The 230,686-nt window shown below is 41.7% G+C and carries 245 protein-coding genes, 3 pseudogenes and 3 riboswitches (1 of these 251 cut by a window edge); of the genes and pseudogenes, 156 read left to right on the plus strand and 92 right to left on the minus strand.

The genetic code is table 11. The features are described 5' to 3' along the window. Window positions 1-129: 129 nt before the first annotated feature. Entirely contained in the window at window positions 130-1,077 is a 948-nt protein-coding gene (locus JOD17_RS10475) for a ring-cleaving dioxygenase (RefSeq protein WP_204697594.1), read from the minus strand. Between the two features lie 89 nt (window positions 1,078-1,166). On the opposite strand from JOD17_RS10475, the gene JOD17_RS10480 reads away from it, so the two are divergent. From JOD17_RS10480 to JOD17_RS10500, 5 genes are all read left to right on the plus strand, one after another. Then, entirely contained in the window at window positions 1,167-1,766 is a 600-nt protein-coding gene (locus JOD17_RS10480) for an alpha/beta hydrolase (protein WP_204697596.1), read from the plus strand. A gap of 113 nt (window positions 1,767-1,879) precedes the next feature. Next, the gene (locus JOD17_RS10485) at window positions 1,880-2,443 is read left to right on the plus strand and encodes an NADPH-dependent FMN reductase (RefSeq protein ID WP_204697598.1); all 564 of its coding nucleotides are present in this window, start codon (window positions 1,880-1,882) and stop codon (window positions 2,441-2,443) included. Between the two features lie 25 nt (window positions 2,444-2,468). After that, entirely contained in the window at window positions 2,469-2,744 is a 276-nt protein-coding gene (locus JOD17_RS10490) for a GNAT family N-acetyltransferase (protein WP_204697600.1), read from the plus strand. Between the two features lie 269 nt (window positions 2,745-3,013). After that, window positions 3,014-4,693 (plus strand): gamma-glutamyltransferase family protein, encoded by a 1,680-nt coding sequence (locus JOD17_RS10495; protein WP_204697602.1) that lies wholly within the window; start codon window positions 3,014-3,016, stop codon window positions 4,691-4,693. 76 nt (window positions 4,694-4,769) lie between these two features. Then, complete coding sequence (locus JOD17_RS10500) at window positions 4,770-5,888, plus strand: DUF418 domain-containing protein (protein WP_204697604.1); 1,119 nt, start codon at window positions 4,770-4,772, stop codon at window positions 5,886-5,888. A gap of 133 nt (window positions 5,889-6,021) precedes the next feature. Here the strand turns inward: JOD17_RS10500 and JOD17_RS10505 are convergent, their stop codons facing one another. Both JOD17_RS10505 and JOD17_RS10510 read right to left on the minus strand, forming a co-directional pair. Then, a complete protein-coding gene (locus JOD17_RS10505) occupies window positions 6,022-7,593 on the minus strand; it encodes a glutathione ABC transporter substrate-binding protein (protein ID WP_204697606.1) in 1,572 nt (523 codons plus the stop codon). A gap of 15 nt (window positions 7,594-7,608) precedes the next feature. Then, on the minus strand, window positions 7,609-8,790 hold the full coding sequence (locus JOD17_RS10510; RefSeq protein WP_204697608.1) for a M24 family metallopeptidase: 1,182 nt from the start codon (window positions 8,788-8,790) through the stop codon (window positions 7,609-7,611). A 126-nt stretch (window positions 8,791-8,916) separates the two neighbouring features. On the opposite strand from JOD17_RS10510, the gene JOD17_RS10515 reads away from it, so the two are divergent. The 3 genes from JOD17_RS10515 (at window position 8,917) to JOD17_RS10525 (ending at window position 11,253) form a co-directional block, all read left to right on the plus strand. Beyond that, window positions 8,917-9,798, plus strand: coding sequence for a LysR family transcriptional regulator (locus JOD17_RS10515; protein ID WP_204697610.1), 882 nt, complete (start codon window positions 8,917-8,919; stop codon window positions 9,796-9,798). A gap of 62 nt (window positions 9,799-9,860) precedes the next feature. Further along, window positions 9,861-10,034, plus strand: a complete 174-nt coding sequence (locus JOD17_RS10520) for a hypothetical protein (RefSeq protein WP_204697612.1) — start codon at window positions 9,861-9,863, stop codon at window positions 10,032-10,034. 116 nt (window positions 10,035-10,150) lie between these two features. Continuing rightward, window positions 10,151-10,253: riboswitch (TPP riboswitch) on the plus strand. Window positions 10,254-10,332: 79 nt separating this feature from the next. After that, entirely contained in the window at window positions 10,333-11,253 is a 921-nt protein-coding gene (locus JOD17_RS10525; RefSeq protein ID WP_204697614.1) for an ABC transporter substrate-binding protein, read from the plus strand. Window positions 11,254-11,315: 62 nt separating this feature from the next. On the opposite strand, the gene JOD17_RS10530 is transcribed toward JOD17_RS10525, so the two are convergent. Then, window positions 11,316-12,176, minus strand: coding sequence for a hypothetical protein (locus JOD17_RS10530; RefSeq protein WP_204697617.1), 861 nt, complete (start codon window positions 12,174-12,176; stop codon window positions 11,316-11,318). Between the two features lie 89 nt (window positions 12,177-12,265). Further along, window positions 12,266-13,225 (minus strand): arsenic resistance protein, encoded by a 960-nt coding sequence (locus JOD17_RS10535; protein WP_204697619.1) that lies wholly within the window; start codon window positions 13,223-13,225, stop codon window positions 12,266-12,268. A gap of 881 nt (window positions 13,226-14,106) precedes the next feature. On the opposite strand from JOD17_RS10535, the gene JOD17_RS10540 reads away from it, so the two are divergent. The 18 genes from JOD17_RS10540 to JOD17_RS10625 all read left to right on the plus strand — a co-directional run bounded on the left by JOD17_RS10540 (window position 14,107) and on the right by JOD17_RS10625 (window position 28,321). Further along, entirely contained in the window at window positions 14,107-14,868 is a 762-nt protein-coding gene (locus JOD17_RS10540; RefSeq protein WP_204697621.1) for a gluconate 2-dehydrogenase subunit 3 family protein, read from the plus strand. Between the two features lie 18 nt (window positions 14,869-14,886). Continuing rightward, on the plus strand, window positions 14,887-16,614 hold the full coding sequence (locus JOD17_RS10545) for a GMC family oxidoreductase (protein ID WP_204697623.1): 1,728 nt from the start codon (window positions 14,887-14,889) through the stop codon (window positions 16,612-16,614). Between the two features lie 24 nt (window positions 16,615-16,638). Beyond that, window positions 16,639-16,854 (plus strand): twin-arginine translocase TatA/TatE family subunit, encoded by a 216-nt coding sequence (tatA, locus tag JOD17_RS10550; RefSeq protein WP_042419805.1) that lies wholly within the window; start codon window positions 16,639-16,641, stop codon window positions 16,852-16,854. 464 nt (window positions 16,855-17,318) lie between these two features. Then, on the plus strand, window positions 17,319-18,338 hold the full coding sequence (locus JOD17_RS10555) for a LytTR family transcriptional regulator DNA-binding domain-containing protein (protein WP_204697625.1): 1,020 nt from the start codon (window positions 17,319-17,321) through the stop codon (window positions 18,336-18,338). Between the two features lie 17 nt (window positions 18,339-18,355). Next, on the plus strand, window positions 18,356-19,081 hold the full coding sequence (locus tag JOD17_RS10560) for an ABC transporter permease (protein WP_204697627.1): 726 nt from the start codon (window positions 18,356-18,358) through the stop codon (window positions 19,079-19,081). Between the two features lie 123 nt (window positions 19,082-19,204). Then, window positions 19,205-19,702 (plus strand): small multi-drug export protein, encoded by a 498-nt coding sequence (locus JOD17_RS10565; RefSeq protein ID WP_204697629.1) that lies wholly within the window; start codon window positions 19,205-19,207, stop codon window positions 19,700-19,702. Window positions 19,703-19,753: 51 nt separating this feature from the next. Beyond that, window positions 19,754-19,930 carry a DUF6440 family protein gene (locus tag JOD17_RS10570; protein ID WP_193745361.1) on the plus strand — a complete coding sequence of 59 codons (177 nt, stop codon included), beginning with the start codon at window positions 19,754-19,756 and terminating at the stop codon, window positions 19,928-19,930. 131 nt (window positions 19,931-20,061) lie between these two features. Beyond that, complete coding sequence (locus JOD17_RS10575; RefSeq protein ID WP_338028783.1) at window positions 20,062-20,877, plus strand: alpha/beta fold hydrolase; 816 nt, start codon at window positions 20,062-20,064, stop codon at window positions 20,875-20,877. Between the two features lie 212 nt (window positions 20,878-21,089). Continuing rightward, window positions 21,090-21,488 (plus strand): VOC family protein, encoded by a 399-nt coding sequence (locus tag JOD17_RS10580; RefSeq protein WP_204697631.1) that lies wholly within the window; start codon window positions 21,090-21,092, stop codon window positions 21,486-21,488. A 65-nt stretch (window positions 21,489-21,553) separates the two neighbouring features. After that, a complete protein-coding gene (locus JOD17_RS10585; protein ID WP_204697633.1) occupies window positions 21,554-21,802 on the plus strand; it encodes a DUF3923 family protein in 249 nt (82 codons plus the stop codon). A 351-nt stretch (window positions 21,803-22,153) separates the two neighbouring features. Continuing rightward, a complete protein-coding gene (locus JOD17_RS10590; RefSeq protein ID WP_204697635.1) occupies window positions 22,154-22,552 on the plus strand; it encodes a hypothetical protein in 399 nt (132 codons plus the stop codon). Window positions 22,553-22,668: 116 nt separating this feature from the next. Then, window positions 22,669-23,112, plus strand: coding sequence for a GyrI-like domain-containing protein (locus JOD17_RS10595; RefSeq protein WP_204697637.1), 444 nt, complete (start codon window positions 22,669-22,671; stop codon window positions 23,110-23,112). A 34-nt stretch (window positions 23,113-23,146) separates the two neighbouring features. Beyond that, window positions 23,147-24,247: a saccharopine dehydrogenase family protein gene (locus tag JOD17_RS10600; RefSeq protein WP_204697639.1), complete on the plus strand. Its 1,101-nt coding sequence runs from the start codon at window positions 23,147-23,149 to the stop codon at window positions 24,245-24,247. A gap of 145 nt (window positions 24,248-24,392) precedes the next feature. Then, a complete protein-coding gene (locus tag JOD17_RS10605) occupies window positions 24,393-24,569 on the plus strand; it encodes a hypothetical protein (protein WP_204697641.1) in 177 nt (58 codons plus the stop codon). A gap of 16 nt (window positions 24,570-24,585) precedes the next feature. Continuing rightward, window positions 24,586-25,419, plus strand: coding sequence for a hypothetical protein (locus JOD17_RS10610; protein ID WP_204697642.1), 834 nt, complete (start codon window positions 24,586-24,588; stop codon window positions 25,417-25,419). A 161-nt stretch (window positions 25,420-25,580) separates the two neighbouring features. Then, window positions 25,581-26,276, plus strand: a complete 696-nt coding sequence (locus JOD17_RS10615; protein WP_338028784.1) for a response regulator transcription factor — start codon at window positions 25,581-25,583, stop codon at window positions 26,274-26,276. Then, window positions 26,269-27,366, plus strand: coding sequence for a sensor histidine kinase (locus tag JOD17_RS10620; protein ID WP_204697644.1), 1,098 nt, complete (start codon window positions 26,269-26,271; stop codon window positions 27,364-27,366). The genes JOD17_RS10615 and JOD17_RS10620 overlap by 8 nt, the downstream gene beginning before the upstream one ends. A 97-nt stretch (window positions 27,367-27,463) precedes the next feature. Beyond that, window positions 27,464-28,321: a M15 family metallopeptidase gene (locus JOD17_RS10625; RefSeq protein WP_204697645.1), complete on the plus strand. Its 858-nt coding sequence runs from the start codon at window positions 27,464-27,466 to the stop codon at window positions 28,319-28,321. Between the two features lie 100 nt (window positions 28,322-28,421). On the opposite strand, the gene JOD17_RS10630 is transcribed toward JOD17_RS10625, so the two are convergent. Genes JOD17_RS10630 through JOD17_RS10640 form a run of 3 tightly spaced genes read right to left on the minus strand, consistent with a single transcriptional unit; the run spans window position 28,422 to window position 31,375 of the window. Further along, the gene (locus tag JOD17_RS10630; protein WP_204697646.1) at window positions 28,422-29,717 is read right to left on the minus strand and encodes a CitMHS family transporter; all 1,296 of its coding nucleotides are present in this window, start codon (window positions 29,715-29,717) and stop codon (window positions 28,422-28,424) included. Window positions 29,718-29,760: 43 nt separating this feature from the next. Continuing rightward, complete coding sequence (locus JOD17_RS10635; protein WP_204697647.1) at window positions 29,761-30,069, minus strand: AtuA-related protein; 309 nt, start codon at window positions 30,067-30,069, stop codon at window positions 29,761-29,763. After that, window positions 30,053-31,375: an acyclic terpene utilization AtuA family protein gene (locus JOD17_RS10640; protein ID WP_204697648.1), complete on the minus strand. Its 1,323-nt coding sequence runs from the start codon at window positions 31,373-31,375 to the stop codon at window positions 30,053-30,055. The genes JOD17_RS10635 and JOD17_RS10640 overlap by 17 nt, the downstream gene beginning before the upstream one ends. Window positions 31,376-31,560: 185 nt before the next feature. Between JOD17_RS10640 and JOD17_RS10645 the strand changes: the two genes are divergently transcribed. Then, window positions 31,561-32,913 (plus strand): sigma-54 interaction domain-containing protein, encoded by a 1,353-nt coding sequence (locus tag JOD17_RS10645; protein ID WP_204697649.1) that lies wholly within the window; start codon window positions 31,561-31,563, stop codon window positions 32,911-32,913. A 4-nt stretch (window positions 32,914-32,917) separates the two neighbouring features. After that, window positions 32,918-33,187, plus strand: coding sequence for a hypothetical protein (locus JOD17_RS10650; RefSeq protein ID WP_204697650.1), 270 nt, complete (start codon window positions 32,918-32,920; stop codon window positions 33,185-33,187). Window positions 33,188-33,217: 30 nt separating this feature from the next. Here JOD17_RS10650 and JOD17_RS10655 read toward each other — a convergent pair whose 3' ends face one another. Continuing rightward, window positions 33,218-34,117, minus strand: coding sequence for a LysR family transcriptional regulator (locus JOD17_RS10655; RefSeq protein WP_204697651.1), 900 nt, complete (start codon window positions 34,115-34,117; stop codon window positions 33,218-33,220). Between the two features lie 162 nt (window positions 34,118-34,279). On the opposite strand from JOD17_RS10655, the gene JOD17_RS10660 reads away from it, so the two are divergent. Then, window positions 34,280-35,545 (plus strand): MFS transporter, encoded by a 1,266-nt coding sequence (locus tag JOD17_RS10660; RefSeq protein WP_204697652.1) that lies wholly within the window; start codon window positions 34,280-34,282, stop codon window positions 35,543-35,545. A gap of 82 nt (window positions 35,546-35,627) precedes the next feature. Next, window positions 35,628-36,035 carry a YbgC/FadM family acyl-CoA thioesterase gene (locus tag JOD17_RS10665; RefSeq protein ID WP_204697653.1) on the plus strand — a complete coding sequence of 136 codons (408 nt, stop codon included), beginning with the start codon at window positions 35,628-35,630 and terminating at the stop codon, window positions 36,033-36,035. A gap of 93 nt (window positions 36,036-36,128) precedes the next feature. On the opposite strand, the gene JOD17_RS10670 is transcribed toward JOD17_RS10665, so the two are convergent. Beyond that, on the minus strand, window positions 36,129-36,794 hold the full coding sequence (locus JOD17_RS10670; RefSeq protein ID WP_204697655.1) for a GntR family transcriptional regulator: 666 nt from the start codon (window positions 36,792-36,794) through the stop codon (window positions 36,129-36,131). A 131-nt stretch (window positions 36,795-36,925) separates the two neighbouring features. Between JOD17_RS10670 and JOD17_RS10675 the strand changes: the two genes are divergently transcribed. The 9 genes and pseudogenes from JOD17_RS10675 (at window position 36,926) to JOD17_RS10715 (ending at window position 42,571) form a co-directional block, all read left to right on the plus strand. Then, window positions 36,926-37,834 (plus strand): DMT family transporter, encoded by a 909-nt coding sequence (locus JOD17_RS10675; protein WP_204697657.1) that lies wholly within the window; start codon window positions 36,926-36,928, stop codon window positions 37,832-37,834. 102 nt (window positions 37,835-37,936) lie between these two features. Then, window positions 37,937-38,272, plus strand: coding sequence for a hypothetical protein (locus tag JOD17_RS10680; protein WP_204697658.1), 336 nt, complete (start codon window positions 37,937-37,939; stop codon window positions 38,270-38,272). Window positions 38,273-38,332: 60 nt separating this feature from the next. Then, entirely contained in the window at window positions 38,333-38,653 is a 321-nt protein-coding gene (locus JOD17_RS10685; protein ID WP_204697660.1) for a CHY zinc finger protein, read from the plus strand. Window positions 38,654-38,725: 72 nt separating this feature from the next. Further along, window positions 38,726-39,328 carry an acyl-CoA thioester hydrolase/BAAT C-terminal domain-containing protein gene (locus JOD17_RS21840; protein WP_204697662.1) on the plus strand — a complete coding sequence of 201 codons (603 nt, stop codon included), beginning with the start codon at window positions 38,726-38,728 and terminating at the stop codon, window positions 39,326-39,328. Between the two features lie 33 nt (window positions 39,329-39,361). Beyond that, window positions 39,362-39,730, plus strand: a complete 369-nt coding sequence (locus tag JOD17_RS21845; protein WP_204697664.1) for an acyl-CoA thioester hydrolase/BAAT C-terminal domain-containing protein — start codon at window positions 39,362-39,364, stop codon at window positions 39,728-39,730. 588 nt (window positions 39,731-40,318) lie between these two features. Next, a pseudogene (locus JOD17_RS10700) lies at window positions 40,319-40,621 on the plus strand (DUF418 domain-containing protein); the annotation flags it as partial. Window positions 40,622-40,659: 38 nt separating this feature from the next. Further along, entirely contained in the window at window positions 40,660-41,628 is a 969-nt protein-coding gene (locus tag JOD17_RS10705; protein ID WP_239575437.1) for a proline dehydrogenase family protein, read from the plus strand. A gap of 31 nt (window positions 41,629-41,659) precedes the next feature. Further along, a pseudogene (locus JOD17_RS10710) lies at window positions 41,660-42,105 on the plus strand (NUDIX domain-containing protein). A 274-nt stretch (window positions 42,106-42,379) separates the two neighbouring features. Beyond that, a complete protein-coding gene (locus JOD17_RS10715) occupies window positions 42,380-42,571 on the plus strand; it encodes a hypothetical protein (protein WP_204697666.1) in 192 nt (63 codons plus the stop codon). A gap of 92 nt (window positions 42,572-42,663) precedes the next feature. Here JOD17_RS10715 and JOD17_RS10720 read toward each other — a convergent pair whose 3' ends face one another. After that, window positions 42,664-43,812: a CaiB/BaiF CoA transferase family protein gene (locus JOD17_RS10720; protein ID WP_204697667.1), complete on the minus strand. Its 1,149-nt coding sequence runs from the start codon at window positions 43,810-43,812 to the stop codon at window positions 42,664-42,666. A 189-nt stretch (window positions 43,813-44,001) separates the two neighbouring features. Here JOD17_RS10720 and JOD17_RS10725 point away from each other — a divergent pair, with 189 nt between their 5' ends. Beyond that, a complete protein-coding gene (locus tag JOD17_RS10725; protein ID WP_204697668.1) occupies window positions 44,002-45,177 on the plus strand; it encodes an acyl-CoA dehydrogenase family protein in 1,176 nt (391 codons plus the stop codon). Here the strand turns inward: JOD17_RS10725 and JOD17_RS10730 are convergent. Next, window positions 45,174-46,070, minus strand: coding sequence for a LysR family transcriptional regulator (locus JOD17_RS10730; protein WP_204697669.1), 897 nt, complete (start codon window positions 46,068-46,070; stop codon window positions 45,174-45,176). The two genes, JOD17_RS10725 and JOD17_RS10730, sit on opposite strands and share 4 nt — an antisense overlap. Window positions 46,071-46,155: 85 nt before the next feature. Between JOD17_RS10730 and JOD17_RS10735 the strand changes: the two genes are divergently transcribed. The 3 genes from JOD17_RS10735 (at window position 46,156) to JOD17_RS10745 (ending at window position 49,346) form a co-directional block, all read left to right on the plus strand. Further along, window positions 46,156-46,680, plus strand: a complete 525-nt coding sequence (locus tag JOD17_RS10735) for a MaoC family dehydratase (protein ID WP_239575439.1) — start codon at window positions 46,156-46,158, stop codon at window positions 46,678-46,680. Further along, the gene (locus tag JOD17_RS10740) at window positions 46,677-47,522 is read left to right on the plus strand and encodes an HpcH/HpaI aldolase/citrate lyase family protein (RefSeq protein ID WP_204697670.1); all 846 of its coding nucleotides are present in this window, start codon (window positions 46,677-46,679) and stop codon (window positions 47,520-47,522) included. The genes JOD17_RS10735 and JOD17_RS10740 overlap by 4 nt, the downstream gene beginning before the upstream one ends. 417 nt (window positions 47,523-47,939) lie before the next feature. After that, window positions 47,940-49,346 (plus strand): sodium/glutamate symporter, encoded by a 1,407-nt coding sequence (locus tag JOD17_RS10745; protein ID WP_204697671.1) that lies wholly within the window; start codon window positions 47,940-47,942, stop codon window positions 49,344-49,346. Window positions 49,347-49,375: 29 nt separating this feature from the next. On the opposite strand, the gene JOD17_RS10750 is transcribed toward JOD17_RS10745, so the two are convergent. Then, on the minus strand, window positions 49,376-49,606 hold the full coding sequence (locus tag JOD17_RS10750) for a type 2 periplasmic-binding domain-containing protein (protein WP_204697673.1): 231 nt from the start codon (window positions 49,604-49,606) through the stop codon (window positions 49,376-49,378). 314 nt (window positions 49,607-49,920) lie between these two features. Between JOD17_RS10750 and JOD17_RS10755 the strand changes: the two genes are divergently transcribed. From JOD17_RS10755 to JOD17_RS10775, 5 genes are all read left to right on the plus strand, one after another. After that, entirely contained in the window at window positions 49,921-50,319 is a 399-nt protein-coding gene (locus JOD17_RS10755) for a hypothetical protein (protein ID WP_204697675.1), read from the plus strand. After that, window positions 50,277-50,480 (plus strand): hypothetical protein, encoded by a 204-nt coding sequence (locus JOD17_RS10760; protein ID WP_204697677.1) that lies wholly within the window; start codon window positions 50,277-50,279, stop codon window positions 50,478-50,480. The genes JOD17_RS10755 and JOD17_RS10760 overlap by 43 nt, the downstream gene beginning before the upstream one ends. 82 nt (window positions 50,481-50,562) lie before the next feature. Continuing rightward, window positions 50,563-50,677: riboswitch (TPP riboswitch) on the plus strand. A 99-nt stretch (window positions 50,678-50,776) separates the two neighbouring features. Next, complete coding sequence (thiC, locus tag JOD17_RS10765; RefSeq protein WP_204697679.1) at window positions 50,777-52,543, plus strand: phosphomethylpyrimidine synthase ThiC; 1,767 nt, start codon at window positions 50,777-50,779, stop codon at window positions 52,541-52,543. A 14-nt stretch (window positions 52,544-52,557) separates the two neighbouring features. Then, the gene (locus tag JOD17_RS10770) at window positions 52,558-52,731 is read left to right on the plus strand and encodes a serine protease (protein ID WP_204697681.1); all 174 of its coding nucleotides are present in this window, start codon (window positions 52,558-52,560) and stop codon (window positions 52,729-52,731) included. Between the two features lie 145 nt (window positions 52,732-52,876). Beyond that, window positions 52,877-54,457 (plus strand): ABC transporter substrate-binding protein, encoded by a 1,581-nt coding sequence (locus tag JOD17_RS10775; protein ID WP_204697683.1) that lies wholly within the window; start codon window positions 52,877-52,879, stop codon window positions 54,455-54,457. Window positions 54,458-54,518: 61 nt separating this feature from the next. On the opposite strand, the gene JOD17_RS10780 is transcribed toward JOD17_RS10775, so the two are convergent. Continuing rightward, on the minus strand, window positions 54,519-54,905 hold the full coding sequence (locus JOD17_RS10780; RefSeq protein ID WP_204697684.1) for a hypothetical protein: 387 nt from the start codon (window positions 54,903-54,905) through the stop codon (window positions 54,519-54,521). Window positions 54,906-55,030: 125 nt separating this feature from the next. On the opposite strand from JOD17_RS10780, the pseudogene JOD17_RS10785 reads away from it, so the two are divergent. The 6 genes and pseudogenes from JOD17_RS10785 to JOD17_RS10810 all read left to right on the plus strand — a co-directional run bounded on the left by JOD17_RS10785 (window position 55,031) and on the right by JOD17_RS10810 (window position 59,713). Beyond that, window positions 55,031-55,717 (plus strand): annotated as a pseudogene (locus tag JOD17_RS10785) (HAD hydrolase-like protein). A 169-nt stretch (window positions 55,718-55,886) separates the two neighbouring features. After that, entirely contained in the window at window positions 55,887-56,147 is a 261-nt protein-coding gene (locus tag JOD17_RS10790; protein WP_204697686.1) for a hypothetical protein, read from the plus strand. A 106-nt stretch (window positions 56,148-56,253) separates the two neighbouring features. Continuing rightward, window positions 56,254-57,471 (plus strand): aminopeptidase, encoded by a 1,218-nt coding sequence (locus JOD17_RS10795; RefSeq protein WP_204697687.1) that lies wholly within the window; start codon window positions 56,254-56,256, stop codon window positions 57,469-57,471. An 18-nt stretch (window positions 57,472-57,489) separates the two neighbouring features. After that, complete coding sequence (locus tag JOD17_RS10800) at window positions 57,490-57,975, plus strand: tetratricopeptide repeat protein (protein WP_204697688.1); 486 nt, start codon at window positions 57,490-57,492, stop codon at window positions 57,973-57,975. Window positions 57,976-58,331: 356 nt separating this feature from the next. Next, the gene (locus tag JOD17_RS10805) at window positions 58,332-58,835 is read left to right on the plus strand and encodes a GNAT family N-acetyltransferase (protein WP_204697689.1); all 504 of its coding nucleotides are present in this window, start codon (window positions 58,332-58,334) and stop codon (window positions 58,833-58,835) included. Window positions 58,836-58,882: 47 nt separating this feature from the next. Then, entirely contained in the window at window positions 58,883-59,713 is an 831-nt protein-coding gene (locus JOD17_RS10810; protein WP_204697690.1) for a DUF368 domain-containing protein, read from the plus strand. Between the two features lie 72 nt (window positions 59,714-59,785). Here the strand turns inward: JOD17_RS10810 and JOD17_RS10815 are convergent, their stop codons facing one another. Then, on the minus strand, window positions 59,786-60,004 hold the full coding sequence (locus JOD17_RS10815) for a hypothetical protein (protein ID WP_204697691.1): 219 nt from the start codon (window positions 60,002-60,004) through the stop codon (window positions 59,786-59,788). Between the two features lie 58 nt (window positions 60,005-60,062). Between JOD17_RS10815 and JOD17_RS10820 the strand changes: the two genes are divergently transcribed. The 11 genes from JOD17_RS10820 to JOD17_RS10870 all read left to right on the plus strand — a co-directional run bounded on the left by JOD17_RS10820 (window position 60,063) and on the right by JOD17_RS10870 (window position 69,035). Next, window positions 60,063-60,584: a D-glycero-alpha-D-manno-heptose-1,7-bisphosphate 7-phosphatase gene (locus JOD17_RS10820; protein WP_204697692.1), complete on the plus strand. Its 522-nt coding sequence runs from the start codon at window positions 60,063-60,065 to the stop codon at window positions 60,582-60,584. A 93-nt stretch (window positions 60,585-60,677) separates the two neighbouring features. Then, window positions 60,678-61,250, plus strand: a complete 573-nt coding sequence (locus JOD17_RS10825) for a DUF2087 domain-containing protein (protein WP_204697693.1) — start codon at window positions 60,678-60,680, stop codon at window positions 61,248-61,250. A 4-nt stretch (window positions 61,251-61,254) separates the two neighbouring features. After that, complete coding sequence (locus JOD17_RS10830; RefSeq protein WP_204697694.1) at window positions 61,255-62,013, plus strand: GNAT family N-acetyltransferase; 759 nt, start codon at window positions 61,255-61,257, stop codon at window positions 62,011-62,013. A gap of 15 nt (window positions 62,014-62,028) precedes the next feature. After that, entirely contained in the window at window positions 62,029-62,649 is a 621-nt protein-coding gene (gene yqeK / locus JOD17_RS10835; RefSeq protein WP_204697696.1) for a bis(5'-nucleosyl)-tetraphosphatase (symmetrical) YqeK, read from the plus strand. A 159-nt stretch (window positions 62,650-62,808) separates the two neighbouring features. After that, window positions 62,809-64,401 (plus strand): ATP-binding protein, encoded by a 1,593-nt coding sequence (locus JOD17_RS10840; RefSeq protein ID WP_239575464.1) that lies wholly within the window; start codon window positions 62,809-62,811, stop codon window positions 64,399-64,401. Then, complete coding sequence (locus JOD17_RS10845) at window positions 64,379-65,056, plus strand: response regulator (RefSeq protein ID WP_204697700.1); 678 nt, start codon at window positions 64,379-64,381, stop codon at window positions 65,054-65,056. Before JOD17_RS10840 ends, JOD17_RS10845 begins: the two co-directional genes overlap by 23 nt. A 220-nt stretch (window positions 65,057-65,276) precedes the next feature. Continuing rightward, window positions 65,277-66,644, plus strand: a complete 1,368-nt coding sequence (locus tag JOD17_RS10850) for a CitMHS family transporter (RefSeq protein WP_204697701.1) — start codon at window positions 65,277-65,279, stop codon at window positions 66,642-66,644. A gap of 151 nt (window positions 66,645-66,795) precedes the next feature. Further along, complete coding sequence (locus tag JOD17_RS10855; RefSeq protein ID WP_204697702.1) at window positions 66,796-67,071, plus strand: hypothetical protein; 276 nt, start codon at window positions 66,796-66,798, stop codon at window positions 67,069-67,071. Between the two features lie 10 nt (window positions 67,072-67,081). Next, window positions 67,082-67,297 (plus strand): helix-turn-helix transcriptional regulator, encoded by a 216-nt coding sequence (locus JOD17_RS10860; protein ID WP_204697703.1) that lies wholly within the window; start codon window positions 67,082-67,084, stop codon window positions 67,295-67,297. A gap of 245 nt (window positions 67,298-67,542) precedes the next feature. Next, window positions 67,543-68,271, plus strand: coding sequence for an ABC transporter ATP-binding protein (locus tag JOD17_RS10865; RefSeq protein WP_204697704.1), 729 nt, complete (start codon window positions 67,543-67,545; stop codon window positions 68,269-68,271). Beyond that, the gene (locus tag JOD17_RS10870; RefSeq protein ID WP_204697705.1) at window positions 68,268-69,035 is read left to right on the plus strand and encodes an ABC transporter permease; all 768 of its coding nucleotides are present in this window, start codon (window positions 68,268-68,270) and stop codon (window positions 69,033-69,035) included. Before JOD17_RS10865 ends, JOD17_RS10870 begins: the two co-directional genes overlap by 4 nt. A 3-nt stretch (window positions 69,036-69,038) precedes the next feature. On the opposite strand, the gene JOD17_RS10875 is transcribed toward JOD17_RS10870, so the two are convergent. After that, window positions 69,039-69,380, minus strand: coding sequence for a YolD-like family protein (locus tag JOD17_RS10875; RefSeq protein ID WP_204697706.1), 342 nt, complete (start codon window positions 69,378-69,380; stop codon window positions 69,039-69,041). 175 nt (window positions 69,381-69,555) lie between these two features. Between JOD17_RS10875 and JOD17_RS10880 the strand changes: the two genes are divergently transcribed. The 5 genes from JOD17_RS10880 (at window position 69,556) to JOD17_RS10900 (ending at window position 76,023) form a co-directional block, all read left to right on the plus strand. Beyond that, on the plus strand, window positions 69,556-70,395 hold the full coding sequence (locus JOD17_RS10880) for an AraC family transcriptional regulator (RefSeq protein ID WP_204697708.1): 840 nt from the start codon (window positions 69,556-69,558) through the stop codon (window positions 70,393-70,395). A gap of 98 nt (window positions 70,396-70,493) precedes the next feature. Then, window positions 70,494-71,309, plus strand: coding sequence for an SDR family oxidoreductase (locus JOD17_RS10885; protein ID WP_204697710.1), 816 nt, complete (start codon window positions 70,494-70,496; stop codon window positions 71,307-71,309). Window positions 71,310-71,514: 205 nt separating this feature from the next. Beyond that, window positions 71,515-72,594, plus strand: coding sequence for an AI-2E family transporter (locus JOD17_RS10890; protein ID WP_204697712.1), 1,080 nt, complete (start codon window positions 71,515-71,517; stop codon window positions 72,592-72,594). A gap of 14 nt (window positions 72,595-72,608) precedes the next feature. Beyond that, on the plus strand, window positions 72,609-73,940 hold the full coding sequence (locus JOD17_RS10895; protein ID WP_204697714.1) for a serine hydrolase domain-containing protein: 1,332 nt from the start codon (window positions 72,609-72,611) through the stop codon (window positions 73,938-73,940). A gap of 157 nt (window positions 73,941-74,097) precedes the next feature. Beyond that, a complete protein-coding gene (locus JOD17_RS10900) occupies window positions 74,098-76,023 on the plus strand; it encodes a right-handed parallel beta-helix repeat-containing protein (protein ID WP_204697716.1) in 1,926 nt (641 codons plus the stop codon). A 69-nt stretch (window positions 76,024-76,092) separates the two neighbouring features. On the opposite strand, the gene JOD17_RS10905 is transcribed toward JOD17_RS10900, so the two are convergent. Beyond that, on the minus strand, window positions 76,093-77,001 hold the full coding sequence (locus tag JOD17_RS10905) for a LysR family transcriptional regulator (RefSeq protein WP_204697717.1): 909 nt from the start codon (window positions 76,999-77,001) through the stop codon (window positions 76,093-76,095). Window positions 77,002-77,140: 139 nt separating this feature from the next. Between JOD17_RS10905 and JOD17_RS10910 the strand changes: the two genes are divergently transcribed. Both JOD17_RS10910 and rarD read left to right on the plus strand, forming a co-directional pair. Continuing rightward, on the plus strand, window positions 77,141-77,665 hold the full coding sequence (locus JOD17_RS10910; RefSeq protein WP_204697719.1) for a GNAT family N-acetyltransferase: 525 nt from the start codon (window positions 77,141-77,143) through the stop codon (window positions 77,663-77,665). Then, a complete protein-coding gene (rarD, locus tag JOD17_RS10915; RefSeq protein WP_204697721.1) occupies window positions 77,658-78,587 on the plus strand; it encodes an EamA family transporter RarD in 930 nt (309 codons plus the stop codon). Before JOD17_RS10910 ends, rarD begins: the two co-directional genes overlap by 8 nt. Before the next feature lie 4 nt (window positions 78,588-78,591). On the opposite strand, the gene JOD17_RS10920 is transcribed toward rarD, so the two are convergent. Both JOD17_RS10920 and JOD17_RS10925 read right to left on the minus strand, forming a co-directional pair. Next, entirely contained in the window at window positions 78,592-79,128 is a 537-nt protein-coding gene (locus JOD17_RS10920) for a methylated-DNA--[protein]-cysteine S-methyltransferase (protein WP_239575441.1), read from the minus strand. Window positions 79,129-79,142: 14 nt separating this feature from the next. Next, window positions 79,143-79,694 (minus strand): bifunctional transcriptional activator/DNA repair enzyme AdaA, encoded by a 552-nt coding sequence (locus tag JOD17_RS10925; protein WP_204697723.1) that lies wholly within the window; start codon window positions 79,692-79,694, stop codon window positions 79,143-79,145. Window positions 79,695-79,874: 180 nt separating this feature from the next. Here JOD17_RS10925 and JOD17_RS10930 point away from each other — a divergent pair, with 180 nt between their 5' ends. The 3 genes from JOD17_RS10930 (at window position 79,875) to JOD17_RS10940 (ending at window position 82,954) form a co-directional block, all read left to right on the plus strand. Then, on the plus strand, window positions 79,875-80,441 hold the full coding sequence (locus JOD17_RS10930; RefSeq protein WP_204697725.1) for a DUF4256 domain-containing protein: 567 nt from the start codon (window positions 79,875-79,877) through the stop codon (window positions 80,439-80,441). A gap of 76 nt (window positions 80,442-80,517) precedes the next feature. Further along, window positions 80,518-81,711 (plus strand): diaminopropionate ammonia-lyase, encoded by a 1,194-nt coding sequence (locus tag JOD17_RS10935; protein ID WP_204697727.1) that lies wholly within the window; start codon window positions 80,518-80,520, stop codon window positions 81,709-81,711. A 70-nt stretch (window positions 81,712-81,781) separates the two neighbouring features. Further along, window positions 81,782-82,954, plus strand: coding sequence for a YgeY family selenium metabolism-linked hydrolase (locus JOD17_RS10940; RefSeq protein ID WP_204697729.1), 1,173 nt, complete (start codon window positions 81,782-81,784; stop codon window positions 82,952-82,954). Window positions 82,955-82,973: 19 nt separating this feature from the next. Here JOD17_RS10940 and JOD17_RS10945 read toward each other — a convergent pair whose 3' ends face one another. After that, entirely contained in the window at window positions 82,974-83,576 is a 603-nt protein-coding gene (locus JOD17_RS10945; protein WP_204697731.1) for a hypothetical protein, read from the minus strand. 250 nt (window positions 83,577-83,826) lie between these two features. On the opposite strand from JOD17_RS10945, the gene JOD17_RS10950 reads away from it, so the two are divergent. Beyond that, window positions 83,827-85,395 (plus strand): BCCT family transporter, encoded by a 1,569-nt coding sequence (locus JOD17_RS10950; protein ID WP_204697733.1) that lies wholly within the window; start codon window positions 83,827-83,829, stop codon window positions 85,393-85,395. A 51-nt stretch (window positions 85,396-85,446) separates the two neighbouring features. Here JOD17_RS10950 and JOD17_RS10955 read toward each other — a convergent pair whose 3' ends face one another. The 12 genes from JOD17_RS10955 to JOD17_RS11010 all read right to left on the minus strand — a co-directional run bounded on the left by JOD17_RS10955 (window position 85,447) and on the right by JOD17_RS11010 (window position 97,170). Then, on the minus strand, window positions 85,447-87,372 hold the full coding sequence (locus JOD17_RS10955; RefSeq protein WP_204697735.1) for an endonuclease MutS2: 1,926 nt from the start codon (window positions 87,370-87,372) through the stop codon (window positions 85,447-85,449). 278 nt (window positions 87,373-87,650) lie between these two features. Continuing rightward, complete coding sequence (locus tag JOD17_RS10960) at window positions 87,651-88,181, minus strand: GNAT family N-acetyltransferase (protein WP_204697737.1); 531 nt, start codon at window positions 88,179-88,181, stop codon at window positions 87,651-87,653. A 215-nt stretch (window positions 88,182-88,396) separates the two neighbouring features. Next, a complete protein-coding gene (locus JOD17_RS10965) occupies window positions 88,397-89,026 on the minus strand; it encodes an ATP-binding cassette domain-containing protein (RefSeq protein WP_204697739.1) in 630 nt (209 codons plus the stop codon). Between the two features lie 5 nt (window positions 89,027-89,031). Beyond that, window positions 89,032-89,709 (minus strand): hypothetical protein, encoded by a 678-nt coding sequence (locus JOD17_RS10970; RefSeq protein WP_204697741.1) that lies wholly within the window; start codon window positions 89,707-89,709, stop codon window positions 89,032-89,034. 111 nt (window positions 89,710-89,820) lie between these two features. After that, complete coding sequence (locus JOD17_RS10975) at window positions 89,821-90,297, minus strand: flavin reductase family protein (protein WP_338028785.1); 477 nt, start codon at window positions 90,295-90,297, stop codon at window positions 89,821-89,823. Window positions 90,298-90,331: 34 nt separating this feature from the next. After that, window positions 90,332-91,315 (minus strand): 3,4-dihydroxyphenylacetate 2,3-dioxygenase, encoded by a 984-nt coding sequence (gene hpaD / locus JOD17_RS10980; protein ID WP_204697743.1) that lies wholly within the window; start codon window positions 91,313-91,315, stop codon window positions 90,332-90,334. 14 nt (window positions 91,316-91,329) lie between these two features. Next, on the minus strand, window positions 91,330-92,799 hold the full coding sequence (gene hpaB / locus JOD17_RS10985; protein WP_204697744.1) for a 4-hydroxyphenylacetate 3-monooxygenase, oxygenase component: 1,470 nt from the start codon (window positions 92,797-92,799) through the stop codon (window positions 91,330-91,332). 5 nt (window positions 92,800-92,804) lie between these two features. After that, window positions 92,805-94,337, minus strand: a complete 1,533-nt coding sequence (gene hpaE / locus JOD17_RS10990; RefSeq protein WP_204697745.1) for a 5-carboxymethyl-2-hydroxymuconate semialdehyde dehydrogenase — start codon at window positions 94,335-94,337, stop codon at window positions 92,805-92,807. A 222-nt stretch (window positions 94,338-94,559) separates the two neighbouring features. Then, a complete protein-coding gene (locus tag JOD17_RS10995) occupies window positions 94,560-94,952 on the minus strand; it encodes a 5-carboxymethyl-2-hydroxymuconate Delta-isomerase (protein ID WP_204697746.1) in 393 nt (130 codons plus the stop codon). Window positions 94,953-94,959: 7 nt separating this feature from the next. Beyond that, complete coding sequence (locus JOD17_RS11000) at window positions 94,960-95,712, minus strand: fumarylacetoacetate hydrolase family protein (protein ID WP_204697747.1); 753 nt, start codon at window positions 95,710-95,712, stop codon at window positions 94,960-94,962. Next, a complete protein-coding gene (locus tag JOD17_RS11005) occupies window positions 95,709-96,473 on the minus strand; it encodes a fumarylacetoacetate hydrolase family protein (RefSeq protein WP_204697748.1) in 765 nt (254 codons plus the stop codon). Before JOD17_RS11005 ends, JOD17_RS11000 begins: the two co-directional genes overlap by 4 nt. A 52-nt stretch (window positions 96,474-96,525) precedes the next feature. Beyond that, a complete protein-coding gene (locus tag JOD17_RS11010; RefSeq protein ID WP_204697749.1) occupies window positions 96,526-97,170 on the minus strand; it encodes a GntR family transcriptional regulator in 645 nt (214 codons plus the stop codon). Window positions 97,171-97,296: 126 nt separating this feature from the next. Between JOD17_RS11010 and hpaI the strand changes: the two genes are divergently transcribed. The 5 genes from hpaI to JOD17_RS11035 all read left to right on the plus strand — a co-directional run bounded on the left by hpaI (window position 97,297) and on the right by JOD17_RS11035 (window position 102,985). Continuing rightward, complete coding sequence (gene hpaI / locus JOD17_RS11015; RefSeq protein WP_204697750.1) at window positions 97,297-98,214, plus strand: 2,4-dihydroxyhept-2-ene-1,7-dioic acid aldolase; 918 nt, start codon at window positions 97,297-97,299, stop codon at window positions 98,212-98,214. Window positions 98,215-98,375: 161 nt separating this feature from the next. Next, window positions 98,376-99,785, plus strand: a complete 1,410-nt coding sequence (locus JOD17_RS11020) for a YfcC family protein (protein ID WP_204697751.1) — start codon at window positions 98,376-98,378, stop codon at window positions 99,783-99,785. Window positions 99,786-99,904: 119 nt separating this feature from the next. Then, on the plus strand, window positions 99,905-102,055 hold the full coding sequence (locus JOD17_RS11025) for a type IA DNA topoisomerase (RefSeq protein ID WP_204697753.1): 2,151 nt from the start codon (window positions 99,905-99,907) through the stop codon (window positions 102,053-102,055). 15 nt (window positions 102,056-102,070) lie between these two features. Next, on the plus strand, window positions 102,071-102,634 hold the full coding sequence (locus tag JOD17_RS11030; RefSeq protein WP_204697754.1) for a GrpB family protein: 564 nt from the start codon (window positions 102,071-102,073) through the stop codon (window positions 102,632-102,634). Window positions 102,635-102,667: 33 nt separating this feature from the next. Beyond that, window positions 102,668-102,985 carry a TIGR04104 family putative zinc finger protein gene (locus JOD17_RS11035; RefSeq protein WP_204697755.1) on the plus strand — a complete coding sequence of 106 codons (318 nt, stop codon included), beginning with the start codon at window positions 102,668-102,670 and terminating at the stop codon, window positions 102,983-102,985. 88 nt (window positions 102,986-103,073) lie between these two features. Here the strand turns inward: JOD17_RS11035 and JOD17_RS11040 are convergent, their stop codons facing one another. Continuing rightward, complete coding sequence (locus JOD17_RS11040; protein ID WP_204697756.1) at window positions 103,074-103,835, minus strand: glucose 1-dehydrogenase; 762 nt, start codon at window positions 103,833-103,835, stop codon at window positions 103,074-103,076. Window positions 103,836-103,997: 162 nt separating this feature from the next. Here JOD17_RS11040 and JOD17_RS11045 point away from each other — a divergent pair, with 162 nt between their 5' ends. From JOD17_RS11045 to JOD17_RS11070, 6 genes are all read left to right on the plus strand, one after another. After that, on the plus strand, window positions 103,998-105,104 hold the full coding sequence (locus JOD17_RS11045) for a M20 peptidase aminoacylase family protein (RefSeq protein WP_204697757.1): 1,107 nt from the start codon (window positions 103,998-104,000) through the stop codon (window positions 105,102-105,104). Between the two features lie 11 nt (window positions 105,105-105,115). Then, complete coding sequence (locus JOD17_RS11050; RefSeq protein WP_204697758.1) at window positions 105,116-105,886, plus strand: GNAT family N-acetyltransferase; 771 nt, start codon at window positions 105,116-105,118, stop codon at window positions 105,884-105,886. Window positions 105,887-105,896: 10 nt separating this feature from the next. After that, window positions 105,897-107,009 (plus strand): o-succinylbenzoate synthase, encoded by a 1,113-nt coding sequence (menC, locus tag JOD17_RS11055; RefSeq protein WP_204697759.1) that lies wholly within the window; start codon window positions 105,897-105,899, stop codon window positions 107,007-107,009. A 39-nt stretch (window positions 107,010-107,048) separates the two neighbouring features. Next, window positions 107,049-108,239 carry a YkvI family membrane protein gene (locus JOD17_RS11060; RefSeq protein ID WP_204697760.1) on the plus strand — a complete coding sequence of 397 codons (1,191 nt, stop codon included), beginning with the start codon at window positions 107,049-107,051 and terminating at the stop codon, window positions 108,237-108,239. A gap of 165 nt (window positions 108,240-108,404) precedes the next feature. Then, window positions 108,405-109,247, plus strand: a complete 843-nt coding sequence (locus tag JOD17_RS11065; protein ID WP_204697761.1) for a GAF domain-containing protein — start codon at window positions 108,405-108,407, stop codon at window positions 109,245-109,247. A gap of 102 nt (window positions 109,248-109,349) precedes the next feature. After that, window positions 109,350-109,745, plus strand: coding sequence for a hypothetical protein (locus JOD17_RS11070; protein WP_204697763.1), 396 nt, complete (start codon window positions 109,350-109,352; stop codon window positions 109,743-109,745). A 175-nt stretch (window positions 109,746-109,920) separates the two neighbouring features. Here JOD17_RS11070 and JOD17_RS11075 read toward each other — a convergent pair whose 3' ends face one another. Further along, entirely contained in the window at window positions 109,921-110,067 is a 147-nt protein-coding gene (locus JOD17_RS11075; RefSeq protein WP_169966280.1) for a hypothetical protein, read from the minus strand. Window positions 110,068-110,243: 176 nt separating this feature from the next. On the opposite strand from JOD17_RS11075, the gene JOD17_RS11080 reads away from it, so the two are divergent. Continuing rightward, window positions 110,244-111,203, plus strand: coding sequence for an MSCRAMM family protein (locus tag JOD17_RS11080; protein WP_204697765.1), 960 nt, complete (start codon window positions 110,244-110,246; stop codon window positions 111,201-111,203). Window positions 111,204-111,267: 64 nt separating this feature from the next. On the opposite strand, the gene JOD17_RS11085 is transcribed toward JOD17_RS11080, so the two are convergent. After that, window positions 111,268-113,694 carry an ATP-binding cassette domain-containing protein gene (locus JOD17_RS11085; RefSeq protein WP_204697766.1) on the minus strand — a complete coding sequence of 809 codons (2,427 nt, stop codon included), beginning with the start codon at window positions 113,692-113,694 and terminating at the stop codon, window positions 111,268-111,270. A 138-nt stretch (window positions 113,695-113,832) separates the two neighbouring features. Here JOD17_RS11085 and JOD17_RS11090 point away from each other — a divergent pair, with 138 nt between their 5' ends. Further along, complete coding sequence (locus JOD17_RS11090; protein ID WP_204697767.1) at window positions 113,833-114,552, plus strand: MerR family DNA-binding transcriptional regulator; 720 nt, start codon at window positions 113,833-113,835, stop codon at window positions 114,550-114,552. 60 nt (window positions 114,553-114,612) lie between these two features. On the opposite strand, the gene JOD17_RS11095 is transcribed toward JOD17_RS11090, so the two are convergent. The 3 genes from JOD17_RS11095 to JOD17_RS11105 form a co-directional block, all read right to left on the minus strand. Continuing rightward, window positions 114,613-115,602 carry a DUF6612 family protein gene (locus JOD17_RS11095; protein ID WP_204697768.1) on the minus strand — a complete coding sequence of 330 codons (990 nt, stop codon included), beginning with the start codon at window positions 115,600-115,602 and terminating at the stop codon, window positions 114,613-114,615. Window positions 115,603-115,793: 191 nt separating this feature from the next. Continuing rightward, a complete protein-coding gene (locus tag JOD17_RS11100) occupies window positions 115,794-118,088 on the minus strand; it encodes a YhgE/Pip domain-containing protein (RefSeq protein WP_204697769.1) in 2,295 nt (764 codons plus the stop codon). Window positions 118,089-118,156: 68 nt separating this feature from the next. Continuing rightward, entirely contained in the window at window positions 118,157-118,738 is a 582-nt protein-coding gene (locus JOD17_RS11105) for a TetR/AcrR family transcriptional regulator (protein WP_204697770.1), read from the minus strand. A 215-nt stretch (window positions 118,739-118,953) separates the two neighbouring features. On the opposite strand from JOD17_RS11105, the gene JOD17_RS11110 reads away from it, so the two are divergent. The 3 genes from JOD17_RS11110 to JOD17_RS11120 all read left to right on the plus strand — a co-directional run bounded on the left by JOD17_RS11110 (window position 118,954) and on the right by JOD17_RS11120 (window position 121,278). Continuing rightward, window positions 118,954-119,544, plus strand: a complete 591-nt coding sequence (locus JOD17_RS11110) for a hypothetical protein (protein WP_204697771.1) — start codon at window positions 118,954-118,956, stop codon at window positions 119,542-119,544. A 23-nt stretch (window positions 119,545-119,567) separates the two neighbouring features. Beyond that, window positions 119,568-120,002: a hypothetical protein gene (locus JOD17_RS11115; protein WP_204697772.1), complete on the plus strand. Its 435-nt coding sequence runs from the start codon at window positions 119,568-119,570 to the stop codon at window positions 120,000-120,002. A 76-nt stretch (window positions 120,003-120,078) separates the two neighbouring features. After that, window positions 120,079-121,278, plus strand: coding sequence for an MFS transporter (locus JOD17_RS11120; RefSeq protein ID WP_204697773.1), 1,200 nt, complete (start codon window positions 120,079-120,081; stop codon window positions 121,276-121,278). Window positions 121,279-121,293: 15 nt separating this feature from the next. Here JOD17_RS11120 and JOD17_RS11125 read toward each other — a convergent pair whose 3' ends face one another. The 4 genes from JOD17_RS11125 to dctP (JOD17_RS11140) all read right to left on the minus strand — a co-directional run bounded on the left by JOD17_RS11125 (window position 121,294) and on the right by dctP (JOD17_RS11140) (window position 125,627). After that, a complete protein-coding gene (locus tag JOD17_RS11125; RefSeq protein WP_204697774.1) occupies window positions 121,294-121,833 on the minus strand; it encodes a TRAP transporter small permease in 540 nt (179 codons plus the stop codon). A gap of 13 nt (window positions 121,834-121,846) precedes the next feature. Next, a complete protein-coding gene (locus JOD17_RS11130) occupies window positions 121,847-123,163 on the minus strand; it encodes a TRAP transporter large permease (RefSeq protein WP_204697776.1) in 1,317 nt (438 codons plus the stop codon). Between the two features lie 15 nt (window positions 123,164-123,178). Further along, the gene (gene dctP / locus JOD17_RS11135) at window positions 123,179-124,300 is read right to left on the minus strand and encodes a TRAP transporter substrate-binding protein DctP (RefSeq protein WP_204697778.1); all 1,122 of its coding nucleotides are present in this window, start codon (window positions 124,298-124,300) and stop codon (window positions 123,179-123,181) included. Between the two features lie 202 nt (window positions 124,301-124,502). Then, window positions 124,503-125,627 (minus strand): TRAP transporter substrate-binding protein DctP, encoded by a 1,125-nt coding sequence (gene dctP, locus JOD17_RS11140; protein WP_204697780.1) that lies wholly within the window; start codon window positions 125,625-125,627, stop codon window positions 124,503-124,505. Between the two features lie 204 nt (window positions 125,628-125,831). On the opposite strand from dctP (JOD17_RS11140), the gene JOD17_RS11145 reads away from it, so the two are divergent. The 3 genes from JOD17_RS11145 to JOD17_RS11155 all read left to right on the plus strand — a co-directional run bounded on the left by JOD17_RS11145 (window position 125,832) and on the right by JOD17_RS11155 (window position 129,638). Beyond that, window positions 125,832-126,503, plus strand: a complete 672-nt coding sequence (locus JOD17_RS11145) for an AIM24 family protein (protein ID WP_204697782.1) — start codon at window positions 125,832-125,834, stop codon at window positions 126,501-126,503. Window positions 126,504-126,622: 119 nt separating this feature from the next. Then, window positions 126,623-127,441: an STAS domain-containing protein gene (locus JOD17_RS11150; RefSeq protein WP_204697784.1), complete on the plus strand. Its 819-nt coding sequence runs from the start codon at window positions 126,623-126,625 to the stop codon at window positions 127,439-127,441. Window positions 127,442-127,535: 94 nt separating this feature from the next. Beyond that, window positions 127,536-129,638 (plus strand): ATP-dependent helicase, encoded by a 2,103-nt coding sequence (locus JOD17_RS11155; protein WP_338028786.1) that lies wholly within the window; start codon window positions 127,536-127,538, stop codon window positions 129,636-129,638. 13 nt (window positions 129,639-129,651) lie between these two features. On the opposite strand, the gene JOD17_RS11160 is transcribed toward JOD17_RS11155, so the two are convergent. From JOD17_RS11160 to JOD17_RS11175, 4 genes are all read right to left on the minus strand, one after another. Further along, the gene (locus tag JOD17_RS11160) at window positions 129,652-130,371 is read right to left on the minus strand and encodes a fumarylacetoacetate hydrolase family protein (RefSeq protein WP_204697786.1); all 720 of its coding nucleotides are present in this window, start codon (window positions 130,369-130,371) and stop codon (window positions 129,652-129,654) included. After that, on the minus strand, window positions 130,340-131,260 hold the full coding sequence (locus JOD17_RS11165; protein WP_204697788.1) for a LysR family transcriptional regulator: 921 nt from the start codon (window positions 131,258-131,260) through the stop codon (window positions 130,340-130,342). The genes JOD17_RS11160 and JOD17_RS11165 overlap by 32 nt, the downstream gene beginning before the upstream one ends. Window positions 131,261-131,435: 175 nt before the next feature. Next, the gene (locus JOD17_RS11170; protein ID WP_204697790.1) at window positions 131,436-132,809 is read right to left on the minus strand and encodes a DHA2 family efflux MFS transporter permease subunit; all 1,374 of its coding nucleotides are present in this window, start codon (window positions 132,807-132,809) and stop codon (window positions 131,436-131,438) included. Next, entirely contained in the window at window positions 132,787-133,395 is a 609-nt protein-coding gene (locus JOD17_RS11175) for a TetR/AcrR family transcriptional regulator (RefSeq protein WP_204697792.1), read from the minus strand. The genes JOD17_RS11170 and JOD17_RS11175 overlap by 23 nt, the downstream gene beginning before the upstream one ends. A gap of 155 nt (window positions 133,396-133,550) precedes the next feature. Here JOD17_RS11175 and JOD17_RS11180 point away from each other — a divergent pair, with 155 nt between their 5' ends. The 4 genes from JOD17_RS11180 (at window position 133,551) to JOD17_RS11195 (ending at window position 136,062) form a co-directional block, all read left to right on the plus strand. After that, the gene (locus tag JOD17_RS11180; RefSeq protein WP_204697794.1) at window positions 133,551-133,946 is read left to right on the plus strand and encodes a GNAT family N-acetyltransferase; all 396 of its coding nucleotides are present in this window, start codon (window positions 133,551-133,553) and stop codon (window positions 133,944-133,946) included. 89 nt (window positions 133,947-134,035) lie between these two features. Next, a complete protein-coding gene (locus tag JOD17_RS11185; protein ID WP_204697796.1) occupies window positions 134,036-135,070 on the plus strand; it encodes a DUF2332 domain-containing protein in 1,035 nt (344 codons plus the stop codon). 141 nt (window positions 135,071-135,211) lie between these two features. Beyond that, entirely contained in the window at window positions 135,212-135,412 is a 201-nt protein-coding gene (locus tag JOD17_RS11190) for a hypothetical protein (protein WP_204697798.1), read from the plus strand. Between the two features lie 89 nt (window positions 135,413-135,501). Further along, window positions 135,502-136,062, plus strand: a complete 561-nt coding sequence (locus JOD17_RS11195; protein ID WP_204697800.1) for a beta-class carbonic anhydrase — start codon at window positions 135,502-135,504, stop codon at window positions 136,060-136,062. Between the two features lie 67 nt (window positions 136,063-136,129). Here the strand turns inward: JOD17_RS11195 and JOD17_RS11200 are convergent, their stop codons facing one another. The 9 genes from JOD17_RS11200 to JOD17_RS11240 all read right to left on the minus strand — a co-directional run bounded on the left by JOD17_RS11200 (window position 136,130) and on the right by JOD17_RS11240 (window position 143,549). After that, entirely contained in the window at window positions 136,130-137,155 is a 1,026-nt protein-coding gene (locus JOD17_RS11200) for a ThiF family adenylyltransferase (RefSeq protein WP_204697802.1), read from the minus strand. After that, window positions 137,152-137,916: a thiazole synthase gene (locus tag JOD17_RS11205; RefSeq protein WP_204697804.1), complete on the minus strand. Its 765-nt coding sequence runs from the start codon at window positions 137,914-137,916 to the stop codon at window positions 137,152-137,154. Before JOD17_RS11205 ends, JOD17_RS11200 begins: the two co-directional genes overlap by 4 nt. A gap of 4 nt (window positions 137,917-137,920) precedes the next feature. After that, on the minus strand, window positions 137,921-138,124 hold the full coding sequence (gene thiS, locus JOD17_RS11210) for a sulfur carrier protein ThiS (RefSeq protein WP_204697806.1): 204 nt from the start codon (window positions 138,122-138,124) through the stop codon (window positions 137,921-137,923). After that, window positions 138,084-139,202 carry a glycine oxidase ThiO gene (gene thiO / locus JOD17_RS11215; protein ID WP_204697808.1) on the minus strand — a complete coding sequence of 373 codons (1,119 nt, stop codon included), beginning with the start codon at window positions 139,200-139,202 and terminating at the stop codon, window positions 138,084-138,086. The genes thiS and thiO overlap by 41 nt, the downstream gene beginning before the upstream one ends. After that, entirely contained in the window at window positions 139,202-139,798 is a 597-nt protein-coding gene (locus JOD17_RS11220; protein WP_204697809.1) for a thiamine phosphate synthase, read from the minus strand. Before JOD17_RS11220 ends, thiO begins: the two co-directional genes overlap by 1 nt. Before the next feature lie 83 nt (window positions 139,799-139,881). Further along, a riboswitch (TPP riboswitch) is annotated at window positions 139,882-139,988 on the minus strand. Between the two features lie 150 nt (window positions 139,989-140,138). Next, window positions 140,139-140,810, minus strand: coding sequence for a potassium channel family protein (locus JOD17_RS11225; RefSeq protein WP_204697810.1), 672 nt, complete (start codon window positions 140,808-140,810; stop codon window positions 140,139-140,141). A 23-nt stretch (window positions 140,811-140,833) separates the two neighbouring features. Further along, the gene (locus JOD17_RS11230) at window positions 140,834-142,186 is read right to left on the minus strand and encodes a TrkH family potassium uptake protein (protein WP_204697811.1); all 1,353 of its coding nucleotides are present in this window, start codon (window positions 142,184-142,186) and stop codon (window positions 140,834-140,836) included. 23 nt (window positions 142,187-142,209) lie between these two features. Further along, window positions 142,210-143,259, minus strand: a complete 1,050-nt coding sequence (ytvI, locus tag JOD17_RS11235) for a sporulation integral membrane protein YtvI (protein ID WP_275581782.1) — start codon at window positions 143,257-143,259, stop codon at window positions 142,210-142,212. Between the two features lie 53 nt (window positions 143,260-143,312). Next, entirely contained in the window at window positions 143,313-143,549 is a 237-nt protein-coding gene (locus tag JOD17_RS11240; protein ID WP_204697813.1) for a hypothetical protein, read from the minus strand. Between the two features lie 727 nt (window positions 143,550-144,276). Between JOD17_RS11240 and JOD17_RS11245 the strand changes: the two genes are divergently transcribed. After that, window positions 144,277-144,645, plus strand: a complete 369-nt coding sequence (locus tag JOD17_RS11245) for a Na-translocating system protein MpsC family protein (RefSeq protein ID WP_204697814.1) — start codon at window positions 144,277-144,279, stop codon at window positions 144,643-144,645. 422 nt (window positions 144,646-145,067) lie between these two features. On the opposite strand, the gene JOD17_RS11250 is transcribed toward JOD17_RS11245, so the two are convergent. Both JOD17_RS11250 and JOD17_RS11255 read right to left on the minus strand, forming a co-directional pair. After that, window positions 145,068-146,030, minus strand: coding sequence for an NADP-dependent oxidoreductase (locus JOD17_RS11250; protein ID WP_204697815.1), 963 nt, complete (start codon window positions 146,028-146,030; stop codon window positions 145,068-145,070). A gap of 559 nt (window positions 146,031-146,589) precedes the next feature. Further along, window positions 146,590-147,000 carry a carboxymuconolactone decarboxylase family protein gene (locus tag JOD17_RS11255; RefSeq protein WP_204697816.1) on the minus strand — a complete coding sequence of 137 codons (411 nt, stop codon included), beginning with the start codon at window positions 146,998-147,000 and terminating at the stop codon, window positions 146,590-146,592. Window positions 147,001-147,128: 128 nt separating this feature from the next. Here JOD17_RS11255 and JOD17_RS11260 point away from each other — a divergent pair, with 128 nt between their 5' ends. Both JOD17_RS11260 and JOD17_RS11265 read left to right on the plus strand, forming a co-directional pair. After that, a complete protein-coding gene (locus tag JOD17_RS11260; protein WP_204697817.1) occupies window positions 147,129-147,566 on the plus strand; it encodes an Lrp/AsnC family transcriptional regulator in 438 nt (145 codons plus the stop codon). A 79-nt stretch (window positions 147,567-147,645) separates the two neighbouring features. After that, window positions 147,646-148,032 carry a hypothetical protein gene (locus JOD17_RS11265; RefSeq protein WP_204697818.1) on the plus strand — a complete coding sequence of 129 codons (387 nt, stop codon included), beginning with the start codon at window positions 147,646-147,648 and terminating at the stop codon, window positions 148,030-148,032. A gap of 117 nt (window positions 148,033-148,149) precedes the next feature. On the opposite strand, the gene JOD17_RS11270 is transcribed toward JOD17_RS11265, so the two are convergent. The 3 genes from JOD17_RS11270 to JOD17_RS11280 form a co-directional block, all read right to left on the minus strand. Beyond that, entirely contained in the window at window positions 148,150-149,871 is a 1,722-nt protein-coding gene (locus JOD17_RS11270) for a Rieske (2Fe-2S) protein (RefSeq protein WP_204697819.1), read from the minus strand. A 113-nt stretch (window positions 149,872-149,984) separates the two neighbouring features. After that, window positions 149,985-150,638 (minus strand): response regulator, encoded by a 654-nt coding sequence (locus tag JOD17_RS11275; RefSeq protein ID WP_204697820.1) that lies wholly within the window; start codon window positions 150,636-150,638, stop codon window positions 149,985-149,987. Next, window positions 150,610-151,782, minus strand: a complete 1,173-nt coding sequence (locus tag JOD17_RS11280; RefSeq protein WP_204697821.1) for a GAF domain-containing sensor histidine kinase — start codon at window positions 151,780-151,782, stop codon at window positions 150,610-150,612. Before JOD17_RS11280 ends, JOD17_RS11275 begins: the two co-directional genes overlap by 29 nt. 177 nt (window positions 151,783-151,959) lie before the next feature. Between JOD17_RS11280 and JOD17_RS21715 the strand changes: the two genes are divergently transcribed. From JOD17_RS21715 to JOD17_RS11305, 5 genes are all read left to right on the plus strand, one after another. After that, window positions 151,960-152,643, plus strand: a complete 684-nt coding sequence (locus JOD17_RS21715; protein ID WP_204697822.1) for a Na-translocating system protein MpsC family protein — start codon at window positions 151,960-151,962, stop codon at window positions 152,641-152,643. Between the two features lie 98 nt (window positions 152,644-152,741). Beyond that, entirely contained in the window at window positions 152,742-152,915 is a 174-nt protein-coding gene (locus JOD17_RS11290) for a hypothetical protein (protein ID WP_204697824.1), read from the plus strand. A gap of 73 nt (window positions 152,916-152,988) precedes the next feature. Further along, window positions 152,989-154,176 carry a class I SAM-dependent rRNA methyltransferase gene (locus tag JOD17_RS11295; RefSeq protein ID WP_204697826.1) on the plus strand — a complete coding sequence of 396 codons (1,188 nt, stop codon included), beginning with the start codon at window positions 152,989-152,991 and terminating at the stop codon, window positions 154,174-154,176. 103 nt (window positions 154,177-154,279) lie between these two features. Next, window positions 154,280-154,699: a GNAT family N-acetyltransferase gene (locus JOD17_RS11300; protein ID WP_204697828.1), complete on the plus strand. Its 420-nt coding sequence runs from the start codon at window positions 154,280-154,282 to the stop codon at window positions 154,697-154,699. 171 nt (window positions 154,700-154,870) lie between these two features. After that, window positions 154,871-155,593 (plus strand): AAA family ATPase, encoded by a 723-nt coding sequence (locus tag JOD17_RS11305; protein WP_204697830.1) that lies wholly within the window; start codon window positions 154,871-154,873, stop codon window positions 155,591-155,593. Window positions 155,594-155,698: 105 nt separating this feature from the next. Here JOD17_RS11305 and JOD17_RS11310 read toward each other — a convergent pair whose 3' ends face one another. Then, window positions 155,699-156,610 (minus strand): glycine betaine ABC transporter substrate-binding protein, encoded by a 912-nt coding sequence (locus tag JOD17_RS11310; protein ID WP_239575449.1) that lies wholly within the window; start codon window positions 156,608-156,610, stop codon window positions 155,699-155,701. Window positions 156,611-156,727: 117 nt separating this feature from the next. Further along, complete coding sequence (locus JOD17_RS11315; protein WP_204697832.1) at window positions 156,728-157,630, minus strand: glycine betaine ABC transporter substrate-binding protein; 903 nt, start codon at window positions 157,628-157,630, stop codon at window positions 156,728-156,730. Window positions 157,631-157,756: 126 nt separating this feature from the next. Between JOD17_RS11315 and JOD17_RS11320 the strand changes: the two genes are divergently transcribed. The 6 genes from JOD17_RS11320 to JOD17_RS11345 are packed head-to-tail and all read left to right on the plus strand — an operon-like array spanning window position 157,757 to window position 162,872. After that, complete coding sequence (locus JOD17_RS11320; protein ID WP_204697834.1) at window positions 157,757-158,524, plus strand: ABC transporter ATP-binding protein; 768 nt, start codon at window positions 157,757-157,759, stop codon at window positions 158,522-158,524. Beyond that, complete coding sequence (locus tag JOD17_RS11325) at window positions 158,521-159,132, plus strand: hypothetical protein (RefSeq protein WP_204697835.1); 612 nt, start codon at window positions 158,521-158,523, stop codon at window positions 159,130-159,132. The genes JOD17_RS11320 and JOD17_RS11325 overlap by 4 nt, the downstream gene beginning before the upstream one ends. Window positions 159,133-159,147: 15 nt before the next feature. After that, complete coding sequence (locus JOD17_RS11330) at window positions 159,148-160,212, plus strand: C45 family autoproteolytic acyltransferase/hydrolase (protein ID WP_204697836.1); 1,065 nt, start codon at window positions 159,148-159,150, stop codon at window positions 160,210-160,212. Then, entirely contained in the window at window positions 160,209-161,132 is a 924-nt protein-coding gene (locus JOD17_RS11335) for an ATP-binding cassette domain-containing protein (protein WP_420827939.1), read from the plus strand. The genes JOD17_RS11330 and JOD17_RS11335 overlap by 4 nt, the downstream gene beginning before the upstream one ends. Before the next feature lie 12 nt (window positions 161,133-161,144). Next, complete coding sequence (locus JOD17_RS11340) at window positions 161,145-161,969, plus strand: ABC transporter permease (protein WP_042417962.1); 825 nt, start codon at window positions 161,145-161,147, stop codon at window positions 161,967-161,969. An 18-nt stretch (window positions 161,970-161,987) separates the two neighbouring features. After that, window positions 161,988-162,872 carry a DUF2207 domain-containing protein gene (locus JOD17_RS11345; protein ID WP_204697838.1) on the plus strand — a complete coding sequence of 295 codons (885 nt, stop codon included), beginning with the start codon at window positions 161,988-161,990 and terminating at the stop codon, window positions 162,870-162,872. A 30-nt stretch (window positions 162,873-162,902) separates the two neighbouring features. Here JOD17_RS11345 and JOD17_RS11350 read toward each other — a convergent pair whose 3' ends face one another. Then, window positions 162,903-164,111, minus strand: a complete 1,209-nt coding sequence (locus tag JOD17_RS11350) for an ABC transporter permease (protein WP_204697839.1) — start codon at window positions 164,109-164,111, stop codon at window positions 162,903-162,905. After that, a complete protein-coding gene (locus JOD17_RS11355) occupies window positions 164,101-164,820 on the minus strand; it encodes an ABC transporter ATP-binding protein (protein ID WP_204697840.1) in 720 nt (239 codons plus the stop codon). Before JOD17_RS11355 ends, JOD17_RS11350 begins: the two co-directional genes overlap by 11 nt. Window positions 164,821-164,949: 129 nt before the next feature. Here JOD17_RS11355 and dhaK point away from each other — a divergent pair, with 129 nt between their 5' ends. Genes dhaK through dhaM form a run of 3 tightly spaced genes read left to right on the plus strand, consistent with a single transcriptional unit; the run spans window position 164,950 to window position 166,918 of the window. Continuing rightward, window positions 164,950-165,936: a dihydroxyacetone kinase subunit DhaK gene (gene dhaK / locus JOD17_RS11360; RefSeq protein ID WP_204697841.1), complete on the plus strand. Its 987-nt coding sequence runs from the start codon at window positions 164,950-164,952 to the stop codon at window positions 165,934-165,936. Beyond that, window positions 165,933-166,535, plus strand: coding sequence for a dihydroxyacetone kinase subunit DhaL (dhaL, locus tag JOD17_RS11365; RefSeq protein ID WP_204697843.1), 603 nt, complete (start codon window positions 165,933-165,935; stop codon window positions 166,533-166,535). The genes dhaK and dhaL overlap by 4 nt, the downstream gene beginning before the upstream one ends. Beyond that, window positions 166,535-166,918: a dihydroxyacetone kinase phosphoryl donor subunit DhaM gene (gene dhaM / locus JOD17_RS11370; protein WP_204697844.1), complete on the plus strand. Its 384-nt coding sequence runs from the start codon at window positions 166,535-166,537 to the stop codon at window positions 166,916-166,918. The genes dhaL and dhaM overlap by 1 nt, the downstream gene beginning before the upstream one ends. 316 nt (window positions 166,919-167,234) lie before the next feature. Here the strand turns inward: dhaM and JOD17_RS11375 are convergent, their stop codons facing one another. Continuing rightward, window positions 167,235-168,494, minus strand: coding sequence for a CNNM domain-containing protein (locus JOD17_RS11375; RefSeq protein ID WP_204697845.1), 1,260 nt, complete (start codon window positions 168,492-168,494; stop codon window positions 167,235-167,237). A gap of 119 nt (window positions 168,495-168,613) precedes the next feature. Between JOD17_RS11375 and JOD17_RS11380 the strand changes: the two genes are divergently transcribed. Beyond that, on the plus strand, window positions 168,614-170,020 hold the full coding sequence (locus tag JOD17_RS11380; RefSeq protein WP_204697846.1) for an amidase: 1,407 nt from the start codon (window positions 168,614-168,616) through the stop codon (window positions 170,018-170,020). Window positions 170,021-170,043: 23 nt separating this feature from the next. Here JOD17_RS11380 and JOD17_RS11385 read toward each other — a convergent pair whose 3' ends face one another. Together JOD17_RS11385 and JOD17_RS11390 are read right to left on the minus strand one after the other, a co-directional pair. Then, a complete protein-coding gene (locus JOD17_RS11385; RefSeq protein WP_204697847.1) occupies window positions 170,044-170,532 on the minus strand; it encodes a GNAT family N-acetyltransferase in 489 nt (162 codons plus the stop codon). Window positions 170,533-170,551: 19 nt separating this feature from the next. Further along, complete coding sequence (locus tag JOD17_RS11390) at window positions 170,552-170,827, minus strand: GNAT family N-acetyltransferase (protein ID WP_204697848.1); 276 nt, start codon at window positions 170,825-170,827, stop codon at window positions 170,552-170,554. Between the two features lie 213 nt (window positions 170,828-171,040). On the opposite strand from JOD17_RS11390, the gene JOD17_RS11395 reads away from it, so the two are divergent. Next, window positions 171,041-172,243, plus strand: coding sequence for a DUF418 domain-containing protein (locus JOD17_RS11395; RefSeq protein ID WP_204697849.1), 1,203 nt, complete (start codon window positions 171,041-171,043; stop codon window positions 172,241-172,243). 89 nt (window positions 172,244-172,332) lie between these two features. Next, entirely contained in the window at window positions 172,333-173,430 is a 1,098-nt protein-coding gene (locus JOD17_RS11400) for a Rossmann-fold NAD(P)-binding domain-containing protein (protein ID WP_204697850.1), read from the plus strand. Between the two features lie 6 nt (window positions 173,431-173,436). On the opposite strand, the gene JOD17_RS11405 is transcribed toward JOD17_RS11400, so the two are convergent. Both JOD17_RS11405 and JOD17_RS11410 read right to left on the minus strand, forming a co-directional pair. After that, the gene (locus JOD17_RS11405; protein WP_204697851.1) at window positions 173,437-174,096 is read right to left on the minus strand and encodes a DUF6320 domain-containing protein; all 660 of its coding nucleotides are present in this window, start codon (window positions 174,094-174,096) and stop codon (window positions 173,437-173,439) included. A 4-nt stretch (window positions 174,097-174,100) separates the two neighbouring features. Beyond that, the gene (locus JOD17_RS11410; RefSeq protein WP_204697852.1) at window positions 174,101-175,357 is read right to left on the minus strand and encodes a condensation domain-containing protein; all 1,257 of its coding nucleotides are present in this window, start codon (window positions 175,355-175,357) and stop codon (window positions 174,101-174,103) included. 139 nt (window positions 175,358-175,496) lie between these two features. Here JOD17_RS11410 and JOD17_RS11415 point away from each other — a divergent pair, with 139 nt between their 5' ends. Beyond that, window positions 175,497-176,231 (plus strand): MerR family transcriptional regulator, encoded by a 735-nt coding sequence (locus tag JOD17_RS11415; protein WP_204697853.1) that lies wholly within the window; start codon window positions 175,497-175,499, stop codon window positions 176,229-176,231. Here JOD17_RS11415 and JOD17_RS11420 read toward each other — a convergent pair. From JOD17_RS11420 to JOD17_RS11430, 3 genes are all read right to left on the minus strand, one after another. After that, entirely contained in the window at window positions 176,213-176,581 is a 369-nt protein-coding gene (locus JOD17_RS11420) for a hypothetical protein (RefSeq protein ID WP_204697854.1), read from the minus strand. The two genes, JOD17_RS11415 and JOD17_RS11420, sit on opposite strands and share 19 nt — an antisense overlap. 166 nt (window positions 176,582-176,747) lie before the next feature. Further along, on the minus strand, window positions 176,748-178,061 hold the full coding sequence (locus JOD17_RS11425; protein ID WP_204697855.1) for a D-arabinono-1,4-lactone oxidase: 1,314 nt from the start codon (window positions 178,059-178,061) through the stop codon (window positions 176,748-176,750). After that, window positions 178,058-179,230 carry an amino acid deaminase/aldolase gene (locus tag JOD17_RS11430; RefSeq protein ID WP_204697856.1) on the minus strand — a complete coding sequence of 391 codons (1,173 nt, stop codon included), beginning with the start codon at window positions 179,228-179,230 and terminating at the stop codon, window positions 178,058-178,060. Before JOD17_RS11430 ends, JOD17_RS11425 begins: the two co-directional genes overlap by 4 nt. 97 nt (window positions 179,231-179,327) lie before the next feature. Between JOD17_RS11430 and JOD17_RS11435 the strand changes: the two genes are divergently transcribed. Beyond that, on the plus strand, window positions 179,328-179,771 hold the full coding sequence (locus JOD17_RS11435; protein ID WP_204697857.1) for a GNAT family N-acetyltransferase: 444 nt from the start codon (window positions 179,328-179,330) through the stop codon (window positions 179,769-179,771). Window positions 179,772-179,779: 8 nt separating this feature from the next. Here JOD17_RS11435 and JOD17_RS11440 read toward each other — a convergent pair whose 3' ends face one another. The 5 genes from JOD17_RS11440 to JOD17_RS11460 all read right to left on the minus strand — a co-directional run bounded on the left by JOD17_RS11440 (window position 179,780) and on the right by JOD17_RS11460 (window position 182,916). Next, window positions 179,780-180,841 (minus strand): DUF3900 domain-containing protein, encoded by a 1,062-nt coding sequence (locus JOD17_RS11440; protein WP_204697858.1) that lies wholly within the window; start codon window positions 180,839-180,841, stop codon window positions 179,780-179,782. 51 nt (window positions 180,842-180,892) lie between these two features. Next, complete coding sequence (locus JOD17_RS11445; protein WP_204697860.1) at window positions 180,893-181,243, minus strand: hypothetical protein; 351 nt, start codon at window positions 181,241-181,243, stop codon at window positions 180,893-180,895. A 67-nt stretch (window positions 181,244-181,310) separates the two neighbouring features. Beyond that, the gene (locus tag JOD17_RS11450; protein WP_204697861.1) at window positions 181,311-181,676 is read right to left on the minus strand and encodes a hypothetical protein; all 366 of its coding nucleotides are present in this window, start codon (window positions 181,674-181,676) and stop codon (window positions 181,311-181,313) included. 214 nt (window positions 181,677-181,890) lie between these two features. Continuing rightward, a complete protein-coding gene (bshB2, locus tag JOD17_RS11455) occupies window positions 181,891-182,547 on the minus strand; it encodes a bacillithiol biosynthesis deacetylase BshB2 (protein WP_204697863.1) in 657 nt (218 codons plus the stop codon). Window positions 182,548-182,562: 15 nt separating this feature from the next. Beyond that, window positions 182,563-182,916, minus strand: coding sequence for a YojF family protein (locus JOD17_RS11460; RefSeq protein ID WP_204697865.1), 354 nt, complete (start codon window positions 182,914-182,916; stop codon window positions 182,563-182,565). Between the two features lie 117 nt (window positions 182,917-183,033). Between JOD17_RS11460 and JOD17_RS11465 the strand changes: the two genes are divergently transcribed. The 7 genes from JOD17_RS11465 to thrC all read left to right on the plus strand — a co-directional run bounded on the left by JOD17_RS11465 (window position 183,034) and on the right by thrC (window position 189,448). Further along, a complete protein-coding gene (locus JOD17_RS11465; RefSeq protein ID WP_204697867.1) occupies window positions 183,034-183,267 on the plus strand; it encodes a hypothetical protein in 234 nt (77 codons plus the stop codon). 57 nt (window positions 183,268-183,324) lie between these two features. Beyond that, on the plus strand, window positions 183,325-184,086 hold the full coding sequence (locus JOD17_RS11470; protein ID WP_204697869.1) for a TSUP family transporter: 762 nt from the start codon (window positions 183,325-183,327) through the stop codon (window positions 184,084-184,086). Window positions 184,087-184,229: 143 nt separating this feature from the next. Further along, window positions 184,230-185,105: a cation diffusion facilitator family transporter gene (locus tag JOD17_RS11475; protein WP_204697871.1), complete on the plus strand. Its 876-nt coding sequence runs from the start codon at window positions 184,230-184,232 to the stop codon at window positions 185,103-185,105. 11 nt (window positions 185,106-185,116) lie between these two features. Beyond that, window positions 185,117-186,070, plus strand: coding sequence for a DUF418 domain-containing protein (locus tag JOD17_RS21720; protein WP_204697872.1), 954 nt, complete (start codon window positions 185,117-185,119; stop codon window positions 186,068-186,070). 156 nt (window positions 186,071-186,226) lie between these two features. Next, on the plus strand, window positions 186,227-187,879 hold the full coding sequence (locus JOD17_RS11485; RefSeq protein WP_204697873.1) for a BCCT family transporter: 1,653 nt from the start codon (window positions 186,227-186,229) through the stop codon (window positions 187,877-187,879). A gap of 94 nt (window positions 187,880-187,973) precedes the next feature. Further along, window positions 187,974-188,108, plus strand: coding sequence for a hypothetical protein (locus JOD17_RS21550; protein ID WP_275581785.1), 135 nt, complete (start codon window positions 187,974-187,976; stop codon window positions 188,106-188,108). 83 nt (window positions 188,109-188,191) lie between these two features. Then, window positions 188,192-189,448, plus strand: a complete 1,257-nt coding sequence (thrC, locus tag JOD17_RS11490) for a threonine synthase (RefSeq protein WP_204697874.1) — start codon at window positions 188,192-188,194, stop codon at window positions 189,446-189,448. A gap of 39 nt (window positions 189,449-189,487) precedes the next feature. On the opposite strand, the gene cls is transcribed toward thrC, so the two are convergent. Beyond that, on the minus strand, window positions 189,488-190,930 hold the full coding sequence (gene cls / locus JOD17_RS11495) for a cardiolipin synthase (protein ID WP_204697875.1): 1,443 nt from the start codon (window positions 190,928-190,930) through the stop codon (window positions 189,488-189,490). Window positions 190,931-191,017: 87 nt separating this feature from the next. Here cls and JOD17_RS11500 point away from each other — a divergent pair, with 87 nt between their 5' ends. The 9 genes from JOD17_RS11500 (at window position 191,018) to urtE (ending at window position 197,974) form a co-directional block, all read left to right on the plus strand. Continuing rightward, complete coding sequence (locus tag JOD17_RS11500; RefSeq protein ID WP_204697876.1) at window positions 191,018-191,734, plus strand: alpha/beta fold hydrolase; 717 nt, start codon at window positions 191,018-191,020, stop codon at window positions 191,732-191,734. A 108-nt stretch (window positions 191,735-191,842) separates the two neighbouring features. Further along, on the plus strand, window positions 191,843-192,052 hold the full coding sequence (locus JOD17_RS11505) for a hypothetical protein (RefSeq protein WP_042418037.1): 210 nt from the start codon (window positions 191,843-191,845) through the stop codon (window positions 192,050-192,052). 84 nt (window positions 192,053-192,136) lie between these two features. After that, window positions 192,137-192,553 carry a hotdog fold thioesterase gene (locus JOD17_RS11510; RefSeq protein WP_420827938.1) on the plus strand — a complete coding sequence of 139 codons (417 nt, stop codon included), beginning with the start codon at window positions 192,137-192,139 and terminating at the stop codon, window positions 192,551-192,553. A gap of 96 nt (window positions 192,554-192,649) precedes the next feature. Then, entirely contained in the window at window positions 192,650-193,066 is a 417-nt protein-coding gene (mscL, locus tag JOD17_RS11515; protein ID WP_204697877.1) for a large conductance mechanosensitive channel protein MscL, read from the plus strand. Between the two features lie 150 nt (window positions 193,067-193,216). Then, window positions 193,217-194,494, plus strand: coding sequence for an urea ABC transporter substrate-binding protein (gene urtA / locus JOD17_RS11520; protein ID WP_204697878.1), 1,278 nt, complete (start codon window positions 193,217-193,219; stop codon window positions 194,492-194,494). A 56-nt stretch (window positions 194,495-194,550) separates the two neighbouring features. Beyond that, window positions 194,551-195,453 (plus strand): urea ABC transporter permease subunit UrtB, encoded by a 903-nt coding sequence (gene urtB / locus JOD17_RS11525; protein WP_042418044.1) that lies wholly within the window; start codon window positions 194,551-194,553, stop codon window positions 195,451-195,453. Window positions 195,454-195,471: 18 nt separating this feature from the next. Beyond that, window positions 195,472-196,548 carry an urea ABC transporter permease subunit UrtC gene (gene urtC / locus JOD17_RS11530; RefSeq protein ID WP_204697879.1) on the plus strand — a complete coding sequence of 359 codons (1,077 nt, stop codon included), beginning with the start codon at window positions 195,472-195,474 and terminating at the stop codon, window positions 196,546-196,548. Continuing rightward, the gene (gene urtD, locus JOD17_RS11535) at window positions 196,496-197,266 is read left to right on the plus strand and encodes an urea ABC transporter ATP-binding protein UrtD (protein WP_204697881.1); all 771 of its coding nucleotides are present in this window, start codon (window positions 196,496-196,498) and stop codon (window positions 197,264-197,266) included. The genes urtC and urtD overlap by 53 nt, the downstream gene beginning before the upstream one ends. A 6-nt stretch (window positions 197,267-197,272) precedes the next feature. Next, complete coding sequence (gene urtE / locus JOD17_RS11540; RefSeq protein WP_204697883.1) at window positions 197,273-197,974, plus strand: urea ABC transporter ATP-binding subunit UrtE; 702 nt, start codon at window positions 197,273-197,275, stop codon at window positions 197,972-197,974. 47 nt (window positions 197,975-198,021) lie between these two features. Here the strand turns inward: urtE and JOD17_RS11545 are convergent, their stop codons facing one another. Further along, entirely contained in the window at window positions 198,022-199,203 is a 1,182-nt protein-coding gene (locus JOD17_RS11545; RefSeq protein WP_204697885.1) for an MFS transporter, read from the minus strand. Between the two features lie 112 nt (window positions 199,204-199,315). Here JOD17_RS11545 and JOD17_RS11550 point away from each other — a divergent pair, with 112 nt between their 5' ends. Further along, complete coding sequence (locus tag JOD17_RS11550; protein ID WP_204697887.1) at window positions 199,316-200,197, plus strand: LysR family transcriptional regulator; 882 nt, start codon at window positions 199,316-199,318, stop codon at window positions 200,195-200,197. 34 nt (window positions 200,198-200,231) lie between these two features. On the opposite strand, the gene JOD17_RS11555 is transcribed toward JOD17_RS11550, so the two are convergent. From JOD17_RS11555 to JOD17_RS11580, 6 genes are read right to left on the minus strand one after another with little or no spacing between them, the layout of a single operon-like run. Next, complete coding sequence (locus JOD17_RS11555) at window positions 200,232-201,677, minus strand: amidase family protein (RefSeq protein ID WP_204697889.1); 1,446 nt, start codon at window positions 201,675-201,677, stop codon at window positions 200,232-200,234. Next, a complete protein-coding gene (locus JOD17_RS11560) occupies window positions 201,674-202,645 on the minus strand; it encodes an ABC transporter ATP-binding protein (RefSeq protein ID WP_239575455.1) in 972 nt (323 codons plus the stop codon). The genes JOD17_RS11555 and JOD17_RS11560 overlap by 4 nt, the downstream gene beginning before the upstream one ends. A 57-nt stretch (window positions 202,646-202,702) precedes the next feature. After that, window positions 202,703-204,379 carry a peptide ABC transporter substrate-binding protein gene (locus JOD17_RS11565; protein ID WP_204697894.1) on the minus strand — a complete coding sequence of 559 codons (1,677 nt, stop codon included), beginning with the start codon at window positions 204,377-204,379 and terminating at the stop codon, window positions 202,703-202,705. 23 nt (window positions 204,380-204,402) lie between these two features. Next, complete coding sequence (locus JOD17_RS11570; protein ID WP_042360602.1) at window positions 204,403-205,413, minus strand: ABC transporter ATP-binding protein; 1,011 nt, start codon at window positions 205,411-205,413, stop codon at window positions 204,403-204,405. Between the two features lie 4 nt (window positions 205,414-205,417). Then, entirely contained in the window at window positions 205,418-206,362 is a 945-nt protein-coding gene (locus tag JOD17_RS11575) for an ABC transporter permease (RefSeq protein ID WP_204697896.1), read from the minus strand. Between the two features lie 2 nt (window positions 206,363-206,364). Further along, entirely contained in the window at window positions 206,365-207,297 is a 933-nt protein-coding gene (locus JOD17_RS11580; RefSeq protein ID WP_042360604.1) for an ABC transporter permease, read from the minus strand. A 264-nt stretch (window positions 207,298-207,561) separates the two neighbouring features. Between JOD17_RS11580 and JOD17_RS11585 the strand changes: the two genes are divergently transcribed. Next, entirely contained in the window at window positions 207,562-208,080 is a 519-nt protein-coding gene (locus JOD17_RS11585; protein ID WP_204697898.1) for a type 1 glutamine amidotransferase domain-containing protein, read from the plus strand. 64 nt (window positions 208,081-208,144) lie between these two features. On the opposite strand, the gene JOD17_RS11590 is transcribed toward JOD17_RS11585, so the two are convergent. After that, a complete protein-coding gene (locus JOD17_RS11590) occupies window positions 208,145-209,104 on the minus strand; it encodes an MBL fold metallo-hydrolase (protein ID WP_204697900.1) in 960 nt (319 codons plus the stop codon). Between the two features lie 99 nt (window positions 209,105-209,203). On the opposite strand from JOD17_RS11590, the gene JOD17_RS11595 reads away from it, so the two are divergent. The 7 genes from JOD17_RS11595 to JOD17_RS11625 all read left to right on the plus strand — a co-directional run bounded on the left by JOD17_RS11595 (window position 209,204) and on the right by JOD17_RS11625 (window position 214,492). After that, on the plus strand, window positions 209,204-209,758 hold the full coding sequence (locus tag JOD17_RS11595; RefSeq protein ID WP_204697902.1) for a histidine phosphatase family protein: 555 nt from the start codon (window positions 209,204-209,206) through the stop codon (window positions 209,756-209,758). Between the two features lie 70 nt (window positions 209,759-209,828). Further along, window positions 209,829-210,668: an aldo/keto reductase gene (locus JOD17_RS11600; protein ID WP_204697903.1), complete on the plus strand. Its 840-nt coding sequence runs from the start codon at window positions 209,829-209,831 to the stop codon at window positions 210,666-210,668. A 107-nt stretch (window positions 210,669-210,775) separates the two neighbouring features. After that, window positions 210,776-211,519, plus strand: a complete 744-nt coding sequence (gene map, locus JOD17_RS11605; protein ID WP_204697904.1) for a type I methionyl aminopeptidase — start codon at window positions 210,776-210,778, stop codon at window positions 211,517-211,519. A gap of 60 nt (window positions 211,520-211,579) precedes the next feature. Then, window positions 211,580-212,437 carry an NAD(P)-dependent oxidoreductase gene (locus JOD17_RS11610; protein ID WP_204697905.1) on the plus strand — a complete coding sequence of 286 codons (858 nt, stop codon included), beginning with the start codon at window positions 211,580-211,582 and terminating at the stop codon, window positions 212,435-212,437. A 15-nt stretch (window positions 212,438-212,452) separates the two neighbouring features. Further along, on the plus strand, window positions 212,453-212,632 hold the full coding sequence (locus JOD17_RS11615) for a hypothetical protein (RefSeq protein ID WP_042360611.1): 180 nt from the start codon (window positions 212,453-212,455) through the stop codon (window positions 212,630-212,632). Window positions 212,633-212,980: 348 nt separating this feature from the next. Further along, window positions 212,981-213,703, plus strand: coding sequence for a 3-ketoacyl-ACP reductase (locus tag JOD17_RS11620; RefSeq protein WP_204697906.1), 723 nt, complete (start codon window positions 212,981-212,983; stop codon window positions 213,701-213,703). Window positions 213,704-213,775: 72 nt separating this feature from the next. Further along, window positions 213,776-214,492 (plus strand): 3-ketoacyl-ACP reductase, encoded by a 717-nt coding sequence (locus tag JOD17_RS11625; protein WP_204697907.1) that lies wholly within the window; start codon window positions 213,776-213,778, stop codon window positions 214,490-214,492. A gap of 137 nt (window positions 214,493-214,629) precedes the next feature. Here the strand turns inward: JOD17_RS11625 and JOD17_RS11630 are convergent, their stop codons facing one another. Beyond that, entirely contained in the window at window positions 214,630-215,382 is a 753-nt protein-coding gene (locus JOD17_RS11630; RefSeq protein ID WP_204697908.1) for a class I SAM-dependent DNA methyltransferase, read from the minus strand. Between the two features lie 75 nt (window positions 215,383-215,457). Between JOD17_RS11630 and JOD17_RS11635 the strand changes: the two genes are divergently transcribed. Next, a complete protein-coding gene (locus JOD17_RS11635) occupies window positions 215,458-216,630 on the plus strand; it encodes a serpin family protein (RefSeq protein ID WP_204697910.1) in 1,173 nt (390 codons plus the stop codon). Between the two features lie 68 nt (window positions 216,631-216,698). Next, complete coding sequence (locus tag JOD17_RS11640) at window positions 216,699-217,424, plus strand: MerR family transcriptional regulator (RefSeq protein ID WP_204697912.1); 726 nt, start codon at window positions 216,699-216,701, stop codon at window positions 217,422-217,424. A gap of 98 nt (window positions 217,425-217,522) precedes the next feature. Here the strand turns inward: JOD17_RS11640 and JOD17_RS11645 are convergent, their stop codons facing one another. The 4 genes from JOD17_RS11645 to JOD17_RS11660 form a co-directional block, all read right to left on the minus strand. After that, a complete protein-coding gene (locus tag JOD17_RS11645; RefSeq protein ID WP_204697914.1) occupies window positions 217,523-218,233 on the minus strand; it encodes an ABC transporter permease in 711 nt (236 codons plus the stop codon). Beyond that, window positions 218,230-219,075: an ABC transporter ATP-binding protein gene (locus tag JOD17_RS11650; protein ID WP_204697915.1), complete on the minus strand. Its 846-nt coding sequence runs from the start codon at window positions 219,073-219,075 to the stop codon at window positions 218,230-218,232. The genes JOD17_RS11645 and JOD17_RS11650 overlap by 4 nt, the downstream gene beginning before the upstream one ends. A gap of 108 nt (window positions 219,076-219,183) precedes the next feature. Further along, window positions 219,184-220,134 (minus strand): LytTR family transcriptional regulator DNA-binding domain-containing protein, encoded by a 951-nt coding sequence (locus JOD17_RS11655; protein WP_204697917.1) that lies wholly within the window; start codon window positions 220,132-220,134, stop codon window positions 219,184-219,186. A gap of 103 nt (window positions 220,135-220,237) precedes the next feature. Then, complete coding sequence (locus JOD17_RS11660) at window positions 220,238-220,720, minus strand: small multi-drug export protein (protein ID WP_204697919.1); 483 nt, start codon at window positions 220,718-220,720, stop codon at window positions 220,238-220,240. A 378-nt stretch (window positions 220,721-221,098) separates the two neighbouring features. Here JOD17_RS11660 and JOD17_RS11665 point away from each other — a divergent pair, with 378 nt between their 5' ends. The 5 genes from JOD17_RS11665 (at window position 221,099) to JOD17_RS11685 (ending at window position 225,782) form a co-directional block, all read left to right on the plus strand. Further along, window positions 221,099-222,070: an LPXTG cell wall anchor domain-containing protein gene (locus JOD17_RS11665; protein WP_204697921.1), complete on the plus strand. Its 972-nt coding sequence runs from the start codon at window positions 221,099-221,101 to the stop codon at window positions 222,068-222,070. A gap of 17 nt (window positions 222,071-222,087) precedes the next feature. Beyond that, window positions 222,088-222,627 (plus strand): class D sortase, encoded by a 540-nt coding sequence (locus JOD17_RS11670; protein ID WP_338028787.1) that lies wholly within the window; start codon window positions 222,088-222,090, stop codon window positions 222,625-222,627. A 294-nt stretch (window positions 222,628-222,921) separates the two neighbouring features. Beyond that, window positions 222,922-224,112: a thiolase family protein gene (locus JOD17_RS11675; protein WP_204697922.1), complete on the plus strand. Its 1,191-nt coding sequence runs from the start codon at window positions 222,922-222,924 to the stop codon at window positions 224,110-224,112. Window position 224,113: 1 nt separating this feature from the next. Then, complete coding sequence (locus JOD17_RS11680; RefSeq protein ID WP_204697924.1) at window positions 224,114-224,956, plus strand: 3-hydroxyacyl-CoA dehydrogenase family protein; 843 nt, start codon at window positions 224,114-224,116, stop codon at window positions 224,954-224,956. Window positions 224,957-225,041: 85 nt separating this feature from the next. Then, entirely contained in the window at window positions 225,042-225,782 is a 741-nt protein-coding gene (locus JOD17_RS11685) for a sulfite exporter TauE/SafE family protein (protein WP_204697926.1), read from the plus strand. Window positions 225,783-225,868: 86 nt separating this feature from the next. Here the strand turns inward: JOD17_RS11685 and JOD17_RS11690 are convergent, their stop codons facing one another. Next, on the minus strand, window positions 225,869-226,411 hold the full coding sequence (locus tag JOD17_RS11690) for a CatB-related O-acetyltransferase (RefSeq protein WP_338028789.1): 543 nt from the start codon (window positions 226,409-226,411) through the stop codon (window positions 225,869-225,871). A 103-nt stretch (window positions 226,412-226,514) separates the two neighbouring features. On the opposite strand from JOD17_RS11690, the gene murQ reads away from it, so the two are divergent. The 3 genes from murQ to JOD17_RS11705 all read left to right on the plus strand — a co-directional run. Next, window positions 226,515-227,414, plus strand: coding sequence for an N-acetylmuramic acid 6-phosphate etherase (gene murQ / locus JOD17_RS11695; protein ID WP_204697930.1), 900 nt, complete (start codon window positions 226,515-226,517; stop codon window positions 227,412-227,414). Window positions 227,415-227,518: 104 nt separating this feature from the next. Then, complete coding sequence (locus JOD17_RS11700) at window positions 227,519-230,557, plus strand: efflux RND transporter permease subunit (RefSeq protein ID WP_204697932.1); 3,039 nt, start codon at window positions 227,519-227,521, stop codon at window positions 230,555-230,557. Window positions 230,558-230,661: 104 nt separating this feature from the next. After that, window positions 230,662-230,686, plus strand: the 5' portion of a protein-coding gene (locus JOD17_RS11705) for a hypothetical protein (protein ID WP_204697934.1). The gene runs 419 nt beyond the window's last position; 25 of the gene's 444 nt are visible here — the first part of the coding sequence; the start codon lies at window positions 230,662-230,664; the stop codon falls past the right edge of the window.

Raw genomic sequence — 230,686 nt, forward strand, 5'->3', positions numbered from 1 at the left:
ATACTTTTCACCAAAAAAATCGTCATTGGAACCAATTCAAAGACCATAAGAGAAAGCCTTGGTTCACAGAACCAAGGCTTTCTCGACAATCTGAGGAAGCGAAGTATCGTTACTTCGCTTCCTTTTTTATTACGTTCTAAGCGGCTTTAATTTAGCTTCGATTTCTTTTCTGTCCGGCTCTAAAAATGAAGGAAGAGAGAGCTTCTTTCCTAAAGACGCTAAGTCTTCATCAATATCAAACCCTGGACCATCCGTTGCTAGTTCATAGAGGATCCCGTTCGGTTCTCTGAAATACAGCGATCTAAAGTAGTAGCGGTCGACGAATCCAGACGTTTGAAATCCTTCATTTTCGAGTCGCTCTACCCACTGTTTTAATTCTTCTTCAGTTTCTACCCGAAAAGCGATATGGTGAACACTTCCCCGTCCTTCTCGAGATTTCGCAGTGTCTTTTTGTTGTTCCACATGTACTTGGCCATTTAACCCGGAGTCGCTCATTTCAAAGACATGGACAGACGTGTTGTTTTTTTCATAAGAGCGGACTTGTGTTAAACCTAAAACATTCGTTAATACTTGACTTGTCGCTTCTAAATATTGAACGACTAACGTTACAGGTCCTAAACCTAGAATAGCTTGTTCCTGTGGAATGTCATCGGTCTGATTAGTAACGTCTAATGTTGCGTGAACATCTGGAGTAAGAACCATCCGGTGACCTTCAGGATCTTCGAATGGCAGTGACGGTATGCCATTTATCTCTTGAATGTTTTCATGATTCACTTGAAATCGTGTAAAGCGGTCTTTCCAAAATGTGAGTGATTCTATAGAAGGTACGAGTAATGAAATGGAAGACACACGGTTCGTGCCGTCTCGTTTTGCAGCAAGGTTAGGAATTTCAAAGAATGTGAGCTCTGTACCTGGTGATCCTTGTTGATCAGCATAAAACAGGTGATAGTTCGATGTGTTTTCTTGATTTACTGTTTTTTTAACAAGATTCATACCGAGGATGTTTCTGTAAAACGCGAGATTCTTCTCAGCATTGGCGGACAGTGAAGAGATGTGGTGCAACCCTTTTAATCTCATGAAGCTTCCTCCTTCGTCTACATTGACTTACTATCAGTTTACAGTTAAACTGATAGTAAGTCAATATTATGAAAGAGAGGGATACAACAATGAAATCGTTCTATCATCATAGCCAAACGAGTCAAGATGTCTTCATCGTTTTACACGGTAGCGGAGGAAGAGAAACAGACTTACTACATGTCATTGGTGAAATCGATGATTCCCTTTCTGTGTTAGGAATTCGCGGTGATGTATCGAACAATAACAAAGGCTTTCGGTACTTTAACAGACCGGTAGACGGACGGTTTGATTATGCAGAGATCCAAGAGAATACAGACAGAATCGCTTCCTTTATTAAAGAACAAGTAGGAACGGGTCGACCCATTCACCTCGTTGGATATTCTAATGGAGCAAATCTAGCGATTAATTTATTGCTCTCACATCGCGGCTTGTTTGATTCTGCGATTATACTTCATCCGAGTCACTTATTTTCACATGTTGAAGCGAAGTCACTCGATAATATTCCTGTATTCATTACATCTGGAGCAAGGGATGTGATCACAACGCCAGGGGATGTAATGGCTGTGAAGAAGCAATTAAGTGATAACGGTGCGCAAGTGACGGTGAAACTGACTGATTACGGGCACGAATTAACAGATGAAGAGATAAAACAGGCGACAAGTTGGTGGAACACTGAGGTGAAAGCGTAATGCTCGTAGCACTGGACGCGGCAATTGTGCAGCTTATACGAGTTGTGGGCGAACTGTGCTATGATTTAACCAATCTAGTAGAAGCGTAACTTATAATCATTTAGGAGGTTGTTATGGCGGATAGAAATCTTAAGATTGCAATGATTTGTGGAAGTCTACGAAAGCAATCATACAATCGGAAGTTAATGGAAGTCATGATTGAAAAGAAACCGAACCATTGGCAAATGAAAGAGATCGAAATTGATACGATTCCTTTTTTTAATCAAGATGTTGAAGCAGAAGGGGATCCAGAAAGTGTACAACAGTTGAAAGAAGCGATTGATGAAGCGGATGGTGTAATTGTCGTTTCACCAGAGTACAATTCTGGCAGTCCAGCTGTTCTGAAAAACGCTTTAGATTGGGCATCACGCCCTGCCAAAGGCACAGTCCTAAAACACAAACCATTTGCGTTAGCAGGTGCAAGTCCAGGAGGGGCAGGAACAGTGCAATCCCAAGGGCAAACGCGTCAAACGTTACTCACGCTAGACGCCTATATTATGCCAGGTCCAAAAATTATGGTCGGCTCTGTTCATAATAAACTAAGTGAAGATCAGTCTGAAATTGCGGATGAAGCCACAATTAAACGTGTCGAAAAGTTCCTCGGTGCCTTTGAGGAATGGATGTTGCATTTTAAATAAACGTACATGTGAGGTGAAGGATAATATGATTAGTAAGGATGAGAAACAACATGTATATCAAGATCAGCACGGAGAAGAAATGGGTAAAATCACGTTTAAGCCAATCGGTTCTAAGAAAATCATCATTGATCACACGATCGTAAAGGAAGCACATCGAGGAAAAGGGATCGCTGAAGAGTTGGTGCATTCGGTTGTTGAAAGAATGAGAAGCGAGGGGAAGGTCATTCTTCCTTTATGTCCATTTGCGAAAGCGGAGTTCGAGCGCAATCCATCGTATCAAGACATCCAAGTAGAGAAATAATATGAGGACTAAGCCATAGCAAATCGCTATGGCTTAATTTTTTTATATGAGGATAACGCTTATAGCCCCTTTTTATCACTAGAAGTAAAAGGTAGACGTATTAGACTAGAGACGTTGATTTTTAAACTTTTAAAAGTAGATCATTCGTATTCTTTAAAAGTTATTCTATTGACATGTTGATCACGACTTGTAAAATGACAGCAAGTTAAATGACAAAGTCTAAGCAATTCGATGTTGATAGAATCTGTAGCGATGATGAGGTGGATGGATTGCAACTAAAAATGAAGAGAATCAAGGTCAACTACCACGTTCTCTTTATTCAAGCGTCAATGGTGGTGTTTTTACTTGGCGGTTGTGCATCAAGTGGAGAGGAGGAGAACGAAATCGAACTTTCTAAGAAGCCAAATGCAGAAGATGAAGGTGCTACTGAGCGTTCTGTAGATGAGGCTGAACGCCTAACTTCACATGGTGTGAGTGCTGGTCACCCAGATGCTGTAGAAGCTGGAATGAAGGTGCTTGAAAGTGGCGGGAATGCAGTAGATGCTGCCATCGCCGCAGCGTATGCGATTTCGGTCGTTGAGCCCTTTGCTTCTGGAATTGGTGGTGGCGGAGTGACGCTCGTGCAAGAGCAAGGAGAAGACGCTGAAGCCTACGATTATCGTGAAGTGGTACCAGAAGACGGCATTCCCTCATCCAATAGTGGTGTCCCAGGTTTTGTTGCTGGCATGATGACGATGCACGATGACTATGGAAGATCAGATTGGCAAGAGGTGCTTAATCCAGCCATTGAATTAGCTGAACATGCGACAGTTTCAGAAACGTTCGCTGAGCAACTTCAGTCCGCTCAAGGTCGATTGCCAGTTGAACGATTAGAGCACTTTTACCCTGGTGGCACCCCCCTTTCTGCGGGAGACGACATCGAACAATCAGAACTAGCGGATACGTTACGTCTCATCCGCGATCGTGGGGGAGAATCGTTTTACGAGGCAGAAATTGCTGAAGGTCTTGTATCTGAAATCGAAGGCTTAAACATGAACTCACTTTCAGACTATCGTGTTGGACGTCATCAACCGGTCACTGGAGAGTTTGCTGGATATGACGTGATTGGTGCTCCATTACCTCTTCCTGGCGCAAGCGTCATCCAAATGTTGCAAATCATTGAAGAACGAGGGACTCTCAATGAGAGTCGCAATAGCACAGATTTTATTCATGACATTGCGATGTCTTGGAGAATTGCACACCACACGATTCAAACAGAATTTGATGATCCTTCTTTCGTTGATGTTCCAATTGATCACCTTACAAACGCAGAACAAAACAAAGCATTGGCAGAAAAGATCTCTTCTGACCGTTTGTTGTCTGGAGATGAGCTGGTTGCTCATGACTCAGACCCGAATACGACTCATATTACCGTGATAGATGATGAAGGCACCGTCGTATCAATGACAAATACATTGACTGATTTTTTTGGCTCAGGAGACTATACCCAGGGCTTCTTTCTTAACAATCAGATGTCGAGGTTTAGCATAGGTAGTGAGGGGAATAATGAACCGGAACCAGGGAAGCGTTCCATTACGTGGTCTTCTCCGCTTATTTTAGCTGATGAAAAAGGTCCGGTGATGGGGATCGGTAGCCCCGGGGGAGAGCGAATTCCTATTATGCTTACGCAAGTGATTGCTGATTGGGTTGGTGGAGAAGCCGATCTAGAACAAGCAGTAGAAACGGAACGTTTTCATTTGACTGAAGATGAGCTAATTATGGAAGGAGACGTTGACTCCAACCAACGTGAAGCACTTCTTCAAAAAGGTTATCAAGATGTTCGTGAACCTCCGACACCGCTATATTTTGGATCGATCCAAGCATTAGCCATCGACCGAGAAACTGGTGAATTAGAAGGAGCAACCGACCATAGACGTGAAGGTGCTTGGCGTAAGGAGACGACAGAGTAGGTATAAGTAGTTTTGTTTTCGAGTACATCGATCGTTTGCTTGACTCTTTCCAAGCTTAATGACTGAAGAGGTTTCTATGACAAAGAGTAATGATATCAATAAACATCAAAGAATTGCGATATTAGACCAAATGCGTGGAGTTGCATTACTCGCCATTTTTTTAGCCAATATACCTGGTCTTGCTGAGATCAACAAGGAACATCCATCGGCACTTAATGAAGGATTAAATGATGTTCTATCCATCATTTTGACGGATAGCGCAAGGCCATTATTTGCATTTATGTTCGGGATGAGTGTAATGCTCATCTATAACCGATTAAAAGAAAAGGGTATGAATCCCTATCCTATTTTGTTAAGAAGGTTTTTCTTGTTAGCGATTGTCGGTGCTGTACACGGTTATGCAATTTGGGCAGGGGACATTTTATTAATGTATGCAATGGCAGGATTTGTTCTGCTGTTATTTACAACGTTGCCTGCAAGAGGCTTGTTGTTCGCTGCGTTAATCCTCTGGTTAGGGTATACAGTTGGAGTTGAAGTCATTAGCTACTTCTTCTCTGGTGAGCTTTCCCTTGAAGAAGGTTTGAAAAGCGTTCTTGTTAGTTCTGAAGAACCGTTTAAAGGGACGGAATATCTCATTATAGAGTTTGCTTCGATGGTCGAGCATTTAGGTTACTTCCTTTTTGGGATGTTTGCCTTTTATAAGGGAATATTCACCGCTATCTCAAATCGTAGAAAACAAATGTGGGTACTCACTTTCCTCAGTCTAGCGATCGGTTTAGCTGGAAAGACGGTGCTTTATTATAATGAATCAATTCAAGTGTTAAATGGATTTTTCCCATTCGTTGTGACGATTGGTATGATCTTGTTCATTGTTTTGTGGGGGACGAGTGAGACAGCAATGTCGAAAGCACTTATTCCTTTCAATTCAATTGGGAAGATGGCGTTTACGAACTATCTCTTGCAATCGCTCGTGTTCGTTTGCTTATTCCGGGGAAGCGGAAGAACGTTTTTTGAAGACGTAGGAATCTGGACAGAACCGAGTTACATTTTTGCGCTTAGTATTGGTATCCTTCTATTCATTAGCCAGATGCTATTTAGTTACTTGTGGCTCAAACCGTTTCGCTACGGACCATTTGAGTGGTTGTGGAGAATGGGTACGTACTGGTCATTTGTTTCGATTAAGAAGAAAAAGTGATGTAATGAAAAATTAACCGTGACTTTCTATCGTGAGTGGTAGTTCATGAAAAAGGCACTTCTGCATAACTCGCAGAAGTGCCTTTTTGGTCTATTCACTTTCACTCTCTAAAGCGATGGGGGACTGTCCCCAGTTAGTTTTCGATGATGGAGGCGTTTCTAAAGGAATGGTGCTCGCTTACGAATTGTTCAAATCCTTCGATGTGGTCACCTACACCTAGAATATAGTACGGGTGAACGTAATCGATTCGTGGAACTTCTTCAGCGAGGATCGCTTGTACTTCTTGGTACATGCTTTCACGTACAGCGTCGTCACTTTCTTTACGTGCATCAATTAACAATTCATCCACTTCATCATTGCTGTACCACATACGGTTACCCGCTGCACCGATGTTATCAGAGTGGAACTGGCGGTAAATGGCGTCATTAGGATCCCCTAAGTTGTTCGACCATCCGAGTAAGAAGAGATCGTGGTTACCTTCTGTCGTCTCGGTAATAAGCGTCGTCCATTCTAGTTGTTGAATTTCAAGATTAATGCCGATTTCAGCCACTTGATCTTGAACATGCTGGGCGACTTGAACTGCCACCGAATCACTTTCTTCTAACCAGATCGACGTTGTAAATCCATCTTCAAGCCCTGCTTCGGCAAGAAGTTCTCTGGCTCGTTCAATGTCGTATTCAGGAAAGTCAGAATCAGGATTATAACCGAAGATATAATCGCTAATTGGGCCGGTTGCTTTTGAGCCATACTCACCATAGAAGCCGGTGACGAGTGTATCACGGTCAATCGCATGGGCGAATGCTTGGCGTACTCGTTCGTCATCCAACGGCTCAACATCCAAGTTAAAGCCAATATAGTTGGAACGCATGCTTTCAACAGCTACTAGATTAGCACCGTCCATCGCGTCAATTTGTCCAGTGTTAACAGGCTCGATGTCGTCAATAATGTCTACTTCACCTGTGTCGAGCATTGCAATACGTGTCGATTGTTCAGGAACGATTAAATACGTTAACGCATCAAAATCTACAGCATCTCCCCAATAGTCTTCATTCTTCTCAAAGTTAATGCTTTCTCCTTGAGTCCAAGAGTCGAATACAAATGGGCCGGTACCGACAGGATCAAGGTCTAAGTTGTGGTCTCCGTTTTCAGCGTCTTCTATTGCTTTCGGGCTAATGATGGCTCCGCCAAAGTGTGATAAGTTGTTCGGTAGTGATTGAAAAGGTTCCTCAGTAATAAAGTGCACCGTATAATCATCGATGACTTCGACTTCGTCAATTACATTGAATTGAGCGAACATCGGAGAGGCAATTTCAGGATCGAGAACTCGGTCGAAATTGGTTTTAACCGCTTCAGCGTTGAATGGCTCATCGTCATGGAACGAAATACCTTCTTTGAGTTTGAACTCCCACGTCAAATCATCTAATTGTTCATAACTTTCAGCGAGTAAAGGTTGTAACTCCATATTCTCATCAGGTGCGACAAGTGTTTCAAAAACATGGAACTTAATTGAACCAGACATTCGCTCACTCGCCCCTTGTGGGTTTAAGTCAGGAATATCTGCCGTGATTGCCATCGTGATCGTCTCGTCTGACGAATCGCTAGTTGTTGAAGGATCGGTCGCATTTGTGCTGTCCCCTGGATCAGATGAGCATGCTGCAAGTGCAATTGCAGAAAAGATAGGTAAAAAGATCATCTGCTTTTTCATGTTGTTTTGTCCCCTTTATGTAATGATTAATGATTCAAGATCTCGTGGGTAATAGGTTAGTTGTTCCATTCCGTCTTTGGTCACGACAATCGTATCGGAATGACGAAACCCACCAAGTCCTTCTACGAATAGACCCGGTTCAACGGAAAAAACCATTCCAGCTTCAAGCGTCGTATCGTCTCCTAAGTCGAAGAACGGAGCTTCGTGCGTATGAACAAGTCCAAGTGCATGACCCGTATGATGAAGCGTTAAATGATGTACGCCTTCTTCTTTGAAATAAGCTTGCACAGCAGCATCCACAGAAGAAGCTTTTGCACCAGGCTTAATATGTTCAAATGCAATGTCTTGGGCGGTCTTTATGTGATGAAAATACTTCTCTTGTTCTTTACTTACTTCTTCGATAAACATCGTTCGCTCTAGTTCGCTAATATAGCCGTACACGTGAGCAGCTGCTTGAGAAACGACATTATATCCTGTTTCAAGTCGTAAGTTTTGCGTTTGTGAGTGTGGAAATGCAGAGTGTGGTCCAATCTGTCCTCGGTAAAAGGCATGAGCAGGTGATCCGTTAGGGATGTAATCTGGGCCGAGTGTCTCAACCATGGCGATGGTTGCTTCAGATGTTGCCTTCGTTTCAATCTCAATCTCTGAACGACCTACCTTTGAATAGTTAACGAGAAGCTCATGTGCATAGTTGGCCCAACGTACAGACGTTTTAATAAGTGCCAGTTCGTTTTCAGACTTTACCATTCTCATCGATTCAATGAGTCCGTAGATCGACGTATACTGATTAACGAGAATATCACTTAGCTTCGGTCCCCGATAACCTTTTGGAGAGGAATACCCGTCTCCATCGATTCCAACATGAATGTTAGCCATGCCAATCGAGGTTAAATAGTCTTTTAAAATATTCATTGGATGCTGGATTCCTGGATACTCAGGATAATCGTGAAGATGGTCAACATGCGCATAAGCTTCGGCATGTCCCTTCTCCATAAGTGGTACGAAGAGGTGACTCTCTCCTTGAGGATCAAAAATGAGTGCAATTGGTCGTTCTGATGGCCTGAAATGAAACGCTGTTAAATAAAATATATCAATCGATGCGTATACAATGGCACCATCTATTCCTTCTTTTCTGAATTTTTCTTTGAAGGATTGTTGACGTGCCAAGATCTCTGTCTTTGGTATTTGTAAAACCATGTGATCTCCTCTGATTAAAAATTTTAGCAATTCAGTGTTTAATCTATCCTAACAAACCTTGTACAAAATAATGATACTCTTTACTATGAGGTTGATACGTATTACGTATGGAAAGAAGGATTAAAGATGGAACTGCGTCATTTGCGTTACTTTATTGCTGTCGCTGAAGAGCTGCACTTTGGTAATGCTGCACAACGTTTGAACATTTCACAACCGCCATTAAGTGCGCAAATCAAAGAGCTTGAACAGAACTTAAATGTCCAATTATTGGAACGAACGAATCGTTCTGTTGCCTTAACGGAAGCGGGTGAGTATTTGTATGAGCTCTCCGTACAGATGCTTGCTCGTCTTGAGAAGGAGACTGCAATTTTACAAGAAATTGACCGAGGCGAACGAGGGAAAATAGCGATTGGTTTTGGAGGTTCGGTTGTTTTTCAAATTTTGCCACGGGTCTTAACGTTAATAAAAAAGCAATACCCGAAGCTCGAGATTCACGTGTCACAATTAACGACAAAGCAGCAAATACAAGCGTTATTAACGGGAGACATTGATTTAGCGTTACTTGTACCGCCTGTAGGTGAAAAAGAGCTATCTACCCATCCGTTTTATGAAGAGAAGTTTATCGTCTGCTTACCTAAAAGTCATCCACTAGCCTCGTCGACTGGACCAATCGCTATGGAAGATGTATCTAATGAGCCTTTAATCATTAGTCCAAGAGAAGCGGGGGAAGGGTACTTTGAAGCGGTGCGATCTTTATATGTCAAATCGAATACGGTGATGAATATTGCACAATACTCAACTGAACAGCAAACGATGGTTTCTCTTGTCGCCGCGGAGTTCGGCATTTCGTTTGTACCCGAATCAACATCACATATCCAACATCATAACGTTGTGTATAAAGAAATTGACGTTACCCACTATAAAGAAACCGTCCTAACATGGCATAAACATACGCAAACACCTCTCGTTCACGGAGTTGTTGAGTTGCTAAAAACATTCAAAGTTTAATTAACTTGGGCATGTTTCGTAACTGTCGTTTCGTGGAAAACAAGTATTAAGAGGTGATTTGAATGAAAAATCGTAAACAAAACGATCCTATTCAATTCCAGAAAAATCGTCCTAAAGAAAGCGATGTTGAAGATAGCGAGTTTGAAGACCCTGTTCCGGTAGATGAAGTGTACCGTGAAGAGAAAGATCAAAAGAACAAAAAAGCATCAAAGTCATCTTCACGAACCGATCAATAGATTGGTAATCTTGAATCGTATACGGTGTAAGAAAGGCACTAGTGTGCCTTTCTTTTTTATGCAATCAGTTTGTACACGGCAAACGGTTGTGTTTTAATAAAGTTAGAAAAGTTCATATCTTTCACTAGGGGAGCCAACTGTAGGCTGAGAAAAGCAAAGCTTTGACCCTTAGAACCTGATCTGGTTGATCCCAGCGTAGGGAAGTGAGTTGTTTTTACATAACCCGTTTACGTAAACCCACTTCTTTCTTACGACAAGAAGTGGATTTTTTTATTATTTAATAAGGGAGTAATGAAAAATGCAAAAGATTTCAGTAGGGCTTGAATGGTTCATGAACCCAGATCACATTCCGTTAATGATTGGAATGGAAAAAGGATGGTTTGCGAACGAAGGCATTGAGGTGACGATGATTGAACCAGAAGATCATTTCGATGCGATTGATGAAATTAAAGCAGGTAAGATGGATATTGCAATTACAGAACCATTACATCTTGTCGAAGACCGTGCAGCTGGCGAACCGGTGGTAGGTTTTGCACGATTTCTACATACCAATGGCGGTGTGATGTATAACAAAGCAAAAGGGATTAATCGCCCAGTCGAGCTGATTGGAAAGAGAATTCAATACCCAGGTGCACCAGGGTTAGGTGGGCTTGCGATTGTTAAAACGATGGTTGAACACGACGGCGGATCGTGTGAGTTGGAACAGTTTAAGCCCGTGAATAACGGCTTTTACCATACGGATGCATTAGCAGAAGATAAGGCTGATGCTGCAACCTTAGTTTTTAGAAACTTTGAAGTGGCAGAAGCGAAGCATCGAGGACTGGATGTAGATTATTTTGCTTTAAAGGACTTTGGAGTTCCTGACTTTTGCCAGCTTATCTTTATTACATCCCCAGAGGTGTTCGAACGACAAAAACATGTGCTCGCGTCATTTATGAAAGTAATTAGAAAGTCAATTGATTATCTTTATGAGAACTCAGATGAAGCGAAAACCATTTATTATGCATTCACACAAGCTGATGAAAGCGATCCACTTAACCAGTCAATTATGAACGCAACCCTTCCGTGTTTTACGTACGACTTTTCGATGACAGAAGCGTATTATGATGATTTGCAAACGTGGTTGAAGAAGTCAGGAAAGATTGGTCAAGTGATTGAGCCTACCAACTATTGGACAAATGAGCTGATTCATACTGTACATTCAGTTACAAACCGTTAGTTGATGGCAAAAAATCAGCACAACCCACAGGGTTGTGCTCATTTGATTTTAACTTTGTAATGTTATTGATCTTCGTCTAGATCATCTAGTGAATCTTCAAGTTCTTGTTCTAGGTGCTCATCTTGATCTCGGTCTTCAATTTCAACGTCTTCTGGTAGTACATCTTCAAGTTTGAAGAAAGCTTCATCATAGTCAATGCTCTCTTCAAATTCCAATACGTCTAATCCGATGCGGAACGGATTGTCTTCATGTTCATTATCCATCTTCACAATTTCGTACGTCTCCTGTTCAATCCAATAATGGCGAACTTCGACGTCATCGCTAAATGTAATGTGATAACTCATGAAACCATTCACTTCTTCTTCACCGACTAGTTCTACTTCATATTCTTCAAGAAATTGCTCAAATTGATTTGCCATTGGATTTACGTCTGCAGGGTCCTCTTCAATCTCAAATTGTTCAACGCGGTAAGCGACGTCATCACCTTCTGTGTAGAACAACGTATGTTCACTGTCTCCAGCTGTATATTCAGTCGGTTCTCCGTCGACAATTGTTTCATTTCGAGTGCTAACGGTTCCGTCTTCATGACTGTAGGAGTACTCAATGAATTCCCGTTCTTCAGCTTCACCGTCTTCTTCTTCGGGAATGTCTTCATCGACACTTGCGTCAATCCCCATCGTCATAACTGAGTGCATGGAAAAACTTTGACGCTCTTCTTCTGCAGCAATTGCGGCTTTGATAATTTCTTCTGCTGTTTGGTGATGATCCGAACTGTCTTCTGGTTCATCTGCGTCTGCGACTTCTTCATCGCTCTCAGTAATCGGATCGTCTAGTTGCTCGTCGTTAGTTCCTTCGTCTGTCGCACATGCCGCGAGAATCATCGCAGCACTCGTCATTCCAACTAGTGGATACATTTTCTTCAAGCTGACCGCTCCCTTTTCTCTTTATCTATTACTTTGTATATGTACCCGGAAATTGCGAAGAACAATCTATATTTTGGTAATTATAGATCTTAAAGACCTAAGTGGTTCTTCCTTCGTTTTAATAATGCTTGAGAAATGATTGCGAGTACGGGCAGTTCAATGAGTGGACCAATAATCAGTGCAAGAGCAATGAGGGGCTGCTCTGGAAATGCGGCTAACACAATCGCAAGTGCCACTGGAGAGTTTCTTGCAATGATCGTCAAGTTTAAACTTGCGGTGTCCTCGTAGCGAAAACGAAGGATCTTCCCAGTAAGTAAGGAAATAAAAAAGTTAATCAGAAAGAACAGCAACAGCGGAAGAAGCAATAACCATAGTACTTCCAAGTTGTTCATTAAATAGGTGCCTTGTGAAGCGAACATTGCTACAATCGCCAAGCATAGAAAGACGAGTTGAGCAGTGCTAAAGAAAGGTAGGATTTTTGATTGTAAGAGATTGGTTTTGTTACGAAAGATGAACCGCGTAAATATAGCTAGAATGAATGGAAGAAACAGGACGAAAAATACACTTTCAAATAATGTCGGTAGGTGTACCATTTCCATCGTGCCAGCAAAGATCACTAAATAAAGTGGCAATAAGATGACTTGCAGTAGGAGGTTAATGGGTAACACAGATGTAGACAACTGCACGTTACCTTTTGCAATCGATGTGAAAATGAGATACCAGTCTGTACATGGTGTGACGAGTAACAAAATAAACCCTAGCCAAAGAGCAGGATGATCTGCTAAAAATAACGCACCTAACGACCAGGCAAGAATAGGTGTCCATACGAAATTAAGAAACACACTTGATCCTAAAAACTTTCGGTGTTGAAAAGCACTCAGAAATCCTTTAATTGGAAGGGATAAGAACAGCCCATAAAGCATGGCAATCAAAAGAGGCAAGATGAACAGTTCTGCATGACGTTCGACCATCGCAATTTGACCGAGCAGTAGTCCAAGACCGATTGCAAGTATGATGAGAAGTGATTGGTATTTTTCAATAACATTCATAACGAAGACCCGCCTTAAAAATGAGTTCTACATTTACTATAACAAGCTGTCATGAGTCGTAACTACAAATAAATAGGTGTCATAATAGTAAAATAGATAATTTTACATGAAATTCGATAAAAAACCACGTTTTAGTTTCGGGGAATCTAGTAGGGGTTCATAGGACACAGAAATTTCCTTTTCCTATGAATTTCGATTCACGAAATATGCAAATGCCAAAAGAGAGACTGAAGAAAAAGTCATAAATATACAGAAATAAAAAAACTGTAGTTGTAGTTAGAAGATAATCAGTCTTTTGGATGTATAAAAACCCCTACGTAATAATGAATATACATGATACAATTATTAACGGTTGGTAACCATTTTTAGCTCCTCCATACATTTTCTGTATGGGGGATTTTTTATATCCTTGGATAAGTCAGTTACTAGAGATCAAAAGTAACGTAATCGTGAAGCGAATTATTATAAGAATCGGTTATAACTGTTTTTAATAAGACACTGCAATTGTTAGGTTTTATATGTTAATATATAATATGGAAATCGGAGGTGGACCTTTCCATATAAGTTCATGATTTACATATGTTTAGTTTCTTCCTTAGGTATACACATATAAGATTAACAGTTGTTCGATGTTTCGGGAGTCGAAGTGATTGCATGCATAGGATGTATTCAGATTCTAAATAGATACTATTAACAATTTCTGGATGCAAGGTGCAAGATACACCATTAGTACATAGGATTGTACACTTGTGAATGTCTATGAATAGGGGGAGTTACGGGGCTAAGCATGTTGTAAGCAGGGGGCTTAACAACAGAGATTAACGAGGCGGGTCGATCGTGACCGGTCAATTTGTTATGAAAACAAAAAGGAGTCAACGGCTATGGCAGATGAGAAAAAACCTTCAGGTCTTACCCGAAGAGAGTTTATTAAGAACGGTAGCTTTGCAGTCGGTGGATTAATTGGTGGTGGTTTGATTGGCGGGATGCTATTCAACAGCTCTTCAGATACGTCAACATCAACGAGCAATGGAGACCATAACCACGGGAATGGCAGCAATGATTACATGGAAGCGCGTATGTTCTTTAAGCGCCAAGAAGATTTTCGTGTATTAAGCGCAGCAGTCGAGCGAATCTTCCCAGAAGACGAAGTAGGACCAGGGGCAATTGCACTTTCTGTACCTTACTTTATTGATCGTCAACTCGCAGGATCATGGGGATTTAACGCACGTGAGTATATGGACGGTCCGTTTGAAGAAGGTGAAGATACTCAGGGAACGCAGTCGGCGTTACTACGTCGTGATGCATTCTTACAAGGTGTACGCCTTATTCAAAAAGAAGCAAAAGCGAGTCATGATGGTGAAAACTACTTCGACCTTACTGAAGAACAACAAGATGCAATCTTAGAGAAGTTCGAAGCTGGTGACGTTGAAATGAACGGCATGTCTTCATCACAGTTCTTTAGCTTACTACGTGTGGCAACACTTCGTGGTGTGTACTCAGATCCAGTATACGGTGGAAACAAAAATATGGACGGCTGGAGAATGAAGAAGTACCCAGGTGGCCAAATGGCATATATGGACATTATTGAAGACGAAGAATTCCACGATATGGAACCAATTAGCTTACACGAACATCACAACTAAAAAAGGATTGAATAACTTATGGCAATTGAATTACCGAAAAAGCAAGCCGTTGTCGTCGGTGTCGGTTGGGCAGGCGGGATTGTTGCAGCTGAACTTGCAAAAGCAGGTATTGAAGTACTCGGACTAGAACGCGGTGCGGATCGAACTCCTGCAGACTTCATCATGCAAAAAGACGAAATGAAATATGCATTAGATCATGATTTAATGCAAGATCTTTCAAAGGAAACCGTTAGTTTCCGTAATGATAAAGATATGACTGCACTTCCAATGCGTCAAACAGGTTCATTCGTACTTGGTACTGACCTTGGTGGAGCAGGAATCCACTGGAACGGTCAAGCTCCTCGTTTCTTCCCTTATGACTTCGAAATCCGTACACATACGATTGATCGTTACGGTGAAGACAAAATTGAAGAAGGCATTACGTTACAAGACTGGGGCATTACATACGATGAGCTCGAGCCTTATTATACAAAGTGGGAAAAAACAGCTGGAATCTCTGGTGAGCAAAATGAAATGACGCCTTGGATGTCAGAAGAGTATCCAACGCCGCCAATGAAAGAAACACCAGCAATTCGTCTATTCAAAGATGCTTCAGCTGAATTGGGGTTACACCCACATCAACGTCCATCTGCAAACCTTTCAGAGAATTATACGAACCCTGACGGTAAAACGATTTACCAATGTCAGTTCTGTTCATTCTGTGAGCGTTTCGGTTGTGACTATCAAGCAAAGTCAGACCCATTAATTACTGTAATTCCTACAGCGGTTGATACGGGCAACTTCGAGATCAAAACCCATGCGAACGTCCGTGAAGTTGCGCATGAAGACGGTAAAGCAGTCGGCGTTTATTATATTGATGGTAATGATGGACAACAGTATTATCAACCAGCAGATATGGTCATTCTTACGACGTACGTGTTAAACAACACTCGTCTTATGCTCCAATCAGGGATCGGTCAGCCATATGATCCAGAAACAGAAGAAGGTGTTGTAGGAAAGCACTACTGCTACCAAATCATGTCTGGTGCTCAAGGAATGTTTGAAGACAAGCAGTTCAACTTGTACGCTGGTGCGGGAGCTCTCGGTGGTGGAGTGGAAGATTATAATGGAGATAACTTTGACCATAGTGATCTTGACTTTATCCACGGTGGCGTATTGTCTCTCAACCAAACAGGAATTCGTCCAATTGAAACGAACCCAGTACCACCAGACACGAAGTCTTGGGGAAGTGAGTTCAAGAAAGCATCGACTCACTATTTCTACCGTACATTATCAATCGGAAGTCAAGGAGCGAGTATGCCGTATCGCTACAACTATTTAGACCTTGATCCAACGTATACAGATGAGAATGGCGATCCACTACTTCGTATGACATATAACTTTACAGATCAAGATCGTAAGCTTGCTGCACACCAAGCGGAGCGTTCTGAAGAAATCATGAAGCAAATGGGTGCAGATATCGTTACACAAACGAACCAAGCAACAGGCGATTACAACATCGTTCCATATCAAACGACACATAACACAGGTGGAACGATCATGGGTGCTTCAAGTGAAACATCTGTTGTAAACAACTACTCTCAAGTATGGGATTGTGAAAACCTCTTCGTAGTTGGTGCTTCTACATTTACACACAACGGTGGAAACAACCCAACACCGACAGTTGGTGCTTTAGCGTATCGAGCAGCTGAAGGAATGCTTGAGTACTTTGAAAACCCTGGTATCCTCGTTGAAGACGAAGATTAATTGATTTAAAGGAGGGGAAATGAAATGAGTCCACTTAACATTGGAATTCCTAGTCTTATTCTAATTCTTTTATTGGCATTGCTTATTTTTGGACCCAAGAAATTGCCAGAGATTGGCGGCGCGTTTGGGAAAACCATTTCTGAATTCAAAAAGTCGACAAGCAAGCTCATGGATGATGACGTTGATCCTAAAGAGACACAAAAAATTGCTGCAGATGAGCAAACTGATTCTAAAGCTTAAACGTTTGTTTGGTTAAAATCGTTTAATAAATGAACGTTACAGGAAGATTGTGCGGGTAGAGTAGAAACGTAAGTGTTCGCTTTACTCCGTGCAGTCTTTTTTTGTTTTATTAGCTGGTTTTTATGAATGGTTGCTTGTCAGTAAAGATACGAGCTTTGATGTGGTATCATGTGTTGGTAGTTAATCGAGTTGTACGATTATTTGCTTTTATGTAGTATTCCTAATGGTTTCTTTAGTGAATCTATAAGAAATCTAATTGCATTCATAAAGAATGAAGTAATCCAACTCTATAAAAACGACAAATCATAGAAATGATTAAAATACCCCACACTAAAGGAAGACTCCGATCTTTTTTCGAACGGATTCTGCCACCGTTTAGACGGGAAATACCTCTTTCTATGCAATACATAAGACGTTTTCGTGAGCGATTGTCATACTAAGAAGTTTAAAGGAGAACGATGTGGATGGCACTTACACTCAAAGGCTCAGGCAAAATAATCGGCAATAAAGAGCTGCTTCCTCCAATTGATTTGACTGTCCAGAATGGTGAAGTTGCAGCAATTCAAGCTGATATTGAACATATGGACGCTTTTTTGTCCCTTTTCGAACAGGATAAAAGCTACCTTGCGAATGAAATTATGTATGACGGGAACGCGGTTGCTGGACAGAATGAGTTGTTTATCTATTCTCCAGATATGGGAGAATACCCTCGTCTAACACCAGAGAAAATGGTGCGCTTTTGGGGGCAATTGTATAACGTTGACTTTGATACCTCAAAAATCTTAACGTTAACCGAACTCACTCACGTAAGAACGAAGAAAATTAAGCTACTCACGTATTATGAACAAAAAAGGCTACAGTTTGCTCGAAGCCTCATTCAAAAAACGAGGATCTACGTATTTAAAGAGCCAACATACCAGTTGGATTTGCAATCCAAAAAGGTATTTAACCATGTTTTGGAAGAAATTAAGAAGATGCATGGTGTTGTCATTTTACTAACCTCATCATTAGAAGAAGGCATTCGCTTAGGATCAAAAGTCTACAGATTGAATGACCGGGGAATGCAAGAAGTTGAACTTGATGAGGAAATCATCGAACAAGAAGAAGTAAGAGACGAGATCCCGAACGATGAAGAACTGTTTCAACAACGATTTGAAAAGATTTCAGCGAAGACTGAAGACAAGTACATTCTCTTTGATCCTCTAGAAATTGATTACATTGAAACGAGAGAACGTCAGACCGTTTTACACGTTAATAATGAAGAATTCTATTCAACCGTTACAATGAAAGATCTAGAGACTAAGCTTTTACCGTATGGTTTTTATCGTTGCCACCGGTCGTACTTAGTAAATTTGCAACGAGTAAGGGAAGTCATCGTATGGAGTAAGAACAGTTATAGTCTCACGCTCGATAATCGAAATGAACAAGTCGTACCGTTATCGAAATCGAAGTACGGAGAGTTAAAGGCGTTACTAAATTGGTAAAAAGATGAGGGAAGCGCATGGATTTTAGACGAATTCGGATATTAATTCAGCGAGAATTTGAAGATATAATTTGGAATGGCCAAATCATGATTGTGCTGTTTAGTGCACTCATTATGGTTTCAACGGTGTATATATTGAATCAATTCGGCTTTAATGTAGACCAATACGAAATTGTTTTCTTTAATGCAATTCCTTCTGTTTTAGGGTTTATATCAGCATTTGTCGTCATGTACATTCAAGGGAACATCCTCGTTGAGGAACGGGAGCATCGGACGTTAAAGGTGTTGCAATTATATAAAGTGAGCCGAACTGAGCTCTTAGTCGCGAAGTCGACGATTACACTCGTGATTGCGACGGGACTATTAATTGTTGCGATGATTGTTTTCCGTTATGAGGTCTTACATGTAGTCGGTGGGTTATTGTTTTCCTTACCGCTGTTGATGATGTTTCTTTTTTTAGGTACATTTCTTGCGGAGTACTCCAAGAACACAATTGAAGTGAGTCTGTATGGGTGGCCGATTATAATTGTTTATTTTATGCTAGAAGGCGTCGTGAATTCGAATTTAAATACGATCTTAATTACAGTGTTTCCGAACTTTCATGTAGCTCGGGGCTTCGACTATATTCTGCGTGATGATTGGACAACAGCCAGCCTATATATGGTTGTACCAATTTTATGGGCCGTTTTGTTCTATTTGTTACTCAAAAAGAAGTGGAATGCCTCTGATCAACAGAATATGTAGTGAAAATGGTTGCTCATATGCCTCCGTTTAACCCGAATCTCCCTCCTTTCATGCACAATGTACTGCTAATACTCGTTTAATCGAGGATACTAAAGGCAGACATCGACGAAAGGAGTTTTTTTAATGGTACTTGAACAAATTCAAGAAACGTATTTCTCGCTGTTGCCATTTCTTGAAGGAAACGTACTTTTGCAATTGATCTTTATTTTTGTTTTATCTCTCATTCCATTTTTTGAATCATACGGGGCGATTCCATTTGGACTGATGTTAGGCTTTCCAACGATCCCGGTGATGATCGTAGCGATCATTGGAAACTGGGTTTCTGTTATGGCATTTATTTGGGGAATCGATAAACTCCGTTCAAAAATAAAAAGTAAAAAGAAGAAAAAAGAAAAAGAACCGAGTAAACGAGCGATTCGTGCGAAACACTATTTTGAGAAATACGGAGTTCCAGGTGTGGCATTAGCCGGCATTCTAATCGCATTTCATCTTGCTGCTGGAATTGCACTTGCAGCAGGAGCGAACCGAGCGTACGTTAGTCTTTGGATGACAATTGGAATTGTACTTTGGGCAGTGATCATTGGCGTGCTATTTATTTCAGGGATTACGGTGATTTCATAACGTTATGCGTTTCATATTTTCTTAGTTCATTCAATTACGGAGGGTTCTTCAATGTCTAAAGCGAAACGGTTTACAGAAAAGGAAGTTCAAAATTATCAATACGGTCTAACGATGGTTATTGTCGACAACGTCACGGGCGTCCATTATCTGCAAACGTGGCAGCCACAAGGGGTCGGACTCACCCCTTTGCTTGATGAAAACGGAGAAGTGTTTATTGAGAAACCGTAAACCACAAAGTAACGTTGACGACACGGAAAGCTTTAGCGTACATCCTGCTTAGGATTTACGCTTTTTCGTCATACGTCAAATAAACGCGTGTTACAATAATCTTAAGTCGTAGTGCGAATTGAGGGAATGTGGTGCCTTATGCAAACATGAAGGATGTTCAGCTTTATTATGAGGTATATGGAGAAGGGGAGCCGATTATTTTCACACACGGTGCGTCATGGGATCATCAACAATGGAGACCACAAGTTGGGCATTTATCACAATGGTATAAGGTGATCGTCTGGGATGTTCGAGGGCATGGCAAATCATCTTTGCCTGCTGGGAAAGTAGATTCCGAAGATTTGGTCAAAGACCTTGTTGACCTTATTGAATATTTAGATATCGGTCGAGTTCATCTCTGTGGATTATCAATGGGTGGACATATTTCTTTGCAAGCAGCCATTCATAATCCTGAACGTGTAAAGTCCTTAATTCTTATTGGAACACCTTATACGAATACATACAATTGGTATGAAAAACTGTTCGTCCCCATCAATCGCTTTTCTAGCCGGTTTATTCCGATGAGTTTGTTAGCTAGAATTCAAGCTCGTACATTATCCACGTTTAATAAAGACAATAAAGTTTACATTCAAAGTGTTGTGTCAGCGATGTCATTAAACGATTGGGTTCGCTTATGGGCAGCAATCTCAAGAATGGAAAGTGGCGATCAATTAGCAGAAGTAAAGTGTCCGACTCTGATCTTACAAGGAGATCATGATCATATGATTAAACGGCAACAAGCCGATTTAGCACATCAATTAGCAAACGCTAGGCTCATTACGATTAAGGATGCACATCATGCTACGAACTTAGATAATGCTACTGACGTGAATGAAGCAATTATCATGCACCTTAAAAGCCGCGAATGGACTACAAAAGTTGAGGATGATTCAATCTCAGAAGAGTAATGTACGAAGGTCAGTGTTACAAAAAGCGTGATTTAGTGTGTTTGTCTTCTGGGAAACGTCCTTGTTTGCATGATCAACCTAATACAATTAGATTGAAGGAACAATCTTGAACGTCGCTTCGATCCTTTTAACTAAAAGTTTACTTATATATTTTTTTAAACTTGTACTGTTTCATTGGATTGGTAAACGATCGTAACAGAGGGAGTGTGAAAATGAAACGTGGGTTGATTCATCACATTGAAATTTATGTCTCTAATTTAGAGATGTCTACGATGTTTTGGGAGTCATTGTTAGAAAGTCTGGGTTATTTCAAGGATCAACAGTGGGAGTTAGGTGTAAGTTGGAAGCTTGGTGACACGTACCTCGTTTTTGTGCAAACAGAAGAGCGTTATTTGGATGTAGCGTATCATCGTAAACGAACAGGGTTGAATCACTTAGCCTTTTATGCAGACTCCAAAGAGCATGTCGATCAGCTAACACTACAATTAAAAGATCAAGGAGTCACGGTGTTATATGAAGAGCACCACCCATATGCCGGTGGAGAGAGTCATTATGCGGTGTATTTTGAAGATCCTGATCGAATTAAAGTTGAAATTGTAGCGCCTTTGTAATCAAAATTCGGATGTAAAGTATCATCAGTATTTGGAAGTTCAAAAAAAGAATCTGAGGTGTCTTGATGAAGATTTCATGGATCTTTTGGTGGATTGTTACTGGTTTTTGGATCGTTGCCTTTGCCATTGGAAGTTACTTTTTGGCACAAAGAGAAGTCGATGGTACAGGAGCTGTGCAGACACCGGAGATTATCTTGCTCAATATTCTCGTTTTCGCATCCATCTTTATTTTACCGTTGCTTATTCAAATCGGTTGGTTAATGGTTATGGTTGTGTTAAAGAAAAAGAAGAAGGGTGCAGACGTTCAAACGTAAAGATCTTCTTTTTTTCTGTTAGATCGTATTCGGATGTTACAACTCCATTAAAGTCTAAAATTTCAAATTACAATATGGTAAAATGACCTAGTTACGTAAATGTGAGAATTCCAATTTAATTGATGGTGGGTTGAACATATGAAGGTGAATCGAAAAGATCTTAGGAAAATGCTGTATGTTCTCATTGGTATTGTTATATTCCTCAATTACTTCAACTATTGGACATCCGTTGAAATGCTTAGCTTTATCATCGCAGTAGTAGGGTTTTATTTTGCTCAACCATTATTCCAAATGAATAGTGGACTTGGGTGTTACCGACAAGTTATATCATGACTAACGTGGAGGCGTGTTATGGTTTCTAGAGTAGGCGTTGCAACAGTTAGTTGGCTTGCTGCCATCGGATTGATTTTAGTGATTGCATCAGAACAACTTGGTCCAAATGGTGTATCGTATACCAATCCTTTGCATCTTATTCAAACGCTTGGCTTTATTAGTGTAGTCTTTGTTATTCCTGTGATCTTGGCGTTTTTTCATAACCTTGCCATTCGGATCATTTCGGGTGTCTATCAGTTGTTTTTAGTATTCGTCTACTTATTCGTTGTACTTTCAATGGTCATCGCAACGGATGGAATTCTTCTGATGATGGTCTCGATTGTTTGTACGCTTATTTGTTTAGCGAGCGCAATTGTCACGTTTGCTGTTCAAAAGGGCCGTTCAAAGCGTATTGGATCGATGGCACTACCCGCATAAGATGATAAAGAAGTTCCTTTTCTAAGTCTTAAGAAAAGGAACTTCTTTATTTTTAAAAAATTCTAGCAAATCATTTTAACTACCTATACCTTTTTCTTAGAGAGGGGATGGGAATCTTGAACTATACCGTAGAAGAAATTCCAGCATCGAGATTTGCTTATGATCGACATATTGGGGAGTACGGTTCTTTGCAGCAAGTGGAGCTGATGGAGTCATTTAAAGTGTGGGTGGAAAAAATGAATTTACGGACAGCTGTGTACGGAATTCCACAAGACAACCCGAGTAGTACAGCGAAAGAAAAGTGCCGATACGATGTAGGGATAATGATTAGTGGACAAGAACAGATCATAAAGTCAGCCCAACTCGGAATCTTTAATGGAGGACGTTTTGCGGTTTTTTTAATTGAGCATACAGAAGAACCACTTAAACAATTTTGGAATCGCCTACCTGAGATTGCTCAATCAGGGCAGTTCACGCTCCGAACTGCACCAATAGTGGAGCGTTATAAATGGGAGTACGTTGAGCGACACGTATGTGAACTGTTGTTGCCAATCGAATAGAAAAATATAAAAAACAAGAAGAGGTACGGATGGAATGAAAACAGGAACAATTGCAGTCATAGGGGGATATGGCCAAGTAGGAAGAGTCATTTGTAAGCGACTGATGATGCATCATTCGAATAAAGTGATTGCAGCCGGCAGAAGTTTTAAAAAAGCAAAAGCCTTCTCAGAGGAGGTAGAAAACAAAGTAGTCCCTCAGTTGATCGATGTAATGAGTAATGATCAATACCCAGACTGGTTAAAAGAGGTTGATATCTGTGTCATGTGCATCGAGCAGAAACACCCGAATTTTATCAAGTTTTGTTTTCAACACCACATTCATTACATTGATATCTCTCCATCGTACGAATCGCTATCACAAGTAATGGTATTTGATGAGCTAGCAAAAAAATCCCAGTCTAGCGCAGTCATAGGAGTAGGGCTATCCCCAGGTCTATCGAATCTGTTAGCTAGCCAATTGTCTAATGAAATGGATCAAGTAGAACAGATTGATACGTATTTAATGTTAGGCATTGGTGAAGTTCATGGCCACGATGGTGTGAATTGGTTATTAAATCACATACAAAAAAACTATACTTTGATGGAGAATGGTTTGGAAAAACAAGTAAAGCCATTTAGTGATGGTAAGAGATCTGCATTTCATCATAGTATTGGCAAACGAACGGCATATCGATTTAACCTTGCCGACCAATACATCTTGCAACAGACAGCCGACGTAACGAAGACATCTTCACGTTTTTTCTATGACTCAAAGTTGGCGACGATTGGAGTTGTCGTAGCCAAGAAGCTTGGACTATCCTATTTGTTACGTGTAGCAGTAATAAAACGAGCGTACCGCATGTTTCTTTCGTTATCACTGAAACTGTTTGAGAAGTTACGCATTGGTACGGATTTGTATACCGTTAAAGTAGAGGTGAGCGGCGAGAAACAAGGAAAAGGCGTTCAATATGAAGCGAGTATTACAGGAAATAATAACACGAAGATAACAGGAGAAGTGGCTGCTGTTGTTGTAGATTACCTACAGAGTGGTAAGAAACAAGCAGGGGTGCATTATTTGGAACAAATGATGGAGCTAGATGAAATCTTATTTTTACTCGACGAGCGAGCCAACGTTACATATATGAACCATTCATAATAGAAAGAAAGGTGTGAGAGTATGACATTACCGATCTGTACGTATTGCCAAGCCTCTTTCACGTGGAAACTAATGTATTGGACGGGTCGATCGAAATCAGTGTACAGCGTGTTTAGGTGTGAACACATTAAGTAAGAAGTCTAAGATGTTCATCGTGTTGCCGTATGTTGTTGCGTTTTTCATAATGATTTATCTCGGTTTTTTCACGAGCCTACCTGGTTATTTTAATGGGATATTTATCGTTGCATTTGTCTTTGTTAACCACGTGCTGTTCCAACCGTTTTTATTACACTATACAAAAGAGCAAGATCATAGCTTTTAGTTAAGGGAGGCATTGGATGAATTTTGAAGATTTACAGAAAAGGCGGATACGCCGTGCATTTATTATCGGACACATTTTATCTGTGCTGACAGTGATATCAGGGTGGCTATTGTATCAGTATCATGATAATGCCCTTCTTTTCTCAACGTTAATTTCGTGGTTTATCACGATATTTGTGATGGCTGTGTCATCGTACGCAGGCGCATTTTGGCTTAAGCATTTAACAACTGAAGGGGTCATGAGTGTTTCGCAAGATGAGCTTGAAGGATCTATGAAACCACTACTTGAAAGCTCGCGGGTCATGGCGATGCGAGAAACTCACTGGCGATATGGCATTCATTTTTTTACGGTTAAAGGTAAGCGAATGGCTTATGCGGAAGAAGTGAATGCATCGAATATGATTTTAATTGCGATTCTTAGAATCATCAATTTAAGAATTTGGATGAACATGACGTTTGAGTTCCATCTCTCTGAGGACGACACGTATACGATTGAGAAAAAATTCGGTTTACGCCCTTTTTACTTAAAGGACTCACAGGGAAATGTGATTGCCAAATTTACATACAAGTGGCATGAGTTGATTTTCTTAAAGATTCATTTGAAAGATCCAGATGGTATATATTTAGCACTTTTAAACGGTGGATTCCACGGTGATACGGTTACCTTGCGAGATATCCATGACGAAGACTGGATGAAGATTCGGGTTGGTGGTGTGCCGCAAGAATCATTAGCGTTATTTCCGAACGGGGGACATATCATCGACATTGCCCACGGTTTATCAGAAGATCGCCGTTTGCTCGCATTTGCTTCTTTGGTGGCGATCCATTCGTTTTATAATCTACAAGAATAATAAGGGAGAAAAGGCACAGCGTAGGTAGTTCTCGTTGTGTCTCTTTTTCATGCAATCAAATAAAGTTGGGAAAAAGAGGAAAGATAAGAGAGCGGTTGTGAAGCGGATATTTTTATCTTACAGTTAGTAGGTTAATGAATGGTAGGGTTGAGGTGACTTGTGTGGAAGGAACGATTTTAATTGTTGATGATGACCGAGAGATTTCTGAACTCGTTTCGTATCAGTTGCGTCAAGAAGGTTATTCAGTTCTCATAGCAGGTGATGGGAAAGAGGCATTACAACTAATCATGAAGCATGCTGTCGATTTAATCATTTTGGATGTGATGATGCCTGAAGTGGATGGATTTCAGGTCGCAAAAACGATTCGTGAAAAGAAAATGATCGTGCCGATTATTTTCTTGAGTGCGAAAACGAGTGATTTTGATAAAGTCCAAGGTCTCGTAATCGGAGCGGATGATTACATGACGAAGCCGTATAAGCAGATGGAATTGATCGCGCGAGTAAACGCTCATTTAAGAAGGTACAAAACGTTTCATCAGCAATCGGCTACTGAAGATCATTCTCTTAACTTCGGTGATTTAGAAATCCTTGTTGATGAACATCGTGTTATTGTCGCGGGTGAAGACGTTGTTCTTACCCCGAAAGAGTTCGCGATTCTCGTCTTATTGGCAACGCATCCGAAAAAAGTATTTAGTGCCGAGCACATTTTAAACCGGGTTTGGGGAATTGACGAGGCGTATGGGACGAACACGGTGATGGTACATATTCGAACGTTACGAAAGAAAATTAAGGAACCTGAACGTCGTCATAAACTAATTAAGACGGTATGGGGCGTGGGGTACACATTCAATGGCTAGATATAAAAGCGGATTCCGCTTGAAGATGGTGTATACATTCGGTCTAAGTCTCTTACTATCTGGGCTTAGTACGTATGTGATTTATCGCTTTTTACAAAACTATTATTATGATAATGCGGATTATGGTGGTGTGCTTTTTCGGGTTCGGTTGTTTATGAATATGGTGGGGGATTTGTATTTCTTCTTGCTTTTATTTATCCCAATCGCTATTTTGTTTTTCTTTATTTTGACGAAAAAATACTCGGTTTACTTCTCAAAAATCTCGAGTGGTATTCATGATCTAGCGAATGGAGACTTTACGAAAGAAGTGAACATTCAATCGAACGATGAGTTCGAATCAGTAGCTACCGATATTAATACGGCGAAAAAGCAATTAAAAATTGCGATTGAAAAGGGAGAGTTCCAAGAGTCGAGTAAAGATTACTTGGTCGGGAACTTAGCGCATGACTTACGCACGCCGTTGACGTCATTAATTGGGTATTTAGAAATCGTCATGCAAGATGAGTCACTCACTGAACAACAAAAGCAACACTTCCTCAAAATTGTCCATACAAAGTCTCAACGACTAGAGCGGCTTATTGATGAGTTATTCGAAATGACAAAGTTGAACTACGGAAAAGCACCGTTACGTAAAGAAACGATCGACCTTAGTGAATTACTTCAGCAGTTAACAGAAGAGATGTATCCGATTTTTCAAGCAGAGCATGTTGAAATAAGGCCTAACCTTCCTGCACCATTAATGATTACAGGTGATGGGAGCTTATTAGCAAGGTTATTTGAGAATTTATTATCAAATGCAGCGAAGTATGGCACGGAAGGGTTGTACATCGATGTTGAAGGAGTAATGGTCGATGAAGAGGTCATTGAGGTTCGCGTTACCAATTACGGGAATCAAATCATCCCCGAAGATTTACCTCACGTTTTTGATATGTTCTATACCGGCGATAAAGCAAGGAATCATGAAGCGAGTCAACGTAGTGGGTTAGGCCTTTTTATTGCTCAGAACATTGCAGGACAACATGAAGGAAAAATTGACGTAGAAAGTGATGCGATAAAAACGATCTTTCGAGTTCAATTACCGAGTTCATAATCAAGACATTTAAGAAATCTTTAAGATTCTACCCACGTTTTCGTTAAGAACACTCTTTTATGATCATAGTAGATCGTAATTGAGGGAGTTTTTGAACATGAGAACGTGGGTTTTATATGGCTTTTTTTTAGTAATTACAGTTATTGTGAGCATGATTTTATTTCAAGCAATCACAGACCATGCAGACGTGAACGTCCGTACAGCGTCCCATGAGTTTGATGGACGTGAAATTACGATTGATCCAGACGAGGTGAATCAAGGCAGTCTCGTCTTAGTTAATCAAGAATATCCGATGAATGATGCTTTCACAATAGAAGGTGACCTCGTAACGTTGTTTGAACAACAACAGGTAACAACTTTCTATTCGTTATTAAATGAAAAAATTCAATTGCCTCTTCCAATTGCAGAGAAATTTAACCAAATGGTGAACGACGCACATGAAGATGGTGTAGAGCAGTTTCTGTTAACGAGTGGTTACCGGGACAACGAGGCGCAAGCAAGACAGTATGATGAGAGAGGATCTGATTATGCAATGCCCCCAGGGTTTAGTGAACATAACACGGGGCTAGCGCTCGACATTAGTAGTATAGAGGGGCCGATCGAATCTTCCACGGAAGGAAGATGGGTAGAGGAACATAGTTGGAAGCATGGATTTGTCATCCGCTACCCTAAAGGAAAAGAAGAGGTAACAGGCATTCAATATGAGCCGTGGCATTTACGCTATGTCGGCATCCCTCACAGTGTCATTATGCATGAGAAAGGGTTCGTGCTTGAAGAATATATCGATTTCCTCGAAGAAGAAAAGTCGTTAGTCGTAGAACTTGATTCAGACGAAGCATATGCCATTAACTATTACCCAAAAGAACAGCTCGATCGTGTTGTCATTCCAAACGAGCAACCTTACGAGATATCGGGTACGAATAAAGATGGTATAGTTGTAGTGGTAGAACTGTAAAGTTACTGAAAGTACAATCATGAAGTGTTCTTATAGAGATAATGAAAGTAGAAACAGCATTCCTAGAGTGAATGCAGGAGTGCTGTTCCGAGCGACTTGTTTACCAAGCAGAAATAACTCCAGTTAGAATTGCAAAGATAGCCATTACAATGGTTGTCAGAAACGCCCATTTAAACATGAATCTTTGATGATCGGCGAGTTCTACTTGTGCTAAACCGATTAGTAAAAACGTAGAAGCGGTTAACGGGCTTAAAGGAAAGCCGACAGTCATCTGACCGAGTACGGATGCTTGTGCAATTTCAATAGCGGGTACGCCATACATTTCAGCAGATTGAGCTAAAATGGGCATAACCCCAAAGTAGTAAGCATCCGGATTGAAGACTAAGCTGAGAGGGACGCTGATTAATGCGACTAAAGCAGGCATCGAACCGCCAATGCCATCTGGAACTACACTAACTAGAGCTAGGGCCATGGCGTCAATCATGCCTGTACCGGTAAGAATACCAGTGAATATGCCAGCTGCGAAGATGATCGCAAGCACGGGAATAGCTCCCTTTGCTTGTCGCTGAATTTGGTCCATTTGTTGATCTGGTTTTGGGTAATTTAGCATCAAAGCGATAACAAACGCAACGATAAAAACAACCGGTAAGGGAAGCCATTGCATGACGAGCGTCGTGAGTGTGAGTATAGTAAGAAGAACATTTGGAATGAATAATTTCGGACGTCGCATCCCACGTTCTTCTTCGCTCATTTCAGTTTGTAGGTCGTACTCATAGTCTTGAATACCTAATCGTTTTTGTTCCTTTTTTCCAACCCAGTAAGCGACAAATAATAACCATAGAAATCCAATCCCCATTGAAGGCAATAAAGGAATAAACACTTCTCCTGGGTCAATTCCTATAGCAGTTCCTGCCCTAGCTGTTGGACCTCCCCAAGGCATAATATTCATAAGTCCCGCTCCAAGACCGACCATACCTGCCAGTACAATCCTACTCATCCCTAATCGATCATACAGAGGCAAAAGTGCAGGGATTACGATAAGGAAAGTAGAAGCTCCAGATCCGTCTAATTGGGCAATCATTGCAAAAAGTAACGTCCCGATAACAACTTTCAAGGGGTCGCCTTTTACTATTTTTAAGATGCGAGAGAGTATTGGATCAAACATTCCAGCATTGCTTAATACCCCAAAATATAGAATCGCAAATCCAAGCATAACGCCAGTAGGAGCAACCAATTGTAGTCCTTCCAACATAAATTCCCCAAGTTCGAGCCCAAACCCACCGATGATACCAAAGATGATCGGTACAAGTACTAAAGCGACGATCACAGATAAACGTTTAGATAAGATGGAGTATAAGAAAATTGCAATCGTTAAAAAGCCTAGAATGGCTAGCATAGTATTCCCCCTCTAACTTAATTGAAGCGCTTTCATTTGGTGGCTAGTTCTTTAGTTCAAAATCTAACATTCTCCAAGACAACGACTTTCCATGAGCATCAAAAGTTAGTGCTGATGAGACACCTCCTGGTCGGGTGCCATACAAGACAAAGTGGATGCAAGATAAATTTGGAAGTGTATAGCGTTCAACATCTTGAACATGTAAATCTGCGAAAAAAGTTGAAACGGCTTGCGTAGTTAATTGTTCTACTAAAATAGGATAATCTTGATCATCATAAGCAAAAATGCTAATTGTTGTATGTTCTCCTTTGTCCCCAGCTCGTGCATGAGCAAGTTTATAAAGTGGTGTCATAGTCATCTTCCTTTCTTAGATTAGTAATTATTGACCTAGGAATTGTTGCTGAATAAGCAGATAAGACTCTTCTGGTAGATTTTCTAACTCCCCCTGGTCCTCCTGGACCGTTTAACCAGAGTGCCTCCACCTCATAACCGACAAGACCTACAGTGTCATATTTGGAACTCTTTACAGCTACACGCAGTAGAACTTCAGAGGGGTGAGTCGTTTGATAAGCACCAAGTAATTCTGTATGGATTGCATTTGCTTCTAAGCCATGAGCTAATAACCGTTCAACAACAATTGATTTTGCAAGTTTCGCTCGTTCTAAGGCAGCATAACCAACATAATTGATCATCGCTTCTCCAATGAACCCTTGGTCAATGCCAATGGTTAGCTTAAAATCATCTGGGCGTTTTCTTCCTGTTGCACGGTTCACTTTTATGAGGTCTTTTGCAACTTCTGTAAAGGTGACTTGACTAAAGTCAGCACATACATCGGGAGTAAGGTAGGCAGATGGGTCCATGACTTCATAAAGCAATTGTTCTTTGCATGTGTGAATGGATACTTCACCACCTGAATTAGGGGTTTTGCTAATTGTTGCTTCGCCATTACTAAAAATCTCTGCAATGGGCATCCCTACAGTAACTAGTTGGTTGACTTGTTTTGTCACCCCATCTGCAAAGTAGCCACCAGTCACTTGAGCACCACATTCTAGTAAATGACCGACTACCGTACCCTTACCGAGAAGTTCCCAGTCATCTAGTTTCCAATTAAACTCATGAATCATAGGTGCTAGAAAAAGGGACGGGTCCGCGACTCTTCCTGTAATGACAACATCTGGTTGACCCTGTAGTGCTGGGAGCATCTCTTCAGCACCTAAATACGCATCAGCCGAAATAAACGCATTGCGACTCAAAGATAGTGGTTCATTCGTTTCCCAAAGGGTAGGATTGTAGTTCTGAACAACATTTCTTAGGGATGGTTGCGTAACGACAGATATTGAGATGTGTAGATTTAATGTTTCTGCGATTGCTTTAGTAATTTTTGCTGCTTGCTCTGGGTTAGCGGCACCTAGGTTTGTAATAATGGTAATGTTCTTTTCCTTGCAAATAGGTAATAAGGTTCTCATTCGTTCTTCTAGGAATTGACCATATCCTTTTTGTGGATCTGCTAATCGGTCTAAGTGTGCTTGAATTGTTGTTCGTTCTGCGAGTCCTTCTAAAACTAAGTAATCAATATTTCCGTGAAGAGCTAAGTTGACAGCGTTATCAATTCTGTCTCCTGCAAACCCAGCACCAGTTCCAATGCGGATCGATTTCATTATGTTCACCTCTCAATGAATGTCAATGTATGAAATTGCAATTACTGTGCCAATGAAAAAGGATGAAAACAATACACGTTTGTACGTATATTTCTAATTTATTAGATTTAATTTCTAAGAAATTAGAGGAGTGGTAGGAAGTGATAATTGCTGATACACTATCCTAAAATCGAGGAGGCGTACCGTTGCTAGAAGATCACATAATTGAATCAATTCAAGATGGCGTTCTTGTTATTAATGAAGAAGGAATTGTCGTTAAAATAAATACTGAATATACTCTGATAACTGGGGTTGAACGAGAAGAGATTCTAGGTCGACCACTTAGTGATGTCAGGCCGAATGCACAGCTTGTACAAACATTAACTGACGGAAAAAAACGTACAGGTGTGTTTCGGAAATTACAAGGGAGAGAGTATGTCGTAGATATGGCACCAATCTATGAAGAAGGAAAAATTATTGGAGCTGTGTCTGTGTGTAAAGGAAAGGATGAAGTTGTTGAATTATTAGATCTACTTAATGTCCAACAAAAACGAATACAGCACCTTGAAGAAGTGCTTCACTCGAACTACCGTAGCAACTATACGTTTGAAAATATCATTGGTAACCAAGGAGGATTAAAAGGGACAATTGCAGTCGCAAAAAAAGCTGCAAACGTGACATTTCCAGTACTACTAACTGGTGAAAGCGGTTCAGGGAAAGAAATGTTTGCACAGGCGATTCATCAAGCGAGTCAGCGCACAAATCGTGCGTTCATACCAGTAAATTGTGCGGCTTTTCCTAAAGAATTAATGGAAAGTGAACTATTTGGTTACGAAACAGGGGCATTTACTCATGCGAACAAAATGGGGAAATCAGGATTATTTCAGGCAGCACATGAAGGAACTTTGTTTCTTGATGAAGTTGGAGAAATGCCTTTAGAGCTACAAGTAAAGTTACTTCGAGTGCTACAAGAAGGAAAGATCCGCAAGATAGGAGGAGTAAAAGAAAAAGAAGTCGATGTAAGAATTATTGCTGCGACTAACCAGAATTTATATGAGCGTGTGCAAAAAGGACTGTTTCGTGAAGATCTATATTATCGGCTATGTGTAATACATTTAAAAGTTCCTTCATTAAGAGATCGTAAGGAAGATTTGCCAGAGCTAGTTGAACATATCTCCAAAAACTATACAGTAAATGATCGTAAAGTGGTGGTATCCAGAGAAGCAATGAGGACACTCGCTTCTAATGCTTGGCCTGGAAATGTTCGAGAATTGAAGAATGCGTTATATTATGCACTAAGTATGATGACAACTCATGAGCTTGAAGTAAGTCATCTTCCTGAAGCTGTTCGTACACAAAAGCAACCTATTAGCCACTCTTCTCAGACACACACTGACTCGTCTTTAGCTGATTACGTTCAGATTGCAGAACAACAGTATATTGAACAAGTGTTAAATCAGTTTGAAGACTCTTATTCTGGTAAACAACAAGCAGCCCAGAAATTAGAAATCTCTGTTGCGACGTTGTACAATAAATTAAAGAGAATATATAAAGGATGATTACATGAATCAAGAAGCAAAAATGAATACAATGGTTGTCTATTCTTACGGCTTGCTGCTACTCATCGGAGCAGGGTTGTACTTTCTAATTCACAGCAATCATTATGACACTCACTATATGGTTGAAGGTATAGGGTTTGCTTTAGCAGTTCTTATTCTTATTTGTCCAAGTGTCTATATCTATAACAAGTTTTCAATTGGTAAACCGATTGTGTTGACGTTGCTTGTGATCGTTGTTGCAGGGTCCGCAGTTGCAACGTTCATCACGTTGTAGAAGTATAGGAATAAGCTTCGATTGAGCTAATCAATCGAAGCTTATTTTTGTTTTTTGGACGAATGGTTGCTCTAACACAATATCAATAAAGGCCGTGATCGCGGGGGAGAGCCATTTATCTTTTCTGTAGATTAACTGGGAATACAATGTAGGTTCCATGTGGAAGGGAATCCTTTTTAATGTGCCAGTTTCAAGCTCCGTTTCAACCGTCATTCTTGGTAAACAAGTAATGCCTAAGCCACTCACTGCACAACGTTTAAGTGCTTCCACACTCCATAATTCCATAGATTGAACAGCGGAGATGTTCTGTTCTTTTAATGCTTGTTCGAAAATGCTTCGGTAGCTGCAGGCATATTCATTTAATAGAATACTTTCCTGAAGCGGTTGATCAGGTTGTAGCACATGATCTTGAATTCGTTGGTTACCGACAACAATAATGTCCTCTTCCGTCAAGGCGTGCGTGACGAGGTCGACTTCTTCAACGAGGGGGAGTAAAACGAAAGCTAGATCTGTATCACCGTTTAGAACGGCAGATTTATTCGTGCTACAGGTTGCATTGCTTAGCGTCAGTTTTACTTCTGGATGTTGCTCTTTAAATGTACGAAGAATCGGTTCGAGACGGTATAAAGTAATCGATTCTGTAGCTGTAATTTTTAATTCACCTTTAACGGTGGCTTTGTCACTTCCGATACTCTCAAGGCGCTTATAGTGTTCGATCACGTTTTTAATATGGGGAAGTGCTTCTTTCCCAGCGTCGGTCAAATGAATTTTCCGGCCCAATCGATCAAAGAGTGGGGCATTTAAATGTTCTTCAATTGTTTGAATGTGTGCTGTGACACTCGATTGTGTGTACCCTAACAGTTCTGCGGCTCTAGTGAAACTTCCAGTTTCGATCACTTTTAGAAAGGTTACTAAATGCTTGATATCCATTTGCTCACCTCTTTACGTTTCATAGTATCAGAAAAAATGATCATAACCATCATAAACTTTAATTTAACGAATTGATGAGAGCCGGGTATGATTGGAGCAGGAGGGGTGCATGATGAAAACTTCGGTTCTATCGCTCAAAAATGGTGAACGGATTTGTATCGTATGAGAAACCTTCATTACGGATGGGTGATACTCGGCATCACGTTCTTTTCAATTATTGCAGCGGGTGTCACGATTGCGTCATCGGGTGTGTTAATGACACCGTTCCAACGTGACTTCGGTTGGGATCGCTCCGCCATTGCCTTGGCGTTTGGGGTTAGCTTATTTTTATATGGAATTGCAGGTCCTTTTATTGCAGCGTTATTGGAAAGTGTCGGTTTAAGGCGAATGATGATCGGTTCTATGCTGACGTTGTTAACAGGTAGTATACTTACGCTCGTTATGACAGAGCCTTGGCACTTAATTATCATTTGGGGTGTGATTATTGGGTTAGGGGCGAGTCTATTCTTAACCGTCATCAGCCCCTTTGTCGCAAATTATTGGTTTAAAAAGCGAAGAGGACTTGTTGTTGGGATCTTAACGGCAAGCACTGCTACCGGTCAATTAATCTTATTGCCACTTCTCGCTGTACTCATTAGTAATTATTCGTGGCGGATTGCGATGGGCTTAATGATTGGCATTTGCAGCATCATGTTGTTGCTCATCTTGTTATTTATGAAAAACAAACCAGAAGATGTTGGGCTTCTTCCTTATGGAGCGGATCAAGGAGCCAGTGAAGAGAAGGGTATAGGTAAAAAACCAGTCATATCAGATGCGTTTCGAGGGTTAAGGTTAGCAGTTAAATCGAGAGTGTTTTGGCTATTGTCGTTAAGTTTCTTTATATGTGGGTTCTCTACGAACGGGTTAATTGGTACGCACTTTATTTCCTATTGTCTTAGTTTTGGGATTCCTTTAGTGACGGCGACGTCGATCTTGTCGTTTATGGGGGTATTTAATCTCATCGGTACGACCTTATCAGGTTGGCTATCCGATCGTTTTGATAACCGTTGGTTGTTGTTTTGGTATTACAGCTTGCGCGGGGTGTCATTAGCCATTCTTCCTTTCGCATTGATGGAAGGAAACGTTGTGCTTATTGCTCTTTTTACAATCTTTTATGGGCTGGATTGGATTGCGACCGTTCCGCCGACCATTAATTTAACGAGAGAGCGATTTGGAGTGAAGCAGACTGGAATTGTCTATGGTTGGATTTTTGCTTTTCATCAAGCGGGTGCAGCTTCTGCGGCTTACGGCGGAGGATTAATTTATAGCGTATTTAATTCGTATACGTATGCGTTTTTCCTTGCGGGTGTTTTTTGTTTGTTAGCAAGTCTATTCGTATTAATGATTCGTAAACAGAAAGATTTGCATCATGAAGAGCTTGTTGCATAAGGCTCAACACGTTTATGCGAAAAAAGGAATATAACGAATTTCGTTGAAGATAAAAAGATTAAGATGGCAGGAGGGGTAACAAGTGAATGATTTTGAATTTTCGCATCGATTGAAGGTTCGTTATTCAGAAGTAGATGGCCAAAAAGTCGTCTACAATTCTCATTATTTAATGTATCTTGATATTGCTGTGTCTGAGTATTTCGCAGAACGATTAACAGAGAAAGAAGTAGCTCAATTTGATTACATGTTAGTGAAGTCTACGCTAAACTACCATCAGTCTGCGAGGTACAATGATTGGCTTGAGATACAGTGCCGTATGGAAAGAATCGGAACGAAAAGTATGACGGTGAGCTTTGTAATCACGAAAGATGGCGGAGTCGAGCCAATTTTGACTGCAGAAATTGTGTATGTATACGTTGATCCTGTGACAATTGTTTCAGCAACGGTTCCTGACTTTATCCGTACGAGCTTTCAACCTGTGCAACAGTGAAATGGTGTTGTCGTGTACGATTCGAATCTAACGAGAAAAATTGATAGCAATGAAGAGGTGTCTACATGTGTTGAGACGCTCTTCATTGTTTTTTTATTTTTCCTTTTCATTCAGTGCAAGAATGTGTTGTAAACTGTTCATCCAATTGTCTGCTAATAGCTGTTTTGCACGTTCTAAATCTTTCTCTTTTATGCTTTCGATTAAAGCATAGTGTTGGTTTAACGACTTGTCTTTTGATGAAGCTTCGTGAAAGTAAGAGGATTCAATGCGTAAGATTTTATCTTTGATCGTGCCAAGCATCTTTATTAACTCTTGGTTTGTAGTCAGGCTGACGAGTTCACTGTGAAATTGGATGTCATAGTGTAAACATTGTTTTGCGTCGTTGGCATTGATCGCCTGTTTATAGTTGTCATTCACCTCTTCTAACTTAGCAATTTCTGTAGGGCTCGCGTGAAGGGCATCTGAAAGAGCGAGACTTTCAAGCGCAATGACGATGTGATACACGTCTTTTGCCTCTTCAACATCAATTGGCGCAACCATCGTATAGCTATTTCGTTTGCTGACGATAAACCCTTCGTCTTCTAACTTCAACATGGCTTCTCGGACAGGTGTCCGACTAATTCCAAGTTCATCTGAAAGTTCTACATCTTTAAGTTTTCTTTGTGGTTCAAGCTCTCCTGTGATGATGGCATCTTTAATAATCTGATATGCATGATCGCGCATGGAAATTTTATTGATTTTTTTATTGTTCAGATTCATGAAATCACCTGTTTACTTTAGGATGATTGATATGTAATATATCAATTATAATTACCAGCTCACGGGGACAGTCCCCCGGCATAGTAACGTATTAACGTGATGGGGGATTGTCCCCGTTGGAGGTGGGTTTTATGAGAGCGAGCACAATTAATGGATTACTCGTCATTACAATTGTCTGTATTTCTTTATCGGCTATTTTTGTGAAGTTGTCGGATGCTCCGTCAACGATCATGGTCATGTATCGGATGTTTTTAGGATGTCTCATCTTAGTGCCATTTTTAATTAAGCATCATCAATCTATCTTTAGGATAACAAGAAAAGAATGGCTTGCGCTATTTTTCGCGGGATTCTTTTTGTCCGCACACTTTGGTCTTTGGTTTGAATCGTTGAACCACACGACAGTGGCAAGCTCAACGCTCATCCTAGCGCTTCAACCTGCCATCGCGTTAATCGGGGGACTAATCTTTTTCAAGGAAAAGATAAAACTTAGCACTGTATTCACGTTGAGCATTGCGTTTATAGGAGTTGTCATCGTTGGTGGTGGGAACGTAGGTTTAGGGCAGGGGGCGTTGTTAGGGAACTTCCTTTCGTTGCTATCGGTATTCTCGGTCGTTTTCTATTTGCTAATCGGTCAGCGCAATGTGACATCAATTAATCATTGGGTGTACAGCTTTATCGTCTTCTTTATTGCTGGCGCAACGATGGCGGTGCTTAACGTTGTGGGCAATGTGCCTTTGACGGGTTATACAACTCACGATTGGTTAATCTTTATTTTGCTTGCGATTTTTCCGACAGGGGCACACATTATCTACAACATGTTGCTTAATTATGTGAGTACGACAACAGTTTCCATGAGCACGCTAGGAGAACCGATTGGGGCATCGTTACTTGCGATTGTTGTTCTCGGAGAAATGTTAACGCCCGTGGAATTAAGCGGTGGGATCCTTATCATTGTAGGCATTTACTTGTTCTTACGAAATCAAAGTCGAACAGATCAAGTGTTGGAGGATCAACTAAAAACATTAAATAGTGAAACTTAATGAATAGAAAAGGAGTATGTATGTTAGAAGAGAATGTCTACAAATGAGACAGCTCTCTTGCTCGAGTCAAAGGACGTGATACGTTGCGAAAGAAAAATATGCGTGGATTCTTTTAGTGATTGCTCTGGCGGATACGTCATTCAGATCGATAATGAACAATCGATTATGAAGATCATCCCTCCGTTTCATGGTGATGTGATCGTTGCTACGAACGATCATAAAAGTGCACTAGTACTTTCCCATTTGTTGCTTGTGTTATTTATCGTGAATGTGATTATGAGTCTTCATTTAATTGCATTCTTAGTTTTAAGCGTTATCTCGGCGCTGCTGTTGATCGTGAAAAAGCATTCAAATCTTAAATGTATTGAATTACGTTGCTGCAACGTTCACACTTACGGTTTTGATCGCTGGTGCTTTTTATTACCAAAGAAGACTTAATGAAATTGAAGAGATCTTACCTGCCTTACAAGAATTCTCGTGAAAGGATGTGAACAGCTGATGGTCAAAGTATATGGACACACCATTGATGATCAAACACGATGCACCCATTATCATACAATTAAGGACATTGTTGCGATCAAGTTTAAGTGCTGTGGTAAATATTATCCTTGTTATCAGTGTCATGATGCTTGTGAAAGCCATGCTCGTAAAACGTGGGAGTCTGAAGAATTTGATCAACGAGCCATACTGTGTGGTCTGTGCAAAAAAGAACATACGATTCATGAGTATCTAAAAGCGGATGCTTGTATCAATTGCCAGTCACTGTTCAACGAAAGGTGTGCCAATCACTATCATTTATATATGAACGTGTCTTCTTAAATGGAGATAAGATTCCTCTGAAGTTATGAAGCAAGTTCGTTTCACATAATGTACATAGGAGGGGGTGTTGGCATGAAAATCGTTCTACGTATTTTGTTATCGCTCGGTATTGTAGTTGCGATTATTGTTGTTGGGGTTTTTGGATTGCGATTTTACAATGCGGAGCGTTACGGTTGGAGTGATGAGGAAGAGCCTGAATATCATCGTTATGAAGCCTACCCAGATTCATTTGCTGGCGGAGTTGTGGAGCATTTTGAAAGTGGGATGGCGAATGGATTTCACTTTATTCCAGATGATCCAATTGCAGCAGAACCGATTATCGTATTCGGCGGGTCTGAAGGGAGTAGTAATTTCGAAGTAGCAGAAGATCTTGCGTCAAAAGGGTATGAAACGTATTCATTGTTTTTCTTCGGTGCACCGAATCAGACAGCAGCCTTAAACAAAGTGCCATTAGAATTCTTTGGTGATTTTCTAAGTTATTCAGAGTTGGAAGGTGAACCGATCACTGTCATCGGTTATTCAAAAGGTGCGGAACTCGGACTTAATTTGACAAACTATTATGAAGAAATTAACCATTTGGTGTTGTACACGCCTAGCCAGTATACGTACATGGGCTTAGACTTTAGCGAAGCCGCGGGTTCATCGTGGACGTATGATGGAGAAGAATTGCCATAGATTAGTTTTAATCAAGCGGATTTTGGACCGACGATGCGAATGATGGTAAATATGCTCGTTGCTACCCCAATTGCATACCGAGAGACGTATGAATCTGCTGTTAAGAACTCAGAAAATGCAGAGGAAGCTCGAATCGATTCATCGTTATTTAATGGCAATGCCTTGCTTTTTGGAGCGCATGATGATGCGATGTGGCAAGGGGATGAAGCGGCTGAACAAATCGCAGCAGAGATCGGTGATCGTGCGGAAGCGATTATTTATGAAGACGCGGGTCATCTATTTGGAGGGCCACCGTATCTTGCGGGAATGGCAATGGGTGGCACCGAAGAAGCCAATGAAGAAGCGAAAGCGCATAGCGATGAACAGCTCTATTTGTTTCTAGAGGAAAATGTTCAAGAGTGATGCCTGTAAAATAAGGAAGAAATTCCGTTTTACAGGTTTTTTTGCGACAAAATTATTAAGTTTTCCGGATTGAAAACAATCAATGTTAGAATTAACTGATAAAATTGAGCGAGGGAGGAAATCAAAATAGCAACGCCTTCAGGATTATCTCCGCTTGCACCCGAAAATCGCTGACATTCCATTGATACCATTCGGGGCATCGCACTACTTGGAATTTTCATTGCGAACATCTCGCTTTTTCAAATTCCTCATTTGTTCATTTCAGATACGCCAGTGAACGAAGGCAATAATTAGAGAATTCCACCGTTCATTGATATTTTTATTTAGAATAAATTTTTATCATTGTTGCGACTATGTTTGGTCTTGGTTCGTATTATTTTTAAGTCGTATACAAGAAAAAAGGAGCACGTATCGCAAGTTTTACATAAGACGGATGCTCATATTAGTCTTTATCGGTTTGCTTCATTTAATCTTTATATGGTGTTGAGCATCACTTTAATTAGGTGTGTTTGACTTTTGAGTTCGAGTGATGTCTATAAGCAAGTTTTCATAAAGTTTAGCGCAACCAGTCATTAACTATTTTACTTTTCTTCATTATTATGGTTGTTGAAAGCGAGTCGTTGGCAAAAGATTCTAAGGCCGTTTCAGGTTGTCGGCAGAATGGCTTTGACCAATTATTTGTTGCAATCAATTATTGGATTGGGGTTCATTACAGGATTCGGGTTATTCGGGTCTTTGAATCTATCATTAGGGTTGCTCGTGGTCATCGTTGTATTTCCAATTCAAGTGCTGTTTAGTTTCTACTGGCTAAAGGCTTTCCACTACGGTCCGATGGAATGGCTATGGCGTACGACTACATACGGGAAAAGACAACCGTTAAAGAAACGATGAGACTACCAATAGCTAGGTGAATAGGAGTGAGAAGCTACATGAAAAGAGAGATGAGTGTCGTAGAATTAGAATTCGCAAAATCTATGAAATCAGTAGCGAGAAATTTGGAAGTGAAAGAATATATCCAGCACTCAGATCTATTATTTTCGTTGTTTCAACGAGCGGCAAAGCGCTTTGTGACCGGGGATACGAGAGACGATGCGTTGATGGTTGGTGAAGAGCTACGAAGTAAAGGCTATCGAATTTCGCTCGAATTTATTGGTGAAAATACGACATCACATGAAGCGTGTGTACGAGCGAAAGAAGAGTTTTTAGCACTCATTGCTGCATGTCGCGAAAACAAATTTGAAACGAGAATTTCTTTTGACTTGTCTCATATCGGTTTGCTCGTTGACCTTGAATTTGCAGAAGAGAACTTGAGGGAATTAGCGCAAGCTGCTGAGCAACAAGGCATTCATCTTATGATTAGTATGGAAGAATCTTCGAAAACCGATGATATACTAGCTGTATACAAAAACGTTGCGTTCGATTACACGAACGTCGGTGTGACCATTCAAGCCCATTTGCATCGCTCGAAATCAGATCTAGAAGCAATACTTCATTTTGAAGGGCCTGTACGAATTGTAAAAGGTGCATATGAAGAACCTGAAGATATCCATATTGCTCGTTCTGACGTACTTAATGAGCGATATGTTGAATTGGTTAGAATGTGTGTGAAAGAAAGAAAGGCTGTATCGATCGCTTCGCATGATGAAAACATTCTTAGTCACATTCAAGAAAAAGAGTATTTTAGCTATGAATGGATTGAGGCAGAATTTCTATATGGAATTCGCCCTGAATTAAGCGAAAGCCTAAAAGCAGACGGAGCTGCTGTAAGAATCTATCTTACCTATGGAAGTGAATGGTACCTTTACCTTGTTCACCGTATTGCCGAGTACCCTCCGAACATTTATCAAGCATTTACGGATCTCATTCAAGGGAAATCAGATGCGTTAAAACAGTATTAATCATTCATTGAAGTGCAAGAAGGAGAGAATCATGAAGATCCGCAACTCAGCAAAAGCCATCATCATTGAAGACAATTACGTATTATTAACGAAGAACGAGGATCGTGACGTTACTTCTATTTGTTTCCGGGAGGCGGTCAAGAGCACAGTGAAACACTCCAACAAACGCTCATCCGCGAATGTAGAGAAGAAGTTGGGAAGAAAGTTGACGTACGAGAGTTACTTCACCTTCGTGAATACATTGGTAAACATCATGAACACGCGTCTTTCGATGGGGATGTGCATCAAATTGAGTTTTATTTTGCGTGCTCGGTCATTGGTGATGGAGTGAAGCCAAGCAATCCAGACTCACACCAGGTCGGGATGGAGTGGATTCATAAAGACCAACTACCATCGATTCGTTTATATCCGAAAGCACTTGTAACCCAAGTCTTACAAACAGATGAAACGGTTATCTATTTGGGTGATGTGAATTAGAAATGAACGTATTCTAGATGAGAGGAGTAGTTTAAGTGATGCCTTTCCAACTGTTACTATTTGCAGGGATTTGTTATGTGGGTTTGTCAATTATAGATCAGAACGTAACTCGTCATTTATTCCTCCTATGAAGCAACTATGAAGAGGTGTTGCAAGCGACTCGTTCGCTATTGCCTGTTCTTCTTGGCTTGGTAGCAACTTGGGTTATGGAGCGAATGAGATCGATACGCCAGTTTTTAAGAAGACGATTGGTTTGATCAATAGGAGGAATCATATGATTCAATTATTCGGAAGGTCCATTCGGTTTGAACGGTTTGTTGTACCATTCATTATTATTTGTAGTGTTGTCATTATCGGCTTAAATCTTTTATATAAGACACTGTTTCATGTTCCGTTTTTGAATTGGACGACAGGAATAGCTGTCGCACTGCTAGCTTTAGCTACATATTTGCATAAGGTTAATTGAAAAGCTGTTGACGATAGTTTCAACAGCTTTTTTGATTTCATATTACATCATTCCTGGCATACCACCTATATAACTAAAGAAGGTTTAGAGCATTACGATCGTTCACTACGTTTCTGTTGAAATTCCTCTCTCACACGTTCGGTGTGCTCTCCAATATCAGGGATTGGTTGCATAACAATATCAAAGTCTTCACTATTGATCGGTGGAAGCAGCGCGTCAACGAATCCAACGGGACTATCGACCTTCGTCCATCGTGAACGTTCTGCTAATTGTGGGTGATGTCGGAATGCAGTCATGTCATTAAGGTTGGCATTGGCAATCTTTGCTGTATCGAGACGCTCGATCACATCGGTTGAAAGTAGGTTTTGTAACTTCTCTTGAATCATTGTACCTAAGAGATCTTTGTTGGTGAGGCGGCTCGCGTTATCAACAAAGCGATCATCGGTCGCTAACGTTTTATCCTCGAGGATTTCTTCACAGAACATTGCCCATTCCCGATTGTTCTGTACTCCGATAAAAATTGTCTTGTCAGAGGTTTTGAAAGGCCCGTATGGGTAAATAGATGCATGGGCTGCACCGGTACGGTTTAGCTTCTTGCCACCAATTCCTTCGTAGTACATCGGGAATCCCATCCATTCACCTAGCGCTTCAAGCATTGATATTTCTAAATGAGTCCCTTTCCCGGTTTGGCCCCTTGCGATAACTGCCGAAAGAATGCCACTAAATGCGTACATGCCAGCAGCGATGTCAGCGATGGAGATGCCTGTTTTGGAAGGTGTGTCCTCAGTACCTGTTACTGAAACAGCGCCTGTTTCACATTGGATGAGTAAATCATACGCTTTCTTATTCGTGTAAGAACCTGTTTCCCCGTATCCAGAAATGCTGCAAGTAATTAAGTTCGGATACTGTTCACGAAGTGGTTTGCTACTAAACCCGAGTCGGTCGATCGCCCCGGGTGCAAGGTTGTGTAGGAAAACATCGGCTTGACTCAAGATCGAATCTAGTAGTTCTTTATTTTCTTTATCCTTTAGATCAAGGACGACAGATTCTTTAGAACGATTAAGCCAGGTGAAAAAACTCGACATGCCATGTACAGTATCATCGTAACCTCGAGCAAAGTCACCTTCAGGGCGTTCGATTTTTATGACACGAGCACCCAGATCCGCTAAATGGCGACTTGCAAATGGGGCGGCGACTGCTTGTTCAATTGATACGACGGTAATGCCTTGTAGTGGTTGCATACGCTGCGCCTCCTTCATTTAAGTTAGTCATAGTCTATCGATCCCTTTTATGAAGAACAATCGCAATCTTGCATTAGTTAGATTCAGAATTTGCATCGATGCGTTTTTGTTATGCATTCTATGCACAGTTGCGATTGTTTTCTGACATTTAAAGCGATTACAATATAAGAAACAAAAGGAGGGTGTCGCATGGTAGTCAAACATGATGAGGTGGATGTTGAGACACTACGAAGCGAAGTTCGTGAGTTGCTTCGTGAGTTTCCAAATAAATATTGGAGAGATTTAGATCTAATCCGTGAGTATCCATATGAGTTTGTGAACACGTTAACGGAAAAAGGATATTTATCGGTATTAATCCCAGAAAAGTACGGTGGAAAAGGGTATGGCATTACTGAAGCTAACGTTGTTCTTGAAGAAATTCATCGAAACGGCGGGCATGCAGCTGGTTGTCATGCTCAGATGTATACGATGGGTGCGCTTTTAAAGCACGGTAGTGAAGCACAGAAAAAAGAATACTTACCAGGCATTGCAAAAGGCGACATTCGTTTTCAGTCGTTTTCGATCACAGAGCCCCAAGCGGGTTCGAACACATCCGCAATTGAAACGGAAGCTGTAAAGACGAGCGATGGGTACGTTGTAAATGGACATAAGAACTGGACGAGTCGAATCGAGCAGTCAGACTTATTAATGCTACTTGCGCGAACAACACCGCTTGAACAAGTCGAAAAGAAAACAGACGGCATTAGCTTATTTTTGATTGATTTAAGAGAAGTGCGCGCAAATCAACCAGACTCACTCGCCATTGAGCCGGTGCGAGCGATGTTCAATTATGCGACGAATAAAATCTGGTATAAAGATATGCAGATTCCGAAAAAGGCACTAATCGGTGAAGAAGGAAAAGGCTTTAAATACGTTCTAGATGGGATGAATGCAGAACGAATTTTGCTCGCCTCTGAAGCGATTGGCGACGGTTATTTCTTTATCGATCAAGCGACGAACTATGCAAACGAACGTGAGGTATTCAATCGGAAAATTGGTTCTAACCAAGGCATTCAATTTCCAATTGCAAAGGCGTATGCCAATGTTAAGGCAGCAGAAGCGATTCGAGACAGAGCCGCAACGAAGTTTGACCAAAACGAGAAGTGCGGAGAAGAAGCAAATATGGCAAAGTACTTGGCGAGCGAGTCAAGCTGGGAAGCCGCAAATGCGTGTATTAACACATTCGGCGGCAACGGTTTTGTTGATGAGTACGATGTAGAGCGGAAGTTCCGTGAAACGAGAATGTATCAAGTTGCCCCGGTGAATAACAACATGATTCTTTCATACCTCGGACAACATGTCTTAAAAATGCCTCGATCATACTAACGATGGGGTAGATGATGAAAGTCTAAAACGATTTGTTTAAAATGAGTCGCGGCATTGGAAAGAAAGCCTTGTTTTTTGTGGATGAAGTAGATCGGGCGTTCCACTTTGAAGTTCTCAACAGCAACTTTTTTAAGACCGGTCATTGATAAGGAATCGACAATCGACTCGGCCATAAACGCTACACCTAAGTTCGCTTTAACCATTCCGATAATGCTGTTAATCTCGAGCCCTTCGTAAGCGATGTTCATTGCCTTGTTTTTGTCCGCGAAGGCTGCGTCGAGTAATTTCTTAAGTTCGGTTCCAGGGCTATATTGAATAAGTGGCTCTTCGATTAATTCATCAATCGTAATGGCTTCGTCTCTTTTCGCAAATGCATGATCAATGGAAACGACGAGTACGAGATTATCTTTGAACAGTTGTTGATATTCTAGCTCGGCGAATGTTTGGAACTGTGTAGCAAAGCCAAAGTCGATATCATTCGTTAATAAACTTTTGATGATTGCATTGGCGTTCACTTCTTGTAAGGAAAGAGAAAATTTCGGTTCTTGTTCTTTAACGTTTTTTAACAGTTTTGGGACGTAGGCGATGCCCAAACTGTGCACAAATGCAATCGATACACTGCCAGATTCAGGATCGACCATGTTTGAGATTGACGTTCGTGTGTGATCCCAGCGCTGAAGAATATGTTTCGCTTCAGTAAGAAATGTTTTGCCGAAACGGTTAAGAACGATTTTTCGGTTTCTACGGTCGAACAATGGAACGCCTAATTCAGTCTCTAGTGATGTGATCGAACGACTCAATGCAGGTTGTGAGAGCATAAGCAGATCAGCAGCTTTTGTCATGCTACCTTGTTCAGCAGTAATAATGAAGTTTTTTAGTTGAGACATATCCATAGCGCTCACTCCAATGATGTATAAACATTCGTTATTTTTATACTACTGCAACGTTTATGAATAATAAATAGGAAGGGTGTTGAAATTGACAGTTAATGCGATCAAGCAAGGGTGGAATGGAAGGTTCTATGAGGATTTTGAAATCGGAGATGTATACCCTCATCCGTTAGGCAAAACCGTAACGGAAACAGACAATCAATGGTTCACATTACTCACACAAAATACAAATCCCATCCACTTTGATAAGGTTTACGCAGAGCAAACGGATTTCGACCGAGTGTTAGTCAATTCGGCGTTTACGATTGCGCTCGTCACAGGTCAATCAGTGTCAGACGTCTCACAAAACGTCATGGCAAACTTAGGTTGGGACGAGGTGAAACTTCCTAATCCGGTTTTTGAAGGCGATACGATTTATTCCTACAGTGAAATACTAGAGAAGCGAGAATCAAAGTCTCGAGATAACGTTGGGATCGTGCGAATTAAGACGTATGGCTATAACCAAGACGGTAACATTGTCATTCATTTCCTACGCACAATGATGGTTTATAAGAAAGATTACGCACCAAAAGAAAAGCACGAACTTTTGAATAAAGTGTTGAAACAACAATGATTCGACCACTCTCTTGGTTGTTCGCCCCGGCAAGTTCAGAGAAGTTGATTGCAAAAGGAATCGAATCGGACGCCGATGCTGTGATTTTTGACTTAGAAGACGCGGTGGCAAAAGAGCGTAAAGCTGATGCCAGAGCAATGCTCATTCACGCGTTGCACCAACAATCGCCACGACAACTGTTTATACGAATCAATGATTTAGAAACGGAGTATTGGCAAGACGATTTACGAGCAGTTGAAGAACTCGTCAGTTATTCGTTAATGGTTCCAAAAGTGACAAGTGTCATCGACATTCAGAAGATTGAGGCTCGCACGTCGAGGTGCAATGAGATCGTACCAATTATTGAAAGTGCTGAAGGTATGTGGAATGTGATGGAGATCGCAAAGGCTTCTCCAACTATTCGTCAATTAGCGTTTGGTGCGGAAGATTATTGTCTAGATTTGAGCATTCAGAAAACAGAAGATGGGACTTCATTACTTCATGCCAGATCACAGGTCGTACTTGCATCAAGAGCCGCAGGACTAGAGTCACCGATCGACTCTGTTTATACGGATTTCAAAGATTCAGGTGGCTTCAAAAAAGAAAGCACGTATCATAAAGCGCTCGGCTTTCGAGGGAAACTATTAATTCACCCGAATCAAATTGAACATCTTCATAGCATTTATTCAATAACGAACGAAGAATACACAACAGCTAAAACAATCAAAGAAGCCTTCGAAGACGCCCAACAACAAGGCATTGCCTCCATTCAAGTAAGTGGAAAAATGGTAGACTATCCTGTCTACGATCAAGCTATGAAAATGATTGAACAATATGAGACTAAAAAAGCGAAACGGCTATAGAGCCGTTTCGCTTTTTTAGGTCAAGTAGCGTGGATCAAGAGAGAGGGAGCGAGCGCGGAACAAGAGCAGAGAACTATGCGGCATAAAGCTAAAGAACCTTGTGAATTAAGTATCCCACTATAGACCTTTAAAGAGATAGTACGATCGTCTAAAGCGGACAAATCTTATATTAGGTGATCATTTAAATTCTAAAAAGAGGGAACAAAATTATAATTCATTTTGCAGAAAATTGTCATTCTAAAAATTTTATTCGAAAACTTTTATTATAAATTAATAAATTATTTTTTGCATTGATTTTCTATAATTTATCACATAGAATATAGGGCGTTGTCCCATATATTATTATATAAAAATATTAATTAGTATTTGGTTAAACGTAGCTACATATGAAACTCGGTTAATGAAGGATTGGATGTTATGTCATTACAGGTTATCGGCTTTGCGCTCGTAGTGCTTAGCATGGTTTTAATGCTTGGTAAGTGGATTCGCGTCAAATCGCCATTGCTGCAAAGACTTTTCTTGCCAAGTTCGTTGATTGGTGGTTTTTTAGCTCTATTCTTAGGACCAGAGGTATTAGGGAGATTTTTCTCTTCAGAAGGTTCAACTTCTTACGGGTTATTTACGGAAGATATGATGGACGTTTGGTCTCAGCTTCCGGGTTTGTTAATTAATGTCGTATTTGCAACGTTATTTATAGGCTTCGTACTTCCAAAACTATCTGAAATTTGGAGAGTCGGTGGACCGCAAATTTCACTTGGTTATGTGATGACGTGGGCGCAATATGCAGTGGGTATGTTGCTTGCGATGACAATTCTCGTACCGGTGTTTGGTATGAGTCCTGCAGCAGGTGCTTTGATTGAGATTAGTTTTGTCGGAGGACATGGTACGGCTGCTGGTTTACAAGATAGTTTCATCTCCTTAGGGTTTGAAGAAGGGTATGATTTAGCATTAGGTCTTGCGACTGTTGGTCTCTTAAGTGGTGTAATTATCGGGATTATCATGCTTAATATTGCTGCTCGTCGCGGGAAATTGTCAACGCTATCACACCCAGATGAACTGTCGTTTGAACAGCAATCTGGAATCATTGATGAAGAAAACCGTCAATCTTCTGGAAAGCAGACGACTTCAAGTGTATCAATTGAGCCATTGGCTTTTCACTTAGGTCTCGTTGCAATTGCAATTTTCATCGGTTATTGGATTTTGGAAGGGCTTCTCTGGATTGAGCAAGTCACTTGGTACGCAGCGTCTGGTATTGAACTGATTGCCCACGTTCCATTGTTCCCATTTGCCATGATCGGCGGTATTATTTTGCAATTGTTCATGTCTCGTTTTGATAAGCGATCGATGATCGATCGTGAGACTGTGTTGCGAATTCAAAACACAGCACTCGACTTTTTAATCATTAGTGCATTAGCGACACTTAGCTTGTCTGTGATTGGTGCAAACATTTGGGAGTTTGTTATTCTCGCGGTTGCTGGTATTTTGATTAACGTCGTCTTGTTCTTGTATCTTGCTCCTAAGATGATTCCTAACCATTGGTTTGAGCGTGGTATTGGTGATTATGGACAATCGATGGGGGTTGCGGCGACTGGAATTATGCTTATGAAAATCGTCGACCCGAAACAAGAAACACCAGCAATGAAAGCGTTTGGGTATAAACAGGTCTTCTTTGAACCGATGGTCGGTGGAGGTCTCGTAACGGCAGCGGCGATGCCGTTTATTATCCAGTTCGGATTAATGCCGGCGCTTATTGGTGTAACTGTCTTAATGATTCTATTTTGGATACTAGGTGTATTCTATTTTGGAAAACAAAAATCAGCGTAGGGGTGATTCCCTTGCTGATTTTTTTGTCGTTATGTCGTGGTTATCAATTGCCAAAATTGTCGTGCGGCGACAGAGCGATGTGAGTCTTTCAATTTAATAATGGCAGGTTCCATAACATCATCAAAATCCCTAATCGGTCTAAGTGTAATGGAGTCATGTGGTGTTGATAGGGAGTCGATTGGAATAACAGAGACACCCACTTCTTGGCTTACTAGCTGGATGACCATTTGAATATCTTTGCATTCAATAATGAAGAACAAAGATCCCGTCTTGGCGTGTAATTGTTGGCTTTAGCTTACAAGCGTTTGCCGTGGTGATGGCCTTCATCATGATCGATCCTTTGTTTGAGGAATATGAAATCTTTTTTATCTGTTTATACAATTCGCGTTTGTAATTCCGGTATGGTTTTTAGGAACAGGCGTGCGAAATGGATTTCGTAATCTTAAGCAACGATTGCGGTATCATACTCGGATTTTCTTTTATTTTGCTCTATGTATACCGTTTTCTATGGGTGGGTTCAGGTGGCTATTTGATTCTCAAGAGAATGCGTTAAGTCGGTGATGAGCTTTATATGATGTTGTATGCGAATGACTCATTCATGTGGCTGATCGTTATTCTGTTTATCGTCTTTATTCTTTTAGTAGCGCCACTTCTGTCTGGTGAAGGTCTAAAACAAAAACGTGTGCTTATTCCCTTCTTTACGAGCTTAATGATGTTGCCTGTGCTGATTTTGATATCATGGGATCATGTTCGCGTGATTGATCATGATGGCGTGTCGATCGTATCATTCGGGGAACGGCAAGAAGCAACTTGGGAAGAAGTGGATCATGTCGTTGTTGAACCTTTATCCGGAGGAATCCAGGTACGACTAATGTGCCCCCTTCGAGAACAGCATTATTTGCCATCCATGTTGTGGAGCAATCAGGAGACGTGTACACGTTTGATAACTTTGGCTTTAACAATGATAAGATGAGTCAAGCCTTAGAAGTTAGGAGTCACGTTGTAGGTAAGGAAGTTCCGTTCTTCATTCAACAACCAACGGAAGATCAATGGAGCTTTATGGTCATTGAATTGGAAAACGAAGACGTTGATGAACAGATGTTCCAGCAACTATTCACACCTTATCCACAATAATCAATAAGAAGTTGCACCTCTTCAGATAAATTCCGATTTGACTTATTATTCAATCCATTCTATACTTGTGCCAGAATTAAATAACCTTAACTAGGGGAGCCCAATGAGCTGGGCTGAGAGGGAAGCGCAATGAAGCTTCTTGACTCTTCGGACCTGATCTGGATCATGCCAGCGTAGGGAAGTTATCTATGAGTCATTACTTCTTGTATGGATAAACCAGGTCGATTTATTGTGGCCTGGTTTTTTGTATGCTCTTGATCTCGTCCTTTAGGAATTAGTTTGAAGGAGAGGCTTAAATGACAAAAAGTGTGCAGCAAGAAAACATTGAAATGTTGTCTAGTTTTGAAGGAAGTAAGAAGGTGTATATTCAAGGTTCCCGTCCTGACATTCAAGTGCCGATGAGACAAATTTCGTTAAGTCCAACCATTCATGAAGACGGCAGGGAAACGCACAATGAACCGCTTCTTGTCTACGATACGAGTGGACCATATACGGACGAAAACGCTCATATTCAGTTAACAGAAGGGCTGCCAGCTATTCGGGAAAATTGGATCGTAGAAAGAAAGGATACACAAGAGTATGAGGGACGCCAAGTAAAGCCTGAAGACAATGGCGCTCGTAGTGAATCATCGACGCATGATCAACAACAAGTAGAGTTCCGACATACTGTTCGTAAAGCACTACCAGGTCAATGTGTGACCCAACTTCATTATGCCAAAAAAGGTATCATCACGCCTGAGATGGAGTTCATTGCCATTCGTGAACAGATGGAACCGGAGTTTGTCCGAGAAGAAGTTGCCAAGGGGCGGGCGATTATTCCGTTGAACATTAATCATGTGGAAAGTGAGCCGATGATTATTGGTCGTAACTTTCACGTCAAAATCAATGCGAACATTGGTAACTCGGCAGTTTCGTCTTCGATCGAACATGAAGTAGAGAAGATGACGTGGGCAACCCGTTTTGGTGCAGATAACATTATGGACCTTTCAACCGGAAAGAACATTCATCGAACGCGGGAGTGGATTATTCGTAACTCCGTTGTTCCCGTTGGAACGGTTCCGATTTATCAGGCACTTGAGAAAGTAAACGGTGTCGCTCAAGATCTGACTTGGGACGTTTATCGGGATACGCTCATTGAGCAAGCGGAGCAAGGGGTTGATTATTTTACGATTCATGCGGGCGTTTTATTGCGGTATGTTCCGTTAACGGCGAATCGATTAACAGGCATTGTTTCTAGAGGTGGATCGATTATGGCGCAATGGTGCCTTGCTCATCATGAGGAAAGTTTCTTGTATACACACTTTGATGAGATTTGTGAGATATTACGTGCCTACGACATTTGCATTTCCCTTGGTGATGGCTTGCGTCCAGGATCGATTGCAGATGCGAATGACGAAGCGCAGTTCGCTGAACTTGATACGTTAGGTGAATTAACGAAGCGAGCATGGCAATACGATGTACAAGTGATGGTTGAAGGACCTGGTCACGTGCCGATGCATCTGATTAAAGAAAATATGGATAAGCAGTTAGAGGTGTGTGACGAAGCCCCATTCTACACGTTAGGTCCGTTAACGACAGATGTTGCCCCAGGATACGACCACATTACGTCTGCGATCGGTGCAGCGATGATTGGGTGGTATGGTACAGCGATGCTTTGCTATGTTACGCCTAAAGAGCATTTAGGGCTACCTAATCGAGACGACGTTCGAGAAGGTGTGATTACGTATAAAATTGCCGCACATGCCGCAGACCTTGCTAAAGGTCATCCGGGAGCTAGGAAACGAGATGATGCCTTATCGAGAGCACGGTTTGAATTTCGCTGGCGCGATCAATTCCACCTTTCGTTAGATCCAGATCGGGCGATGGCGTATCATGATGAAACGTTACCAGCTGAAGGAGCAAAGACAGCTCACTTTTGTTCAATGTGTGGTCCGAAATTTTGCAGTATGCGAATTTCACATGATATTCGCAAGCTTACCGCGTCACAGTCTGAAGAGATCCAGACCGGCTTAAAAGAAAAGGCAAATGAGTTTGTTGATGCTGGTGCGAAGTTGTACCGATAATCGGAGGGAAATCGATGGATGGTAGAGTGAAGCAAATCGAGCACCTCATTGAAGAGAAGAAGGTTGAAGTTGAGCAACTTGAAGCAACGCTTGAACATATCCAACAGCAGTGTTCGCATCATTTTAGTGGAGATGAGTTAATGAGACGCTGTTTAATGTGTAATAAAGTAGAAGTGCTTTATTATTAATAGTGCTATACGAGGGAGTTGTTCGTTCATGGGCAACTCCCTTCTAGATGTTCGTTGCTTATTGACTTATTTCACTTTTCTGTCTAGACTGAACGTATTAAGCCTACTAAATGGGTAAGAATACATATAGATTAGAGGAGATTGAATGAAAAGACGGAGCATGACAACTTTTGGAACAGCGGTCGTTTTAGGCGCGCTTGTCGCTTGTAGTTCACCGAGTGAAGTTGAGGAAAGTGCAAGTGAAAACAACGAAGTCGAGCAAGAGCAAAGTGTTCGAGATGAATTGAACATTGCTCAAACGGCTCAACCGCCTACGCTCGATACTGCTCAAACGGTTTCAGCGGTTGCACTCGACATTGCTGGAAACATTTATCAACAATTGTTTCAATTAGATGGAAACTATGAGCCGCAGCCCGTGTTGGCAGAGTCGTATGAGTTAAGCGATGATGGCAAGACTTACACGATCGCGCTTCGTGAAGGCGTTCAGTTTCATAATGGAGAGGAAATGACAGCGGAAGATGTGGTTGCGTCGATGAATCGCTGGCTAACGGTCTCCTCTAGAGCGAAAGAATTGTTGGACGGAGCGTCGTTCACTGAAGTAGATTCCTATACAGTGGAATTAACAGTAGAACAAGCCACGTCAGACGTTCTTATTCTGTTAGCTTCGCAAGCACAATTCCCATCGATTATGCCAAAAGAGATTGTTGAATCCGCATCCGCAGATGGTTTTGAAGAATACGTGGGTACCGGACCGTATCAATTCGAGGATTGGCAACAAGATCAATACATCCGTCTCGTTCGAAATGATGATTTTCAGTCTTTAGAAGGGGAGCCTAGTGGTTTCACAGGAGAAATTAAGGCACCAACAGAGACGTTAACGTATCATTTCGTGTCGGATCATTTTACGAGAATTTCGGGCTTGCAAACGGGCCTTTATGACATCGCGGACAGCATTCCGTTAGAAAACTATGATTTACTTGAAGAAGATGAAAGTATTGAGATTGAATCGGTACCGGGAGGGACGTTAACGGCGTTTTTCAATACGAACGAAGGCGTTTTATCAGATGAAGAGCTTCGCCATGTCGTGCTTGCGGCGCTCGACAACGAGGAGATTATGCTTGCAAGTTATCCGCTACCCGAATTGTTCTCCCTTGCTCCTGGGTATTTAAACGAAAATCAAGAGCAGTGGGCAACGGATGCAGGGGCCGACTATTACAATCAAGCGGATCCTGATTTAGCGAAGCAACTCTTAGAAGAATCGAGTTATGATGGAGAAGAAATTACGATTCTTACAACACCTGACTACAATGAAATGTACAATGGCTCCCTCGTTATTCAAGAACAATTGCGTAACATCGGTATGAACGTGTCTGTAGATACGTTTGATTTTGCGACGTTTTTAGAAACGAAGGATGATCGTAGTCGCTGGGATTTGTTTTTGGCGAGTACGGGTTACCAATTAACGCCACCACAGCTTTTAGCTGTTACACCAGAATGGGCGGGGTTGGATGATGAAAACGTAAGATCAGGATTAATGGCTGTTCGCGAAGCAGCATCACAAGAAGAAGCAGCCGAGGAGTGGGCGAACGTGCAGCAGTACTTATATGAAATAGGCTCTTCAACTGTACTCGGGCACTACGATGCATTTGTCGCTGTCCATGAGGATGTTGAAGGCTTTGAATTGTTTGAAGCCCCAGTCGTTTGGAATGCCAGTATTAAAGAGTGACGGACGTTAAAACGCTCATGAGCATCTTCATGAGCGTTTTTAGTATGTTTGATTGAGAAAATTAGGTTGATCCTGCAGCTGTTGAAGGTACGCGCTCTTGAAGCCGCACTATAAATAATACGCCAGCAATAATAAACAACACAGATTGAATGAGCGTTGCGCCAAGGGTCGCAATGAGCATGATAGCGCCAATTATTAACAAGCGAAGTCCTGCTTTACGCGCCGATTTCTTAATGTGAAATGTAGTTATAATTAAGAGTATGAGTCCGATTAAATGAACGGCGAATACGAACCAGGCGAATGCTTGTGTGCCGACACCGGGCAATGGGAGTTGTGTTGAAACCGTTGCAACTGATAAGTTGACGATTAGAACCGTTGCGATAAGTAGTTGTAACGAAAGCCCTACGCCAAGCAAAAGAAACTCTGGGAGTCGTTTGATGATGATCACCTCCTAGTAGTAGCATACTACAAAGAAATCGTAATGATCACAATGCTAATGAAAATGTAATTGCAAAGGAAGTATAAGTCTTGTAATTCAGAAAATGAATAACTTACCATATGGGATGTGTGAGAATGAAAGCAGTTATTTTTGATATGGATGGAACCTTGTTTCAAACAGACCGAGTTTTAGAAACATCATTAGAAGATACGTTCGAACAGTTACGTCTACAAGGTGAATGGGAAGGTGAAACCCCACTTCAATTGTACCGGGATATTATGGGGGTTCCTCTACCTAAAGTATGGGAAACACTGCTTCCTGACTGCTCTGGATAGACAAGAATGTATAGTGATCAGTATTTTTTAGAACGACTTATTTTTAATATTGGAGAAGGCTTAGGAGCATTGTATCCACATGCGTTAGACGTACTTGAAAAATTAAAGGCAAATGATATTCAGATATTCATTGCAAGTAATGGTTTGACAAAGTACTTAAAATCAATCGTTTCCCACTATGCATTGGATCGTTTTGTTGCAGGTACATACAGCATTGAACAAATTGAAACTTTGAGTAAAAGTGACTTAGTGAAAACCATTCTAAATGAGCATTTCGTAACAGAGGCAATCATGATTGGTGATCGGATGTCAGATATTCAAGCGGCTAAGGACAATAATCTTCTTTCTATTGGTTGCCGTTTTGATTTTGCTCAAGAAGAAGAGTTAAAGTTTGCAGATTTCGTTATCGAGGACTTGGCTGAGGTACCACAGATTGTCACTCATCATTTCCAGTTGCAACCATTGTATCCTTCAGAAGAAGGTTAATCATTCATTAAGGCGGGTAGAGACGAATAGAAAAGACGACGATGGCAGGTGACGACCAATTCGAAGTAAATCAATTCTATTCTTAATAAGTACAACAGTCTTTCTATCTGCTTGTGGTGCATTCGGGAGCCCTGCTCCCACAGACGAGCCAATAGTAGAGGGTGCGGTTGTGGATCTTCATTTGAGCAATGAAGACGACAATAAAGCTCTTCATCATCTAGCATTATCCCAGAATTCAAATGAAGAAATCATCCTTCAACTTCACCCTGAATCAGGGATTATCTTAGATGAAGAAGAGGAGATCATTTCAATAGGAGAACTCCAAATAGGAGACACACTACAAGGTTGGGTTGGTGTGGATCAGAGCGATGACATTGAAGCAGAACAAAAAGACGAAATTCCTGTTACGACAGTGCAAAGAATTCAATAACAAGTAAGCTCGGTGTTGTGCCGAGCTTACTTTGTTATGGAATAAGAGGAATTAAGTGCTGTCTAGCGAAAGTGGAAGGAAGCCATATTCTTTTGTGGGGTGTTCAATGCAATTATCTAAGTATGCAAAGGTGATTGTTCAAAATGGAATTGCTGTGCAGTCTGGTGATCTTGTTAAAGTGAACTTCAACCCTGAACATTTGCCATTGGTTCGTGAAGTAACAAAAGAAGCTTACTTGTCAGGTGCTGTGTATGTAAAGCTAGACTTGCGTGATCCAGAAGTTGAGCTTGCTCGAGCTCGTTACATATGTAGTCTGTATACGCATCATTATCCTGATTCGCTTGTACAAACCGAGTGGGCTGATCTAGAAGCTGGTTACTCCACGATCTCAATAACTGCACCATCGTTTGAAAAGCTAGAGTCTAATTTGTTGAGAAAAAAAGTTGCCACACTTAAAGAAGTTAAAGAAAAAGCGATGGCACCGATTCGCAAAGTTGGAATGGAAAATCGAAACAAATGGGTCGTCGTTAACGCGCCGACAATTGCGTGGGCAAATTCACTTTTTCCAAATTTAGAAAGTGATCAGGCGTTTCAACGTTTAAATGACCTTCTAGATGAAATTGTAAAATTGCATGAAAAAGATCCAGTAAAATCTTGGTATCGTCAAGATGTGACTTTAAAATCAATTGCTAGTCGGTTAAATGCCTATCAATTTGATGCGTTGGAATTTAAAAGTGATTATACAGAGCTATACGTACGTCTTGTCAGGCAACATGTATGGACTGGGGGTACTGAAAAAACAAGCGACGGTCGTATGTTTTTATCAAATATTCCTGTGGAAGAAGTGTGGACAATGCCTGATAAATGGGGAGTCTCTGGTCACGTACGGATAACAAAGCCATTTAACTTAAACGGTCAATTGATCGAAGGAGTTACGCTCTACTTTCAGGAAGGCAAAGTTGTGAAACTCGACCCATACAATGAAGAGTTTGCGAATCTCATTGGAATCGATGATGGCGGATCGAGGCTTGGCGAAGTTGCACTCGTTAGTAAGCACTCATCTGTTGCCAAGGCGGGAGTGGTATTTAACAGTACACTTTTAGATGAAAATGCAGCTTCTCACATCGCGTTTGGCCAAGCGTACGCTAGCAATGTGGTACGAGGAGTGTCGATGAACGCAAGTGAGCGAGATGCTATTGGAATGAACGAGTCGGCAATTCATCAAGACGTGATGATTGGTGATGAAGTTATGGATGTGTATGGCGTGCGTAACAATAAGAAGGTTCTTATTATGAAAAACGGTGAGTGGTGCTTTACGATATAAAACATAGGAGAGATAACAATGAGCGAAAAGCAACTAGAAGCAGCACTAGAACTTCAAAAGCAAGGAAAGTTTGCGGAATCAAACGATATTCTTAGAGACATTATGAGTCACACGAATTGCCAAGGTGACGTTTATTATCATTATGCTTCGAATTGTGACTCACAAGGGAACGAGCGAGAAGCGGTCGGCTATTATGAAAAAGCGATACAAGAGGGCTTATCAAGCGAAGACTTACAAGGAGCGTACTTGGGATTAGGAAGTACATATCGCACACTTGGGATGTATAAGGAATCTGATAAAACGTTAAGAAAAGGCATTGAAACGTTTCCTAATGACTATGCATTAAAGGTATTCCACGCATTAACATTGTACAATCTCGGAAACTATGAAGCTTCAACACAATTACTATTAAAGTGCATCACTGACACGACGGACGACGCTGAGGTTTTGCGTTATAAAAGAGCAATTGATTTTTATGCGCCTCAATTAGATAAAGTGTGGTAGTTAGTCATACATATTAGTAATGAAATCATTGATATTTACAACTTATGGAATGTCATTACTTCCGCTGGAATTCAAATGTCCTTATAAGTTGTCGAGGAATCATTTGATGTAGACATGGTGAAGTGAACGTCACACAATCGAAAGTGTATACACATTAACTTAGGGACAAAGAGACTTAAGTTAACGTGTCTTCTATTATGAAGTAATTGTAAAGAGTTTGAGAACAGATGAAACGAATGTAATTAGGTGACGTATAATAAAATAAGAAAGTTTAGTAGAATGATAACGTCGTTTTTCTTTATGTATGAACTCAAGATGTGAGCTAGTTCTTACAAAGACAGGATTGGGAGGAGCGTATGCAAATAAGAGAAGTTCTACTTGAGGATGCTGAGCGACTACATACACTCATCTCAGCTGTTGAATCAGAAGCATCATTTATGCTTATGGAACCAGGTGAACGAAACCTAACGATTGAAAAACAAAGAGCGATGGTTCAACATTTCCTAGTTAATAATTATTCAACGATTGTGCTAGCTGAAGATGCAGATGAACTCGTTGGTTATGTAATTGCTATTGGTGGAGAAGTTCAGAGAACAAAGCACTCTGTTCGTTTAGTAATTGGTGTATTGGACTCTTACAGAGGACAGGGCATTGGACATAGATTGTTCAACTTTATAGACAGTTGGGCGAAACTGCAGGGGATCGCGCGATTGGAGTTAAGTGTCGTCACAACAAATGAAGCAGCACTACGACTTTATAGAAAATGTGGATTTACAATCGAAGGTGAAAAAAGAAAGTCGCTATGCATCGACGATGTGTTTTACAATGAATATATCATGTCAAAACTCTTGTATACGTAAGAATTTTCTATGGCATAAAGTCTCGCACATTCACGAAGGAGAATCGGATGAACTGGAAAAACATATGGAAAGGCATCGCAATGGGTATGGTAGAGACGGTGCCAGGTGTAAGTAGCAGTACGATTGCAATGCTAGTAGGCATTTATGAAAATGTGATTGGTTCAATTAGCGACCTTACGTCTAAGTATATTAGACGCGGTGTTCTATACTTAATCCCTGTTGGAATCGGGATTGTCATTGGTTTTTTATTGTCAATACAAGTTGTAGAGTTCTTTTTAATAAACTACACGGTTCCGACACACTTTTTATTTATAGGACTTGTCATCGGGATGCTACCGTTTATATGGTATAGCGGTAAGCGTCACACTGATCAGCTGAAAAGTGTTCCTTATCAAGTGAAACACTATGTAATTATGGTGTTGTTTTTTGTACTACTCGTCTTCTTGAACAATTTCTTAGGCTATGATGAATCGGTAATGACGGATTTGGTATTTACAGATTACCTGTTCTTATTCTTTTCGGGCTGGCTGGCGAGTACGGCACTTGTCTTACCGGGGATTAGCGGTGCGTTAATTCTTATGATCCTGGGCGCTTACTACACAGCGATCGATGCCATTACGTCGTTGAACATTGATGTCATTATTGCAGTAGGCGCTGGTGTAGTGATTGGTGTTCTAATCACAGGGAAGCTTGTGCGTTTCTTAATTATCCATTTCCGACAAAGCACGTACGCAGGGATTGTTGGCCTTTTAGCGGGGTCGGTGATCGTGCTTTACATCGGTTTACCAGAGACGATAGGCCAAATGATAGCGAGTGTGCTACTTCTGATCATCGGGTTCTTGTTCTCGTATTTGATTAGTCAAAGGCAAAAAGTGTAACGATCGATTTGGAGGGCGGGCAAATAAGTTGTCCGCTCTTTTGTATTCCAACGAAAGATGCCAAGTTAATCGCTAGTCTTGGTTGTTCTCCGCTTGCTTTTGTGCAGCATACTTTTTGAAAATCTGGTCGTGGTATTCAACGAGTGTGTAAAACGCAGTCGCGGTTAAGGATAACCCCAGGTTATTCAACCAACGAATCTCCCCAAATAGTAATTGGAACAAAACTAATGACCCGTAAGATGCAAAAAATAAACAGATGAGGCGTACAGGTCGGTACTTGAATAATGTCAACGTATCCCTCCTAATTTGTGTGATTATTATAACATATCAATCATTGGAGTTGGTTTCTATGAACGTGGCATTCTTTGATCGTGATGGTACGATTATTGAAGATTATGAGGATCATGTGTGGACCGGTGTTAAGGAGCCTGTATTTATTAAGGGAGCGATTGAAACGTTAGATCATATACAAAAGCAAGGTTATAGTATTATGATCATTACGAATCAGTATTTGATTAATGAAGGGTACATTTCATATGAACAATACGAAGCAATAAATAGTAGCATGCTTCATGTCTTAAAAGAGCATAACATCTCGATTCAAGAAGTCTTTTATTGTCCCCATAGAAGGGATGAAGGCTGTAGGTGTATAAAACCTAACATCGGAATGATTGAACAGGCGTTAACGAGCTATCCAGAGATTCGTTTGGATCACTCCTTTATTGTAGGTGATTCTAAGGCTGATGTTGATTTAGCGACAAGGCTAGGGGTTCGAGGTTACGGCATTCGTATAACCAATGAGCAACCGAATGTTACGTTGATCGATACGATTAGTGATCTTCAATTTGTAATAAACAAAAACGATAAATAGCGGGCACTCTGAAGCAGGTTCTTCAGAGTTTTTTTATTACTATTTAAATAACTATCTAATTAGATTATAATCTAATTAGATAGGGGTGGAAGGATGCAACTTGATAAAATCGTTAATTTTCATAAAACCGTCGGAGACAAAACGCGAATTCGAATCATTAGCTTGTTGCGTTCGGGACCTCTTCACGGTCAAGCCATTGCTGGGAAGTTAGGCTTAAAAGCACCAACGATCTCACACCATTTGAAGAAGCTTAAGGACATTGATGTTGTCTATCAACGTCGCGATAAAAATACGATCTATTATTATTTGAATGAAAGTAAGTTAGAGCGTCTTACACACGCTATTATTGAAGTTGGAGGGAATGCAATGAATGAGCAATACGCCGTATCGCAAGAAGAAAAGGCAAAAATTATACAGAACTTCACCGACCAAACTGGGCGATTTAAGCGGTTGCCTGCACAGCGGAAGAAAAAGCTCATTCTTTTAGAGCATATCCTTCGTGGATTAGAGCACGGGAAATCATATGAAGAAAAAGAGATTAATGAGTATATTCAAACGTATTATGAAGATTACGCAACGGTTAGACGAGAGTTTGTGATGGCTCATTTTATGTACCGAGACAATGGGATTTATGAACTTAATCCAGTTGAAATGTGGCCGGTGTAGGTTCATGTTAGAACAAATTGACTCTAAATTAGCGAGGGATCTGCTCGACGATTTGTGCCCAACACAATCGTTCGGAATTGTTGAAGGGTTCATTGAGGGTGCTGTGTACTCAGATCGGGTCCAGCGACCTCGGGCGGTTCTTATTGCTACTAAAAGCGGGACGTATACCGTACATGGAGAACCGGGCGCTCATTTTGTTCTTGGATTTTCTTCGTTTTATATGAAGAAAAGTAAGCAGCGTTTTACACTATTTTCACCGAATATACGCTGGGACACATGTTTTGAAAAGATACAATCAAAGGATACAATGAAAATGTCGAGGGTCGTGTATCATCTGGATCATCGAGACAAGCTTTGGGATTCACTGTCTTTATCAATTCGTACGATTGATGAGCATTCGATTGAAAAGAGTCCGCGTTTTAATGAGAACTATTACGTTGAACACTGGGGAAGTGTAGACGCTTATAAGAAGTATGGGATTGGCTATTACGTTGAAGATTTGCAAGGTGAGATTTTAGCGGAATGCACGTTCATTTTTCGAAGTAGGGAAAAAGCCAATATCGACATCTACACGCGAGAATGTGCTAGAGGTAAAGGGCTTGCATCTACACTTGTACTTGCGTTTGTAAAAGAATGTAGAAAGCAGAACATCACACCTATGTGGGATTGTGATGAGGGGAATGAAGCTTCGATGCAACTTGCAAAAAGGTTAGGATTCAGTGAAGTAAATCGTTACCATCTTTATTATAGGAATAGTCTGTAATATTCAAGGGGAGGTGTGATCACCATTTCACTCATTGAGGAGATTCGTAGGCTCATAAACGATGAAGATTCATTTGAAACGCAAGTACAGAAGATCTTTGTTGCTTATCATTGCGTGCCGATCTTTGATCATAGTTTGGAAGTTGCTCGTGAAGCAAAAGCATTGGCTAAAACCTATGGTGAAGATGCATATGGAGCGTTTCGTGCGGGGTTGCTACACGATATTGGTGGGATCATCCCGAACGAAAACAGAGTGAGCGTTGCAACAAAATTAGAAATTGATCTTTATGAAGAAGAACACACCGTTCCTATGATCATTCATCAAAAGATTAGTAAGGTCATTGCTAAAGAAATTTTTCACATTGAAGATCAAAACGTATTAACCGCCATTGAAACACACACAACATTGCATAAAAAGCCGAGTGCGCTTGATCATATTGTATTCCTTGCTGATAAACTAAAATGGGATCAAGGTGGAGAGCCTCCGTATGGAGATGAGTTGCGCAGAGCGATGCAACAGTCATTAGAGTATGGGTCATTTTATTTTATCGACCAGTTGTATCACAGTCCATCGCTTAAAATTATTCACCCTTGGCTTCGCGATGCATATGAAAGACTGAAAGCTACGAATGAGTGATACTTTGAAAACCAAATCTATTGATTTGGTTTTTTTATGTGCGCATGTTTTTTCGTCATAATGACAAAAAATAAGGTAAAATCAAACGTGTTATCATTTTTGACAAAAGACTGAATGATTTTAATCGCAAGCGAAAAGGTGGCTTGGTATGCAGTGAAGATGCATACGAAGATATTCGGATTAATGGTAGGGTTGATAGCTATTGTTGCGCTCTCAATGGCAGCGTTTTTAGCTTATATAGAATATCATAACATTTATGAGCGTCTTGGAGATCAAGCGTTAAGTTCAGCAGTTCATATCGCTAATTCTCCTGAGGTTGTTGACGCATTTTCAGAAGATAATCCTTCGGAATTATTACAACAGTATGCCGATCATTATCAAAGAGATATGGATGCAGAGTTTATTGTTATTGGAAACAATGAAGGCGAGCGTTACGCCCATCCCGATGAATGGAAAATTGGTGAAGCCATGGTTGGTGGGGATAATGATTTGGCATTAATTGCAGGAAGATCGTATGTATCAGTTGCAGAAGGAACCAGGGGGATGTCCTTGCGTGGAAAAACACCGGTACATAGTTCTGAGGGTGAAATTATTGGTGTTGTCTCTGTTGGGTTTCTCGTTCAAGATATCCATGCTGAAATGTGGCAGCGTATCGGAGTTATTGTATTAATTACAACGGTGATTGTTGTCATTGGGGCGTTAGGAAGTATGCTTTTATCAAGAAGTATTCGAAAAGACATGTACGGACTCGAGCCTAAAGAAATTGGTGCGCTCTATCATGAGCGTGAGGCGACATTTGCGGCAATTCGAGAAGGGATTATATCTGTTGATTCTAGTGGATTGATTACGTCGATCAATGCATCAGCGCGTAAAATTCTAAATGTTTCAGGTGAAATTGTCGGTAGACCTGTCCAAGAGATTGTATTAGAGACGAAGATTCCGCGAGTTCTTCATACAAAGAAAGCAGAATACAACGATGAATTGTTCATAAACGGCCATACGATTATTGTCAACCGTCAACCGATTATGCACGGTAATGACATTCAAGGGGTTGTAAGCAGTTTCCGAGATAAAACCGAAATGATCGAGATGGCGAATACTTTGTCCGACATTAAAAGTTATTCAGAGGACTTAAGGGCGCAAAACCACGAGTTTACGAATAAGTTGTACACACTTTCTGGATACATGCACCTTGGACTTATTCAGGAGGCCAAATCGTTTATCGCACACGAAACATCCTCTAAAGATAAGCAGAATGACCTTGTCACGAATTACATTAAGGATACGACAATCCAAGCCATTCTTGTTGGCAAATATGGGCGTGCTTCTGAGTTGAAGGTAGATTTTTCAATAGATCGAGAAAGTCGATTAGAGAAATTACCAACTCATATCGGTGAGTCACAAATCATCTCCATTATCGGTAATGTAATTAATAACGCATTAGAAGCTTCGCTTACTCATCATCAACCTGCTGTATCTGTCTCTATTTCAGACTATGGTAAAGATATTATTCTTGAAGTTACGGACAATGGACAAGGGCTATCAGATGACTTGGATCGTGTGATTGAAAAGGGCTATTCAACGAAAGGTCAAAAAAGAGGATATGGCCTTGCCATCGTACAAGCATTGGTTGGGGAATACGGAGGTTTCTTGGAGTATCATCGCTTCCAAGGCGAAACGACGGTAGTTACTATCTATTTACCTAAACAGTTAAGAGGAGGTCAAAACGATGATTCGAGTGCTCATCTGTGAGGATGATTTTCGTGTCGCAAATGTCCATGAATCACTTGTCAGTCAGTTCTCATCATTTGAGTGTGTTGGTAAAGCGTCGAACGTGCAAGCGATGATGAGTCAAATAAGAGAGCAAACGATTGACTTAATTTTATTAGACTTATACTTGCCAGATGGGCTTGGCGTTGAACAAATCTTGGACGTGAAGTCTGCGGCACCAAATGTTGATATCATTGTGATTACAGCTTCAGATGAACGAGATCATGTGCAAAAGGCAATTCGATACGGGGTGTATGACTATATCATTAAAAGCCATTCGTTTGAGCGATTGGAAAAGTCGTTAGCAAATTACATTACGTACTTTAACGTGATGAATCGATTGGCTCCTTTTGATCAAGAACATATTGATCAGTTGCTCGAAAGGTCATTAAAGCCAGAGAGCAGTGATTTTAGCGACTTACCTAAAGGAATTGATGGGATGACCTTACACCATGTTCAACAATTATTAAAATCAATGGTAGAAGGAATCACAGCAGAGGAAATGGGTGAAAAGCTTGGTGCATCTCGCACCACAGCGAGAAGATATTTGGAATACTTAATTCAGTTAGAACGTGCTGTGGCTATGCCGGTATATGGTGTTGTAGGTAGACCAGAACGCAAATATTTCTTGAAATAGCCGTTGTAGATTCTACAACGGCTATTGTTATATCCGAAAAACAAGATTCTGTGAACAAAATGAACAAAACTCTATAAAACCCTACATAATTACAATCAATGGTTTCAACAATCATTTTATTCAGATTATATTGACGCTATATTTCTATTCCCTTATAGTGACTAGTATTGAAAGCGTTTTACTAGAATGTCGGAATGTAACCAATGTAGGGGGATTTCAAATGCAACCAGATGTTTCGATTTGGCTAACTGTTGTCGGTTTAGCGATTATCTTTCTAATTGTCGGTCTATTAATTTGGGGGAAAATCAGCCCGATTGTAGGGATGACATTAATCCCAATTCTCGGTGCTTTGATTGCTGGCTTTAATTTTGCAGAGATTACAGAGTTTTTAGAAGCGGGTACAAGTCAAGTGATGGGCGTAGTTGTTATGTTCATCTTTGCGATTATTTTCTTTGGTATTATGCAAGATAGTGGATTGTTTAATCCGTTTGTGCGGTCAATGATTCTTGTAACTAGAGGTAACGTTGTTGTTGTCGCCATTGCAACCGCTATCATTGGAATGGTTGCTCAAATTGATGGCGCGGGTGCATCAACATTTTTAATCTCAATTCCGGCATTATTGCCACTATATAAAGAGCTACATATGAGTCGATACTTGTTGCTTTTACTAATTGCACTCAGTGCTGGAGTCGTAAACATGATTCCTTGGGGTGGTCCAGCAGCAAGAGCGGCTTCTGTTATTGGAACCGATCCAGTTTCTTTCTATTTGCCACTTATTCCATTACAAATTGCTGGTCTTGTATTAATACTAGGACTTGCAACGTTATTAGGAATTAGAGAGAAAAGAAGAATTGAAAAGCGGGTTAAAGCAGGCGAAATTACGTTGAATGAAAATGTCAACGTAAAAGGAATTGCTGATGAGTTTGTGAAACGCCAAAATGAAGAAATGGCGGCTGCAAGTGAACAACCACGCAAGCATCCAGCGATTATTTGGATCAACTTATTGTTAACGATCGCAGTGTTAGCAACGATGATCTCGTCGCTTTTACCACCACAGTACGCATTTATGTTAGGGGTAGCGATTGCTCTTCCAATTAACTATGCAACGGTGAATGATCAAATGGGAAGAGTGAAAGCGCACGCACCAAGTGCATTAATGATGGCAGCTGTTATTTTGGCAGCGGGTGTATTCTTAGGAATCTTAGACAATTCAGGTATGCTAGAGAACATTGCACTTGCAACTATTAGTGTAATGCCAGAGTTCGTCGTTCCTTATATTCATATTATTGTTGCGATGTTTGGGGTACCGATGGATCTTCTGACAAGTACAGATGCGTATTACTTCGCTTTGCTTCCAATTGTGGATTCAATCGCAAGTACACAGGGAATCGAGTCAACGTCAACGGCTTACGCGATGCTTACTGGAAATATTATCGGTACATTTGTCAGCCCGTTCTCTCCTGCGCTATGGTTAGGTGTCGGTTTAGCTGGAGCGAATATGGGACAACACATCCGCTACTCATTCTTCTGGATGTGGGGATTCAGCATTATTATGATCATTCTTGGAATTCTTATGGGAATCATTTAAACATAATAAAGGTTTCTTTTGAAATAGATTCACACAATCAAACGTGTGAATCTATTTTTTTGTTTGTCGAATAATCGCTACATTATGTTAAGTATACTTTACATAATGTTTGAAGATTAGTACACTGGTGTTGAATCAAGGGAGGGATAGAATGACAGTGTTTAATGGGGTTGCATTGGCTATAGTGATTGGTTCACTACTTTTTATAGCTTACTATAATGATTGGCGAGATGAACGTTCAAGAGCTGTTGTAGGTAAAGCGAGCAGCATTTCCTTTTTTGTCGGTCTCGTTGCTTCGGCATTGTTTTTGGTGATGTATGAAACAGGACAGTTCGCTAACTTTACAGATACTGCGTTACTCGCTTTAGCAAGTATCGTTATGCTACATGCTATGCTCGTTTTTGTCTTTCATCGTTATGTCGTCTAAGGAGAAAATAATGAACAATAAACTTAAAGTATTTCGTGCGATGCATGATCTATCACAAGCACAATTAGCAGAACATATTGGGGTCAGCCGTCAAACGATTATTTCAATAGAGAAGAAGAAATACAAGCTAACGCTTGAGTTAGCATATACGATTGCAAACTATTTTAATGTTTCAGTTGAAGACGTTTTTCCGAATGAAGGAAGCGGGAACAGTGAAGAAGCTTAATAATAGGAGGAGTTAGATGAGCCCAAAAGCGTTTTATATCGTTACGACAATCTCATTAATTGGTGGCGGTGTAGCTGGATATTACGTTTACCAGTTGTTAGCTTGATATTATTTACGCCAACATGGCGTTTTTTTTTAACTTTAAGAGTAGAATAGATTCAGGAAGATAGTGGATAAATTTTACTTTGAACGAGAGAATAAAGTGAATGGTAGGTAGCGGGTTAAATGCAAAAGGAAGTGACAGCATGAAGGAAGACGAAGCTGCAATTCAGTTTCATGAAGTGAACTTTGCAACAAAGGAATTGACGATACTCAAGTCAATTACAGGCTCATTTGTACGAGGTGGGATTACAACGTTAGTTGGCCCTTCTGGTGCTGGGAAATCGACATTGTTTCGTTTATGTAATGGTCTCTTATCGGCGAGTTCAGGTGGCATATGGATCGATGGGATTGCAATCGATGACTATGAACCGGTGCAGTTACGACGAGAGATCGGTATTGTGTTGCAAAGCGCAACGATGATAGCAGGAACGGTAAGGGATAATTTGGAGCTACCAAGAGCGCTACAAGGAGAATCACTGACTGACAACGAAGCCGAGGAGTATATTAAAGTGGTTGGGTTAGGAAAAGAGTTTCTAACACGGAATAGTCACGATTTGTCTGGTGGACAAAAGCAACGGGTGTCGATTGCGCGGACGCTCGTAAATCGCCCTAAAATCTTGTTATTAGATGAGATTACATCGTCATTGGATCGTGTGTCGACGCAAGAGATTGAAGAGCTTATCGTACATATTAATCAACACTACAAAACGACGGTTATTTGGATTACGCATCATCTCGACCAAGCATTACAGATCGGGACGTACACGTGGGTCATGATGGATGGCAAGTTGGTAGAGTCAGGACCGAGTAATCTCCTTCGTAACCCGGAAAATGAAGACGTTCGACGTTTTGTGAAGGGGGAAGTCGAATGAGCTTCCTAACACTTGTGATTGCCCTCGTTTTTGTTGCAATTCCACTCGTGCTTTCAAAGACGTTAAATCTTGGTCTTGAGAGAGATACGATCGTCGCAACCGTTCGTTCGATTGTTCAATTACTTGCCGTCGGGTACTTGTTGCAGTTTGTATTTGATTCAGAAAGCATATTGTATATTGTCTTAATGATTGTTTTAATGATCGGTGCTGCTACGGAGAACGCAAGGAAAAAAGGGTCTAGTATTCCAGGAATTACATGGAAGTTAATTGTTACATTTCTATTCGTGCAAGTGCTAACACAAGCCATTCTCTTAAGCCTCAATATTATTCCAGCGACTGCTCAGTACATCATCCCAATTAGCGGTATGGTAATAGGGAATTCCATGGTGCTTGGAATACTCTTTCTTAATCGTTTTACAGCTGAGGTAGCGTCAAGGCATGACGAGACGGAATTAATCTTATCGCTTGGGGGGACACCAAAGCAAGCGGTGCATCGTCCTTTAGTAACGTCGATTAAAGCAAGCATTATTCCGACGATTGAAGCTCAGAAGACGATCGGTCTTGTGCAATTGCCAGGCATGATGAGCGGGCAAATCATTGCCGGTGCGGATCCGGTTCAGGCAGTGATGTTCCAATTACTCATCTTATTCTTATTGTTAACGACCGCCGTAATTACAAGCATTATGCTCGGTTACTTCTCTTATCCAACCCTCTTTAATAATCGAATGCAATTCATAAAAAAACAACATAACCGTGGAGCTTAACGTTTAGTGCAAAGAAAGGCTGATCAAGACGTCAAACTTTAAGTAATGGATCTCTTCATCGACGGTAAGGATGTGAAATTGCTTCTGGGTGTTATTTATAAAATGGCAATGACCGATGATTTCGTAAAAGTGACCATCATACCAGAAGATAAACGTTAACAACTGGTGATACTCCATCGCTTCTGAAAGAATATACTCGAATTCTTGCCAATGTTGTTCATCCAGAGTAGGTTGTTGAACCTTTTTGTTCTCTTCTTGGTGTTTAAGCCATGCTTCGCGGTGTTCAGGTAAAATCATCCGCATCGATTCCCATCGCATGTTGCCACCGGGTGTAAGCTTATTCATTGCACGCCCTCCAGAACATTTGTTCTCATTTTAGCATGATCTTTAGTGGAGCGCTAGTTTTGTCGTAGGTCAATGTTGTAATTTGCGATAGCGTCATTCCGACTAAACGGAACGATTTCAAGCGGGAGTGGCTCATTTAAGGTTGTTATTCTTAATGTAGAAGGGAGGTCATCTGATGGACGTGTTAAAACGAATGAATGATGCCATTGATTATATTGAAAAAAACTTGGACCAAAAAGTGAATTACAAAGAGGTCGCAAGCATCGCTCAGTTTTCCGATCATCATTTCAGGAGAATGTTTTCATTTATTACAGGTGTTTCGATTGCGGAATACGTTCGCAGAAGACGTTTGACGTTAGCGGCATTTGATTTAAAGCATCCTCATGTGCGCGTCATCGATGTGGCAATGAAGTACGGGTATGATTCTCCAGATGCGTTTTCAAGGGCGTTTCAATCTTTACACGGTATAACCCCTAGTGAAGTTTATTATTCAGATGCTTCATTAAGGGCTTTTCCGCCAATGACCTTCCAATTTATGATTAAGGGAGCGGTTGAAATGGAATATCGGATTGTTGAGAAAGAAGCGTTTACGGTCGTCGGGAAAAAAGAGAACGTTGTGATGGGAGAAGGAGGAGAGTTTGCGCCGAAGCTTTGGGAACAACTTGAGACGATTGAAGATCAACTTAAACCGTATGATCACTCATCATTCCCTGGGATTTTGCACATCTCTAACGCGAAACAATCAAATGACGTTACGTATATGATTGCAACAGCAACAGATCAGCAAACTACAGGAGAGTTTGAGTCTTTCACAATTCCTGCTAAAACGTGGGCAGTCTTTCATGCCCAAGGACCGATGCCTGAAGCGATGTTAAAGACGTGGGAACGGGTGTATTCTGAGTGGGTTCCAATGACTGAGTATGAATTGGATGAAGCTCCTGAAATGATTCGAAGTATTGAGGAGAAAATTGAAATTTGGGTTGCTGTTAAACCAAATGCAACGGTTCGCTTTTGAATGATGGATGCGTGTTGATTATAATTGAAGTAGCGAAAAGCGGGGAGCGCCCCGCTTTTTCTCATATCAACGTAATGTTGACTAGACGAGGTGAAACGATGAGTCAGTTGTTAAGAGACCAATATCCGTTAAAAGGTCATGTGATTTTGATTACTGGGGTTAGTCGCCGTCAAGGAATAGGATATGCTGTCGCAAAGAAATGCGCGGCATTCGGGGCATCAATTATTGCCCATCATTATCAACCTCATGACGAAGAACAAGAATGGGGAAGTGACAAGCTGGATGAGGTTTTTAAAGGAATTCAGTCAGAACTTATTGATGATGCGCGCTTTCTTGAAGTTTCTGGTGATTTTCAAAAGGCAGAAACTCCAGACCACGTAATGAACGTAGCTGTTGATGCATTTGGTCAGATTGATGGCTTGGTGTGTAATCATGCCATGAGTGGATCTGACGGCGCTATTGGGGAACTAACTGCAGAAATGCTTGATAACCATTGGGCAGTCAATACGCGCTCTTCTATTCTCCTTGCCCAAGCGTTTGCAAATCAAATTCCCAAAGATCGTGAAGGGTCTATTGTGTTCATGACGTCAGGTCAACGACTAGGTCCAATGCCAGGAGAGGTTGCATATGCATCGGCAAAAGGAGCACTAGCAGATAGTACGTTAACGATTGCCGACCAGCTCGCAGATCAACAAATCCGAGTGAATACGGTTAACCCAGGGCCCGTTGACACAGGCTATATGGATGAGACAACGTGGAAGCAACTGCAACCGATGTTTCCATTTGGTCGTTACGGACAACCTGAAGACCCAGCAAGATTAATTGCTTGGTTACTTACAAGAGAAGCCTGCTGGATTACCGGGCAAATCATTAACACAGAAGGTGGGTTTGGTCGGTGGAGACCTAAAGGTTAGAACTGCCTACTAGAATACATTATTATGCGAATTATTTTCCGGGAAATAATATGTAGTAAATACTTAATTTTAGATTTTGCACACGTGAACAAATCGTTACGAAGGCTTTTGTTCTATTGATCTTTTTAATTAGATGTGTGAAAGATAGAGTAGGCATCAATGATTGATTTAGATGGTTGATACATAAAGGTAGGGGTTAAGATTCATGTTAAATAAAGTATGGTTTCAATTAGGAATTGGCTTGCTATTGCTCATTCTGATCGTAAAGAACTTTATGGAGATCAGTGGTTTATTCGAACCAGTAATTATTATTTTGACGACGATCATGATTCCAGTTCTGTTAGCCGGTTTGTTATTTTACATTACGGAGCCTTTGCAACGTCGTCTCGTTCGATATATGCCGAAATGGGCAAGTGCTCTAGCAATTTTGGGGATTGTTGCGGTATTTATCGCCATCATGGCAAGCCTAATTCTCGATCCACTTATTGAAGAAGCCAATAAGTTTGTTCAAAATGTACCGATGATTTTCCAACAGTTTGAGGCAATGATCGTACAATTTCTGAATGATGACGGATCGTTTCCTATTGATCTAGAACAAACCTTCGGATCGGTTTTGGATTCGATTGAAGATATCATTATCGTTGGTTCTAGCTATCTCGTATCCTTTCTAAGTGGGGCCGTCTCAGCGGCATTAACCTTGATCCTCGTACCATTTTTCTTCTTCTTTATGTTAAAAGATCATGAGAGGTTTGCTCCTGCTCTTTATAATTTGTTTCAAGGAGAACGAAGAGAATGGGTCAAGAAGCTTTTAAGTGAAGTTGACTTTGCGCTGAAAAGCTATGTTCAAGGTCAAGTATTAGCAGCTTTTATACTCGCTGTTTTGCTGTTTACCGGTTATTCTCTCATTGGACTTGAATACGCACTGTTACTCGCATTACTTGCGTTTTTACTAAATATGATTCCGTTCCTTGGACCGTGGCTTGCGTTCTTCCCTGCGTTTGTCATTGCGCTCATTCAAGATCCGGTGTTAACCATTTGGGTGTCGCTCATTACACTTGCCGTACAGCAAGCTGAGAGCAACCTCATTACGCCGAACATTATGGGTAAGAAGCTTAGCGTTCATCCACTAACTGTAATCACACTCGTACTAGCTGCAGGAAATATTGCTGGGTTTATTGGGATGATTGTAGCGATCCCGACGTATGCCGTTCTTAAAGTGATCGTCATTAACATTTACGAGAAGCGTCAAAACATCCAAAAGCAAATCTTTAAAGACGTAAAATAAAAAGGGGAATGTGTATGGCAAGCTCTTTGCAAGAGCGTAGGAAGTGGAACGAACTTGAAGCCTACATTCAGTCACAAATGCACGCCTATGCAATTCCAGGTGCTTCAATTGCTGTAAGTAAGAACAGTCAGCTAGTCTATTCACAAGGGTTCGGTTATCGTGATCTTGATCAGAAGCTACCCGTTACGAAAGATACAATCTTTGGTGTCGCTTCAATAACCAAATCGTTTACAGCTCTAGCAATTATGCACATGCATGATCAAAAGCAGTTATCTATTGAGGACCCTGTTGTTCAGTATTTGCCCCAGTTTTCCTTACGTGGAGGAAATACCGATAAAGTAACAATTGCCCATCTGCTATCTCATACGACGGGTGTTCCGCCATTGCGACGTTGTGTTCAACTAGATGGCTTTAATGAACACCTGAATTATTTGCGAAATGGAGATTATGAATCATTTGCTGAGCCGGGAAACTATTTCAGTTATTGCAATGATACGTTTTTGGTTCTCGGAGCGATTATTGAGAAGGTCAGTGGTCAGTCATACCGCGCGTACATGACAGAAAAGCTACTAAAACCGTTAGGTCTTACGCGCTCAACCTATGATGTAGATCGTCTGGAACGGTTAGAAAATGTGTCGATTCCGTATGTATACAACAAAGAGAAAAATCGTCAGGAGGCCGTTGCTTGGCCAAAGCTTGGAAACTATGAAGTTGGTGGAGGCATTCGTTCAACAGCCATTGATTTAATAGCTTATGGTCGTTTATATACAGACCCGTCATTTCGAAGTGCTCGGTTTCCGATTCGTGAACGTGTGCTTAAGAGCATGTGGCGTCCGTTGATTGAAGCGAATTACGTTTCTTCATATGGCTATGCCCTACAAGCTGTCTCGAATTATGAAGGAAAAACACTTGTTGGTCATGGTGGAAGTCAACCAGGTGTCTCATCGTACTTCGGGTTTATCCCTGAAGAAGATACGGTCATTGTCGTATTGCTGAATTGTTCAGATGCACCAGCAGAAGATCTTTGGCGAGCGGTAGCGAATGTAACGTTAGATTTGCCGCTTGAACAGTCAATGGTTGAAGACAATGAGTATACGATGGCAGATAAAGAAAAGAAGCGGTTGTTAGGTGCTTATTTTGTTAGAGAAGGAAACGGTGAGGTGCAAATTTCGGAAGAGAGTGGTAGGCTCGCTATAACAATGGATGGTCGTAAGCTTAAGTTACGAGCGGAGAACGCGACCACATTAGTGATCGAAGAGACGGGGAAGCCGTTAACGTTTTATCTCTCAGAAGACGGCATCGCTTGGGGCGTAAGAGTTGGGCTTAGAATGTTTTTGAGAAAGTGACTGCAATGTGCAGTCACTTTTTTTGTGTACGCGTAGTCAATTAATCTGGCTAAAGAGCACATTTTCATAAGGAGTAGACATGCACACAATAGCGCTCCTCCACGACTACATAATTTAACTATAAGGTAGACAGCACAGAAAAAGGAGGGCGCATGTGATGAATGTTTCTAGTTATCAAGAGCTGTTAATCGCTTTAGCGATGAATGCACCTATAATCATTGTTACGAACGATATTGTTATAGAAGGACAAATTACGATAAATTATGCTGTAGCTATTCAAGGGATTGAAAGAACGACGCTACTTCAACGTTCAACAACTTACTCAGGATACGTCTTTAATATCACGGCAAACGGTCAGTTATTGTTACAAGATTTAATTGTTGATGGTGGTAGTACGATTGGTTTAGAAGATGGATCTTCTTTAATTAATTCGGCAGGAACGTTGAATACCAACAATGTGACATTGCAAAATTCATCTTCAACTTTTCGTGGTGGTGCATTAATGGTCGGAGGAGCTAGCACTGTAACTGTTATGAATAACACCATCATTTCGAATTGTAGCGCTGTAGGAATCGGTGGAGCGATTTATGTTGGGGGGACAAATAAACGAGTAGTGATTACGAACTCCACGATTAGTGGTAGCTTCTCTGGTAGTAATGGTGGAGCGATCTACACGAATCAAACCGCGACGTTAAGTTGTACGACGGTTACGTTTATAGAAAATGAAGCATCCACAAATGGAGGAGTGCTTTTTGCCAATATAAATACAACAACGACCATCTCGAACTGTCAATGTATGATGAATGTAGCGAGTAACGGGGGAGCGATCTTTGCTAATGCGAGTACAACACCAGAAATCGTTGATACCGTATTCACGGAGAACATTGCCAGAGCCAATGGTGGAGCTGTTTATTTGAACAATGATAGCAACTCTTTACTATCAAGAAACTCGTTTGAGCGAAACGAAGCAATAAATGGGGCTGGACTGTTTGTTAATAATGCTGCAACGATGAATCTCGACAACACGTCATTTACGAATAATGTTGCATCAAATAATGCAGGAGCCCTGTTTATGAATACAAATACGCAGTCGACGATTACAGCGTGTACATCTCGTGCAAATGTAGCAGTGAATAATGGAGGGGCAATGTATGCGAACATTGGGGCGATCTTGCAGTTGGAAAACAGTCTTATTGATTCAAATATAGCGGGAAATGAAGCTGGAGGAATCTATGTTAATTCTACTGCGAATGCAACTGTTTCAAATGCAGAAATTAACGGTAATGAAGCGGTAATCGGTGGAGCAGTGTCAATTAACACAAATGGTAGCATGATGATTACAAACAGTAGAATTATTGATAATAACGCTAGCGTACGTGCAGGTGCCATTAATAATTTTGGAGCATTAACGTTAATTAATCGCGTTGATTTTGGACCAATTGGCTCTAATGAAGCGCCTATTGCACCTGGAATCTTTAATGCTGGAGAGATGAATGTTGAAGATTTAACAACGGATATCAATGGTGTTTATATTGTAGATGCCGAGAACGTGATTCGAATCATTAACCCTTTGTTTGCAGGTTCAGTGTTTCAACTAGATACTTCTGAATACGTTTTTCCAGATCCTGAGCGAAGCCCTATTGTTGTTGCAATTCCTACACCACAGTATCCAGTGTTATCTCAATCCGATGCAAATGCATTCTTGAAACCTGTCACTGGTTTTGAAGATTGGGAGATTCAACTTCTCAACAATCAAGTTGTCCTCGTTTTTAACCCTTCACCACTTCAATATACGATCACGTATGTTGGCGTATTAAGTACAATCAACCCGAATCCAACGAGTTATCGACCTGAGGACCTCCCGATTGTGCTACAAGATCCTAATCCAGTCGAAGGATATGAATTTATCGGTTGGTTCGATGAGCTCGGCAATCAAGTGAGCATCATCCCACAAGGAACAGTTGGAGACATCGTTCTCTATGCACGGTACAGGGAAACGGGTGGTGCATTTGGCGAAGGACAAATGATTACGAACCGCGTTAGGGTGCGTTGTTGTCCATGTGATGCCCCGGCGAAAGAGTAATAAATGTTTCTTAATGAATAGTAAATAATGCTCGATTAAAGCGACTGCGTCTATGGCAGTTGCTTTAGTTTATTTAGGAAGAGAAAAGTGTAAAGACTTGTTAAGCTCCTCTACAAACTGAATAATTTCGTCTGGGAAGACAGTGTCGTCGCGCTTAATATAGCCAATACGTATCGTAGATCCATCTAGTAAAGAGCGAGACGTAATGTTTGAATTCATATACCCTTTTACAATACATCCTGTGCCAAGGTTAAAGCTATTTGTGTGTGCAAGTAAGTTATTCATCGTTCCACGATCGTTTACATAGATGAGTTGTTTTCGGTTATGTAAGTTCAAGGTTTCTTCAGCAAAATGTAGCATCATATCGTTTTGTTGATACGTGAGGTAAGGATAAGGTTCCAAGTCTTTTAAATGAATGATCGGTTGTGTTGCTAAGGGATGTTCTTTACGCAAGAAAACATGTTGCTTTACGGTTCCGAGTTGCTGGAAGGTTAACGATTTGGACGAAAAGTAACGGGCGAAAAAGTGTTCGTTCAAGTCCGTAATGGAAATTACACCAAGAATACTGCGACTCGCGTAAACGTCGTCAATGACATCTGTCGTTTTCCCTTCGTGAAGCGAAAGTTCGTAGTCTTGATGAAACAGGTTCATGAAGTGAGTGAACGCTGCAATTGCAAAGCTATAGTGCTGCGAAGAGATCGCGTATTTTAATTTAGTCTCTGGTTTTTGGGTGAATTGGTAGAAGATTGATTCTGCTTGTGCAACTAACTTTTGGGCATGAAAGAGAAGTTCTCGTCCTTCTTCTGTGAATAAAACGCCTCTATTCGTTCGCTCAAAGATCGTAATAGATAGTTCTTCTTCAAGGTTACGGATCGCTTTACTAAGACTAGGTTGAGTAACATAAAGCGAAGTGGCGGCTTTGTTAAGTGATTGATATTTTGCAATTGATATAAGATAACGGCATTGTTGTAACGTCAACGTGATCACCTATTGTGAGAAGGAGTTTGTTATAACTTTATACTATATCAGGTGATGAGTTTTTTCAATTTTACGATGACAAATGCAGGCGTTACACTTGATATAGCAAAATGATGAAAAGCGTAAAGGAGTGTTCCAGGTGATTCGAAAAGCTAGAAAAGACGATTTACAGAAGATTTTAGCGATATATAACGATGCAATTCTACAGACAACAGCGGTTTATAATTATCAACCGGAGACGATCTTAGAGAGAGAAAAGTGGTATAACCAAAAACTTGAATCTGGTTATCCAATTTTTGTTTGTGAACGAAGTGGAGAAATTGCTGGCTTTGCGACGTATGGAGCATTTCGCGACTGGCCAGCGTATCAATACACCATTGAACACTCGATATACACGGATGTAAATCATCGACAAAAGGGCGTCGCAACAAACTTACTACAAGCAATTATTGAGTATGCAACAAATGAAAACTATAAAACGATCATTGCAGGCATTGATGCAACAAATAAAGGAAGTATTCGATTGCATCAAAAGTTCAACTTTACACATACAGGAACAATGAAAAACGTTGGTTATAAGTTTGAGCGCTGGCTTGATTTGGCATTTTATCAATACATGATAGATCAATCCCAGGTAGGAAAGGTACAAGAAGCGTGTGAGTGAATCACAATCGAGGCGTTGGTGTGTAAACTTAGATCAATCCATTTTGTCAGGTTACGTATACGTTCTAGCCGCTTATCTATTGTGGGGAATGCTCGGAGTTTATTGGAATCTGTTGCACCCTGTCAATGAATTTGAAGTGATGGCGCATCGTATTCTTTGGGGTTTTGTTGTCATCATAGCCATTGCATGTGTGATTCCGAGTAAGCGAGTGAAACTGATTCATTTCATTAGGGGAATGCATACAAACAAAGGGGAGTTTGTTCGATTATGTGTCGCTTCAATAGCGATTAGCACGAATTGGTTTGTCTTTATCTACGCAATGATGAATGGTGCGGCAATCGAAGCAAGCCTGGGTCTTTATATCACACCACTCGTCAGTATTTTGATCGGAGTGATTGTGTTTCATGACCGAGTGGATCGACGTTTAGTTACGGCGATCGCTTTGGCATTCACAGGGGTGATCTTAGTGACATATGGTCTAGGGACTTTTCCTTTTATCGCATTGCTGCTGGCATTAACATCCGGAGTATATGGGCTAGCCAAGAAAAAGGTCAAGCTCGATGCGGTCGTTGGGATGGCGGTGGAGACGATGATCGCTACTCCTGTGGCAATAGGAATTCTTTTATTTTTTTATACACAACATTCATTGGTGTTCGGATCATCGATTCAAGTGTCTATGAAGCTTGTATTGGCGGGTTTACTTACAGTTTTGCCGTTGTTATGGTTTTCAAAAGGTGTACAAACAGTTTCGCTAACAACGGTCGGTTTTTTTCAATACATTACACCGACCATCGTATTTTTAATGGGTGTTTTTGTTTTTCAGAGTACTGTTGCCGTTGTGGAGTGGATTGCGTTCGGTTTGATTTGGAGTTCGTTACTTCTTTATTCGTTGACGTTAAAGAAACGTAAATCGTCGAATTGATCCATTAAAGTGCTGTACCCTTGGTTGGTTCGTGTAAATGAGTGAGGTCGATGTCTTCAAGTTGTAACAGCTTCTTTTTGACGCCAATTCCACCAGCGTAGCCTGTGAGACTACCATTTGAACCTACAACACGATGACAAGGGATAATAATAGATATGGGGTTGTGTCCAACAGCACCGCCAACTGCTTGGGCGGACATGTTTTTGCCTTGAGTCTTATAAAAACGTTGTGCGATTTCGCCGTATGTTATGAGATTTCCGTAAGGAATGGAAAGAAGTTCGTTCCAAACCGTTTTACGAAATTCAGTACCCGCAGGTTTAACTTTGAAATCCAGTGTCGGTTGTTGACCTGAGAAGTAGTCGTTTAACCAAGCTTCAACTTGAGTAAACAGTGGTAAGCTACGGTTTTCAATCGTGTGATCTCCTAATGTCTTGCCGTAATACTTTTGTCCGTCAAACCACAATCCTGTAAGTGCATGACCGTCACTTGATACAGTGACTTGTCCGAATGGTGTGTGAATCTGATGTGTGTAAGTCTCCAACTTGGATCGCTCCTTTACCTTTGCTTTTCTCGGTATTGTTTCGGGGTAAGTCCGTAATAGTCACGAAAACGAGTAATAAAATGTGCTGCGTTAGGCATCCCGACCGTCTTAGCAATACTGTTCACGGGCCGGTCGGTATTCGTTAATAGTTGGCACGCCTCTTCTAAGCGACGTTTCGTGATGTATTCATTTGGACTTAGACCGACTCGTTTTTGAAAGGTTCGCTGCAAGTGAAACGGGCTTACATGAAATTGCTCACCTAATTGTTCAAGCGTCATTGAATTCATATAATGACGGTCCAAGTGTTGAGTAACCTTATTGATCAAGGTCGATTCTGGACGTTCGGATAAGTCAGGTTTACAACGTTTACAAGGGCGAAAACCGCCTCTTTCTGCAGTTACTATACTTGTGAAAATGCGAATGTTTTCCCGTTGTGGCGTTCTAGAATGACAAGATGGCCGGCAGAAAATCTTCGTAGAAGTTACCCCGTAGTAAAAAATCGTATCATACGTCTGATCACACGTGTTAATCGCTTGCCATTGCTCATCGCTTACCCGTTTTTCCAAAACAACCACATCCCCACTCTTTCAGTTCACTATTATCATAGTACATGTGTTTTGTACGGTCTACTTTCTCGGCTATAAGCGCAAGAATGCAAAACGGGATTTGTCTCATACTATGCCAAAAGTGAACTAGCCTTATATATAAGAATAGAAGATAATATTGATAAGTAGAAAAAAGGAGGAATGATTGTGTCAATGAAGCAGTTAACTGAAGAACAACAAGTACAGCTTTTAGAACGTTTGAAAAGTCGCTTTGAAAAAAACATGCACCGTCATCCTGAACGTCAATGGTCAGAAGTTGTCTCAAAGTTAGAAGCACAACCTGAAAAACTCCACGTCTTACATGAGATGGAACGAACTGAAGGCGAACCTGATTTGGTGACGTTTGAAGAGGAACCAGAAGTGCTTCACTTTATCGATTGTTCAAAAGAGAGCCCTAAAGGTCGCAGAAGTGTATGTTTTGATCGCGCTGGTCTTGAAGCGCGTAAGAAGCATCAACCAGAGAATACTGCACAAGATTTAGCGGCGGAGTTGGGCGTTACATTGCTAACTGAATCAGAGTACCGAAACCTCCAGAAATATGGACCGTTTGATCAGAAGACGTCGAGTTGGATTGAAACGCCGTCTTCAGTACGTGAACTCGGTGGCGCATTGTTCTGCGATTATCGCTACGGTCAAGTGTTTGTTTATCATAACGGTGCTTCTTCTTATTATGGTTCAAGAGGATTCAGAGGGATTGTTACGTTGTAATTGCCGTTATTCGTCAAGTCATTGACGAATAACGAATAAAGTAATATATTACATATTAATAAAAGGAGGGAGACCGATGGGTATTCATTATGAACGAAATCATAAAAAAAGAGAGATACAATCTTCATTCAGCAAACATTTTGAGAAAGAAGCGATCGAAGAAGTAACTCACTTTCTTGCTAGTTTTCCTAATCACAAGCCGACACCGCTTTGTTCATTGCAACGACTCGCAACAGAACTAGGTGTGGAGTCAATACACGTAAAAGATGAGTCCAAACGCTTTCGTTTAAATGCATTTAAGGCGACTGGTGGGTTGTATGCGGTCAGCGCAGAGTTGGCCAATACGCTCGATGTAAGCTTGAGTGAGATCACATTTAGCGACCTACGTGTGATGGCAAATGAGCAGGAACCACTGACGTTTATTACAGCTACCGATGGGAATCACGGGCGTGGCGTTGCCTTTGCAGCAAGTCAACTCGGTCAAAAATCAATCGTCTATATGCCCAAAGGCTCCTCGGAGGAGCGACTAAAAGCGATCCAAGCGGAAGGCGCAAGCGCAGAGATTACTGACGTTAATTATGACGAGGCAGTAAGAATGGCATCCTATACTGCAGAGAAGTTCAACTATGCGCTCGTACAAGATACTGCGTGGCAAGGGTATGAAGAAATTCCACTAAGGGTTATGCAAGGCTATGCGACGATTGCATATGAAATCGTTGAAGAATTGGCACGAAGTGGCCAGAACCCTCCAACTCACGTGTTTTTACAAGCTGGTGTCGGATCGTTTGCTGCTGCGATTGCTACATTTTTGTATCATGCTTATGGTGAACAGTCACCGAAAGTTATACTCGTTGAACCGGATCAAGCGCATTGCTATTATTTATCGTTTAAGAATCAAAGCGAGCGAACTATCGTAGATGGTGATATGGAAACGATTATGGCAGGACTCGCGTGTGGTGAGCCGAGCACAATTGCGTTTGAATTGCTTCAAGAGCTTGCAGAAGGTGCCTTTTCGTGTACAGACGATGTGGCGGCGCTCGGGATGAGAATGTACGCTAATCCGATTAAAGAGGATGAACGAATTACGTCAGGAGAATCAGGCGCAGTGACGTTAGGGTTAGTTTATCGACTTCTGCACAACAAAGAGTTGGAATCGTTCAAAGATCAAATGGGTCTTAATGAAACTTCACGGGTACTGCTCATTAATACGGAAGGTGACACGGATGTTCAAACGTATCGCGAAGTCGTTTGGGAAGGGAAACATTCATAACCGACCAACGTAAGCGTCGTGATTGTATGGTGGATGCTTACGATTAATGAAGGAAAGGGTAGAGTATTACATGGAGAAATTGTATGAAGCACTACGTGAATATGAACAAGAGATTGTAGAATTTGTGCAACAGCTCGTTCGGATTAAGAGCTTTTCAGGCGATGAAAAGGAAATTGCACATACGATCAAAGCTAAGATGGAATCGCTAGATTTTGATAAAGTATGGATCGATTCACTTGGGAACGTCGTTGGTCGAGTCGGAAATGGTGAAAACGTTCTGATGTTTGATTCACACATGGATACAGTAGAAGTGCATGAAGAAGACGAATGGGAGTTGCCACCTTTTGCTGGGGAAATTAAAGAGGGCAGAATTTACGGACGAGGGTCTGTTGACATGAAATCATCAATTGTGGCATCGATATACGCCGCAAAGATAGCGAAAGATTTACAGCAGCTAAATGGAAAGGCTGTCTACATTACATGTACTGTTGATGAAGAATTTTGTGATGGTGAGAACTTAAAACAATTATTTAAAGAATTTCCGCAAACGAAACCGAACTATATGATTATTTGCGAACCTTCAGACAACAAAATTGTCCTTGGTCATCGTGGAAAAGCACAATTACGAGTGAAAACGTTCGGGACGTCTGCCCACGGTTCTGCTCCTGAAAAAGGAGATAACGCCGTTTATAAAATGGCAGAAGTCATTCGCAGAGTAGAAGAGCAAAATCATCAATTGATGCATCGTGGAGTTGCGTCAGGGACGCTCGTCTTATCGAACATATCAAGCACGAGTGCATCGCTAAATGCCGTTCCTTCGGAGTGTGAGATTTATCTCGATCGCCGACTAGTGCTCGGAGAAGATGAAGAGACAGTCAAAAAGGAGATGGATCACATCGTGAACGGGTTGGATGCAACGTGGGAAATCGGTTCTTTGCATCGCACGAGTTGGAAAGGCGCGAACATTCACTATGAACCTTTACATGAACCGTGGAAGATTGCTGAGGACCATCCGCTCACAAAGTACTTAGTAAACGCTTATGAAAAAGTATTCTCGAAACCGCCAGCGTTTGATTTTTGGGATTTTGGGACAAACGCGGTGACTCCAGTTTCAGAGGGTATTCCGACAATCGGTTTTGGCCCTGGCGAATACAAACTTGCGCATATGAACAATGAAAGTTGTGAAGTAAAGAAAATTCATGAAGCTTGTGCCTTTTACGTGGCAACAATTGCAGAAATATAAAACAGGAAAACGCCTAGCTTTAGGCGTTTTCCTGTTTGTTTAACTCAATGATCTTTTCGCGAATTTGTTGGTACTGTTCTTTAAAGCGGTCAAAGTCAGGGAATGCATCGTGCGCACGATTTTCATAAATCTGCATGCGCTCTTCTTGGACTTTTAGCAATTTCGCAAGTTCAGTTGCATGGTCGTAGAGAAGGTTCGTCGAAAAAGCATCCGCATCTTTTTCAGTCCAATGATCATTGGCTCGATCGTGTTCGTGATAAAGCTGATAATCTTGTTGCAATTCCCATCCATAATCGCGTAGTTCCGTACGTTGGACGTGATGGCGCATTTCATGAAGCAATAATTGAACGGTTACAGCGGTCCCAACGTTAGAGTTGTGGCCGTGAGCTTTTACATTTTCAGCCACTTGTTGAGGATATAAGTAGATTGTGCTAATTAAGCTTCGAGGATCGATGGTGCTTACACCACCTACCCTTTGAAGGTCTTCTTGAATATGATCTGGGTGGTTCTTAATTTCTTTCTTTGAGCGCACGACTTCAAGTCTTAATGTCTCTTTATTGGTAACGTACCCTTGCTCTTCGCAAAAGTTAATGACTTTCCAAGCATCTTTGTAGGTAAGCATTTGTTCACTCCGTATGGAATCGTGTAGTAGGTGGGACAAGTTTCCATTTTAGTGTTGCACAAAAGGAAACGCACTATACAGCCTATTATACGAAGGGCATAAGGTCAATGGTTGTACATCACCTACTAAGATACCTAAGCCACATCTTAGTAAAGATAGGTAAATGTTACATAATGGTTCGTTTACATGTTCCAAGGAGAGAACGACCACACTAGCAAAAGGAATGGAACATAAAGGAGCAGGGATTGTTATGAAAACAGCACATGGTCGAATACAACCAGTGTTTTATTGGGCTGTAGGGGCGTTACTTGTTGTCATTTTAGCCGCAGTTCTTTTACCGACCCAACTTGAACAAATTACTGCAACGGTTCAGCAGTTTATTTCAAGCACATTTGGTTGGTACTACCTGATTGCCGTAACACTTTTCGCACTCGTCTGTTTGTTTATTATCATTAGTCCGTACGGGAAAATTAAGCTCGGTAAAGATGATGACAAACCAGAGTACGGGTACTTAACATGGTTTGCGATGTTGTTTAGTGCAGGGATGGGGATTGGACTTGTGTTCTTCGGTGCAGCAGAACCGATGTCACACTTTGCAATTAATTCACCGACGGTAGAAGAAGGAACGATTGAAGCAGCACGCGAATCGATGCGGTTTGTGTTTTTTCATTATGGCATTCACGCTTGGGGAATTTATGCGATTATCGCTGTCTGTTTAGCTTATTTTAACTTCCGTAAAGGGAAACCTGGACTGATTAGTGCGACATTGTCACCACTTATGAATACCGATGGCTTAAAAGGAAAGTTCATTGACGGGTTCGGGCTAGTGGCGACCGTAACAGGTATTGTGACGAGCCTTGGGTTTGGTGCTGTTCAGATGAATGGTGGGATTTCCTTTTTATTTGATCTACCAATCAATTTCTCGATTCAAACCATTATTATTGTCATTGTAACGGTCTTGTTCTTAACGTCTGCGATGACCGGGCTAAACAAAGGGATTCGAATCCTTAGTAATTTCAACATGATTCTAGCATTAATTTTGCTTATTTTTATTGCAACGTTTGGTTCAACGATGTTTTCATTGAACTTGTTTACGAATACGTTAGGAACTTACTTGCAAACGTTGCCAGAGCTTAGTTTTAGAATTGCTCCAGGTAGCCCAGATGCAAGGGAGTGGATTAATGATTGGACGATCTTCTATTGGGCGTGGTGGATTGCATGGTCACCTTATGTTGGTACATTCATCGCCAGGGTGTCACGGGGACGTACGTTACGAGAATTTACTATTGCAGTGTTAATTGTTCCGTCGATTGTAGGGTTTATCTGGTTTTCATTCGTCGGGGGAACGGCAATGTCATTAGAGCTAAATGAAGTCATCAATTTGAGTGCATTAACAAATGAAGAAATGATGTTTGGGATGTTAAGTACGATGCCAATCAGTACGATAACATCGATTGTTACGATTGTGCTGGTTGCCGTGTTCTTTATTACATCTGCAGACTCGGCAACGTTCGTACTCGGGATGCATTCAACGAACGGTTCGAACAATCCGCCGAATGGCATTAAGTTCGTTTGGGGTGCGGTGCTCTCGGTTACAGCGATTGCTCTCCTTTATAGTGGGGGGCTACAAGCTGTACAAAATGTGATGATCATCGCGGCTTTTCCATTCTCGATTATCTTACTCATGATGGTCTTTTCACTCATTAAGTCACTCAGATCAGAACGCAGTCAGTTTTCTAAGAACCAGCCACAACTAGTTGTTCGTAAACAGTCCACAAAGAACGACGAAGACGATCCTTCCGCAACCGATAAAGACTAAACGAAAAAAGACGAAGCGGCATTAACTGAGCCGTTTCGTCTTTTTAAATGATTATTCTTCGTCTTCTAGAATTAATCCGTCCACATGTTTACGTGACAAGTCATTTTTGATTTTCCGATACGATTTACTTTTGAAGATAATATCAAAATCGTAGTCTTCAGGATACAAATCTTCAGCTTGAATATAAAGTGTTAACCGTTTATGATTGTACGTTTTCTTTTCACCTTTCACTTGAATGACGTAATTGCCACGTTCGTCAGGACCTGTGTAGACAATTCCAATCTCATCTGACGCTTGGATTTTTACATTATCACCTTGATCGAATTGTTTTACTTCACCGACGGCTTTCTTTTTCTTGTAATCGGCGTAACGATTGATCGTAACTTGCCGTTTTAAAGCGTCTTGATTTAATGTCTCAGAAGAGAATCGCTCTTTATAGTCTCCACTTTCTTTGTAAGCTCGTTCATGTGCTTGTTCAACGATTTGTGGATGCAAACCGAGCTTTAGGGCAATCTCAAACGCTTGGCTTTTGCCACTTTCGCCAAGAAGTAAGCGGTACGTCGGTTTTAAGGTTTCTAAATCAAACTCCATTGAGCCGTTTAGAAAGCCCTCAGACTCCTCTGCGAAAGACTTCATTTCATTATAATGAGTCGTTGCGAATAGCGTCGCACCTTTTTTGTACAGCTGCTCAAGGATGGCGATCGCAAGGCCCATTCCTTCTGCTGGATCTGTTCCTGAACCGAGCTCGTCAAGGAAGACGAGAGAGTGGTCGTTTGCTTGCTCGAGAATTTGAATAATCGAGACGAGCCTTGAGCTGAACGTACTTAAATTGTCTTCGATGCTCTGTCCATCACCGATGTCGATGAACACTTGTTGAAAGATCCCTGTTTTACTACCGCTCTTTGCTGGGATTAATAACCCTGCTTGAGCCATTAACGTGAGCAGACCTACAGTCTTTAGCGTCACCGTTTTCCCGCCTGTGTTTGGCCCTGTAATGACGAGTGCCCGTTCTTCCTCGCCAAATTCAATCGAAAGAGGGACTGCGTTGTCTTTTAGTTCAGGATGACGAGCTTCAATGAGGTTCATTGTTTTGTCGTCCGTGAGACTTGGCCTTGTTCCATGAATCGCTTGGCAATACTTTGCTTTCGCGAAGAGAACATCATAGTTGTGCATCACGTCTAGTGCAAGCATGAGAGTATGCTCATAATCTAAAAACTCAGCAGTAAGCTCAAATAAAATTCGCTCAACTTCAGCTTCTTCCATCATTTTGTATAAATTGAGTTCTTCTTGAATAGAAGAAATTTCAGCAGGCTCAACGAAGACGGTAGAACCAGAAGCAGATGTGTCCATGACGCTCCCTGGAACTTTGCTTTTGTATTCCTTTTTAACTTGCAAAACAAATCGCCCTTGACGTTCAGACACGACGGTGTCTTGCAAATAGGTGGCGTATTTCTTTCCGCGGGCAAGGTCTTGTACTCGTGCTTTCATGCGGTCTTCAAGTTCACTGATTTGTCTTCTTAAGTCCGTTAATGATTTCGATGCGTAATCATCGACACGCCCATTTCGAAGTGCAGACGAAAGGGTCTCTTCAAGTTGTGAGACATCCTCGATTGAAAAGGCATATGCACTTACTGTTGGTGCTGCATATTCTTTATCCTTCATAAATCGTTTTAACTTCGTACAATGATCAAGAAAAGAAAGGACACGTGAGAACTGATCTGCTCGTATGAATAAGCCTTTCTTTCCTTGAGTGATGAGTTGTTCAATGTCATCAACCGTGTGAATCGGGACGCTACTGCTGATTTTTAAGATCTCAATGGCTTCTTCGATCTCGGTGAGCAACTGAGAAATGCGCCGTTCATTAACCATTGGCTTTAATTGGTGAATCGTTTCTTTCCCGCGGTCGGTTCTTGCATAGTCCATAATATCTTGAATGACTTTGTTATAGCCGAGTACGTCTAATGTTTGTTCGTTCATGTGATTTCCTCCTAGGATCTTGTTGGAGACCGTTGGAACGATTTGTTCACAGCATACACAAAAATCGCCATGAACAATCGTTCACAGCGATCAAATAGACAGACGGATCTTCCCGCAGTCTGATGATGGGTACGCTAGTTTTAGAACGAGTTCTTAACAAGGAAACATACGCACGACAAAGAAGCGTCAACGAGACGCATTTTTGAAACGTATGCAACGTATCCAATTGCTGGATTAGTTAAGAACCGCCAGTAACATAAATATTCCCCTTATCGTTTCTATTCATTAAATGCACGTGAGTAATGAACCGTACCGTGCACTTGTTGTAGTACGTTTGGTCGTAATTCAAGCGCCATAAATGATTCATCAGGCACGTCAAACGGTGCTGTAATCTTCCATTCACTTGCACGTGTAAACCCAAACTTTGGGTAGTACGCTTCGTGCCCGAGAACAATCACCGATTCATGACCAGTTTCAGTTGCTTTTGATAATGCATGCTGAATTAACAGGCTACCAATACCCCTACCTTGAGAATCAGGTAAGACAGATACAGGTGCAAGTGCTAAGGAGTCAGCATGATCATTGTTGTTTTTAATCGTAATTTTAGAGAGCACAATGTGTCCTACAATACGCTCGCCATCAACTGCAACAAACGTTAAATCAGGTTGATACGCATCAGTCTCACGAATCTTCGCGACGAGCGTATGCTCCTGGTGATCCGTATGCTCTGCGTGTCGAAAAGCTTGTTCAATGACATATCCAATGTCTTTATAGTCAGAAGGGCGTTCCTCTCGTATGGAAATCGTCACAATGATTCTCCTTTACGTTGAGTGGAAATGTGATAACATCCGTTCTTAATAAAAAAGCGTATTAAGAACGTTTACACCCCAGTAATGAACATAAGTTATACAAACAAAAACCTCCATTTCAATTACTTTAAATTGTATGGACTGAAACGAACGATGTCAACTTGGGAAGGTTTACTAACTAAGAGAATACGAGTTCAATGTGTCCACGCTTCTTTTTAGTGATTGGAAATAGCGGTTTGTTTCTGCTCAAACGGTGCATAAATCTGTTTGTTCTCAAGCGTATACATGGTCGAGTTCATGTTTTCAAACTGGATTCGCTCATGAGAAGTAAAGAGTACACCTTTCTTAGAGTCGACTAAACGCTCTAAGATTGTAGTTAGTAGCTGTTTCCCTTCATCATCAACACCTGCGAACGGTTCATCAAAGACGTACCATTCACGATCAAGATAACACATAGTAACGAAAAACAGTTTGCGGCGTTCCCCGCCAGACAACATGGAGACTTCGCTGTTCCACGCTTCATCAAGAAACGTTTTCAGGCCGATGCTTTCAATATAAGCGAAATAATCATTGTACGTATGTTTTACACGATCAAGAGTTAAAACAAATTGTACGTAGTCCTTTACTTTAAGTTTCATCGAGAAATATAAGTTTTGGTTCATATAAATCAGATCATCATTACCGGTAATCGTTCCAGAATAATTGTGAATAATTCCAGATAGGCAATCGAGGAAGGTCGACTTCCCAGATCCATTTTTCCCATAGATATAGTTCAATCCAATTTGAAAGCTAACGTTCGTATTCTCGATCATCGATGCATAGGATAAATTCTGAATGGTAATCATCCGGTTCACCTTCTCATGATAGAATTTACTCGGTAGTTTCGTAAGCTATACACTCCTGTAATAATACAAAGCGCCGATCCAATGACATAAACGAGATATTCGAACGCGCCTTGCATAAATAAAATTTGAGAAAGGTATACGAGCGGATTTACATAGTTAATCATGTGCTCAAACGTTAGCGTAAACAATGAGATGAAAAAAATGATTGCAATGACTGTGCTAAGTGTTTGATAGCTACTCTTGTGAAGCATCGTCAAATTCGCTGATAAAAATGCAACAGGCAAAGCAAGGAAAATGAGTAAGGTTGAATACAACATTGCTTCTACAAAGCTTACTGGAAAAAATAAAGCAGCAATGCTGTTCAAAATGACCATGCTAATAAAAGCTGACGTCATTTGTGTGAGCACGAGCGAAATAAAGAACAGCATCCGTGAAGGATTCATTGAAAAATACGTTTTCAGTAGCCCAGCTTCTCGGAGTCGTACCGCTTGAAGTCCTACTCCAAAGATGTAACAGGCAAAAATAATGATTGCCCAAAAGTAATTTAAAAACATCGTATCTTGAACGTACTGACCATTGATGAAAAGAAAGATGACAGGAAGTGCCGTTGACCAAAGTAATGGCAGCTTTTCTTTAAGTAAAATCTTCATGTTTAATATGTAGTAAGCCTGAATAACATTCACTATCGATCACCTCATTAAAAATAGACGCTGTGATGACAACGTCTACTTCTTCTCGTTCTATAAAGATGCTTTATTTCCTCCTTATTTCCCAAAAAAAGTTAAATGCTGATCTTATACTCCTTCAAACTGTAGATTCTTATAATGACCGTTGTAGAATGTAAGAGGTTCTGCATGATCATTAATGAGTAAGTTGTAGACATTCCCGACAAAGAGCGTATGATCACCTTCACGGTGGGTGTTATGAACGGTACATGCTAACGAAACGAGTGATTCTTGTACAATGGGCAAATTTGCAAACGTATTAAACGAGTAAGGGTGTGTCGCTTGCTTTTGGCCGGCGAAAAGCATGGATGTATCTTTTTGTTCTCGAGATAATACATTTACTGAAAATGTTCCTGACGACTCAATCATTTTACGCATCTTTGCGTGGTGACCGATCGAAATGAGAATAAGCTTCGGATCGAGTGACACTGACATAAAGGCGTTCGCCGTCATGCCATGAATGTGACCGTCATGTTCAGCAGCGATGACGGTCACGCCTGTCGCGAACTTGCTCATTGCTGTTCGAAATTGATGATCGTCCATCATAGCAAGCGCTCCTTTCTAAGTGGGTGGCTAAGGGTTAGATGATAAATGTCGGTTTCTTCTTTTCTAATTTAGGCTCCGTAAGGGATACCGTTTGCTCTCCTTGTAACGTAAGGAAGTGAGACGCTTCTTCAAACCAACTATCCGGGGCTTCATGCCCCCAAAACGTGGCACGTCTTGGGTCGTCAAGGTCCCAGCGAATCGGTTTAAAATCAGGGTCAGACGTTAAATAATCGCCGTTATACAGTTCAATTCGGTGACCATCAGGGTCGCGCAAGTACAAGAAAAAGGCATTAGATAGTCCGTGACGACCAGGACCACGTTCGATGTTCGGACCATAGCCGATCGAAGCAAGTACGTCACACGCATCAATGAGGCTCATCGGATCTTTCAACCAGTAACCAACGTGATGAAGCCTAGGTCCTAATCCGTTCATAAACGCCACGTCGTGTACACTCGGTTTACGATGTAACCATGCGGCCCAGATGTTGTCGTTTTCAGTTGCGGTGTATTCAGAACAACGGAAACCGAGCTCACGAAGGTAGAAGTTGTGAGCAGCCTCTACGTCTTCAACCATGCAGTTGAAATGATCAATTCGTTGTACCTTTGCCCCTTTATAAAGGTCATATCGCTGCAATAGTCGATCCACCGTTTCCATTTCATGATAGAATTCAACGGTTAGTCCACTAGGATCAGTCACACGAAGGGCGCGCCCCATTGCGGTTTGCTCTCCTTTTTGCAGCCAGCGGACGTCCTGGTTATGCTTTTTAAAAAGCTTTGCGAGTGTTTCTAAATCATTTTCAGCTTCTACTTTGTAACTAATCGCTTCAACCACGGGCTCAGTGCCCTTTTTTAGACATAGGCTATGATGGTTGTGTTCTTCAAGTCCCCGCAAGTAGAGGTGGTTTTCATCTCGAGCGGTTTCAATAAATCCAAGTGCATCGTAAAACGCAAAGGATTGCTCTAAGTCTGTGACGTGCAACACGGCACGGCTCGCACGGATAATGTTTGGATTCGTCATCAGATCACTCCCCGTTAAGAAAAGTTAGGCTTCACAGCGGTCGTTTGCTGCAAAAAGTCTTGAACGTACTGTTTGTAAGGTTCCTTGTCATATTGATCGAAGTAAGCCATGCCCATCTTTATTGGATCTCCAAAGAAATAGTATTCATAATGCATTTGACGACTGCCGAATGCACTTAATGTCATATCCCAAGCGAGACGGAACAATTGCACACGCTCGTAACCTTGAAGGTTCTTTGATTGGAGTGCCCGATTCACAATCATACCGATTTCAGGGCTTTGAAAATCGGCTTCGCTCGGAATTCCCATTAATCCAGAGGCCCCAAGAATACGTAGGATTTCTACGAGACGAGGGTACACTCTTGGATAGTAGTTTCTTGCAGCGTTTAAAGCCTCAAAGTCGGGTGTCATCGTACCTGAACGATCGAGAGTTGCATTTTGTTCAGAGCGGTACAAGTGAGACTTCATCGTCTCAAGTGTGAGCATAATTTCGGTCCCTTTGTCTTTCACGTGTTGGAAGCCATCAATGCCAATCGAATCCATAATGTTTAACACTGTTCCGAGAAGGAATTCGGTTTTAATAACATTTTTGGCGACGACTTGATGAGACATATGGACGACTGCATTCGTCTCTTTAAACGTACGGTTGCAAATGGACGAATTGCCACATACAAACACTTTTTCCCAAGGAACAAACACGTTGTCAAAATGAACAATCGCGTCACCTTCTTCAAAGCGACTGCTTAATGGATGGTCGTACGTCGATTTGTTTTGGTCGAACGATTCTCGGCTTATGAATGATAGCCCTTCGGTATTGTTTGGAACGACGAATGCGAGTGAATACGGATCATCTAACTCGCCTGCTGGCTTAACCGTTGAAGGGAAAACGAGAATTTCATCTGTGATTCCCCCTTGAGTTGCGAGCAATCGTACGCCGTCCACGATAATACCGTCAGATTTCTTTTCTACGAGGTGAAGGGCCATGTTGGCATCCTTTTGTTCGTGTTGTGCCTTTTCTCGATTCACTTGTGGATGAATGAGTGTATGAGTGAGGCTAATGTCGTTTTCTCTTGCGTATTCATAATAAGCGCGAGCGTTATCTGCAAACATCGGGTCCGCTTCTTTAAATAGCTCATTGTTCATTCCCATCGCCATCACTTCAGCATTCAAATAATCTGGCGAGCGCCCCATCATGCCTCCAGATGTTCTCGCCCAAGCTTGAATTGCTTCACGACGGCGAATGAGGTCATCGATCGACGTTGGCTGCAGGAATGTCATGCCTACCGGCGTTCCAGACGTAGGTGATGTGTAAAGAAGTGTCTCCTGTTGGTCATATTGGAGGTCGTATAAGTTGGCCATCGATTGGATGACATTCTTAAACGCTGGATGTGTTGTTGGATCTTCGACACGTGCCCCATCGATAAATACGTTATTGCGAGCTTTCTTTAATCGTTCTTTATATTGTGCTCCAGTTTTGGCTGGCATTTCATTCAGCTCCTTGTCGTTGGTTTTCCGAATTGCGGAATGTGGTGGTCGCCCATGGCAACGTGTATGATTTGAACTTCAGTATAAAATTCAAAAGCGTAATGTCCGCCTTCTCTGCCGATTCCACTATGCTTGGACCCACCAAATGGGGTGCGTAAATCCCGAACATTTTGTGAATTCACCCAAAGCATTCCAGCATCAACGGCATGAGCAACTCGGTGCCCCCGTTGTAAATCTTTCGTCCAAACATAACCGGCTAAGCCGTACCGAACGGCATTTGCTTTTTCGATCACATCGGCTTCATCACGAAAAGTCATGACAGAAAGAACTGGGCCGAAGATTTCTTCTTGAACGACACGCATACCTTGCTCAACATTTAAGAGAAGTGTTGGGGGAACGTAACATCCTTGTCGTAGGTCATCAGGAACCGTCGTTTGGTAGAGTTCTGCTCCTTCTTCTGTGGCGATTTTCAAATACTGTTTCACATTGTTGTAGTGTTCACGGTGAATGAGTGGACCGACTTCGGTTTTAAGATCTAGTGGATCGCCAACTTGAATGTGATCAACGCGTGTTTTAAGTCGCTCTATAAATTCTTCTGCAACAGATTCATGGATATATAGACGTGAATTAGCTGTGCAACGCTCACCATTAAAGGAAAAGATACCCCACGTACACGCATCAAGTGCGCGGTCAAGGTCTGCATCTTCGAAAACGATGATCGGTGACTTACCGCCAAGTTCCATAGAGAATTGTTTCATCGCTTCCGCACCATTTTTTTGAATCTCTACACCCGTCTTCGTCTCACCAGTAAATGAAATCAGTGGGGCGTCGGGATGTCTTACGAGTGCCGCACCTGCGGTTTCACCGTAACCGTGGACGACGTTAAAGACGCCTTTTGGAAGGTCCGCTTTATGAATAATTTCAGCGAGACGATTTGCAGTAAGTGGTGACCATTCTGCTGGTTTTAATACGACGGTATTGCCTGTTGCAAGGGCAGGGGCGATCTTCCACGTCTCAAGCATGAACGGCGCGTTCCACGGCGTAATGAGTCCAGCAACACCAACAGGCTTATGAATCGTATAATTTAGAAACTCATCATCGACTTGGTAGACTTCACCGACAAGCCTCGATGACACCATCTCTGCATAAAATCGGAAGTTCTGTGCCGCCCGTGCGACCATTTTTTTCGTTTGCTTTAGTGGTAAGCCAGTGTCATAGGATTCTAGCGGTGCAATTTCTTCAATATGCTCATCGATCAGGTCGGCAATCTTATTTAAATAGACCATTCGTCTTTGAATCGGTAAGCGTCCCCATTCACCGTTGAAAGCTTTCTTTGCTGCAGCAACGGCGATGTCGATATCGCGATCATTTCCAGATGCGACTTCGTTAATCGGCTCATTCGTATAAGGGTTGTAATTCGTAAACGTTTGATGACTAGATGAATCGACAAATTCACCGTTTATATACTGTTGAATCGTTGATATGTTCTGGATGACTTTCTTACCGTCTTCACTCACATTGTTTCGTAGCGTAGACATGAATGGCCTCCTTTAATTACAATATCTTGTAAACGCTTTCAATATAGCATGGGATTAGACATAGGTTAAATATTATTAAACTTCGTGTTACATACGAAAAGAATATAGATAGTAGTAAACCAGTGTTCCAGAAGGGTTTTTCAATTAGGAGAGAGTCGACAATTAAATATTGTGGCATTGAATTTGCAACATGTAACCATAAAAAAAGACTGAACGTGGTGTTCAGTCTGGGCGGTTAAATCGAGTATGAATATTGTTCAGCTTATGCGTGCCTTCACCAGTAAATTCTTGTAGTTCAAAAGAAAGGGCAAGGTAACGGGTGTCTAATAACGGCTGAAAGTGTTCGCTTAGTTGTTTGAAAATCGCTTCGCTAACTTCGGTTTTCTCCTCGTTCGTCCGGCCACTGCCAATCTTTAGTGTTGCATGCACGAATGCATCGTCTTCTAGACCATCAGCAATCACATAATCCTCAACGATCGTTGCTCGACAGCGAATCCCTCCAATTGGGAAAAGATCTGAACGGTTGCGAAGTACGCGGTTCACTTTCATTAATAATTCGCGAATTTGACCCGTTTCTTTAAGGTTATCCGTATACTCAACGATAAAGTGTGGCATCTGCACCTTACCTTTCTAAATGATCGCTAATGATTGTATTGTGCAACTGTCCAAGACCTTCAATTTCTGTGATCACATGATCGCCTTCATATACTTTTGCGAGTCCTTCTGGTGTTCCAGTGAGGATGATGTCGTTTTTGTTTAAGGTCATGAAACTACTCAGATACTCGATTAACACAGGTACTGAAAAGACCATATCTTTGGTCGTACCGGTTTGTGTTACGGTTCCGTTAACAGTCGTCTTGAGTGTTAGGTTCATTGGATCTGGAATGTCGGACGCATCAACGAGATACGGTCCAATTGGTGTACACGTATCTCGACTCTTCACACGTAAATTCGGACGATAATAATTTTCTAGGTAATCACGAATGGCGTAATCATTTGCAATTGTATAACCAGCGATATACTCATACGCTTTTGAGCGGGGGATGTTCTTCCCTTGTTTGCCGATGATAACGGCAAGTTCACATTCATAATGCATATGTTCCGCTTCATCAGGTCGTACAGTTTTCCCGTGATGTCCAATAAACGTATTCGGCCCTTTTAGGAAAACGAGTGGTTCTTCAGGTGCCTGAAATGCAAGTTCTTTGGCATGATCTGCGTAATTTAGACCAAGTGCAAAAACCGTTCCTGGAACGACTGGGGGAAGCCACTGAACCTCTTTTGTTGCCACAATTCGACCGCTAGGTAATTGCAATTGTTCTCCGTGTTTAACAGCTTCATGAATGGCACCGTCAACGACAACTCTAGCTCGTTTCATCGTACACCCTCCTTCAAAGAGACAGTCGTATTCGTCAACTTCCCGATTCCTTCAATTTCAATTGAAACCGTGTCTCCGTGTTGAATGAGTGGTCGATTTTCAGGCGTGCCGACGAGCAATACATCCCCAGGATTGAATGAGAGAAAGGCGCTCACATCTGAAATGAGTTGGCGGACGTTACGAACAAGCTGTTTCGTATGACCTGTCTGTTGAAGCTCATCGTTTACATAGACGCGAATGACGACTTGATCGGGATTTGGAGCATCGTCACGATCAACAATCCATGGACCGACTGGACAATAACCGTCACGAGCATTGTATTTCACAGCAGGACGATGGATATTGTCGTGGGGAATACATAGGTCATTTACGATTGTGAATCCGAGAATCGTATCCCAAGCTTCTTCCACAGAGACATTTGTGACGTGCTCTTTGAATACAACGCCAAGTGCAGCACCAACTTCTAGGTAGTCCGAATCTTCTGGAAACGGTATTGGTGTTTCGTGCGCGATGAATGTATTTTTTGGTTTAATGTACAGGATTGGTGCGTTCGGTGGAGCAAGGTAAGGTTTTTCGTGAAGCTTCGGACCGAGTTTAGTTAGTTCTCCTTGATAGTTTAATGCTGTTCCGTAAACACAGCCTTCGACAGGGCAATCAAGAGGCGCAGTCGTTGTAGCAAAAATCCCCGTGTACGAAGACGATTGAAGCCAAAGATTTTGAACTTGAGCTGTTCCTTGAATACGACCGTATGCGTTAACCAAAGTGACTCGCTCCTTTGTGTTCGACGTTTCCAAACAAACGTAGAGCCGTTCTCTACGTTTGTTTAGAAGCACGTAACGTATTTTGTTTGTGTTGTCGTGCGAATTTCTCAATACGATCAACGGGTTGCTTCTGTTCAAGCATTTCGAGTAATTGATCGTGTTCAAGAACAGAATCATTTGCGCGTAACGGGAAGGAATGAAACCCTCTCGTACGAACGGTGTCCAATTTGTCCCACGCATCTTTGATCGATTTGACGAGTAGTTCATTCGTACAAGCATCATAAATGACATAGTGAAAGGCTTTGTTCAACTGTCCAAACAGTTGCAAATCAAACGTGTGTAATGCTTCTTTCATTTGACTGTTCAAATCATGAAGCTGTGAGAGGTCTTCACTTGTTAGCGATGTTGCACTCATTGCGGTTGCATAGCCTTCAAGTACAGAGAGGAATTCTAATGTTTCTTTGTACGCATCATCGTTTAATGATTGGACGACAGCGCCCACATTCGCTCGGTATTCAATCAATTGATCAGCTTCGAGGCGACGTATTGCTTCTCTTACAGGGATGTGACTCGAACCAATTTCCTTTGCGATTTGATCAATGATTATTCGTTCTTTTGGAGCATACGTTCCGTCTAGAATTCTCGTTTTCATAACTTCATACGCTTGAGTGCTCTTTGAGCTTTTTTCTCGTTTCATAGCTTAAATTGTATAGAAGATCATATATGATTTCAATCATTTCTGATGAAAAGCTATTGAAATCATATATGATTATATATATAATCACTGTAAAGTTTAATTTTTCTGACATAGGAGGCGTATCAAATGAAGGATTATACGGACATTAAACAAAGGTTAAGAGGTTCAATCACTCCCGTTGTCACGCCATTTAAGCAAAACTATGACATTGATTTCGAAAAGCAATCCGAACTAATTGAATTCCAGCTCGACAATGGCACACATGCCATTTCAGTCACAGGCACGTCTGGTGAACCGAGCTCTCTTACAATTGAGGAGCGAGTCCAAGTGATGGAGAATGCCATGCGTACGATTAATGGCCGGGTGCCATTTGCTCCAGGGACAGGTTCAACGAACCACGATGAAACGATGTATTTAACGAAGCGGGCGGAAGAGATGGGTGCAGACGCGGCGATGGTCATCGTACCGTATTACAATAAACCGAATCAACATGCACTATACAAACATTTCAAGACAGTTGCTGACGCTGTTCAAATTCCAATCATTATTTATAACATTCCTGGAAGAACCGCGGTGAATATGGAAGTTGATACGATGGCAAGGCTTGTGCAAGACTGTCCGAATATCATCGGTGCAAAAGAGTCGAACAAAGACTTTGAACATGTGAATCGTGTATTGCAAAGGTGCGGACGTGATTTCTTACTTTTCTCTGGTATTGAGCTTCTCTGTTACCCGATGCTAGCGATCGGGGGAGCAGGATCAATTAGCGCAACCGCAAACGTGTTACCAAGTAAAGTTGCAGACATGCACGATGCGTGGGAAGAAGGAGATTTAAAGCGTGCCCAAGATCTACACTTTGAGCTAATGCAATTAAACGATGTGCTATTTAAAGATACAAACCCAGCTCCAGTAAAAGCGGCACTTGGCATGATGGGCAAAATTGAGCCCGTGTTACGGTTGCCGATGGATTTACCGACAGAAGCTTTGCAACAAGAAATTCGCGAAACGCTAGACGTATACGGAATTGCAACCCAAAGAGCATAGGTGTTCTAAAGAACTACTCGTAAAATTGATACGAGTAGTTCTTTTTGTCGTATGTTAACAAACTCAATTTACTGGTATAGTAAATACTATGTTTTTTTAGAAAGTTACAATAAAGCGCATGAGCATCTAGAAGATCGTTTACAGAAAAGAGGTAGGAGACAATGAGTGAGCAAAATGAAGACAAGTCAAAAGGTAGACTGAAGATCCCGCATATTTATGTAATCTTACTTACGATTTTACTATTGGCATTTGTTGCGACATTTATTGTACCGTCAGGTCTATTTGACCGAGAAGTGAATGAAAACGGCACAGAAGTGTTGATTCCCGGCACGTTTACGGAAGTAGACAAAACGTACTTATCTTTCTTTGATTTAATGTTTGCTGTTCCGTCGGGATTGATCGCTGCTGGTGAAATTATCTTTGGTGTTCTTATGATTGGTGGAATGTTTGCCGTGTTAGAACGTAGTGGCCTCGTTGACATTGGGGTTAGTAAATTAGGCAGAACATTTCATGATCGCCCGATTATGATTATCGCTGTATTAATGTTTCCACTAGCGCTTTTAACAACATTCACGAGTGCAATTGAGTTATCGATTGTATTTGCACCAGCTGTCATACCTCTTATGGTTCGATTAGGGTTTGATCGATTAACCGCACTTGCTGCGGTATTAGTGAGTACCGTAGCAGGATTTACAGCAGCAGTTACTGGACCAGCAACAGTCGGGGTGGCCCATGAAGTAAGTGAGTTGCCTTTGTATTCTGGGTATGAGTATCGTGCGCTCATTTTTCTTATCATTACGACAATTGGAATTATCTTCGTAAGTCGTTATGCACGTAAAATTAAGCAAGATAAGACTAAGAGTCTTGTATACGGTGACGGAATTGATGAAACATTTGTCGGTCGTGATGATATTACTGAAGTGAAAGCGACGAAGCGACAAATGGCTGCGATTGTTGTATTGTTCGCCGGTATATTGCTTATGATCTTTGGACTCATTCAATGGGGTTGGTACTTCCGTGAACTTGGAGGGTTGTACTTAACGATTGGTATCGTGATTGGCTTAATTACTGGTCTAAACGTAAGTAAAATTGCTGAGACGTTTAATGATGGATTTAAGACGATTTTGCTCGGAGCGATGGTTATTGGCTTTGCGAGAGCCGTGTCTGTCATTTTAGAAGACGGTCAGATTCTAGATACAATCGTCAATGGAACGAGTCAAATTGTGAGTGCAATGCCAGGGGCACTAACTGCGGTATTCATGATGATCGTACAAGGGGGATTTAACTTCCTCGTTCCGTCAGGGAGTGGACAAGCAGTGATTACGATGCCGATTATGAGCGGACTCTCAGACCTTGTCGGTATTACTCGCCAGACCGCAGTACTTGCTTTTCAATTTGGAGATGGGTTCGCTAATATTTTTTATCCAACATCGGGGTATTTTATGGCAACCCTTGCGATTGCTAAAGTTGGTTGGGACAAATGGGTGAAGTTCATTTGGCCACTGCTACTCGTCTGGTATTTGTTGGCGATCGTGTTTCTAATGATTGCGCAGTTTATGAACTTTTCATAAAGGTTTAAAGCGGTGGTGACCCATGAGTTACCACCGTTTTGTTTTTGAATTGAGATGTTTCAACGTCTAGCTGTCTAGTATAATGACAACATAGAGTATAACGTCAGGGAGGAATACGTTTGACGACGGTAATTTTGGCAGAGAAACCAGACCAAGCACGAAGTTATGCGGCCGTATTTTCAAAGACAACTAAGAAAAAAGGGTACATCATCATTGAAGATGATCGTTTTTTTAAAGGAGAAGCGATTTTAACGTGGGGAGTCGGTCACCTCGTTGAACTTTGTTTGCCGGGCTATTACAAGAAAGAATGGAAGCGTTGGAGTTTAGCAAGCTTACCGATTCGACCAGAGAAAATAGAGTTTCAAGTACCACGAAGCAAACAAGAACAGTTTCAAATCGTAAAACAATGGTTAAGGAAGGCGTCTGAGATTGTCATTGCGACCGACCCAGACCGAGAAGGGGAAAACATTGCGCGGTTAATTATCGACAAAGCAGCTGTTAAACGCTCGGTACCGATTAAACGGTTGTGGATCAATTCTCAAGAAAATGACGTCGTTCGAGAAGGATTTAAGAACTTGCAACTTGGCGAAAAGTACGTGTCATTGTACGAAGAAGCGAAAGCTCGTCAGATTGGTGATTGGCTCGTCGGAATGAATGCCAGCCCTTTGTACTCACTGTTGCTGCAAGAACAAGGTGTCCATGACACGTTTTCTGTTGGGCGTGTACAAACGCCAACGTTGTATTTAATCTACTTACGTCAACGTGAAATTGAGAACTTTAAGCCAGAACCGTACTTTGAGATTACAGCGGACGTTACCGCCAAAAACGGAACATTTAAAGCGAAATATAAAGAGCGCTTAAAGACGAAACAAGAAGTGTTGGCATTGTACGAAAAACATGGCATTGAGCGTGAGAATGAAGGAAGTATTGCTGTACTAAATAAAAAGGACAAGCAACTACCCTCGCCTGTTTTACACAGCCTTGCGACACTTCAAGCAACAGCTAACCGTAAATGGAAGTACAGTCCGTCTATGGTGCTTAAGGTGATGCAAAGTCTTTACGAAAAGAAGTTATTGTCATACCCGCGGACGGAAAGTAATCATATTACGACTGCCGAATTCTCATACTTAAAGTCGAAGTTGTCTGCGTACATGAATGCGGTCGGTGTCAACTTTGAACCGGCTTTTCCTCAACCGCGCAAGCGGTATGTGGACAATCAGAAGGTGCAGGAACACTACGCAATTATTCCAACTAAGACGATTCCTACTGAAAAGAGACTCGCTTCTTTACGAACAGAAGAACTAAACATTTATAAAGAAGTTGTTCTTACGACACTTGCGATGTTTGCACCACTTTATAAGTTCGAAGAAACGAATGTTGAAGTCGATCTATTTGGACTTCGTTTACATGCAAAAGGAAAAGTTGATCGCGAGAAGGGCTGGAAAGCGTTACTTTCACCACGACAAAAACAAGAAGAGCCATCTCTACCAGTGATGGAAGTCGGTGAACGAGTCGATACAGTCATGAAAACCGTAGCCGACGAGACAAAGCCACCGTCACTGTACACGGAGGGTCAATTAATTCCGTTAATGAAGTCTGCGGGCAAGCATGTTGAAGATGAAGAAAATACAGCAATACTCGACGAAGTAACAGGTATCGGTACAGGTGCGACACGAGCAAGTATTATTGAGACGCTTAAAAGTCGCACGTACATTACCGTTTCTAAAAACCAAGTCAACGTCACTGAAAAAGGAAAAATCCTTTGCCAAGCGGTAGAGGGGAATTTATTAAGTAAAGCTGATATGACTGCGGAATGGGAGTTGTTCTTGCGACAAATTGGAAAAGGAGAAAAAGAAGGCACAACGTTCATCGCAAATATCCATCAATTCATCGATCAATTGATCCATAATGCCCCTGCGTCATTAAAAGAAGTGACGTTTAAAAAGGAATCACTCATGCAAGAGGCGAAATCAGAAGGGATTGGACCGTGTCCATTATGTGGCTCACCAGTCATTAGTAAAGGTCGTGTGTACGGATGTTCTGGCTATCGCGAAACGAAGTGTAAGTTCGTTTTACCAAAAACGATTGCGAAGAAAACATTAAGTGAAGCGAGCGCCAAGCGATTACTAACAAAAGGAAGCACGAGTCAGCTGAGGGGATTTAAAAGCAAGGCAGGTAAATCATTCCGAGCAGGGCTGACGTTAAAAGAAGGGAAAGTTGAGTTTAATTTCGACGCGAAACCTATGAACAATGCGAAACGTAAAACATAAAATCGGAGGTTCGTGATGAGAGACCAAGTAAGAAGCGATGAGGAGTTACAAGCGGTCACAGTTGGTGAGCGGAAGCCTCACAATAACACGATTGAGTTACATGAATACAATCCTACATGGCCCGCACAATATCAACTAGAAGAAGAGAAGATTTATCGTGCGCTACAGAGCGCGGTTGTTCAGCTTGAACACGTCGGTTCAACGTCAATTCCAAGGATGAGTGCCAAGCCGATTATTGATATCCTATTGGTCGTTCATGACTCAGCGAATGAATCACGTTATGTACAGGCACTCGAATCCATCGGTTATAAACTTGTCATACGTGAACCCGATTGGTATGAACATCGCCTGTTAAAACGAAACGACGAAGGTGTAAATCTTCATGTCTTTAGTGAGGGTTGTGAGGAAACCGGACGAATGCTCACTTTTCGTGATCATTTACGGACAAATGAAGAAGATTTCATAAAGTATAAAGAGAAAAAGCAAGAATTATCAACGCGTACATGGCGACATGTTCAACATTACGCGGATGCAAAATCTGAAGTTGTGGAAGAGATCATTCATAAAGCAAATCGCTAAGTTTTGAGGCAACAAAAAGAGGTGGTGAGCGGTGTGCCCCGTTGTGAATCGTGCAACAAGCGTTGGCGTCTTAAACAAACGATCGTCAAAACGAGTGCCATTGATGTGGATTTAGGAATGAACTGTCCTTATTGTGATGAATTACAATTTTTGGATGCGAAGTCACTCAAACGCAACAAGGTGTGGATCTTTTTCCCTCTCATCATGTTAATCGTTTACGGTCTATTAAATTTATGGATGTCCTTGCCGTTTTGGTCTTTTATTCTTTACTTGCTTCTGATCGTTGTGATTTTTATCGTTTTTTATCCACGATCCATTACTGTGACAAATGCTAAGCCGCTTCAATCGTAAGTTGAAGGGACTCGTTATATGATTTAAGTTAGATGATAAATCCCTCCAACGTAGTTGTGCTCTACGTAGAAGGGATTTTTTGGTCTGTTTATTGCGCAGTTTGTCCACCATCAACAGCTAAGTTCACGCCGGTAATGTAAGCAGCGCGGTCTGAACAGAGCCAGACTGCAGCTTGAGCTTGGTCTTCTGCCTCTCCAATTCTGCCGAGTGGGATGGCGTTCTTTACGTGCTCGGCTTGTTCGGGAGCCGCTTCCTCCCATTGTTTAACACTTGCGGTCATCGTCATCCCTGGACAGATCGAGTTCACTCGAATGCCTTGTTTGCCGTACTCTAGTGCAATCGATTTCGTAAGCCCATTGACCGCCCATTTTGACGCGCTATAGCCACCCATGTTTTCAACGCCTAGTAGGCCAGCAGTAGAAGCGGTGTTTACGATTGCACCACCTCCAGACTTTAACATGGCTGGAATCTCATGTTTCATCGAGTAATACGTGCCTTTTGCTGTTACGTCCATCGCACGATCCCAGTCTTCGCCTTTTGATTCAACAATTCTCGCTTGAGGCACTCCAATACCTGCATTGTTGTGAGCGAAATCTAACCTTCCATAGGTGTCAATTGTCGTTTGGACGAGTTGAATTACTTCTTCTTCATTTGCAACATTGCATGGGAAGAAAGTTGCTTCACCACCGGCGTCTTTAATTAACTGTACCGTTTCTTTCCCCATCTCTTCGTTAATGTCCGAAACGACGACAGTTGCTCCTTCTTTTGCGAAAAGAAGTGCACTTGCACGGCCGATGCCGTTTCCTCCTGCAGTGACGATCCCAACTTTGTTATCCATTAATTTAGTCATTGTGATGTTTCCTCCTTATGAATTCATATCAGAGTATGCCCAGCAAACTATTATTCAACAAAAGTATAGCACTGTATTTACCAGAATTAATAATTGAGGTAAGATAGACATTATCTTTATCAGAAAAAAGCGAAAGTTGAGAAGGGGATGTGACGATCAATCATGGGTGAGCAACGTAAACCTCGACTGCAAGAGATGTTTGAATATTTGCATCAAAATCCTGAAATGAGTAATGAGGAAGTAAATACGACAGCGTTTCTGAAGAAAGTTATTGAAGAATCGGGCATTAAGGTGAAGACGTTTGATGATCTTACAGGACTTGTTGTCGATGTAGGCAGTGGCGGACCCGTTGTCGCACTGCGAGCTGACATCGATGCGGTTTATCAAGAAGTTGATGGAGAGTGGAGACCAAATCATTCGTGTGGGCACGATGCTCATATGACAATGGTGTTAGGTGTGCTGTTTAAGCTTCTTGAACGAAAATCCCTTGATCGAACGTACCGGTTTATTTTCCAACCAGCAGAAGAAAAGGGAACAGGAGCATTAGCGTTGATTGAGAAAGGTGTCGTCGATGACGTAGACATCTTGTTCGGTATGCACCTTAGACCGATACAAGAGTTACGCGCAGGGGAGTTCGCACCAGCCATTCAGCACGGAGCAGCTCGCTTTATAAACGGCACGATTCGTGGAGAAGACGCCCACGGTGCGAGACCACACTTGACGGCAAACAGTATTCAAGTCGGCATGGATTTGTTCCAACAGCTAAATTCAATGCAGATTAATCCGATGCACCCGTATTCAGCGAAGTTAACGACGTTCCACGCGGGTGGGAAAAGCCCGAACATTATTCCGGGAAGCGCAACGTTTTCGATTGACGTTCGTGCACAAACGAATGAGACGATGGAAGAAGTGATCGCTCATATCGAACGATTTAGATCTTCACTTGAAACGCTACATAACGTACAGATAGAATTAACAACGAGCGCAAATGTCGCAGCAGCTGTCATTTCTACTCAAGCGGAGCAAGCATTATCAGAAGCAATTGTTACAACTGTTGGACAAGAATCATTAAAGCCTCGTCTTGTGACGACTGGAGGCGATGATTTTCATTTTTACACGATAAAAAATCCCGAATTAAAAGCGACGATGTTAGGAGTTGGTTGCGATTTATCTCCAGGGTTACATCACCCTCATATGACATTCGATCATAAACAAATGGAGCCAGCAATTAAAATCCTAACAGAAGCGATGACTACGGTAGATATTTAGGAGGAACAAGCATGATTACCATCCGAGAACTTACGACGATGGAAGAATTAGAAGAGATGATGGACGTAGAAGAAGCGGTCTGGCAAATGGAGCCGTTACAAGTCCATCAAACGTTCACGGTACTTAAAAATGGTGGGATTATTCTCGGTGCTTATGATGATGAGAAAATGATTGGGTTTTTGTATAGCTTTCCAGGGTTTGTCGAAGGGGACGTGTACTTATGTTCTCACATGTTAGGTTTTCTTCCGGACTATCGTAAGCGTGGCATTGGCGTCTTAATGAAGCAAAGACAAGCCGAGCTTGCTAAAGAACGAGACTATCAAAAAATTACGTGGACGTTTGACCCGTTGGAAACACCAAATGCGTACTTAAACATCCAAAAGCTACGAGCAATCGGTGCTCATTATAAGGTCAATCATTATGGTGAGATGGCAGATGAATTTAATACAGGTCTACCGACAGATCGAATGATAATTGAGTGGGATTTAACGAAGTCAACGGCTGTTGAAGAAGTCGTGATCAGTGACACTCATCTTCTACTACGTAATAACAATGGCCATCCAAAAGAGCACAACTCTTTTGACAGAGAGTCGAATGAACCGTACTACATCGCCGTACCGAGTAACTTCCAACAAATCAAAGAAGAGAACTTTGAGCTAGCAAAAGCGTGGCGGTTTGAAACACAACAGCGCTTTGTGGAATTGTTTCAAGCGGGCTACGTTGCAACCGGTGTTAAAAATGATCTTAACAACGAGACGACCTACTACAAACTGACGAAATAGAGGCGATACAATGAATCTTAAACAAGTAACAATTAGACGACTTAACATGGCCTTAAAAGCTCCGTTTACGACGAGCTTTGGAACATTCACGGATCGTGAATTTCTAATTATAGAAGTACGTGATGGCGATGGAAAGGTTGGCTACGGGGAGTCGGTTGCGTTTGCAAGCCCGTGGTACAACGAAGAAACCGTTGATACGAACGTTCATATGATCGAGAAATTTCTCGTGCCAGCATTACAAGAAAAACCGATCACTCATCCAGAAGAAGTAAGTGAGCGATTTGCGTTTATTAGACGTAATAACATGGCGAAGTCAGCGGTAGAAGGGGCCATTTGGGACTTGTATGCAAAGCAACAAAATAAACCGTTAGCAGAAGTACTAGGAGGCGTTGCGAAGCAAATCGACGTTGGCGTGAGTATCGGAATTAAAGATTCAGTTGAGGACTTAATTGAAACGGTCCAATCCCATGTTGATGCAGGGTATAAGCGAATAAAAATTAAAATCAAGCCAGGCTGGGACATCGATGTGCTTCGTGAAGTAAGGAAGCAATTTCCTACCATTCAAATGATGGGAGATGCAAACTCAGCGTACACGCTTGAAGATCTGGATCATTTGAAACAACTGGATGATTTGAACTTAACGATGGTTGAACAGCCGCTTGAACACGATGATATTATCGATCATCGTCTACTGCAAGAAGCGATGACAACGCCGATTTGCTTAGACGAAAGCATTCACTCTTTAGCGGATGCGAAAAAGGCAATCGCACTCGGAAGCTGCAAAATTATTAATATAAAAATTGGTCGAGTTGGCGGATTAACTGAAGCGAAGCGAATTCATGACTACTGCAAAGAACAAGATATTCCAGTCTGGTGCGGGGGAATGCTAGAGTCTGGGATCGGGCGTGCTCACAACATTGCATTGACGACATTGCCGCAATTTATTTTACCTGGTGATACAGCTAGTTCAGCAAACTATTGGCATAAAGACATCATTTCACCAGAAGTCGTTGCCGAAAATGGGGTTATTCAAGTTCCGACAGGAGCGGGAATTGGTTATGACATTAATGAAGAAGCACTTGAAGAATTTACGGTGGATCGTTCAACCATTGAGCTAGACTAACAACAGGACGTATGTAGACATCATAAGGGGGAGAGCCCGTTGGCTCAGAAAAAAGAGAGAGCTTCATTTATGGATGGGGGATTTGGCCGTTATTTTTTACCGGCCATCTTACTTCAAAGTGTATTGATCGGTGGCGGTTACGCAACCGGTCGGGAAATTGTGCAGTACGGTGCAGGATTTGGGGCACTCGGTTGGATTACGGGCATCATGATTTTTATCGGGTTTTCTGTGATGGCCATACTTACATTTGAAATGGCAAGAAAATTCCAAGTCTTTGATTATCGGTCGCTTCTAAAGCAATTGATTGGACCCTTTTGGTTTTTGTTTGATATCGTCTATCTCTTACTTGCCGTATTAATCATTTCAATTGTCGCATCAGCAACAGGTGAAATTCTTAATCAGACGATGGGAATTCCGAATTGGATTGGAATTGTCATTATGATGGTGCTCGTCGGTTGGTTGAATTTCTATGGTGACCGCCTCATTGAGAAGTTCAAAACAATTGGAACGATCTCGCTTATGGTTGGTTATGTGTTCTTTAGCATCCTCGTGATTTCCTCGACGTGGGAAAACGCAGCTGAAGTTCTTCGTACAGGGGATACGAGCTTTATCCCCGGTGAAATTAGCATTTGGATGGTGTTGTGGACAGGAGTCATTTACGTCGGGTACAATTTAGCCGTTTACCCAGCAGCGCTCTTTACAATTAAACGACAAAAATCAGTAAAAGAAACGATTGTTTCTGGGCTCATTGCAGGTTTCTTAATGACGAGTCCGTGGTTTCTCACTTACTTTGCATTACTCGGGTTCTACCCAGATGAAGCGGTACTCGGTTCTTCTGTCCCATGGCTCGTGATGCTTGATGGATATGGGTTATGGGTCATGATACTCTTTGGTTTTATCGTCGGATGGACATTGATCGAAACGGCGACGGGAATGATTCATGCTTTTATTACGAGAGTCGACCAGCAATTCGAGGAGTTTGGGAAGGCACCACTCTCTGGGAAAAAGCGTGCGATTGTGTCAGTTGGAACGCTCGTGTCTGCCTTTTTGCTAGCGCAAGTTGGGATTATTGATCTCATTGCTTACGGCTATACGTTCATGGCTTATGCAATGATTGCCATCTTTGGCTTGCCGTTACTCACAATCGGTTTTTACCGGATTATAAAGCCACAATGGAAAAAGTCGTATTGGGATAAGCAAAAGAAATCGAATGTTGATGCACAAGGGTAAAAAAAGAGGTTAGTGATGGGAAGTTGATCATTAGCCCTTCTTTATTTTGACTAGAGTTCGGTATGATTTTTCAAGAATGAAGAAAAAAACAAATCGTTTAAAAAGGCAGTTGAAGTATAAAGTGTTATACTGTGTGTAACTTATTCTAAGGAGTTCGACTGTAGTATGATCCCAAATCCACATGAATCACTTGTAGATGTTTCCAATCAATTGTTTGAGTTAATTGTCGATGAGCTCGAAGTAAACACAGCTTATGTCGCTAGAAGAGATGACAATGTGATGACGGTGCTTAATTCTCATAACAAGACAGAAGAAATTGTCCCTTCAGATGTCGTCGTAAATTATGAAGACTCGAATTGTAAACTCGTGTTAGAGAACCCTGATCAAGTACGCTCAGTTTCTAATTTGTTCACTGATGTTGAAACGAAGGATCGAACGGTAACTGAGCAGTTTCAAGTGAAAGCATTCCTTGGTGTTTCTTTACATCGGAAAAACGGTAAGCCATTCGGTACATTATGTGTGATGGACCGTAATGAGAAAGCTTTCTCTAAAGAACAAGTGGAGTTTATGAAAATGGTGGCAGGCGTTCTAAGTTATATGATTGAATTGGATGAAGCGTATGAAGATATGAAACTTCTTAGCGCACCAATCATCCCTGTTTCAAATCAATTAGCCGTATTAGCATTACAAGGGAACATTAATGAAAAGCGCGAACTGATGATTATTGAAGAAACACTTACTTACGTTGCCCGCGAAAAGGTTCAATACATTGCCATCGACTTGTCGCAAATGAATCGGACCGATCAATCGTTTATAAATCTACTTGAGAGACTCGTAAATGCATTAAAGCTAATGGGTGTCCAAGTGATGTTGTCCGGCGTACCAATTAGCCTTGCTGAACACTCGTACATTAACAATCGGTTGTTTGAATTAGAAGTCGGCTACGTTCAGAATCTATCTGATGCCTTTTCAAATTTAGGATATGAACTTAAAAAAACGATCCATTAATCGTGCCTATTCAAAGCGAGCCCATCTATCTGTAGACGGGCTCGCTTTTTTTGGTATGTACAGTGCCGGAGTGTAAGAGCTGGGTGTGGTGTAGCAAGAGGAGTGGAGTGTGGTGCAAGAGCTAGGCGTGGTGTAGCAAGAGGAGTGGAGTGTGGTGCAAGAGCTGGGCGTGGTGTAGCAAGAGGAGTGTGGGGTGTTGCAAGAGCTGGGTATGGTGTAGCAAGAGGAGTGGAGTGTGGTGCAAGAGCTGGGCGTGGTGTAGCAAGAGGAGCGCGTGGTGGTGCAAGAGCTGGGTGTGGTGTAGCAAGAGGAGCGCGTGGTGGTGCAAGAGCTGGGCATGGTGTAGCAAGAGGAGTGGAGTGTGGTGCAAGAGGAGCGAAGGGTGTCAAGAGGATAGCAGGATGGTGCAAGGTTGATCGGGCAAGTAGAAAACCCCTTCGTTGTAACATCGAAGTAGTGACTTTTGGGTTTTATGTAACAGAGTCCCGCCGGATTTAAACACCTATACAAGAGCTATTCTAAGTTGTCGTAAAAAGCGATGGTGCCATACTCATATGGATCCACAAGAGTAAGAAAAAAGACTCTCCGCCACTTTGGTTACGGAGAGTCTTTTCTTTTTCTTATATATTGTCGGTTGTGCATTGCATTCTTTGTTCGAACAACGTTCGTCCGATTATAAGAACGTCGTTAATAAAACAATCGCACCAGCGATTAAGACGAAGCTAGCAATGGAACGAATTAAACAGCCAACGCCTCTCATTACGAGTGGGAAAACGAAAATGACCATGATTGCGATGACGATAATGGTGATAAGATCCACGGAATCCGCCCCCCTTCTTTGATGTTGATTTCCTCTTCTACTTTTACATAAAGTTCCCGAAATGAAAAGCGTTGAAACAAAGTTAATTTTTCTTGTGTCATTCGATCTCTGTTATACGCCGAGTCATGAAGACAAGGTTCTGCATAATCTATCGTAAACAATGAAGAGGTGAAACAATGGGAGGTAGAGAAAGAAGGATTCAAATCAACAACAATTTGATTAATGGACCCGGGTTCGTTGAGTCCAGTCCCCCTGAAGAACAATTCGCATCGTTTTTAATTCGGAAAATTGACGTAACGACAGGGTTGCCGCTTGCAGGTGTAACGTTTACGTTGTTCCAGGGTAATACCGAAATTGCAATAGAAGTTACGAACGAAAATGGAGAAGTGCGCTTTAGTGATTTATCACCTGGCGAGTATCAACTTGAAGAAACAATCGGGTTGCCAGGGTATCAAGAGACAACGAATCTAGTAACAATTACGATCCAGTCTGCCGTTGAGATTTATATGAACGGTGTGCTTACGAACGAATTGACGCTTGAAAATGTCCCGGTCTTTCAACTGGCATTCTTAAAAGTAGACAACGAGACGAGGCAACCGTTAAGTCGGGCGACGTACACACTAACTGATGCGCTCGGTACTGTTCGTACCGTGACCTCAAATGCTGATGGGCTCGTGGATTTCGGTGTCGTACCACCAGGACGTTATGTGTTAGTAGAAATCTCTTCCCCGCCAGGATACGTTGACAACAATGTCCCACTTGAGGTAATCGTGACTAATGATGGAACAATCACCGTCGGGCAAGTGGAATTGTCTGAATTTGTAGCAACGAATGAAAGGGCTAGATTTGAATTTTTCGTGCGGAAATTGAGTGTTGACGGTACACGACTATCAGATGCGTTGTTTGAATTAATAAATGATTTGGGAGAAGTACGAGATGTTCAGGTTAGCGATTTCGATGGTGTTGCTAGATTCTCCAATGTACTTCCTGGACAATACGTAATCAGAGAAGCTATACCACCTGCAGGTTTTGCTCCTATTCAAACTGATTTTCCAGTGATCGTGAAGGAAGACGGTGAAATCATCATTAACAATGTTCCTGGTGATGGCTATCCAATTCTAAATGAATTACAGTAACGAGCATATCTGCCCCGCTTCAAGTTAACCCCCTCTAGTCTAAGACTAGAGGGGGTTATTATGGTTATCTAAAAAGAAATTGTCCAGTGACTGATTCAGGGTGTTTTGCGATTTCGTCTGGTTTCCCTGAGGCGATGAGTTCTCCTCCTTGATGACCTCCAAAAGGTCCAAGGTCGAGGACCCAGTCGCTACTTTCAATCATCATCGTGTGATGCTCAACGACAACAACAGTGTTATTCGCATCAACGAGTTTGGAAAGTAACGTATGCAAGTGTTTAATATCTGTCATGTGTAAACCGCTTGTCGGTTCGTCGAGCAAATACAGAGTATGACCTTTTTTTGCTTGGCTCAATTCTTTGGCGAGCTTTAATCGCTGTCCTTCACCACCTGATAAGGTTGTAAGTGCTTGCCCCCAATTTAAGTAGCCCAAGCCAACATCGATGAGAAGTTGAAGTAATGTGTTCATCTTGCTTTTCGTTTCAAAAAACGTAATCGATTGTTCAACACTTAAGTTCAGAAGGTCAGCAATTGAATGTTCTTTGAATTGTACAGAGAGGACATGCTCTTGAAAACGTTGCCCTTTACAACTTGGGCAGGTAACTTTCATGTCGGACAAGAAGCTTAAGTTCACATCAACTTGCCCGAGTCCTTCGCACTGTTCACACCTGCCACCAGCAGTATTAAACGAAAAATCCTTCGTTTTCAGACCAAGTTCTTTTGCTTTTGGCTGTGCAGCAAATTGAGTACGTAACAAAGTGAATAAGTCCATAAAGGTTGCTACATTCGAACGCTGCATACGTGTTAACGGGGATTGCCCAACTTGAATAACATGGTCGACTGCATCTAGGCCAACGATCTTTTCACAGCCTTTGTTTTTTGCAAGTACATCAAACACAAGCGTAGACTTTCCCGAACCAGACACACCGGTAACACTTGTGATCGTTCCGAGTGGGATGTTTGCGGTGATGTTTTTCAAGTTGTTCGCATTCGCTTTTGTAATGGTGACATAGTTTCCATTTCCATTTCGTCGTCTTGCAGGAAGTGATTGCTTTTGATTTAATAACGTTCCCGTTGGGGAAGAAGGGTTTTGCATGAGTTCTTGGGCGGTTCCTTGTCCAACGACTTCTCCGCCTTTTCTTCCAGCGCCGGGTCCGATGTCAATGAGGTGATCAGCTTCATGCATAACGAGTTCATCGTGTTCAATAACGAGCACAGTATTTCCTAAATCTCGTAACTGTTTCATTATCGAAATTAATCCGCTCGTATCTTTTGGGTGAAGGCCTGCGGTCGGTTCATCAAGAATATAAAGGACACCAGTTAGTCCAGAACCTAAAATCGAAGCTAGCTTTAGTCGTTGAGATTCTCCACCTGATAAAGTGATCGCTTGGCGGTCCAAGGTTAGATAACCAAGTCCGACATGAATGATTCGTTGTAAGCGTACGCGGAAATCATTTGTGACGGTGTAAAGAAGTTCATCTTCAGCTTTCTCATAAACCTCTTCTACATGATGAATCCAGTCGAGTACATCATGAAGAGGCGCAAGTGATAACTCTGGTAACCGCCTTCCTTGTACGGTGACTTTTCGTACATCTTCACGAAGGCGCTCACCGTGACAACGAGAGCATGTATGGCTATAAAAAAGTGCTGCCTCTGCAGATTTTCCGTCTTTTTCGTGATATCTTCGCCACATGCCGGTGATGATTCCTTCGAATTTCCCTTTTGCAACCGTTTTTGGTGGCTTCACATTTGGGAAGTGTTGAATGAACGAATCACTGTCTGTGCCATATAAAAGCAGATGCCATTCGGCTTCGGTATACTCTTGAAGAAGTTTATCCCCTGTAATTGTTAAATCGTACTGTTTACTTGCATTTACAATGGAGTGTACATAATGGTCAATAATTGACCGGTGCCAAAAGGTAACAGCCCCTTCTTGTAAGCTCTTCGTTTGCTCAAACACGAGTGAAAGGTCGATGTTGACGACGGTGCCGAGTCCCGTACATGTCGGGCAAGCACCGTCCATTGTGTTAAATGAGAAATCTGCCTTTGTCAACGCTTGGAGCGAAGCGTTGCAATGGGGGCAAGTAACCGTTGGAGCTTGTTCACCACTCGCACGCGCAGGTAGGATTTGATGGCAACTTGAACAAGTCATTTCCCCTTTTTGTGCGAAGATTTGACGTAGGTACGTATACAAGTCCGTGACCGTTCCTACTGTTGAACGAGGATTGCGGTTTGTCACGTGTTGCCCGATAGAAATCGATGGTGACAACCCAATCATGCGATTGACTTTAGGTTTTTGGATGGCTTCTGCAGACAAACCACTAGATTCTAAATATTGTCGTTGGCATTCACGTTGCAACAAGTCGAGGGCGAGCGTTGATTTGCCTGATCCGGATGGTCCGGTTACGACAACAAATTGATTTTTGGGGATGTCGAGAGTGATGTTCTTTAGATTATTCTCTCGTGCGCCTTCAATACGGATTGAATTATTCATTTAAGACCTCCTAGAAGTTGATGTGCAAGACCAATCATATAACAGTAATGCAAGTAGAGAACTTTCGTCGATTAATCCCTTGCTATATAATAAAAACATTGTCATGGTACTTAAAGGTTCTAAGTGAGGGATATAGAGATGAAAGTGTATAAACCGATTGAGATTGCAAGAATCGTTGGGGTCAGTACGAGTGCTTTGCGACATTATGAATCGTGGGGAATTGTGCCGAAGCCTGAGCGGTTTGAAAATGGCTATCGCAAATATACCGATGTTCATTTAGCCTATTTCCGTTGTTTGCGCGCGATGTTCCCAGCATTCGGTCATGCATTGACGAGCGAAGTGGTACTAGATATTAAGAACGGCAATCAAGATCAAGCATTTTGGCGCATGAATAAAGCGCAAGCAGATCTTCAATATGAAAAAATGACGACGGATCAGACGCTAGAAATGCTTCGAAACCCTGAACTTCCATTATCGTTAAAAGGTACCATAAAAGAAGAGATGACGATTGGGGAAGTGGCGGAAATTACCGATGTCCTCCCATCGTCGATTCGCCATTGGGAAAAAGAAGGGCTCATTACACCGAAACGTAACCTTGAAAATGGGTATCGGATTTACCAGTCTACCCACGTGCGGCAAATTCTATTGTTACGAACGATGAGAAAGACAGTCTTTTTTATTGATCAGATGAGAGAAATCGTTCAGGCGGTGGAGCACCATAGTGTGCAAAAGGCAAAGCAATCAGCTGAGCAAGCAAGAGAATACATCTCTGAACGGAATCGACTGCAGATGAATGCGATTTATGAAGTGATTCGCCTTTGTAAAGTGATAAACCAAGAGGATGAAGATGATTACTAAGGAGAGTAAAGAAGGTTAAAAGAAAAAGACTCTGTACCACAGGGCACAGAGTCTTTGTTATTAATCATCGCTTTCTTCTTCGTCAGCTTCTTCTTCTGGTTCCATATCTTCGAATTCAGCTTCCATTTGTGCTTCCATCTCAGCTTGGAATTCTTCAATATCTACGGCATTTTCGATGGCTTCTTCTGGAATGTCAATAGTATCAATTCCGTCGAAGTCAGAGAACGTTCCGTTCATTTGTTGATTAATGGAAATCGTTTCACCTTCTTCGGTCATTTCCATCTCAAAGTTCATTTCAATGCCTTCTTGATAGTACGTATCTTTGTTAATGTACATGACGTAGTCAAACGTATTGATCGTCATTTCATTAAATAACTGCTCCATTTGTTCAGCCATCATCTCATCGTTTTGTTGCGTTGCGACGATCTCTTTCGAAAACTCAATCAAGTCATCTCCTGAGCCTTCTACACTTAGTGCGTATTGATCGCCTTCATCAGACAAGGTAATGTTTTCTGTAAATTGTTCAAGAATCTCAAGCTGTTCTTGTGGTGACATTTCTAAGTCTTCGATGCTCATTAAGTCATCACCGAGGAGGTCCATTTTCATCCACTCATCAATCATTGGTTCAAACATGTAAAGAATACCGTCTTCATCCATGTATTGTTCGATTTCTACTTCTTCACCCGTCATCGGGTCAGGAGTCGTAATCGTTTGAGCGAACATCATCGGGTCCATCATGACGTCCATTTCAATTTTTGAGTCCATAGGCATTTCTTCACCGTCGAATGAAATCGTTTGGGCAATGTCCATGACACCACGATAACTTTCAAGTGATTCCATCGCCTCGTAAGAAAGTCGCATAACTTCTTCGGCTTCACCATCAGCCTCTGTTGCTTCTTCTTCGGTAGCATTTTCGTCAGTGTCAACTTCAGTTTCTGCTTCGTTTTCTACGTCTTCACCTTCTGTACTCGTGTCAGCATCACTATCATTACATGCGGCTAGAACTACGACGAATGTGGACAACGATAACCAAAGCTTCATCTTTTTCATAAAATCCTCCTAAAAGATTACGTCTTCACGTGTGTATCAGTCATAGACCAATACGACCATAACAAAACCCAATCATACAGGAAGAAGGTTTCAATATAAATGGGAAAAATGTAGTGTTGTTTAAATTGGATTAAAACATCGTATTTTCAGTAAAAAACATTTGGTGAGTAATAAAAAAACAGCCCGCACTGTTAGGCGGGCTGTTCTTCAACGGAATTTGAATCGGCTTCTTTGTTTTGTTTCTTCATCTTAAGATGGAAATACAAGAACGTAAGCACTAGTGTTATGACCATCATAACGACAAGTGGCCACGTTTCATACAAAAGTTCAGGTCGGTCCATATGAACTGTTGCACGCATACCCAGGACTGTATACGTCATCGGTAACCATTCGTGTACCCACTGAAAAGGTGCTGGTACGAGTTCAACTGGAAATGAACCGCCACTTCCTCCAAGCTGGATAATCAGAAGTATAATACCGATAAAACGACCAGGGTTATCAAGAATCGCTACGAGCATCAAAATTAATGCCATAAACGCAAGACTTGAGAACCATAAAAATAAGCTAAATAAGATCGGATTTGAAATGCTCAAATCTAAGCCCCAGAATACGACGGCGAGTAGAGCAGCTGCTTGCACCGTACTTACTGTCCATACGACTCCGAGCTTTCCAGAGAACCATTGCCAACCGGTCTCGTGTGCAGCGAGGGGATCTCGGAATGGATAAATAATGGATAAAGTTAGACCACCTACATAAAGTGCTAACGACAAGAAGTAAGGAGCAAGTCCTTCACCGTAGGAGTAGTCCTGTTGGACGCCTTCAGAAGCGGATTGTACTGGTGAACTCAATAACGCTTGTTGATTTTCATTAAGTTCATAGTCAAGTAACACATCAGAAAGGGTCGTCAAGTGTTCATGAAGCTCATGTGCACCGTCATCTAAGTCTTGGATTCCTTCTTTAATTTCTTCGCCACCGCTTTTGGCTTGGTGCATTTGATAGGAAAGCTCATCTGAACCTTCGTCGAGTTGTTCAAGACCAGCATGAAGCTCGGAAACGGCTTCAGTTGCTTCATTTAAAGTAGTTTCAATGGTTTCAATGATGGCATCAGTCTGAGATAACGCATGTTCAAGCGTATAAAGCGTTGCTGTAATCTCATCAAAAATCGCCATCTGTTGTAAGTTACCTGTGCCAAGCTCTTGAGGTAAGCTGTTATTCAACTGTGTAAAGCTCGCATTAACATCATCGACCCACTCCGAAATTTCTTGTTGCCCGGCGATAAGCGTAGTGGAAGCTTCGTCGTACGTTGAACGAATGGAGTCAACAGCCGTGTCGACATTCGTAGTCTGTTCTTCTAGATCTGCGGATAACTGCGTAAGTGAATGAGAGAGCTCTTCTAAGTGTGCACACACTTCTTCTTCACTCTCACACTGGTCGATCTGTTCATCTAACAAGTACAGTCGATCAGTAACCGTTGAATTGGCTTGTTGTAATCCGTCATTCATGCGTTCAATTTGCTCAAGAAGATTGCTTGCGTTTGTGATTGCTTGTTGATTTTCGTTTAATGTGTGTTCCCATTCGCTCCACGTAGATTGAGCGTCATGAAGTGTGTCGCGCACGTTTTGCCATTCTGTTTCGAGTGATTGTAAAGACTGCCTCAGATTTGCGAAGTCTTCACTCTCCAAATAACGCAACGCTTGTTGGACTTCATATTCTAACGTATCGAGTCGTTCAATGAGTTGGTTACGCTCATCACTCGTTTCATAGCGGTGGTTAAACTGAACGATTTCTTCTTCAAGTTGACCTGTGCCTTGTGCTGCTTCTTGGATGCCGTCGTGAAGCGTATTTGCACCAATTTCTAAATCGGAAAGACCGTTCACGAGCGATTGCATATTTTCATAAGCAGATTCAGTGCCGTCCGCAATTTCTAAAGCCCCGTCACGAAGGTCTACAACGGCTTCAAGTAACGTGCTGTATGCATCATTAGCGACTTCGACATAAGACTCCGTAAGCGTTTGGGATAACTCATGTTCCATTTGCGTAATGGCTTGTGAACCAAGTTGGCTGCTGACAAAGTTCATGTCTTCGTTAATTTCATAATAAAGCACACCTTGCTCAGGGTCCTCGTGCTGTAAAGAGGTGACGTGCTCAGAAAAGTCTTCTGGTACATGAACAAAAAAATAATACTCAAAGTCGGTTAACCCTTGTTGGGCAGTTTCATAATCTGTTAGTTCAAATTGGAAGGATTCATCATCGAATAGTGTCTCAACAAATTCATCCCCTGCATGAATGAATTCGTCATTAACTTCTGTTCCTGTATCTTCATTAACGATCGCAACGGGTAAATTTTCAATTTCTCCGTATGGATCCCAAAATGCCCAAAGTAATAAGCCACCGTACAAGACTGGAATGACCATAATTCCAAGAATGCCGATGCTCATTTTTTTGTTTTTAAGAATGGCTTTCCACTCATTTAGAAATCCTTTCATACCCTCACCCCAAAACTGTTTGACCAATTTGTTAAAATGGTCATTTTATTGTAAAAAAAACATCGCTACTACAGTTGACGAATAGCGATGCCGTCAAAAATATGGTTTTTGAAAACGTCGTATAATTCTCGCTCACTTAATGGCGGTTCATTTTGTTCCCAATCCACGATAAACGCCATGTACAATTTATAAATCGTAAATGCGGTCACTTTCGGGTTTGTTACGAGTAAACGGCGACGATTTGCTCCCCGTTCAACGACACGTTCAATTTGTTTCAAAATGAGCTCTTCAACCCGAGAGATTGCCATATGTGCCTCTTGTGTTCCGAAGACGTTAACTTCTTCAGTAAGCTGGGCGAGCAACTTGTGTTCTTTACGGTAACGTAAAACACCATAAAGAGCTTCGTGAAGTAAGTCTAATGTTTTGCCGTCACGCTCCATAATATTGTGAAACTGCAATTCTACATCGTGTATTAATTCATCCATGACAGCCTCAAACAGTTGCTCTTTATTCGTAAATTCCGTATAGATGGTTCCTTTCCCAACGTGTGCGACCTTTGCAACGTGAGCAACGGTTGTTCCTTTATATCCGAATAAGGAGAAAGCATGTTTGGCAGCATCCATGATGGACTGACGCTTGTTCGCAATCATCGTATGAACCTCTCCTTACATAATTGACCGTTTTGTTCATTTGGTCAATTCAGTGTAACATCAGCAGCTAGTTTGTGCAAATGTAAGATATGTACAGGACTCGACGTTGATTTGGTCTATGAATTGTTAATAAAAGGGTGTAGCATGAATGGGAATACTGTTATCGTCTTTGAATTTATACTATTATGAATTATCTTAGTGGAGGAGAATGTACGATGCGTTATTGGTTTTTGTTGGCTGTTGTTATTGTATTGACCGCTTGCAGTAGCGAATCAGTTGAGCAAGAAGAAGCAACCGTGTCACCTCGGGAACAGACGGCAGAAGAGAACTATTATCTACCAATGATTTTGGATCAACATGTACTGTTTTCTGCTGAAGATTTGCCTGCGGATACGAAAGAAATCGCTTTAAGTTATGAAGTGTGGGAGAACGGCTCGATTGTGGATGATCTGACTAGATCTATTGCCATCGTACTTAGTGAAGATCGTTCAATTGGCGATTATGATGATGTGATGCTTGCTTTTAATGACTTAGAAACAGGCATTGAACGTGAGATTGAACTAATGATTCGCACGATGGATGAAGAGAAAGTTGGAGGAACGTATAAAGGAACAGCCTCATTTACAGGCACAGAAGAAGGACTTGGAGCAGCCGTTGCAGAAGAAATTGTCATTGGAGATCGTAGTCCGTTATTTGTGAACTTTACAAGCTCACAGATGAATAGCAATTGGTATGAAGAAGGATTGCAAGAGATGATTCAAGCGAATGAATATGTCTTTATTGTGTATGTAGAAATCGTAGTTTAGTAGGCGAAGAAAGGGGAGAGCGTGTGCGAAAGAAAAAGTTCGACCTAGCGTTCAGTCTCGTCCTTCTAGTATTTCTCCATTTGTTGCCATTTTGGATTGAGGTCTATGAAATTATCGGTTATTACTTATTTATTTGGGTCTTCCTTGCGCCACTTATGGTGTTCCAACTTGCATGGGTTCATCATCCTCCTTTTTTTGTTGCGGTATGGCGAGTGGTATATAACCGAAGTTTTATTATTAAAATGGTGCCGATTGCGGTAATGGCGTCATTAATTTTTACCATGTATCTTCTAATATTGCCGTATATTATTGCCGGAGTAGACGATTTAGAAGCTTTTATTCAGCATCGCTTATGGGGAATTGCCCTTTTAGCAGGCTTTATTGCTTCTCTGTTTACTATTTTTCTTAGTGACGAACGTTTTGAAGAAGAGACGAGTCAAAGTGAGCGGGAGTATTAAACCACTCGTTTGAGACGGGTGGCGATTCGTGAGGTGAAAAAGAGATGAAGATGGTAAGTCAGCATCGAATAACCCGATGAATCCGTGGCGAATGCTCATTTGGTTGCTGATCGCTCAAATCTTAATTGCGTTTATCGGGCGTGGTGTTTCACCGCTTGGGGTATTCATTGGCGAGTCACTGCAGTTGACGAATGCACAAATTGGAATGCTGCCTGCAGCATTGTTCTTTGGCCAGTTCGTGGCCTCTATTCCGTTTGGTGTATTTGTTGATCGTGTTGGAACGAGGCGTCTACTGCTCGTCCTCACACTCGTATTAGGGATTAGCTTTTCGTTAGTGTCGTTTGCAACCCCGTTTTGGCTCGTACTCGTTTTGATGGCGATTGGCGGAGTTGGTTATGGGGCGTACCATCCTGTGTCTACGCGGGGGATCTTATATTGGTTCGATTCTTTGCAACGGGGAACGGCGATGGGCATTAAACAAATGGGTGTGACTGTCGGATCAGCGCTGGCAGCATTTCTACTCGTGCCGTTATCAGAAATGTTTCATTGGCGACCTGTGTTATTCGTGTCTTCACTCGTCTTAATCATCGGCGGACTCATCTGTTATTACTATTACCGTGACGCGGTTGTTTCTATGCCTAAGACGAAGAATGTCCGAATCTCAAGACAGCTGTTATCGATGTTTTCAAATCGCCGGTTGCTTTTATTAACGATCGGGGCGATGACGTTAAGTGCTAGTCAAATGTCGTTGAATACATACCTCATTTTGTATGCGACCAATCATTTGCTCGTCTCAATTGTGTTCGCAGGCATGTTGTTGGTCATTTCAGAAGTTGGAGGTTCATTGGGGCGTGTCATTTGGGGCATGGTCAGTGACCGATTGTTTCAAGGCAACCGGATGATTATTCTTTGCATGATTGCGACCATTTCTACACTCGGGTTTGTGACGTTAGCTACGTTATCTGAAGGTGTAAATCTAGTGGTACTCGTTCTAATTATCTTCGTACTCGGGTTTTGTCTGGCGGGATATAACGGCTTATGGATGAACGCCGCAACTGAGATCGTACCCAAAGAGCAAGCGGGACTTTCAAGTGGATTTTCAACGAGCATTGGTGCTTGGGGTGTTATTTTGGGGCCACCACTGTTTGGATTGATCGCGGATGTGACTGGTAGTTACTCGGCTTCTTGGGTTGTGATGGCTGTGCTTATGTTTTTTGTGGCAATTTTATTTTTACTTTTAAATCAGTCTTTACGTAATGAAAGCATCGACACATAAGTGCCGATGCTTTTTTTACATGGAAGGGGGTTCCTTCGCATTATTTACAGAAATATGAAGTTGAGCTGTTTTCGTTTGAATGTTTCGGAGTAACACGAAGAAAATCTCAATTGTAAGCAATAAGAAACCGGCAGGAATTACGAATAAGACCGGATAATACGGGATGACAGCTCCTTTCATACTAAACGCGACCCCTTCAACAAAGCCGACCCAAGCATACTGAAAGGCAAAGATTGTTAACATGAGAAAGAGGATCAATTCCAATGATACGAGCGCAATGGAAATGATGTATTGCTGACGATCTTTGAATTTTTGAACGAGCATTTCAAGTCTTGGCATAATGCCTGAGCTGTACACATAAGCGAGCCCTGGGAAAAACGCGAGTGGCATAAGGAAATATTGTGCGATTTCGTAACTACCGACTGTTGGTAGTTGAAACACGGTACGTAATAGAACATCAAGCGCAATGAGGATCATCATTAATGAGATCGCTGCGCCGCTAATGATGAGCCCGACAAACTTTATTTTTTCAATGCCTTTATATGCAGCATTCATTTAGAATCTCCTCCTACATTAAGCTTGGTAACCATGTGACAATTGGTGGAAAAGCAATCATGAGTCCACAAACGACGATGGCGAGTACAACAGCAAATATGCTCGTTTGAATAAACAACCTCTCTATTGAAATACCGGTTACACCTGAGACGGCGAATACGCTCAAGCCGACAGGTGGGGTAAGTAGACCGATCGTACAAATAACAGAAACTAAAATACCGAACCATAGCAGATCAACGTTCATTTCTTGGATAATCGGTAACAGGATTGGGGTCGCCATAATAATGACAGCTCCACCTTCAATGAACATAAACAGCACAAAGTATATGAAACAAATGAACACGAGCATTAATACGGGATATTCAATTAACGGACCTAAAAATCCGATCAATTCCCGTGGCAATTGAGAAATCGTAATAAAACGACCAAAGATTTGTGCTGTAACCATGATAAGAAGTACCATGGATGAGATCTTGATTGTTCCAGAAAATGAATTGATAAAAAATTGCTTGTTTACTTTTCCTAAGAAAAAGGCAGTGAGTAATCCGAGTATCGCTCCAATTGCGCCAGCTTCCGTCGGCGTAAACGTACCAGAGTAAATTCCCCCGAAGATCACAGCCATAATGGCAAGGAAGATTCCAATCACTATTAAAGATCTAGAAAGCGATAAATCTTCTGTTGTTTTAGCGGGTTCGTTTAGAATGTCGACAGAACGCTTTTTAATATCACGGTTGTACAAGAAAAGCATCACGAGAATAATAACGATTGTCATAATAAGCCCTGGAATGATTGCACCGATAAATAACGTGCCAATCGGTGTTTCTGTTACGACACCGTATAGAATTAAGACGATGCTTGGAGGAATAATTCCAGAAAGTGAACCAGCGGCGGCAATCGTAGAGCCGGCAATATCGTCACGGAAACCGTGTTTTCGTAATTCAGGAACAGCCACTTGCCCAAGAGCTGCAGACGATCCAGTTGTGGAACCAGATACCCCACCTAAAAAGGCTCCGATTATGACAGATAAGACGCCTAGAAGGCCAGATTTTCCTTTTGAAAGTTTGTACACAATTAAATACAAATCACTAACAATCCTCGATTGCACGATAAACTGCGCCATCAAAACGAACAACGGAATTGTCGTTAACGTATAACTTGCAATGACTCGATACGGTTCGACTTGCATGAACGTTGTGATGTAAGAAGGTCCTTCAAGAATGATGATGCCTAGAACACCGATACTGAGTAGGACCGTATGAATGTGCATGCCAAGAAGTAGAAAAATTAAAAATAAAGCAAAGATCACTAAATAGAAAATCTCAATCGACATCTTGTACACCCCCTATTATTCGATGGCTTTAATTTCGTCTGGGACGTCACCACCGTGTTTTATAATTAAGTCACGCCAAAGGATTGCAACTTCCCGAGCAGGTAGTCCGTTTTGTTCGTGCTCATCAATCCATGTGTGCCACGTATCGACCATACCGTTAATTAAATATTGCTGTGCATCCTCATCAATGTCTTCAAGATGAACGAATTCGGCTCCGTTGTTTAATGCTTCTTCTCGTATTTCAATCGCTCGATCTTCCCAAATTTGCCCACTCCCATCGAGATGATCTTCAGCGGTTTCCACCATGATTTGTTGTACTTCTTCGGGTAATGAGTTCCAGTTTTCTTCAGTCATGGCCCAGACCCCTGAAAAATGACCGAGATTAATCCCTTCTAACGTATAATTAAACACTTCTTGCATCCCGTATCCTGTCCAATCAGCAACACTGAAGAAAGCTCCTTCAAATGCGCCACGGTTAATGGCATCAAACATATCCGCTGAAGGGATGCTAACGGAGTTCACACCAATTTTACCTGCAAAAATTTCATGAATTCGTGTCGGAGAACGAAGCGACGCTTGCCTAAAGTCTTCAACCGTTTCTAAAGGATAATCCTTCGTTGACATGACATATTGTTGTGTTGGCGAATAGGGAATTACTTTCAAGTCTTTCTCCCCGTATTCAAGTTCAGTGAACGTTTTTCCGTCATCAGTAATGGGCTCCTCAGAGTAAATGAGGTCCGCGAAAGCTCGTGCAGCAATAACGGTATCCGATTCAAGTAACGGTAGCACTGTCACTTCAGTGAGTGGGAAGCGTTTTGGGTCATAGAGCGGCCAAAGTGGCGCGGCAATATCAATCGTTCCATTTCTTAGCGCTTGTAACTCTTCGTTCGTTGGCACTAGTTCTCGGCTAGTATATGAATCAAATACGACCTTTCCGTCAGTTCGCTCTTCCACGTCCTCCATCCATGGTGAAAAGAATCCTTGCCACCATCCGTTTTGAGAACTCACTAGAGAAGAGATCGTTAACTCGATCGGTTCTTCACCGTCCGTTGTTGTCGTTTCTTCGTCAACTTGCACACAGCTTGCTAGAATTAAGGTTAAAGGAATGAGCAGGACACTCATTTTTCGTTGAAGCATCATCGTACCTCCCCTGTAAATAAAGCGCTTACATTCTTTGCTCTCTAGTGATTGCAAGTTTTGTACCAACATTACAAGAGTGATGTTTTCAGTCATCGACGTAATCAAATAGAGAAGGAGCCACGATGTGGTGGTGAAAAAATGCAAACGAAATTCAAAAATGAATTAGATGTGGTTTTATTGTTGCTTCTTGCACCGTCAATTAGTCTACGGAGAGTTCTTTAATTTCATCAGGAACATCTCCACCATGTTTGATAATAAGGTCTCGCCAAAGGATGGCTACTTCACGCGCAGGTAGTCCGTTTTGTTCATGCTCATCAATCCATGTGTACCATGTTTCAATCATGCCATCGACGATGTATTCTTTTGCATCGTCATCAATGTCATCTACGTGTACAAATTCCGCTCCATTTGCTAAGGCTTCTTCACGAATCACTTCGGAACGAGCTTCCCATACTTCTCCACCGTGATCAATTAGATCAGCTGCTGATTCTTCCATGATTTGTTGAAGGTCTTCAGGAATGGTGTTCCAGTTCTCTTCGGTCATGGCCCAAAGTGTTGAGAAGTGCCCGAGGTTAATCCCTTCAAGCGTATACGTGAACACTTCTTGCATGCCATACCCAGTCCAGTCTGCAACGCTAAAGAAAGCTCCTTCAAATGCACCGCGATTGATCGCATCGAACATGTCGGTTGAAGGCATGCTTACGGAGTTGATGCCTATTTTACTTGCGAAAATCTCGTGAATTCGCGTAGGTGAACGAAGCGAAGTATCTCGGAAATCGTCTATGCTCTCAAGGGGGTGATCTTTTGTCGACATGACATATTGTTGTGTTGGTGCATGGGGCATGACCTTTAAGTCCTTCGTGCCGTATTCGAGTTCTGTAAATGTTTCACCATCGTGAGTAACCGGCTCTGTCGAGTGAATAAGATCTGCATAAGCTCTGGCGGCAATCACTGTGTCGGAATCTAGAAGTGGCAACATCGTTACTTCGGTAAGTGGAAAGCGTGCTGGGTCATATTGAGGCCAAAGTGGGGCAGCAATATCAATCGTTCCGTTGCGGAGTGCAAGAAGCTCTTCGCTACCAGCAATGAGTTCTTGACCGGTGTAGATTTCAAACGTAATCCGTCCATCAGAACGTTCTTCGACTTCATTCATCCACGGAACAAAGAAGCCTTCCCAAGCTCCGTTTTGGGTGCTTGCAAGTGAAGAGAGTACGAATGTTCTTGATGATTCTTCCTCTGCATGAGTCTGTTCCTCTGTTGATACACAGCTCGTGAGAAGCACTGAAGTTAGTAAAAATACGATGCTACGAATGAGTGATTTCAAGAGTATGTCCCCTTTCAGTATAAGGTTATAAAGCGCTTTCGTACTTTGGTGAATGACGAGTCAATGTTGACAAGGATAAACTCTACCAAAAGTAATCTGATTTTTCAATCTCTATTTTCTTTTAAAATTTCGTCTCTGTAGCGTGAAGTTGGTTTTTAATTGGTAAGTAAAGGATATAGATACATAACGGAAAGGGGAATAAAAATGAGTAAATATTCGATCAAAGAATTCATAGAAGCGACTGAAGTCGAAGAACAAAAAGATGAGTACTTTCAATTGGAGACTCCCCGTATACTCGAAGTAAACTTAAAAGAGATGGTCTGGGCAAAGCTTGGGTCGATGGTGTCGTACACAGGCGATATCAAGTTTGAGCGTGAACGTCTCTTGGAGCATGGTACGAGTCGAATGTTCAAAAAAGCGTTTACGAGTGAAGGCGGAACGCTTATGAAGGCGACCGGTGAGGGACAATTGCATTTAGCAGATAAAGGGAAGCGAGTGACCATTCTTGAGCTCAATGATGATATTATTGCAGTAAATAGCAATGATTTATTAGCCTTTGAGCCGAGTATTGAATGGGATATTAAGATGATGCGCCGTGTAGCTGGGATGATGTCAAACGGGTTGTTTTATGTCGTGTTACAAGGTAAGGGGCTAGTTGCCATTACGTCACATTACGAACCGTTAACCTTGAAAGTTCAGGAAAATCTACCAGTGATGACCGACCCAACGACAACAGTTGCTTGGTCAGGGAATTTAGAGCCTAACATCCGTACCGACATCAATTATCGTACGTTCTTAGGGCGAGGAAGTGGCGAAAGTTTTCAGATGGAGTTTGAAGGAAATGGATTTGTAATCGTTCAATCTGCAGAAGAGTAAGTCAAGGTTTTGACAACTTAATCGTCCAGATAAGAAAATTTCCAAAGGAATTCCTGTTTCTTACTTAAAGATTTTGGTAAAGTAGTGATAGGAATCTATAAAGGATAAGGTGCGAAGCGATGTCCAAGATAAAAGAACTAAAGCCAATTATGGATGAGGTATTACGTCGCAAGGAAGAATTAGCTGGTATGCCTCCTCAGTATGAGAACGTGAGTGATAATACGATTGTCATGCAACTGACACCTTGGCGAGTCCAATTAATTGAGGTTTACGCAAAGTCACTGACAACGTCATTAGATCATTCAATCGATGACATTCGTCGATGGGGAAGTGAATTATCGGAGCAGCTTGTAAAAGTGCAATTGCCTCTTGATGTTGGGCTGCACGAGATTGCGTATTATCGCAATACGATCGGTGAGATTATCCGTGATGAGGCAGAGAATCAAGACATGTCTTTCGCAGATTTTTACCATATCGTGTCTCAATTCAATGCGGTTGTCGATGAAGCCGTACAAATTGTTAGTCGTTCGTATATGAAGAGCTTCCATAACAGCATTGAAGCTGCTAAGTACGCAATTGATGAGCTATCGGTACCGGTCGTCCAATTGACGAATGATATTGGAGTCATTCCAATTATTGGAGAAGTTGACACGAAGCGTGCGCAATACCTTATGTCAAACGCTCTAGAAAAGAGTGCAGAGCTGCAACTTCGAATGTTGATCTTGGATTTATCTGGTGTAAGTGTCGTTGATACGATGGTTGCCGGACAGATCTTTAAAGTGATGGATTCGTTACGTTTAATTGGTGTCGAAGCAGTCCTCAGTGGTGTACGCCCAGAAGTCGCTCAAACGATGGTCAATCTTGGCATTCGTGTTGAGGGCAAAGTCTACCGGGATCTCAGGACAGCAGTTGAAGAGAAGAAAATGATCAGTAAGTAAGCTTTCCAAAAGATGACAGTCGGATGTCATCTTTTTTGGTTGTGCTGATTTTTATTGATCTAGAGCATTGCACATATAAGAAGGGGTCATTGTCGTGGATTACTTTAAACAGATGGAACAATCGACAGGTGTTTTGTTGAATGATATACAGAAGCAAGCTGTGTTGAAGACGGACGGGCCCTTGCTCTTACTCGCTTCACCTGGTTCAGGGAAAACAACGACGCTGAACATGAAGATCGGTTATTTGCTTCTTGAGAAAAAGGTGCAGCCTGAGTCCATTATGGCAGTTACTTTCAGCCGTGCAGCAGCAGAAGATATGGCAGAGCGTTTTCGGCAATTTTTTCACGATAAAGTGAGTCGACCTGTTCAATTCTCAACCATTCACAGCTTTGCTTTTCGTATTGTGAAATCATACTTTCAAAAGAAGAGTATCAATTACCGCTTAATTGAAGGGGATGTGGAGCCTCATTGGCTTCATAAGCGAATGGCTTTGCAACAGCTATTCACGAACAAAACAGGAAAGAAAATAACCGAGGATGAGCTGGAGTCTCTAATTACGTACATTAGTTATGTGAAAAACCGTATGATTCAACCTGACCAGTTACAAAAAGTGAAATGTTCGTTAAAGGAAGCAAAAGACATTTATATCGCTTACGAAGAGTGGAAGCGTAACTATGACGATCAGACGTTGCTTTTGGATTTCGACGATATGCTTACCTATGCTTACGAGGCATTATTGCACGATAAAATGATATTGAAAAAGCTTCAAAAGCAATACGATTATGTATTAACCGATGAAAGTCAAGATAACTCGCTCGTTCAGCATAAGATCGTGGAGAAGATTGCCTCGCCTCAAAATAACCTTTGTGTTGTTGCAGATGACGACCAGTCGATCTTCCAGTGGAGAGGGTCCGATGTTGGTCATTTGCTCGAATTCAAGAGTCGCTATCCAAATGGTCAAGTGCTTACAATGACCGAGAATTATCGGTCTTCAAAGACGATAGTACAAGTTGCCAATACGTTCATAAAACGTAATAAAGAGCGGTACCGAAAAGAGATGTATACCGTCAATGACATCGGAATACCAATTGAAGTGCAAAGCTTCAAAAAGCGTGAAGCAAAAATCCGTTATGTCATGGATACCGTGAAAGAACAAGTCAATCGCAAAGAAGTGGCAATACTTTATCGTAATAATAATTCAGCGGTGTCGGTTGTGAATGCAATGGATCGATTAAACATTGACTTCTATATGAAAGAAATCGATACGAAATTCTTTCGTCATTGGGTAACGACCGACCTTCTTAACTTTATGCGCTTTTCGTATCACACTGGCCGGGTTGACGTATTAGAACACATCTATTCAAAGTTTAATGCGTACATGAAAAAAGACCAAATGAAGTGGTTGTTACAAGAAGGTAGGGGAGAATGTGCCTTTGCAAGACTTCAAAACACGAAGCTAGAAGCGTATCAAGTGAGTAAGTTAAAGCAGGCAAAACGTGCATTTGATAAGATCAACAAACTTTCTCCAAGTGCTGCAATTACAGTCATTGAAGACGATCTTGGATATCGTAAAGCGTTGGAACAACGCTGTGAGCGTCTCGGTCTGAATGTCGATCGTGCAAAAGAAATCCTTGATGCATTAAAGGAAATTGCTGAAGATGAACAGACGTTAAAAGGGTTTGCTGATCGCCTGAAACGACTAGAATCTAAAATGAAGCAGTCAAAGTTCAATAAAGGAGAGAACGTGCCGACCTTATCAACGTTTCATCGCGCCAAAGGTCTTGAGTTTGACCGTGTGTATATGATTGATCTAAACCGTGATATCCTACCGACGAAAGAAGACAACGATGATCCGGAGTTAATGGAAGAAGCTGTTCGCCTCTTTTATGTTGGGATGACACGCGCTCGGGAACATCTTGAATTGTTATCGTCAGGTGGCGTCCAAAAGGAATCTCCGTTCCTCCCACAAATTAAGAAGCTAATCGCACCTTCTACAGTGACGAGTCCACACCGAGCAGGTACAACGGTGGCACATGAAGATTTACTTCCAAATACGACAATTGAACATGAAAAATTCGGGATCGGAACAATTATTGATGTAAAAAGTGACACGATGACTGTCGATTTTGAGCATCACGGTGAAAAAGAATTCATAAAACAATTCTGTGTAGAGCGTGGATTGTTAACGAAAGTATAGAGGGATGGCAGTGTTATTGCTCAGAGTACTCTGTACGATGACGGTTTTCACTCGTTCTTCTTGCAAGAAATTGAAATGAATTTTGAAGAGTACCAATCCCGTCAATGGTTACATCAATCGTATCAAGAACCCCACATGGCGACGCATAACTGTCTGAGGTTAACATAACGAGATCTCCATGCTTGATGTGAGTTTGCTTTGTTACTTGCCCAAGCACAGTTAAGATATCATCAATCATTTCAGCGGGGTGCCAAGTAAGCATATGCTGCTTGTTACGATACGTGTAAACTGTTGAATGGTTAAAATTCATCTGTTCTAACGAAATCCACGGACCGATTGAACACGCATGAAAGGTCGTTGAATACTGTTGGGGTGAATGTGTTGGGTGGTGGAATTCGTTCACAATCGTTGCCCCTAACAGGGATTCTCGAAGTGCTTTTTTGCTTCTATGTTTAGGTTCATGATCAAAAACGATCCCGATGCCAGGTCGTGATAACAATTCAGTCTCATTCATTGGAATCGTCACTTTCTCACGATGAGCGATACATTGTTCTCCTGGTATTTCATGCAACGTGACCTTAGGGTTGTTATGACGGTCATGATCTTTAGGATCAAGTGTAATTCGGTAGATGGATTGAGCAATGGGTAAATCAATCAAGTCGACGTCAATGTATTCGCTTCGAGTGAAACGAATGAACGCCTCACTTGTTTTCAGTTTGGCTAATACGTCCAATTTCCCCCATTCCTTCCTTAACGATCGTAATGAAGTGTTCGGCTTGCTTTGATACGTAACGATCACTAGACCAAATCATAGCGGCATCCGCTTGAATCTCAATATCAGTCAGTTCAATCATCGCTAGGGCATCAGAATGAAACGCAAACAATGAGGATTTCGGTATAATTGTCCCGCCTGTGCCTGCTGCAGCAAGAGCGATGAGTAAAGAAGCATCTGGACATTCACAGACAACGTTAGGCACGAAACCGTGTCTTTTGCATTCGTTTACGATTTTCTCATATTGACCAGTACCACTAATTCGATGAAGCAATAAGAGTGGTAAATCTTTAAGGTCTTTCATGCTCATCTGCTTTGTTCTAGTTAATCCAGGCCAATCTTTGGCGATGGCTAACACATAAGGTTCTGATGGTAGTGAAACCGAAGAGATTTGCTCAAGTTGTACAGGTAATCTTACAATTGCAAGCTCAATTTCCCGTTGATGTAACTGCTCAGTCAGTGAATACGTATCCCCTTCACGTAAAGCAATCTGCACATCTGGATAGATCTGACGAAGCGTTTGAATAGGATGGATCATATAAGAAAAGCAAGATTTATTGACACCAATTTTCAACATGCCAAGCTTACCACTCTCTATGGCTTTCGTTTCAAGTACAGCATCATCAATCGTTTGTAAGATCTTACATGCATGTTTGTATAAAGCTTTGCCAGCACTGGTCAACTCTAAATATCTACCGTGACGCTCAAACAGTGAAACGTTCAGTTCATTCTCAAGTAACTTCAACTGTTGGCTTAACGGGGGCTGAGCCATATGCAATTTTTTCGCTGCTTTTGTTACTTGCTTCTCATCGGCAATCGTCTTAAAGTAGCGGAGTTTACGTGTATCCATCCTTCTACATCCTTTCGGCAAGCAACTCAACACATTCCAATAATAAGGAATATCTCTATCATATAATGAAAGCGGTTACATTTCAACTATTCAGATTACGATATTCGGGGGTCATTTACGTAAAAAGGTGTCGAAGAACGACACCTTTCAAATGGGAGACGAAGGTTTAACGAGGCTATTGACGCTCCTTTAAGAAGAACGTCAGCATGAGCGCAAGCAACGAGAGCAATGCCATGACGACTAGCGCAAACGTTGTTCCCCAATACGCACCAACATCATATGGTGCATTGATGTTGCTCGCTGTAACACTAATAATCGTCGATAACAATATAATTCCGAATGTCATTCCAAACTGACGTACAGTGTTAACAATTGCAGAACCATGAGCGATGTCTTCTTGGCTTAAGGCGTTCATTCCAACGGTCACAAGAGGCATTAACGTTAATCCAAACCCTGCCATAAATAAGCAAAAATGAAGCATAATCCAGTATGGTGAACTGTCCATCGTTACGGTGTTAAGTAAGAGTAACGATGCTGCCGTACAGCTAAAGCCAATGAGTGCTATGGTTTTCCCACCATAACGATCGTACAAATTCCCACTTATAATCGTAATGATGGAAAGAAGAATGGTTCCGGGCACGAGGACGAATCCTGATAAAAACGCACTTGTTCCTAACACATCTTGCGCAAACATCGGTAAGATCGTTTCTGCAGATAATAGAAGCATCATGTTAATGAATACTAAAATCATCGCTAGGCGAAACGTTGAGTGCTTAAACAATGCCAAATTTAATACAGGTGATGATTGCGTGAGCTGTCGCTTAATAAAAAAGGTTAGCGAGACAACCCCAATGACAATCGGAAGGATGACTAACGTATCTGTAAAGCCATAAACACTAATCATGCTTAATCCAAAGATAAACAAACCGAATCCGATGGCCGAAAGAACGATGGAAAAGAGGTCTAACTTCGCAGGTTTCATCGGCAAGACGTTTTTCATCTGAACTATGGCGACGATTAACGTGCATGCAATGAGAGGAAGAAGAATCCAATGCAATGACCGCCAAGTGAACAGATCGATCACAATGCCAGAAATCGACGGTGCACTTGCGGGAGCAACATTTACCACTGCACCTAACAATCCCATCGCAAACCCTCTGCGCTCGTATGGGAACACGGTTAAAAGTATCGTCTGTACGAGCGGTAAGACAATTCCGGCACCGACGGCTTGTACGACCCGGGCGATGATCAGCGTGCCAAAGTTAGGGGCTAGTCCCCCTACAAGTGTGCCAATAAACAAGCATAGTAAAGAAAAGATTACGAGCGTTTTCGCTCGAAAAATATTTGATAAGTAGCCAGTCATCGGAATGAGGATGATTGTTGTTAGTAGAAATGCGGTCGTTAGCCACTGCACTTGTGTAGCATTCACATTAAATTCATCCATAATCGTCGGATATGCCGTGATCAACAAAAACTGACTAAATGAAAACAAAAACGCCGATGCCAAAATAACGGTAACGACGCCTTTATATTGAACTGTTGTGTTCATTCATTGTCGAACCTCCCGTGTGAATGCCTTGAAAAAAGATCGGCAAGATGGCTCGAACCCGTTCCTCATAACGCGGGTTCTCAGCGAAGAAGAATTCAATAAGGCAACCTTCTGCTACGGTTAAAAACGCGAGTGAGATGTGTTTTACTGGTAACGAAAAGTGAAGCTGTTCGTCTCGCTGCTTTACTAAGATGTATCGCGCAAACCACCGTTCTAAATCAGTTAGAAAAGGCTTCGTATAGTGAACGCAAGAAACGTTTTTGGGTGGAAAGTACAACACACGAATCATGAGCTTTAACTCTAAGCTTTGATCACTTTCTTTCATAAACCAGTGGAAAAAAGAGTGAACGGTTGTTTGTAAGGGTTGGTCTTTGTGTTGAACAAAAAACGCTACAATCGCTCGCTTTCCTTGTTTCATAGCATGATTTAATACGTGAAAGAAAATGTCTTCTTTGTTTTTATAATGTGCATACAACGATGCTTTACGAATTCCTACATCCTCGGCAATTTGTTGGAGTGAAACAGAGTCATAGTCAAGGTTTGCAAAGTGATGCAAAGCAACATTGCGAATTTTTATTGCAGTCATTTTTATCCTCCCTACCGTTCGTTAGGTTGATCATCTCAATGTATAGAACCGTTGTCAAGGCACTCTTGGTACGTAGCGTTACAAACAATGTGGCTCTTTCCAGTTAAGAGTGTAATGAGTAACCTAAATACATCGAACAAGAGGAGTGTGTACGTATGATTGAAATTAAAGTGAACGAACAGATTTTGCCCGAGCAACTTGCAACGGTCTTTACAGCATCAGGAATTAAACGACCGGTTGATGACATTGAACGTATGGAACAAATGCTCCAACATGCCAACTTGCTCATTACCGCATGGGACGGGGAGAAACTTGTAGGGGTTGCCCGGAGCTTAACGGACTATAGCTATTGTTGTTACCTATCGGATTTGGCCGTTGACCAACACGTTCAAGCGAAAGGGATTGGACGTGCTTTAATTGAAGAGACAAAAAAACAAATCGGAAACAACGTTACGCTCATCCTTCGAGCTTCAAACGTAGCGATGGATTACTATCCAAAAGTAGGGTTTGAGTTGGTCGACAATTGTTACATCATCCAAAAGAAAGCGTAATACGAAGACAGTTCTGAGCAGACGAATAAAAGGGTTTGGTCGTGACGTTAGAGAAGAATTAAGTTATGAATCTGCGAGGAGGCTTTCATATGGATGTGACGGTATATAGAAAACGCTTTGAAAGATTTGCCATCGATGAGTGCGAGCAATCAAGTGAATTGTATAAACATTTGGCGCTTGCTGTTGCAAAGGATGATTCCTTGCTAGCGTTAAGTGCAGAAGCTCAAAAGGGTCAACCGGTTGCGAATTTGTTTTTTGCGTCTGTGCATTACTTGTTATTAAAGGGAATTAAACACCCTGTGGGTGATTATTATGCAAGTGTTACCGACGAGCCAAAGCCTATTGATGGGCACACGTTTACCGAGTTTAAGAGTTTTTGTGAAACACATGAAAGTGAACTAACAACACTGTTACATGAAAAGCTAGTTCAAACGAATGAAGTTCGTCGTTGTGCTTACTTATATCCATTGTTCTCTTATATTTATGAAAAAGTTCAAGAACCACTGTCATGCATTGAAATTGGCACGAGCGCAGGGTTACAACTGTTCTGGGATCAGTATCGCTATTCGTATGAAACAGATCTCGTATATGGGAATCCATTTGCGGATGTTCACATTACGTCGAGCGTAAAAGGTGGAGACATTAACCCAGCGTACTTACCAAGCACACCGCCACCAGTCGCTGCTCGAATTGGTGTTGATTTACATATCAATGACGTAAGTATAGAAGAGGACCGTCTTTGGTTAGATGCTTTAATTTGGCCCGAACATCAAGAGCGAAGAGAGCTGTTTGAACAAGCAGCCAAAGTTGTTCAATCTCAAAAGGCACAACTTATTGAAACTGACGGTGTGTCGTCTCTAGCATCTTTAGTTGAAAAATGTCCTTCACGTTCTACGGTCTGTGTTTTCCATACTCATGTGGCTAATCAGTTTGATGAGTCGTTAAAACAGCAACTAGAAGAGACCGTAAACGACCTTGGCGCCACTCGAAATCTCTTCCACATCTACAACAACATACGAGATTCTAAGTTGAGAATTGATTCCTACATCGATGGTACAAAAGAAACGCATGTGGTCGGAGAGACGGACGGGCATGGTCGATGGTTTGAATGGCTGCTTAATTAGCAGAGATCGTTTGACTTTTATGTATTTCATGTTGCAAATGCAGTCTCTCAAACGTTAATAAGAGCTTCTTATACATCGTTTAGCCTATACGTTGTTGGATTTAGGTACGATAAGAATCATCCAATAACGAGGTGATTGACGATGAATAGACGTTTAATAAGGGCGATTGGGTTTGCGATTGTAGTTGGCGTCGTGACGGCAATCTTCACAGAGTTTCAATTAGGGAGCGTTCACGTGCTAGCAAGCTTCTCTGCGTTTCTTGGAACATTTGTAGCTTGGGCTGTGGTATTGCCAATTGTCGAGCGACTTAGTAAAACGAAAGGCTCTTCTAACCACGAGTGATGAATTATCAATCAATCATAGTCAAATGCTTCATTTAGGTGTACCCTAATAGAAACGATTTTGAGTTTATGTGGGGAGGCGTGTGCTCGATGTCACACTTAGAAAATGTACTAGAACATAATCGCAACTTTGTTATCAATGAAGACTTTAAGACGTTTAATACGTCAAAGTTCCCTGATAAAAAGATTGTCATTTTAACGTGCATGGATACGAGACTTGTAGAAATGGTTCCACAAGCAATGAATGTTTCTCATGGGGATGCAGCGATCGTCAAAAACGCCGGCGCAGTTATTTCTCATCCGTTCGGAAGTATTATGCGAAGCATACTTGTAGCTATTAATAGCTTAGGTGCAGAGCAAGTCTATGTAGTCGGTCATCATGATTGTGGAATGGCGCAATTGCATCCGGATACGCTCATCGAACAATCTGGTGTTTCTCAAGAGAAGATTGACGTCTTAAAAAACGCTGGTATTGATTTAGATACGTGGCTCACTGGATTTGAACACGTTGAAGATAGCGTGCGAAACAGCGTTAATATCATTAAAAACCATCCACTACTAGGAGATCATATTCCAGTTCACGGTCTCGTCATTCACCCTGAAACTGGCAAGTTAGATCTTGTCGTAAATGGGGAAGTTGCTCATTCTTAAAATTAAACGTAAAGCATAGCGAAGGCAACAACAAGTCGTATTCTTGTTGTTGCCTTCGTTTTTTAATTTAGACTTGTTCACCCAGAAAGGCAAGTGCTTCATCGTAAAGTAATTCTGCTTCATTTGTCGTCGTCACACCGCGAATTGTCGCTCGCCCATCTTGGAACAGCATCACGTGATAATTCGCTTTACGAAGCATACAGACATCTGCAAAAGGAAAATAGGTCCATGAATGATTGCTATAGGGATCTCGAGGAAGTTGCAAATTCTGGGCTTCTTTAGGGCGAATATGAACACCAGATGACGCACATAACCACTGGATGTGTCGCTTGGATTGATCGGAACGTAATGAAGGGTACGTTCGTTCAGCACCACACGTCTGACAAGAAGGCTGTTTCAACGGTTGAACAGTAATATACCCCGTATCATTTTCCCACAAATCAAATTTGTACATGGATGATTGAGTTTTGTTGCCAGTGAGGATCTTTAAAGTGCTTGTCACTTGCTGGGCGGTAACCATTTGTACAGTCGTCCCGAGCACGCCATGAGTATCACAATCTTCACTGTCTGTAAGAAAGGACTCAAGACATCGAAAGCAAGGTCCTGAGCGGTTCGGAATAAATGGTAAGCTCAGACCGTAGCTTCCGGACAATCCGCCATACACCCAGGGAATCCCCCATTTATAAGCAGCATCGTTAATTAATAAACGTGTTTCAAAGTTATCTGTGCCGTCAATGATGACATCAATACCTTGCAGTAACTGTTGAACATTCTCGTTGTGAAGTGAATGAAAAACTTCGGTGACCTTAACTTCAGAGTTGATTTCTTGAAGCCTTTTTGATGCTGCTTTTACTTTTGCTCGATGCGCTTTGGCATCAAGTTCTGTATAGAGAAGCTGTCGTTGTAAGTTATGCTCTTCTACGAAGTCCCCATCAACGAGGGTAAGCTGTCCGATTCCAGCGCGAGCAAGCATCTCTGCGCTCATTGAACCGAGGGCACCGACACCCACAATGAGAACACGGCTTTCTCTAAGCCGCTTTTGTCCGAGTTGCCCGATCCCGTGGAATCGCTCTTGTTTCACATATTTGTTCATGAGTTTGCCCAGTTCTCCTGAGGACTGCTTGCGGTTGCTACGTTACTTTTGGGGATCCTCCCTGCTTCATAACCTTCTCTACCCGCAAGGATGGCTAACCGCATCGCATTCGCCATTTTTACAGGATCAGTTGCTTTTGCCACAGCGCTATTTAGAAGGATTCCGTCTGCGCCGTATTGCATCGCTTCACAAGCGTCGTGCGGAGCGCCAATGCCAGCGTCAACGATGACCGGTACTTTAGATTGTTCAATGATGAGTTGAAGGTTGTACGGATTAACAATGCCAAGACCACTTCCAATCGGTGAAGCCCCAGGCATAATTGCATGCGCTCCAAGTGCTTCTGCTTCCTTTGCGAGCATCGGGTCATCAGAGAGATAAGGGAGCACAGTAAACCCTTCATTTAAAAGAATTTCTGTAGCTTTTAACGTTTCCACAGGGTTAGGGAGTAATGTAGGTGGATCACCAATTACTTCGACTTTGATCATGTCGCAAATTCCTGATGAACGTGCAAGGCGAGCAAGCCGAACAGCCTCATCGGCAGTTTTTGCACCTGCCGTATTCGGTAATAATGTGAATTCCTCGCGAGGCAAGTGTTCAATCGGATCTGGGCCGATATTGTCCAGGTCAATGCGACTTAAGGCAAAGGTAAGGACATTGGTTTTTGAAGCAATCACTGCTTCTCGTTGTGTTTGTGCGTCTTCGTATTTTCCTGTGCCTAGTAATAATCGTGATTCAAATGAGTAATTCCCAATGTGTAACATCTTGTTATCCTCCTCCTACAAATCGAACAATTTCAATTTTGTCGCCAGATTCTAATTGAATTTGGCCTTGTTGGTCGGCGGTAAGTGCTACGCCGTTGTGTTCAATCATGACGTTCGTCGCTAGCAAATTAAAATGACGACGCAATTCTTGAATGCTTGATATTGAATCAGGTAAATTGTGATTTTTCTGATTGATGATGATGTTCACTGTGCTCACCTACCTTTATTGAAGTGAACGCATCATTTACTTCATTGCCTAATAAGCGTTCTGTGACACGTTTTCCAGTGATTGGACCGAGTAAGATGCCATTACGGTTATGTCCACTTACTAACCACACGCTGTGAAGTGTCGGGTGGGGCGATATGAAAGGGGAATCTACTATGCTTTTCGGGCGTATTCCAGACCACATTGCTGTGATCTCGCTATCTCTAAGATCAGGTAAAAAAGCTTGAATGTTCGTGAGTAATTCCAAGACACCATTTACGGAAATCGTCGTATCTTCACTCTGCGTTGACGTTGCGCCGAGTAGCCATTCACCATCTTGTTTTGGCACAGCGTACCAGCCATTGTAAAAGATCGTTTGTTTACTTAACTGTCGTCGAGGTCGTACTTTGATGATTTCTCCTTTGACGGGAGTTACAGGCCAAGGGATATTTGCGAAAGATTCGTGACCTGTAGCAATGACAATCTGTTCGCCATAAAGTGTATCGGTCCGTGTCGTCACTCGGTTTGTTGAGACGGAAGTAGCCGTCGTATAAGGAAATACGTCTACGCCTAATTCATATAATGAGTGCTCAAAGGCTCTTGCAACCTGTTTAGGCTGAACGTGAGCTTCATTTGGAAAATACAAACCTGCACAAGCTTCTTTATTGACGGCAGGTGCAAGAAGTTGCAGAGATTGTTGGTCTAGCAATTCAGCAGGATCACCATGTTGCACTTGCCAAGACTGAATGTCAGACAACTGATTGTGCTCAGAATGTGTGAACGCAAGTTTAATGGCACCAGAAGAAGTCCAACCAAGAGAGGTCGTCTGATATTCTAGAAGCTCGTCGGTAAGTATTTTATAAAGGGCGATGCTTTCTTTGGCCAAATGATAGAGTGGATTCGGTGAACGAAATTCAGCTTGTATCCCGAGCATGCCTGCTGCCTTCGACGTTGTTCCACTACCTGGGGTGGAGCGATCTAGAAGTGCGACGCGTAAACCAGCCTTGGCACTGTAAAATGCTGTGCAAAGACCGACAATTCCAGCTCCAATAATGATGACGTCATACATTCGTTGATTCATTATTGATCACCTTTCGTAAATTGACGTGCAGTTGTTTTTGGGGAATCTGATTGCCAGATTGCAGACATGACCGCAACCCCGTGTGCTCCTGCTTCAAGGCATTGAGTGGCGCTATGAGTCGTCACGCCTCCAACTGCGTAAATGGGCACCGATACATTGGATGTGATGTTTTGTAAGAAATCTAATCCCCGTCCAGGTGTGCCATGTTTGCTAGGAGTATCAAAAACATGCCCCACATATACATAATCAGCTCCATGTTCCGAGCAGTATTGTGCGGCATTTAAATCATGAACTGAAGCACCGATCGTCATGGTTGGGTGTGCTTTTTTTAAATCATGCAACTGGTCAACCTGTGTTTCTTTAAGATGTATGCCACCTAACCCCCAAGCGATTGCCGCTTCTGTATGGTAGTTTAAGATCAGTTGTTGCTTCGTAAATCCAAGACGTAATAAGTGTTCGATTTGTTGGCGTAACCGTTGTAGTGATGCATGTTGATTGCGAACGTGAAGAAGTTCAACTTCTTTCGCGCATTGTTTGAGCGTACGTACTTGAATATGGAAGGGGATTTGTTCATCTGTAATCAGATGCCATTTCATGGTGATTTCAACTCCTCAATACACAAAAAAGCCGCCCTTTGAGAAAAGGACGGCAGAATCGTCTTGTTGCGTACTCAAACAAAACACTGCATCATCTACTTTCCTCCGCTGGTATAAACCAGATCAGGTTCAAGAGTTTGAGTCTTCACTCATCTCAGCCCATAACATAAGGGCACCCCTAGTAGTTTTTTGTATAGTTAATGTATTGTCATCATAGCAATGCGTTTTGACCTCGTCAAGAACGTAAAAAACGAGAAGTGAAGACTCTCGTTTCATTTATTACCGACTATAATGCGTATCAATGCTGAGTGATGAACGTCTATTACAATTTGAGGTCCACTCATCTTGCATGCTTTTCAAAATCATGATGGATTTTTTCAATAGCATCGTGTTTACCTACAATCATTAAAACGTCATTTTCTTTGATCATTGTTGTGTCATTAGGAGATATGTTTACCTCTCCTTGCTGATTTTTTATTGCTATGATCGTACAATTGTATTTCTTATTGTGATTGACATCCTTAACTAAACATTGGTTTAAACCTTTTGGAGCGCGTACTTCTTCAATATTATATTCCTTTGACAATTCTAGGTAGTCAATAAGGTTATTTGAACTTAATAAATTGCCTAACCGCTTACCCATATCCATCTCTGGAAAGATAACGTGGTCTGCACCGATTTTGGATAAAACTTTTCCGTGATGCTCATCTTTTGCTTTTGCCGTTATCGTTCCAACTTGAAGTTCTTTTAACAACAAAGTAACGAGGATACTCGCTTTTAAATCTTCACCAATCCCTACAATGGCATGTGTATATTTATGAATCCCTAATTGTTCTAATGCCGCTTCATCAGTGGCATCAATTTGTACAGCGTAGGTTGCGTCTGAAGAGATTTCCTGAACAACTTGCTCATTTTGATCAATGGCCAAAACGTCATGCCCATTTTGAATTAAAGTTCTAGCTACACTTAATCCGAACCGTCCTAAACCAATAACGACAAATTCTTTCCTCATTTGTCATACTCCTTGTTATTAAATTACCCAATTAAAATCGTTTCTTCAGGATATTTCACTCGATTTTTTGTTTGACGATACGTTAATGCATAGGCCATTGTTAAGGGACCTAATCGGCCAACAAACATCGTAATCATCACAATGATTTTGCCTGTAGTACTTAGCTCTGAAGTGAGTCCCATCGATAGCCCGGTCGTACTAAAAGCAGAAACGGTTTCAAACAAGATCATCATAAAATAAGAATCATGCAGCCCTTCTGTAATGGACAATAACAACGCTACAGCAATAATCCATAGTAAAGAGCTAATGACAACAGCAAGAGCTCTCATGACGGTTTCTACAACGATTCTTCGTTTGAAAATATGAACTTGATCACCGCTTCTAAATGTATTAAGAGTTGCAATTAATAGAACAACAAATGTATTCGTTTTAATGCCTCCGCCAGTACCTCCAGATGAAGCCCCAATAAACATGAGTACGATAATGAAGAACTGCGAAGCGACTAACATCGAACTTATTTCAAACGTATTAAAGCCTGCGCTTCGTGGTGTTGCACTTTGAAAATATGCGGCGAGTAATCGTTCTTGCAAGGTAAGTTCAGATGTGGAAGGGTTTAGCCATTCAATCCCTAATATAAAGACAAAACCACCAATTAGTAGAGAAGCAGATGTTACTAACACGACTTTTGAATGAAGAGAAAGCTTTCGCCATGATCGTTGCTTATACAAATCAACCAATACCATGAACCCTAGCCCGCCAATAATAAACAATGCAGATAAGGTGATATTCACAACGGGGTCGCCGATGAACCGTTCCATTGAGTCTGTAAATAAACTAAATCCCGCATTATTAAAGGCGGTTATGGAATGAAAAATCCCATAATATAAAGCGTTGCTAAAGCCTAGCTCGTCTTGCCAATGCAAGGTCAATACAATGACGGCAATCGCTTCTAAAGTAATGGCCATTAGAAAGATTGTAAGTGTCAAACGAAGAATACCCTTCGTTTGAAACGTTTTAGTCGATGGTTGGAGTAACAAGCGATACTTCAAGCCAATGACTTTACCTAAGATAATCGCAACAGAAACACCGAACACCATAAATCCAAGCCCACCGAGTTGAACCAAACTCATGATAATGATCTGACCTGTTGTTGATAACTGTGTTCCAACATCAATCGTTGCCAATCCGACTACGCATACAGCTGATACCGCCATAAATAAAGCGTCAATATAAGGAAGTGAATCATTCCCGATCGAAGAGAAGGGCATTGCTAACAAGAACGATCCAACAATTATTAAGAATAAAAAACCAACGATAATCCATTGTGGTGGATTGAACGATATTGTTTTGAATGGTTGAGTCAACTTAGGATTCACAATAAATAAACTCCTCAATTTGGTTAACTGTTCTTGTCTGTATTGGATTGAGAAAACACGTTTACTTCAATTGCTGTTTTCACGACAATAACGACCAATGGACCGATCAGAAAACCGAGTGCTCCAATCATGACAAATCCGACATACATTGAGACAATAGTAAGAAGTGGTGAGAGTCCAATTTGTGTACCCATCACTTTTGGTTCGACCGTCCTACGGATGATTAATAAAATTGCTGCAAGAACGAGTAATTGAATTGCCATTTCCTGATTCCCGGTTACTAACGAATAACTTGCCCAAGGAGCTAAAATAACAATAGAACCAATAAACGGGATGAAATCGATTAGCCAAATGATTAACGTCATGATGATGGCAACTTCTGGCACGATCAGCAGCAAACCGATAAAAGTAACGACGACAATTGGTATTCCTATTAAAAACTGTGCGATGAGAAAACCAACAAATACTTTTTTTAACTTGTTTAGCATGCTCTTAATCTTTACTTCATAATCACGAGGAAGAGCATCGTAAGTGCGTTTCACAAGTTTTGGAAGTTCTAGCATAAATAATAAAAGAAGTATCACATAAAAAATCAGATTGAAAACGATTAAAGGAAAATGGTTCATTGCTCCTTGAATCCATTCCATAATTTGTAACTGCTCAATCGATGACTGGAAATTCCAACTAGAACTTTCTGAGATTACTTCATTCAATTCAAACGAAAACAGTGTATACGTATCGATAAACGTCAGAATCTGAATCCACCATTGATTAAGTAATTCTGCAAATGCAGGTAATTCTTTTAATAATCTTCCCAATTGATCTAGTAATGTATTACTTAATGAAATTATTGCTATGAAGATTGCTGCCCAAAATGTAAGATAAATGATCCACACAGATATTTCGCGGTTACGGATCATTCTAGTAAGAAGAGTGACAAGTGGTAACAACATCGCTGCGGTAATCAATGCAAACAGAATAGGCAGTGAGACAGGAAGCAGGATGAACATGCCTAAGCATCCGCATAATAGTAATAACCCAGATTTAACGTACTTTTGGTTTATGACATCCATGTTCCTTCTACGCCTCACCTTCAAGTCATTCAGAGAATGTTTACACGCAACAGCTATTTCACCATAATGATCTTTGCTTCAGGCCCATCAAGGTCCATAACTAAAAATTGAGCTTCATGACGTTCACGTCGAAGCATGCCATACTTTAGGATTGCAGTGTCTTTCGAAATGAGCTGCCAATCTTCTCCTCCTTGAATCCATACTTCTTTTTTATATAATTGCTTCGCTTGTCTTAACGTTTTAGCCTTAATTAGCGCATAGAACGGGAAGTGACATTCGTAGAAATTCATAAATTATACTCCTTCGTGTTTGTTCAAATAAAAGAAAGCCCGTCAAAAGGGTATACGTATCCCTTTGTGACAGGCTCCTCCATAAAAATACTTTTTTATTCAAATGTCCTACATGAGTGATCACGGGTATCATGTAATAAATTCCATAACCATAGACCTAAAAAGAGTCGGATTATACCTATGATTAGTAATACTGCTAATACTCTTATCACTTCTCCTCCAATCGATCACTTATCGTAAGGTAGTCATAAAAAAAACCAATGTCACCTCTCCACAATCCGCTTAAGAAGTTGAGTAATACATACACTTCTTATGCACAGTTGTAGAAAAAGAACATCGGTCTACCTAATGCCTGACAAGCCATAATAGCCTCTCATGCATTCTGTCTTCCTGATTTACTTTTTCATATAAGATCATTTGGCTATTTCAAGTCCTAATGAGTGAGAACTAGAAATCTCCAATACGGTATCGTTTTCTTTACAAAACTGGTTGAAACAGCTTCTTAGAAAAGAATCATACGCCTTCAACTCAACAAAATCAAATAGCAATTAAGGAGCATTTGAACCTTTAATAGGTCATTTTGATTGATTATAATGTTAATGCTACAGTTTTCTTTTATTTTCATTGATTTACTATGCTGTTTAAAAACCATGACATATTGACAACTAGTAGGACTTATGCGTAAGATAAGCCTTGAAATTTTATCATTGTATTGAGGCGGGAGACTATGAAATCAATTAAGCGACAACTCGAATCCGAATTAAGTGAAGCATTTATCAAATTTCAACGAGAACTAATTGGTAGAGGTCCACAAGAAGCAAGAATTTATATCGTAAAAGACATGGTAATCGCGAGATTTAAAGGTGTATTAACAGTCGAAGAAAAACATTTAATTAACCATTCTGTCGGTGTAAATCTTGTAAAACAAATGAGAATGTTACTTCGTGATATGTACATTGAAGATCTAAAAGCAATTGTGGAACAAAAAACTGGATGTGAAGTCTTAACAAGTCATAGTGATCTGAGTACAGAAACTGGTGAGCGCATGGAGATTTTTGTGATTAATAAAAACCTAGAGAAAGAACTATTAGAGTAAGTATAGATTATTTCATTCTCAATTAAACTTTAGTGTAGTAAAGTCGTGTTTCTTCCTATTTAAATAACCATATATATTTGTAGTTCACATAAGTTGATAAAAGTAGAATTTCATTGTTAAGGTGGACCAGTAATACCTGAATTTACATACCGAACGATTGTAATATTGGAATAATGAATTGGGTTCCACATTTGTTATAATTTGTAAGTTCTTAAGTGCAACAATGTTCAACAACACGGGATCTGCTCTACTAGAATTGTGACAAAGTTTCGGATTTATAGTGCGAGTAGCAAGTCGGTTTCCTTTCTTTTTAAAACTGAATATTCTGTCGTATCTATCAAAAAAGAGACCGGATAAAGTATTCGCTTTGAAGAGCAAAAACTTATCCAAATCTCTAGAATCAGAGTGTATATAAATCGTTATTAAAATTCCTTCGTATCTACATCTCGCACGAGTACAATTTTCCCTTTTGTACGTTCGCTCGCACTATCAACATGGGCTTTTTTGGCACCTTCAACAGTCATTGGGTATGTGTGAGAGAGAACCGGATAAACGTCTTTCTTAATCACAAATTCGTGAAGTCGTTTCATTTTGTTTGCAGTCGGATTCATAAAGATGTTATGAACTTGGATTAACTTCTCCGTTTCAATCTTCTTAACCTCATCGTTTTGGCTACCGCCTCCTGCAATGCTTACAGCAATACCGCCATTTTTAACATGAGTAATCGCTTTGTGATAAGGAGCACCACCAACCGCATCGAACAAGACGTCGAACTCTCCTTGAATGACTTCATCTTCATCATAGGCAACGACTTCATCTGCACCACGAGCACTCGCAAATTCACGATTCTTAAAGCTTGATGTCGTTGTGACGTATGCACCAAGAGCTTTAGCCATTTGAATGGCGGCCGTACCTACACCACCGCTGCCTCCTAAAATGAGCACGCGTTGACCAGCTTGTACGTTTGCGACATCAATCAACCCTTCTATACTCGTTAAACCTACGAGTGGAAGAGATGCAGCTTGCTCAAAGGACAGCTCTTCTGGCTTTGGTTGTACGAGTGAAGAATCGACAACGATTTCTTCCGCATACGTACCGTATTCAGTGAGCTCAGGACGGAAGTAAACCGCATCTCCTTCTGCAAAGGTATCCACAGAAGCACCAACTTCTGTAACGACTCCTGCGCCATCCCAACCGAGAATAAGTGGTGGTTGGAAGTTTAAAGCGTCTTTCAAATACCCTTCACGTAATTTCCAATCGATTGGGTTTACCCCGCTTGCTCGAAGTGAGATGCGCACGTCATTTGCGCCTAATGTAACATCAGGTAGATTAACGACAGTCAGTTCACGTTCATCTCCGTAATGATTAATTCCAATGCCTTTCATGTGTAAAAACCTCCTGTCCAAGTTGCATTCCCGCTTGCCTTGGTTTTTACACCTCAACCATGAATTTCAGAAAAGATAGATTGCGGTATTGGATAAAACGTCTGTAAGATTGATGGTCAATTAATCGGGGTATATGTATTAAAAGGGAACTAGCGTACTGAACTAAGGTGGGAATTATATGACTGCATACGAAGAAAGGTTTGAAAAACTGTTTAGGATGGAAGGTTTTTTATGGTTCGCATTCGGGTTAATTGTCATACCTATGCTTAGTTTATCAGGCTTTTTAATGATGAATATAGTCATTCAATTATTCTTGGAATCGCTCCTTTTCCTAGTGCTGTCTGCGATTTTGTATATAAAGTGGTACAGAAACAAGTTATTAGTAAAGAAAGTCAGGTCATATATTTTCATGGCAATCGCGATATTTTTCAGTGTGATGTTCGTAGTTGGAGTTGTAGCGCTGTCATTTGAACTAATTTAGTAACCTCAAACCGGTCTTTGGGGGAATATTACTAGTTTTTTAACCCCTACATCGTCGATGTGTAGGGGTTTTTCAACGTTAAGTTCTAGTGCTGGGCTCCAATTTCATCATTGCACCAAAATGTTGCGAAGCGGTTGTAAAAGCGATAAATGCACACAGTTCACTAATTTCCTTTTCGGAAAAAGATTCTTTTAAAACGTCAAATGTTGAGTTCGCAATGCCTCCCTTTTGTTTCAAAAAGACTTCTGCAAATCCCACTGCAATAGAAGTTTTTTCATCGTATTCTAAGGGATCTGGTTTGCCTTTAGCTTTGCAATAATCACAGCCGTTACCTTGAGCTAACGTTCTTCGTACTTGTTCTCTGAGTTTAGATGACAGCCCTTCGAATGCCTTATCTAATTGGTTCCAACGTTCCATAATCTCTGAATTATGTCCAAGTAGTTTTTGAAAAGGAGTTTCTCCGATTTTGGATTCATCAATTCTTGCCATATATTATTCCCCCTTGGTATAGTCAAATTAAATTATAGTGAATGAAATGGCTAGAATGAATTAAATTTACAATGAATTTCGTTTATTTGATTTCTAGAATTAATAATTATAGGAGAGAAACGTTTAAAATGAAAATTGACGATATTGACAGAAGAATCTTAGATGAATTACACAATAATAGTCGCTTATCCATGAGTGCGTTAGGGAGAAAAGTTAACTTATCTTCCCCATCTGTGACGGAACGAGTGAGGCAAATGGAATCATTCGGAGTGATCAAGAGGTATACGTTAGACGTGGAGTATGAAAAATTGAATTTGCCGATTCAATGCATAATTGAAGCAACGATAAAAGATGGTGACTATAAAGCATTTAGACGCTATGTCGAAAAACTCCCCAACGTAGAATTCTGTTACCGAATTGCTGGAGCAGCTTGTTATATGCTTAAAATGCAATTTGAAACGTTTGCCCATGCAGAACAATTTATTGATGAAGTCAGCCCAATCGCACAAACAGCTACTCATTTTATTTTTTCGGAAGTGGAGACAAATCAAGCATACAATTCTTAAATTCGAAGCTGATTTATCCGAAGCAAGTTCATGTAATGCCACTGACGAGAAAGCCCTATAATTGAGAAAGGGTACTCTTATGAAACGAAACCAGTTGTATGTAGACATGGCATTTACTTCTATTGTTGTTAGTGTGTTGTATGCATTTTTTGTAAGGTTCTTACATGGTTATAGTGACGATATTCATTTAGTTACACAAGATGAATCGGTTATAAATGTAATCCTATCTTTTTTGAGCATTGCATTAGTGACGATGTTTATAATCGCCCCTGCGAATTTTTATGTAGCTAAATTAGGTAATGTTAAAGGACCGATTGTTTTATCCATTGTAGTCATCGTTATCATCGTTGCGATAAGTATGATGAGCGCTAACGATACGCCTTTGCTCTTTTTGTTGTTGACGCCAATATTTTGTTTAGCATCTGCAATCGTAAAGTTACTAGTTTCAATAACAAATTCTAATTGAATGAAACATCAACTTTGAAACTACGGTTTCTAATTAGTAAGCAGCTACTGTGGCACACATAGCCACAGTAGCTGCTGAAAGTGAACGGTGGGATAAGGATGACCCTTATTCCACCGTTTATTCCTGCTCAAACACCTTCTCTCCGCGGTGCAAACGCCATGCAATATCGGCAAAACGTGGCAGCTCTCTTGGCGTTGGGGAATGGGCGGCAACGTAGCGGGTTAAAGCGATGAGAAGAGTGTCTTTGGCTTCTTTCGCGAATGGTACGTCTTGTTTGTTCCATTCGTCGTATTCAAAGCATGCAGCTTCGTACATTTGTAAAGTGTGGAACTTTGCGTCTTCACGGAGCATCGCTTCGCCAATTGCCGCGAAGAGCGGACGTACATCAAGGTGTTGATGGGAATAACTTATTGCCCAAGATGCTGCAGTTTCGACCGGTTGTTGTGTGTCAAAAAGATCTAAGAAGTGATGGAGTTGGTCGTCTTCTAGCTGTACTTCTTTTGGACGTTTTGCAGCTGGAATGTTTAAGAAAGAATCAAGTGAGAGACTTACAACGGTATGCATTAACGCGCGAATTAATGTGGGATCTTCAAACCTTAGTGACGCTGCGTGAACAGCATGGGCATGGGAGAACGTATGCAATACGGTGTTCCAATCATCAAAGTCATTTTGTGTACTAAAATGAACGATGCGCGTTGCTGCTGCTAACGTAATAATCTGTGCTAGTTTGGTTAACGGGACGCCTTGAATATAATGGTTCTTAAGCGCATCAATGGAACTACCATCTTGTGACTGTAGCAAGGTAGCTAAAAAGTCTGCTTCATCAAAGGTTGAATTCTCGTTTAAGGGTCTTGTTTTAATTTCTTTAAGTGCGGTTTCGACGTGCTCATAATAATCGACGGGTGCACGCCAACGGGATTTTTCTTCGCTTCGTTCAGCGCTCGTTGCAATGATTGGTAATGACGCTAAAATGTCGGAATGATACTCAGGGTCACACAGTTCTATGGCTTCAAAGGCTTTATTGTGAAAATCAAGTACGTGCCCGTCATCCATATAATAATGTTCAGTCACGGCTCGGAATACGAGTTGTGACAATGCTTCTTTGGATAATGTGTTTTCAGCGGAAAGCAAGATTCGTTCTGCACCTTCAGCATCTCGGACGTTAATACAATCGGTGTACCAGTCATACCAACGGTCGTTCATCTCGGTTTTTGTTGTTAATGGGGGAAGTTTTCGCTTTGATTTAGCATTAGACGCATCTTCTGCAACCATAACGAGTGCTTGGTATAATGCTTGAACTTGCACTCGTAGTGATAACTTCGGAAGAATATTTACCATCGCAACGAGTGTCGTTAACCCGCGCCCGAAGCCTGCATGACGAGAGGTTGTTCCGAAGTGGATCCCGGCATGTAAAATATCTTGAACGTGTTTCGTGTCATGGGTTAATAATCCAACAATTCCTTTTCCGATTAATAAGCTGAGGTTTTGTTCTAACCCTTTTTGTAGCTGATTTAAATGATAAGTCGTTACATCATCGGTTTTCCTGGAAACATCTACATAAATAATTCCATCTTGAACGTTTACATCGTATTTGATTAAATCATCCGCCCAAGGATCGAGCGTTCCACCACTCGAAAGGTCGAAACGTGCGTGATGCCATTGGCACGTTAAGATTCCATTTTTAAGACTCCCCATATGTAAAGGAAATCCCATATGAGGACAACGATTATCGATGGCAAACACGTGATTTTCGTGTAAAAAGACGGCAATCCCACCTTTAACAACTTTCACTCGATCTTTTTGTAACGCGGTCATCGTACAAGCTCTTTGCCAGTTCATTTGTCATCCGCCTCCTTGACGTTCTTCTTTTATTATCTAAGGAAAGCAGCGAGGTCGCATCGTGCTGATGACTAAAAGAACGCTACAAAAAAGGTCTTACACGAATGTAAGACCTAAGTCTGAATGTCGGTATACCATTGGTTTTTTAATGCGAGGATCGCGGCTTGTGTTCGGTCGTGAACGTCAAGCTTTGAGAAAATGTTCGTCATATGTGTTTTTACGGTTTTTTCAGTAATAAATAAGTCAGATGCGATCTCCTTGTTGCTTTTACCGAGTGTCACATGCCGCAAGATTTCCGCTTCACGTACGGTTAATTGTGCAAACTTTGTTGAGTCATCGTCTTTTGCAACATGTGTCATAAGTTGCCGAGCCACTTGAGGGTGCAGCGCGTCATGTGTGTTGCCTATAGCAACGTTTTGGATCATTTGATACAGGTCGTCAGGGTCGATGTCTTTTAATTGGTATCCATCTGCACCTGCACGAATAGCAGGAATAACATGTTCTTTTTCAAGTGAACTCGTTAAGATGATGATTTTGCTTTCTGGGAGTAGTTGTTTTAATTGTTCTGTCGCTTCGATTCCATTTAGCTTTGGCATCATCACGTCCATGACAATGACGTCTGGCTTTGTTTGAAGGGCGAGTGAACAGGCTTGTTCGCCGTCATTTGCGACACCAATCACGTCAATATCACTCTTCGTCTCGAGAAAGAACCGCATTCCTTTTAATACGACATTATGATCATCCACGAGTAAAACAGTCGTTTTCAATACAAGTAACCTCCTTATGAAGTTGGACTTCAACTTTTGTACCTTTATTTGTTGGGCTATCTACGGACAACGTAGCACCAATTTGCGCGGCACGTTCTTGCATGCTTTTCATTCCGAACCGTCCCGGGATCGTAAGGGCACCACCAACTCCCTCATCTTCAATCGTTAATACTACAATGTCATCGTGTGTTTTCAATTCGATCTTAACCGTATTGCTCTTTGAATGTTTGTATGTGTTAAAAATCGCCTCTTGACCGATTTTTATGAAGGTTTGTTGAACCGTTTCGTTTAAAGAAATACAAGCACATTGAACGTGGGCGTTTAGACCAAGACGCAAGGCCTGTTTCTCCAGTGCATCGCATACGGAATCTTCTTCATGTTCAGGCCGGAGTTGCCAAATAAGACTTTGCATTTCAAAGAGTGCTTCTTGAGATAGCGTGCTGATGTCACTGACGGCTTCTTGAATAGTAGGAACGTCTTTACTGAGTGATTCCACTCCTTTTGCTGTTAAGGAAAGAGCGAATAATTTTTGTTTTACGGAGTCGTGTAAGTCCCGTGCTAACCGAGTTCGTTCTTTCGTAATGAGCATGTCACTTTGCTTATTGTAGAGACGAATTCGCTCAACAGTCGCTCCAATTTGATAGGCAACCGATTCGAGTAAAAGTAGTTCATCGTCTCTGAATTCTCTCATGCCAGGCGTTGCTAAATTTAATAAACCAACTTTTGCACCGCGAATGGTGAGGGGAACACTTGCATGATGAGTCAGGCCTGATGTATCAGCGTTTGGGTTCAGCTTCTTTGCATCTGTTAGTCGTGCACAGCGAATGGATTGCACCGCTTCTGTAAGACGATCCTCATTGTAGCGGTTGAGACAATAACAATCACTACAGCCTTGATCCATTCTCATGACTGTTTGTTCATCTTCATCTAAAGCAGGTGGAAGTTGATGGTGAGCAGCAAGTTCGTACTGATGCTCATCATAGACGAGGAAAATCCACCCTGTCGTTAAATTCATCATTTTCAAAAGTTTTTCTAAAGAACTTTGTAACGTTTCATAAATATCGGTACTTTGGTTAAGCGTTTCAGAGATTTCACGTTGGGTGTTAAGCGCGAAATGATACGTTTCGGTTTGTTGGTCATGCATGAAAAATCAACTCCTGTATTTAGTTTAGATGAGGGATGAAGGGTTGAACAGTGTAATGTTTTAAGTAGGTATGGTTAGGGAAGAAGTTGGACACGTTGACAAAAGAGAAGATTAACGACTACAATCGCAGATGGATTAGGATTTATTGTCCTGATCTTAGATAAAGGATGAGTATGTGTGAACAACCAAGCTGTTGAATCAGAGATGTCTAGTTATGTCGGTAAATTATTGCGTGACCATTTCGGAAAAGGGCCTAGTTCTGTCTATGTCACATTAAAAGGCTCGATGTTTTCAATTCATTTACGAGAGTTTTTAGCACCAATGGAACGGGTGCTGTTGAAACAAGAGCGTGGATCTAAAGTTGAAGAATCCCGTGATATACTTATGGAAGAGATCCTACCAGAGATGAAAGCAATGATTCGGATTCAATGTGGTGTTCCTGTACAAGAGATTTTTTATGACTGGTCATTGGAGAACCGATCAGGCATCATTATTGGAACGGTAGATGTCCAACAGAAAGATACCGTTTATGAAGATTATGATCATAGAAAAGCAATCCACGAAGAAATTGCTACGATTAGTCGGATTGCTGAAAGACAGCCAGACAGAATTGATTCTTTTTATATGAATGATCGCACACTCGTGATCATTCGTTCTGGAATTCTTGTACGAATTGAGCAAGAATTGATTAAAGAAGGCTATGTTGAGCAATTAAAACTAACGAAGCGAAAGCTCGAGAAAGGGCTTTTGCATCAAAGAGATTTTAAACAATGGCTCGGTCAGCCCATTGAAGATATTTATGTGGATTGGGATTTTGATAGTGATCGTAGCTACATTGTTTTTGTCACCACAAAAAAATAACAGGTAGAAATGAGCCGGAAAGAAAGCCGGACATAAGCCAAAAAAAGGAGACATCGTCTCCTCTTTTTGGCTTTTTTTATTTTAGAGGGGATGAGAATTTGAAGTATTTAATCGACCATTCAAAAAAGAGCATTCATCGCTCAATCTTAGTAAGAGATAAGTGTCAGTTTCACAATAGCCCGATTGAAGGTAGGGAAGGGGCGTATCATGAAGATGAACTAAAGCAATGTCTTGATAAAGGGTATGAATACTGTCCTTACTGCACGAAATAAACAAAACGATCTCTTGCGATGTGAAGTTCGCTGATCTGCTATGCTATAATGTCAATTCGAGGTGAATAGACTTATGGGAACAACAATTCAGATTAACGAAGAAGCGGTAAAATCAATTCGCAAAGGCAACTTTCTCATATATAAAACGTATTTCAGACCTGAAACGTATCACGTGAATGAAGGGGAACTTCTCACGTTTCAAGATGAACAAGGTCGGTTTGTCGGTCGAGGTTACTATGGCCAACAAAACATCGGTCACGGTTGGGTTTTAACGAAGGATGTACAGACACAAATTAACGAAGTGTTTTTTACAAATGCCCTTCAAGAAGCCTTCAACGACCGTAAGGTCATTCGCGAAGATGAACAGACGTCTGCTTTCCGACTGTTTAACGGCGAAGGGGATGGCATAGGTGGATTAACGATTGACGTTTATGCAGAGTATTGCGTAGTTACGTTTTATAGCAAGGGCATTTACGCGTTTAAATCAGAGATCATACATGCGTTGCAAAAAGTCGTTGCGCCGGTCGGTATTTATGAGAAAAAACGTTTTGCAACGGACGGTAAGTATGAGGGAGAAGATGACTTTGTAATTGGAGAGCGCGGGGAGTTTCCAATGCTCGTACAAGAAAATGGCATGCACTTTGCAGTGAATTTGAATGACGGGCCGATGACAGGGATTTTTCTTGACCAACGAGACGTTCGGAAGAAAATTCGCGACGAGTACGCATATGAAAAGGACGTTCTAAATTTATTCTCCTATACGGGTGCATTTTCGGTGGCAGCAGCACTTGGAGGGGCGAAACAGACGACGAGTGTTGACTTAGCAAACCGTAGTCGAGCGAAAACGGAAGAACAATTTCTCGTCAATGGGTTTCCAGTTGAAAACGAACGAATCATCGTAATGGACGTATTCAAATACTTCTCTTATGCACTTAAAAAAGACTTATCGTATGATCTTGTTGTCATCGATCCACCAAGTTTTGCGCGTTCAAAGAAGAAGACGTTCAGTGTTGCGAATGATTATAAAGGGCTTTTGCAAGAAGCGATTGCCATTACAAGAAGCGGTGGAACCATTGTTGCGTCAACAAACGCAGCGAATGTTCCGATGAATAAGTTTAAACGTTTTGTAGAGCAGGCCTTTAAAGCAGAGAACTCAACGTTTACGATTGAAGAAGAGTTTGGATTACCCGATGATTTTAAAACGACCAATGCGTACGTTGAAGGAAGTTATTTAAAAGTATTGTTCATTCGAAAGCATTAAGAGCAAGATCATGAAGCGCGATTGGCGGACATGTAGTGTAACGAGCACCTCCGCTAGTCGGCTTCTTTTGTATTCTTATCACGAACTAGAGAGGATAACACCGATGAACATTGTAACGAGCACAGAGATTGATCGTGGAAAGCTAAACGGATTACATAAACGGATTTTTGACAGTGATAACATCGTAGAGAAGTTTCGCTTCAAACCAGAGATTGTTGCAACGATGGCTTGGGACGGTGAAGAGCTGATTGGCTATAAGCTTGGATACGCTCAAAATGAGTCTTCATTTTATAGTTGGTTAGGCGGTGTTCATCCTGAGAGACGAAAAGAGGGAATTGGAGAACAATTGCTTTTGGCACAACACCGTGAATTGAAGAAGCGAGGGTTTACATACGTTGAAACGAAGACGATGAACCGATGGCGTGCTATGCTACTGCTCAACATTCGATCAGGATTTTGCATTACAGGCACGCACACGAACGAATCTGGTGATGTGATGATCATGTTGAGGAAGAGATTGTGACTGATGTTTTAGGAACTTAGGGGACAACGCAACATTAAAGAGCATCAAAAACAATGAGTGATTAGTTGACTGCATATAAACGTTTTAATGTTTGTAAATCTTTTTCGCGCGAGTGCGATTGAATTTCACACGAATCGTTAGAAATGATACTCTTTCAATAGGTGATCATACATGTTCTTAAAGAAAATCAGCTTATTACGGACAAACATTTCTTCGTTTAATGAGTTTCCTTTTTCAATACCAGTCATCAAAAATCTTCACGAGTTAAATATAGAGAAAAATATAACTTTTTTTGTAGGGGAGAACGGTTCCGGGAAGTCTACATTGTTAGAAGGTATTGCAGATGTATGTGAATTTAATACAGCAGGAGGCGGGCGTAACAATAACTATGAGGTTCATGCTTCAAAAGCAGTACTCGGTGACTACATCAGACTTTCGTGGTTGCCTAAAGTGACAAATGGCTTTTTTCTTCGCGCAGAATCTTTTTATCATTTTGCTTCCCACATTGATGATGTAGATGAAGTCAATTTTAGAGATTATGGCGGACGTTCGCTTCACCATCAATCCCACGGGGAGTCTTTTATATCTTTATTTCTCCATCGTTTTAAGGGGAAAGCTATTTACTTGTTGGATGAGCCAGAGGCAGCTTTATCACCGACAAGGCAACTATCCTTTTTAAGAATCATGCATGACTTGGTTTCAAAAGGCAATGCACAATTCATCATCTCTACACATTCACCAATTTTATTAGGGTATCCTGATGCAGATATTCTATCATTTGATGACAATCACATTTCTAAGATTGAGTATGAAGAGACCGATCATTATCAAATTACAAAAGCATTTTTAGATAATAGAGAAAAGCTCCTTTCAGAATTATTCAGCGACAGTTAACGACAAAGGCTTGATCGCAAATGATCTAGTAAGAATAAACTACTTGATTTACAAGTTTGTTTTTAATGAAAAAGCCCCACTCCTTTTGAGCGGGGTACTGTCTACTTATTCAAACCAGCTATCAACATAGTCTTGGTTGTTTTCAATCCAACGTTTAGCGGCGGCTTCGTCATTTTCTTCTTCGCTTTGATAGAGTAGTAGTTCGGATAATTGATCGTCGTCAAAATAGCTATTATTAATCCAATCAATTACATCTGGCTGTTCATCTTGAAGACCGTTCCGAGCGATATAGTAGATGTCATCGTCTTCACCGTAAGCGACATCGGGGTCTTCAAGGTACTTCAAGTCATACTCTCCAAATGTCCAGTGTGGACTCCACAAGGTGACAACAATCGGTTCTTCATTGTTGTAAGCTGTATCAAGTGCAGATACCATCGCTTGCTCAGATGAAGTGAGAAGTTCAAAGTCGTCGAGTCCGTAATGGTCCATCACATCGTCTTCGGTAATTTGTGTAAGAGAAGCGCCACCGTCGATTCCGGTAATCGTCCCATCAAGCTCGTCAACGTAATCTTGCAAATCTTCAATTGTGTTCAAGTCTTCCATATATTCCGGGACGACAAGTCCCATCTCAGTTCCTTCGTAGAGCACACCGTCTTCTTGAACATCAATGACTTCTGAGTCAAGTTGCACATAAGCTTGGTCTGTAAAAGGCAACCACGGAGCAAAACCGAGGTCAAGTTCACCATTCTCTACACCTGAAAACAAGAAGGCTTTTTCAACTTGATTTAAGGTTACATCATATCCTTGCTCTTCGAGGAGAATTCCCCAAAGTGCTGAGATAACAGTGCTTTCTGCATAATTACTAAAACCGATTGAAATGTCACCACTAGCACTCTCATCAGTAGCTTCTTCGTTCGAAGCGTTTTCATTTTCTTCTTGGTCTACTGAATCGTCTCCACATGCTGTAAGTAACATGATTGCTAGAGTCGAAGCTGTTAATACGTGAAATTTTTTCATATGTAGTCTCTCCTCCTAAAAATAAGTATAACATACTTATTTTTTGTAACTTTTGTAGCAGGAAGCGAATATAGAAAAACGCTTGCTACGATCGTCGTAACAAGCGTTTGTACTGTGTTATGATTCAGTATTCATCCAATCATCAACAACATCCGAATAATCTTCCATCCATTGATCAACGGCTGCTGATTCATTTCCTAGTTCACTCTGTAGGACGAGTAAGTCAGAAAGTTGTTCGTCTGTAAAGTAGATTTGGTTTAGGAATTCAATTAGTTCGGGCATCTCGGATTCCAATCCAGGACGAGTCATATAGTAAATATCATCACCTTCGCCATAGACTTGATCTGGGTCGTCTAAATATTTCAGATCGTATTCCCCGAACGTCCAATGAGGGCTCCAGAGCGTTACAACGATCGGTTCTTCGTTGTTATATGCTGTATCAAGTGCAGTAATCATCGATTGTTCTGCAGATGTTTGAAGAGTGAAATCATCAAGCCCGTAGTGATCAAGTACTTCTTCTTCTGTAATTGCTGAGAGCGATGCACCAGGGTCGATGCCGATAATTTGTCCATTTAACTCCTCGACGTAGTTGTTCAAATCTTCAATGGTATGTATGTCTGTCATGTACTCTGGAACAACAAGCCCCATTTCAGTACCTTCATAAAGCAATCCTTCTTCATGAGTGTCGATGTTGTCAGAATCGAAACTTAAAAATTGCTGATCCGTAAATGGTAACCAAGCAGAAATTCCAAGGTCGATCTCGTCGTTTTCAAGTCCAGAGAATAAAAAAGCTTTCTCTACTTGTGAAGTCGAAACATCGTAGCCTTGCTCAGTCAGTAAGCGGTCGAACAACTCGGCTTTTGCGATACTTTCTGCATAGTTGTTAAACCCAATCAGAATCTCTTCGCTACTCGTTTCTGATTCAGAGTTTTCTGTTGTTTCGTTTCCATCATTATCTCCACATGCGCTTACGAGCGCAATCGCCATTCCTGCTGTAAGTAGTGCATAGCTTTTTTTCATTAAAAAACCTCTCTCTTATGTATTGTGTTTCATATCCCCTAATCTGTTGATCATAAACCTTTACGCTTGTTTGTCAATGGAGAATACGGTTCAATAGAGTAAGAAAATCGAAAGTGAGGTATACAAATGACCACTCACTTGGAATTTGTATCAGTGAGAAAAAGTCGGGGAGATTTTACGCTCACGCTTCCTGATGTATCGATTAAACAAGGAGAAATCCTCGGAGTTATTGGAAATAATGGGGCTGGAAAGTCAACAATGATGCAACTTGTCCTCGGCCTTATTACGACAACAGAAGGGGAAATCCGCCGTTATCATGATGGTGTCCACATTGATGAAGTGGGCGTTTGGAAAGAAGAGGCCGGCTTCGTCTTTGACGACTTATTAATGTATGATGACATGAAACTCAAACGCCTCGGTAAATTCTTAAACGAGCAATATAAGCATTGGGACCAACAGCGTTATCTTGAAATGTTAGCGCTGTACAATGTTGATCCGAATAAAAAGATAAAGAAATTGTCTAGAGGAATGAAAATGAAAGCAGGCTTTGCGATGGCGCTTGCTCATCGACCGAAGTTAATCCTTTTGGATGAACCGACTGCAGGGCTCGATACGAAATCTCGACGAGAAATGGTTCGGTTGTTAAAAGAAGCTCAATCAGAAGGAACGACGATCATTTTCTCTTCACATATTCTCTCTGATATGGAAGAACTTGCGGAGACGGTTTGGTTAATGGATGAAGGAGCTGTGCTTGCTCACGGTCGAGTAGGAGAATTAAAGGAACGCTTCTCTAAAAATGCGAATGGACGCATCGTACCGAAAGAAGAGGGCAACGGAGAAATGATTAGCCTTGAAGACTTGCATGACTACTACTTAGGTGGTGAGCTCGATTGATTAGTGTCTTTAAGCTAGAAGTGTGGTTGATGAGATCAGGCTTACCATTGATCATTATAATTCCGTTTATTTTAGGTTTTTTTAGTGTCGTTAACAATACGGTTAGTCCGTTGATTATTGTGTATGTGATGACGATTGCACTTATCCAAATGGAAGAAAAGAACCGTGTGAATCGGTTTATGTACTCGTTGCCACTACGTCGCTCGGAAATCTTTTATGGGAGAGTCTTATCATTGACCTTCTATGGTTCGCTCTGGCTAGTCTTTGAAAATGTGGCAAGACTAATTACAGGAATAACGATTGATGGGTCCTATGTGTTCTATTTAGTATCTACCCTTGTCATGATTATGATTGTTTCTTCACTTATGGTTTCTATTTCGAAAATAATGCCTCAAGGCATGTTACGGTGGATTGTTTTGTTTATTGTGTTTTTCTTAGCGGTTACGAGTATGACGTTTGTGACAGCTATTACGAGTATGTTCTTAGAAGATGTTGTAGGAGTCGTTCCATTATTCCTTTCAGTCATTACATTTATTGTAGGTGCCATTGTCTTTTTTGCAGTTTCAGTTGGGGGCATCGCTATTCATAAAAGACAAGATGTTGTGTAAAGAGGAGCTATGTAAATGAAGCGTGTATACAGTGACGTCATTCAGTTTCGAGGAAATCATTATGACTTTGGCGTGATACAAGGTGAGCGCTTAAGAGAATCGTTAACGTTGAAAAATCGCGAGAATCAGTGGAAGGTGCGTCAACCTCGCTTTCAAATTGATGTAGACGAAGCCAAAGCGATGTTTCAACAACTTGCACCGCAAATATGGGAAGAGTTACGAGGGTTACAAGATTCTCTGCAATGGTCAATCGATAAGGTATTGCAAGAGTTTGGGGGATTCCGTGTGAACGGAGATCGCTCTGGTTGTTCTGTCATGTCAGGTGAGGGATATCTTGTGCGCAACTACGATTATCATCCGAAAACGTATGATGGAAGATATGTGTTATTTGCCCCAAACGATAAAGGATACGCGACAATTGGACCTAGTCAACGAATTACCGGTCGTATGGACGGGTTAAATGAGAAAGGGTTAGCGATTGGCTACAACTTAACGAATCGGCGAAAGCCTGGAGATGGGTTTATTTGCACGATGATTGGTAGGTTATTGCTTGAGACGTGCGCAGATGTGACAGAAGCTGTAGAGCTATTAAAGGAAATACCACATCGCCATTCATTTAGTTACATCGTCTATGACCAAACCGATGGCATGGTCGTTGTAGAAAGCTCTCCTCGTGGTGTAAATGCAAGGGCAGCTGACGCATGTACGAATCATTTCGAGATTCAAACGAAAGAAAATCGCTTTAACTTGGACGACTCCATGCGCAGGTTAAATCTTATGAAAAACTCAGGTGTTAACTCGCCAGAAGAAGCGTATCAGCTCTTAAATAACCCAGAAGAAGATGTATTCTCACTCAAGTATACGAGTTGGTCAGGGACCATTCACACGTCATTGTATGAACCAGAAAAATTAAGAGCGAGCATCGGAATTGGTGGAAACCAAAAGCCGTATACCTTTGATTTTCACGATTGGTTGGAAGGGAATGACCTTAATCTCGCAAAGCTTGAAGGAATCGTAGATACAGAGCTTCCTTTTGTTCATATGGATGAGCGTGCGGATTGGTTTCAACGAAAGGATTGATCAGCATGATTGAAGTAAGTGAACTTCGTAAGTCATTTAAGTCCTTTGAAGCCGTGAAAGGCAGTAGTTTTACAGTGGAGGAAGGGGAGATCTTCGGGTTTCTCGGACCAAATGGGGCCGGAAAGAGCACGACGATTAATATCCTCTCAACAATGTTAAAACCAACGAGCGGAGAAGTGAAAATTAACGGCTACGATGTGACGAAACAAAAGAATAAAGTGCGAGAGAGTATCGGTATTATTTTCCAAGAGAACACATTAGATGAAAAGTTAACGGCAAAAGAGAACTTAATGCTGCATTGCAAACTGTACCGTGTTCCGAAGAAATCACGAAAAGCGCGGATTGATGAAGTGCTTGCCATTGTTGATTTGACCGACAATCTCAATCAGACGGTGGAGAAGTTCTCAGGGGGAATGAAACGTCGTTTAGAAATCGCACGCGGGCTTCTTCATTATCCGAAAGTCTTGTTCCTTGATGAACCGTCTGTTGGTCTTGACCCTCAGACAAGAGCGCACATTTGGGAGTACATTTTGAAGCTTAAAGAGAAAGAAAATATGACGATGTTCTTGACGACGCATTACTTAGACGAAGCAGAAATTAGTGACAGAATCGCCATTATGGACCACGGAGAAATGATTGCTCTTGATACACCAAAACGTTTAAAGGCACAACTTGGCGGTGACGTCATTGAGCTACAAACGACAGACAATCAAGCAGCATTAGAAGAAATCAATGAAAAGTTCTCAGTGATTGAAGCAACACTTCATGAAGAAGGAATTACGTTAAAAGTCAAAAATAGTGATGAGTTTGTTTCGACGTTTATGAAACAGTTAGAAACCCCCGTTACAGGACTTGATATTCGAAAACCGACATTAAATGATGTGTTCCTTTCGATGACGGGAAGGGAAATCCGTGACTAAGGGGGTAACGTGATGGAAGGCATGATTGCCATTTGGCAACGAGATGTCATGAAGTTTTTTAAAGATCGTGCTCGCTTATTCGGCTCAATGACGATGCCGATCTTGTTATTGATTGTGTTTGGCGTCGGTATGGGCGGATCGATGGAATCGTTAATGCAGAACGTTGCAGGTGGCGATTTAGATTTTAACTACGTAGCGTTTATTTTCCCTGGTATCGTTTCAATGACGCTTTTAATGACGTCTGTATTCTCGTCACTGTCTATTATTCAAGATCGTGACTTTGGTTATATGCGGGAGATTCTCGTTTCTCCAGTTTCAAGAGTGAGTATTGCACTTGGGAAAATGTTAGGTTCAGCTACGGTCGCAGTCATGCAAGGGTTATTGTTGTTTTTATTAATGCCGGTTTTAGGAGTTACAATTGATCTTGTTTCCTTCTTCGTGTTGTTACCGGTGATGTTCTTACTTGCATGTGCATTCGCTTCGCTTGGGTTATTAATTGCTAGTGTTATTTCATCTACACAGGCATTTCAACTCGTAGTGAATGCCATTGTTATGCCGATGATTTTCTTATCGGGGGCATTGTTCCCGCTCAACAATATGCCAGCTTGGATTGATGTACTCGTCACATTAAATCCAGTTACTTATGGCGTTGATTTAATGAAACATATTATGATTGATGTTGATCAATTAAGTCGAGAAGTGTACGTAGAAATGGGACTCGATTTAGACTTTTTTGGAATACCGGTAACACCATTAGGTGAAGTGCTGTTTATTATCGGTTTTACGGCGGTTTTAATTGTTCTCGCTACGCTAAGTTTCTCACGTGCGAACCGTTAGAAAGGAAGATTAACCGACATGCGAGGAATTGTATTACTACTCAGTTCGTTAATGCTACTTACTGGATGTGCACTACCAGGGGCACAATCGGCGGCTGATGGATTTTCAAATCAAGTGATAGGGTGGTTGTTTTTAGGCACAGGAATTGCGTATCTCATTTACTTATTAGTTACGCTCATTTTGTTGCGTAAATCACCGAACGTGGACGCTCAAGAAGGGGCGATAACGAATCCGTATATTTATGGACTTGTCGTTCAACGGAAACCGTTGTTTTCAGCGACGGTTCAAGATGCTTTGTTGTTTGATTTATGTAGAAAAGGAACGGTGCAAAAGGACGGTGACACGTACCATCTCGTTGCAGAAGAACAACTAGAATCGTATGAAGTTCCGTTTGCATCATTATGGTTTAAGGACAGGGAATCGTTCACTCCGAAAACAAAGGGTGCATCACTTCGCAATAACGACCGCGTAAAGCGTGAATTTCGACAGCGGTTGCTACAAGAAGGAAAAGCGTATCAAGAAGCGATTCTTCGTCTCGGGTACTTTCGACGGCAGTCGGGTTATACCGTGTTTCATACGATCTTCTTACTGTTGTTAGCAAGCTGTGGTGTTGTCTTTATGTTTGCTGAAAGCAACTGGTTTATTGGCGTAGGTGTCCTGTATATCATTATAGCAGTCATCACATGGTCGTATGTCATCCAACAAAATATCCTCACACAGCGAGGACAAAAAGCTTACAGCCAAGCCAAACACGTGCAACAACAGTTAAAGACAGGGACATACTCAAAGACGCAAGATGAAGCGATCATCGTTTTTGCAAAAGTAACAGGTCTATCTCACCAGATTCAGACAGAAGTGGAATTCGCAGAAATTGAAGCGATCTACAAATCAATACTCAAATAACAAAACCAGCGGGGACAGTCCCCCGCTGGTTTAACGTGTGAAAGCAAACAAAGCAAATAGCGCACCTAAACTAAATGGAAGAATTCCAAGAAGTCCAAAGAACGAAGCACCTAAGTAACCGTAAAAGATCATAGCAAACGGAATAAGTAGAATAAACGTTGAACGCTTTTTACTTTTAAATGCATCGAGTTCATCCCAACGAAATTGATATAAATACCGATGTTCTAAGCTATCAGCAATACAACTACGTACCATAAACAGCACCATAAGCGAAACACCGATTGTAATAGCAATACGAGGACCTCCCGGAAGCAGTAGCATCGCATTAGCTGGAAGCATCGTCATCCCGATGTACAGTCTCCGTTGATGGGGCGTACGTAAAAAGCGTTTGATTGATACTTCTGCAAGTCTCTTTGAAGCTCCTTCAGATCGGAAGATGAATTGAGAGCGACGAAACAAAATCCAAGGTCTCTTGCGTTCGAACAACGGCTTCGGATCCGTTTGGCCACCTATGCGCATTACTTGATCGAGTGCCATGTACCGTGCTTCGTTTTCTTTTGCGACGTGCAATGAAAAGTGGCTGCTCCGTGTGATGCGTTCACGTCGAAGGGTAGCATAGACGTGAAATAGAAGTAACCCTACCAAGCTAATCATCACTGTATGTGAAGTAATGAATTGAAACAACGTCATATAACTGAAGATTACGATGATGAGTACTCCGTAACAAAGAATGGATCGAAGCGGCTGACGAAACAGTTCGAACGTTCTTCGTTCTGCAATCCGTAAGCTTTGTTTTAGCAACACCGTAAGTACATATAAGAGCAAGAGTTCGACAAGATTAAATTTATAGGCTCCAATAAAAAAGGGTAATGCCAGAAGGAATACGAGTGCAATTCTTACGCTGTCTCGAAAGAGTGAGATGTTTAAGCCAAAGCGTCTTATTGAGCGCATCCAATCGGTTTGTTGATGCAAAAACAATTGATCGGCTTCCCGGTAATAATAACGTAACTGTCCAGGGAGAATTGCGAAGAAAATAAAGAACGCTAATATCGCTGGAGGAATTGCGTGCATCCACGATACAGGATCAAATAAGTTATCGTAATATAAGAATCCTCCGATGACTAGTCCTGGAAGAACGATATACAATACGACAGTCCAATCATAGACAAGCTTCCACAGTTGTTTTTTTTCTTGCCATTCGGTTTTTATACGTTCAGCTACTAGTGTTTTAGGCGTCATGAGGATTCGTCCTCGTTAACGCATCAAAACAATCAAATAGCGTTGCTTCAGGAAGGTTAGCGGTCTCTTGAATCACAGTTAAGTCCCCGTGAGCGAGAACACTCCCTTTGTGGATGAGGATAAATCGATCACACACTCGTTCTGCCGTATCAAGAACGTGAGTAGACATAATCACTCCGGCGCCTCGTTGACGCTCTTCTTGTAAGATTTCGAGTAAGACACGTGTTGCTCTTGGATCGAGCCCAATGAATGGTTCATCAAAGATGTATAAGTTAGGACGAATGGTTAGCGCAATAATAATCATTGCCTTTTGCTGCATTCCTTTGGAAAAGCTTTCGACATAATGGTGTTTCACTTCACTCATTTCAAATTGCTCGATATAACGTTCTGCGGACTCCCTCGTCTTTTTTTCATCGAGCTCAAATGAGCTGCATGCAACGGTAATATGTTCATAAAATGTAAGCTCTTTATAGTAGATCGGTTGTTCGGGTACATAAGCGTAACGTGAATGCCCATCTTCCCAATAAATCGCTCCCTCTTTCGCTTTAAGAAGGCCGATCATCGCTTTAATCGATGTGCTCTTTCCCGCCCCGTTTGGGCCAATAACTCCGATTTGTTCACCTTCATGAACTTCAAAGGTGACGTCATCAACAATACTTTTCCCTGTTTCATAACCAGCCTTTTTCACGACTGCTGTAGCAATTTTCATAGTTTCTCCCCCAAAAAAAGGCATCATTTATAGTTTCGGAAAATTCTCGATAAAGTTTTAGAAGTTTCAATTGAGGTAATGAAAAAGTAGTGAGATAATTTAGCAAAACCTTTGTGAGGTGGCGATAAAGTGAAAAAGCTCATGAATGATTCTACTAAAATTGTTAGTCAGTTTCTAGATGGATTAGTGGCATCACATGGAAATCTTATCAAACGTCTTGAAGGAACGGAAGTCATCGTTCGAAAAGAAATGATACCAAACAAAGTCGGACTCATAAGTGGTGGTGGTAGTGGTCACGAACCTGCACACGCCGGTTATGTAGGAACAGGAATGCTTGATGCAGCGATTGCAGGAGAAGTGTTCACTTCACCAGGCGCAGATCAATTCTTAGCTGCAATCCAAGCAGCAGATCAAGGAAGTGGCGTGCTACTCATCATCAAGAACTACAACGGTGATGTCATGAACGCAGAAATGGCGATGGAAATGGCAGAAGCAAAAGGCATTGAAACGGCGATGGTTGTCGTGAATGATGATATCGCTGTTGATGATGTCGAGAACCGTAGAGGCATCGCCGGTACTGTATTAATCCACAAAGTTGCTGGGGCAAAAGCAGAGCAATTGGCATCATTACAAGAAGTTAAAGAGGTTGCAGAACGAGCTATTTCGAACGTGCGAAGTATGAGCGTTGCGCTCCAAGCATGTACATTACCATCAGCATCGAAGCCAAGTTTTTCGTTATCAGATACGCAAATGGAAGTTGGAATTGGTATTCATGGAGAGCAAGGGATGAGCCGTGAAGACGTACTCACTTCTTATGAAATTGCCGAGTTGCTCGTGTCGCATATAGAGAAAGAAGTCGATGTAACGAAGCCGGTATATGTGCTTGTCAATGGAATGGGCAGTACGCCATTATTAGAACAATACGTCTTTGCGAACGATACAGTATCGATTCTAAAAAAGAACAACGTCCACGTTGAGAAAATGCTCGTAGGCGATTATATGACGAGTTTAGACATGGCTGGCATATCATTAACGTTATTTGCCATCGATGAAGAGCTTCACTCACTATTACAGTCAAAAGCAACAACCATTCAATGGACGGAGGTTTCGCAGTGAATAGTCATCAAGTACAACAATGGATGGAAACAACGCTTTCACTTATAAAAGAAAATGAAACAACGTTGTCAGAACTCGATCAAACGATCGGTGATGGCGATCATGGTGTAAATATGGTTCGAGGTTTTCAAGCGGTCGTGGATGAATTCCCTAATTGGGAACAAGAAAACACATCAGCGGTTATGCAAAAAATCGGCACGACCTTAGTATCCAAAGTCGGTGGCGCTTCAGGACCGTTGTTTGGAACCGGCTTTATGCGCCTCGGTGCTGCTTTTAAATCTGAAGAAGGTGCATGGGCTGACGGTTTAACGAAAGCAGCAGAAGGGATTGCTCAGAGAGGAAAGGTTTCTGTTGGTGATGCGACATTGTTAGACGTTTGGGACCCGGTAGCGAAAGTGGTACAAGCAAAAGGAACCGATTGGGCAGAAGTAGAACGAGCTGCACAAGATGGAATGAACGGTACGAAACAACTAGAAACGAAACGCGGACGCGGAGCGCTCCTAAAAGAAAGGTCCATTGGGCATCTCGACCCAGGAGCAGTTTCAAGTTATTATCTTTTCCATGCACTCGTACAAACGATGACAAAGGGTGAGAACTAATGCCATCTGTATCAATTTTTCTCATTTCACACGTTCGTGAACTAGCATTAGGAGCTAAACGATTGTTGCAACAAGGCAATGATCAAGTGACGATTATTGCTACCGGTGGACTTGAAGACGGTGAGATCGGAACGAGTGTTGACCAAATGCAACGAGCATTAGATGAGCTGCCACAAGAAGACGAGGTACTCATCTTCTATGACATCGGTAGCGCGAAAATGAATGCGGAAATGCTCATTGAAATGAATCCAGATCGTACGATTGCAATTACAGATGCCCCGTTAATTGAAGGGGGTTACGTTGCAGTAATGATGGCAGGATTCGGAGACGACCTTGACACTGTGCGCCAAAAGGCAGAAAGCAGCTATCACAAATCTAGATAACAAAAGACGTCCTGCAAAGTATCTACCTTGCAGGACGTCTTTTGTTGTGGCAATGACGCCCGGGAGTTCTAGCCCCAAGCCCCGGGAGTTCTAGCCCCAAGCCCCGGGAGTTCTAGCCCCAAGCCCCGGGAGTTCTAGCCCCAAGCCCCGGGAGCTCTAGCCCCAAGCCCGGGAGCTCTAGCCCCAAGCTCGGGAGTTCTAGCCTCAAGCTTGGGAGCTCTAGCCCCACGCTTGGGAGTTCTAGCACCACGCCCTATCCCGGTTCTTCACATAGAAAATGGGATCGCTCATTGCGAGTGATCCCATTCATCAGGAGTTATGATTGTGAGTCTTCTTCATCAACTTCGAGATCCTCTTTTGTAATGAGGACTGTTTCAATTCGTTTATCATCGATTGATAGTATCTCAAACGTTAATTCTTCGTGGTAGAGAGACTCACCAACTTCAGGTACGTAGCCAAGTTTGTTCAAAATGAAACCGGCCAAATTGTCTTCACCTTCTGGAATGTTCGTATTGAATGCATTGTTTAATCGGCGTAGTGTAATTTTCCCATCGCAGACGATTTCATGCTCGGTTTGGTTTCCGATGAGTTTATCGTCAAGATCGGTTTCGTCCTCAATATCTTGTCCGATCATCGTTTCAATTAAGTCCTCATGAGTAATGATCCCTTCAGTTCCTCCATACTCATCATGCACGATGGCAAAGTGTTTCTTTTCTTGTAGCATTTGTTTAAACACCCATTGAACCGGTTGAAATTCATAGACGTAGAGAGGGTTAAGATCTGAGAAATCTTTAATTAATTTATCAGGTTCAAGTGTCCATCCAACGAAGAACTTCGTATGAAAGACACCAACGATATGGTCCAAATCGCCATCATAAATCGGATAACGACTGAATTGATTTTCGTTCAATATGCTTCGTGCTGTTTCGAAGTCTGTATCTGCTGGAATCCCTTGAATGTGAATTCGAGGGGTTTGCATGACATCTGCGACGTTTAACGTCTCAAAGTCGAGCATGCCTTTAAGGCGGTGCATTTCTTCATTTTTAAATGTTCCCTCGTCATGTCCGATGTCGACCATCGTACGCATTTCTTCCTTCGAAAAACTTGCTTGATTGTCTTCATCTCGTCCGAGCATTTTTATGACGACCCTCGTTAAGGCATTTAGAAAAACCGTAAATGGTTTTAATATAATGAGCATCGTACGTGTGATCGGATAGACGACATAGGCTAGTCGGTCTGGGTATGCGGCTGCAACAGATTTTGGAAGAACTTCTGCAAAGATAATAATAAGTACGGTGAGTATAGCTGTTGAAACCCCAACATTCCATCCATATTCTAATGCCACGATCGTCACAAGTGATGGCAAAATAATGTTCGGGATGTTGTTAGCAATTAATATTCCCGCAATAAATTCTTCTGTATTTTTAACAGTTTTCAATAATCGTTGTGACTTCTTGTCACCGGCATCAGCACGTGCTTGAATCTTAATTTTATTGGCTGCAGTGAGCGCTGTTTCACTTCCTGAGAAAAAACTTGAAGCGATAAATAATAGAACAATCGCAATAAAGTAAAACACTGGTTTCCTCCATCAACTCTTACTTGTATTCTTTAAGTAATGGTATAGTTTAGCGAGTCGGTTGTCAAAAAGAGAGATTATTAGCCAAATATTGGATGAAGATGAGGGTGGTTTTGAAATTGCTTGAACAAAAAACAGTACGACAACTAGCCAAGATGCTAAATCAAGGTGATGTAACGAGTGCTGCGCTGGTTACGTATTATCTTGAACGCATACAAACTTATGATCAGCATTTCCATTCCATTCTCCTCGTAAACCAAGAAGCAAAGGCTTTGGCAGCTCAACTTGATCAAGAACGTATAAAACAAGGGCGGCGTTCGGTCTTGCATGGCATTCCTTTTATCGTAAAAGATAATATCGACGTGAAAGACATGCCGACGACTGGTGGGTCGCCCCTATTGAAAAATCTTATAGCAAGAAGTGACGCGTGGATCATTCAACAACTCAAAAAAGCTGGTGCAATTGTGCTTGCGAAAGCGAATTTATCGGAATTTGCAGCTTCCTATGGTCGTCTCGGGTACAGCTCATTAGGCGGGTTAACGAGAAATCCTTTTCATGATGATTACAATGCATCTGGTTCGAGTAGTGGCTCGGCCGTTGCAGTCGCACTTGATTTTGCTCCGTTTAGTCTTGGTACAGATACGTCAGGTTCAGTGCGTGGTCCTGCGAACAATGCCGGGTTGGTCGGTTTACGACCTACACACGGATCGATTGATATGGCGGGTGTAATGCCGTCTGCGCTGTCTTTTGATACGCTCGGTTTCTTTACTCGCACGACAGATGACTTGTGTCTACTAATGTCAGTTATTAAGGAAGAGAAGTTACTAAACAACAAAGCCGCTGCGAACAAAACATTTGCCTTCATTACGAATTATTCTGGTGACAGCGAGGAAGTGGATGATACAATTTTTGATGCAATGCAGCGGCTTAAAGGAAAAGGTCATGATGTAGTTTCCTTTACGCTACCAAAAGAAGAAGAGGACGTGTGGGGTTCGTTAATCGATAAGCACGATGCTGAAAGTAAACGAGATTTGGAGAGCTACTTGAATGAGCAAGAGGGTGAACATCCTAAAACGATCAAACACCTGATTGAACAGTACGAACAGCAAGACATTCCAATTAACCCTGCTCGTCTTCAAGCCTTTCGACGGGTTGTAAAGATGGAGGCGTTTCGAGACACTTCTCGTTATGAAGAAATTATTTTTGAACAGCAGCGGGTTAGAGAGCGATTGAATGAACAATTCACACAAGGCATCGATGCTTTTTTGTTTCCGACGATGTTGACACCAGCCACGCTCACGTTTGATCATAAACATGCAAATCAGCCAGAGGAAAAGCGCGACCCATTTATCGCAAGTTACTTAGGTTCTTTCATCGGTTATCCAGAAATCACAATTCCTGTTGGTTTTAGTAAAGCAGGGTTGCCGATTGGTTTGTCGTTTTTAGGGAAAGCTCATTCTGAAGGAGAACTTGTATCGTATGCATCCATTGTCGAACATTCGAAACGATTTCTTCCAAAACAATAAAACCGAGATGCGTTGCATCCCGGTTACAGCGTCAACATGAGAAGGTGTTCATCAAAGGATTGACCTTCAACGGTTTTAATCGCATTCCGCTCAGTTCCATAAATCGTAAAGCCTAGCCGTTCATAAAAACGTAATGTGTGAGGTTGATTCGCATTGATCGAGACGAGCACTTGTTCAATGGCTGGATGACTTTTGGCAATATCAATTGCACTTTGAACGAGCTTTGTGCCATAGCCTTGTCCTTCATTCGGATGAGTGACATACACAGCCTGGTGCAGTGCCCGGTGACGTCGCAGTTCATTATCACGTTGAATTGTAAGTGACGTGAACCCAATCAACTTCTGAGAACGAAACGCACCTAATGTGTAGCGGTTATAATCACGCAAATCTAATTCAGCAGCATCTAGTGACTCTGGATTGTATGTCTTCGAACCAAAACTTGTTTGCAGGGATTCAACGCGCAGGTTGTGGTACATGTCATCATAACGATGATCCAATTGAATAATCGACACAGGTCTCACCTCTTTTCGTTTAGTTGGCAAGTAGTGATTGATACTCTTTATTGCGCTCGAACTCAGCTTTTGCAAATGGGCAGAGCGGGATGATTTTTTTATTTTTATCTCGCATATCAGAGACAACAGAGGCAACGAGTTTGGCGCCAAGGCCCTCTTGGCGCTGTTCTTCTGCTACAAACGTATGGTCAATGATTACTCTCGTTTCGCCTGCTGAAACATAAGTGATTTCAGCGAGTAGCGAACCATTGTCACTTTCGATGTAGTGGCGACCTTCTTCTTGTTTAATGTCCATAAGATCCTCCCTCTTTGCTTCTATCAAATTCTCTATGAACGTTTAGTTTGTACGTTTTATTTACCGGTATCCATGGATTACGTTAGTGTGTCAAAGAGCTCTTAAAGACTTTTTTCGACAAGAACGAGGGAATTCCTTTTTTAAAATTCTGTTAAAACCTGCTTTTTTAAGCTTGGATTACGTATAATAAAGAAAGACAGAGGAGGAGATGAGTTGAAACATCAAAGCATTGCAGAGCAAGATCGGATACATACGTTAGACATCATTCGAGGGATTGCCATTTTAGGAATTGCGATGGCAAATATGATGCATTTCAAAACGTTAGCAGATTTAGATATGATGACGATGATCGAAGGACGTGGGTTACCAGAAGCTACGCTTGACGCGTTGAGTTCATTGTTTATTACGTTCTTTGTTGAAGGTAAATTCTACCCGATGTTCTCATTATTATTTGGTTTAGGGTTTTATATTTTTTATTCGAGAACATTAGAGAAGGACTTAAATGCCAATCGCTTGTTTTCTAGACGATTAACGTTTTTAATTATTATCGGGTTGTTGCACCAGTTTTTATTCTGGCACGGTGACATTTTATTTACGTACGGTGTAACAGGGTTTTTACTGTTGCTCTTTATTTCAAGACAACCGAAAACGATTTTGCTTTGGGCAACCTTTATGCTCGCGATTAGTAGCTTCTTTTATGCGATTTTAACTGCCGTTATGGGGCTATTATTTGGTCTTGGAAAAGAAGCGATGTCTAGTAAGTATCAAGTCGTGAGCGAACACGCCAATGAAGTGATGGCGAATGGAAATTATTTTGAAATTCTTCTTCACCGATTACCTGAATCATTTCTGATGATCTTTAACGTCTTTATGGTCATTCCGACGATCTTACCACTCTTTTTACTCGGGCTTTATTTCGGTAAGACAGGAATGTTCCATAACGTAGAAGAACATGTAGGGAAATGGAAGAAGATTTGTATACATGCAGGTTGGAGTGGAATATTATTATCTGTGTTAACGACTGCATTGATTCATGATTATCTTCCGATTCCACCAGGTGTCGGTTATGGATTAGGTACTGGAATTCGTATGTTTACGGGTCCTGTATTGATGCTCTTCTTCGTGTCAGCATTTGTATTATTGCTAAGAAAAGAATCTCGTCAGGCGATGTTAAAACCAATTGCAGCAGTAGGTCGCATGGCGCTAACGAATTACTTGATGCAAACGTTAATCTTTGTTTTCATTTTCCACGGTTACGGTCTTGGGTTATTCAACCAAGTAGGAAGCTTTATTGGCCTTGTTATTTCAGTTTCTGTTTTCGGTTTGCAAATTCTATTTAGTACACTTTACTTAAAGAAATTTAAGCAAGGACCGATGGAAACGTTATGGCGGAAATGGACATACAAGAACGCTTAACTTAATGAAACAAGAAGCCTGTTGGAGATCTTTCAACAGGTTTTTCTTTATGATCGTTAAAATGATGCGAAAGATTGTGAGTGTGAAATATGAAAGAAAAAACTGTCGCAATCATCGGAGGAACGGATGCAACAACGTATGATCTGTTGAATTGCGTACAAAAGAGCGGAAAGGCTATCGTCGTTTCAGAAAGGATTACAGACGAAGAAGATGGCGAAGGTATCATATGGCGTAAAACGAATCTGTTTTCATTAACCGAAATGAAGCGTGCTCTAGAAGGCGTTGATGTTGTTGTGTATGTAACTCAGAGAGTAAGACCGACTGCTCGATTAACACAAGCTAAGAATCAAGATCTAAATACAGTGCTCGCTGACAACGTTGCGCAATCAGCGACGTTAAATGGGGTTCATCAGATTATTTGCGTCAGTGGGGAAGGTCAAGGACATGAATTTGAGCATGTGCTAGCGTCGTATGGAATTGGTGTAACGACTATACAAGTTGGATGGCTCGTTGGTGCAAAGAAGAGAGCATATCCAAGTCATGAAGAACTTGGGTACAAAGAAGTTATGATTGAAACGAACCTGTCGAAAAGCGCTCGTCATTTCAAGAAAATGTGGGTTCGGGTTACGACAAACACGCCAAGTGCTTCACCAGAGTCAATGATCAATACCGTCGTTCATTCATTGCTGTCGCAGCCAAGGCTTTTGAAACATATACTCGACCTAGCAACGAAAAAGCAAGTCCCGAAGCAAGCTAGTACATACCAAAAATCCGATGTGTGTTCCATTCAACGAATTCAGTTACCAAGACACCATGATGCAGCGTGGGTTGCAAATCGGTACTTTGATTGGTTAGAGGAGGTCGGGTACCCATTTCTAAAAACAACGACGAGTGATGATAAAGAGACAACAATTTATTTGCTTCATATTCCAGTGCTACGTCTTATGCATTCACCAGAGCATAGTCATGACGGTCGCATGGTGTTCCGCATTAGCGGAGGACTATTCGCTAAAAAGCAAAGCAAGGGCTATCTAGAATTTAGACAAGTCATCGATGATCAGACGTGCATCATTGCCATTCAAGAGTATGAACCTAGTCTTCCTTGGTTCCTTTATGTCCGAACACAAGCGATCGTCCACGAAGTCATCATGGCGTTATTTCGGATGCACGTCCGAAAACAAAAATAACAATTGCTAAAAATGAAAGCGACGAACGATTTCGTTTTTCATGGACTTGTTTGCAAATAAGACCATTCCGATTAATGTAAGTAGTGCATAAAGGCCGGTCATCGCACTTGGCCACAGTACGTATGACAATGAACTAACAAACAGTAGTACAGGTAAGAATCCTAAAACGACCATCGTTAACATATAGCCAAGGTATTCGCGCCACTTCATCGGCTTTCTTAATACGACGAGTGTAACGAGTAGTGTCGATAACGTAACGAGAAAGGGAATAACGTAATGTATTGACCAACGGGTATTGCCTGATGCAGCGTCTAAGACGACGAGCATGGCAGATAAAGCGATCACTTGAAAGATTAATTTGGAACCAACGTGTGCCCTAGAAAGAATCGTATGATTGATCAGTAGAACAACGTAGACGACAGGTCCAATGATGTAAAACACCCAAAGTTCATCAGGTGTGGTTAACAAGTTGATTAGAATGCACGTACTAATTATAAAAATTGCGATAAAGAGTACAATTCGTTGTGCGAAACTACGCCGTGCTAGATTCGATACGTAAACGGGATAGTTTGGGGTTGCTTCATGCTCTGATGAAAGTTGTCGTTTGCAAAGCGGACAACTTTGTTGCTTTGTATAAATGTTGCAATTGGAGCAATGATGTTCCATCGAATCACCTGCCATCGTTGGAATACACGTGAACGTTTAAGTTGTGCGTTTGTGATAATTCTTGAAAAAAAGCGCGAATAAGATCGGCTTCTTTAATGGTGCGTGCAAATGAAATGACGAGCTCATCGTTGATGGCAACCATTCCTCCGTTTATCGGACTTTTTCTCGTTGGATACATAACCATTTCCATATGTTCTACGTATTTTTGCATACTTTTAGGAAGCTCGATTCTTCCAATGTTCGTTAATGTCATGGATTTCGTTTGTTCTCCATAACTTTTATAACCATAACGAATGGCATGATATTTCAAGAAGATCGGAATAAAGCGTGCAGCTAACATCGTTTGCCATTGAACGTGATGGTTTAAACTTTGTTGTAGCGATTCTTTACGTGCTTTGTTTTGTAATTGTGAAGTGATGCCCTCGATGATTTCTTCAATCGTCATTTTATCGTGTACGCGCATTCCGACATTGACGACTGCAAAGAAGTTACGCAACGTTTTCGAAGGGAAAAAGCTCCGTAAATTGACCGGAATGGCAATTTTAATCTCTTCTTTACGAAATCGATAATTCAATTTTTCTTTATAGATGGCATGAATCATGACGGCAGTAAGGAAGGCCGTAACGGTAGTACCGTAGGATTTGGCGAGCTGATGAACATCACTCGCACATAGCTTTCCGTGAACGACAATGGTCTCTTCGATGTGCTCGCCGCGGATTTGATAAGCATGAGTTTCCTTTGGTTTTTTGCCTTTTTGTTTCGTGACGTAATTTTGATAACTATCATCAATTTCATAATGACTCGGTTCATCTTCAATATCGAGAAGGGTTCCATCATGTTCTACCGTTTCTCCTGAATGAATCAAGTAATAGTAGACGAGCGCTTTGATAAATTCTAAAGCTCCAGTTCCGTCCGTCATGGAATGGAAGAACTCGACGGCAAGTCGTTTATTGTAATAAACAACTCGAAGTAAGTACCCATTCGTTTCAATCGGATCAATCGGCGCACATGGATATTTCTTTTCCCGTTGAACGAGTAATTTCTGATCGTTCTCAACGAGGAAATCCCAGAACAACCCTTTGCCTAACTTGACAGCAAACATGGGCAGGCGTTTCATGACGTCATCAAGTGCACGTTGCAAATGTGTGGCATTGACGTCACTTGTCATAATCATAGAAATCCGGAAGACCGAAGAGTTGGCTTGCTCGGATACAGCATGAAACATCTTGCCAGCGTTATCGATTTTGTACCATTGATTCATAGAAGAAGCCCCTCTACACAACCTTTATTGCTATCATAGCATTACCATATGGGTCGTTTCATTTGCATTTTTATTAAAAAACTCTGGAAATCGATTACTTGCGTGCATCTATACTACCAGAAAAAGAGGAGAGATGGGATTGTTAACGATCGGTAATCTGTCAAAGAAAACGGGTGTGACCGTGCGTACACTCGGCTATTACGACCAAATTGGGTTACTTGCACCTGCTTCTAGAACCGAAGGGGGACATCGGCTTTATGATGCGGCTCAAATTATAAGGCTTGAACAAATTGTCTCGTTAAAATATCTTGGTTTCTCATTAGATGAGATCAAGCTCATGATCGAAGATGGGACAGAATCGATTTACAATTCATTAGAAAAGCAGCTTCAGCTCGTGCGTGAACAAAAGGCAGAATTGCAACGTGTTGAACAGGCGCTAGAGAGTATGCATCATTCCATTCGTACAGACGAAGAAATGAATTGGACATTGCTGTTCCAAGTTATGAGGTTATTTCAACAAGATCAACGAGAATTGAAACAACGATTAGATCGCTATCTGAATGAAGAACAAACACAACATATGTTAACGGCGAACTTGGATCATGAGCGTCGAGCGGAGTGGTTGAAGCTCATAGCAGATGTGAAAAAACACGTAAATGAGCCACCTCACTCTGTAATGGCACAACAACTTGCAACACGTTGGGTGGAGCAAGTGCATCGCATGTTCGGGAGTGATGAAGCGTTTTTGGAGAATGCATGGGAAGCTGTTCGTGAAGAGGCAGACGGGGTGATGTTTTATCCGATGACAAAGGAAGTCGCAACGTTTATTCAAAAAGCCATCGAGTATAAGGAGAATCACCAACTGCTTGAGTAAAGGATTCGTGGTTCTTGATCGAATGAGAAAGCGGTAAGAATCACATGCAATAATTCTTTTGTTCGTAGGATTTCGAGAAAGTAAAGGTCATCATAGTCAATTGAACCGAAAAATGGCCCATAAAGGGTAGGAAGGTAGCGTTCGGGTTGATCGTAATGAAGGAGCGTTTGTTCACATTGATTCATTAACGCCCGCAGTTGCGTTTGATTAACAGGGTATACTTTGCAATCATCGCAATGAGATTGCACGTGCTCGATAAACCAACGATGAATGTGGTTCGCTTTCCGCCAGTATATCAATTCTTCATGAACACGTTGATTGTTTTTTTGTCGTTCAACGACTAGGTACATATCAAGTCCGATACGGATCACCTCAATGTGTTTGATTAATTGGATAAGGAATGAGAGAAGCGTGGTTGTGTAGAGGGGTGATATGAGTATAACACGAAAATGGCTGAATTTTCTCTCTAGTAATTGTGGGAGGCCCTTTCGCAACGAACAAAAGGACCTCGTAGTTTTATCGGTAAATCAGCTCACGTAAATAACCATTCAAAAACATTTGATCTGGATCAAATTGCTCTCTAAGATGAAGGAAGTCTTGAAAGCGTGGATACAGAGCGCTTAATTGCTCCGTTGATTTTGTGTGTAACTTTCCCCAATGGGGGCGCCCTTCAAACGTATCCATAATTGCTTCCATCGCCTTAAAGTAAGGGCGGTATTGCGTTCCAGAATACATATGAAAAGCAATATAAGCAGAAGGACGTTCATAGGACGGACTGAGCCATAATTGGTCGGCCTTTACCGTACGAACTTCAATTGGAAAGTGAACATGATAGTTCGACGTGTGTAGCGCTGTACGAATGTGAGCAAGGATTTGTGGTAATTTCTCGAGCGGCACCGCATACTCCATCTCAACGAATCGAACGTTTCTCGGTGTAGAGAATAACTCATCGCTTGGTGCGTGTAGTGAGGTTTCTGAAACAGCAATAGATGAGAGACGGCTAAAAAACTTACTACTCTTTGGGAATGTTTTGCAGACGCTAGACACGCATTGCAACAAATAGTTTTCAACAACGAGGCTTGTCGTTTTGTGTTTCGTAATGTCCTCGGGTCCGTGATCTGAAGGGTCCATCGTTTTGACGTGAACCGTATCTGAATGGGGAAAGAGGAAGAACTCAAAATGTTGGTGTTCTTCAACCCATTGGAACAACTCTCGTTGCAAGTCTGCAAATTGTACTTTGGTACTTTCATAATGATAGATCGGGCGTTTTACGACCCGAAGCGTAACCGATACGATTATGCCTAGCATTCCGAGTGACACAACCGCACCATAGAATGCATCCTCGTTTGTGCGTCGATGTAACGTGCTTAACGAACCATCAGCTTTGACGATCGTGAGCGATTCCACTTGTGTACTGATTGAACCAAACGTGATTCCTGTTCCATGAGTTCCTGTTGCAATCGCACCAGCGACGCTTTGTACATTAATGTCTCCTAAGTTTTCTAACGAGAACCCGTGAACGGCTAACCGTTCAGAAAGGTCAAAGAGTTTCGTACCGGCTAGAACGGTCACGGTTTCGTTTTTGTCATCAAGAGAGACAATCCCTGTTAAGCGATCAAGGGATACGAGGCAATCGGACGTAGCAACGAGCGGTGTGAATGAATGACCAGCTCCTACGACACGGATTGTTCGATTTTGGGTGCGAGATTGAGTAACAATCCTTTGCACATCAGCAACGGATTCTGGGTAATACCAATCAGCTGGTACACTATGAAATGTGTGAGCCCAGTTATAGAACGTGTTTGTTTTTGTGCGTACTAACGATGTCATAGAAAACAAATCCCCTCTCCGCGATACGTTGGAACGTGACTGACAATCTGATTGTTTTGGATGAGTGTAATCGACGTGAAACGTTCACAAATCTCACCGGCTTTAGCTGGTCGGAAAATGACTGGGTCTCCAATTGCAAGCGTTGTTGATGCACAGTGTATCGGTGTTTGGACTTCTCCTGCCCCTTCTAATGCAAGCAGTTGTGCATCTTCTGGATATACAGGGGATGGCAAGCGATCTTTCCCTGGTGCACCAGAGGCAACATAACCACCACCTAGACATGTATAAATATGACTTGTAGGTTTTCGTACGACCGGTAGTGCAAAGTAAAGTGCGGGGTCGTATTGAAAGGATGAATAATGATCAAATAGCGTTGGCTGATAAAGACCAGATCCGACCGTCAATTCAGTTACAGAATCATCTTGTGCAGTTGTCATTAAGCTACCCGTGCCGCCTCCATTGATGAAAGAAAGCTCAATGCCATCTTTACGTAGAGCTTTTGCGACTTGTTGTCGCTTCGTATGAACATGTTTTACACTTGCTTTTTTTAATCGTTTAATGGCAAAATCTTTGATAAGATGGTCGGAGTAATCGGTCACACCTGCAAGTTGCGCTTCATAACCCATGATACCGACGAGCTCTAAATTAGGATAATTCTGAATTCCTTTCGCGAACTGTACGACTTTTTCTGTATTGCGTAGCGGCGAACGCCTTACACCGAAATGGAATCCATTTAAATTCGTACTCATGTCAACATCAATGCAAATACGGAAGTGACTTTGTTCACCATGAGCAATTGCTTGCAGAAAAGAAAGATGTTCGTCATCATCGACCATGACAGTAATGTTCGCTCCGATTTTCATGTGACGCGTGAGCTTGTGTAGTTCATGACGATCTGTAGAAGGGTAAGCGACGAGAATATCATCAATGCCTTCAGCGTATAACCAATTCGCTTCTTCAACAGAATAAGACATTACACCTTGATAGATTTGAGAAGATTTCATTATATATTTAAGCAGAGGCAATGATCGAATTGATTTTGTGGCAAGACGAATCGTCTTCCCTTGACTTCGTTTTGCGATCGCAGTGAGGTTTCGGTTTAGCGCATCAACATCGAGAAAAAGTGCAGGTAATGTTTGTGATTTGATTAAATCAATCGGTAGATTCATACACGTTTGTCTCCCCTCATCGTTATCATAATTATTCGTGAACGTTTGAAACGATGCAACTAGAATTAGACTGCCATGTGAAGACGGAGGTTCTTAGATGATTGAATACAAAGATGCAACGAACAATGATTTTGAACGGTTAGTCGCCCTTCGAACGACAGCGATGATTCATGATTTTAAACGACATGATCTTGACCTTACTCGTACAAAGGAATTCTTTCGTAAAAGCTTTAAAGCGGTCTATACGAAAATGCTATACATGAACGATGAATGGATTGGATGCGTTGCCCTTCATCCTGATGATGAGTACGATACAGAACTTAAGCACTTTTATATTCACGCAGCTTATCGAGGGCAAGGGATCGGGAAGTACGTATTGCAATCGATTATTGAGCGTCAGCGATTAGACAATAAGAACCTTTGTCTCTATGTATTTAAAGAAAGTGCTGCGATACCGATTTATGAAAAGCATGGCTTTGTTGAAGTAGAGGTAGGGGATTTTACCCATCGACTAGCTTTATGGCAAAAGCCACCGCTATAGACGGTGGCTTAACTACGCTCTTGAATTCGTTTAAGCAGTGACATTAGGTCTTCAGGTTTGTAGAATTCAATGGGCGTTGCCCCTTTTTGAAACGATAAATGGTCGGCTTCTACGACGAGCATATAGCGATCATTCACTTTCGCTATATGAATCGATTCCCCAAACTCCGCTAACGGTCCTTTAATTTCAGTCTCTCCGATTTTCATGCGTATTTCTGCATCAGGGTTTTGTTCCACGATTTGTGCAGAAGCTTCAATGACTTGATGTGTTGAGAGTTGCTCGGTAATTTCTCGCTGATCACTCGTTTGCCACTCATCAAGAGAACGTTCCCACTGTTCTTTTTCCTCACTACCTTCATCAAATGATTCAGAGATATGTTCAGTCATCATTTCTTTTACAGTTGATTTAAGAAGAGTTGGGACGCTATCACCATATTGCACGAAAGCGAGAAAATCCTGAAAGTAGCGCGCGTGTGACGATTGGTGAATTTTTAGTTCAGCCGCCTGTACCATTCCTTCTTCGATCATAAATGGGTATTGAATCGACTTCATGTTCTTCGTTGTAATCGCGTACTCAATTTTTTTCAAAAGCGAGGAAGAGTCGGTGACACTGGCTACTTTCTGTTCGAAGTCGCATTTTAAGATGAACACAAACTCATCAGAGTAATATTTCTTTGGGACGGCAGACATGACGAGAAAGACCCCGCCGCGAACAGCCGATGCTTCCGTATAAAGCTTTGCAAATTCTTCACTATGTTGCCTGAATACATCAGACGTTTCTGCTCGCAATGTTTTTTGAAAGAGTGCATAGTTCGGGTTCGAATCGAGCGGATAGTCTGCTTCTGTAATAAAGCGACCGATTTTCGTTGGGGTTTGCTCGGACTTCGGATGGTGTTCAGCTTTTCGATTAACAATTCTTTTTAATTCACCATCGAGAAAATCTTTTAGTTCACTTTCTTCAAAAGCATCGGTATCAAACGTTTGAAAATGCTCAAAACGCTTTATCGCGTCATCACCACTACCTTCGACCGTAATGACATAAAAAGATAGAAACTTTATTGTAAATTCCACTTTCATCACCTCTAGTTGCTGAACCTAGTATACTGACAGCGTCACTAAGATTCAATGGATGAAGAGTGGAAGATACATAAAGATTGCGAGAACACCGATGACAGTTAAGAGCAAGATTCCCTTCCATCGCTTGCGTTTCATAAAGAGTACACTAACGATGATTCCTTGCAACACAATGAATGTGGCGCCAGTGATAATTAGTGGCGGAAACAAAAGCCATGTACCGATCACGTTGAGGATAATCCCAACGGGCATAAGGGCAATTAGAAGAACAAGCCAAGCATTTGATTTTATTTTTTGAAGCAGTTGTTTTCGCTCGTCTTCAGACAGATGATCAAACTCTACAAGTGTAAACCAGCCAGTAATAATAAGGATGGTACCGGTAATTGTAATCGAACGCATTCATCTACCCCTTTTTGTCCTACTGTTTCCGAAATTGTTTCTTTTAAAACAAAAGGGGTAGTGTCCATTACTCACCGTAAGCGGTTTGGTCTGAACGAATAACATTGAGTTCGGTTATTCCTGCGGGTTCACGCATACCACGAATCCACGTTTCCAAGTCATAATTACCACGATCAATAATTTCGGACAGCATTTCGAGCGAAGAAGTCAATTCTGAAAGGCAATCTAGTCCATGGTTTAGTATGATGCCTTTTCGTTTCGCTTTTTGGACAGAGTGTTCCATTTTGTAGTCATACTCTCCATATGTAAAAACGATCGTACAGCCAGCGCGGTCCCAATTAAAATCAAATTCTTTGATCTTAAGTCGCTTCATAATTTTAAGTAATTTCTTTTCAATATGCTTTTGCTCTTTAAAAGGTACCCATTTAAACATAAAGCACACCTTCCTTACTCGAGTTAGCGGTCTTACTAAACAAGTTTCAACAAATCTCTCGTATTTCCTTGATCTAATCGACTGACAGATTGCGACAATTTATGACAAATTTGAAAAAGGTATACAGTTAGTCGCGTCATGTCGGGCGTTGAACATAATGATTATTCGACAAAAAGAAAACCTTTGGCTGTAAAAACAGTCCAAAGGTTGGATACTATTCGTCATCAAATGAATAGACATGAAAGCGTTCATTCTCGAGTCGTTCAGATACTTCTTGTTCTCCAGCAAGGTAACGTTTTTCGTATTCACGAAACATTGTACCGAACTGTGAATCGTGCGCTTTAATTGTACTGATTTTTTGATTGATGAATGGTTTCACAGAATACTCAATTTCTGGGTCGTCTTTTGTAATGGCGATTCCCCAAAAACGAGGACGTTTAGTGCTATCGATCTCTGCAAGGGCATCGCGAACGGCTGCTGATGTCGCGTCGTGATCTGGATGTACGCCATGTTCTGGGTAAAATGAAATCACAACACTCGGATTAAGTTCATCGATCAGGTTTAAGACGAGTTGCTTTAATACACCATCATCGAGGAATTCTAACGTTTTATCACGATAGCCAAGCATTCTAAGGTCTTCAAGTCCCATCGATTCTGCTGCTTCAAAGAGCTCTCGTTTACGAATTTCGCGAAGTGATTCTCGCGTTGCGATGGGTGGATTACCGACATTCCGCCCCATTTCACCAAGCGTTAAGCAAGCGTACGTAACAGGTGTACCTTTTGCAATTTGGCCAGCGATGGTCCCGCTTACTCCGTACGCTTCATCATCTGGATGGGGGAAGATGACTAGAACGTGTCGTTCATCATACATAGGTTTAAGCTCCTTTTAATTATGCTGAAATGGTTGTTCTGATAGTTGTAGGGTTACGGCAATCTTGCCTTCGTAATTAAGTCCCATCAAAATGAATTCGTCATTTTCATTAATGACATAATGCGTCAAGCCTTCAGCGTAAATCCAACCAATCTCAAGTTCTAGACCAACGCGGTACGGTCCTTGTCCTTGAATTTTGCCTTGCTTGTACGTAACCGAAGCATTTCGTATATAGGCACTGGCTGAAAAAAATGATTGGTCAAAATGAGAAGCGTAGGCACCATTTGTTGTTTCTAAGTGTAAATAAACGTTCTTCGTTGCATAACGATCGATGATCGTTTGAACGTCTTGTTTGACGATTTCTTTCAAAGCAATTGCCTCCAATCCACATCTTTCACTACATTATAAACAAAGTTGCTTACGGAATCCAAAAGGTTGAGCTTAACCACCTGTGCAATCGGGAAAAGGATGGACGAGGTGGTTCCTATGAAGATACTCTCCTACGGCTATTGGCGAAAAGGGCAAATTCGTGCAACGTTTGATTTGTTTCCAGACTCAATGGTTACGTTTCGCCGAATTGGTTCTTTTTATTTTGTGTATATGATTTCTTGGTCCGAACTTGATCTTGTCGTTACTCGTGAACATTTGAAGATAATGGAAATTCTAATGAATAAAGAACTTGGCACGATTGATGCGTATAACAGCAGAAGGCGCTCTTAGTCAGCTGTACGTGTATGGTATAGTGATGATACAGCTAGAGTGTGATGAGGGATGCATGTGGAATTAGAGTTGTGGGCGTATATTGTTATTTTTGTTGTCGGTTTTTTTGCAGGGGTTATTAATACGGTTTCAGCAGGTGGCTCATTGTTAACGTTACCGATGTTAATTTTTCTAGGCTTACCGTCTGCAGAAGCGAACGGAACGAATCGTGTCGCAATTGTTGTGCAAAGTCTGAGTGCAGTACTTGCGTTTAAACGAAAAGGAAAGTTGGAGACGAAGGTTAGCTCAATTGTCGCATTGCCAGCAATTATCGGTTCAATCTTTGGAGCGATGGCAGCTGTTTCAATCAGCGATGCATTGTTCCAGCTCATCCTTGCGATCACGATGATCGTCACCATTGTGTTTATCGTCTGGGATCCGTCGAAGCGAGAAGCACCTGGAGTCATGCTTTCGAGTAACCGCAAAGTGTTAGGTATGATTGCTTTCTTTGCAATTGGATTTTATGGCGGGTTTATTCAAGTTGGTGCAGGTTTTTATATCGTTTTAACGGCGATGCTCATTATGCAGTTATCGTTTATTCATGCCAACAGTGTGAAAGTGATGATTACCGGGCTGTACATATTTGTTTCCTTACTCGTATTTGGTATAAACGGAGAAGTGAACTGGTGGTTAGGTCTCGTCCTCGCATTGGGGAATGCGTCAGGGGCGTGGCTGGGAAGCAATATTATTATGTCGAGTCAGTCTAAATGGATTAAATGGATATTGTTCGTGACAGTAATTGTCATGTCAATCCGTCTTATATATGAAGCGTTTGTGTAATGAGAAACAGCGGTGAACCGAGAGGTTATCGCTGTTTTTATGTTTTTAAAGGTTGATTGCGTCTTATGAATAAAAATCAAAGTTTACCTCAAACTAAATGTAGTCTGTATGCATATAGATAGTGTTTAGAGAGGAGGGCGCGGATGGGCCGTTATGAACGTTTGCGTGAAGGCGAGCGTGGCGCTTGGGTAAGTATTGCGGCGTATTTAAGTTTAGCCTCTGTAAAGCTGGTAATCGGCTACCTTTTTTTGTCGCAAGCTTTAATTGCTGATGGATTTAATAACGCAGCAGACATTGTCGTCTCTGTTGCTGTGCTCGTTGGACTGCGTATTTCTCAAAAGCCACCCGACCACGATCATCCTTATGGTCACTTTCGTGCTGAAAACATTGCAAGCTTACTTGCGGCCTTTATTATTATGCTCGTTGGCTTTCAAGTGTTGTGGGGAGCAGGGACGTCATTGTTTGGTGAAACGAGGACTGAGTCACCGAGCTTAATTGCTGCTTGGGTGGCCATTGGCGCTGCATTCATTATGTTTTTCGTCTCAATGTATAACACGAAGCTCGCTAATCGTGTCGATAGTCAGGCATTACGGGCAGTTGCGAAAGACAATCGTGTCGATGCTTATGTGAGTGTGGGTGCGTTTGTCGGGATTATTGGGGCTTACTTTCATTTAGGGTGGGTCGATTCGTTAGCGGCGTTGCTCATCGGTCTTGTGATTTGTCGCACGGCCTGGCACATTTTTAAGGATGCTGCCCATTCATTGTCGGATGGATTTGACGAAGAACATTTATCAAATTATCGTGACACTATTGAAGAATTAGACCATGTACAAGGGTTACGGATGCTTCGGGCGAGAAAGCTTGGAAGTGCGGTTCATGCAGAAGTCATCATTGAAGTTGACCCGGATCTGTCTGTAGAAGATAGTCATGAAATTGCTGAACGGGTCGAAACGAATTTAAAAACTGAACATGAGATTGAGCATGCCCACGTGCACATTGAGCCAAAAAAAGAAAAGTAGGGGGTCACAACGTGGATCAGCGCCTTGACGTCGTCGATCAACTTCGCGGGTTTGCACTTTGTGGCTTACCTTTTGTGAATATGATGAGTTTCTTTCAGGGGAAATTTGTGTACACAGATGAACCATTGCATGCTTGGTTGGAACGTTCAGTTATTATTCTAATGGAAGGGCGTTTCATTTCAATCTTTTCATTTTTGTTTGGGTTAAGTGTTTTCCTGTTTTTTGATCGAAAGAAAGCGCTTGGCGATGCGATGTATATAAGGTATGGCAAGCGCTTAAGTATTCTCATATTACTCGGGATGATGCACATGATGATTTATCCAGGGGATGTTTTATTGCTGTATGGCGTATACGGAATCGTTTTACTACCTTGTATGAAGCTACCAAAGCCATTGCTTCTAACCGTAGGAATTCTCGGGAGCGTTTTGGCAACAGTGACAACAGTAAAGTTCCTTTTGCCACTGCCACTCATGATTTTAGGACTGGCAGTTGGAAAGTATCGGGTTTTTGAACGGATTACACAAACGATTCTCTCCCGATTAGTCATTTTTACAGGGGGATTCTCGATTGTTGCTTTCATCTACTTAGAATCCACCGCACCGAGTTTCCCGATTCAGCTTTATGAGCCGTTAGCACATGCTTCATTTGTGGAACGTTCATTTCTCCTTTGGCCAATATTTACGTGCTTGTATGTCGCTCTAATTGTCCGTTTCTCGAGTCATTTACATGTTTTCATTCCACTTGGTAAGATGCCAATTACAAATTATATTGGTCAATCGATCCTTTTATTGTTATGGGTTCCAAATGATTTAATGACGTTTGGGCAAGCTTTTTTAGTAAGTGCGTTGATTGTAGTCATTCAACTCGTAGGTTCTCATACATGGTTACGCTATTTTTCAGTCGGACCTATAGAATGGCTAGTTCGGATCGGAACGAATACAGGGGTGCCAAGAGCATTTTCCTAAAGATGATTCCTCGGAATGGCAAAAAACAAGTTTAAGAATGATCGTAGTATGGGAAGTGTTATTTAAGTACTACATATTTCATTCGTGTACAAATCAACGTAACAAGAAAGGTGGAAAGCTCATCGTTATTTTTCAGAGATGACTTTGAGCAACTTTATGAAAAACAGTAAGTTATCCATAGTCTTTTGGGTATCGCTCGCCATTGCCGGTGTATTCATCCTTTGGGGTGTATTCTTACCAGACAATGTTGAAACGGTACTCGGGTTTATTGATGGATTAATTGCGAACAATTTTGGTTGGGTGTATATTATCGCAACAACGTTGTTTGTGTTACTCGCATTGTTTCTCGTTTTTGGACCTTATGGACGCATTCGCTTAGGAAGGCCTGACGAAAGGCCGGAATACAGTTACTTTACATGGTTTGCTTTTTTATTTACTGCAGGGATGGGTGTAGGACTTGTTTTCTTCGGTATTTCCGAGCCTTTAACACATTTCCACAACCCGCCATCTGTTGATCCAGGCACAATAGCAGCTGCTGAAGAGTCAACAAGATATACACTCTTTCATTGGGGATTTCATCCTTGGGCTACATATGCAATCGTTGCCCTAACTCTTGCTTACTTTAAGTTTCGTCACCAGGCGCCAGCACTTATTAGTTCGGCATTTACACCGTTAATTGGTCACCGTGCACAAGGTGGACTTGGTCACAGCATTGATGTGTTAGCGGTGTTTGCAACGATTTTTGGTATTGCCACATCACTTGGACTCGGTGCAACGCAAATTACAGCGGGGTTAAGTTATACATTTGATGGAATTACAAATAGTACAATGACGACGATGATTGTTATCGCAGTCGTTACGGTTATCTTCATTCTTTCAGCCTCAACAGGGGTTGATAAAGGTATCCGTTACTTGAGTTGGATGAACATCGTTGTTGCAATCGCATTGATGATCTTAGTTTTCATCTTAGGATCATCGATACAAATGATCGAATCATTTACAACTACGCTTGGTAGCTATATCCAGAGCATCCCAAGTATGACGCTTGGAATGAACGCTTTCGAAGGTGAGCGTGAGTTCTTAAATGACTGGACATTGTTCTACTGGGCTTGGTGGATCGGCTGGTCTCCTTTTGTAGGTACGTTTATTGCACGAGTTTCAAGAGGGCGTACCATTCGAGAATTTGTCATTGGTGTAACAGCAGTTCCAGTATTGTTTAGTGCTGTATGGTTCTCGATCTTTGGTATCGCAGGTATTGAGATGGACAATGCATTAAATGGTGGACTATATGAAATTGTGAGCGAACAAGGAAACGAAGTAGCACTGTTTGCATTCTTAGAACAATATCCTTGGAGTCCAGTTATTATGGGTATTGCTATCTTATTGATTTCTTCATTCTTTATCACGTCAGCGGATGCCGCGACATTTGTTTTAGGGATGTTAACGACAGGTGGTCGTTTGAACCCTCAAGTGAAGATCAAAGTTATCTGGGGTGTTATTCTTTCTGCAACAGCAGCGGCACTATTGTTATCAGGCGGACTTCAAGCGTTAGAAATGGCCATGTTGATCGCCGCATTCCCGTTCACCTTTGTCGTATTGCTGATGGCAATTTCTTTACTCAAAGCGTTAAGTGGTGAGTACGATATTCTCAGGCTAGAAAGCAAGCATAAAGAATACGAACCAACCTTCTTAGAAGAATCTAAAGAAGAACTTAAAGAGAAACGTGAAGAATTTGAACAGACAATGCCAGAAGAATTAATTGACGAGAGTGATGAAGAAACCAATAATAATCAAGATGATACGAAATAAACAAATCCGCTGAGATTTTTCTCAGCGGATTTTTTGTAACATTTTATGGAAAGTGGCGACTATAGGTAGTGAGAGCGAAATGAAGGAGAAAGACATGAACAAGAAATTAGCCATTATTTCATTGATTGTTGCTCTAGTCATTAGTTTAAGTATTGAAAGTAACAATACGAGCATGCAATTCCATGAACCACAAGAAAAAATTGAATTGCAAAAGTCACTTGAGTCGTAAAGATTTCTGAAAATATCCATTGCTTTCTATATTATCCTTCACTATGCTAGAGTAAAGGATAAACAAAGGTGGAGCGGATCATCATGAAATTACAATGTGTGGATTGTCACAAAGAGTACGCAATGGAACAGTTCCAATACCAATGTGAATGTGGTGGATTGTTTGACATTGTGCACAATTTTAAACAAGTCGATACGGAGCAGTTAAAGCAAACGTTCAATGAACGGTTATCAGAGCGAATGACACCTTATGCTAGTGGTGTTTGGCGATATAAAGAGCTGATTTTCCCTGAGTTAGCCGAAGAACATATGGTCACGAAGTATGAGGGCAATACAGGTCTCTATAACGTTCAATCGGTTAAAGATTATGTCGGTTTGAACCAGCCTGTTTACTTAAAAGCTCAAAGTGAGAACCCAAGTGGCTCGTTTAAAGATAATGGGATGGCTGTTGCGGTTTCCCACGGGAAGTCACTTGGCTATGACAAATTTACGTGTACATCTACTGGGAATACGTCATCGTCACTCGCAATGTATAGTTCAATGGCCGGTTCCAAATCATTCGTGTTTGTTCCTAACAAGAACATTTCAATGAATAAAGTGATGCAGACGCTAGCATACGGCGCGAAAGTGTTTAGTACAGAAGGAAAGTATGATGAGGGCATCAACTTCTTACAAGCGCATAGTGAGGAGTTAGGGTTGTATGTATGTAACTCGATTAACCCTTTCCGAATTGAAGGCCAGAAGAGTATTATTTTTGAAATCGCACAGTATTTAAATTGGCAGTTGCCAGACTGGATTGTCGTTCCTGGTGGGGCGCTTTCTAACAGTACTGCACTCGGAAAAGGATTAAAAGATCTCTATGACCTCGGGTTTATTGACAGGTTGCCGCGTGTTGCGATTGTACAAGCAGAAGGAGCAAGTCCGTTTCATAAGATGATGGACCAAAAAGCGGAGCAGTTTGTTCCAGAGATCGATCCGAACACGGTTGCAAGTGCGTTAAATATCGGAAACCCACCGAGCTGGAAGAAAGCGAAGAACGTCTTACATGCAACAGACGGAGTTACCGTTGCAGTTACGGATGAAGAGATTCTTGATGCAAAAGCGGTGATTGATCAAAGTGGGGTTGGATGTGAACCTGCATCTGCGGCTACAGTTGCAGGGTTAAAGCAACTCGTAGACCGACAAATCGTTGACCGTGATGAAACGGCACTTTGTGTGTTAACGGGTAATATCTTAAAGGACACGTCAGCGTTGCAACAGTATCACACAGGGGATTATCAATTTAGTAATCAGATCATCAATACAGAATTAACCTATAAGAATATCCAGAAACAATTGTAATTAAACAGCCGGTTTTGCCTTATGCAAAACCGGCTGTTCTTATAGTAGTGGAGAGATTAATCGTGCGATGTTTTCTTTAACTCGAATCCATTTGGATCGTTGTTCATACTCTTCAAGCGTTAATTCATGACAATCGACGAGGTCATTTTGAAACGTTTCTCGCATTTTCTCTGCCATCTCCTCGTCATACATGAACGTATTCACTTCAAAGTTCAGGCTAACACTTCGAACGTCCATGTTCGTTGTGCCGAGTGTGCTAATCCGGTCATCAACGACCATCGTTTTTGCGTGAAGAAACCCTTTATCGTAAATATAAATCGTTGCACCAAGGCGGAGAAGCTCACCGATATAAAAGTACGTTGCCCAGTAGATAAACGGATGGTCAGGCTTGTTTGGAATCATGATTCGAACGTCGATGCCACTCATAATCGCAACTCGTAGGTTATCCAATAATCCAAAGTCAGGAATAAAGTATGGAGTCTGAATGTAAATGTAACGTTTCGCCTGTTGGATCATTTGAATAAAGCCGTTTTTCACTTGGTCCGTCTCAAAGCCCGGCCCGCTTGCGACGATTTGCATTGGCACGCCGCCTTTTAAGGATGAAGAGACTGGAACTTCATAATTCGCAAATTCAGGGGCAGGTTCTTTTTGACCTTTATTCCAGTCAGAAATAAATTGGTCGTGCAAATGATGAACAGCACTTCCTGTAAGTCTTAAATGCGAGTCGCGCCAGAAGCCGAGCCCGCGATCGTCAGTGTTATACTTGTCACCAATATTAAATCCTCCGATATAAGCAACAGAGCCATCAATAATTGCAAGCTTCCGGTGATTGCGATGATTTAAGCTGCCGTACGTGAACATTGAACGTGGTGGGAAGAATACGCGAGACTTGCCACCAGCGTTTAAGTAATCTTTCAAGAACCGATTTGACATTTTCCACGAGCCGAGTCCGTCATACAACAACATCACTTGCACGCCTTCTTTTGCTTTTTCGGTGAGCAACTGAACAAAGGCTGATCCAAGTTCATCGGTATTAATGGAGAAGTATTGCACATGAACATAATCGGTTGCTTCGCGAATGTCGTTGAACAGTGATTCGAACTTCTGGTCACCGTCTGTTAACAAGTCTACGGACTGTGCATACGTCAGTGGCGCATGACTGTGGTGAATGTGCATATAAATGAGACTTTCTAATCCATCCATGCTTGGTGAATTCCGGTACAGTGTCTCTTCTTGAATCTCTTCACGTTGATGGAGAAGAAGTGCATTCGTTTTGAAAAGTGAGTCTTCGTTCCATGAGCTGTTCCGAAGTTCACGACCGAAAACAAAATAAATGATTAGCCCGATCACTGGCACGAAAAAAAGGACCATTAACCAGGCCCAAGTTGCTTGTGCACTCTTTTGTTCACGAAATATGATTATGATACCGAAGAAGATGTTTACGATTAAAATCCCCAAAAAAATCGTTGCGGGCCATGACATGTCTACGTCCCCCTAGTGACTAGTAATACTGTCATTCCCTTCATTTGTATGTGTTAACCCTCATTCTAGTTGAAAGGAAGGGGAATAATGGAAAATAAACGTCATTTGCTTTTATTTTTACATGGTGGCGGTACGAGCTCGTGGATGTGGAACGAACAAGTGAAGTTTTTTGAACAAGACTATGCGGTGTGGACACCAGAGCTTCCTGGACACGGGATGAATGAGGAGAAGTATTTTTCGATTGATGAGACTGTCGATCAATTAATAAGGGAGCTAGACACAGTTTCCTTTGAACAGATCAGTGTGATTGGCTTTTCACTCGGGGCACAAGTGGCATTGTCCTTAGTGAGCAGACAACCTGAACGGTTTGAGCGTGTTGTATTAGTCAGTATGTTGGCATCCCCGCTTCCTTTTCCGACGTTCATAGCAAAAACGACTGCCATGATGCATCCACTAAGTAGAAATCGAACCTTTGCAAAAATCCAAGCAAAGCAACTGGAAGTCCCAAGTTCGGATTTTGAGCGTTATTTCAACGATACGCAATCAATCACTAAATCACTACTTGAAAACATCATCTATGAGAATAGTCGATTTAAGCTTCCGGTGAACGTGCACGAACTACCGTTTCCGATCCTCGTGATGGCAGGGGCGAAAGAAAACAGATTGATAAAGAAAACAATGGCGCAGATTTCGAATGAAAATGAGCACGTAAAGACGATGATGATCGATGGGGCAGGACATAGTTTGCCGTATTCGCATGCTTCTTTATTCAATGAAACCGTTCATCGCTTCCTCAGTCAATGAAACGAGTTGGAAACGGACAGAAGGTTCATGAATTGTTCAGATGATCTACAGATGTTCTCCATATTCTTCGTGTACACTATAAGTAATCGCTTTGAAGGAGTGGTTCATGTGAAGATCGTAACTGTTAGCTTTTTAACCTCTTATTTAGCATTGAGTTCGGTAACGCCGAATCAATATGAAGAGGGAACACATACGGCAACAGAATCAAATGCTCCCGAAGGAATTGTTGAAACAATCGATGAGTCAGGTAAGGTAATCGACTCGAAAGAAGTATCCGATACGGTTCAACGTGTTAATTTAGATTCATTGTTATTATGACCGGCATCTGCCGGTCATTTTACGTTGATTAGAGTCGAACTATGGTAGACTAGACTAAAGAAAACATTAAGGTGGTGCAGGCAAGTGACTGTGGATTTTTTTGAAAATATCGATAAAAGAATTGCCGGTACAATTATTGACGAATTAAATATTGAGTTTATTGAGACGGATCCGGATCGACTCGTCTTGAAAATGCCAATTACTCCGAAAACCCATCAACCTGCAGGAATTTTACATGGTGGTGTTTCAGTCGTCCTCGCTGAAACGGCAGCTTCAGTTGGAACTGCGATTAACATCGATTTATCTAAAAAAGTGGCAGTCGGCTTAGAGATTAATGCGAACCACGTTCGAAGCAAGAGAGAGGGTCACGTTTTTGCAGTCGCAGTGCCGGTACATAAAGGAAGAACGACGATGATTTGGGAGATTAAAATCGTTGATGAAGAGGACAAGTTAATCTGTACATCTCGCTGTACGATGGCGATTATTGATCAGAAACAGTAAAGTGGTGTACACTAAAGCAATTGAACAATTTTGAGTGTTCGCTTGTGATAAAAGTCACAACTGGACAACTCTGGAAATGCATCTTGGAGGAACACTATGTGGAAAGAATTTAAAGCATTCATTGCACAAGGAAACGTACTAGATCTCGCAGTTGCAGTCGTCATAGGTGCTGCCTTTCAACAGATTGTCAGTTCGCTTGTTGATCACATTATTATGCCATTCGTCGGTGTGATCCTCGGTGGTGTTGACTTTTCGAGTCTCGTCTTCCAGTTTGGTGATGCCCAAGTAGAATACGGCATGTTTATTCAAGCGATCGTCGACTTTCTAATTATCGCTTTAGCCATATTCATTTTCGTGAAAGTTGCGAACAAGCTCATTAAACGAAGAGCTGAAGCGGAAGAAGCTGAGGAAGAAATGGAAGAAGAGCCACCAGCAAGTGAAGTGTATCTAAAAGAAATTCGCGATCTACTATCGAAGCAACAAGAGTCACAACCAAATGACGATAAAGAATAGTACGGAAAGAAAACAAGCCTTGCTTCATTGAAGCGAGGCTTGTTTTTTTATGTTAATACTATGGAAGTTAATATAACAACAATATAGAAACTATTAAGAATATTATAGTATTGTTAACCGTACTAGATTAACGCTTTGAAGGAGGAAATGATGAAAAAATATAAATGGGGGATCGCCTTATTCTCGTCTGCATTTATCCTAAGTGCATGTGCTGCTGGAGATGAAGCGGCGGATACAGGTTTTGGAGAAGCGAGTGCAGGCGAGGACGAACAGTCCGATTCAGAAGAGAATAGTGAAGAAGTTGTCGTGGATGAGGATTCAATTCCAGTTGGATTGCTTCATTCATTAAGTGGAACGATGGCAATAAGTGAGACATCTGTCAGAGATGCGGTCATGTTAGCGATCGATGAAATTAATGAAGATGGTGGTGTTTTAGGGAAAGAAATTGTTCCAATCGTTGAAGACGGTGCTTCCGATGAGCCGGTCTTTTCTGAGCGAGCGTCTAAACTCTTACAACAAGATGATGTTGCTGCAATCTTCGGTACGTGGACGTCTGCAAGTCGACAAGCCGTATTGCCAGTTGTAGAAGAACATAACGGACTGTTGTTCTACCCTGTGCAATATGAAGGAATGGAGTCTTCACCAAATATATTTTATAACGGTGCCGCACCGAACCAACAAATTGTTCCGGCTGTAGAATGGTTGTTTGATAACGTTGGTGATTCTTTCTTTTTATTAGGTTCTGATTATGTGTTCCCGAGAACTGCAAATCAAATTATCCAAGCACAATTAGATGATCTAGGTGGTGAAGTCGTAAGAGAAGAATACACACCGATGGGTCATACCGATTACAACACGATTATTTCACACATCAGAGACACAGAGCCAGACGTTATCTTTAATACATTAAATGGGGATAGCAACGTAGCATTTTTCAATCAGCTTGCTGATGCAGGGATTACTTCCGATGACGTAACCGTGCTCTCTGTAAGTGTAGCGGAAGAAGAGATTCGAGGAATCGGAGCTGAAGTGTTAGAAGGACATTACGCGAGTTGGAATTATTATCAGACGACCGATACCCCTGAAAACGACACGTTTGTGTCGAACTTCAAAGAAGCTTACGGTGAAGACCGTGTAACGGGCGACCCAATTGAGGCTGCTTATTTTATGGTTTACTTGTGGGCACAAGCAGTTGAAGAAGCTGGCACAACAGAAACAGATGCGGTTAGGGAAGCGGCATCAGGCATAACGTTTGATGCACCAAACGGACCCGTTGAGATTGATGGGGATAACCAGCATGTATACAAAACGGTCCGAATTGGAGAAGTACAAGGCGATGGGCAGTTTGAAGAAGTTTGGAATTCTGGAGAACCGGTCAAACCAGATCCTTATTTAGAGACATACGACTGGGCAGAAGCCATTCAATAAGCGCGAAGGGAGGTAATCCCTTCGTCTCTTTTAATCGACAGAAAGGCGTGCATGTTATGAGTAGCGTTGCAATGCAAATTTTTAATGGAATAAGCCTTGGGTCTGTTCTATTACTCGTTGCTATGGGTCTTGCAATTACGTTTGGTTTAATGCGAGTCATCAACATGGCTCATGGTGATTTGATTATGATTGGAGCTTATGTGACGTATTTGATGCAAGTCATTTTTGTGCAGTACATACCAGAGCAGTTCTTTGATTGGTATTTTATCCTCGCGATCCCAGCTGCATTTATTATCGTTGCTGGAATTGGAATGTTACTTGAATTTACCGTGATTCGACATTTATACGGGAGGCCACTTGATAGTTTATTGGCAACGTTTGGTGCAGGTCTTATCTTGCAGCAATTGATTCGGACGATCTTTGGTGCGCCAAATGTTGGTGTTCAAAGTCCGAGCTTTTTACAAGGCAGCTTAGAGATCTTTGGTTTGTATTTGCCGTTTAGCCGTTTGTTTATGATCGGACTTGTCATCGTCTGCCTTGGTGGTCTATTCATCTACTTGTATCGAACGAGGCAAGGACGTCGTGTGCGTGCAGTCATGCAAAATCGTGAAATGGCAACGTGTGTTGGTATTTCTTCGAGGAAAGTGGATTCATTAACGTTCGCAATGGGAGCGGGGTTTGCTGGAGTGGCTGGTTGCACGTTGACATTAATCGGTCCGATTGGACCGACGATCGGCTTAAATTATATTGTCGATGCGTTTATGGTTGTCGTTGTCGGCGGTGTAGGAGCATTAACGGGTACGGTGATTGGTGCGCTTGGCATCGGTGTTTTTAATACATTTTTTGAATACTGGACAAATGCATCAATGGGGAAAGTGTTGATCTTCGCGCTGATTATTGCATTTTTGCAATGGCGACCATCTGGGCTCTTTTCCATGAAAACAAGATCTTTGGATTAGAGCGGAAAGGAAACTTAAATGTCGTATTTATATTCCAAAAAGACGTTAGTCATTTTAGGATTTGTGATTTTGCTCATCATGCCATTTGTGCTCGCTCCATTTAATTTAAATCTGCTCGGACGCTTTTTGGCTTATGCGATTTTGGCGTTAGGGATTGGCGTTCTTTGGGGCTATGCGGGCATTTTAAGTCTAGGTCACGGTATTTTCTTTGGTTTTGGTGCTTATGCAATGGCGATGTACTTAACCCTTCAAAGTGGTGGGATGCCAGATTTCATGGGATGGAATGGGATCACGGAATTGCCTTGGTTTTGGGCGATCTTTTCAAACCCGATCGTCGCAATCGTTTTAGCTATTGCGGTGCCGATGTTGTTTGCAGGTATTCTCGGTTTTTTCACATTTAGAAATCGAATTACCGGTGTTTACTTTACAATCTTGACGCAAGCACTCGTCATCGTCGTTACAACGCTTATTATTAGCCAACAACAATACACTGGCGGGACGAATGGGATTACCGGGTTTGATACGATTTTCGGGTATTCGTTGAATTCAGTTACGACCCAACAAATGATCTATTGGACGACCGTCATTTTTCTAGGCCTTGTTTTTCTAATCTGCTACAAGCTTGTGAACAGTCGATTCGGGAAAGTATTGATTGCGATCCGAGATGGGGAGAATCGTACCCGCTTTCTTGGGTATAATACGTCCATTTACCAGGTAATTGTGTATAGCTTTTCAGCGGGTGTCGCAGGTCTTGCTGGTATGCTGTTTGTGTTACAAGTAGGAATTATCACGCCGTCGATGATGGGGATTGTCCCGTCGATTGAGATGGTGCTGTGGGTTGCCATTGGAGGACGCGGTACATTAATTGGTCCTGTTATTGGCGCATTGCTTACAAACGGTGCGAGCACTTGGTTCAGTCAAACCTATCCGGACGCTTGGTTGTTTTTTATCGGTCTTGTATTCGTCTTAGTCGTTGTCTTTATGCCAAAAGGGATCATGGGAATTATTTCGACAATCCAAGCACGTAGGAGGGCGAAGAAATATGGAAAAGATCGAAAAGAAGAAGCAAAGCTCTACAACAGTTCTTCAATCTGAGAAGTTAATCGTGCAATTTGGAGGATTAAAAGCCATCAATGAATTCAGCTTTCAATTAAGTGATCGTGAACTACATTTTATTATCGGACCAAATGGGGCAGGGAAAACGACCTTTCTAGATGTGTTGTGCGGAAAAACGAAACCGACGTCTGGCAACGTGTTGTTCAAGGAGTCCATTGAGTTAGGCAAGTTGTATGAATATCAAATTGTTCGAAAAGGGGTCGGGCGGAAGTTCCAGGCCCCATCAATATTTCCATCATTGTCAGTGATGTCCAACTTAGAAATTGCCATGAAGCAGCAAAAAGGGTTTTGGCATATTCTTCGTGCCAAGTTGTCAGAAGGAGACAAAGAGCATATTCACGAAATGTTAACACTCATTGGACTTAAAGAAGAGAGCAACCGCACCGCAGGAACGCTTGCCCACGGTCAAAAGCAATGGCTAGAAATTGCGATGGTCTTAATGCAAGACCCTGAATTAGTTTTATTGGATGAGCCAATTGCAGGGATGACTGAGGAAGAGGAAGAGAAGACAGGAGAACTTTTAAGAACAATTGCAAAAGATCGGGCAGTAATTGTCGTAGAGCATGACATGGACTTTGTAAGAAAGTTTGCAGATAAGGTTACGGTTATGCACGAAGGCACGTGGTTATGCGACGGTTCAATGGAGGAAGTACAGCAGAATGAACGGGTTTTAGAAGTGTACTTAGGTCGGAGGTGAACCTCAATGCTTGAACTGAATCGTATTGAAGCAGGATATGGTGAAAGTGCAGTTCTTAGAGACGTAAGTTTGACGATTCCAAAAGGAAAGCTCGTCTGTTTGCTCGGAAGAAACGGAGTGGGAAAATCAACCTTACTTAAAACATTAATGGGATTGATTAAAGTAAATCATGGTCACATCGATTACCAGAGCCACAACATTAATGATAAATCTCCAACGTGGCGTTCGCGTAAAGGGATTGGCTACATCCCCCAAGGCAGAGAAATCTTTTCGACACTAACGGTCCATGAGAATTTGCAGCTCGGCTTAGAAGCACGGCAAGACCAGAAGAAGAACATTGAACCAGGTCACCAGGTTTATGATTACTTTCCAATACTAAAAGATATGCAAAATCGAAAAGGCGGCGATTTAAGTGGGGGTCAGCAGCAACAATTGGCAATTGCTCGCACGTTAGTTGCAGATCCAGACGTGATCTTACTTGATGAACCGACAGAAGGAATTCAACCGAACATTGTCCAAGATATTCAAGATGTCATTAAAGATTTAAAACAAACCAATGAAAAGACGATGTTGCTCGTCGAACAGAGCTTCGATTTTGCAAGTGAAGTTGCAGATTACTTTTATGTGATGGACCGTGGACGCATCGTATATGAAGGTGAAAGAGAAGAGCTAACAGAAGAGAATATGAGAGGGTATTTGAGTATTTAAGTCCGTGGAAGAAGAGCCGATATTCGTGTCAGCTCTTCTTTTTATCGTTAGTTTGCTGGTGATTTACTTGTTCGTAGTATTCGCTGTAAGAGAAAGATCGGGAGAATGGCGAATATCGCAAAAATCACCCAATAAATAGAGAGCAATTGAAGCGAATGTAACCATTCGTAGAGGCTACCCCCGACAATATTTCCAAGTGCGCCACCAATAGCCATGGCTAAATTCGAAAAACCAATATACAAAGCAAATCGTTCTGCAGGAGCTTGGCTAACGGTATAGGAATAGAATGTTGGTTGAATGAGCATGACACCGAGTGCGATTCCGATTAATGAGGCGATGACGGTAATCACATGTAAATGAAAGAAAAGCGGTATAAAGCCTAATGCCATGGCTAAGTAGCCCCATTGAATAGAACGAACCATGCTTAAGCGCTCAGACAGACGAGTGACCGTCATTTGACAGGCAACGACAAGCAACGTTAGAACGGTAAAGATCCATCCCCCTGAACCGGTTAACGTGAATCCAATCAAAGGGTAGACGAGGAAAAGTTGTTGATAAATAAAGTGAAAAGGGATTAAAGCAACCACAACGAGGAGAAAGGAGCGGTTGTGGATAATTTCAGTTAAACCAAGAATAAGAGAAGGTTTGGTTGTGGATTGAATGGACCGAATCGGGACTAAAAAAATCCAGAAACTCATCAACGCAAACGATAGACCAGTAATTACACTAAGTAGCGGGAATTGAGTGACTGAAAACAAGGTGCCAAACAAAGGACCAATAATCGTTCCAGCATTTGCACTAATGTTGGAATAAGCAAATAAGGTCTTATGTTCAGATTTCGGTTGATTTGAGACGAGCACGGCTTTTAATGAAGGACTAAAGAACGTCCCTCCGATGCCTCCAATGATTGCCATAACAATGAGGGCAATGGGGGTCTCAACAAGACCTAAACCGGCAAAGCCAACACCCCGACATAAAAAGCCAATCATCATCATTTTTTTATGGCCGTACTTATCCCCAAAGTATCCACCAATGAGCATAACTCCTTGTTGACTTACCAATCGAACAGCAAGAATAACACCGGCAAAAAGCAAGGAGTAGCCAAGTTCGCCAGTTAAGTAGAGTGAAATGAACGGAACAAACATAAAAAACGTAAACGTGACAAAAAATTCAATTGCCAAAAGGGCAAAAACAAAAGGTCCGTAGGTTTTCCAAATCGTCCAAGGCATACGATGGTCACTTCTTTCTCGTTCGTTACCTCAATCGTACGACTTGCTTTAGTTATTCACAACATGAATAATTGAATCCATATGATCGATAATTTCAATGAGGTGAAATGGGATGGATTATGATCAGTTAAAAACGTTTCTCGTCGTAACGGAATTGAATAGTTTTACAAAGGCAGCTGCGTTCTTACATATTACGCAATCAACCGTAACCTCTCGGATTGCAAAGTTAGAGGAATTCTATGGTGTCCGTCTATTTGACCGAAACAACCGAGATCTTAGACTTTCAGCGAAAGGATTAGAGTTGTTGCCATTTATGCAACAACAATTAAACCTCTATGAAAAAACGAAACAAATTGCAACGACACACACACATAGCCAAGAACTAAAAATCGCAGTGACGCAATCAACTTGGAATTCATTCCCTGTACGTCGAGTGTTTTCTTTGCATGAAAAGATCCCGAATCTACACGTGCAGATTACGACGGATCATTCACCTGCGATTATTCAACACGTGTTAGATGGGCGCATTGATTATGGTATCGTCTTTAATTTACCAAGAGCGAAAGCCATCCGCGCTTGGCATCTGGGACGGCACCATTATGCGTTATATCGTCATACCGAAGTTGACATAGGTGCAGACTTTGATTTAGCGAGTCTTCAAAATGAACGTTACATTAAAGTGAGTTGGGGCATTCCTTTTCAAAAGTGGCTAGAAAAACACGGCATACAGCACCAGAAGTCACCGGTTGAAGTCTCTCATGGAAATCTAGCAAAGCAAATCATTATTGAGCAAAAAGGGATGGGCTTTCTACCTCAAGAAAGTGTCGTCAATGAACCGAGTTTAGTTGAAGTACCCCTCGGTGTTGAGTGGGCCTATCAAGATTATTATGCGATTTGTTTGAAGAACCATCCAGAGACAACGGTCTATCAAACGATGAATCACTTTCTAAACGAAGGTAAGGTTAGAGGTGAGATTGAGAGTATGAACCACTAAAAAGCCGACCGAGGAAATTTCTCCGGTCGGCTTTTCATTTTGGTTTCTTGCGATGTTGTGTCGCGTGTTCATAACTAAAGGCAAGTTCAATTAATGTTCGTTCTTCGAACATCGGTCCAGTGAATGTTATGCCAAACGGCTGTCCATTCGCTTTATAACCTGCAGGTACTGAGATTGAAGGTAAGCCTGCACGAGCGGCGACGGCAAAGCCAGCAGCACTAGGGAAGACGATCGCATCCAGTGCGTGATTTTTCATCACATTTTCAATCGCGTGTTCGTCGTGCAGTCCTTGGTTTAGCAGTTTTTGCATAATCCATTCGGAGTTTGCTAGTTCTTCTTTACGATCGGTGCCACTAATGAAGCTATCGAAACCGTAAGGTTGTAAACGGGCGTGTTGGAAGTATGTAGTAAGGAACTCATCGAAATTAGCGTAACCTGTCGATGGTTTTGCTCTTTTAAAGAATGTGTTTAGCGAATGCTTAATTTCATAACGTAATAAGCTAGGAATTTCTTTTTCAACGTCTGGAATTGTAATGTCTTCGATGACTTCAACTTCTTGTTTTCTCAACACATCAATGGCAGCTTCAAAGCGATGTTGGTCGACATGTTCGACCTGATCATCTGGTACTTTCCCGCGGTATACACCGATTCGTTTGCGTGCTAGACCGTCAACGTTTAGGTGATCACAATAATTGGACGTGTGACTAGGGATCCCATGTGTCGTATGATCTCGTTCACAGCGACCGGCAATAACATCTAGAAGAATAGCCGCATCTTCAACGGTACGTGCCAACGGACCTGCAACATCTTGTGAATACGATAGCGGAATCACACCTTCACGACTTACGAGCCCGAACGTCGGTTTAATCGTAACGAGTGAATTACGTGTCGCAGGGTTAACGAGCGACCCTGACGTCTCAGTACCGATACTGACAGCAGCGAAATTGCTAGCAATTGCAGCTGCTGAACCAGAGCTACTGCCCCCAACATCAAACTCATGTGGTCCGTACGGGTTCAAGACGAGGCCGCCACGACTGCTAAAACTATTCGGCATTCCTTCGCGCCCAATACGATGAGCAAGTTCTGTCATGTTCGCTTTTCCGAGAATAACAGCTCCCGCTGAACGGAGCTTTTTAACGAGCGCTGCATCTTCATCTGCTTTCCAGTCCTTTAAAGCATAAGCGCCAGCGCTCGTTGAGAGTGCATCGCCGGTTTGAATGTTGTCTTTTAGTAGAACAGGGATGCCGTGTAAAGGTCCAACTAAACCAGACTGAGCGTATTGAACGTCGAGTCCTTTAGCGATTGCGATGGCATCTGGATTGATATCGAGTACGGCGTTAATGCTAGGACCATCTTGGTCATAAAGAGCGATTCGTTCAAGGTAATACATCACAAGCTTTTGTGACGTTAATTGTCCTTGTCGAAAAGCCGTATGGATCTCTTGAATGGTCGTCTCTTCGTGCCAGTACGGCGCAATCATCGGTTCTCACCTTCATACAAGTGGCATGAAACGAAGTGACCAGGTTTCGCTTCTTGCCAAGTCGGCTTTACGGTTGCACAAATGTCCATCGCTTCAGGACAACGAGTTCGAAAGACACAGCCGCTCGGCGGATTGACTGGACTCGGAACTTCACCTTCAACGATGATGCGCTCCCGTTGTTCTTCTACAACCGGATCCGGCACTGGAATCGCTGAAAGAAGTACGTTCGTATAAGGGTGGAGAGGATCTGAATAAAGTTGTTCACTCGTTGTTAATTCAACAATATTACCTAAGTACATCACACCGATGCGGTCGCTAATGTGTTTAACCATTGCAAGGTCATGCGCGATAAACAAATACGTGAGGTTGCGCTCCCGTTGCAAATCTTTCATTAAGTTAACGACTTGCGCTTGAACGGATACATCAAGTGCCGAAATAGGCTCATCAGCAATGATAAATTCTGGATCAAGAGCCAGCGCACGTGCGATCCCAATTCGTTGCCGTTGCCCGCCACTAAATTCATGGGGATACCTGTTAGCGTGTTCTCGTTGAAGACCAACCGTTTCGAGAAGCTCATAAACGCGCTCTAGACGATCTTTTCCTTTATGAATGTTGTGGATATCCATCCCTTCAGCAATGCACATTGCAACATTCATACGAGGGTTTAATGATGCGTATGGATCTTGAAAGATCATTTGTACTCGTCTGTAAAATGAACGGCGGTTTTTCCCACGTAACAATTCAACGTCATTGCCTTTATATCGAATTGTACCGTCACTCGTTTTATAGAGATTAATGATCGTGCGACCTGTAGTGGACTTTCCGCATCCCGATTCACCGACAAGTCCGAGTGTTTCACCTTTATAAATTTCAAAAGACACACCATCAACGGCTTTGACAACTTGGTTTTTATCAAGGGGGAAATGTTTTTTGAGGTTCGTAACTTCAAGTAATTTTTCTTGTGTCAATGCATTCACCTGCCTATGAACGAAGGAAGGTGCCCATTACCTGGGCACCGATTCGCTTTAGTCTAAACTTGCGTATTTAAACTCAACAAAGCCTACAGGATGACGAACAATATTGTTTACTTCTGGTTTATACAGGAATGTATGGTTATAGAAGTAAAGTGGTACAATTGGCGCCTCTTCCATTAACAATGCTTCTGCTTCGAGAAGTAAATCAAAACGTGCATTTGCATCATCTTCTTCATAACTTGAATTAATCAATGCATCGAACTCTTCATTACTGAAATCAGTACGGTTCATTGGGTTGTCTGTAGTAAAGTTTGTTAAGAAGTTGATTGGGTCATTGTAACCACCTAAGAATGAAGAACGAGAGTATTGAAGCTCAAGACCTTGTTGTGCTTCCATGAATACTGCCCATTCACTGTTCTCAAGTTGAATATCAATCCCTAAGTTTTCAAGAATCATTTCTTGAATGGCTTGAGAAACAATGCTGTGTTGATCTGATGTGTTGTATGAGAACGTTACTGTAGGGAGCTCGTCATAGCCTTCTTCTGCCATACCTTCTTCAAGAAGTTGTTGTGCAGTTTCAGGATCATAAGGGTAGTGACTGTCAGCAACATCGCGGAAGTCTTCCCCATCTGGAGTTAGGAAACCATAAGCGACAAAACCTTCAGCAATGTTTTCGTCTCCTTGAATAATGCGGTCAACGATAATTTGGCTATCGATTGCATAGTTAAATGCTTGACGGATTTTCTTGTTGTGGAATGGTTCTTCGTTTACATTAAAACGTTGGAATTCAATTCCTGCACGTGGTGCTACGAAAGCATCTTCGCTATCGATTAACGTTTCGATCATGTCAGCTGGCATTGCCACAGTATCAAGAGTTCCATCTTCATACAATTGATAAGCTGTAGAAGAGTCATCAATCATTTCATATTGAACACCATCAAGTGCAACGTTTTCTGCATCCCAATAATCTTCATTTCTTTCAAGAAGAATTCGTACATCATGGTCCCATTCAGCCATTTTGAAAGGTCCGTTTGTTACGATCGTATCAAGGCTACCTGCCCAGTTATCATCTTCTTCAACCGTTTCTTTATGAACCGGGAAGAGTTGTGGCATTGCTGTAATTGACGGGAAGAACTCCGTTGGATTTTCTAAAACGACTTCAAGTGTTTGATCATCAATTGCTGTAACGAGAACATCTTCTTCATCCGCTTCACCTGCGTTGAACTCTTCAGCACCAGCAATCCAATAAGAATGTTGTGCTGCAGGAGATGCGGTGTCAGGATCTGCTAAACGTTTCCAAGAAAATTCGAAGTCTTGAGCGGTGACAGGTTCACCGTTTGTCCATGTGATGCCTTCACGTAAGTTAAACGTGTACGTTAATCCATCTTCAGAAACATCCCAGTCTTCTGCCATTGCAGGCTCTGGAACAGCTTCATCAGCACCAAGGCGAGTCAATCCTTCGCCGATGTTGTTAAGAACATCATAGGAATATTGGTCGTTTCCAATCGGTGGATCTAAAGACGTCGGTTCAGATTCATTGTTGACGACAAGAACATTTTCTCCTGCTTCACTTTCCCCTGCTGCGCTGTCATCAGAGTCAGTTTCCTCTGTGTCAGTCGCATCATCATCACTTTCTTCGCTATCGCTACCTTCATCTGAACAAGCAGCAAGAACGAGTACCATGCTTAACATTAATGTAAACATGAGCATTAGCCATTTCTTCTTCATCTTCTTTCCCCCTAAATGATAGTTTATGAGTGAAGCTGTTTTATAGATGGAGCTCGCTCATCTTGTAGCCAACAATGAACATAATGCGATTCATTGCAATCAGTTCTAGGTGGAGCGACCTCTTTACACACTTTCATCGCGTAATCACATCGCATGTAAAAGGGACACCCTACTGGAGGGTTCATCAAGTTAGGTGGTGTACCTGGTACAGGGATTAATGGAACGTCCCGGTTGCCATCCATTCTTGGAACAGATTTCAAAATGCCTTCGGTGTACGGATGACGATGTTCTTTGAACACCTCATAGCTCGTACCCGTCTCAGCGATTTTACCTGCATACATGACACAGATTCGATCAGCGATTTGAGCGACAACGCCAAGGTCATGCGTGATAATAATAATTGCGACACCTGTTTTTCTTTGAATCTCTTGAAACAATTCAATAATTTGAGCTTGGATGGTGACATCTAATGCTGTTGTAGGCTCATCGGCAATCAAAATGTCAGGCTTACAAACGAGAGCCATCGCAATCATTAACCGCTGCCTCATCCCACCGCTAAATTGGTGTGGATATTGCTTCATTCGTTTATCAGGATCGGCGATGCCCACAAGACGAAGCATCTCGATTGCTTCTTTTGTTGCTTCGTCTTTAGACATCTTTTGATGTCGTAGCAAGCCTTCACGGATTTGCTCCCCGACTGTAATGACGGGATTTAAGGAAGTCATTGGATCTTGAAAGATCATGCCCATCTCAAGCCCGCGTAGCTTTTGCATTTGTTTTTCTGTTTTGGTTGTTAATTCTTCTCCTTTATAGCGAATGCTCCCAGACTTTGGTGGTGTGGAGACGAGACGCATGAGACTTTGAGCAGTGACGCTCTTTCCGCATCCCGATTCACCAACAATGGCTAACGTTTCACCTTTATATAAGGAAAAGCTTACCCCTCGAACGGCCTGCACTTCCCCTCGTTTAGTGGGAAATGAGACGTGAAGATCATCAACCTCTAACAGTAATTCTTTTGTTGTAGCTTCAGTCATTTGCTCACTTCCTCATTTTAGGGTCGAGTGCGTCACGTAAACCGTCTCCAAAGACGTTAAAAGCAAACATCGTCAAAGAGATGAAAAACGCAGGGAAAAATAATCGCCACCAATAACCGGTTTGAATAACACCTAATGCATCATTGGCCATCGTACCCCAACTTGCCACAGGTGCTTGTACACCTAGTCCTAAGAAACTTAGAAAAGCCTCAGCAAAAATGGCTGTTGGTATCGTAAGTGTCATGGATACGATGATTGGGCCGGATGTGTTCGGTAACAAGTGCTTACGAATGATCCGATTATTACTTCCTCCTAAAACGCGAGAGGCGAGAACGTATTCGGCATTTTTGAGTTGGAGAACTTGTCCTCTTACGAGCCTAGCCATACCGATCCACCCAGTAATAGAAAGAGCGATAATTATCGTAAACAAGCCTGGTCCCATAACGACCATTAATAAAACAACAACGAGTAGGTATGGGAGACCATACAAGACATCGACGATACGCATCATTACGTTATCGACTTTGCCACCGCGATAACCCGATACGCCTCCATAAGTAACACCGATGACAAATTCAATTAAGGCCGCTGCAAGTCCAATAAATAAGGAAACTCTTGCGCCGTACCATACACGCGTGAATACATCTCGTCCTAATTCGTCTGACCCGAACCAGTACGTTGAGTTTGGAGCCGTGTTGCTATTTAAAATCGATTGAGAGCGATACGTGTGCTCAGTAAGGAAAGGTCCAATAATCGCCATAATCGTTAGTAAGATAATGAGGATTAGACCTGTGACAGCAAGCTTATTCGCAAACAAGCGCCCCATCACATCTTTCCAGTAACTATCTCCTTTATGATGAATCGTTTCTTGTTGTTCTTCTTTCGGCAGAGGAACAAACCATTCATCAGGGACGTTAGAGGCCGACTTCTTCGGGCTTCTATCTTCCATGTTTATTCCTCCTTCTTATGTAGTTGTATTCTTGGATCTACAATGCCGTAAACAACATCAACGATAAACATCATAATAATAAAGATTGTGCTGTAGATAATCGTCGTTGCCATAATCATTGGATAATCCCGGTTCGTAATACTTTCGACGAAGTATTGACCAACTCCTGGTATTGCGAAAATTCGCTCAACTACAAAGCTTCCAGTGAAAATACTTGCAACGAGAACACCAAGAATTGTAATGACAGGTAGCAATGCATTTCGAAGTGCATGCTTAACGACGATTTGGAAATTAGATAGCCCTTTTGCTTTGGCGGTCTTAATATAATCTTCGGTTAATACTTCAAGCATGTTCGAGCGAGTCATCCTTGCAATAATGGCAATTGGACCAGATGCAAGGGCGAGTGCAGGCAAGATCGCATGCCGCCACGTTCCCCATTGAGCTGTTGGGAAGAAATCGAATTGACTGCTTATGTATTGAATGAATAACATGGCTTGAATAAAGTTCGGAATGGAAATTCCGATGATGGCGATAAACATCGTCATATAGTCAATCAACTTATTATGTCGGAGTGCTGCTAACACACCTAAAATGATTCCAGAGATGACTGCTAAGATCAGGGTCACTAAGCCGAGTTGCAGTGAGGCTGGAAAACCACTGGCCAGCATGTCGCTAACTTCACGTGAACGAGTCACCATAGAAGGTCCAAAATCAAAAGTGATGGCATTTTTCAGATAATTTAAATATTGTAGGATGACAGGTTGGTCGAGATTGTAATGAGCCATCATATTCTCTCGAGCTTGGTCACTCATCCCAACGTCATCAATATCTAGCGGACTACCAGGAGCAAAACGCATGAGAATAAAGGTGACGGTGATGATTACCCACAGCGTAACAATCATCCATAAAAACCGTTTTCCAATAAATTTCAGCAAATCGTCATGTACCTCCTTTCATATCATTGTAAAGTAATCCGACAAGCGATAAATCGCACATCAATAACATGAATTAGTTATAGTCTAACAATAATGTAAACGACAACATCCGTCAATAAAATGATAGACAATTTGTAAAATGATGAAAAGTGATTAATATATCAATATAGCAATATAACGAATGAGTAGTGGGATGTTTACATAGAAATAGAAATGGGAATCAATTTACTAGAACACAATTAGACTTGAAAGGATGTTTCTCTCATGAGTAAAAAAGTAGCTGTACTCATTACAGATTTATTTGAGGATATTGAATACACAGATCCAGCGAAGAATCTTGAAGGAGCCGGTCATGAGCTTGTTACCATTGAGAAAGAAGCAGGCAATAAAGTAACGGGTAAGCAGAATGATACGACGGTTACCATTGATAAAGGAATTGACAATGTCAAACCAGAACAGTTCGATGCTTTATTGCTACCAGGTGGTTTTTCACCAGACATCCTTCGTGGCGACGATCGCTTCGTAGAATTTACGAAAGCATTTGCTGATGCTGGAAAGCCAATTATGGCCATTTGTCACGGTCCCCAACTGCTCATCAATGCAGACGTATTAAAAGGTAGAACAGTCACTGGCGTAAAGCCGATTGTTCCTGATTTAAAGAACGCAGGTGCAAACTTCAAAGATGAAGAAGTTGTCGTGTGCCAAGGAAATCTCGTAACAAGTCGTACACCAGATGACTTACCAGCGTTCAACCGCGAATCATTAAAAGTACTAGAAGGTTAAGGAAAAGCATCCCTTATAATGGAGGGATGCTTTTTTTAGATAGTGGTTTTGACTGAATGCTCATTCATTTAACGCGATCAAAAACCGGTTCAAATTCAAATACGCCATCTTTTTCTGTCTTCATAGTCATATTTTTACTTTCCATATAATCAAGGTGTCCAATAATTTCAGACATAACGAGAGGGAACTGAGTTTCATATCGTTTTTGGTACATAGTAATTGCCAAATCATTCGCTGTCATCGGTTTTTGGAGCATTAGTTCTCGTAAATGCTCGGCTTTTTGTTGAATGCCTAGAAGGCGTTCCTGTATGAGTGCTTGATGATTCGTGATGACAGACCCGTGTCCTGGATATACGGTTTGAACGTCTAGCTGTTGGACGGTTTGCAAGGAATTGATATGTTGTTGCATCGTAAACAAACGGTTGCCATGCGTGTCGGGCTCAATTAATGCGTTACTAGAGATGTGGTGAATCAATAGGTCACCTGAAATAAGTATGTCGTCATATTGGAGTGCGATTTGGTCAGGGGCATGCCCTGGTGTTTCAACTAAGTCAAAGTCGAATAAGGGCTTGGTTACATCGATCAATGTCAGTTCGCCTTCAATTCGATTGCCAATGTTCGTCTCTTTAGAGCGTTGCAAACGATCGATTTGCTTCTCACCAAATGCTCCGCAGCCCGCTTGTTGATATAATGCTTTGTAAAAGTTAATTCGCATTTCCATAAAGGCAGGTTCTCGCGTTAAACGGTGCACCGATTCAGGATGAACGTATAACGGAACGTCAAGTTGTTTGCGAATACGATTGACGAGCCCAACGTGATCGGGATGATGGTGCGTTAAAACGATTGCAGTAAGATCCGATAACTGGAGATGATGGGTTTGTAGTGCTTCAACTAGCCCATTCCAACAATCTTCCGTATCATATCCTGCATCAATCAAAATGAGCTCGTTAGAATGTTGAACGAGATAAAAGTTAAAACTTCGAAGCGCTCGTTCAGTCTTTACATGAATGGGTATGATCTTCATCTTTTGCTACTCCTTAATGAGTGATGAACTGTCTTTTTTTGAATAGTTTATCATACTTATAGCTAGGACGTGCAATGAAAGCGAATCAGAGGTGAGGCGATGAGTACAAGTTGTTATTTTATCCGACACGCGCATGCGACTTATTCAGACGATGAGCGAAACCGTCCGTTGTCATCAGTCGGACGTATACAAAGCGAAGCAATTGCAAAGCAGTTTGAGTCCATTAGAGTAGATCAGATTGTCTCTAGTCCGTATCATCGTGCGATTCAAACGATTGAACCGTTAGCAAAGCAAAAAGGGCTGTCGGTTCAACTAGAAGATGCTTTTCGCGAAAGAGAAAGTGGACTCGGCTTTGAGCAAAACTTCAAAGAGAAGATTAAGGCACTATGGGAAAGTCCGGATTTGTATTATGGAAGTGGAGAGTCAAATGTACAAGCACAACGAAGAGGTCAGGCTGCAACAAAACAACTCATAGAAGCGTATGAAAATAAATCGGTTGTAATCGCAACGCATGGGAATATCCTGGCATTAATCCTTTCAGCCTATGATCCAACGTTTACGTTTGAATCGTGGAGAACGATGCCAATGCCTGCGGTTTACAACGTTATCGTTTCAAAAAACCAAGTGGAAATTAAGGCGATTGATCTCTCATGACTTTCTTTGAATGTCGAGTGCGTTCAGGATATAATAAACGTGTGATCATACTCACTAGGAGGGTTAGTTAATGACAATTAATTCAATCAAAGACGTTGTTCGCTTTCACAATGGGTTGATGATGCCTCAACACGGTTTTGGCGTGTATCTCATTAACGAACCTTCAGAAGCCGAGACAGCCATTCAAAAGGCATTAGATGTAGGTTATCGATCATTCGATACAGCGAAGTTGTACGAGAATGAAGGCTTAATGGCAGAGCAGTTGAGGAATAGCTCGGTGAATAGAGAAGATCTTTTTATTACAACAAAAACGCATAATGACGATCAAGGATACGATCAAGCATTACGTGCATTTCATGATTCTCTTGAAGAGATGAAGCTTGATTATGTTGATTTGTTACTCGTGCATTGGCCGAGTAAACGTCATTTTCATGATACGTGGCGCGCATTCGAACGACTTGAAGGTGAAGGATTAGTTCGAGCCATTGGCGTGTGCAACTACCAAATTGATCATCTTAAACGACTTGAGACGAAGGCGAATGTAAAGCCTGTCATTAATCAAGTGGAATGTCACCCTTATTTGACACAATATGCACTCAAAGATTATATGGAGGAAGAAGATATCGTCTTTGAGGCGTGGAGTCCGTTAGGGCGTGGGAATGTATTGAGTGACCCCGTTATTGAAAAAATAGCAAACCGCTATCAAAAAAGTCCGGCGCAAGTGGTGTTACGTTGGCATTTGCAACAAGACTCGGTCATTATTCCTAAGTCAAAGACACCTGAACGTATTGAAGAAAACGCAGATATCTACGATTTTGTTTTAACTGAAGAAGATATGATGCTCATTGACCAATTAAATCGCGATGAGCGCAGAGGGCCAGACCCAGACGTTGTGTACGAACAAATTTAATGATAGTGCATCCATTTTTTATGAAAATGGATGCTCTTTCTCTGTTGGTTGTTGATTTAATTCATAGGGGATACAATGAGAGTACAAAGATTAAAGGAGTCTAGACGATGATAGCAACAAGCGAAAAGGACATCCAAGGCTTAAAGGATGCTGGGAAGGTCATTTCTGAAATACGTGATGAAATGATTGCACAGACAAAGCCAGGTATTACAACGAAAGAACTTGATGAAATCGCAGAGCGTATGTTTAAAAAGTACGGAGCGATTTCTGCACCAATTAGCACGTACAATTTCCCAGGGTATACGTGTATCTGTGTAAACGAAGAAGTTGCACACGGGATCCCAGGAAAACGTGAAATTCAAGATGGTGACCTCGTCAATATCGATGTATCAGGGGCGTACAACGATTATTGGGTAGATACAGGGAAATCATTTGTAGCGGGTTCAACTTCAAATCCAGAGCTTGAGAAACTTTTGAAAGCGACAGATGTTGTCTTTGATGAAGGCTTAAAGAAGTTTAAGGCTGGATCGAAGATGAACGGTGTCGGCCGAGCAGTGAATCGTACCGCTAAGCAACTCGGATACACGGTGATCAAGAACTTAACTGGTCACGGCGTAGGCTCTTCACTACGAGATGAACCAGACCATATTTACAACTATTACATCCCTTGGGATCGCTCACTCTTTACGGAAGGTTCCGTAATTGCGTACGAACCATTCGTATCAACAAAAGCAGAAGAGATTTATGAAAAAGATGACGGGTGGACGTTACTCACGAAAGAGCGAGGTTTCGTTGCTCAAAAAGAGCATACGATTATCGTCACAAAAGACGAACCAATCATCGTCACGTGATAAAGAGGCGTTGCCTCTTTACATAAAGAAATCGGAATTAATAGAATACGGAGGGGTACTATGCAACTAGGATTTGTTGGAATCGGTGTAATGGGTAAAAGTATGGCGAAGCATCTTTTACAAGCGGGCCATGAAGTCAACGTGTATACTCGAACGAAAGAAAAAGCAGACGAACTTCTTACAATCGGTGCACACTGGAAATCAACATTGAAAGAACTTGCGGAAAGCTCCGAAGTGATCATTACGATGATTGGTTATCCAAAAGATGTGGAGGACGTCTATTTCAAAGAGAATGGGTTGTTGCAATCAGCAAAATCAGGAACAACGTTGATTGATATGACCACATCAAAACCATCTCTAGCTGAGCGGATTGCCAAGGCATCTGAAGAACGGGGATTTTCAGCATTAGATGCACCCGTTTCAGGTGGCGATGTTGGCGCCAAGAATGGTACACTAACAATAATGGTTGGTGGTTCGGAGCAGGCGTTCCAGCAGATGTTGCCGGTTTTTGAATTAATGGGCACGAACATCCAACTCCACGGACCTGCAGGTAGTGGACAACATGCAAAAATGTGCAACCAAATTGCTGTTGCTGCCAGCATGATTGGTGCAGGCGAAGCGCTCGGCTATGCAAAGCAAGCAGGGCTCGACCAACAGAAAGTGCTCGATACCATTTCAAAAGGAGCAGGCGGTAGTTGGACATTGAACAACCTTGCCCCACGCATGCTAAATGGTGATTTCGAGCCAGGATTTTACGTAAAACATTTTATTAAAGATATGGACATTGCGTTAGAAGAAGTCGAAGCGATGGATAAAGACCTACCAGGGCTCGCACTCGTAAAATCACTCTACGATGAACTCGCCGAAAAGGGCGAAACAGACAGTGGAACGCAATCGATCTACAAGCTTTGGCAATAAGATAAGGGGTTTGGCATGAAAGAAATTCTGAAAGACAAAACCGTACTATTTCCGATGATCTCAGCGCTACTCTTAACCGCAGTTTCCGCATTCATCATGTACGTTGGCAGTTTGCTCTGGATTATATTCTTTAGTCTAGCTCAAATTAACCTATTCATCGGAATCTATAGAGCACTACAACATTCACGTTCCTAAGATTTGCAACTGTCGTTGCAAGTCTTTTTTTATGGTACAGCGGCGAGGGTGTAGCAAGCGGAGGCGAGGGTGTAGCAAGCGGGGGCAGTGGTGTAGCAAGCGGAGGCGAGGGTGTAGCAAGCGAGGGCGAGGGTGTAGCAAGCGGAGGCGAGGGTGTAGCAAGCGAGGGCGAGGGTGTAGCAAGCGGAGGCAGTGGTGTAGCAAGCGAGGGCGAGGGTGTAGCAAGCGGAGGCGAGGGTGTAGCAAGCGGGGGCAACGGGTGCAAGAGCGAAGCTTGTAGTTTCAATCAATGGACATGCACGGCAAGTTAACTTACCATGGTCACAAAGAGAAGGAGGTTGCTGCTTTATGCAAACGATTCATGGAAAGTACGCAGTGATTACAGGTGCAGGTCGTGGGATCGGTAGGTCGACTGCTATTGCGCTCGCTCGTGAAGGTGTCAACGTTGCGCTGTTAGGGAAAACGATTGAGAACCTACAAAGTGTGCAAAAGGAGATCGATTCTTACGGTGTTCAGTCGCTTGCCATTCAAATGGATGTAAAAGATGCGTCAAATGTTCAGTCAGCAATCCAAGAAGTGTTACAAACGTTTGGTGCGGTTGATATTTTAATTAACAATGCGGGTATTGGCGCGTACGGCAAATTCATGGAGTTAACAGAAGACGAGTGGGACAATGTTTATGAAGTAAACGTCAAAGGAGTGCTTCGGGTAACGCAGGCAGTATTGCCACACATGATTGATCGACGTACCGGGGACATTATTAACATCTCGTCCACATCAGGTTTACGCGGTACGGAAGGATCAAGTGCTTACAGTGCTACGAAGTTTGCATTGCATGGACTTACAGAATCGTTAATGAAAGAAATGCGGAAGCATAAAATTCGTGTACAAAGTCTAAGTCCTAGCCGTGTTATTACAGATTTTGGTGGCGGGAAAAATCGTTTAACCGATGAAGAAGCGGAGCACTTTATGCAAGCGGAAGACGTAGCCGATGTGATTGTATCGAAACTAAAGTTACATCCGCGTATGTTCGTGAAACATTCAGAGCTTTGGGCAACGGACCCGCAATAAGCGTAGGACGAGACATTTTCACCTGTGCATCGTATAATGAGTGTTCGATTAAAGACATAGGGAGTGAGATTGATGCAACAATTAACTGGTAAAACGGCAGTGATTACAGGTGCTGGTCGTGGAATCGGTCGTTCAACGGCAATTGCATTTGCCAAAGAAGGCATTCATGTAGGCCTCATTGGACGTACGATGGAAAACCTTGAAAACGTCGCAAAAGAGCTCGAGCAGTATGATGTAAACGTAAGTGCTGCTACTGCTGACGTAAGTAATTTAAGTGAAATGGAAGAAGCGTTCAATCACATCACGAGTGATTTAGGAACGATTGATATTCTTATTAACAATGCGGGTATTGGTAAATTTGGTGGTTTCTTAGAGCTTTCACCTGACGAGTTCCAAGAAATTATTAATGTAAATCTCAACGGTGTGTATAACGCAACGAGACTTGCACTACCTGCAATGATTGAACAAAAAGCGGGTGACATTATTAACATCTCATCCACAGCAGGTACAAAAGGTGCACCTGTAACGAGTGCATATAGTGCATCGAAATATGCGGTGATGGGCTTAACGGAATCACTCATGCTTGAAGTGCGTAAACACAACGTTCGTGTTTCTGCGTTAACGCCAAGTACAGTAGCCACGGATCTAGCGGTCGATAATGGCTTAACAGATGGTAATCCAGAAAAAGCAATGCAACCTGAAGACTTAGCGGAGCTGATCGTAGCGCAGCTTAAGTTACATCCTCGTGTATTTGTTAAAACAGCAGGTCTTTGGGCGACAAATCCATAAAAAGAAAATCCCCCATAACGGGGGATTTATTGTGGATAACCAGTGTTAACAGAACATTCTAGTTGTAGGAATGTTAACAACATCGTGAATATGTGCATAAGTCGCCTAGGTTATACACTTATTCACAGGGTGAATGATTATTTTTTCGCTTCGAACGTAATGGTAGTCGCGTCACGATGCGCAGGTTGTTGATAAATATAGTCGCTTGAAACAACGATGTCCATAAAGCCCACTTCGCTCAAAAAGCTTCGAAATTCCTCTACACCGTACCATCGTATCTCAAGCGTTTGTAACTCCGTGTCGGTTTTTTCACCGTTTGTCCACTTCTCATAAACAATTTCTTTCGTAAATGTCTGTTCAATCCAATTGTTCGAAAGTAGTGTACTTGTTATCCGGATTCCGGTTTCTTTAGTTAGATGGATGTGAGAAACCGTAGGATCATCCTCAATCGGACCAGGTGAAATGATGTCTATAATGAGTTTACCACCTGCTTCAAGGTGATGATAAAAGTTAATCAATGCTTTTTTTGCTTGCTCACGAGAAGTGAGTAGCGAAAAGGAGCCAGTTGGTAAGACGATAGCACCGAATTTTTGATGCAACTGAACAGTCGTAACATCATCTTGAATCAATGTAGGATCGTACCCGTTTTTCGTTGCATACGCTTTGCATAGATCTAGCATTTCTTTAGACGTATCGACACCGACGACTGTAAATCCTGCATCGATCAGTGGGAATAGCATACGTCCAGTACCAGAAGCAGGTTCTAGAATCGGTGAAGTGATATGTTGTAAACGTGAGATGTAATATGGTATGTCACCATTTATGGAACTGCCAATTGGTTTTGTTTTTTCGTAAACGGCTGTTGATAATTCTCCATATGATTTATACATGTTGTCCCCCTTTATTCTTTCATTGTAACGCTTATGGAAAAAAGAACGAATAGTAAGATAAAGGGGTGACGTCTGATGAAGTGGTGGACAAGTGTCGGAGGAGTGTGTTTAATGGTCGGATTGACTGGATGTGGCGTTCAATCAAGCGAACAAGCAAGCGCGAATCTGGAAGAATCACTAGAGCAAGATCGGCAACTTGAGTTAGCAGTGCAATTAATAGAACATGAAGATGAAGGCAATCATATTTTGTCGCCGTTTAGTATTTACTTAAGTTTAATGATGGTCGCAAATGGGACGAGTGGTGACAGTGAACAGGAAATCTATAAAGCGCTCCAGTTAGAGAGTGTCGACCGTGAAGAAGAAAATAGAAAGATTCATGACTGGTTAACCTACTTATCCATGGATCGAGACGTTGAGATTGGTATTGCGAATTCAATTTGGGCGAAAGAACAAGTAACGTTCCTTGAACCTTACGTCACTACGATTGAGGATACGTTCTATGGAGAGGTGAGGGAATTAACAGGGGTTAAAGAAATTAACGATTGGGTGAAGGATAAAACTAGCGGTAAAATCAATCGCCTATTTGAAGATGAATTATCTGAGGAAATCGTGGCACTGCTCGTTAATGCGACGTATTTTTATGGGAATTGGCAAGATCCGTTCACGTTACTAGAAGGATCTAATGAGAAGTTTACAAATCTTGATGGATCAAAAGCCGTTGTTGAATGGATGAACCGAGTTGATGATTTTAGCTATGTGGAGGGTGAACAATATCAAGCGGTCCGACTTCCATATGCTGATGAAGAGACGTCGATGACCATTGTGTTGCCAGGCGAGGGAGTGTTTACAGATGTTTTACGCGAAATCCCTAACATTATGAGCAGTAGCGATTGGTCAACGAAAGAAGTGGATGTGCAAATCCCAACGATTGAACTAGACAATGAATATAATTTAAACGATACATTGAAACATTTAGGTATGGAAACAATCTTTAATTATATGGAAAATAACATGTTTGAAGGTAGTGGAAGTAATTATTCAATAGATGATGTTATCCATAGAGCAATCATTGAAATCGATGAAAAAGGCACAGAAGCAGCTGCGGTGACTGCTGTATCTGTTATGGAAACAAGTGCATCGATAACACCACCGGTCCATTTCACCGCCGATCGACCATTTTATTTTCTAATTGAACATGAGCCAACAGGAGCAACATTGTTCTTTGGCTCTTATGCAGAGGTAAACTAAATTTTAAAATCATTGTTGACTCTAACGTTACGTTAGCCCTTATCGTCAAATGTGAAGGAGGGAATGCAATGCTGCAAGTGAAAGAAGTTTCAAAGCTAACTGGTGTTAGTGTGCGCACACTTCATCATTATGATCACATCGGTTTGTTAACACCGGAGAGTACGACAGAAGCGGGGTACCGCCTCTATTCACAAAAAGACTTAATGCATTTACAAGAAATTCTGTTCTTTCGAGAGCTTGGCTTCCCTCTGAAACAAATAAAATCCCTCATGAGTGATCCGTCTTATTCACGAAGTGATGCGTTGCGTATGCAAAAACGATTGTTAACCGACCGTGTCACGCACATTCAAGGAATGATAGAGATGATTGATGGGACACTTGAGGAGCGAGAAGGAGATCTTGATATGACCGAAGAACGTCATTTTAAAGGATTTAAATTTAGTGAAAGTGATTCGTATGAAGCAGAAGCAAGAGAGTTGTACGGTGATCAGGCTGTAGATGAAGGCAAAGCGAAGATCAAAGGAAATGAACAAGTGCTTCAAGAAGAAATGAATGATATTTACCGTGAGTTAGCACAGACGATGGAACACAACCCAACGTCGGAAGAGGCTCAAGTGGCAATCGAGAAGTGGTATAACTACTTGAATCGAATGGGTTCATACTCAAAAGAAGCATTTGCCGGTCTTGGCGAAATGTACATCAGTGATGAGCGTTTCCAACAGAATATTGATCAATTTCGACCAGGCTTAGCCGAGTGGATGCGTGATGCGATGAAGGTATACGCAGGAAATTAAGTGTATAAAAGCAAAGGGAATTTTCCCTTTGCTTTTATACGTTTAAATACTAGAACTAGCCTACAACGATAAATTATTTCCTAGGACATAGTAGAGGATTATGTGTATCGTTGTTTTCGATATACGACTGCAAAAATAATACTAATAACGGTAATCCAACAGAGCGTCACGACTAAGCTAAACCACGGAAATGAACCGCCATAAAAACTTACATGAAAAGCATCGTAAAAGATCTCAATCGGTAGAAAGCGTTTAATTGTATAAATGAAGGCTACATTGTATAGATCAGCCATCGAAGAAATAAAATACATACCCATGATAACTGGAAAGAGTGTGATCATGATTTGTCCATTATTGTTCGCGAGAAGTCCGACCGTTGAAGATAATACAATGCAAAAAAATGCGACAGGAATCACAGCAACGAGGAAATAACCCCACGATATTGGAACTTGTAGAATGAGTAAGCTCAGAAGTACCCCAATGAGAGATAAACAGAAATAGTGAATGTTTTTACCGATTAATAGTTCTGCGATGCTTGTTGGGGTATAAAGCAACATTCGGAGTGTCCCTTTCTCTTTTTCTTCCGCAAGCGAGTTGGCGGGGACAACCCCAGAGATAAATAAAAGGTTTAGCAAGATTACACCAACGTACATCTCAAACATCATGTCTAGATCACTTGGCATCACGTAAGCAAACATCAGTGCCATTCCGACGGGAATTAGCAACACAGGGACGATATTCGCGCTTTTCATCGAGTCTTTACGATCTTTACGTACAATTGCAAAAATTCTTTTCATCGATAGGCTCATGCAAATTTCCTCCCTGTTACGTCTAAAAAGATGTCCGTTAATGAAGGTTCGTCACTGTGGATCGATTGGACTTTACGACTTTCAATGGCGTTTCGAAGTGACGTCATTCCCGTATAACTATTGTTGAACGTCTCAACGTTCCCATCAGCAAATGTCACCGTAACTGTCGGTGCAGCGTACGTGCTACGGATTTGAGCAGGTTCGCCACAAAGATAAATTGTACCGTCAATCATAAATGCCACACGGTGACAGAGCGATTCAATTTCGTTCATATCATGAGACGTTAGAAAAATGGTTGAGCCTTGTTCATTGAGTTGACGTAAAAACGCATGAACATTTGCTTTTGCGCTCGGGTCAAGGGAAGCAGTGGGCTCATCAAGTATTAAGATTTCTGGAGCATGAATGAGCGCTGCGGCTAGATTCGCTCGTTGCTTCATTCCTTTTGATAAATGTTTGTAGGTGGTCTTTCTCGATGAGGCTAATCCGACGTGCTCCAAGATGTCTTCAATGGTACTCACGGGACGATCATATAGAGAAGCTAGAAAACGTAAGTTGTCATACAAACTCAATCGTTCGTAGAGCACACTCCGATCACTAAGAATTCCCATTTTGCTAAGCAATTGAGTATGATTGCCTGTGACACTTTCACCGAATACACGAATCGTCCCTTCGCTAGGCTTTAATTGATCGGTGAGTAACTTAATCGACGTTGTTTTTCCTACACCGGTAGGACCGACGAGGCCAAATATTTCTCCTTTGTTAATCGAGAAGTTCACGTCTGTGAGTGCCTTTTTCTCTTTGAATTGCTTGTGTACATCTTCAAATTCAATGATTGCATTCATATCATCATCCCTTTCACGTTCAGTTTGGGGGAAGATGATTTAACTAGCATTAAGTTTACGGTGAGTGGTGCATAGAGCAATGCGAATGGTGCACAATTGGACGTGAAATTACAGGACGATCCCGAGCGTTTCATAAAGTAAAGGCAATTTGCTTTTTGCAAGGGGGACGCCATCCGGGTATTTTGCAATAACGACGGTGTAACTATTTCTCGTCCACTGCATGACTTCTCGAACTCGCTGTAAATTGACGAGATATGAGCGGTGTGTTCGAAAAAAGCCGAACGGAACTAACTGTTGCTCAAGTGCTTGCAGTGTAAACGGAGAAACGTAAGACTGTTCGTTCACATAAAGCAAACATTCTCCATCAATCGCTTCGATATAATCGATTTCCTCAGGATTAAACAGCAATGTCTTTTCTGCTTGTTTCGCTGCAATCTTCTTAAACGGTGTTGGAAGAGCATCCTCACTTGAGAGTTCCACAAGCGTCGTATTTGTCATTTTATATTGTCGACCGAGGCTGAAAGGTTCAACGTCATAATCAGATAATGTGAGAAGAACAGCTTTTGCACGATTAGAATAAAGGATTAAATTGTTTGAGATTAGCTGTTTCGTCTCGTGATCGACACCGATGTATGGATTTTCTAAAATGACTATGGAGGGTTCATGAATGATTGCCCGGGCAATTAATACACGACGTTTAATGGAATCATCCAAATCTACATAGCGCATTGATTGGAACGATGTAAGCCCCCAAGTGGATAAAATTTCGTTTAAATCAGTCTTTGAGTTGTACAAGTTATGAAAGAATGCGAGGTTGTCAAACACGGAAAGTCGTTCATAAAGGGTATCTTCTAACATGAAGTAACCGATCTGCTTTTGTTGACTGAATGTTATGTGATCTTTGTTTTGACGTTGAGTATGTAAGTAATGAAGAAGGACATTCCCTTGTTTTGCACTACAATGAATAATTGCGAAATCCCCTTCGTTCACGGTTAAATCAAACGAAGGAACCACAACGTGACCGTGTTGAACGATTTCTAAGTTTGTTATCGTGTACATGCTAAGGCCTCCAATCTATATCTCGTTCAGTATATCGTCTATGATCAACGTTTTAAACAAAAAACCACAAAGGGACAGACCCTTTGTGGTTTTTCTCATATATTTAGTTGAATCCAACAAACCCACCAAATAGAGCACCGACAATTACCCAGAGGAGAATACTGATTGTATGCCAGAAGATGACACGCTTCTTATCCGCGCCTGCAGCAAGGGAGATAAATGCTGCAATATGTCCGGATGCGACTGCCGGGGCAATAATTGCAAGACCTGGTACACCGTATTTGTCGTACGTCTCTTGCGCCTTTTTCGCACGTCCTTGAATAAATCCACCACTTTTCCCAGAATTACGATTGCGTAACCACGTGAACAGTGCGTTGAATGGGATGATGACGAGCATAACAGAGATCCAGTTCCCTGCAAAACTAGCAATTGCAGATGTTACAGCTGACACACCGATGAACGAACCAACAAATGATCCGAAAAACCCTTCTAGAAATGGAATGACTCCGATTAGAGCAATCCCAAGGTGCTGTAAAAGAGGGTTCATCTCCATGAGATTTATAATAAAGTCTTGTAAAAGTTCCATTGTAAATTCGCTCCTTAAATGATGAAGTAACTTGATTACGTTTAGTATACGGGGGTTATTTCGATGATCGGCATATTTCGTTTAAGAAGGTACGCTTTGTGTCATAAAGCGTCTTAGCTCGTATGAAACGTCCGATAAAGACGTTTCGTAACATGGTCGATGTCGTAAAACGTCCAAACCCTGTCGCGAAGCGTCCGACATCTTAATGAAAATGTATTTTTTTATTTTTCAAAAAAGGAGTGACTTTTTTTGGGAAATCATTATACTAAGATCAGCTTTACATTTCTGTACCACTAACTCATGGGAAGAAGGAAAAAGAAGATGAGAAGAAGCAGTCTTCGCGGTGTGGATTACAAACGTAGGTTACATACGGGGAGGATGCGTAAGAGTCGTCATTTGCGCAATGTTATTGCGTTGTCGGCACTTGCAGCAACAACATTTGCTGTAACAGATGGAGTGGTACAAGCAGAGTCTAAACCAGTAGAGCACGAGGCAAACGTCATTGAAGAAACGGTTTTAGAAAACAACGTCGAATTCGCACTAGAAGGCATTGACGTTGAACTTGTTCATGAAGTTGAAGAAGGTGAAGGTACAGAAATTATTCTTGAGTCAGATCAAGAAGAGCAACTTGTCTTAGACGAGGAAGCGGAAGTAGACGAACCTGTTGTAGATGAGGAAGAGAGCAACACAGAAGAGTCAAATGAAGAAGTATCAGATGTGGAAGAAGAGCAACCGGTTGAAGATGTGCCACCTGTTGATGAAGAACAACCCGTTGAGGAATTGCCCGTCGTAGACGACGAAGTTGAAGCGGAAACACCAATAGATCAAGATCAAACTAAACCAAAACCACCGTTTGATGGTGAGTGGGAATATGTTGAAGTGGAATATGGATTTTGGATTCCGACTGGTCCAGTTCCAACTGAATTTACAGAAGCGGATGCAGAGAAGTGGATCTCTTACCTTGATTCATTAACTGAAGAAGAGATCTGGATTTGGATCGACCTCATTAGTGATGAATGGTTTTTTTACATTATTGAATTAATTGATTGGTACTTCGATGAAGAATGGTTGATCGAGATCCCTGAAGAAGAATGCAATGAAGGCGGTGCCGTGACACCAACGACACCAGTTGAAAAACCACCAGTGAAAGAAGTAACACAAGTAAAGCATGTTGAAAAAGAGGCTGGCCCGGTCCTGAAGAAATCAAGTGATACGTCTAAAGCGAGCACAACGGGTGAAAAACTTCCAGATACCTCTACTGATATGTACAACGTCGGTTTTGCTGGGTTACTCGCATTACTTGCAGGAGTGGCGATGAGGTTCCGTCGTAAATCAACGCCAGAATCGTGAGGCGAGTAGTCAGTATTGTGTTCATCATCGTTGGGGTTGTATTACTAAGTGTTGCAACGTACGACTATATGACAACGAAAGTGAGCACGGACCAAGCGATTAGTCGTGCTGCTGAAGTCGTAGAAGAGTCAAAAGAGATTAAAAAGATGGAAGCATTCCAACCTGAGCTTGGGGAGCCTGTAGGTGTGTTAACCATCCCTAAGCTCGACGTATCATTACCAATTATTGAAGGAACAGAAGAAGAAATGCTCGCGAAAGGTGTTGGGCATTTTACGTCTACAGCTTGGCCATCTGAGGGGGAACAAATTCTTCTGTCAGGTCATCGAGATACCGTATTTAAGAACTTTGGTGAGCTTGAAGTTGGCGATGTATTTATCGTTGAACTTTCATACGGTACGTTTGAATATGTCATACGTTCGCATACGATCGTAGACAAAGATGACACGTCGATTATTCGAGAGATGGGTGAGGAAATGTTAACCTTATCCACATGTTATCCATTTCACCTTTTGGGCGCTGCGCCTGAACGCTATGTCATTTATGCTGAACCCGTTTAATTATGAACAGCGGCTGTCAATAGGCAGTCGCTTTTTCATGGAATGAAAGTTATCAATTCAGAACTTTCATTTTTTTGTTATAATCAATATAATCGTAGTGATTGCTACGGTTAATTCGGAATGACAAAAAGGGTAGAAGATGTAGAGTCACTTCAAAAGCGGAGGTCACGTGATGATGAAATACGTATAAATCACACTATCTGAAAGAGCTGGAAGTCACTTCACTCTATCCCATTTACATAATACGTAGACAGTAATGCACTAACTCTAGAAGTCAACGAAGGAGCGAATGAAATGAAGCGTGAAGATGTCGTTATTGTTCAAGCAGTTCGTACTGCGATTGGTCGTGCAGGTGGAAGTCTTAAAGGGGTAAACAGTGGTCATTTAGCTTCTGCTGTTATTGAAAGCGCTATTATGAAGAGTGGAATTGATAGTCGAAACGTTGATGAGGTCATTATGGGTGAAGTGCGACCAATGACCGAATCTTCGAATGTGGCAAGGGTTGCAGCACTTCGAGCCGGTGTGCATGAAGAAGCAACAGCGTTTACTGTAAATCGTCTTTGTGCTTCAGGGATGCAAGCGATCGGTTCAGCAGTTCAACAGATTACGTTTGGTCAAGCTGAAGTCATCATAGCTGGAGGGACAGAGAACTTAAGTCAGGCACCGATTTATTTACGTAATTCTAGGTATGGTGAAGGTAATCCTCATCTTGTAGATTCAAATTTAGAAGCAGGTCAGCAACCACAAGAAATGTATGGCAAAGACTTAGGCATGGGAATGACGGCAGAGAACGTTGCTGAGCAATACAAGGTTAGTCGAGAAGACCAAGATGCGTTTGCGTTAGAAAGCCAACGCCGTGCCAAAGATGCGATTGAATCGGGGCGTTTTAAAGAGGAAATTATTCCTATTGAAGTGAAAGAACGAAAGCGGAGCTTTACGTTTGACGTTGATGAGCACCCGAGAGAAACGACGCTAGAGAAATTAGCAAGCTTACGCCCAGCATTTAAAAAAGACGGCAGTGTGACAGCAGGAAATGCTTGCGGACGAAATGACGGCGCCGCGGCAGTGATGCTGATGACGAGAGGCAAAGCAGAAGCACTTGGGTTAAAGCCACTTGCAACTGTTGTTGACTGGGCAACAGCTGGTGTGTCACCAAATGTGATGGGAATTGGTCCTGTACCTGCTGTTCAGAAACTACTCGCTCGTACGAAACTACAAAAAGAAGACATCGGTGTGTGGGAATTAAATGAAGCATTTGCTTCTCAAGCACTTGCAGTCATTCGTGAATTAGGAATAAGAGAAGAAGATGTAAATCGTAACGGTGGAGGAATTGCACTAGGTCATCCACTCGGTGCAACAGGTGCTAGAATTACAATTTCATTGTTGCATGAAATGATTCGTTCTGATGAAACGTACGGTGTGTCCACGCTTTGCGTCGGTGGTGGTCAAGGAATGGCAATGTTATTGAAAAAGGAAGTGAACTAACATGAGTACGATTGCGGTCATTGGAGCAGGAACGATGGGGCGAGGCATTGCCTATACCGCAGCCATACAAGGGTTTGCTGTTCAACTTTACGATGTGTATGAAGATGCTCTTGAACGCGCCAAAGTAGAAATTGAACGCTTAGGAGCGAAAAGCTTTGAACGTGGCTATTTGAATGAAGAAGAACGAGAGCGGTTACAGACGATTACGTACAATGGTTCGCTACAACATGCAGTCGAGTCAGCTGACGTGGTGATTGAAGCGGTGTTAGAAGAGATGAGTCTGAAGCTCTCTGTTTTCAAAGAGTTAGATGAGTATGCACCAGCTCATGCGATTCTAGCAACGAATACGTCGACGTTAAGTCCAACGGAAATTGGTGCGAATACGAGTCGACCAGATAAAGTAATTGCGATGCATTTCTTTAACCCGGTTTATCGCATGAAGTTAATTGAGATTATACGCGGCTTAGACACGTCCGATGAAACCGTGAATACGATCGAAGCGATCGGTCGTGAACTAGGCAAAGAAACGGTCATCGTCAATGAGTTCCCTGGGTTTGTGACGAGTCGAATGAACTGCCTCATTGGAAACGAAGCGATGAACATGCTTATGGAAGGTGTGGCGTCAGCTGAAGATATTGATAAAGCAATCAAGCTCGGCCTCAATCATCCGATGGGACCACTTGAACTTGCGGACCTTGTTGGTCTAGATAGCCGTCTTCGAAATATGAATGCATTACACCGAGCACTTGGTGAAAAGTATCGTCCGTGCCCGATATTAGAGAAGTACGTAAAGGCGGGAAGACTCGGTAAGAAGTCTGGTCAAGGCTTTTACACATATGAGTAACGGTATGAAAGATTCCTAACATGAAAGGTTAGGAATCTTTTCTATGCTAAAATAAAGAAAACATCACAGATTTGAGCTGATATGCATGATTGAGTTTTTAATCATATTTCTCATTGTACTCGTCGGAGCTATTGTTCAAGGAATTAGTGGATTTGGAATTGGGCTTGTTATGATGGCTTTTTTGCCGCTGTTTCTTACGGTAAAAGAAAGCACGTTACTCGTTATTTCATTACTTATTATCGCAGCGGTCACAGTCATTATAAAAAACTATCAATATATTGAATGGAAAAGTGTCCGAAAGATTTTTATTTTTGCGCTCTTAGGTCGGATCGTTGCTTTCTTTGTTCTCACAAGTTACGGAGATTTAGACATTTTACAGCTATACTTAGGCTTGTTTTTAATTGGCATGGTCATCTTCATGTTTATGCGTGAAAGGTCAGCGGGTCCAAAAGATCGAGACGTGACGATGATTCAGACCGTGACGTTAGGTTTCTTCGGTGGGTTTATCGGAGGCTTGTTCGGTGTGGGTGGACCGTTTTTCGTCTTTTATTTTCTGATGGTATTTGCATCAAATAAATTCAAGTATCTTGCTAACGTGCAATTTGTAACGTTACTCGTAAGTACATTTTCAATTAGCTTACATGCAATCAATGGCGACTTTAACGTTGATTTTATAGGGTATTTCTTGGTCGGAACGGTTGCAGTTGTAATTGGAACAATTCTTGGTTTAAAGCTATTTGCGGTCGTCAATCAAATGTGGGTGCGCCGTTTTGCGATGATTCTCGTACTCGTTGCTGCGCTTAACTTGATTCTATTTTCAACATAAGGTGTTCTAGTGATGGGGTGTTGAACATAGAGTGAAAACAAATCTGCTTAGAGCACAACGTTCTGAGCAGATTTTTGTTTCATGTGTTAGTTGTACAATTCAATAAAACGCTCAATATCTTGATTTAATAAATAAGGCATTGCTTTAGAGATCTTATCATCATCCCATGACCACCAAGAGATTTGTTCTAACGCTTGAATGACGTGATCATCAAAACGTTTACGAATAAGTTTAGCTGGATTGCCACCAACAACGGAATAAGGAGGAACGTCCTTCGTTACGTTACTAAAGGCGGCAATGACTGCGCCATTACCGATGGTTACACCTGACAAGATGGATACTCCCATCGCAATCCATACGTCGTGTCCGATCGCGACGTCTCCTTTTGATTGCGGATGACCGATGTGGTGTTTATGTGGATCAAGAACAGAGAAAGGATAGGTTGTTACCCAATCACTTCGATGTTCGCCCCCAAGTAGAATCTTCACATCACTTGAGATCGAGCAATAATTCCCAATGGAAAGTTTCGTCCCCTCTCCCCAAGAAAAAACTTGAAAGTTCGCTGCAGCGTACGTGCCTTTGCCGATGTTGTACCCTGAAAGGTCTGGTCTAAGTCGCAATTCATGGATCACCTTCTCATCACCTCTGTGTAGCTTATGTACTTGTTCAACGCTCGGTATAGTTACTTGTGTACAGGTCATTGAATTTTAATCATGTAAAGGAAGTGTACAGATGAAGAAGTCCAAGCTCGTTACCGAAGGTCGTAATTCCCGTTCTGAAAACATTGATCGACAATCAATCGAAGAAATACTTGAAACGATTAATGCTGAGGATCAACAAGTCCCTCTCTCAATTGCAAATCACCTCCAGACAATTGCTGAGATTGTGAAAACAGTCGTTGCCCAAATGAAACAGGGTGGACGTTTACTTTACGTAGGAGCAGGAACGAGTGGCAGAATTGGGGTGTTGGATGCTTCTGAGATTCCACCAACGTATGGCACAAGTCCAGAACTCGTTCAAGCCATTATTGCAGGTGGCGAGCAGGCTGTTTTTCGTGCCGTAGAAAACGTAGAAGACAACGAGGCGCTCGGGTTCGAAGAAATTGCTAGCCGTAACATCACGACAGCAGATGTGGTGATGGGGATTACAGCAAGTGGTGGTGCGCCTTACGTGATTGGCGCTTTAAAAAAAGCCCAAGAATTAGGTGCTAAAACGATTGCTTTTACGAATAATCAAAATGCGCCACTACATCAGTATGGAGATCACGTGCTTGCCATTGATGTAGGCCCAGAAGTGGTGATGGGCTCTACGCGTATGAAGGCAGGTACTTCCCAGAAGCTCGTGTTGAATATGATTACGACTGCGACAATGATTCAATTAGGGAAAGTGTATGAGAACTTAATGGTGGACGTACAACCGTTAAACAAAAAACTCATTGAGAGAAGTAAAGCGATGATTCAATATGCTACAAGCTGTGATGAACAACAGGCGGATCGGCTATTTTTGTTGTCTGGAAGAAAACCAAAAGTAGCCATCATTATGGGCTTGCTACACGTTTCAAAAGATGAAGCGGAGCAACTTTTAGTGAAAAATGACGGGTACATTTACCGAGTAGTCGATGATAAATACTAAACAAATAACTCCGGTATTCATTTTGTGTTTACTAGAAAAAGGTTTAGTTATGAACAAAATGCGGGTATACTTCTGCGATAAGTGAAATAGAAAAGGGGAAGTTTATGAAATGGTTAATTAATCGACCGAAGATCACGCTATTATTCTTTCTAATGCTTACAATCGTCGGTGCGATCAGTTTCTCTCAATTGCCGCAGCGGGAGATTCCAGAATTTTCACCTCCAATTGGTCAGGTGACGACGGTTTATCCTGGAAGTACAGCGGAAGAAATTGAGCAACAGATTACCGTTCCAATCGAGAACGAACTTCAACAATATGATGAGATTGAATCGTTTGAATCGGTGTCAGCACCGGGACTTTCTTTACTTACGATTGAACTCGACGAAAGTGTCGAGAACACGTCGGTCGTTTGGAATGAGCTTAGTCAAAGCATTCAAAGTGTATCAGGGCAGTTTCCTGATGCGAGTATGAGTCCAAGCTTCAATACGAGTGTAGGCGATCAAGGGCTAGCTACATATCATATCCTTTTCTCAGATGAAGAAGAGCGCGCTGCGATTGAAGATGTGTTGGATCGTGCTGCAGATGACATTCGGAGCTATCCAGATCTTGTCGGCCTTGATGTCCAAGGTTCAGTAGAGCAAGAAGTTGCTGTGAACTTAGATGCAGACTTGTTAGAAGAGAACGGTCTAACTTTCGGACAAGTAATCGGCGCATTAAACGGTGAAGTTGAATTAACACCAATCGGTGAATGGCAAGATGATAACCAAGTCTTTCCTGTTGATTTGAACAATTATACGACTGTTGAGGAAATGAACGAGGTTCCAATTGGTATTGACGATGAAGGTGAGCTGTTACGTTTACAAGATGTTGGTGAAATGACAGTTCAATGGATGGAACAAGAGGAATCTGTACATTATGAAGGCGAGTCTTCGATCGCCCTGACGTTCACACTCGCTTCCGGTAGCAGTGTGCCAGAAGCACAGGCTCAACTCGACACTTTTGTCGATCAAATAAATGAGGCATTACCATCTGGAACAGAAGCGAACTTGTTATACACACAAGCGGACTTAGTGTCTGAACTCTTTTTAGATTTAGCAATTTCGTTCCTTATTGCGGTTGTCGCGGTACTTTTCGTCTGTTCACTCGGCTTACGTCCTGGCTCTGCACTGAGCGTTGCGATCGCTATTCCGATTTCACTTAGTATCGGTTCGATCATCATGCCGTATTTAGGTGTCGGCCTAAACCAAATCTCTTTAATTGGCTATATTATTGTACTAGCCATATTAGTTGATGATGGAATTGTTGTGAATGACAACATTGAACGCCAATTACGTGAAGGGAAAAGTCCGAAAGAGGCTGCGTACAAAGGAACGAAAGAAGTGTTCTGGTCAGTGATCACATCGACCATTGTTGTTGTGTTTACGTTTTTCCCGATCTTGCTATTACCAGGTGGCGCTGGGGAGTTTATTCGACCCTTACCACTCGTGCTCATCGGAGCAATTATTGCTTCAACGCTCGTAAGCTTGTTAATTATCCCGATTTATCGACTGTGGAGGGAGAAGAAACGACCTGAAGATAAAGAACGTAAACCTGCAGGACTTCTTGGATCATGGTTTGAAAAAGCTTCAGCGGGTTATCGAACTAAAATTATGGAAAGAGTCGTTAGGCGACCATTTTTCGTTGCGTTTGGTGGATTAGCAATCGGTACAGCTGCTTTTCTATTGATTCCATTCATTCCAATTGAGTTCTTTCCAGACTCGGACCGTGAGGAAGTCTTTATTGAAGCGACACTTGCGAACGGTACCCCATTAGAAGAAAGTGAAGAGTACTCGGAGTCGGTGGAAGCGTGGCTCGCTGATGAAAGCTTCGTAGACTCGGTATCAAGCTTTACGGGTACGAACATTCCTCGTCTTTTTGGTAGCGATGGGGGAGGAGAGGAAAGTGAGAACCTCGTCAATTTCCTTATTTATATAAATAAAGAGGATATTGAAGCGCGCGAAGCAATGAATTATTGGAGCGAACAGTTGCCTGACGAGTTTCCTGAACTAGAATCCTATGAAGTATCCATTATTGAATCAGGACCACCAGTAGGTGCACCGATTGCCGTTGAAATCTCTGGTGACTCGATTACAGATTTAATGGATACGAGCAGTGAAGTACAATCAATTCTTCTAAACACAGAAGGAGTCGTCAACGTCGATGATGACGTTGGAACTGCTGTTAATTCTTATCAAGTTGAACTGGACCGAGATGAACTAGAAGACAACAACATCACAGCGAGTGAAGTGAGCGAAATGCTCGCCGCGATCGGTGAAGGAGTCCCGTTAGGTGACTTTGACGTTGATGGTGAGCTACTTGATTGGCAATTGTACATTGAAGGGGATGAACTTGACCTACTTGAAACGATAACGCTTGAAGGAATGACGGATGAAGTCGCGTTAAGTGAATTCGTAACGATTGATGAGGAGTCAATTCAGCCGAGAATTCCACGAAAAGATGGAGAACGTATGATTACTGTACGGGCATTTCCTGGGGATGCTAGTGCGGATGACATTATTGCTCAAGTAGAAGAAGAGATTGCTGCCTTAGAAGACGACGCTGTTGCGATTAACATCGGAGGCGAAACAGCAGAGCGGACCGACGTGTTCATTCAAATCGGTCAGATCTTTATTGTCGTTGTGTTTCTGATTTTTATCGTCATGCTCATTCAATTTTATTCCATCAGTATTCCATTTATCATTTTAAGTGGTGTCTATCTCGCTTTTTCAGGTGCGATGATCGGACTATTTATTACTCAGACAGGTCTTGGTTTTATGTCGCTTATGGGTGGCGTAAGTTTAGCAGGGATTGTTGTAAGAAATGGGATTGTCCTGATTGAGTTTATTGAACAGAGACGAAAAGAAGGACTAGGTGCTAGGGATGCAGTTATTCTTGCTGCGGAACAACGATTCCGACCTGTAGTTCTCACATCATTAACAACAATTGCTGGCTTATTGCCAGTTGCTTTAGGGAATAGCACACTCTTCCAACCGCTTGGAATTACGATTGTATCAGGTGCGCTGTTCTCAGCGGTTCTGACATTACTCGTCGTGCCAGCACTGTATCTCGTGCGTGAGCGAATGAAAACAGGAAGCATTTCTTAATGGGTCTAATTAAGAGAATATAGTAAACGAAAACGTTAAAACGTCAGAATAGGCGTTTTAACGTTTTTTGTTTCTGGGTATGTAGTAGTTATCGGGGTGATTCGATGACAGAAGCATCAAGAGAGCAGA

Source organism: Geomicrobium sediminis (genome assembly GCF_016908595.1).
GTDB lineage: Bacteria > Bacillota > Bacilli > Bacillales > Marinococcaceae > Geomicrobium_A > Geomicrobium_A sediminis.

Excerpts from the sequence above, each read along its gene's own strand:
- JOD17_RS10555 (WP_204697625.1), top strand. The coding sequence starts at position 17,319 with ATGGCACTTACACTCAAAGGCTCAGGCAAAATAATCGGCAATAAAGAG.
- JOD17_RS10580 (WP_204697631.1), top strand. The coding sequence starts at position 21,090 with ATGAAACGTGGGTTGATTCATCACATTGAAATTTATGTCTCTAATTTA.
- JOD17_RS10540 (WP_204697621.1), top strand. The coding sequence starts at position 14,107 with ATGGCAGATGAGAAAAAACCTTCAGGTCTTACCCGAAGAGAGTTTATT.
- JOD17_RS10600 (WP_204697639.1), top strand. The coding sequence starts at position 23,147 with ATGAAAACAGGAACAATTGCAGTCATAGGGGGATATGGCCAAGTAGGA.
- JOD17_RS11350 (WP_204697839.1), bottom strand. The coding sequence starts at position 164,111 with ATGACGCCTAAAACACTAGTAGCTGAACGTATAAAAACCGAATGGCAA.
- JOD17_RS11700 (WP_204697932.1), top strand. The coding sequence starts at position 227,519 with ATGAAATGGTTAATTAATCGACCGAAGATCACGCTATTATTCTTTCTA.
- JOD17_RS10805 (WP_204697689.1), top strand. The coding sequence starts at position 58,332 with ATGCAAATAAGAGAAGTTCTACTTGAGGATGCTGAGCGACTACATACA.
- JOD17_RS10605 (WP_204697641.1), top strand. The coding sequence starts at position 24,393 with ATGTTCATCGTGTTGCCGTATGTTGTTGCGTTTTTCATAATGATTTAT.
- JOD17_RS11250 (WP_204697815.1), bottom strand. The coding sequence starts at position 146,030 with ATGAAAGGCATTGGAATTAATCATTACGGAGATGAACGTGAACTGACT.
- JOD17_RS11085 (WP_204697766.1), bottom strand. The coding sequence starts at position 113,694 with ATGAATAATTCAATCCGTATTGAAGGCGCACGAGAGAATAATCTAAAG.
- JOD17_RS11665 (WP_204697921.1), top strand. The coding sequence starts at position 221,099 with ATGCGTAAGAGTCGTCATTTGCGCAATGTTATTGCGTTGTCGGCACTT.
- JOD17_RS21550 (WP_275581785.1), top strand. The coding sequence starts at position 187,974 with ATGAACAAGAAATTAGCCATTATTTCATTGATTGTTGCTCTAGTCATT.
- JOD17_RS11655 (WP_204697917.1), bottom strand. The coding sequence starts at position 220,134 with ATGTACACGATAACAAACTTAGAAATCGTTCAACACGGTCACGTTGTG.
- JOD17_RS11240 (WP_204697813.1), bottom strand. The coding sequence starts at position 143,549 with ATGAATTTCTACGAATGTCACTTCCCGTTCTATGCGCTAATTAAGGCT.
- JOD17_RS11450 (WP_204697861.1), bottom strand. The coding sequence starts at position 181,676 with ATGTTTAAATGGGTACCTTTTAAAGAGCAAAAGCATATTGAAAAGAAA.
- JOD17_RS10965 (WP_204697739.1), bottom strand. The coding sequence starts at position 89,026 with ATGATTACCATTCAGAATTTATCCTATGCATCGATGATCGAGAATACG.
- JOD17_RS11315 (WP_204697832.1), bottom strand. The coding sequence starts at position 157,630 with ATGAAAAAAAGCTATGCACTACTTACAGCAGGAATGGCGATTGCGCTC.
- JOD17_RS11575 (WP_204697896.1), bottom strand. The coding sequence starts at position 206,362 with ATGGAAGATAGAAGCCCGAAGAAGTCGGCCTCTAACGTCCCTGATGAA.
- dhaM (WP_204697844.1), top strand. The coding sequence starts at position 166,535 with ATGCCATCTGTATCAATTTTTCTCATTTCACACGTTCGTGAACTAGCA.
- JOD17_RS10825 (WP_204697693.1), top strand. The coding sequence starts at position 60,678 with ATGCAACTTGATAAAATCGTTAATTTTCATAAAACCGTCGGAGACAAA.
- JOD17_RS10885 (WP_204697710.1), top strand. The coding sequence starts at position 70,494 with ATGAGTCAGTTGTTAAGAGACCAATATCCGTTAAAAGGTCATGTGATT.
- JOD17_RS10640 (WP_204697648.1), bottom strand. The coding sequence starts at position 31,375 with ATGAAATCGATCCGCATTGGAACTGGTGCTGGGTTTGCAGGAGACAGA.
- JOD17_RS11660 (WP_204697919.1), bottom strand. The coding sequence starts at position 220,720 with ATGGAACTTTTACAAGACTTTATTATAAATCTCATGGAGATGAACCCT.
- JOD17_RS11245 (WP_204697814.1), top strand. The coding sequence starts at position 144,277 with ATGAAATCAATTAAGCGACAACTCGAATCCGAATTAAGTGAAGCATTT.
- JOD17_RS10745 (WP_204697671.1), top strand. The coding sequence starts at position 47,940 with ATGTCATTACAGGTTATCGGCTTTGCGCTCGTAGTGCTTAGCATGGTT.
- JOD17_RS10955 (WP_204697735.1), bottom strand. The coding sequence starts at position 87,372 with ATGAACGAACAAACATTAGACGTACTCGGCTATAACAAAGTCATTCAA.
- JOD17_RS11090 (WP_204697767.1), top strand. The coding sequence starts at position 113,833 with ATGAAAGTGTATAAACCGATTGAGATTGCAAGAATCGTTGGGGTCAGT.
- JOD17_RS11650 (WP_204697915.1), bottom strand. The coding sequence starts at position 219,075 with ATGAATGCAATCATTGAATTTGAAGATGTACACAAGCAATTCAAAGAG.
- JOD17_RS11065 (WP_204697761.1), top strand. The coding sequence starts at position 108,405 with ATGATCCCAAATCCACATGAATCACTTGTAGATGTTTCCAATCAATTG.
- JOD17_RS11125 (WP_204697774.1), bottom strand. The coding sequence starts at position 121,833 with ATGAATGCTGCATATAAAGGCATTGAAAAAATAAAGTTTGTCGGGCTC.
- JOD17_RS11280 (WP_204697821.1), bottom strand. The coding sequence starts at position 151,782 with ATGCATGACCAACAAACCGAAACGTATCATTTCGCGCTTAACACCCAA.
- menC (WP_204697759.1), top strand. The coding sequence starts at position 105,897 with ATGAATCTTAAACAAGTAACAATTAGACGACTTAACATGGCCTTAAAA.
- JOD17_RS10755 (WP_204697675.1), top strand. The coding sequence starts at position 49,921 with ATGTTGTATGCGAATGACTCATTCATGTGGCTGATCGTTATTCTGTTT.
- JOD17_RS11100 (WP_204697769.1), bottom strand. The coding sequence starts at position 118,088 with ATGAAAGGATTTCTAAATGAGTGGAAAGCCATTCTTAAAAACAAAAAA.
- JOD17_RS10515 (WP_204697610.1), top strand. The coding sequence starts at position 8,917 with ATGGAACTGCGTCATTTGCGTTACTTTATTGCTGTCGCTGAAGAGCTG.
- JOD17_RS10480 (WP_204697596.1), top strand. The coding sequence starts at position 1,167 with ATGAAATCGTTCTATCATCATAGCCAAACGAGTCAAGATGTCTTCATC.
- JOD17_RS11205 (WP_204697804.1), bottom strand. The coding sequence starts at position 137,916 with ATGTTACACATTGGGAATTACTCATTTGAATCACGATTATTACTAGGC.
- JOD17_RS10525 (WP_204697614.1), top strand. The coding sequence starts at position 10,333 with ATGCAAAAGATTTCAGTAGGGCTTGAATGGTTCATGAACCCAGATCAC.
- JOD17_RS10650 (WP_204697650.1), top strand. The coding sequence starts at position 32,918 with ATGAATCAAGAAGCAAAAATGAATACAATGGTTGTCTATTCTTACGGC.
- JOD17_RS10510 (WP_204697608.1), bottom strand. The coding sequence starts at position 8,790 with ATGGTTTTACAAATACCAAAGACAGAGATCTTGGCACGTCAACAATCC.
- JOD17_RS11645 (WP_204697914.1), bottom strand. The coding sequence starts at position 218,233 with ATGAGCCTATCGATGAAAAGAATTTTTGCAATTGTACGTAAAGATCGT.
- ytvI (WP_275581782.1), bottom strand. The coding sequence starts at position 143,259 with ATGGATGTCATAAACCAAAAGTACGTTAAATCTGGGTTATTACTATTA.
- JOD17_RS10660 (WP_204697652.1), top strand. The coding sequence starts at position 34,280 with ATGAGAAACCTTCATTACGGATGGGTGATACTCGGCATCACGTTCTTT.
- JOD17_RS10930 (WP_204697725.1), top strand. The coding sequence starts at position 79,875 with ATGATTGTGTCAATGAAGCAGTTAACTGAAGAACAACAAGTACAGCTT.
- JOD17_RS11430 (WP_204697856.1), bottom strand. The coding sequence starts at position 179,230 with ATGAATCTACCGATTGATTTAATCAAATCACAAACATTACCTGCACTT.
- JOD17_RS11425 (WP_204697855.1), bottom strand. The coding sequence starts at position 178,061 with ATGACATCGTTAGTACGCACAAAAACAAACACGTTCTATAACTGGGCT.
- JOD17_RS10770 (WP_204697681.1), top strand. The coding sequence starts at position 52,558 with ATGGATGGTAGAGTGAAGCAAATCGAGCACCTCATTGAAGAGAAGAAG.
- JOD17_RS10500 (WP_204697604.1), top strand. The coding sequence starts at position 4,770 with ATGACAAAGAGTAATGATATCAATAAACATCAAAGAATTGCGATATTA.
- JOD17_RS11345 (WP_204697838.1), top strand. The coding sequence starts at position 161,988 with ATGCGAGGAATTGTATTACTACTCAGTTCGTTAATGCTACTTACTGGA.
- JOD17_RS11000 (WP_204697747.1), bottom strand. The coding sequence starts at position 95,712 with ATGAAACGAGCTAGAGTTGTCGTTGACGGTGCCATTCATGAAGCTGTT.
- JOD17_RS10670 (WP_204697655.1), bottom strand. The coding sequence starts at position 36,794 with ATGAATCTGAACAATAAAAAAATCAATAAAATTTCCATGCGCGATCAT.
- JOD17_RS11475 (WP_204697871.1), top strand. The coding sequence starts at position 184,230 with ATGGGCCGTTATGAACGTTTGCGTGAAGGCGAGCGTGGCGCTTGGGTA.
- JOD17_RS11565 (WP_204697894.1), bottom strand. The coding sequence starts at position 204,379 with ATGAAGAAGAAATGGCTAATGCTCATGTTTACATTAATGTTAAGCATG.
- JOD17_RS11175 (WP_204697792.1), bottom strand. The coding sequence starts at position 133,395 with ATGACTGCAATAAAAATTCGCAATGTTGCTTTGCATCACTTTGCAAAC.
- JOD17_RS10610 (WP_204697642.1), top strand. The coding sequence starts at position 24,586 with ATGAATTTTGAAGATTTACAGAAAAGGCGGATACGCCGTGCATTTATT.
- JOD17_RS11040 (WP_204697756.1), bottom strand. The coding sequence starts at position 103,835 with ATGACTAAATTAATGGATAACAAAGTTGGGATCGTCACTGCAGGAGGA.
- JOD17_RS10685 (WP_204697660.1), top strand. The coding sequence starts at position 38,333 with ATGGTCAAAGTATATGGACACACCATTGATGATCAAACACGATGCACC.
- JOD17_RS11080 (WP_204697765.1), top strand. The coding sequence starts at position 110,244 with ATGGGAGGTAGAGAAAGAAGGATTCAAATCAACAACAATTTGATTAAT.
- JOD17_RS11300 (WP_204697828.1), top strand. The coding sequence starts at position 154,280 with ATGAACATTGTAACGAGCACAGAGATTGATCGTGGAAAGCTAAACGGA.
- urtD (WP_204697881.1), top strand. The coding sequence starts at position 196,496 with ATGGAAAAGATCGAAAAGAAGAAGCAAAGCTCTACAACAGTTCTTCAA.
- mscL (WP_204697877.1), top strand. The coding sequence starts at position 192,650 with ATGTGGAAAGAATTTAAAGCATTCATTGCACAAGGAAACGTACTAGAT.
- JOD17_RS11310 (WP_239575449.1), bottom strand. The coding sequence starts at position 156,610 with ATGAAAAAATTTCACGTATTAACAGCTTCGACTCTAGCAATCATGTTA.
- JOD17_RS10675 (WP_204697657.1), top strand. The coding sequence starts at position 36,926 with ATGAGAGCGAGCACAATTAATGGATTACTCGTCATTACAATTGTCTGT.
- JOD17_RS10935 (WP_204697727.1), top strand. The coding sequence starts at position 80,518 with ATGGGTATTCATTATGAACGAAATCATAAAAAAAGAGAGATACAATCT.
- JOD17_RS11420 (WP_204697854.1), bottom strand. The coding sequence starts at position 176,581 with ATGTACCTAGTCGTTGAACGACAAAAAAACAATCAACGTGTTCATGAA.
- JOD17_RS11195 (WP_204697800.1), top strand. The coding sequence starts at position 135,502 with ATGTCACACTTAGAAAATGTACTAGAACATAATCGCAACTTTGTTATC.
- JOD17_RS10940 (WP_204697729.1), top strand. The coding sequence starts at position 81,782 with ATGGAGAAATTGTATGAAGCACTACGTGAATATGAACAAGAGATTGTA.
- JOD17_RS11330 (WP_204697836.1), top strand. The coding sequence starts at position 159,148 with ATGAAGCGTGTATACAGTGACGTCATTCAGTTTCGAGGAAATCATTAT.
- thrC (WP_204697874.1), top strand. The coding sequence starts at position 188,192 with ATGAAATTACAATGTGTGGATTGTCACAAAGAGTACGCAATGGAACAG.
- JOD17_RS11390 (WP_204697848.1), bottom strand. The coding sequence starts at position 170,827 with ATGGACATTAAACAAGAAGAAGGTCGCCACTACATCGAAAGTGACAAT.
- JOD17_RS11625 (WP_204697907.1), top strand. The coding sequence starts at position 213,776 with ATGCAACAATTAACTGGTAAAACGGCAGTGATTACAGGTGCTGGTCGT.
- JOD17_RS10795 (WP_204697687.1), top strand. The coding sequence starts at position 56,254 with ATGCAATTATCTAAGTATGCAAAGGTGATTGTTCAAAATGGAATTGCT.
- JOD17_RS11550 (WP_204697887.1), top strand. The coding sequence starts at position 199,316 with ATGGATTATGATCAGTTAAAAACGTTTCTCGTCGTAACGGAATTGAAT.
- JOD17_RS10625 (WP_204697645.1), top strand. The coding sequence starts at position 27,464 with ATGAGAACGTGGGTTTTATATGGCTTTTTTTTAGTAATTACAGTTATT.
- JOD17_RS11465 (WP_204697867.1), top strand. The coding sequence starts at position 183,034 with ATGAAGATACTCTCCTACGGCTATTGGCGAAAAGGGCAAATTCGTGCA.
- thiC (WP_204697679.1), top strand. The coding sequence starts at position 50,777 with ATGACAAAAAGTGTGCAGCAAGAAAACATTGAAATGTTGTCTAGTTTT.
- JOD17_RS11635 (WP_204697910.1), top strand. The coding sequence starts at position 215,458 with ATGAAGTGGTGGACAAGTGTCGGAGGAGTGTGTTTAATGGTCGGATTG.
- JOD17_RS10820 (WP_204697692.1), top strand. The coding sequence starts at position 60,063 with ATGAACGTGGCATTCTTTGATCGTGATGGTACGATTATTGAAGATTAT.
- JOD17_RS10880 (WP_204697708.1), top strand. The coding sequence starts at position 69,556 with ATGGACGTGTTAAAACGAATGAATGATGCCATTGATTATATTGAAAAA.
- JOD17_RS10560 (WP_204697627.1), top strand. The coding sequence starts at position 18,356 with ATGGATTTTAGACGAATTCGGATATTAATTCAGCGAGAATTTGAAGAT.
- JOD17_RS11610 (WP_204697905.1), top strand. The coding sequence starts at position 211,580 with ATGCAACTAGGATTTGTTGGAATCGGTGTAATGGGTAAAAGTATGGCG.
- JOD17_RS11145 (WP_204697782.1), top strand. The coding sequence starts at position 125,832 with ATGAGTAAATATTCGATCAAAGAATTCATAGAAGCGACTGAAGTCGAA.
- JOD17_RS11200 (WP_204697802.1), bottom strand. The coding sequence starts at position 137,155 with ATGAACAAATATGTGAAACAAGAGCGATTCCACGGGATCGGGCAACTC.
- map (WP_204697904.1), top strand. The coding sequence starts at position 210,776 with ATGATAGCAACAAGCGAAAAGGACATCCAAGGCTTAAAGGATGCTGGG.
- JOD17_RS21840 (WP_204697662.1), top strand. The coding sequence starts at position 38,726 with ATGAAAATCGTTCTACGTATTTTGTTATCGCTCGGTATTGTAGTTGCG.
- JOD17_RS10535 (WP_204697619.1), bottom strand. The coding sequence starts at position 13,225 with ATGAATGTTATTGAAAAATACCAATCACTTCTCATCATACTTGCAATC.
- JOD17_RS11445 (WP_204697860.1), bottom strand. The coding sequence starts at position 181,243 with ATGCGTTCGATTACAATTACCGGTACCATCCTTATTATTACTGGCTGG.
- JOD17_RS10475 (WP_204697594.1), bottom strand. The coding sequence starts at position 1,077 with ATGAGATTAAAAGGGTTGCACCACATCTCTTCACTGTCCGCCAATGCT.
- JOD17_RS10775 (WP_204697683.1), top strand. The coding sequence starts at position 52,877 with ATGAAAAGACGGAGCATGACAACTTTTGGAACAGCGGTCGTTTTAGGC.
- JOD17_RS10590 (WP_204697635.1), top strand. The coding sequence starts at position 22,154 with ATGGTTTCTAGAGTAGGCGTTGCAACAGTTAGTTGGCTTGCTGCCATC.
- JOD17_RS11570 (WP_042360602.1), bottom strand. The coding sequence starts at position 205,413 with ATGACTGAAGCTACAACAAAAGAATTACTGTTAGAGGTTGATGATCTT.
- JOD17_RS11165 (WP_204697788.1), bottom strand. The coding sequence starts at position 131,260 with ATGGATACACGTAAACTCCGCTACTTTAAGACGATTGCCGATGAGAAG.
- JOD17_RS10875 (WP_204697706.1), bottom strand. The coding sequence starts at position 69,380 with ATGAATAAGCTTACACCCGGTGGCAACATGCGATGGGAATCGATGCGG.
- hpaE (WP_204697745.1), bottom strand. The coding sequence starts at position 94,337 with ATGTCTACGCTACGAAACAATGTGAGTGAAGACGGTAAGAAAGTCATC.
- JOD17_RS11485 (WP_204697873.1), top strand. The coding sequence starts at position 186,227 with ATGAAAAACAGTAAGTTATCCATAGTCTTTTGGGTATCGCTCGCCATT.
- JOD17_RS10585 (WP_204697633.1), top strand. The coding sequence starts at position 21,554 with ATGAAGATTTCATGGATCTTTTGGTGGATTGTTACTGGTTTTTGGATC.
- JOD17_RS10890 (WP_204697712.1), top strand. The coding sequence starts at position 71,515 with ATGTTAAATAAAGTATGGTTTCAATTAGGAATTGGCTTGCTATTGCTC.
- JOD17_RS11685 (WP_204697926.1), top strand. The coding sequence starts at position 225,042 with ATGATTGAGTTTTTAATCATATTTCTCATTGTACTCGTCGGAGCTATT.
- JOD17_RS11170 (WP_204697790.1), bottom strand. The coding sequence starts at position 132,809 with ATGAACACAACAGTTCAATATAAAGGCGTCGTTACCGTTATTTTGGCA.
- JOD17_RS11130 (WP_204697776.1), bottom strand. The coding sequence starts at position 123,163 with ATGTCGATTGAGATTTTCTATTTAGTGATCTTTGCTTTATTTTTAATT.
- JOD17_RS10945 (WP_204697731.1), bottom strand. The coding sequence starts at position 83,576 with ATGCTTACCTACAAAGATGCTTGGAAAGTCATTAACTTTTGCGAAGAG.
- JOD17_RS11400 (WP_204697850.1), top strand. The coding sequence starts at position 172,333 with ATGAAAGAAAAAACTGTCGCAATCATCGGAGGAACGGATGCAACAACG.
- JOD17_RS11585 (WP_204697898.1), top strand. The coding sequence starts at position 207,562 with ATGAGTAAAAAAGTAGCTGTACTCATTACAGATTTATTTGAGGATATT.
- JOD17_RS10725 (WP_204697668.1), top strand. The coding sequence starts at position 44,002 with ATGGTAGTCAAACATGATGAGGTGGATGTTGAGACACTACGAAGCGAA.
- tatA (WP_042419805.1), top strand. The coding sequence starts at position 16,639 with ATGAGTCCACTTAACATTGGAATTCCTAGTCTTATTCTAATTCTTTTA.
- JOD17_RS11410 (WP_204697852.1), bottom strand. The coding sequence starts at position 175,357 with ATGAATCAATGGTACAAAATCGATAACGCTGGCAAGATGTTTCATGCT.
- urtB (WP_042418044.1), top strand. The coding sequence starts at position 194,551 with ATGAGTAGCGTTGCAATGCAAATTTTTAATGGAATAAGCCTTGGGTCT.
- JOD17_RS10855 (WP_204697702.1), top strand. The coding sequence starts at position 66,796 with ATGACAGTGTTTAATGGGGTTGCATTGGCTATAGTGATTGGTTCACTA.
- JOD17_RS11595 (WP_204697902.1), top strand. The coding sequence starts at position 209,204 with ATGAGTACAAGTTGTTATTTTATCCGACACGCGCATGCGACTTATTCA.
- JOD17_RS11105 (WP_204697770.1), bottom strand. The coding sequence starts at position 118,738 with ATGATTGCGAACAAGCGTCAGTCCATCATGGATGCTGCCAAACATGCT.
- JOD17_RS11675 (WP_204697922.1), top strand. The coding sequence starts at position 222,922 with ATGAAGCGTGAAGATGTCGTTATTGTTCAAGCAGTTCGTACTGCGATT.
- JOD17_RS11630 (WP_204697908.1), bottom strand. The coding sequence starts at position 215,382 with ATGTATAAATCATATGGAGAATTATCAACAGCCGTTTACGAAAAAACA.
- JOD17_RS11680 (WP_204697924.1), top strand. The coding sequence starts at position 224,114 with ATGAGTACGATTGCGGTCATTGGAGCAGGAACGATGGGGCGAGGCATT.
- JOD17_RS11045 (WP_204697757.1), top strand. The coding sequence starts at position 103,998 with ATGGGTGAGCAACGTAAACCTCGACTGCAAGAGATGTTTGAATATTTG.
- JOD17_RS10900 (WP_204697716.1), top strand. The coding sequence starts at position 74,098 with ATGAATGTTTCTAGTTATCAAGAGCTGTTAATCGCTTTAGCGATGAAT.
- JOD17_RS11615 (WP_042360611.1), top strand. The coding sequence starts at position 212,453 with ATGAAAGAAATTCTGAAAGACAAAACCGTACTATTTCCGATGATCTCA.
- JOD17_RS10740 (WP_204697670.1), top strand. The coding sequence starts at position 46,677 with ATGATTCGACCACTCTCTTGGTTGTTCGCCCCGGCAAGTTCAGAGAAG.
- murQ (WP_204697930.1), top strand. The coding sequence starts at position 226,515 with ATGAAGAAGTCCAAGCTCGTTACCGAAGGTCGTAATTCCCGTTCTGAA.
- JOD17_RS11590 (WP_204697900.1), bottom strand. The coding sequence starts at position 209,104 with ATGAAGATCATACCCATTCATGTAAAGACTGAACGAGCGCTTCGAAGT.
- JOD17_RS11500 (WP_204697876.1), top strand. The coding sequence starts at position 191,018 with ATGGAAAATAAACGTCATTTGCTTTTATTTTTACATGGTGGCGGTACG.
- JOD17_RS10730 (WP_204697669.1), bottom strand. The coding sequence starts at position 46,070 with ATGGATATGTCTCAACTAAAAAACTTCATTATTACTGCTGAACAAGGT.
- JOD17_RS11225 (WP_204697810.1), bottom strand. The coding sequence starts at position 140,810 with ATGAGGAAAGAATTTGTCGTTATTGGTTTAGGACGGTTCGGATTAAGT.
- JOD17_RS11320 (WP_204697834.1), top strand. The coding sequence starts at position 157,757 with ATGACCACTCACTTGGAATTTGTATCAGTGAGAAAAAGTCGGGGAGAT.
- JOD17_RS10505 (WP_204697606.1), bottom strand. The coding sequence starts at position 7,593 with ATGAAAAAGCAGATGATCTTTTTACCTATCTTTTCTGCAATTGCACTT.
- JOD17_RS11220 (WP_204697809.1), bottom strand. The coding sequence starts at position 139,798 with ATGAAATGGCATCTGATTACAGATGAACAAATCCCCTTCCATATTCAA.
- JOD17_RS11435 (WP_204697857.1), top strand. The coding sequence starts at position 179,328 with ATGATTGAATACAAAGATGCAACGAACAATGATTTTGAACGGTTAGTC.
- JOD17_RS11305 (WP_204697830.1), top strand. The coding sequence starts at position 154,871 with ATGTTCTTAAAGAAAATCAGCTTATTACGGACAAACATTTCTTCGTTT.
- JOD17_RS11020 (WP_204697751.1), top strand. The coding sequence starts at position 98,376 with ATGAGTGAGCAAAATGAAGACAAGTCAAAAGGTAGACTGAAGATCCCG.
- JOD17_RS11185 (WP_204697796.1), top strand. The coding sequence starts at position 134,036 with ATGGATGTGACGGTATATAGAAAACGCTTTGAAAGATTTGCCATCGAT.
- JOD17_RS11600 (WP_204697903.1), top strand. The coding sequence starts at position 209,829 with ATGACAATTAATTCAATCAAAGACGTTGTTCGCTTTCACAATGGGTTG.
- JOD17_RS11640 (WP_204697912.1), top strand. The coding sequence starts at position 216,699 with ATGCTGCAAGTGAAAGAAGTTTCAAAGCTAACTGGTGTTAGTGTGCGC.
- JOD17_RS10860 (WP_204697703.1), top strand. The coding sequence starts at position 67,082 with ATGAACAATAAACTTAAAGTATTTCGTGCGATGCATGATCTATCACAA.
- JOD17_RS11270 (WP_204697819.1), bottom strand. The coding sequence starts at position 149,871 with ATGAACTGGCAAAGAGCTTGTACGATGACCGCGTTACAAAAAGATCGA.
- JOD17_RS10845 (WP_204697700.1), top strand. The coding sequence starts at position 64,379 with ATGATTCGAGTGCTCATCTGTGAGGATGATTTTCGTGTCGCAAATGTC.
- JOD17_RS11180 (WP_204697794.1), top strand. The coding sequence starts at position 133,551 with ATGATTGAAATTAAAGTGAACGAACAGATTTTGCCCGAGCAACTTGCA.
- dctP (WP_204697778.1), bottom strand. The coding sequence starts at position 124,300 with ATGCTTCAACGAAAAATGAGTGTCCTGCTCATTCCTTTAACCTTAATT.
- JOD17_RS11095 (WP_204697768.1), bottom strand. The coding sequence starts at position 115,602 with ATGAAAAAGATGAAGCTTTGGTTATCGTTGTCCACATTCGTCGTAGTT.
- JOD17_RS11110 (WP_204697771.1), top strand. The coding sequence starts at position 118,954 with ATGCGTTATTGGTTTTTGTTGGCTGTTGTTATTGTATTGACCGCTTGC.
- JOD17_RS11355 (WP_204697840.1), bottom strand. The coding sequence starts at position 164,820 with ATGAAAATTGCTACAGCAGTCGTGAAAAAGGCTGGTTATGAAACAGGG.
- JOD17_RS11555 (WP_204697889.1), bottom strand. The coding sequence starts at position 201,677 with ATGATTGCGCCGTACTGGCACGAAGAGACGACCATTCAAGAGATCCAT.
- JOD17_RS11010 (WP_204697749.1), bottom strand. The coding sequence starts at position 97,170 with ATGAAACGAGAAAAAAGCTCAAAGAGCACTCAAGCGTATGAAGTTATG.
- JOD17_RS11620 (WP_204697906.1), top strand. The coding sequence starts at position 212,981 with ATGCAAACGATTCATGGAAAGTACGCAGTGATTACAGGTGCAGGTCGT.
- JOD17_RS10950 (WP_204697733.1), top strand. The coding sequence starts at position 83,827 with ATGAAAACAGCACATGGTCGAATACAACCAGTGTTTTATTGGGCTGTA.
- bshB2 (WP_204697863.1), bottom strand. The coding sequence starts at position 182,547 with ATGTATGATGAACGACACGTTCTAGTCATCTTCCCCCATCCAGATGAT.
- JOD17_RS11050 (WP_204697758.1), top strand. The coding sequence starts at position 105,116 with ATGATTACCATCCGAGAACTTACGACGATGGAAGAATTAGAAGAGATG.
- JOD17_RS21845 (WP_204697664.1), top strand. The coding sequence starts at position 39,362 with ATGCGAATGATGGTAAATATGCTCGTTGCTACCCCAATTGCATACCGA.
- urtA (WP_204697878.1), top strand. The coding sequence starts at position 193,217 with ATGAAAAAATATAAATGGGGGATCGCCTTATTCTCGTCTGCATTTATC.
- JOD17_RS10975 (WP_338028785.1), bottom strand. The coding sequence starts at position 90,297 with ATGATGGACGATCATCAATTTCGAACAGCAATGAGCAAGTTCGCGACA.
- JOD17_RS10995 (WP_204697746.1), bottom strand. The coding sequence starts at position 94,952 with ATGCCACACTTTATCGTTGAGTATACGGATAACCTTAAAGAAACGGGT.
- JOD17_RS10490 (WP_204697600.1), top strand. The coding sequence starts at position 2,469 with ATGATTAGTAAGGATGAGAAACAACATGTATATCAAGATCAGCACGGA.
- JOD17_RS10810 (WP_204697690.1), top strand. The coding sequence starts at position 58,883 with ATGAACTGGAAAAACATATGGAAAGGCATCGCAATGGGTATGGTAGAG.
- hpaI (WP_204697750.1), top strand. The coding sequence starts at position 97,297 with ATGAAGGATTATACGGACATTAAACAAAGGTTAAGAGGTTCAATCACT.
- JOD17_RS10485 (WP_204697598.1), top strand. The coding sequence starts at position 1,880 with ATGGCGGATAGAAATCTTAAGATTGCAATGATTTGTGGAAGTCTACGA.
- JOD17_RS10570 (WP_193745361.1), top strand. The coding sequence starts at position 19,754 with ATGTCTAAAGCGAAACGGTTTACAGAAAAGGAAGTTCAAAATTATCAA.
- JOD17_RS10655 (WP_204697651.1), bottom strand. The coding sequence starts at position 34,117 with ATGGATATCAAGCATTTAGTAACCTTTCTAAAAGTGATCGAAACTGGA.
- JOD17_RS10705 (WP_239575437.1), top strand. The coding sequence starts at position 40,660 with ATGAAAAGAGAGATGAGTGTCGTAGAATTAGAATTCGCAAAATCTATG.
- JOD17_RS10865 (WP_204697704.1), top strand. The coding sequence starts at position 67,543 with ATGAAGGAAGACGAAGCTGCAATTCAGTTTCATGAAGTGAACTTTGCA.
- JOD17_RS11120 (WP_204697773.1), top strand. The coding sequence starts at position 120,079 with ATGAATCCGTGGCGAATGCTCATTTGGTTGCTGATCGCTCAAATCTTA.
- JOD17_RS10635 (WP_204697647.1), bottom strand. The coding sequence starts at position 30,069 with ATGACACCACTTTATAAACTTGCTCATGCACGAGCTGGGGACAAAGGA.
- JOD17_RS10620 (WP_204697644.1), top strand. The coding sequence starts at position 26,269 with ATGGCTAGATATAAAAGCGGATTCCGCTTGAAGATGGTGTATACATTC.
- JOD17_RS11255 (WP_204697816.1), bottom strand. The coding sequence starts at position 147,000 with ATGGCAAGAATTGATGAATCCAAAATCGGAGAAACTCCTTTTCAAAAA.
- JOD17_RS11190 (WP_204697798.1), top strand. The coding sequence starts at position 135,212 with ATGAATAGACGTTTAATAAGGGCGATTGGGTTTGCGATTGTAGTTGGC.
- JOD17_RS10840 (WP_239575464.1), top strand. The coding sequence starts at position 62,809 with ATGCATACGAAGATATTCGGATTAATGGTAGGGTTGATAGCTATTGTT.
- JOD17_RS11030 (WP_204697754.1), top strand. The coding sequence starts at position 102,071 with ATGAGAGACCAAGTAAGAAGCGATGAGGAGTTACAAGCGGTCACAGTT.
- cls (WP_204697875.1), bottom strand. The coding sequence starts at position 190,930 with ATGTCATGGCCCGCAACGATTTTTTTGGGGATTTTAATCGTAAACATC.
- JOD17_RS11295 (WP_204697826.1), top strand. The coding sequence starts at position 152,989 with ATGGGAACAACAATTCAGATTAACGAAGAAGCGGTAAAATCAATTCGC.
- JOD17_RS10520 (WP_204697612.1), top strand. The coding sequence starts at position 9,861 with ATGAAAAATCGTAAACAAAACGATCCTATTCAATTCCAGAAAAATCGT.
- urtC (WP_204697879.1), top strand. The coding sequence starts at position 195,472 with ATGTCGTATTTATATTCCAAAAAGACGTTAGTCATTTTAGGATTTGTG.
- JOD17_RS11405 (WP_204697851.1), bottom strand. The coding sequence starts at position 174,096 with ATGGAACATCATTGCTCCAATTGCAACATTTATACAAAGCAACAAAGT.
- JOD17_RS10720 (WP_204697667.1), bottom strand. The coding sequence starts at position 43,812 with ATGCAACCACTACAAGGCATTACCGTCGTATCAATTGAACAAGCAGTC.
- JOD17_RS10565 (WP_204697629.1), top strand. The coding sequence starts at position 19,205 with ATGGTACTTGAACAAATTCAAGAAACGTATTTCTCGCTGTTGCCATTT.
- JOD17_RS11340 (WP_042417962.1), top strand. The coding sequence starts at position 161,145 with ATGGAAGGCATGATTGCCATTTGGCAACGAGATGTCATGAAGTTTTTT.
- JOD17_RS11265 (WP_204697818.1), top strand. The coding sequence starts at position 147,646 with ATGAAACGAAACCAGTTGTATGTAGACATGGCATTTACTTCTATTGTT.
- JOD17_RS11260 (WP_204697817.1), top strand. The coding sequence starts at position 147,129 with ATGAAAATTGACGATATTGACAGAAGAATCTTAGATGAATTACACAAT.
- urtE (WP_204697883.1), top strand. The coding sequence starts at position 197,273 with ATGCTTGAACTGAATCGTATTGAAGCAGGATATGGTGAAAGTGCAGTT.
- JOD17_RS10830 (WP_204697694.1), top strand. The coding sequence starts at position 61,255 with ATGTTAGAACAAATTGACTCTAAATTAGCGAGGGATCTGCTCGACGAT.
- JOD17_RS10545 (WP_204697623.1), top strand. The coding sequence starts at position 14,887 with ATGGCAATTGAATTACCGAAAAAGCAAGCCGTTGTCGTCGGTGTCGGT.
- JOD17_RS11150 (WP_204697784.1), top strand. The coding sequence starts at position 126,623 with ATGTCCAAGATAAAAGAACTAAAGCCAATTATGGATGAGGTATTACGT.
- JOD17_RS10800 (WP_204697688.1), top strand. The coding sequence starts at position 57,490 with ATGAGCGAAAAGCAACTAGAAGCAGCACTAGAACTTCAAAAGCAAGGA.
- JOD17_RS10715 (WP_204697666.1), top strand. The coding sequence starts at position 42,380 with ATGATTCAATTATTCGGAAGGTCCATTCGGTTTGAACGGTTTGTTGTA.
- JOD17_RS10850 (WP_204697701.1), top strand. The coding sequence starts at position 65,277 with ATGCAACCAGATGTTTCGATTTGGCTAACTGTTGTCGGTTTAGCGATT.
- JOD17_RS10630 (WP_204697646.1), bottom strand. The coding sequence starts at position 29,717 with ATGCTAGCCATTCTAGGCTTTTTAACGATTGCAATTTTCTTATACTCC.
- hpaD (WP_204697743.1), bottom strand. The coding sequence starts at position 91,315 with ATGACGAATCCAAACATTATCCGTGCGAGCCGTGCCGTGTTGCACGTC.
- JOD17_RS10870 (WP_204697705.1), top strand. The coding sequence starts at position 68,268 with ATGAGCTTCCTAACACTTGTGATTGCCCTCGTTTTTGTTGCAATTCCA.
- thiO (WP_204697808.1), bottom strand. The coding sequence starts at position 139,202 with ATGAATCAACGAATGTATGACGTCATCATTATTGGAGCTGGAATTGTC.
- JOD17_RS11545 (WP_204697885.1), bottom strand. The coding sequence starts at position 199,203 with ATGCCTTGGACGATTTGGAAAACCTACGGACCTTTTGTTTTTGCCCTT.
- hpaB (WP_204697744.1), bottom strand. The coding sequence starts at position 92,799 with ATGCCAGCCAAAACTGGAGCACAATATAAAGAACGATTAAAGAAAGCT.
- JOD17_RS10895 (WP_204697714.1), top strand. The coding sequence starts at position 72,609 with ATGGCAAGCTCTTTGCAAGAGCGTAGGAAGTGGAACGAACTTGAAGCC.